Source organism: Pantoea sp. GD03673, from assembly GCF_029844725.1.
Lineage (GTDB): Bacteria > Pseudomonadota > Gammaproteobacteria > Enterobacterales > Enterobacteriaceae > Pantoea.
Genome location: NZ_JAOCKJ010000002.1, coordinates 115,343 through 346,028 on the forward strand (window position 1 = coordinate 115,343; position 230,686 = coordinate 346,028).

The following is a 230,686-nucleotide window of genomic DNA, read 5'->3' on the forward strand; positions in this document are numbered from 1 at the left end:
AAGCAGCTGATTGAAGAGCAGCTGATCGACTACATCCGCACCACCATCACGCACGCGGGCGGCATAACCGGTATGCGCCGCATTGCCGATTTTGCGTCTCTCTATCAGGTGCGCACCGGCTCGCACGGGCCTTCAGATCTCTCCCCTGTCTGCATGGCGGCGGCCCTGCACTTCGACCTCTGGGTGCCGAACTTCGGGGTGCAGGAGTACATGGGCTTCTCGGAGCAGATGATGGCGTTGTTTGAGGCTAACTGGACCTTTGACCAGGGCTACATGCATCCAGGCGACAAGCCGGGCCTCGGCATTGAATTTAACGAGAAACTGGCGGCGAAATATCCCTACGAACCCGCTTATCTGCCGGTCGCCCGTCTTGAAGATGGCACCCTGTGGAACTGGTAAGGAGAAGCTGATGAAAAGCGTTGTTATTGAACAGCCGGGTAAACTGGTCGTTGCTGAACGTCCCCTCCCCCAGCCTGCAGCCGGTGAAGTGCGGGTGAAAGTGGCCTATGCCAGCATCTGCGGATCGGATGTGCATATCTGGCACGGTCAGAATCCATTTGCGAAATATCCTCGTGTCATTGGTCATGAATTCTTTGGCGTGATCGATGCCGTGGGCGACGGTGTCGACCCGGCCCGGCTGGGTGAACGCGTCGCGGTCGATCCGGTCGTGAGCTGTGGCAGCTGCTATCCCTGCTCCGTTGGCCGTCCCAATGTCTGTACCACACTGCAGGTGACGGGCGTACACCGCGATGGCGGCTTTAGCGAGTTTGCGCTGGCCCCGGCCAAAAATGCCTGGCCGCTGCCGGATGCCATTCCCGACAGGCTCGCCAGTCTGGTAGAGCCATTTACGATTGCGGCCAACATCTCGGCGTTTCTTAAGCCGCAGCCAGACGATGTGGCGCTGATTTACGGTGCCGGTCCGATGGGACTCACCGCCATTCAGGTACTGAAGGGCGTCTACAACGTGAAAAAGGTCATGGTCGTGGACCGCCTGCCGGAACGCCTGGCGCTGGCTGAGCAGAGCGGTGCCGATCGGTGGTTTGATAACAGCGAAATCCCCCTGGCGGCTCAGCTTGAGGGCGTGCAGCCGACGCTGATCATCGACGCGGCCTGCCACCCCGCCATTCTGGCGGAAGCGGTAGCACTCGCCTCACCGGCAGCGCGCATCGGACTGCTGGGCTTTTCGGGCGAACCGTGCAGCCTTACCCAGCAGAGCCTGACCAGCAAAGAGCTCTCCCTGTTTACCTCACGTCTTAACAGTAACCGCTTCCCGCAGGTGATTGACTGGATGGAAAAAGGCTTAATCCAGCCAGAAAAGCTGGTCACGCATTATTTCCCGCTTCAGGAGATTGAACGCGCGATGACCCTGTTCGAAAAGGATCCGCGCACCTGCTGCAAAGTCATTCTTCAGATGGGTTAATTATCCGCTGAACACCAGGTGTCCTCTGCCGGTGCGTACCCGCCGGCATAACGATAAAGATAAAACAGATCACGGAGTTTTTATGTTCAAGAATCTGCGCTGGACCCTCGTTTTGCTGTTGTTCCTAGTTTACATGATCAACTACCTCGATCGCGTTGCCCTGTCGCTCACCGTGCCGCTGGTTGAGAAAGATCTGGCGATCAATGCTGAACAGTTCGGCATGATCTTCGGCAGCTTCTTCTTCGGCTATGCCCTGTTTAACTTTGTCGGCGGCCTCGCCACTGACCGCTATGGCCCCAAAATCGTGCTGGCCGTGGCGGTGGGTGCCTGGTCCATTTTCTGCGGCATGACCGCGCTCGCCACCGGTTTCTGGTCGATGCTGATCCTGCGTGTGCTGTTCGGCATGGCGGAAGGCCCGATCTGCTCTTCGGCTAACAAAGCGATTAACGGCTGGTTCCCCCGGAAACAGGCCGCCACGGCGATGGGCTTGCTGAGCGCCGGATCGCCGTTGGGTGGCGCAGTCGCCGGTCCGATCATTGGTTATCTGGCCCTGGCCTACGGCTGGCGTCCGGCGTTTGTGATCGTCTGCTGTATCGGGCTGGTGTGGATGGCGTTCTGGCTGTTCTTTGCCGCTGATAATCCGGCGAAAAGCAAACTTGTCACCGAAAAAGAGCGTCAGCTGATTGATCGCCTGAAAGCCACCAGCCCGAATGAAGAAGTTGATCTCTCTGAAACGCCGCATCCCTTTGGTTACTACCTGCGCCAGCCGATTATCCTGGTCACGGCGTTTGCCTTCTTCTGCTACAACTACATCCTGTTCTTTTTCCTGAGCTGGTTCCCGGCCTATCTGGTGCAGGCGCACGGTCTGGATATCAAATCAATGAGCATCACGACCATGATCCCGTGGATCGTTGGGTTCATTGGCCTGGCGCTGGGGGGCTGGATCTCCGACAGAATCTTTAATATTACCGGCAAGCTGTTGTTGTCCCGCAAAATTGTGCTGGTGGTCTCACTGCTGGCAGCCGCAATTTGTGTGGCGCTGGCGGGTACGATAAAAGAGGTGGTTCCCGCCGTTATGATGATGTCGGTCTCAATTTTCTTTCTCTACATTACCGGCGCGATCTACTGGGCCATTATTCAGGATGTGGTGCACAAAAGTCGTATCGGCAGCATCAGCGGCTTTATCCATCTGGTAGGAAGCCTTTCCGGCATCATCGGGCCGATCGTCACCGGTTTTATTGTTCAGCACACCGGTAAGTTCGACAGCGCCTTTGTGCTGGCGGGGTGTGTCGCCGCGCTGGGGGCTTTCCTGGTGCTGTTTGTGATACGCAGTCCGAAACCTGAGGATAAACCGGTTTCGGTCTGAGTGTTGTTCCGCTATCAGAATGATGATTCCGGGGTGCTTTGCGCCCCGTTTGCCATAAGGACGGACTATGTTACAGATTGATCGCCTGCCCGCAGAGGTCCGGCGTCCCGCTTACGACCGCAGCCAGTTAAAAACCCGCATGGTACACATCGGTTTTGGTGCCTTTCATCGCGCCCACCAGGCCCTCTGCAGCGATAAGCTGGCGGAACAGGGCAGCGACTGGGGATACTGCGAAGTGAACCTCAATAGCGGCGCGCTGATTCAGGCGCTGCGTGAGCAGCATCTGCTCTACACCCTGACAGAGAAGGCCGATGACGCCCTGCACACCCGGGTGATTGGCGTCATTACCCAGGCGCTTCACGGCAAAAGTGATGGCATTGAGGCGGTAATCAACGCGATGAGTCAGCCTGAGGTCGCGATTGTGTCCATGACCGTTACCGAGAAAGGCTATTGCCACCAGCCCGCCACTGGCAATTTACATTCCGATCATCCCGATATCGTGCATGACCTGCACAATCCCGATGCGCCGCGCTCGCTGCCGGGTCTGATTCTGGCCGCCATTCGCCGCCGCCGGGCACAGGGGTTACCGGCCTTCAGCGTGATGTCCTGTGACAACATGCCGGAAAATGGTCACGTCACGCGTAACGTGGTTGTACAACTGGCCCGGCAGCAGGATCCGGCTCTGGCAGAGTACATTCAGCAGCACATTACCTTCCCCTCCACGATGGTCGATCGCATCGTTCCGGCTATGACCGATGCGGCGTTTTCGGCGCTGAGCGCACGTCTGGGTTCCAGCGACCCGGTTGCGGTTGAAGCGGAACCGTTTTTCCAGTGGGTGATTGAAGATAACTTCGTCAATGGCCGTCCGGCGTGGGAAAACGCGGGGGCAGAGCTGGTCAGTGATGTCCTGCCCTATGAAGAGATGAAGCTGCGCATGCTGAATGGCAGCCACTCTTTCCTGGCGTACCTTGGCTTCCTGGCGGGTTATGAGTACATCAGCGACTGCATGGCCGATCCCCATTTCCGGGCCGCCGCCCGTTCACTGATGATGGATGAGCAGGCACCGACGCTGCGCACCCAGGGGGTGGATCTCAATGCCTATGCCGACTCGCTGATTGCTCGTTATGAAAACCGTGCCATTAAACATCGCACCGGACAGATTGCCACTGACGGCACACAGAAACTGCCGCAGCGCATGCTCGACAGCCTGCGCTGGCATCTGCAACGCGGCAGTGACTGCGATTTGCTGCTGCTGGGCGTAGCGGGCTGGATGCGCTATGTCGGTGGCGTTGATGAACAGGGTCAGCCTATTGAGATCCGCGATCCGATGAAAGCCCAGCTGGCAGACTGCGTTGCCGCCAGCGAAGAGGGCGAGGCGCGCGTGCGGGCCTTACTCTCTCTCCGCGAGGTGTTTGGCGAAGATCTGCTGCAAAACGCCGATGTGGTCGCCCGGCTGACCGCCTGGTATCAGCAACTCATCACGCTGGGAGCCCGTGAAACGGTGCATCAGTATATGCACCGCAGCTAATGGCGCTGTCACAAAGCGCTGGCGCAGACGCAGCGCCCTGATTAGACTGACACTTTCCCATCGCGCTGGCCTCTGCCAGCCGTAATATGGATATTGCTGCATGTCGATCGCCTATACCATTACTACCAGCGAACCGGTAAATCAGCAGATTTACCGTTATCTGCGCAAAGATATCGTCACCTGCGCAATTCAGCCCGGTTCGCTGCTCTCTGAAAAAGAGGTCTCCGCACGCTTTAACGTTTCGCGCCAGCCGGTGCGTGAAGCGTTTATTAAGCTGGCTGAGGCCGGACTGGTACAGGTATTGCCGCAGCGCGGCACCTTCGTGCGCAAAATCTCCGCTAAGCGGGTTGCAGATGGCCGTTTTATCCGTGAAGCGGTGGAAGTGTCGGTGGTGCGGCGGGCAGCGCTGGAGATTGAAGAGCCCGCTCTGATGGCGCTGGAACATAATCTGCAATTGCAGCGTATGGCCGCCGATCGGCATGACAGCCAGGCTTTCCTTGGTCTGGATGATGAGTTTCATCGCCTGATCGCTGAAAGCATTGACTGCAAGCTCGCCTGGGAGACGGTGGAAAACATCAAAGCCGCCATGGACCGGGTGCGCTTTCTGACGCTGAGTGAAGTCTCTCCACCGGAGAAGCTGATTGAGCAGCATGAAGAGATCTTCGCCGCGCTGAAACGTCATGACGCCGATGCCGCCGAAGCGGCGATGCGTCGTCATCTGCAGGAGATGATCTTCTCTATCACCCCGATTGCCGAGCGTAACAGCGCCTGGTTTGAAGCCCCCTGAGTCTGGCACTGCCCGCATCGCCTGATTCACACATCGATGCGGGCCTTCGCCGTTACCACCACTGGTGAAAATGATGCACCGGTCCGATACCCTTGCCGACCGCCAGCGAGTCGGCCTGTAACAACGCCTGCTGTAACCAGTTTTTCGCTTCCCCAATCGTCTCTGCCCAGTCAGCGTGGCGTGGACGCAACGCAGCTAAAGCGGCCGACAGCGTGCAGCCGGTGCCGTGCGTATGCCGGGTATTGACGCGTGGCGTGCTGAATCGCTGCTCCGCTGAGTGCGTGATCAGCCAGTCAGGACTCTCCGATCCCGCCAGATGTCCTCCCTTCATCAGCACGGCCTGACAGCCCAGTGCCAGCAAAGCCCGCCCCTGCTCGCGCATCTCTGCCTCATCTGCGGCAATTTCACAATCCAGTAACGCCGCCGCTTCCGGCAGATTTGGCGTGATCAGCGAGACCTGCGGCAGTAATCGCTCGCGAACGCTGGCCACGGCGTCTGGCGACAGCAGCGCATCCCCGCTTTTGGCGACCATGACCGTATCCAGTACCACAAAGGGGATCGCTGCGCGTTTCAGCCGCTCCGCAACCTGCTCCACGATAGCCGTTTCTGACAGCATGCCGATTTTCGCGCTGTCGATGCGCACGTCATCCAGTACCGAATCGAGCTGGGCGGCGACGAAGTCCGGCGCAATACGATACACAGACTGCACGCCCTGCGTGTTTTGTGCCACCAGCGCGGTGATGACGCTGGTGCCATAGGCACCCAGCGCTGAGAACGTTTTCAGATCGGCCTGAATGCCTGCGCCGCCGCTGGGATCGGTACCGGCAATGGTCAGGGCATTAATGCGCTTCATGTTCCACCTCCAGCGTCCAGAGCGCATCAATAAACGCAGTGGCAAAGCTGCCCGGTCCGGCTGCCTGCGCCGCCGCCTTTTCGCCCGACAGGGCCATGACCTGACAGGCTGCCGCAACGTTCATCAGCCGGTCGCCCGGCAGCGCGGTGAAACCCGCCACCACGGCTGACAGTGCGCAGCCGGTTCCGACCACGCGCGTCATCAGGGGAGAGCCGCCGCGAATAGCGAGGATTCGCTGACCATCGGTGGCGTAGTCCACCTCGCCGGTAACGATGACCAGCGTGCGCCAGGTCTCAGCGAGCTGCTGAGCCGCATCCAGTGCCGCGTCCGCCTGATGCAGCGTATCCACACCCCGCCCGCCGCTGGCCTGCTGAGCCAGCGCCAGAATCTCTGACGCATTGCCGCGAATCACCGCCGGTTGCTGGCTGAGCAGTTGCTGGCAGAAGTCACTGCGCAACGTCAGCGCGCCAACGGCAACCGGATCGAGCGTCCAGGGGGTGCCCGCCTCTCTGGCGGCGGTAACGGCACTCTGCATCGCAAGCTGGCGCTCACGGGTTAACGTACCCACGTTAATGAGCAGCGCATCAGCAAAACGGCTGAACTGAGCCGCTTCGTCAGCATCAATCACCATCGCGGGTGAGGCGTTAAGTGCCAGTAACACGTTGGCGGTGAAGTTCTGTACCACGTCATTGGTCATGCAGTGCACCAGCGGTGACTGACGGCGGAAAGTGTGCAGAACGGGCGCGAAGTGCGCGGCAGAAAGGTGTTGAGATTGATGTTTCATCGTAGCTCCCAACCGGCGAACAAGAAGGCGAATGCGGTCAGGCATCTGACTTCCCTACGCTGGCATTATCCAGATCAGGTAATACGGGTATTTCTCAGCCTTCACAAAGAAGGGCACCCCGAGTCATTTAAAACAAAATCAAAAGCTTGCGATTAACGTCTCGCTAATCCATGTTCTGGATCATGCCAGCGGGAAGCCAAAGACACAACCCTAAAAAATCTTCCGTGTCCCAGTTTGTTTCTCACGTTGTGTCCCATAAATAAATGGCAGGCAAAAAACCGCCCATAAGGCGGCTTAAGACAATTATTTCAGTCATGATGATTTAAATTAAATCAATTTTCTGCATACGTTTTCTTCATGCAGTCGAAGTGCTTTTGCTAACTCCAATTGGAATGCAAAGGACAGACGGGAGCGGCTAATCTTGATACCGTCAATAATGATGTATGTAGAGTATGTAGTGACCATGCGCCCAATGTATTGGAAGAGTTTAGGCTGGTTTGACTTATCATTATTCATTGTGTGCCATCCGTCTGGATTGAGGTAATCCCGGCAACTGATAACTGACCTAAAATAGATAAAAATCATAAAGTTAAAAGATCACCGAATCCAGTGAGTGTACGTTGGCGAGCCTTCCTCAGCCTAACCTATACATGAACAAAAAAGGGGCGGGTAGCTTCTATTTGGTTAGGTAAATATCTGGGTGTTTAAATATTGCTGCCAGGCCCCTCGACCTGAGGCCACGAGAGCACGTGTATTATCGTCAAATATGTAAGGGCACTTCCTGCCGGTGGCCTGTATTCTGATTAAATTTCGCCCAACTGTCCGCACCTATAGTGCGCCCCTAAAACTGCCCTTTTTCTCAATCACTTATCAGTAAAAAACAATCATTAAATTAATATTAAAAGGCAAGCCAAACGGCTCGCCTTTTTCTTTATAGAAGCCCGACCATTTGTTGGATTGAAGTTAGTAATTCTTGTTGCGTATAACGATAAGATTGCATTGTAACATTCTCTGGATGGTGTATATGATTACGGATGAATGTTTGTAATGTAGTATCCTCTGGAGGTTTCGTCGCACCTTTAAATTCCCTAACCCATACTTTATCAAGCTCAATCCCCTTTGAATTAAGCCATTGCTCCATTATTTTTTCACTTGGACAGGAATTTTTCTCCTGCAAGTAGCCATATAATTCATTATGCAATTCAACGGTTGCTAAATTGTATGCTTTGAAATTAATTTCCCCCCACGATGGAGACCAAGGGAACCATGGAGAAGTATCAGCCCTTTCCACAATATTTTTGTTATTCTCTTTTTTGAAAACAAATAGACCGATATTTTTAAGATAAGGAGAGGATAAAAGGAAGGGAGAATGCGTTGTAACAAAAACCTGTCTACTTTTGGAGATAATCATTAAAGCTTCTAAAAGCTTTTGCTGCCCTGAGGGATGAAGACATATTTCAGGTTCATCAATGAAAAGATAGAATGGTTTACTAATTCCCGCACCATGCGAATTACACGTTATCTCAGCATACACTTGGAGTAATGATAGGGCCAATGCTCTTTGCATACCATGCCCCTTTTCTCCCATGGGGACATTGACGCCATCATCAATCATGATGGAAATAGTTTTAAAGAAATTCTCTACCTGCAACTCTTCAAAAATGAAAGAAATATCTGCCATGCCAAATTGAGAAGAAAAAACCTCTTTAACTTGATTTTCAACTAAGGATATTTTCTGTCTTAATTCAGATTGTGGATGATTAAACACGCGATGATACTGCTCAGAAAATGCCCTATACTCATCCGTTGCAATATGACCCAAGGCTATTTCTTTTAGAAGCGAACCACATATAGTTGTAGAGCCAAATTTTGCTTCATTGCTTGGGTTTGTATCAGCCCAAATGAAGTTATTATCATAAAACTTCTTAAATGGGGCATCTATACCACTTGGGTTAACAAATTCATTTCCGTTCCAAAATAATATTTTCTTCTCCCCAACCTCGCTACACCTCTTTACTCTAAAATAATTCGCCACCTCATCCTCATACACATGCGAGGTGAATGCAGCCACTTTATTGGCTTGTACATGAGCAGCAATTACCTCAGCTAAATTGCCAGAAAATAGCAACTCAGCTGAAAGGTTCTCAGGTATATTTCCCGGATCTGATTTACATATAAGGTCCTCTACGTTCTTTTTGGTTCCGTCCTTTATAAAATCTATAATTTCGAATACAGTGGATTTTCCGGCGTTGTTTTCACCCACAAAGATATTAAGCCCACTACCTTCCGTTTCTCCATCAGGGATATTGAATTCCAGTTCATTATCTTTCCCGTAATACCCTTTAAAATTTTCTATCTTCAGTTTTTTAATAAACATTATCAATCCCTTTATGCTAGCTGTGTATAGAAAAACAAACTTACGTAGAACACCTTATTTTTAAATAAGTTATATCACTGAAGATTGAGGAAAACTATGACATTACCCAAAAAATTAGCTATTCCAACACAACCCATCAATGACATAACAAACAGTTTTCATAGGAGAGATGTGTAAGTATCTTTTAGTAATTCCTGACCCGCTTTGCTCATGCCCTACAGCCTGCTGCAAGTGCGCTAAGTTGCCAATCCAATCAGCTAAACAGGTTGATATCATTGTGTGCCGAAAGCTATTCATCAGTCGCCGCTGCCCATAGTCATAAGATAAGGAATACCAAGCTGATCTCAAACATCTGCTGAAACTTTGCCGATCTTCGGCGTGTTCTTACCCGACACAGGAGAGAAGTTTTTCTCTTAACGTTGGCGGTTCGCAAAATCAAGGAATCTCCATTCGATCAGTTTGGGTGGTATTACAACCTGCGTAGTCGCGTTCTCAGTTTCCCATGCCCTCCTCCCTCGATCAGAAGATAGTGCCGCTGACTATCCTCGTCATATTTGATATGTGATTTTTTCAGCTTGGCGATCTAGCCTCTTCTGGCTCCCGTATAAGCCAACAAAAGGGTGCTCCACTTGTGCCCCCGTCAGGCTGCTTGAGAGCCCACCCCATAAACTTTCTCATTTCTGCTGCGCTATATGCACCAAACCTTGCTTTAGATGGTGAGGCAACTACTCCATCAGTCGGAGACTTCTCCAGAATATCTTTATTGTCAGTCAGGAAGGTTTTGAACAGCGATTTGTGAATCTTCAAATACTTGTGGATAGACTCAGCGCCAACTAAATCTTTGGGCGGGACATCATCACACTCGATGAGTTGCTGAACCGTCATTGACCGATAAGGCTGCACTACACGCTTAGGCAAGTTTTAACAACCACGATTACCTGTTTAATGTCTTGCTTGGTAATCGTGGTTACATCAGTTGATGAACCCAAGACAATCAACATCATTTCCATAAAGCGCTCATTGGCTTGAGAGATAGCCTTCGTCCAGTTTTGGACTTATCCTCTTTATACATATTCCACGTGCCAGCCAGTGTTAACAAGTGTTCTGGTTGTGCTTCAGTGTGTTCTTCCTCATTTCCCGAAGGAGTGACAACCTCGCGGTATTGCCATACCCAGAAAGACGCTTACCGAAGTGATTCGGTTGGATAGTTCCACGTTGGACCAGAGAAATTACAGGAGAAGCAAAAGACATGAGCAACTGCGACTGTGTGTGGCTGTCAGTATCTAACGACTTACGGAAAAACTTATTATTAGGCAGGAGAAAACGAACGTAATAAACCCTGTTACATTTAATGGTGAGGCGTATGGTCTGGTGTCCCATTTCGTGAGCCTCGATATGATCGGCTAAACAAAACGGTTCAAAAATCGCAGATAACTCTTTGATTTTATATTGGATAATCGCCAAGACTACGCTGGCATTATCCAGATCAGGTAATACGGGTATTTCTCAGCCTTCACAAAGAAGGGCACCCCGAGTCGTGTTACGGCTTGCAGCATAGGCAAGCCTTACCGGTAAAGCAAGCCTGGAAAATAATCGGAGCCAGGACAATTCACATGATCCCGATCAACGCTTAACGGTACAAAAAAAGGCTTAATGCTGCGGGTTACGGGATACCTCTTTATAGGTAATCCTGTTTATTACTCTGATGGGTAATATTTCCCCCGGTCATTCGCAACACGCCATAATAATTAACCTGCTGCTGCAGCATCGTAAAACACATTTTATTTCAGTGAGTTAATAAACTTCTGGAGCGGAACTTCATACTATTCAGGATGTATGATGCGATTATCAGCGCTTATTCCTCACCGCCATCGATGGCAGGATATTATTATTGAACGTCGGGGTGCTGTTGCGCCAAATGGCCGATCTTATTTTTCCACCTATATTTCCGCACATTGTCCGGGCTGCGGTGAAATGATTCATCGCGTCTATTATCGCGATATCAGTGACCAGCAGGCACGCCGCTGGCTGGGCTGACGGTCCTGCAACGCGCAGCCCGGATACGGTCAGAGTTAACAGTTAGTTAGCAATTTGTTAGTCTGGTAACCATTCACTGTCTGACCAGACTCTTTCTATGCCACTGCTGTTTGAAAGCCTAAGCCATCAAATTTATCTTTCCGCTCCGCTGTTTATTCTGATTCTGCTGGGATATTGCCTGACGCGTCTGGGAAAATGGCCCGCCAGCGTTAGCGAAGGGATGAACCGCTTTGTGTTTAACGTCGCGCTGCCCTGCATGCTGTTTCGGGTAATGAGCACGTTCTCGCAAAGTCCGCCGGTGGATGCACGCCTTTTACTGGCCTTCTTTGGCAGTTGCCTGCTGGTGTTTATCGCAGGCCGGTTGCTGGCAACAAGGCTGTTTAATCTGGATGGCGTGGCGGCTTCGGTCTTTGCGCTGGGCGGCATCTTTTCTAATAACGTGATGCTGGGGATCCCGGTGGCCACGGTGCTGCTTGGGCCAGACGCTCTGCCCCCGGTGGCGCTGGTGCTGGTGTTTAACAGCCTGATCCTGTGGACCTTACTCACCGTGTCGGTCGAATGGGCAAAACAGGGAAGCTTCTCGCTGCAGGGGATCTGGCGCACCCTGATTGGGGTTGCTAAGAACCCATTGATCATCGGCATTCTCAGCGGGACTGCCTGGAGTTTTCTGCAACGCCCTTTGCCGGTGCTTGCCGCAGAACCGTTAAAGATGCTGGCGTCACTGGCCGCGCCCCTGTCGCTGGTGACGCTGGGCATGAGCCTGGCGCACTATCGGGTGCGGGACGGACTTAAAGAGAGCTACACAATTTGCCTGCTGAAGCTGGTGCTGCAACCGATGACGGTATGGGCTATCGCCTGGCTGACCGGCTTGCCGCCGCTGGAGAGTAAAGTGGTTGTGCTGCTGGGGTCGATGGCGGTGGGAGTCAACGTCTATCTGATGTCGCAGAAATTCAATGTTATTACCGGCCCGGCGGCGGCCAGCATGCTCTTTTCAACGGTGTTTGCGGCGGTGACGACGCCGATATGGATGATGCTGATGACGCTGGCCGGTTATTAAAAAAAAAGCCCCTCAGCACGAATGCTGAAGGGCTCTTGTCTGACCGGAGAACGTTATTCAGCCGATTTGGTACGAATCAGATAGTCAAACGCGCTCAGTGAGGCTTTTGCACCCTCGCCGCTGGCGATGATGATCTGCTTGTACGGCACGGTGGTGCAGTCACCCGCAGCGAACACACCTTTCAGGCTGGTTTCGCATTTACCATCGATGATGATCTCACCCATTTTGTTGCGCTCAACCGCGCCTTCCAGCCATGGGGTATTCGGCAGCAGACCAATCTGAACGAAGATGCCGGAGAGCGGCAGCTCATGGGTCGTCTGCGTCGTACGGTCGATATAGTGCAGGCCGGTCACTTTGGTGCCGTCGCCTTTCACTTCAGTGGTCTGCGCGTTCAGAATCACATCAACATTTTTCAGGCTGCGCAGTTTATCCTGCAGCACCTGGTCAGCACGCATCTCACCGGCAAACTCCAGCAGCGTAACGTGTTCAACGATACCCGCCAGATCGATAGCCGCTTCCACGCCGGAGTTACCGCCGCCAATGACTGCCGTGCGCTTGCCTTTAAACAGCGGGCCATCACAGTGCGGGCAGTAGGTCACACCTTTGGTGCGATACTCTTCTTCACCCGGCACGCCCATGTTGCGCCAGCGTGCGCCGGTCGCCAGGATGATGCTGCGTGATTTCAGCACAGCGCCAGAGGCGGTTTCGATAGCGTGCAGTCCGCCCTCTTTCGCTGCCGGGATCAGTTTGATTGCGCTCTGGCTCTCGATAACGTCCACGTTGTAATCATCCACGTGGGCACGCAGTGAACCTGCCAGTTTCGCCCCTTCGGTTTTGGGTACGGAGATATAGTTTTCAATATCTACGGTGTCCAGCACCTGGCCGCCAAAACGCTCGCCCAGCAGACCGGTACGGATACCTTTACGCGCTGAGTAGACAGCGGCGGCTGCGCCCGCAGGACCGCTACCGATAATCAGGACTTCATAGGCGTCACGCTTGTTCAGCTCGTCCGCCGCACGTTTATCCGCGTTGGTGTCGACTTTGCTGACGATTTCCGCCAGGCTCATGCGGCCCTGACCAAACGCTTTACCGTTAAGGTAAACCGCTGGCACGCCCATCACGTTGCGTTCCTGAATCTCGTTCTGGAACAGGCCACCGTCGATTGCGGTGTGGCTGATGCGCGGGTTAATCACCGCCATCAGGTTCAGCGCCTGGACCACGTCAGGGCAGTTGTGGCAGGAAAGCGAATAATACGTTTCGAAATGGAAGTCACTGTCCAGCGCGGCAATCTGATCCAGCAGGCTCTGTGCTTCTTTCGACGGATGCCCACCGGTCTGTAACAGCGCCAGCACCAGTGAGGTAAATTCGTGACCCAGAGGTGAACCGGCAAAACGCGGGCCGCTGTTCGAACCTGGGTTGGTGATCAGAAATGAGGGCTTACGCACCTGACGATCGTTCTCTTCGCGGAAGCTGACTTTGTCAGACAAGCCGGCGATATCAACCAACAGTTCACGGATCTCGGTTGATTTTGCACCCTCATCAAGGGTGGCAATCAACTCAACAGGTTTGGTTAATTTCTCAAGGTAAGCCTTGAGCTGAGTTTTCAAATTTGTGTCGAGCATGGTGATATCCTGGTCAAAAAATCGGGTGCCGCAGCACCCGATTGGAGAATGGTCGAAAGGCCGAAGCGGAATTAGATTTTGCCAACCAGGTCCAGAGACGGAGCCAGAGTTGCCTCACCTTCTTTCCATTTAGCCGGGCACACTTCACCTGGGTGAGAAGCCACGTACTGAGCCGCTTTCACTTTACGCAGCAGGTCAGAGGCGTCACGGCCAATGCCTTCAGCAGTGATTTCGATTGCCTGGATGATGCCTTCCGGGTCAACGATGAACGTACCACGATCGGCCAGGCCTTCAGCTTCACGCATGATTTCAAAGTTGCGGGTCAGCGCACCAGTCGGGTCACCGATCATGGTGTACTGGATCTTCGCGATGGTGTCTGAAGAACCGTGCCAGGCTTTGTGGGTAAAGTGGGTGTCGGTAGAAACGGAGTAGATATCTACGCCCAGTTTCTGGAACTCTTCGTAGTGGTCAGCCACGTCGCCCAGTTCGGTCGGGCAGACGAAGGTGAAGTCAGCTGGATAGAAGAAGAACACACTCCATTTACCTTCAACGTCTTTCTCGGTTACGTCGATGAATTCGCCGTTTTTGAATGCTGCGTTTTTGAACGGCTTGATTTTGGTATTGATAATAGACATCTGTGGCCTCCGTTAAAATATGTGATGCAGGTTACATAATTTTCGGGCCAACATCTAATACGCGGACGTTATCAATCCGATAAACGAAAGCTATCAAACGCTCAGAGCCTGATGCTCTCTGGCCCGGCAGGCAGTGTACAGCGATTTTCATGACATTAAACCCGCTTTGTCTTTCACTCGCTCTTCCCGAATCGCTGCTAGTTTTGTAAGACCGGATAAAAAGGGAGCAGACCTGTGGAGATTCGTCCGTTTACTGAAGCTGACCGTCCTTTCCTGCGTACGCTGTTTCTGGCGGCGCGACGACACAACTGGCGCTGGCTTGATGGCAGCGAGTGGCAGCTGGAAGATTTTGATGGCGTGATCCTGGGGGAAACCGTGCTGGTCGCCGAATCTGAGGGGCAGCGCGTCGGATTTGCGGGCCTGCTGGAGAACGATAACTTCCTGCACAGCCTGTATGTGGATCCCGACTGGCAGGGTCGCGGCGTGGGCAGCGCCTTACTGAAGGCGGCCGAGGCGCGCTTTACCTCAACCGGCGCGCTGAAGTGCCTGCAGAAAAACAACGCGGCGCAGGCCTTTTACCTGAAACATGGCTGGAAGATCATTTCACAGGGCGAAGGCGAGCACGGCGGCTACGTGCTGATGCACTACCCGCTGGCCTCACACTATGCCAGCGGGTCGGGTCGCGCTTAAAGTGCGCGGAAGGCGATGTCACCCGGAATGACGTCGCCCTGCCAGTAAAGCTGCGCCGCAACGCGTCCGGCCAGCTGGCGATAGAGGGCGGTGAACTCGCTATCGGGCCGGCGAATCACCGTGGGTTCGCCTTCATCAAGATCTTCGCGCAAATCAATATGCAGCGGAAGCTGGGCCAGCAGCTGTGTCTGATAATCCTCCACCAGTTTCTGTGCGCCACCGGTGCCAAAAATGGGCTCATGGAAACCACACTGACTGCAGATGTGCAGGCTCATGTTTTCCACCACGCCCAGCACCGGCACGTTCACCTTTTCAAACATCACCAGCCCCTTGCGGGCATCAATCAGGGCGATATCCTGCGGCGTGGTCACCACCAGCGCGCCGGTGACCGGCACATTCTGCGCCAGCGTCAGCTGTATGTCGCCGGTGCCGGGCGGCATATCCAGCACCAGATAATCGAGCTCCGGCCACAGCGTCTCGTTGAGCAGCTGCATCAGCGCTTTGCTGGCCATCGGCCCGCGCCACACCATGGCATTGTCATCCGTCACCAGATACCCGATGGAGTTGGTGGCCAGGCCGTGCGCCATGATCGGTGCCATGTGGGTTCCATCCGGCGAAGTCGGGCGTTGGTCCTGGGTGCCGAGCATGTTCGGCACAGACGGGCCATAGATGTCGGCATCGAGAATACCGACCCGTGCTCCCTCTGCTGCCAGCGCAAGCGCCATGTTCACGGCGGTACTGGATTTACCGACGCCCCCTTTGCCGGAGCTGACCGCAATAATGTTTTTTACACCGTTGACGCCCGGCTGATTTTTGACCCGTTTTAGCGTGGCAATGTCGTGGCTGAGCCGCCAGTCGATCGCGCGTGCGCCGGTCTGGCGCAACAGTTCGGCGCTGACCTGCTCTTTCAGGTCATCGAACCCGCTCGCCCAGGCAAACGGCATCAGCAGTTCCACATGCAGCGTGCCATCCAGCTGTGCAACGTGATGCAACGCCTTCAGGGCGGTGAGATTCTGGTTAAGAGTCGGATGCTCAAAGCTTCTCAATACGCCCGCTACGATGGCGCGCAGGCCTTCTGGCGTATGCGGTTCCCGGGATTGTGCTGTCATCCCCTACTCCTTATTTTTACTGAGCTTACGCTGTGTTTCAGCGATGTATTGTCAATGATATCAGATGCCCGTGGATTCGCGGCGACTGGCAGGGGTGAATCCCTTATGTTTACGCAGGAGAAGCCATCAGTTACCATCTAAGCCCGTTTTTTCAATCAACAGAAAGCTACGCAAACTATGACTCAAGTCGCTAAAAAAATTCTGGTAACGTGCGCACTGCCTTACGCGAACGGATCAATCCATCTCGGCCACATGCTCGAGCATATCCAGGCAGACATTTGGGTGCGTTATCAGCGAATGCGTGGCAATCAGGTTTACTTCATCTGCGCCGATGATGCGCACGGCACGCCTATCATGCTGAAAGCTCAGCAGCTGGGGATTGCGCCCGAGCAGATGATTGCAGAGATGAAAAGCGAGCATGAAGCTGACTTTGCCGGTTTCAATATCAGCTATGACAACTATCACTCGACCCACTGCGACGAAAACCGTGAGCTTTCAGCGCTGATTTATGGCCGTCTGAAAGAGAATGGTTTTATCAAAAACCGCACCATCTCCCAGCTTTACGATCCGGAAAAAGGGATGTTCCTGCCGGACCGTTTTGTGAAAGGCACCTGCCCGAAATGTAAGTCACCCGATCAGTACGGCGACAACTGTGAAGTCTGCAGCGCGACCTACAGCCCGACCGAGCTGATCGACCCGAAATCCGTGGTATCCGGTGCGACGCCGGTTCTGCGCGACTCCGAGCACTTCTTCTTTGATCTGCCGTCCTTCAGCGCCATGCTGCAGGCCTGGACCCGCTCCGGTGCGCTGCAGGATCAGGTAGCGAACAAGATGCAGGAGTGGTTTGAGTCGGGCCTGCAGCAGTGGGATATCTCCCGCGATGCCCCCTACTTCGGCTTTGAGATCCCGGACGCGCCGGGCAAATATTTCTACGTCTGGCTGGATGCGCCTATCGGCTACATGGGGTCGTTTAAGAACCTGTGCGACAAGCGCGGCGACATCGACTTTGACGAATTCTGGCGGAAAGACTCCACGACCGAGCTCTATCACTTCATCGGTAAGGATATCGTCTATTTCCACAGCCTGTTCTGGCCAGCGATGCTGGAAGGCAGCAACTTCCGCAAGCCAAACAACCTGTTTGTACACGGCTACGTCACCGTCAACGGTGCCAAGATGTCGAAGTCACGCGGCACCTTCATTAAAGCCAGCACCTGGCTGCAACATCTGGATGCCGACAGCCTGCGTTACTACTACGCGGCGAAGCTTTCTTCACGCATCGACGATATCGACCTGAATCTGGAAGATTTCGTTCAGCGCGTGAATGCGGACATCGTCAACAAAGTGGTTAACCTGGCGTCACGTAACGCAGGCTTTATCAGCAAGCGCTTTGACGGCAAACTGGCGGCTGAGCTGGCCGATCCGGCGCTCTATCAGACCTTTGCAGACGCGTCAGAGAAGATTGGTGAAGCCTGGGCGGGTCGTGAGTACAACCGTGCTATCCGTGAGATCATGGCGCTGGCCGACCTGGCAAACCGTTATGTCGATGAACAGGCCCCGTGGGTCGTGGCGAAGCAGGAAGGCCGGGATGCCGATCTGCAGGCAATCTGCTCTATGGGCATTAACCTGTTCCGCATTCTGATGACCTGGCTGAAGCCGGTGCTGCCGTCACTCAGCGCCCGTGCAGAAGGCTTCCTGAACTGCGAACTGAACTGGGATGCTATCGCCCAGCCGCTGCTGGACCATCAGGTTGCGCCGTTCAAAGCGCTTTACAGTCGCATTGAGATGGCGAAGGTTGAGGGATTGATTGAGGCCTCGAAAGAGGATGCCGCTGCTGCAAGTACACCGGCTGCAACGGGTCCGCTGGCGGATTCACCAATAGGTGACACCATCACCATCGACGATTTTGCCAAAGTCGATATGCGCGTCGCGCTGATTGAGCAGGCGGAACTGGTTGAGGGCTCGGACAAGCTGCTGCGCCTGCAACTCGACCTGGGCGGCGAGAAGCGTCAGATCTTCTCGGGTATTCGCGCCGCCTATCCCGATCCCGTCGTGCTGGTCGGTAAAATGACCATCATCGTGGCTAACCTCGCACCGCGCAAAATGCGCTTTGGTCTCTCTGAAGGCATGGTGCTGTCAGCAGGTCCGGGCGGCAAAGATCTCTTTGTACTGTCCGTCGACAGCGGTGCGGTGCCGGGTATGCCGGTTAAGTAACCCACGGCTGACTGAATCCGTCTGGTTCTGACACCCTTCGCGCCTCTCCCGGTGCGAAGGGTTTTTTTTAGCCTCGCTGATAAGGCCGTCTCTTCACCGCCTGAACGGGCAAACGCCGCCTCTGTATACCGGCGCTTCTCTTCCCCCTGTATTGCCGTTGTCCGGCGCATAAATGTGATCGCTAGCACGCTAAGCGGTTAATGCGTATGATGAAGCTCAGTGAAAACAGGAGCCTGCCATGCTCACCCTGCTATCTGTCTGCGGACGCTATCTTCGCGCCTTTATCATCATTTATCTCTGCTTATACGCCGGCATCGGCATCGCCTCGCTGCTGCCCATTAAACTGCCTGGCAGCATCCTGGGCATGTTAATTCTGTTCGCCCTGCTGGCGTCACAGATCCTGCCGGTCAGCTGGGTGAAACCGGGCTGCCATCTGCTGATTCGCTATATGGCGCTGCTGTTCGTACCGATTAGCGTCGGGGTAATGAGCTACACCGACCTCCTGACCGCACAGTTTGGCCCTATCGTCGTTTCCTGCGTGGTCAGTACCTTCCTGGTGCTCTCCGTTGTTGGCGTAAGCGCCCACCAGCTTCATAGCCGCCGTCCAGCCGGAGAATCAGCCGATGAGTGAAATGTGGTGGTCACTGCCACTGACGCTGGCGGCCTTTTTTCTGGCCCGCAAGCTGGCAATACGGCTGAAGATTTCGCTGCTGAATCCGCTGCTGGTGGCGATGGGGATGATTATCCCGATCCTCCTGCTGTTGCAGCTGCCCTACGCACGCTATTTCGCGGGCAGCCAGATTCTGAATCAGCTGCTGCAACCCGCTGTTGTGGCCCTGGCACTGCCGCTGTATGAGCAGATGCATCAGATTCGCGCCCGCTGGAAATCGATTATCGGGGTCTGCTTTATCGGCAGCCTGACCGCCATGACCTCTGGCACCGCCATTGCGCTGTGGATGGGTGCCACGCCCGAAATTGCCGCCACCATCCTGCCTAAATCCGTGACCACGCCCATCGCGATGGCCGTTTCCGGTTCGCTGCACGGCATTCCCGCCATCAGCGCTATCTGCGTGCTGATTGCCGGTGTTCTGGGCGCGGTGTTCGGACACACCGTGCTGAATCTGCTGGGCGTGAAATCGAAAGCAGCGCGCGGACTGGCCATTGGCACTGCGTCGCACGCACTCGGCACGGCGCGCGCCGCCGAACTCGACTATCAGGAAGGGGCATTCAGCTCACTGGCGCTGGTCATCTGCGGCATCATCACCTCACTGCTGGCACCGTTTATTTTTCCGCTGCTGCTGCACTGGTTTGGCTGAAAGTTTGCGAGAGATCTCGCAAAGTTGAAACATGCAACACAGGTTACATTGTCAGAGCGATGTGGATCACATATAAACCGGTGACTGGCACATCGCCCTGCTGAATTTAATGAGGCTCACATGCAATCCCGTTTCCTCTCTGCTTTTGAGGCATTGCCGTCAACGCTGCAAACTGCACTCGCTCCCCTGCTGGACGATCCCGATTTTCACGCGGTGCTGAGCGCCGAACAGGTTGCCTCACTGCAGCAACAGACACAGATGGATGCCGATGCGCTGGCGCTGGCGCTCCTGCCCCTGGCGGCGTCCTGTGCGGTCGCCACCGTGTCGCATTTTAACGTCGGGGCTATCGCCCGTGGCGTCAGCGGCAACTGGTACTTCGGGGCTAACATGGAATTCGTCGGTGCGCCCATGCAGCAGACGGTTCACGCTGAGCAGAGCGCCATTACCCATGCCTGGCTGCGCGGTGAGCGTCAGATTGAGACCATCACCGTTAACTACACGCCGTGCGGTCACTGCCGTCAGTTTATGAACGAGCTGAACAGCGGCACAACCATTCGCATCAGCCTGCCACAACGCGCCATCAGCACCCTCGCCGATTATCTGCCGGATGCCTTTGGCCCCCGCGATCTCAACATCACGACCTTCCTGATGGACGAGGTGGATCACGGCTATGTGGCCGACGGCGATGACCTGGTGCAGGTTGCCGTTGCTGCCGCCAATGCCAGCCACGCGCCGTACAGTCAGTCACATGCGGGCGTTGCGCTGCTGACCACTGATGGCAGGATGGTCGCCGGTCGTTATGCGGAAAATGCCGCCTTTAACCCGAGCTTCCCGCCCCTTCAGGCGGCGCTGGTTCTGCTGAACATGCAGGGCGGCGATGTTCGTCAGATAAAAAAAGCGGTATTAGCGGAAGTGGAAAATGCCACGTTAAGCCAGTTCGCCGCCACGCAGGCAACGCTGAACACATTTGGCTGTGGTGAGCTGCTGCAGGTAACGCTGTACAAAGCATAACCCACTGTCAGAGCGGCCACAGTTTTGTGAGCTTTTGTAAACAAACGCTGTACTTCTGCGGGAAATTTCATAGGATCTGGCGCCAGAATTCACGTCATTACAAATTACTCTGAATAATTCAGGTTGCAGGATAGCAGCACGAGCGTGAATGTTTCCGCAGCGGTTACCCTGCCGCTGCCGGGCCTGCAGTCTGAGCTATAACGGGTAAGAAAACTGGCGCTACCTTTCCGGCGTGACGCCAGACAACACTGCAACCGGAGCATCACTGCATGGAACTCGACTACGAAAGTAAACGCCCGCTGTACATCCCTTATGCTGGCCCGATTTTGCTGGAATTTCCCCTGCTGAACAAAGGCAGCGCCTTTACCCTCGAAGAACGTAATGAATTCAACCTCAACGGTCTGCTGCCAGAAGCGGTGGAATCGATTGAAGAGCAGGCGCAGCGTGCCTGGCGTCAGTTCCAGGACTTCAAAAACAATAACGATAAGCACGTCTACCTGCGCAACATCCAGGACACCAACGAAACGCTGTTTTACCGCCTGCTGGATAACCATCTCGAAGAGATGATGCCCATCATCTACACCCCGACCGTTGGCGCCGCCTGCGAACACTTCTCTGAAATCTACCGTCGTGCGCGTGGCGTGTTCATCTCCTATCCTAACCGCGACCGCATCGAAGATATGCTGCAAAACGCCACCAAGCAGAATGTGAAGGTGATTGTGGTGACCGATGGCGAGCGCATCCTCGGCCTGGGCGATCAGGGTATCGGTGGTATGGGCATCCCGATTGGTAAGCTTTCACTTTACACCGCCTGCGGCGGCATCAGCCCGGCTTACACCCTGCCGGTGGTGCTGGATGTCGGCACCAATAACCAGCAGCTGCTCAACGATCCGCTTTATATGGGCTGGCGTCATCCGCGCATCACGGGTGAAGAGTACGATGAATTCGTTAACGAATTTATTCAGGCAGTTAAGCGCCGCTGGCCGAAAGTGCTGTTGCAGTTTGAAGATTTCGCCCAGAAGAATGCTATGCCACTGCTGAACCGCTATCGTGATGAAGTCTGCTGCTTCAACGACGATATTCAGGGCACCGCCGCCGTCACGGTAGGGACGCTGATTGCTGCCAGCCGCGCCGCCGGTAGCCGCCTGTGCGAGCAGAAAGTGGTGTTCCTGGGTGCCGGTTCCGCAGGTTGTGGTATCGCTGAACAGATTATCGCGCAGATGAAATCCGAAGGTCTGAGCGACGAGGAAGCACGTGGCCGCGTGATGATGGTGGATCGCTTTGGTCTGCTGACTGACAAGCTGCCTAACCTGCTCGATTTCCAGAGCAAGCTGGTACAGAAGAGTGAAAGCCTGCAACACTGGGATGTGACCAATGATTCAATCTCCCTCCTGGATGTGGTGCGTAATGCTCAGCCCGATATTCTGATTGGTGTTTCCGGTCAGCCGGGTCTGTTTACCGAAGAGATCATCCGCGAGATGCACAAGCACTGTAAACGTCCTATCGTGATGCCGCTGTCGAACCCGACGTCACGTGTGGAAGCAACGCCAGCCGATATCATCGCCTGGACAGACGGTGCTGCGCTGGTCGCAACCGGCAGCCCGTTCTCGCCGGTGAGCTGGAACGGTAAGACCTACCCGATTGCACAGTGCAACAACTCCTACATCTTCCCTGGCATTGGTCTGGGTGTGATTGCGTCGGGTGCCAGCCGTGTCACCGATACCATGCTGATGACCGCCAGCCGCGCACTCGCCGACTGCTCTCCGCTGGTGAATGAAGGCGAAGGCCCGGTGCTGCCAGAGATTAAAGATATTCAGGGCGTGTCGAAGATTATTGCGATGGAAGTGGGTAAAGCCGCTCAGCTGGCAGGCGTCGCCGTGGTGACCTCGGAAGATGTGTTGTCACAGGCTATCGCCAATAACTTCTGGCTGCCGCAGTATCGTCACTATCGTCGTACCTCGATTTAATCTTGCCGCTGCCGGATCGCATCCGATCCGGCAGCGTTCAAAAAGCGCACAGCCAGCCGGCAGTAACTTGCTTCGCTGCGGCAGCTCAAGTAGCCTTGTCCCATCTCAACATTCTGACATCGAGTCTCCGGGCGCATGCTGAAACGCGTTTTCATTGGTCTGCTTTTCATCATCTTACTGATGGTGGCGACGGCGCTCGGCCTTGATCGCTGGATCAGCTGGAAAACTGCGCCTTTTATCTACGAAAATGTCGCTTCGTTGCCGCATCGTCAGGTGGGTGTGGTACTGGGGACCGCTAAATATTATCGTACCGGCGTGATTAATCAGTATTACCTCTATCGTATGCAGGGTGCGCTGAATGCCTACAACAGCGGCAAGGTAAATTATCTGCTGCTGAGCGGTGATAACGCGCTGCAAAGCTACAACGAGCCGATGACGATGCGCCGCGATCTCATTAAAGCCGGTGTCGATCCGGCCGATATCGTGCTTGATTATGCCGGGTTCCGCACGCTGGATTCCATCGTTCGCACCCGCAAAGTGTTTGATACCAACGATTTCATTATTATCACGCAGCGCTTTCACTGCGAGCGTGCGCTGTTTATTGCCCTGCAACTGGGTATTCAGGCGCAGTGTTATGCCGTGCCTTCCCCGAAAAACATGCTGAGCGTGCGCTTCCGTGAAGTGGGTGCCCGTCTGGGTGCGCTGGCGGATCTCTTCCTGCTTAAACGCGAACCCCGTTTCTTAGGCCCACTGGTGCCGATTCCTGCCGTACGTGATGTGCCTGAGGATGCGCAGAGTTACCCGGCGGTGACGCCGGAGCAACTGCTGGAGCTGGAACAAAAGCTGCGTAAATAGCTGACGTTCAGCGGTTTAATGAAACTCTGTTATATGCGCTGAGCTGCAGTCTGGCAGCAAGGTACAAGACTCAGGGAACCTACGCCTTTTGCGTCTTTCCGATCTGACCGTGTTCCCTTCGTATACTCCGTCTTAAAGCGACGACCCCAGCATTACCGCCATAAAAAAAGCGACCCGAAGGTCGCTTTTTAGCGTTGAATCAGACTTACTTCTTACGTGAATATTTCAGTGAATCCAGCGCCACGGCGAAGATGATGATGCCGCCCTTAATGATGTACTGCCAGTAAGGGTTGACGCCGATATAGGTCAGACCGTAGTTGATAACGGTGAAGATCAACACACCGGTCACAACACCCGCCACACTACCCACACCGCCCGCGAAGGAAACGCCGCCGACCACACAGGCTGCAATCGCATCCAGCTCATACATAAAGCCGAGGTTGTTGGTGGCCGAACCGATACGCCCCGCTTCCAGCATCCCGCCAAAGGCGTAGAAAACACCCGACAGCGCATAGATCATGATCAGATTCAAAGGCACATTCACGCCGGATACTTTCGCAGCTTCCGGGTTACCGCCGATAGCGAAAATATTTTTACCGAAGCGGGTTTTGTTCCACAAAATCCAGACGAAAATAATGGCGATCACGGCGTAGAAGGTGATGAATGAAAGTTTGAAATCACCAAAGCGTAAGAAGCCCTGAGCAAATTTCGAGAACCCGGCATCAAAACCCGCAATCGGAGAAGCACCCACAAAGTCGTAATAGAGTGAGTTAATACCGTAAACGATAATCATGGTGCCCAGCGTGGTGATAAATGGCGTTACCTTGAGATACGCAATAATCACACCGTTGACCAGACCAATTACGCCGCCGATGATGCACACGGTCAGGATAACCAGTGGAATCGGCACGGTATCCAGCGTCGGGAACACTTTGTTGGCGTTATCCATCGCCTGCAACAGCGTCGCGGCGACAACGGCCGCCAGACCGACCTGACGTCCGGCTGACAGGTCAGTACCCTGGGTCACAATCAGACCTGCCACACCCAGTGCAATAATAATGCGCACCGAAGATTGCGTCAGAATATTACTCAGGTTCATCAAACTTAAAAATGTGGGGTCCTGGAAAATAATAATAGCCAGCAATACCAGCAGAACGACATAAATGCCGCCCTCTTTTAACCAGGTTAGCGCATTCTTTTTTGTAGTCGCTTTCATGTTAACAGCCCTTGCTTCATTAAAGGTGTAATGACGCTAAACGCAATATTTCGTTCTGCGTGGTCGTTTTGGTATCAACTATGCCTGCTACCAGACCGTTGCTCATTACCAGAATACGATCGGTAATGCCTAACAGCTCCGGCATTTCGGATGAGATAATAATGATGCCCTTTTCTCTTTTCGCCAGCTCAGCAATCAGCTGGTAAATTTCAAATTTTGCGCCAACATCGATACCGCGTGTTGGTTCATCAAGCATCAGGATTTCAGGCTGGGTCAATAACCAGCGTCCAATAATCACTTTTTGCTGGTTACCACCCGAAAGCGAACCAATTTGGGTATGGTGACCCGGCGTTTTTACCCGCATTGAATCGATAACCCATTGGGTATCACTCTTCATGCGTTTATTGTCCAGTAGTCCCATACTGTTTTTATATTTTTTGATATTGGAAATAAGCGAGTTAAAACCAATGTCCAGAAAAGCATAAATACCGGTTGAGCGACGCTCTTCCGTTACCAGCGCAAAACCGTGGTTAATGGCTTCATTGGCGCTGTCATTATTAATCGGTTTGCCATGCAATTTAATGGTGCCGCCCGATTTTTCGCGAATGCCAAACAGCGTTTCGACGATATCGGTACGTTTGGCACCCACCAGCCCGGCAATGCCGAGTATCTCCCCTTTACGCAGATCAAATGAGATGTCGCGAATAGATGGCTGACGGAGTGAGGTCAGATTACGCACCTCAAGGATTGTCTCGCCTGGCACATTCGTGCGGTCAGGGAAACGCTGGTTCAGTGAACGGCCGACCATCATGGCGATGATCTTATCCATATCCAGCCCTTCCAGCGGCTGAGAGGCAATCCACTGTCCATCACGCAGAATCGTGATCTCATCACACAGCTGGAAAATCTCTTCCATCTTGTGCGAAATATAAACGATGCCGCAACCGCGATCTTTCAGCTTACGAATAATGGTGAACAGGTGATTGACCTCTTTCTCGGTTAACGAGGAGGTTGGCTCATCCATAATCACAATTTTCGCGTCGTAGGAGAAGGCTTTGGCAATTTCAATCATCTGCATCTGCGACACAGACAGATTGGCCACTTTGTCGCGCGGATCGATATCGATATCCAGCTCGTCAAAAATGGCTTTAGTGTCCTGATACATTTTATCCTGATCGACAAAGAAGCCTTTGCGCGGATAACGCCCCAGCCACATGTTATCCATCACGGTACGCTGCAGGACCAGGTTTAATTCCTGATGCACCATCGACACGCCATTTTCCAGCGCCTCTTTGGAGCTTTTATAGTCGATCTCTTTACCCTGAAACAGGATACTGCCGGTATCTTTTTTATAAATACCAAACAGGCATTTTAATAAGGTGGATTTACCGGCACCGTTCTCGCCCATTAATGCATGAACAGAGTGAGGCCGCACTTTTAAATTCACATTATCTAACGCTTTTACGCCGGGAAATGATTTTGAAACATTCGTCATTTCCAGCAGATATTCTCGCTGCGCGGTCGTGTTATCACTGGCCATATTTTACCTGGCTAAAAAACGGTGGTGACATAAAAAAGGCGCGACAGCGGTCGCGCCCGTAATCGATCTTATTTCGAGAACTGAGAAAGATTTTCTTTATCAACCGGAACGTAAGGAACGCGGACGATCTTATCGACCATCTTGAAGTTAGTTCCGTCGGTTGCCGCTTTGCCGTTAGCCAGGTTGTTGGCAATATCCAGCGTAGCTTTCGCCTGGTTTTCCGCATCGTTCAGCACGGTACCGGCCAGCGCACCCGATTTCACCAGCGCCAGCGCTTCTGGCAGGGCATCAACACCAAAGACCGGAATGGACGTCATGTTGTGCGCTTTCAGCGCTTCAACCGCACCCATCGCCATCGCATCGTTGTTAGCAATCACGACTTCAATTTTCTTAGCGTTCGGGCCAGACAGCCACGCATCCACTTTGTCTTTGGCTTGTGCGGTATCCCACATCGCCGTATCCATCGCTAACTGCTGGGTTTTCAGGCCATCTTTGTTCAGGGTGTCGATAACATATTTGGTGCGTGCTTCAGCATCAGGATGGCCCGGCTCGCCCTTCAGCAGGACGAACTGAATGGTGCCATCTTTGTTCAGATCCCAGGCTGGGGTTGCTTTCCAGTGCTTCTCAATCAGCTGACCCTGAATGATGCCCGACTCTTTAGAGTCGGTGCCAACGTAGTAAGCTTTGTCATAACCGGCCAGTACTTTGGCGTTAGGTTCTTTGTTGAAGAAGACCACCGGCACGTCGTTGGCACGCGCTTTGTCTACCACGACCGCAGCGGCAGCCGGGTCAACCAGGTTGATCGCCAGCGCTTTCACGCCTTTTGCCATCAGCACGTCAATCTGATCGTTCTGTTTGGACTGGTCGTTCTGAGAGTCATTCATCAGCAGCTGTATGCCACCGATAGTTTTCGCTTCTTTCTCGATGTCTTTACGCACCATTGACATGAAGTTGTCATCATATTTGTAAATGGTCACGCCGATACGGGTGTCAGCTGCGTGAGCGGTTGCACCAAACATCATGCTGGCAACCAGTGCTGTAAGCGTGAAAACCTTCTTATTCATGGTATCTCCGGTTTTATTATGCAGGGTCTTTTTAGCGCTACCGCGCAAGGTGCGGCAGAGCAATCGGTAAAACAGATCGGCGCGTCGGCAAACGTAATCGGGATGTTAAGCCATTGAACGCCGTCTAAAACCTGACTTCCCTGTGCCAGAACGCTTCCATGAAATGGGTATGAACCCTTTAACCGGCTACTGAGACCACAACTGATGCCGTTACACTGGCGTTACATAATGTTTCAGTCCGGTAAGACGCTGCCATCATAGTGAGGGCAATGTTAATTAACTGTGAATACAATCACAGATTGAAAACGGTTACATGCCTGAATCGCCTGAATTAGTGACGGACTCCACATTTTGCCGCTGCGCCACCGAATGACGCCGTACCAGGGTCGGCATAAAGATGTGGGTTGCGGTGTCATCCAGCAGTCCCGCTGCGCCCTGAAGCGCCAGCTCAGTGGCGATTTTCGCCATAGATACAATGGGATAGCGAACGGTAGTTAATTGCGGATCGGTGTAACGCGAAATAGGAATGTCATCAAAGCCAATGACAGAAAAATGCTGTGGAACCTGAATGCCGTTGTCTTTCAGCGCGGTGAGTGCGCCAGCCGCCATGCCGTCGTTGTAGGCAAACACCGCCGTGAGGTTGAGATTGCGCCCCAGCAACTCCACCATCGCGGCTTCGCCGCCCTGCATGTCAGGCTCTGCGCTGGCTATCCAGCTCTCCTGTGGCCGGATGCCCTGCTCTGCCATTGCCTGCATCCACCCTTCACGGCGCTGTGCCACATCCTCGATAGGATGACTGGAGCAGAGATAGCCAATCCGGCTATGCCCCTGCTGCAACAGGGTTCTTGAGGCCATTAACGCGCCCGTGACGTTATCCAGACTAACGCTGCGGTGTTCGAAACCAGGGATGATGCGGTTAATGACCACCATGCCGGGTACGTGCTGCATAAAATCTGCCAGCTCCGCATCCGGCAGCGTTTTCGCGTGCACCACCAGGGCGCTGCAGCGCTGACGGATCAGCACCTCAATAGCATGACGCTCTTTCTCTTCCTGATGCCAGGAGTTGCTGATTAACACATGCTTGTGCACGCGCTGCGCCACGGTATCCACTGCTTTAACCAGCGCCCCGAAAAACGGGTCGGAGACATCCATCACCACCACCCCGATCGTGTCGCTGACCTGCGTCGCCAGCGCCTGGGCGTTGGCATTAGGCCGATAGCCCAGCGCCTCGACTGCCTGCAACACGGCATCGCGGGTGTCTGAGGTCACGGCGTTGCTCTGATTGAGGACGCGCGACACGGTCGCCACTGACACGCCAGCCTGACGGGCAACATCACGAATAGTTATCATGCAGCAGTTCCAGAAAGGAAAAATAGGGCATCACGCCGGGTTGAACACCGGCGCTATTTTGTCAGGGGCAGGCTGCGTGCAGCGTGAATTGCGTCACATCAATGAAAACGGTTACATACAATTCTGTAACCTTTGTGATGGCGGTCATTATCTGGCGTTGTCGGTAAGTCGTGATTTACCGGCTGAGAGCAGCGTAAGCCGCCGCCACAGCCACTCCAGCGGACCCTGTGCGAAGAAATGTAACCAGATGAGTGAAAACAGAATATTGATGAGCCATACCGCAGGCACCATCAGCACCAGCTCCAGCCGGGTGAAATGCAGGTAAAAGCCAAACCGATAAAACAGCGTGGTGCAGATCAGCGATTGCAACAGGTAGTTGGTCAGCGCCATGCGGCCCACGCACTGAATGGCGTAGCTGATGCGCCAGCGCGAGATCTGCGGCCACCAGGCCAGACAGAGTGCGGCATAGCCCAGGCTAATCAGCGGGCTGGCAAGATCGCGTGGTGTCTGAAGATAAAAACCCGTCCAGCGGAATTCCCAGTGTAACAGCCATTGTGCAGCCACACCGGCCACCGCAATGGTGAAGCCCATCGTCAGCAGCAGCGCCGCCGCCTGACGATAGTGACGAAGAGGAAACTCGCCTTTCAGCCAGCCGCTGCGCAACAGCGCACCACCGATCATCATCAGGCCCGCCAGTTGCCAGCCATATTGCGCCGCCAGCGCCATCAGTCCTGACGAAAGATGATCCAGACGGTTCTGTATCGCCTCCCAGCCGCCGGTGAGTTTCCAGTACTGTTCATATTGCAGATCGGCTGCACCCGGCAGCCAGGATCGCGTTGGTTCAGGATCGGAAATCGACCCAAACACCAGCAGGACGCCGCAGCCCACCAGATAGAGCAGAATGCCGGTATTCATCAGACTGCGGGTTGACGGAACATCACGCAGCACCCGCCAGACCACCAGCCCGATGATGCCGTAATCCAGCAGGATGTCGCCCTCCCAGAGAAAGACACCATGCAGGAAACCGATCAGCACCAGCAGTGAAAGCCGGGCAGTCAGCCAGCGACTGCCACGCGGCAGCTGCATTTGCAGACCTGCGCCAAACAGCAGCGCGAACAGGGTAAGGAATTTGAGCTGGGCAAAGACGTCAGAGAGTGCCCACGTCCAGACATCGGCGAGGCTGACGCTGCCCTGCCAGGCCGGATTCAGGTAGGCGGCAGAAGGCAGCCCGAAACCCACAATATTGAGCAGCAGGATGCCGAGAATGGCACATCCACGAATGAAATCCAGCGCGTGATAGCGTTGCATGCGGCACCCTGCATTGACGAAGCGGGCAACATTATGCGCCCGCCGTTAACTCAACTATGGCGCACCGCGCGCAAAAATTCCTGGCGGGTATTCTGACTGGACTTGAACAGGCCACCCAGAGAGGTCGTGGTGGTGGCGCTGGTGGCATCTTTTACGCCACGCGCTTTGACACAGTAATGCACCGCATCAATCGAAACAGCCACATTGTTGGTGCCCAGCAGCGTCTGCAGTGCAACCAGAACCTGCTGCGTCAGACGCTCCTGCACCTGCGGGCGCTGGGCAAAGAACTGCACGATGCGGTTAATTTTTGACAGGCCAATCACCTTTTCTTTCGGAATATAGGCGACGGTGGCTTTGCCATCGATAATCACAAAGTGGTGTTCGCAGGTGCTGGTCAGGGTGATATCACGCACGGTCACCATCTCATCGACCTTCATTTTATTCTCAATGACGGTGATTTTCGGGAAGTTGGCGTAATCGAGACCGGAAAAAACCTCATCCACATACATTTTGGCGATGCGATGTGGCGTTTCCATCAGGCTGTCATCTTCAAGATCCAGATTGAGCAGCTGCATAATCTCGGTCATGTGCCCGGCAATCAGGCTTTTACGCGTTTCGTCATCCATGTCGCGCGTCGGTGCACGTAACGGCGTTTCCAGGCCACGCGCCAGCAGCGCTTCGTGAACCAGGGCAGCTTCCTGACTTAGGGTGCTCATGTACTCTTCTCCGGCTGGTGTTGCGCCCGCGAGCTTTTGCCAGCGGGCCCTGTAATCAGGCGCGTATTGTGAAACTTTCTTTGCGGGGAATCCAGCAATCAATAAGATTGGTGATGAAAGCTTTTCATCCGGTTCGCCGCCAGACCAGCAGGCCCGCCCACACCAGGCTCAACCCGGCGACCCAGAGGGCAGGCTCCAGTTGATGTAACAGCGCCGTCGAAAGAAAAGAGAGCAGCGGACCGATCAGCTGCCCGACCGCATAGCCGGTGGTCAGCAACCCGGCCATGTAACGCAGATGGCTGGGAGCCAGTTCGCGGGCGCAGAGCAGCGACAGTTGCACCACACTGAGGAAGCCGCCGCCCACCAGCAGCGCACCGGCCAGCAGGCCGCTAAAGCCCGGCAGTATGGCTGCGGCAAACACGCCCAGCGCCTGTGCCCATAACACTACCGCCAGCCGGACGTGGCTGTGTCCCCAGCGCCGCGTCAGGATACCCAGCAGGATGCCGATCATCGCTGCGCCGCCGAAAATCGGCCAGACAAACTGGGCGAACGCGCTATCAGGAAAACGCGTGGCTGCCATCTGCGACAAAAAGGTGGCGGGCAGAATGTAGCCAAAACCTGCCAGACTGTAACTGAGGACCAGGCGTTTAAGGTTGCGGTCCAGCACCAGCGGCTCAGGGGCCTGATCCGGGCGATGCAGTTCACCCCGACGCGGCAGGTTGCGGGTGATGAGCGCAATCAGCAGCAGTGCCAGTGCGCCATAAGCGGCCCAGGCCAGACCGGCAGAAACCTGCAGCTGGTGCAGGGCTACCCCCAGCAATCCGCTGACAAAAATGCCGCACCCCGGTCCGGCAAACACGGCGGCTGACAACCCTGCCCGGCCATGACGATGCAGCTGCTCATTGCTCCAGGCCGCCACCAGCACCATCGCCCAGCCGCTGGCCCAGCCAATCAGAAAGCGGATTGCGCCGTGCAGCCACGGTCCGGTTGCAAAAGCCGAAAGCAGCGTCAGGATCACGGCGCCCCAGACACCCGCCTGCAGCCGCAGCTCAACCCGCCGGTGCGCACGCATGGCATCAAACGAGCCACACAAATAACCGAGATAGTTGAGCGCGGCGACCAGGCTGGCACTGGTGAGCGTCAGCTGATGAGCCTGAATCATCAGCGGCACCTGCGGCGTAAAGGCAAACCGGCCAATGCCCATTGCCACAAATAAAGTTAAAAACGCGCTGAGCGCGACGCGTAACGCCATTGCTGAACTCCTGTCGTTCTGCCCTGAGATCTCTTCTGACTTGCTAACAGCATGCAGGATGATTAAACTCACGGAAAGTGAATAATATTAACCAACTTGTTTACGGGAAGAGAAGATATGGATTTGGTTCAGCTGCGTATGTTCTGTTCCGTCGCCGAAACGGGTTCTCTGGCGCGTGCAGCAGAACAGCTGCATCGCGTACCCTCTAATCTCACCACGCGGCTGCGCCAGCTGGAAGAAGAATTGGGTGTGGATCTCTTTATTCGTGAGAAGCAGCGCATTCGCCTGTCGCCGATGGGCCATAATTTTCTCAATTATGCGCAGCGCATTCTGGCCTTAAGCGAAGAAGCGATGAGCATGACACGCACCGGCGAACCGGCGGGTAACTTTGCGCTCGGCTCCATGGAGAGCACCGCAGCGACCCGCCTGCCAGGCCTGCTGGCCGCCTATCACCAGCGCTTTCCTGACGTGGCGCTGTCGCTGATTACCGGCACGTCGGGCGAGATCATCGATCGGGTTCGCGAAGGTACGCTGGCCGCCGCGCTGGTGGATGGCCCGGTTTCCCATGATGATCTGAACGGCTGCATCGCGTTTCGCGAAGAAATGGTGCTGATTACCGGGCTTGATCACGCGCCCATCAACACCGCGCGTGATGTGCAGGATGACACCCTGTTTGCCTTTCGCAACAGCTGCTCTTACCGGGTGAAGCTGGAGAGCTGGTATCGCGACAGCCAGACCGCGCCCGATAATGTGATGGAGATTCAGTCCTATCACGCCATGCTGGCCTGCGTGGCGGGCGGTGCGGGTGTCGCGATGATCCCGGCCTCGGTGCTGAAGCAGATGGCGGATCGGTCACGGGTGAAGGCGCATACCCTGCCCGCGGCTTATCGCGACACCGCCACCTGGCTGATGTGGCGCCGCGACGCCTTCACGCCGAATGTGGAAGCGCTGAAATACCTGATTATTGAACAATTTGACGATCGTCCGCTCAACGATGAGCTGATCCACCCATTACAGGCGGCGGAATAAGCGTTCCGCGCTATGTTTAAAAGTCTGGCTGGCCAGGCTTTACGACCACCCGGCGCCACTGAGCGTCACAATCTGACTGGAAGAGGGATTGCATGAACATGATCAAAACCCGTGCCGCTGTTGCCTGGGCTGCTGGCGAACCGCTGAAAATCGAAGAAGTGGATTTGATGCCACCGCAGAAAGGCGAAGTGCTGGTGCGTATCGTCGCAACCGGCGTCTGCCATACCGACGCCTACACCCTCTCCGGCACCGACCCGGAAGGTGTTTTCCCGGCCATTCTCGGCCATGAAGGCGGCGGCATCGTGGAAGCCGTGGGCGAAGGCGTAACCAGCGTGGAAGTGGGTGACCACGTTATTCCGCTTTACACGCCAGAGTGTGGCAAATGTAAGTTCTGCCTGTCGGGCAAAACTAACCTCTGCCAGGCGATCCGCGCCACCCAGGGCAAAGGCCTGATGCCGGATGGCACCACCCGCTTCTTTAAAGATGGCAAACCGATCTTCCATTACATGGGCACGTCAACCTTCTCAGAGTACACGGTGATCCCGGAAATCTCGCTGGCGAAAATCAGTAAAGAAGCACCGCTGGAAGAAGTGTGTCTGCTGGGCTGTGGCGTCACCACGGGCATGGGCGCGGTGATGAATACCGCCAAAGTGAAAGAGGGCGACACCGTTGCGATTTTCGGTCTCGGCGGCATTGGTCTTTCTGCGGTGATTGGCGCGAAAATGGCGAAAGCTGGCCGTATCATCGCCATCGACCTCAACACCAGCAAATTCGATCTGGCCCGCAAACTGGGTGCCACCGATCTGATCAACCCGAAAGATTACGATAAGCCGATTCAGGATGTGATTGTTGAACTGACCGACGGCGGCGTGGATTTCTCGTTTGAATGTATCGGTAACGTCAACGTGATGCGTTCCGCGCTGGAGTGCTGCCACAAAGGCTGGGGCGAGTCTGTGATTATCGGCGTTGCCGGTGCCGGTGAAGAGATCTCTACCCGTCCGTTCCAGCTGGTAACGGGTCGCGTCTGGCGTGGTTCCGCCTTTGGTGGCGTGAAAGGCCGTTCGCAGCTGCCAGGCATTGTACAGGATTACCTCGACGGTAAATTTGCCCTGAACGATTTCATCACCCACACCATGCCGCTGGAAGAGATCAACGACGCCTTTGATTTGATGCACGAAGGAAAATCGATTCGCTCGGTCGTGCACTTTAACAAGTAACCAGGAGGCGTTATGGCATCCACTCTGGAGCTACTGGAAGAACACCGTATTTTTGGCGGCTGGCAGCAGCGCTGGCGTCATCAGTCCCTGGTGCTGAATTGCCCCATGACCTTCAGCATCTATCTGCCTGATCCGCACGGTGATGCGCCGCCGCCGGTGGTCTGGTTTCTGGCCGGGCTGACCTGCAACGATGAGAACTTCACCACCAAAGCGGGCGCACAGCGCGTGGCGGCAGAGCTGGGTCTGGTGCTGATTATGCCGGATACCAGCCCGCGCGGTGAAGGGGTTGCCAACGATGAAGGCTACGATCTCGGTCAGGGCGCGGGGTTTTATCTCAATGCCACCCAACAGCCGTGGGCCCGTCATTTCCGCATGTTCGATTATCTGAGCAGCGAGTTGCCCGCCCTGATTGCGGATAACTTCAAGGTCAGCGAACGTCAGTCGATTATGGGTCACTCCATGGGCGGACACGGAGCGCTGATGCTGGCGCTGCGTCTGGGTAACCGGTTTGCCTCGGCGTCTGCGTTTGCGCCGATTGTGAACCCGATGCAGGTGCCCTGGGGCCGGAAGGCGTTTCAGGCCTATCTGGGCGATGACCAGGCGGCGTGGCGGGAATATGACAGCTGTCAGCTGATGGCGGAGGTGTCTCATCGCCTGCCAGTCCTGATCGATCAGGGCGACAGCGATCAGTTCCTGGCCGATCAACTTCAGCCGGAGCGGCTGGACGCGATCGCCAGAGAAGTCGGTTTCCCGCTGACGCTGCGTATTCAGCCGGGTTACGACCATAGCTACTTCTTTATTGCCAGCTTTGTGGAAGATCATCTGCGCTTCCATGCACAGCATCTGCTGGCGTAACTCATCAGGGCCGCACCCGCGGCCCTGAACGTTTCTGCCTGCTGTGCAGGCGGGACCGTTGTCGCAGAGCCAGCCCCCTTCCTGTCACTGGACGCCTTCCCGCCTTGCTATCAGACCAGTGCCGGTCCGGTCAGCCCGTCGATCATCACCTGCGGAATGCCGCGTGAGCAGTGTTCGATACGGCCATTAACGCCATAGACCTTCGCCAGGGTAGCAGGCGTAATAACCTTATCCGGTTGCCCCTCCGCCACCAGCGTGCCCTGCTTCAGCATCAGCGCGTGCTGCGCATGACGCAGTGCAATATTAATGTCATGCACCACCACCACCGTCACGATGTTGCGCTGGGCGGTTTCGCGCCGCACCAGATCCATCACGTGGAATTGATAATTAAGATCCAGCGCACTCAGCGGCTCATCCAGTAACAGCAATGCCGGACGGCGGATCAGTGACTGTGCCAGCCCGACCAGCTGTTTCTGTCCGCCGGAGAGCTGATCGAGGTAGCGCATCGCCAGATGGGCAATGCCGAGCTGCTCCAGCAGATGCATGATTTCCGCTTCGCTGCTGGCGCTGTGCAACCCGCCGGAGGCGCGCTGCGCGACGATAATCGACTCCAGCACATGCAGGTGCACGCCCGCAGGCAGCGACTGCGGCAGATAAACCACGTTCTTCGCCCGGCGGGCAAACGGCTGGGTCATGAGATCCTCGCCGTTGAGCCACATTTCGCCCTGCCCTTTGTTCAGTCCGGCCAGCGCCCGCAGCAGCGTTGATTTGCCGCAGCCGTTGGGGCCCAGCAGCACGGTGATCTCCCCACGCGGCAGCGGCGCTACGTTGAGATTCTCAATCACTTTATGTTTGGGGTAACCGGCACTGAAGCCGCGTAACGTCAGACCCTGTTCCATCACACTGTCCCCCGATGACGCAGAATAATACTCAGGAAGAACGGCACGCCAATCAGTGAGGTAACAATGCCAACCGGAATGATGACGCCGGGGATCAGATTTTTCGAGGCCACCGACGCCAGCGACAGAACCAGCGCGCCCACCAGCGCACTGGCTGGCAGATAGAAGCGGTGATCTTCACCAAACATCATGCGGGCAATATGGGGCGCGACCAGACCGATGAAACCGATTGGGCCGACAAACGCCACGGCCAGCGCTGAAAGAATACTGATGCGCAGCAGCGTGGTGAGGCGCAGACGACGCACATCAATACCAAAACTCACCGCACGGTCTTCGCCCAGACGCAGCGCCGTCAGCTTCCAGCTGCTCATCATTGAAAACGGCACCAGGATGGCCAGGGCCACACTCAGTACGCCCAGCTTCTCCCAGGAGGCGCGGGCCAGACTGCCCATCGTCCAGAACACCAGGCCCTGCAGGGTGTCTTCGCTGGCGATGAACTGCATCATCGAGACCAGCGCATTAAAGGTAAAGACCAGTGCAATACCGAACAGCACCACGCCTGCTGATGAGACCTGCGTCCAGCGCGTCACGGCATCCAGCATCAGCGCGGCGAACAGCGCAAAGACAAAGGCGTTGGCAGAGATTAACCATTGGTCAGGAATGCCAGGAATCCCCACGCCGAGGATGATCGCCAGCGCGGCACCAAACGCCGCCGCCGAGGAGACGCCAAGCGTAAACGGGCTGGCCAGCGGGTTGTTCAGGATGGTCTGCATTTCTGCCCCTGCCAGGCCCAGCGACAGCCCGACCACCAGCGCCATCAGCGCATAGGGCAGACGAATATCCCAGACAATAACGCGGGTGCCGGCATCCACGCTGTCAGGGCTGAGCAGCGTATTCCACAGCGTTTCAAGAGAGAGTCCGGCCGGACCCAGCGTGAAGTCGAGGATCAGCGAAGCAACAATTGCCATCAGTAATACGCCAATCCAGATCAGACGGCGGCGCAGCACCTGGTGGTAGTTTTGCATGGTGTGGTGAAGCGTCTCTTCCCCCGCCAGCAGCGAAGTTTCGGTAGTCATGTTTGAACCCTGTGTGGCTATCACGTCAGAAAACGCAGCCACAATAGTGCAGGTGATAATAATTATCAATTTGTGAAGGTAAGCGAGACGTGAAAAAAGGGTAAAAAACGGTGTTGCAGGCGGGAGAATGGCTCAGGGAGCCTGCGCCTTTCGCAAAGACGCAAAACCCGCCATCTTTGGCGGGCTCAGCGCGGGCGATTACGCACCTCGTCCATGAGGTGCGCCCGTTGCCGGGCCAACGCGTGGCGTTTTTGTCCCTGGCCCGCTATGCTTTGCTACAGGCACAGGCTCCCATCGCTTCACGATTCCTGCGGCCTGCCAGAACTGCGGCAGGCACCGTGCCCAGGAGTCAGCGCAAAGAGCTAATCTTTGTGCGCCGGAAATTCCATCTCGCTGTACTTCACGAAACGGCTGCCGCGTGTCAGCCTGTAGCCGAACCAGATGATCAGGAACAGCGGAAGACCAATATAGGTTGCCGCCACGCCGTACCAGTCGATGGTGTCGTTGAGGAAGGCCTGATAGTTCTGACCCAGCGTGATGATCAGGCAGAGCACAAAGGCAAAAATCGGACCCAGCGGGAAGAAGCCGGAACGGTATGGCAGATCGTTCAGGTCACGTCCCTGAGCAACATAGCCGCGACGGAAACGGTAGTGACTGATGGCAATGCCCAGCCAGGCAATAAAACCGGTCATCCCTGAGGTGTTCAGCAGCCACAGATACACCTCCTGATTACCAAATTTTGAGGTCAGGAAGCACAGCCCTGCGACCACGGTGGTTGCCCACAAGGCATTACGCGGAACGCCGCCCTGCGAGAGCTTAGCGAAAATGCGTGGTGCTTTACCTTCGCAGGCCAGGTTGTACAACATGCGCGTTGAGGCGTACATACCGGAGTTACCGGCTGACAGCACGGCCGTCAGGATCACCGCATTCATCACCGCTGCCGCAGAGAGCAGACCGGCATTTTGGAACACCAGGGTGAACGGGCTGACGCTGATATCGTCGATGTTGTTATGCAGTAGCTGCGGATCGGTGTACGGCAGAATCAGGCTGATAATAAGAATCGCAAACACATAAAAAAGCAGAATACGCCAGAAAATCTGCCGCACCGCACGCGGGATATTTTTTGCCGGATCTTCAGATTCGCCCGCCGCGATACCGATCAGCTCGGTGCCCTGGAAGGAGAATCCCACAATCATCGCCACGCCAATCATTGCCGCAAAACCGCCGGCAAAAGGCGCATCGCCAACCTGCCAGTTATGCCAGCCCGCATGCTCGGCACCGCGCATAATGCCGGTGATCATCAGCACACCCACGATGATAAAGATAATCACGGTGGCCACTTTAATCAGCGAGAACCAGTATTCCGCCTCACCAAAGCCTTTTACGGAGATGTAATTGAGCAGGAATATCAGGCCCAGGAACAGTGCGCTCCAGATCCAGCCTGGCGTGTCGGGGAACCAGTAGGTCATCACCAGTTGTGACGCCACCAGGTCAACGGCGATGGTCACCGCCCAGTTGTACCAGTAGTTCCAGCCGAGTGCGAAACCAAAGCCCTCTTCGACATATTTTGCGCCGTAGGTGGCGAAGGAGCCCGACACGGGCATGAAGGCGGCCAGTTCGCCGAGGCTGGTCATCAGGAAATAAACCATCAGGCCGATCAGCATGTAGGAGAGCAATGCCCCGCCGGGGCCAGCCTGGGCAATGGTTGCGCCGGAGGCGACAAACAGGCCAGTACCAATGGAGCCGCCAATGGCGATCATCGTCAGATGACGGGCTTTTAGCGCACGTCGTAATGCAGGTTGTTGTGTTGTTTTTGAGTCATTATGCATGTGTTAACGCTACACCGGGTAAAAATGAGGCGCGATTGTAGCAGCCAGACCGCCTCTGTATAGCGATGCCATGCTGTTATTAGTTAAGTTCATGATCGCGCCCGGATTATTAGCAATCACTCGCGGCAATACGATAAAAAGCGTGTCAGTGCCCTTGAAACATGCTTCTGCCGGTGATGAATGCGATAGAGCGTGCGGGTGAGGCGCGGCAAGGGAATCGTCAGTTCTGCCAGCGTGCCCGCCTCCAGCAAATCTTCAATTACCCGACGTGACAGGCAACTGATGCCCATGCCGTGCCGCACCGCATGCTTGATGGCTTCGGAATTGCCCAGTTCCATGCCCAGCTGAAAACTTGGCAGGTGTGACAGCAGCAGATAATCGACGATGTCACGGGTGCCGGAGCCGCGCTCACGCAGGATCCACGGCGCTTCCGCCAGCGTTTTCAGCGTCACCGGCTGTTGCAGGATGGCGGCATCAGGTGCGGCAAACACCACCAGCTCATCTTCCAGCCAGGGCTCGCTGACCAGCTCAGTCATGTGACATGGCCCTTCAATCAGCCCCACATCCACGCGAAAATCGGAGACCGCCTGAATCACATCCTGACTGTTGCCGACGCTCAGCTCCAGCGGCAGACCGGGGAAATCACGCCGGTAAGCCGCCATCATGCCCGGCAGCAGATAGTTACCAATGGTGCTGCTGGCGAAGATGCGGATGGCACCGTTATCCTCTTTAAACAGCTGTTCAATTTCGCCCGCCTGCTCCAGCAGTCCGACCGCACGCGGATAGAGCAGCCGCCCGTGCTCATTCAGCACCAGCCGCTTGCCGACGCGATCAAACAGCTGCACGCCGAGCTGATTTTCCAGATCGGCCAGCGCCGCGCTGACCGCCGACTGCGACAGCGCCAGCAGTTGCGACGCCTGGGTGGTGGAACCGCTCTTGAGCACTTCGGTGAACACTTCGATTTGCCGCAGCGTAATGTGCATCGTCGCCTCTTAGCTCAGTGAATGCCTGACAAGGTAAATGATCAGTGCCAGCCAGATCAGCCCGATCGCGACCAGCCAGCCTGCAATCTTTTTGCCGCGCGAACGCTGTAACTGCGCCCGCTCGCTGCTGCTGATGCGTACCTCTCGCGGCAGCAGACGCAGCAGGATCATAACGCCCGTGGGAATGATCACCGCGTCATCCAGCAGCCCCACAAAGGGGATCACATCCGGGATGAGATCGATCGGGCTGACACCGTAGGCGACCAGCCCCAGCATCCCCAGCTTGTTCCACCAGGGCGTGCGCGGATCGCGAAAGGCGAACCACAGTACCAGGAAATCTCGTTTGATCAGCGTCGCCCAGCGGCGCAGACGCGAAACTATCATGAGTGCTGCCTTATCGTTTATTCTGGTTGATTATAAATATATTATCAATTTCACTTTTAAGCCAGTCGCCCGCATGATCATGACTCCACCACGAGGAGTGACGACCATGACTGAACTGAGCATCGCTAAAACGCATCATCCCGCTGCGCTCTGGTTCCCTGGCCTGTTGCTGACCGCCGCGATTGCCGGGGCAGCAAGGTGGCTGGCGCAGCAGCCAGCCATCGCCACGCTGGGGCTGGGGTCCCTGACTCTGGCGATTATGCTGGGTATTGTGGTCGGCAATAGCGTCTATACGCCGCTCGCGTCACGCTGTGACAGCGGGGTCGTCCTGGCGAAACAGAAGCTGTTGCGGCTGGGGATCATTCTGTTTGGCTTTCGCATTACCTTACAACAGATCGCCGATGTGGGTTTCAGTGGCATCCTGATTGATGCACTGACGCTCAGCAGCACCTTTTTTGTGACCTGCCTGCTGGGTATCCGGCTGCTGAAGCTGGATCGCGATACCGTCTGGCTGATCGGTGCGGGCAGCAGTATCTGCGGGGCTGCGGCCGTGCTGGCGACCGAGCCGGTGGTAAAAGCCGCGTCGTCAAAAGTCGCGGTGGCTATCGCGACCGTGGTGCTGTTCGGCACGCTGGCGATCTTTATCTACCCGCTGCTCTGGCCGCTGGCGCATCACCTGTTTCCGGGTCTGAGTGCGGCACAGTTTGGGGTTTTCACCGGCTCTACCATTCATGAAGTGGCGCAGGTCGTGGCTGCCGGACACAGCATCAGCCCGGAGGCTGAGAATAGCGCAGTGATTGCCAAAATGCTGCGGGTGATGATGCTGGCCCCGTTTCTGCTCTGCCTGAGTGCGGTGTTACGCGGCAAACGCAACGGCAGCAAAGCGCGTCAGCCGGTGACGTTTCCCTGGTTCGCCCTGCTGTTTATTGCCGTTGCACTGTTTAACTCCCTGCAGCTGCTGCCTGCAACGGTGGTGGCCACGCTTAACGAGCTGGCGGGTCTGCTGCTGGCGATGGCGATGGCCGCGCTGGGTTTAACCACCCGTTTTGGCGCGCTGCGTGAGGCAGGCGTTAAACCGCTGCTGCTGGGGGCGCTGGTGTTTGTCTGGCTGATTGCAGGCGGCGGCACCCTCAATCTGCTGGTGCAACATTTCATGGGCTAGCGGCATCGGGTATCATGCCGTTTCATCCGTGCATAGCCCCAGGAGAAAGGCATGAAATATATTGGCGCACACGTGAGTGCGGCAGGTGGCGTGGATCAGGCCGTGATCCGCGCCCATGAAATAGAAGCCACCGCCTTCGCGCTCTTTACTAAAAATCAGCGTCAGTGGAAGGCCGCCCCGCTCTCCACTGAGGTGATTGATGCTTTTCGCGCCGCCTGCGAGACGTACAAATTCAGTCCGCAGCAAATTCTGCCGCACGACAGTTTTCTGATTAACCTCGGTCATCCGGTCGAGGAAGCGCTGGAAAAATCCCGGGCAGCTTTTATTGATGAATTGCGACGTGCTGACCAGCTCGGCCTGACTTTGCTGAATTTCCATCCTGGCAGCCATCTGCATCAGATTGACGAGGAAGCCTGCCTGAAGCGGATTGCAGAGTCGATCAACATTGCCCTCGACCAGAGCCAGAACGTGACCGCCGTGATTGAGAATACCGCGGGCCAGGGCAGTAACCTGGGATTCCGCTTCGAGCATCTCGCCACCATCATTGAGCATGTTGAGGATAAGTCGCGCGTCGGCGTCTGCATTGATACCTGTCATGCGTTTGCCGGGGGGTATGACCTGCGAACTGAAGCCGACTGTGAAGCGACCTTTGCCGAGTTTGAGCGCATTGTTGGCTTTACTTATCTGCGCGGCATGCACCTGAACGATGCTAAAAGTGCCTTCGACAGTCGCGTTGACCGCCATCACAGCCTGGGTGAAGGGAATATCGGCAAAACCGCGTTTAGCTGGCTGATGAAAGATCCAAGATTTGATGGCATTCCGCTGATTCTGGAAACCATTAATCCCGATATCTGGAAAGATGAGATTGCCTGGCTGAAAGCCGAACAGCAGGGATAGTAAAAGGGAGCCAGATGGCTCCCTTTTCGTTTAGATCGAACGCGGGTTCAGGGAGCATCCGCCTTCCGTAAAGACGCAAAAAAACGCCATCCCTGGCCCGCGATGCTTTACTCCAGGCGTATGCTCCCCTCGCTTCAGGCTTACTCGCCGTCTGAAAAAGTAAACAGGGAGCCATCTGGCTCCCTGTTTTTTCACTTCAGCAAACGCTGCTATCGCTAATCAGGCTTTCGCAAGCTGCTCTTCAGGACGTTTCAGAACCGCATAGCTCAGACCTGCAATCGCGGTGCCGATGATAATCGCCATCAGATAACCAATAACCGGTGTGATTGCGCCAGGGATCAGCAGTACAAACAGTCCACCGTGCGGCGCCATCAGTTTTGCACCAATCGCCATTGAGATCGCACCGGTCACCGCGCCGCCGACGATACAGCACGGCAGAACACGCATCGGGTCACGGGCAGCAAACGGAATCGCCCCTTCCGAGATGAAGCAGAGCCCCAGAACCAGCGCCGCTTTGCCGCCTTCCTGCTGACCTTTGTTGAATTTACGACGGGCAACCAGCGTGGCCAGACCCATCGCCAGCGGTGGCACCATACCGGCAGCCATGATGGCGGCCATCGGAGCATACGTCTGTGAACTCAGTAAACCGACGCCAAACGCGTAAGCGACTTTGTTCACCGGTCCGCCCATATCGGTACACATCATGCCGCCCAGAATCGCACCCAGCAGGACCGCATTCGCCGTCCCCATGTTAGCCAGCCAGTGCGTCAGACCATTCATGATGCCAGCAACCGGTTTACCTACCACGTAGATCATCAGCAGGCCGGTGATCAGGCTGGCAAACAGCGGAATAATCAGAATCGGTTTCAGCGCTTCCATACTCTGCGGCAGTTTAACTTTGCCGCTGATCAGCTTCGCCGCATAACCGGCAATAAAGCCTGCGATGATACCGCCTAAGAAGCCCGCGTTAATGCTGGTGGCGATCATACCGCCAATCAGACCTGGGGTCAGACCCGGACGGTCAGCGATGGAGAAGGCGATAAAGCCCGCCAGCACCGGAACCATCAGGGCAAAGGCGCTACCCCCACCGATTTGCATCAGCGCAGCGGCCAGTGTGCCCTGCTCTTTAAAGGCGGTGATACCAAAGGCGAACGACAGCGCGATGCTCAGACCACCCGCGACCACCATCGGCAGCATGTAAGAAACACCGGTCAGCAGGTGACGATAAGCCCCGGCTCCCCCTTTCTTCTCTTCTTCGCTGGCATTGCTCTGACCAGCCGCAGCCGCTTTATAGGGCTTCGCTTCTGCCACCGCTTTATCCAGTTCCTGCGCGGTTTTCTTCAGCGCCAGACCGGTTGAGGTGCGGTACATCGGCTTACCGGCAAATTTCGCCAGATCGACTTCAATATCTGCTGCAACGATCACCAGATCAGCGGCAGCGACTTCTTCCGGGGTAATCGCATTACCGGCACCCACTGAACCGCGGGTTTCAACTTTCACCCACCAGCCGCGACGGGTCGCTTCGGCCTGAATAGCTTCGGCAGCCATAAAGGTGTGCGCCACACCGGTCGGACAGGCGGTAACGGCAACCACGCGTTTCTGTGCGCCAGCCTGAGCCGGCGCAGAAGGTGCGCCTGCAGGTGTTGCCACCGCAGCCGGAGCCTGCCAGGTTTTGGCTTCCGCTTTTGCGCGATTCAGAAAAGTTTCCGGCTCGCGTATCGCCAGCTGGACATCGCCCAGCCAGACCGCTTTGCCGTTCAGTGCCGCATCGTCGGGCACGTGTTTGCCCAGCACGATCGCCAGTTCAGCGTCAGCAGGGTTTTCAGTCAGGGTCAGGCCCGCAGCAGCAGCGGCCGCAGCCAGACGTTGTTGCGCCATATAAGCGGAAGCCAGTCCCAGTACGGGGTCTTTTATCAGCAGCGTTTTCATTATCGCTCTCCTGCTGTCAGTTAACGGGTTGTAAGTCGACGCGCGCCATCATTGCGGCCAACTGGGTACGATCGGAAACGCCAACATTGCTCTGGCTGACGGCCATCGCCGCCACGGCAGTGGCAAGACGCAGCGTGTGTTCGCTGGATTCACGCATCAGCAGGCCATAGATCAGGCCGCCAACCATCGAGTCGCCTGCTCCCACGGTGCTGACGACTTCACACACCGGCGGTTTAGCAATCCATTCGCCAGACGCGTTGACCCACAGTGCGCCTTCAGCGCCCAGCGAAATCACCACGTGGGCAATGCCCTGCTCGCGCAGTTCGTGTGCGGCACCAATCACATCCTGCAGCGTTGGCAGTTTGCGACCGGCCCAGATTTCCAGCTCGCGACGGTTAGGTTTAACCAGCCACGGTGCGGCTTTCAGTCCTGCCACCAGCGCCTCGCGGCTGCTGTCAAAGATGATGCAGGGGCAATGGGTACGCAGTTCGGTCATCCAGCGGGTAAAGGCATCGTGATCGACACCTTCCGGCAGGCTGCCACTGACGCAGACCATATCGAACTGGCCAAGCCAGGTCAGCGAGTCGGTGGTAAAACGATCCCAGTCCTGACCCGTTACCTGAAAACCGGAGAAATTCAGATCGGTAACGTCCCCGGTCTGTTCAGTGAGTTTCACGTTGATGCGGGTACGCCCCGGCACCACCTGGAAACGGTTAGCAATGCCCAGCTCGCTGAAGAGCTGCTGAAAGCCGTCCTGATTCTCTTTACCCAGGAAGCCACCAACGGTGACATCGATGCCGAGATCTTTCAGGACTTTTGCGACGTTGATGCCCTTGCCCGCGGCATGCAGCCCGGTGGTTTTCACCAGATTCACTTCGCCGCGCTCAATGTCAGGGGTATATCCCACCAGGTCATACGCCGGATTCAGCGTAATGGTGGCGACACGTCTGCTCATGATGCCCCCTCACCCAGACCGCTGGTGATCGCTTCTTCAATCGCGTTCAGCGCCTGCTGCGCATCATCACCACTGGCGGTGAAGCGCAGGCGATGGCCTTTCTTCACGCCCAGCGCAACCACTTTCATCAGGCTGCGGCCGTTGGCAGGTTTGCCGCTACCGTCGAGGTTAGTGACGGTGATGTCACTGTTGAATTGCTTAATCACGCTGACCAGCGCAGTGCCAGGACGGGCGTGCAGGCCATGCTCATTACGGATGGTGTATTCAGCGGTCAGCACCTCAGCCTGTTCATCGACTTCGCTGGTCAGCAGTGCGTAGACGCCTGCCGCATCCGCTTTCAGCAGACGATCGGCTTTGCCCTGCTGCAGCAACGCGCTGAGGTAACCCAGCACTTCCAGCGGACGCTCATCGGTCGCCGACACGCTGATTAACAGTGCAGCCTGTTCGCCCTTATGGTCGAAAGCATGTTCAGCACGGCTGATGGCAATGCCGCTGCGCAGGTTGCCGAGGCTGCTGTCGCTGAGCCAGATGCCCTGACCGAGATTCAGCGGCGTCGTTGAAACCACGTCTGCGACGTAGCTGGCATCGGCCACGCCCGCGGACTGCAGCCGACCGGCGTTCATCGCCTGCAGGGTGATCAGATCGCTTGCGGCTACGTTCAGCGTAATTAATGAGGTGTCGAAGCTGAATTCAGCGGCTTGTTTCTCGCCCATCAGCAACGCACGAAGATCTTCAGCAGAGGCGGTTTTAAGCTGCTCGGCGATGGTGTCATCGCTCAGAACGTGCGTCAGCTGACGCAGCAGCGCCAGATGTTCATCTGACTTCGCGGCAATCCCGATGGCGACATAGGCTGTCTGATCGTCACCCCAGGCAATGCCCTGCGGGAACTGAAACACCTGAACACCGGTTTTCAGTACCAGATCGCGGGTATCGGTGGTGCCATGAGGGATTGCGATGCCGTTGCCAAGGAAGGTGGAGGTCTGCTGTTCGCGCGCCAGCATGCCGTTGACGTACCCTTCAGTCACATTGCCCGCAGCGGTTAACGCAGCAGCAACCTGACGAATGGCCTCTTCTTTATTCTGGGCGCTGGCTCCGGTATGGATGGCCTGCAATTCGAGCTGGAACATAATTCTCCTCGCTTGCTGAGATTGAATCGTTTCAGCCAGTGGGAAAGTTTTCATGCCATGCTGTTGAAAACAGGTGGCGCAGTCACCGCTGAAACGTTTCAGGGATTGTGGTACAGCTGCTATCGCCAGGCAAGAAAATGCGCAAACGGCGTAGCAGATTTTTGATGTTACGCACATTTCGGGGAGGTTAAGGGAACAAACGGATGAACAGGCTGACGCGGTTGCTGTAACGCGAGGAACGGTGGACCTGAAACGTCAGCCGCGTCAGCGCCTCAGGGTGCGGTATCCGCTTCGAGTTGCAGCAGATAGGTCATCGCCTGGTCGCGTGAGTGGCCGCACATGCTGTGTGTGGGTTGCAGGCCTGCACAGACGGCAGGACGCAAAGGTGAGCCAAACAGTTTGCAGCGCAGTGTGTCATCAAGCTGGACGCAGGGCGTGTTAGCGGGCTTGCCGTCAGGCATGCCAGGAATTGGCGATGAGATAGAAGGTGCCGTGCAACAGGCACCGCACTGGCTACGGCATTGCATGCTGTGCTCCGGCAGAGAAAGTCGCGGCGACAATAGCAGTCCACCGCGCTAATTACCATGAAAGCCGCGGCCTGACACAAAATTTCGCACCCGCGATATTGCCAGTTTTCACCGGCGCGAGTAACGTTGCGCGCACTTCACTTTCAAGATAGCGAGAACAGCAATGCCAAAAGCCAACGAAATCAAAAAAGGGATGGCCGTCACGCACAACGGTAAGCTGCTGCTGGTTAAGGATATTGATGTCCAGAGCCCCAGCGCACGGGGTGCCGCCACCCTGTATAAAATGCGCTTCACCGACGTCCGCACCGGTTTAAAAGTTGAAGAGCGCTTCAAAGGCGACGAAATTATTGATGCGATTTCGCTCAGCCGCCGCAGCGTGACCTTCTCTTATATAGACGGTGACGAATACATCTTCATGGATGACGAGGATTACACCCCTTACTCCTTTAAACAGGCGCAGATCGAAGATGAGCTGCTGTTTATCCCTGAAGGCGGCATCCCCGGCATTCACGTGCTGACAATGGAAGGTCAGGTGCTGGCACTGGAGCTGCCACAAACCGTCGATATGGAAATCGTGGATACCTCTCCTGGCATTAAAGGGGCGTCCGCCAGCGCCCGCACCAAACCGGCTGGCATGAGCACAGGCCTCTCCATCCAGGTCCCGGAATACCTGAGCAACGGTGATCGCATCCGTATTCATATCGCTGAACGCCGCTACATGGGCCGCGCAGACTAATCACAAATCTGATGCCTGTCGTGATAATGTTATATTATTACATTATCACGCTATTCTCTGACAGGAGTCGGTCCCATGACACGCGTTAATCTGATTACCGGTTTTCTGGGCAGCGGCAAAACCACGCTGCTCTGCCACCTTCTGGCAGCCAGGCCCGCCGGAGAGAAGTGGGCGGTGCTGGTTAACGAATTTGGCGAAATCGGGATCGACGGGGCTCTGCTGGCCGATCGCGGTGCCACGCTGAAAGAGATCCCCGGCGGCTGTCTCTGCTGCGTTAATGGCCTGCCGATGCAGGTCGGGCTGAATAGGCTGCTGAAGAGCAAGCCCGATCGGCTGCTGATTGAGCCCACCGGCCTGGGCCATCCGCGCCAGGTGTTGCAAATGCTGAGCGCACCCGTTTATCAGGCGTGGCTGCAACTGAATGCCACCCTGACGCTGCTGGATGCGCGTCAGCTGGCCGATCCCCGCATCGTGAGCAATGAAAACTTCCGTGATCAGCTCGCTGCCGCCGATATTATTGTCGCCAATAAGCGTGACTGCTGGGATCAGGCGGATCGTCAGCGCCTGGCCGACTGGCAGCAACAGATGCAGCCTCCGCGTCCCCTGACCGAAACAGAGTTTGGTCAGATCCCCCTTTCCCTGCTGGATATGCCGTATCAGCCCCGTGAAATTTCTGAACCACATCACCATCATCCCTCAGCCCCCACCAGCGGTCTGGCGGCGTTACGACTGGATGGCGGGGCATGCTGGCGTCGGGCGCTGAACCACGGCCAGGGTTACAGTGCCTGTGGCTGGCTGTTTGATGCTGATACGCTGTTCGACAGTGGCGCGCTGCTGGAATGGGTCCGGCAGGCCGCGGTTGATCGGATTAAAGGTGTAGTGCGCACGCCAGAAGGCACGATGCGTATTAACTGCCAGGCAAAAGAGCTGCAGAGTGACACGCTCATCACGCCGCCACCCGATAGCCGCATTGAGATCATTCATTCTCAGCAGGCTGACTGGAATCGGCTACAATCGGCATTGTTGAAGTGCCGTTTACGCTAAGACAGGTATTGTCGGCGGTTATTTTTTTAAACGAGTTTTGATTATGCGCGCAACCCGCCTTATTACTATCCTGCTGCTTAATGCACTGGGCGTAGTGCTCTTTCTTTCGTGGTACCTGCCGCCTGAACATGGGTTCTGGTTCGGCATCGATAAATCGGTGTTCTTCGGCTTCAATAATCAGATGGTGATCCATCCGCTGTTCGCGCTGATCGTCGCCATCACCAATTTCCGGGGTTTCGATGCGGTGTCACTGCTGGCGATGGGGCTGCTGTATCTGTCGATCTGGCGGCGCGAAACGCCACCGGCGCGACGCCGGATGCTGGCTATCGGCATCACCATGCTGCTGACCGCCGTGGTGCTTAATCAGCTGGGCCATCTGTTGCCGGTGAAACATTCCAGTCCGACGCTGTTCTTTGAGAATGTGCATCGCGTCAGTGAACTGACCGGGATCCCGGCTAAAGACGCCTCGAAAGACAGCTTCCCTGGCGATCACGGAATGATGCTGATTATCTTCGCCTGCTTTATGTGGCGTTATTTCGGTTTCAGCCGCTTTTTAATTGCCACCGCGATTGTGGTGATATTTTCACTGCCGCGCATCATGGCCGGTGCGCACTGGTTTACCGATATTGCCGTCGGATCATTGTCAGTGATATTAGTGGGTTTGAGCTGGTGGCTATTAACCCCCGCCAGTGACGTACTGGTTGACTGGTTTTATCGCAAATTGCCGGGTAAATATAAGCCCGTGAGGTAAATGTTAAGCGCGGACGATTTAATCGCCCCGGTCTTAACCGTCCGCGCTTATAAAAAACACCCCATCACTATTAGGCTGCTAATTAAATTTACGAAAAGAAAACGTTATGACCTTGCTGGCTGGTTAAATAGCAATCAACACCCTCAGCGAATAAAGACAATGCCAGAAACAGCGGCTATGCCCCGAATTGACGCCCCTTTCACTGCCTGTTCCCATCATCATTTCGCCACAATTGTTGCTAAAGTAGTCAGTGTGTTACGGATTGATTTCACATCAAAAAAACCTATGTGAAATTGATTAAAAGCACTCGCCACGGCGTCTGTAATCAGTTAACCTCAGTCGCAGTGAGGCTACAGCGGCAGAAAATTCGGATTTTTTACCGTTAAAATGTGTCCATTAACACATTTTAGTCATTAAGGGTTTGTCTTAGTCTGTTTCGCTTATTAATCTCCCTGTTTTGTCATCTGGCTGGCGACAATTTTGTCGTAAGGAAATCGAAGGAAAACCCGAATAATGGTCAAGTCTCAACCAATACTGAGATATATCTTGCGGATCGTGCCCGCACTGGCGCTGGCAACACTCCTCTCAGCTTGTAGCAGTACCCATAGCAGTCAAAACGCGAATAACGAGAATCATGAAGTTAACAACCAGAATGGTTTTTTACTTCAGGCGTCTCAGGATGAGTTTGAAGAAATGGTGCGTAATGTCGACGTTAAGTCGCGCATCATGGAACAATACGCCGTCTGGAAAGGTGTGCGCTATCGCCTCGGTGGCGATACCAAACGCGGGATCGATTGTTCCGCCTTTGTACAACGCACCTTCCGCGATCAGTTTGGCTTAGAATTACCGCGCTCGACGTCTGAGCAGCAGGACACCGGCAAAGAGATTACCCGCAGTAAACTGCGTCCTGGCGATCTGGTGATGTTCCGTGCAGGTTCAACGGGCCGTCATGTTGGTATTTATCTGGGTAACGACAACTTCGTTCATGCGTCTACCAGCAGTGGCGTGATGATCTCCAGTCTCAATGATGACTACTGGAAAAAGCGTTACCGTGAAGGACGCCGTGTATTAAGTCGTAACCCGACCTGATTATCACCTTCGATCTTCTCTCAGCCAGAGAACATGAAACGCTGCTTATGCAGCGTTTTTTTTCGTGCCTTATCCCTGACGGCAGCCTTCCTGTAAGATAAATGCATTGTATTTCAGATTAATAACGAGACATTTCGGACGCACTCGTTATATTCTCGGTCGCTTAAACCGAAGCAGTCGTGTGCAATAACATAATAATAATTTGATCAGGGGACGTTCCTCATGCCACTGTCGGGGGCGCTACGGCGCCATGCCACCTATCCTCGCCGAATCGCATGGAGTAGCGCGATGGCCGGTGGCTTATTCTTTCTTCTGTTTGCCGCACTGTCACTGCACCAGACCTGGCAGAAGCGTGAACGACAGCATCAGCAACTGCTGGAGAACAGCCGCACCGCCTTACAACAAACGCTTTCCACTCTGGTTAACAGTACACTCAGTCCCCTGCTTCCGTTTACCCACACTGCCTGCCATACCATTAATCGTGAACTGACTTCCCGCGCTGCGTTTGCCGGTAACATTCGCGCCATTCTGCTGGTTAATGACGGCAGCGCTTTTTGCTCTTCGGCCACCGGCAGTTTTAGTCTGCCCATCAGTGTGATTGCACCTGCGAGTGATATCTCACGCGATATCGATTTGCAGCTGATGTCTGGCACGCCGCTTCAGCCAAATAAACCGGCGCTGGGGCTGTGGATTAAAAATCCTGGCAACCAGCAGTCAGGTGTCTTCACGACGCTCAATATCAGCCTGGCCCCCTACCAGCTGCAGCTCTCCGGGCATCCGGAAATTACCGGTATGGCGCTGATGGCACAGCAGAGTGCCTTAACGAGCTGGCAGCCAGGCGTGATGAAGAATACAAACCTGCCGCTGCCGCTGTATCAGCGGGCGCTGACAGGCTATCCGCTGCAGTTTATGTTGTTCGGCTCTGTGCTGGTGTTCAGCGATTATCAGAATATCCTGCTGATCAGCCTGCTGCTGTCACTGCTGGTTTCGGGCGGCTGCTGGCTGCTGTTGTCCGTTTATCAGCGCCCGGGTAAAGAACTGATTCGGGCCATGAAGCGCGGCGAGTTTCATGTTGAATATCAGCCGCTGGTCACCTCCCACGATGGGCAGCCTTACGGGATGGAAGCATTACTGCGCTGGACTCACCCGACTGAAGGCCCGATCCCGCCGGATGTTTTTATTCAGTATGCTGAGTCGCAAAACCTGATTATTCCCCTGACCCGGCATCTGTTTCAGCTGGTTTCCCGTGATGCACACCAGCTCTGCCATACCATTCCCCGTCACGCCTGCCTGAGTCTCAACATATCGCCTCTGCATCTGGCTGACAGCGGTTTCCGGCAGGATGTGCTGCAATGGCTTGATACCATGCCTGCGTCTCACTTTAATTACGTGTTTGAGATCACCGAGCGGGCCATGGTGCGCGACGAAAATGTCGGAGAACTGTTTGACTGGCTGCATCAGCAGCACATCAATATCGCCATTGACGACTTTGGCACCGGCCACAGCGCACTCATCTATCTGGAACGTTACGCGTTTGATTACCTGAAAATCGATCGGGGATTTGTACAGAGCATCGGCACAGAAACCCTGACCTCCCCGGTGCTGGATACCGTGCTGCAGCTGGCCAAAAAGCTGAATCTGAAAAGTGTGGCAGAAGGGGTGGAAACCGGCGAACAGGCAGCCTGGCTGATACATCGCGGCGTGACCCACTTGCAGGGTTACATTTTCAGCCGTCCGCTGCGGCCGGAAACGCTGATAGACTATTTCCGGCGTCATAACGCCTGACTTTCTGGCGCAGATCGTGCCGGACATTTACCAGGAGAGCGTATGCTGTTTCGCTTAGGACTTCTGCTGCTTTGCAGCCTGCTCAGCGCCCCGCTGCTGGCTGCCACGGTCCTGCAAACCTTCGCATTCACTCAGACCGGTGAAGCGAAATATCCGCCTGGCTTCAGCCATTACGATTACGCCGATCCTCACGCGCCGAAAGGCGGCAGCATTACCCTGGCGGTAACGGGCACTTACGATAACTTCAACCGCTACGCCTCACGCGGCAATCCCGGCATCAGCACCGGCACGCTTTATGACGGCCTTTACACCAGCTCAGACGATGAACCGGGCAGTTATTATCCGCTGATAGCTGAATCAGCCCGTTACGCCAGCGATTTTAGCTGGATTGACGTTCGCCTGAATCCCCGCGCCCGCTTTCATGATGGCACGCCAGTCACCGCCCATGACGTGGCCTTTACCTTTCAGACGTTCATGACCGAGGGCGTCCCCCAGTTCCGCGTCGCCTACCGTGGCGTGACCGTCAGGGCGCTGAACGATCTCACCGTCCGCATCGAGGCGCAGAAACCGGATAAAGATCTGCTGCTTGGTTTACTGACGTTGCCGGTTATCCCGGAGGCGTTCTGGAAAGATAAAAAGTTTAACGAGCCGCTAAGCGCACCGCCGTTGTCGAGCGGACCTTACCGCATCACCCGCTGGAAGCTGGGCCAGTTTATTGAGTTCAGCCGGGTGAAAGATTACTGGGCTGCCGATCTGCCGGTGAATCGCGGACGTTTTAATTTTGATCGCATGCGCTATGACTACTATCTGGATGACAATGTGGCATTCGAAGCCTTTAAGGCGGGGGCTTACGACTGGCGTGAAGAGACGTCGGCGAAGAAGTGGGCCACACAGTATCGCGGCCGCAACTTCGACGATGGCAGCATCGTGAAAGAAACCACGCCCAACGATGCCGCTATCGATACCCGCTGGCTGGCATTCAACAATGAAAAACCGCTGTTCCACGATCGCCGCGTGCGTCAGGCTTTTTCACTGATGTTCGATTTCGGGTGGATGAATAAAGCGCTTTATTACGGTGCCTGGCAACGTGCCAGCAGCTATTTCCAGAACACAGAGTATGCTGCACACGGCGTGCCGGATGCAGAACAGCTGGCCCTGCTTGACCCCTGGCGCGCCCAGCTGCCGCCTGAGCTGTTCAGTCAGCCTTACCTGCCCCATAAAACCGATGGCAGCGGCTATGACCGGGCCAGCCTGCTAAAAGCATTTGACCTGCTGAAGCAGGCGGGCTGGCAGATCAAAAACCGCCGACTGGTCAGCGATAAAACCGGTCAGCCATTCACGGTCGAACTGCTGCTGCGCGCTGGCACCAGTACCGAATGGGCGTTACCGTTTCAGCACAATCTTGCGCGGCTCGGCATTACGCTGAACCTGCGGCAGATCGACAGCTCGCAGTACCTGCGGCGCTGGCGTGAAGGCGACTATGACATGATTCCCACCGTTTATGGGGCGATGCCGATCCCGACGTCCAGTCTGCAGTCCTTATGGCAGTCGGAATACATCAACTCATCGTGGAATACCGCTCGGGTAAAAGATCCCGTGGTGGATGACGTCGTGAAACAGATTGTGGCGCATCAGGGTGATCCCACGGCGCTGCGGCCGCTGGCACAGGCGCTGGATCGGGTGCTGCTGTGGAATGCGTATATGATCCCGATGTGGTACAACGCTGAACAGCGGCTGGCGTACTGGGATAAGTTTTCTCACCCGGCCCGCAAGCCTGCCTACAGTAGCGGGCTGGAAAACTGGTGGTACGACACAACCAAAGCCGGACGCCTCCCGGCCAGCAAACGCTAAGGAGATCATCGTTGGCCGCTTACTTTATGCGCAGATTGCTGCTGATTATCCCGACGCTGTGGGCGATCATCACGCTTAACTTTTTTATCGTGCAAATTGCACCCGGCGGCCCGGTCGATCAGGCGCTGGCAAATATTGAGTTTGGTCAGACAACCGGTTTGCCCGGCAGCGGTGCGGAGAGTGCCGGTTCACGCGCCCGCGTCAGCCATCTTAATCCTGCCGATAATCAGTACCGTGGCGCTCGCGGGCTGGACCCCGAAGTGATTGCGGAGATTAAACAGCGTTACGGCTTCGATAAACCGCTCTGGCAGCGCTACGGCGAGATGCTGTGGAACTACCTGCGTTTCGATTTTGGCGACAGCCTGTTCCGCAGCGCCTCGGTGATCGGGCTGATTAAGGAGAGCCTCCCGGTCTCGATCAGCCTGGGATTATGGAGCACGCTGATCATCTATCTGGTGTCGATTCCACTGGGGATCCGCAAAGCGGTACGTGATGGCAGCGCCTTTGATGTCTGGAGCAGCGCCTTTATCATCATTGGCTACTCCATCCCGGCTTTTCTGTTCGGCATCATGCTGATTGTGCTGTTCGCTGGTGGCAGTTATCTCGACTGGTTCCCGCTGCGCGGACTCACCTCTGCGCAGCACGACACGCTGCCCTGGTATGGCAAAGTGCTGGACTACTTCTGGCATATCGCCCTGCCCGTGCTGGCAACGGTGATTGGCGGCTTCGCCACGCTGACCATGCTGACGAAAAACGCTTTTCTGGATGAGATTCGTCAATGCTATGTGGTGACCGCACGCGCTAAAGGGGTGCCGGAGCGTCGCATTCTTTATCACCATGTATTTCGCAATGCGATGCTGCTGGTGATTGCCAGCTTCCCCGCCACCTTTATCAGCATGTTTTTTACCAGTTCGGTGCTTATCGAGGTCATGTTCTCGCTTAACGGACTTGGCCTGCTTGGCTATGACGCGACGCTGCAGCGTGACTATCCGGTGATGTTCGGCACACTCTATATTTTTACGCTGATAGGTTTGCTGATGAATCTCCTCAGCGATCTGACCTATACGCTGGTCGATCCCCGCATTGATTTCGGAGGCCGCTGATGCCTCTCTCTTTGCTGAATCAGCAGCGCTGGCAGCGGTTTCGCCATAACCGACGCGGCTACTGGTCGCTGTGGATCTTTCTGACCCTTTTTCTGCTGTCACTGTGCGCCGAACTGATCGCCAATGACAAGCCGCTGCTGGTGCATTACCAGCAGCGCTGGACGGTGCCGCTGCTGTTTGACTACAGCGAAACCGACTATGGCGGCGTACTGGCGACCGCCGCAGATTATCAGGATCCCTGGCTTCGGCAGCGGATTGAGGAGAATGGCTGGGCGCTCTGGGCTCCGATTCGGTTCAACGACAGCACCATTAATTTTGCCACCAGGGTGCCCTTCCCCTCTCCCCCCTCTGCACAGAACTGGCTCGGCACGGATGCCAACGGCGGCGACGTTATGGCACGGCTGCTCTATGGCACGCGCATCTCCCTGCTGTTCGGCGTGCTGCTGACACTTTTCTCCAGCGTTATCGGGATTGTGGTCGGCGCTGTGCAGGGCTATTTCGGCGGCAGGATTGACCTGACAGGACAGCGGATGATTGAAGTCTGGTCCGGTATGCCCGCGCTGTTTCTGCTGATTCTTCTCTCCAGCGTCATTCAGCCCGGTTTCTGGTGGCTGCTGCTGGTCACTGTCGCATTCGGCTGGATGAGCCTGGTGAGTGTGGTCCGGGCCGAGTTTCTGCGTATCCGAAACTTTGACTACATTCGCGCAGCGCAGGCGCTTGGCGTCAGCGATGGCCGGATTATGCTTCGGCATATGCTGCCTAACGCTATGGTGGCGACCCTGACCTTTCTGCCTTTTATTTTGTGCGGTTCGATCACCACCCTCACCTCACTCGATTTTCTTGGCTTCGGTCTGCCGCTGGGATCGCCCTCGCTGGGCGAATTACTGCTGCAGGGCAAAAATAACCTGCAGGCCCCCTGGCTGGGCCTGGCGGGCTTTTTCACCCTGGCGATCCTGCTTTCGCTGCTGATTTTTATCGGCGAAGCGGTGCGCGACGCCTTTGATCCGGGCAAAGGAGCCTGAATGACAACGCCACTGCTTGCCATCAATCATCTCTCCGTCGCCTTTCGCCGGGGCGACCAGCTTCGCCAGGTGGTAAATGACGTTTCACTGCGTATCGACGCGGGGGAAACGCGGGCGCTGGTGGGGGAGTCGGGTTCCGGCAAAAGCGTCACCGCTCTGTCGGTCATGCGACTGCTGCATGAAGCTGCGGTGGTTTATCCCAGCGGAGAGATTCTGTTTAACGGCGAAGACCTGCTGCACGCCCGCGAGCAGCGACTGCGGGGAATTCGCGGCAACCAGATCGCGATGATTTTTCAGGAGCCGATGGTGTCGCTTAATCCGCTGCATACTGTGGAGAAGCAGCTGTATGAAGTGCTGTCGTTGCATCGCGGGATGCGGCGTCCGGCGGCTCGCGGGGAAATCATCAGCGTGCTTGACCGGGTCGGTATCCGCCAGCCCGTCTCACGGCTTGGCGACTTCCCCCACCAGCTTTCCGGCGGGGAGCGCCAGCGGGTGATGATCGCCATGGCACTGCTGACCGAGCCGCAGCTGCTGATTGCCGATGAGCCGACGACCGCGCTGGATGTGACGGTGCAGGCGCAGATACTGACGCTGCTTCGTGAACTGCAGCGGGAGCTGAATATGGGCATGCTGTTTATCACCCATAACCTGAATATCGTGCGTCAGCTGGCAGATAATGTCAGCGTCATGCGCCGTGGTCACATCGTGGAGCAGAATGCCTGCCAGACGCTGCTGAACCAGCCGCAGCATCCTTACAGCCAGCAGTTGCTGGCCGCCGGGCCGGACGGAAAAGCACTGCCGCTGCCCCCGGACGCCCCGGTCATTCTGCGGGTCGGGAAGCTTCAGGTCAGTTTTCCGCTGCGGCGCGGGCTGTTCCGGCGGCAGACTGGTGAAAAACAGGTGCTTTCCGGGCTGAGTTTCAGCCTGCGGCGCGGAGAAAGCCTGGGGCTGGTGGGTGAGTCCGGCTCGGGTAAAAGCACCACCGGACTGGCGCTGCTGCGGCTGATTGCCTCGCGTGGCGAAGTCTGGTTTGATGGCCAGCCGCTGCACACACTTTCACGTCGTCAGTTGTTACCGCTACGCCAGCGCATTCAGGTGGTGTTTCAGGACCCGAATTCTTCACTGAATCCGCGTATGACGGTCCAGCAGATCATTGCTGAAGGTCTGGCGGTGCATCAGCCCGAACTTAGCCGCGCACAACAGGTGCAGCGGGTGATCGCGGTGATGGAGGAAGTGGGGCTGGAAGCGGAAAGCCGGCATCGTTATCCGGCCGAATTTTCTGGCGGTCAGCGACAGCGTATCGCCATCGCACGGGCACTGATTCTGGCACCGGAGCTGCTGATACTGGATGAACCAACCTCCTCGCTGGATCGCACAGTACAGAAGCAGATTCTGACGCTGTTACGCCGCTTACAGCAGCAGCGGCAGCTCAGTTATCTGTTTATCAGTCACGATCTGGATGTGGTTCGCGCCCTGTGTCACCAGCTTATTGTGCTGCGTCAGGGAGAAGTGGTGGAACAGGGAGAGTGTGAAAGGTTATTTGCTTCACCCGCGTCTGCTTATACCCGCGAGCTGCTGCAGTCGGCGCAACTCAGCCTGCGATAAAGGTCTCGGCAATCGCCACGCCCTGATTTTTCAGGCAGCAGTTAGTGGCGCTTTCGTCGCGACGCTGAATAAAGAGACAGGGCTGCCCTTCGCACTCGGCAACTTTGCAATCGACCTGAATATCTGCCAGCACCTCTTTCAGCTGCTGCAGGATCTCCCACGCAGGAATGCCGTCATGGCTGATCAGCCGCAGCGCTACAAACTCCTGCTCATCCAGCGCCGCGTCATCGGATTCGATGGCACTGTGGTGATCGCTGGCCCAGCGAAAACGCTGTGGCAGACGATGCACAATTGAAAGTTGCAGCATAGGTTACTCTCCCCGATGAGTTTATGTCGCAACACCGATCTGCCCGGCTGAAAGCGGGGTGATCCCCGCAGAGCCTGGACAGGCATTCCCCCTGTCCGTGCGGATTGCAGAAGCGCATTTTTTGCGACTTACATCGCACTTCAGCCTATATGTACCGCGTTCACACGCCGTTAACAATCATTTTAGACGCATTATGGTTACTTTTTTAACTAAAAGTTTTCACAAGAAAGAAACAAAACCGGTGAGATGTGCATCACTGCGGGTCATCGCGGCGAAACCACTGCGCCCGATTAACGGGACGCAGTGCGGGGACGTGAAGCGTAGAAGAAGAGCAGCAGAGAAATTGTTGCGCAGAGCGCGATAGTGCCGACCATAGGCTAGGCGCTGTTAAAGCTCATCAGGGACAGCAACGCCCCCACACAGGCACCGACGCCAAAACGCAGCGTGCCCGCCAGAGAGGAGGCCGTTCCGGCCATGTGCGGAAACTCATCCATGATCACCGCCATGGCATTCGATGAGACCATCGACACACAGCCAATAAACATCGCGATTCCTGTCACCAGCGGTAAAAAGCCAAGGCTGAAAGCACTGACCAGCAGCAGCCAGATCCCCATGCAGAACTGTATCAGCAGGCCCAGCCGGAACATCGCCACCGGACCAAAGCGGCGCACGGCGCGGCTGTTAATCAACGTCAGCACAAACAGAAACACCACGTTCAGGCCAAAGTAATAGCCAAAATTTTGCGGTGAAACGTGATTCAGTTCGATGTAAACAAAGGGGCCGGCATTGAGAAAGCTAAAGAGGCCCGCAAAGGAGAAGCCGCTCGCCAGCATGTAGCTGAACGCCCGTTTGTGGCGAAACAGCGTCACGAAGTTGCCCAGCGTAGTGCGCAGATGAAACCGCTGTCGCAGCTCCGGCTTCAGGGTTTCGCGGATCTGCGTGCTCACCAGCACGGTTGTCACCAAAGCCGCGCCCGCTAGTGCCCAGAAGATAGCGTGCCAGCTCCAGAGCACCAGCAGCCAGCCACCGATGATCGGGGCCAGCAGTGGCGCAATGGTGGTAATCAGCATTACAAAAGACATCATGCGCGAAAAGTCCTCTTTCGAGTAACTGTCACGCATTAAGGCATTGATCACGACGCTGGCTGCGGCAGCCGAAAGCCCATGCAGGAAGCGCATTGTAATCAGCTGATCGATGGTCTGCGACATCGCGCAGGCGGCAGCGGCGCAGGCAAAGATCAGCGTGCCGAGCGTAATCACCGGCTTACGCCCGTAACTGTCTGCCAGTGGCCCATAAATCAGCTGACCAATCGCGAAGCCAAGAATATAGAGGTTGAGCGACATCTGCACGCTACCGGCTGAAACGCCAAATTCCCGTGCAATCTGCGGCATAGCGGGCAGATACATGTCGATCGACAATGGCATCAGCATGGCTAACAGACCGAGGATAACCACCAGTCCTGTTGGTGAATTTTTTTCCTTACGCACACCTTCTCCTGTCCTTGTAATCGTGACGCGGGCCGCCTGGCCCGCCCGGTTATTTTGCCTGCAACTCTTTTGGCAGGCCAATGCTGGCGATCTCTTCTTCCGTCAGCGCACGGTATTCGCCCGGTTCCAGATCGGCATCCAGTACGATGTCGCCAATGCGTTCGCGATGCAGCTCAATGACGCGGTTGCCCACTGCCGCAAACATCCGTTTCACCTGGTGATAACGGCCTTCGCTCAGGGTCAGCAGCACTTCTGTGGGGGTGATCACCTCCAGCTGTGCCGGTTTGGTCAGGCTCTTCTCATTGTGCAGCTGCACGCCCGCTGTAAACTGCGCGGCCGTCTCATCGCTGACGGGCGACTCCAGGGTGACGCGGTAGGTTTTTTCGCAGTGATGACGTGGCGAGGTGATGCGGTGTGACCACTGACCATCATCTGTCATCAGCACCAGCCCGGTGGTGTCGATATCCAGACGCCCCGCCGCGTGCAGTTTGAATGACATCGGCTCTTCAAGGAAATAGAGGATGGTGGGATGATCGGGATCGTCGGTTGAGCAGACGTAACCCTGCGGTTTATTCAGCATGAAGTAGCGTGGGCCGGTGAGCATCTGCAGCACGTTGCCGTCATAAGCGACCTCGTGGTCGGGCAGCAGTTTAAACGCGGTATCGCGCACGATCTCCCCGTTAACGGTGACACGCTGGCCGCGGATTTCGCGATGAGCGATGGCGCGGCTGATTTCCAGTTGCTGAGAGATGAATTTGTCGAGTCGCATGAATTCGTTTTGCCTGTTACTGCGGAGGGAATCTGAAACGGCCTGGTTAACCGTTGAAAATGTGCGGGAAGTATAACGTGATCCGCGCCAGCCTGACAGCGCGTTTACCGCTCTTTCATGGCATAATTACCCCCGGTTTTGCAAAAGTGAGCAACATGTCTTTTACCTTACGCCCCTATCAACAGGATGCGGTTAACGCCACCGTTGCGTATTTCCGTCGTCATCAAGCGCCTGCGGTGATTGTGCTGCCAACCGGAGCCGGAAAGAGTCTGGTGATTGCCGAACTGGCACGGCTGGCGCGTGGCCGCGTGCTGGTGCTGGCGCACGTCAAAGAGCTGGTGGCGCAGAACCACAGTAAATATCAGGCTTATGGACTGGAGGCCGATATTTTTGCCGCCGGACTGCAGCGCAAAGAGAGTCAGCGCAAAGTGGTGTTTGGCAGCGTGCAGTCGGTGGCGCGTAACCTCGACCAGTTCGACAGCGCCTTTTCTCTGGTGATTGTCGATGAGTGCCACCGTATCGGTGATGATAAAGAGAGTCAGTATCAGCAGATTTTTCATCATCTGCGTCAGCACAATCCGCAACTCCGTTTACTGGGCCTGACCGCCACGCCGTTCCGGTTGGGTAAAGGCTGGATTTATCAGTTCCACTATCACGGCATGGTACGTGGCGACGAAAAATCGCTGTTTCGCGACTGTATCTATGAGCTGCCGCTGCGCTACATGATTAAGCACCAGTTCCTGGTGCCACCCGAGCGGCTGGATATGCCCGTGGTGCAGTACGATTTCAGCCGCCTGACAGCTCAGTCGAACGGCCTGTTCAGCGAAGCCGATCTGAACCGCGAACTGAAACAGCAGCAGCGCGTAACGCCCCATATCATTCGTCAGATTGTGGAGTTCGCTGACGACAGGCGGGGGGTGATGATTTTCGCGTCAACGGTAGAACATGCGCGTGAAATTCTGCACCTGCTGCCGGAAAACAGCGCGCTGGTCTCAGCGGAAACGCCTGCCAGCGAGCGCGATGCACTGATTCTGGCCTTTAAAGCGCAGCAGCTTAAATTCCTGGTGAACGTCGCGGTACTGACCACCGGTTTTGATGCTCCGCACGTGGATCTGATTGCGATCCTGCGCCCGACCGAGTCAGTCAGCCTTTATCAGCAAACCGTCGGACGCGGCCTGCGGCTCGCCCCCGGTAAAACCGACTGCCTGATTCTTGATTATGCCGGTAATCCGCACGATCTTTTTACCCCTGAAGTGGGTGCGCCCAAAGGGGCCAGTGATAATCAGCCGGTACAGGTTTTCTGCCCTGCCTGCGGTTTCGCCAATACTTTCTGGGGCAAAGCAACCGCAGATGGCATGGTGATTGAGCATTTTGGCCGACGCTGTCAGGGCGTGCTGGAAGATGATGAAGGCGAGCGCGAACAGTGTGACTTCCGCTTCCGCTTTAAAAGCTGCCCTGACTGCGGGGCAGAGAATGATATTGCTGCCCGGCGCTGTCACCAGTGCGACAAGATTCTGGTCGACCCGGACGACATGCTCAAAGCGGCGCTGAAGCTTAAAGATGCGCTGGTGCTGCGCTGTGGCGGCATGACGCTTGAACAGGGCCGCGACGCCAAAGGCGAATGGCTGAAGGCAACCTATCACGACGAAGATGGCACCAGCGTCAGCGAACGGTTTCGTCTGCAGACACCGGCCCAGCGTAAGGCGTTTGAACAGCTGTTTATGCGCCCGCATCAGCGCGCGCCCGGTGTGCCGCTGGGCTGGCAGACCGCCGCTGACGTGCTGGCGCTGCAGCCGCTGCTGCGCCATCCCGACTTTGTGGTAGCACGTGCCAAAGGCCAGTTCTGGCAGATCCGCGAGAAAATGTTCGATTACCAGGGGCGCTATCGCCGTGCCAATGAGCTGCGTTAATGCTGACGCGCCTCCGGCGTGCGGCTATATCGTTTGCTACCACCCGGCATAACGGCTATACTGCCGCCCGCTTTTGCATGTGCATTAGCGGGATTGAATAACCAGCCTGTTACTGGGTCGCCTGTAGCAGGATTAAATAAAGAGAATTGTCATGTTCACTATCAATGCAGTAGAACGCAAAGAGCAGGGTAAGGGTGCGAGCCGCCGCCTGCGTACAGCAAACCGTTTCCCGGCCATCATCTACGGTGGTTCTGAAGCGGCTGTTGCCATCGACCTGGATCACGACTCCGTAATGAACCTGCAAGCTAAGCCAGGTTTCTACGAAGAAGTTCTGACCCTGTCAGTTGACGGTAAAGAAACTAAAGTGAAAGTTCAGGCTGTTCAGCGTCACCCGTTCAAGCCAAAACTGTTCCACATCGACTTCGTTCGCGCTTAATCGCGAATTACGTTGATAACAGAAGGGCCGGTTGCGAAACCGGCCCTTTTATTTTGTCGCTGCCAAAGATTGTCGCAGCGCTGAGTGAAAAAAAGCGCCCCGAAGGTGAATGCCGACCATTTAAGCATCGGCATCAGGGCTAAGCGCGGCGTTTTTATTTGCTGCTGGTACGGCGCTGAAGCTGGTCACGCAGATTGGGAGGAGTGCCCTTAATCGTCAGGGTGTCCGTTGCCGGATCCCAGAATATGCGTTCGCCCAGTAACATTGCATCAAAGTTCAGGGTCAGTCCCCCGCCGCTACCGGCAAACTTTGTGAGCTGACGCAGCGTACTGCGATCCGCCGGGAAGCTCTCTTCCAGTTCATAGCCCTGCTCCTGGGTAAAAGCCTGAAAGGTTTTTTCGCCCAGCGGTGGCAGTTCGCTCGACAGATCTTCCAGCGCAATCTCTTCGCCCGCCTGCAACTGCTCGTTGCAGTAGCTGTAGACCTGCTGGCGATAGTTCTGCCGTTCCTGCTTATCCAGTTCCGATTCGTTGCAGTAGTCATCAACGGCCTGCAACAGACCGCGGTTCTGCGCCTTGGTGTCTAATCCCACTTCGGCACCCAGGAAGTCCATAAAGAAGTCAGCCACTTTACGGCCAACGCGCCCGCGCAGGAAGGTCAGGTAACGGGTCGATTCCGGGTTGGTTTCCCACTCGGTTAAATCGATACGCGCCACGATGTCGGCATGATTAATATCAAGATAATGTGTGCTGCTGATATCCAGCTGCTCATTCACGCGCATGCTGGACTGGCTGTTCAGCACCGCAATCAGCAGGTACTCCACCGCCAGATAACGGTAGTGAATAAACAGCACCACGCCGCCTTCCGCAAACGGATATTTCGCCAGTTCATCGCGCAGGCGACCTGTCGCGGCACGGCTAAAGGCGAGAAAATCATCGTTGCCCTTACGACAATTACGCAGCGCTTCTGCCAGTTCACTCTCTGCATTGAACAGGCCATAGGCTTTGCTTTTTGCGCTGTAAACCCGGTGTAACTCCTCCACCATCGCGTTGACCGTGTTGGTGGCAGGCAGCAGCGAATCGCGCAGCGCCAGTTCAAGCTGGTTTTCATCGCGTTTAATTAACTGATGCAGGGCAATCTGGTCGATATCCAGACTCATGGTAGACTCTCCTTTTAGCACAGGCGCGTATTCAAACACCGCCAGCATCGGCTTTCAACTCCATGCTTAAAGCGAACGCAGTACTTTCGATAAAATTGCGGTAAAAAGTGCGCTGTTCCGGTAATATATCGCCTTTTAAAATGAGCTTAGACGACGATATGGCACAATCATCACGCTACAGTGACGAACGCGTGGAACAACTCCTCGCGGACATGGCCCAAATCCTGCACAAGGACAAAGCCCCCACCGATCTCTCCCTGATGGTTCTGGGAAATATGGTGACCAACTTAATTAACAGCGATGTCGCCCCGGCGCAACGTCGTTCACTGGCACGATCTTTCGCCGATGCCCTTCAGGCGTCTGTGCGTGACGACAACGCCCATTAATTGGCTGATTTGATCTCATAATATGGTAACCAACCGGCAGCGCTACCGCGAAAAAGTCTCCCAGATGATCAGTTGGGGGCACTGGTTTGCTCTGTTTAACATCTTATTCGCGCTGATTTTAGGCAGTCGCTACCTGTTGGTCGCCGACTGGCCTTCTTCACTGGCGGGGCGTATCTACGCCTATACCAGCTGGGTGGGCCACTTCAGTTTTGTGGTTTTTGCCGCCTATCTGCTGATTATCTTCCCGCTGACCTTTGTGGTGATGTCGCAACGGCTGATGCGGGTGTTATCGGCGGTGGTCGCCACGGCCGGGCTGACGCTGGTGATGGTCGACAGTGCGGTCTTCAGCCGCTTCCACCTGCACCTGAATCCGGTGGTGTGGGAACTGGTCATTAACCCTGACCAGAGCGAGATGGCACGTGACTGGCAGCTGATGTTTATCAGCGTGCCGCTGATTTTCCTGGTCGAAATGCTGTTTGCGACCTGGAGCTGGCAGAAGCTGCGTAGCCTGAATCGCCGTTCATTCGGTAAGCCGGTCGCCGCGCTGTTTATCAGCGCCTTCTTTGCCAGCCACCTGATGTATATCTGGGCCGATGCGAACTTCTATCGCCCGATTACCATGCAGCGCGCCAATCTGCCGCTCTCCTACCCGATGACGGCCCGCCGTTTCCTTGAGCGCCACGGTTTACTGGATGCGCAGGAATATCAGCGTCGGCTGGTTCAGCAGGGCGATCCGGAAGCGCTGGCGGTGGAGTACCCGCTGAGCGACATTACTTTCCGTGACGCCGGGACACGCAATAACCTGCTGGTGCTGACCGTCGATGGCCTGAATAACGCCACGCTGGCCAAAGCGATGCCGGAACTCGATCAGTTCGCCAGTGAGAACGTGCGCTTCACGCAGCACTACAGCGCGGGTGATACCCCGGAAAAAGGCTTGTTCGGCCTGTTCTATGGTATCTCCTCCAGCTATATGAACGGTATTCTGGCCTCGCGAACGCCGTCTGCCCTGCTGGGGGCGCTCAGTACGCAGGGTTATCAGTTTGGCCTGTTCTCCTCAGAGGGCTTTAATCCGCCGCTCTACCGGCAGGCGTTGCTGACCGATTACTCACTGCCTGCAACTAACAGTCAGCCCAACGCCAGCACGGTGGCGCAATGGCAGAACTGGCTGGAGAAACAGAAGGATTCACAGGCCCCCTGGTTCTCATGGATCGCCCTGAACGGCCCTGATGTCACCGGCGACAGTGACAAAACGCGTCAGCGCAGCTATCTGCGTCAGGCTCCGGCGGTTGATGAACAGATTCACGCGGTGCTCAGCAGCCTGCAGGCGCGTGATTTGCTCAAAAATACCGTTGTGGTGATTACCGCGCAGCGTGGTCTGGCACTGGAGGGCAATCCTGACAGCGCCGGAAACCGCCAGACGCTGCAGGTGCCGTTAGTGATTCACTGGCCTGATACCCCGGCGCAGACGGTTGATCGTCTTTCTGATCATCAGGATGTGATGGCGACGCTGATGCAGCGCCTGCTGCATGTACGGACGAATCCGCAGAATTACTCTCAGGGTGAAGACCTGTTTGCGGCGCGTCGTCGCCATGACTGGGTCGCCAGCAGCGAAGAGAACAAACTGGTTATTACCACGCCGCAGGTGACGCTGGTACTCAACAACAACGGCAGCTATCGCGCTTATGATGCGCAGGGCAACGCCCTGAAAGATCACAAGCCGGAACTGACGCTGCTGTTGCAGGTGTTAACGGAGGAGAAGCGATTTATCGCTAACTGATTAATTATCAGGCAAATAGTTTGCGGGTATCTTGCATTCATGACGATAACCAGTAGACTAATCCTCCAGTGTTCGGCACGTAGCGCAGCCTGGTAGCGCACGGTCATGGGGTGTCCGGGGTCGGAGGTTCAAATCCTCTCGTGCCGACCAAATTCCCTGAAAAGCAGCCCAAAAGGCTGCTTTTTTCGTTTCTGTCGTCAGCTTTAACTTCCCTCGCGTGTCCAGCATTCCGATCTATACTTAAAAACGTGTGGGTAACAAGAGGAGAGTTCATGACATTCATCGAAAAAGACGATCCAACCGAAGCACCCGAGTCCGGCGACAAACAACCTTCCCCGCCAGACCAGAAGTAACCCACAGGGCCGCGTCTGACGCGGCCTTTCTTTATCAGCGTTTCACATTCAGATTAATCCCGAACAGGGTTAACATCACCCTTGCAATCAGCAGGTTAGCGCTTGCAACAAAGTCTGATCAGACTCACAAAAGCAGCCATCCGCTGCGCTTATTCATCAAACTGAAACAAAAATGTCACAGAAAATGCCTACTCTGGATTCCCCAGAAATTGATGGATAATTTTTATGGCGATCAAAGCGAAAAGCCTGAAAGATGCAGAAGCGTTACTTCATTCAGGCATTAGCAAAGTGGAACTGGCGTATGACATTGGCAGCGACGATTTCTTTCGTCTGGCGAGCCACTGGTGCGACCGGGGTGCACGCATCAGCAGGGGTCACCACCATTTCGTTGTTTCTCTTAAAAGTTTTGCCATTCCTCCCAACGACTGATTGCGGCAGGCTGCTTGCCCTGAACCATCGTGCCTGATTAAATGCCTTTTTAGGTTTTGATGATGGTTTCGCATGCGCTATCCCGACCTGCCGCTGCCGCCTGTTGCAGGCGGCTTTATCCTCTCCCGTCACCTTAACCACAGCGATCCTTTGCTGGCGGTGAGTCACTTTGACCCACAAAAGTATCATGACGCGCTCGCTGCTGAATGGGGGATCCCCCTGCCCGCCCGACTGCAGCAGGCTGTGAGCAAACGACGTGCCGAATTCCTTGCAAGCCGTCTGCTTGCCCGATCGGTGATGGCTGAGCTGGGCATTATGGATTTCATTCTGACCAATGCCCCTGACCGATCGCCCTGCTGGCCAGCCGGTGTTCAGGCATCACTGTCACACAGTGCCGGTGTCGTCGTGGTGGCGGCTACCCGTCAGCCCTGCGCTATCGGGGTCGACGTCGAGCAGTTCATGCCAGAGACCACGGCGCAGGAAACAGCAGAGCTGTTGATGAACGCGCAGGAACAGGTTCTGTTGCAAAGACTGCCCATCTCCTTTGGTGCGGCCGCTACCCTGCTCTTCTCACTGAAAGAAAGCGTCTATAAAGCGTTATGGCCACAGCTCCATCAGCCGATGGACTTTCTGGATGCGGCACTGGTATCAGTAGATTTCGTGCAGCAGTGCGCCACGCTGCGCCTGACTCAGCACTTCAGTACAGCTTTTCCGGCGGGCATGTTATTACAGGCAAGTTTTGTGTGGCAGGAAAGTCAGGTCATTACCCTGGTTTCGCATCGGCTTTAGAAACCGGCTAAATAAATTTAGCCGGGAAAGATACAGACGAAAATAGGTTTTTCAGGATGGCAGAAAACGACGTTTCTGCTGATGGCTGAAGAGGCCTGATTAATGCGAAGCACCGCAGTGCGCTTTATTGCTACGTTTTGCCCGCTGCCATCAAAGCCCGGTGTCGGTCCGCTTTACCGAGTCGAGCGTGGCAAGTTCGCGTTCGTTACCGGTCAGCTCCGTTAACTGCCCTTCGCGCATCTCCAGCAGCCGATCGGCATGAATAAAGTAGTGATCGTCATGACTGATCGCAAACACCGTTTTACCTGCCTGCTGCAACCACGGCAGCAGCTCGCGGTAGAAGATGCGGCGAAAATGGGGATCCTGATCTGCCGCCCATTCATCCAGTAACAGCACATCGCGTTCTTCTGCCACCGCCAGCAGCAGCGCCAGTCGTTTACTCTGCCCTTTAGACAGCCGCAGATTCAGCACTTTATTGCCTTCAATCTTCAGCTTATCCTGCATTTTCAGCCTCTCCAGCCACAGCTGCACCAGCGCCGGATTGGCCACCACGCCGTCCCGCCCCATTAACCGGTCAAACAGATGTAAGTCGGTAAAGACCGCCGAGAACTGACTGCGCCACACATCGAGCTCGTCTGCCGTGATCGGCTTACCATCCAGCAGCAGCGTGCCGGACTGAGGCTGATAAAGCCCGGTCAGCAGCATCGCCAGCGTTGACTTCCCGCTGCCGTTGCCACCGATCAGAAACACCAGCTCACCCCGGCGCAGCGTCAGGTTAATCGGCCCGACCCGGAAGCCGTTATCACCATAATGAAAAGAGACGTCGCGCAGTTCCAGTGTCTGCCAGTCAGAGACGGCAGAGGGCGCGTGAAACCCGGCCTGATAAGGCGCAAGGTCAAAGGCGTTCAGCTTACGAAAGGCGACCTGGGCGCTGAGTAACGTGGGTAACGCGCCTACCGCTGAGAGCAGCGGCGTGCGTAAGAACAACAGCGTCAGAGAAAAGGTGGCGGCGACGGCGGTATTGGCCCAGCCCAGGCTGTTGGCCATAAAGAAGACCATGCCGATAGCGCCTAACGTCATGATATTCGACCAGTTCACCGCACTAAGATGATAGGTATCGGCGCGCACAATATGGTGACGCCAGGCGCGGGCATCTTCCTGATACACGGTGTCGTAAACCTGCTGCGCACGTGAGCGGTTCAGCTGCAGCTCTTTGCGTCCTTCAATGACCGTCTGGTAATCACGATAGAGGTTATCTTCAATTTCCCGCAGCTTTGCCATGTGCTGATAGACGCGAGAAACCAGCATCCAGCCGCCTGCCAGCGTGACACCCAGCCAGAGACTGGTCACCAGCAACATTTTCGGCGACAGCCAGGCGAGATAGATCGCTGATCCAAGTGTAATAATGACACCCTGAAACAGCTCCGGCAGGCGCACAAAGGCCAGCGTAATCGCCCGTACGTCGCTGGTCAGTCCCGCCAGCAGTTGCGCACTGCCGAGCTGCTCAATGCGTTCAACGCGGGAATCGAGAATACGCTTGATAAATTCGCCGCGCAGTCGCCAGACAAACTGATGGCCGAGCATCGTCAGCGCCAGCTGGGAGGCCAGCGTCACCGCCATCAGCACCACCAGTTGCAACAGAAACTGCGGCAGTACCGCAAATGAGGTGTTAATGGCGACAATCATTTCGCGGTTGATAAAGGCGATCATGCCGATACCCAGCACGGCGCTTAACAACGTCAGCGCAATTACCCCAATAAAAGGCCAGCGGAACTGGCGAAAAACAACGCTTAGCAACGTCATGCAGGCATTCCAGCAGTCAAAAAACAGCCTGCAGTGTAATGGGATGCAAAATGATAGCAATAGTTATTCTCACCACGCTATCACCGGTGTGGCAGGTTAAAAGGCGCGGCGAAACGTCAGGTTGTAACGCCAGGCACCGACCAGCGGATGAACGCCTGGTTTCAGCGGCAGGATGCCATGATAACGCAGGCGCGACGGCCCGCCCCACACCACAATATCGCCATGCTCCAGCAGCACGCGCTGGGTGCTGTCAGTGCGTTCGAAGCCGCCAAACTGAAACACGGCAGGTAAACCCAGCGACACCGAAACAATAGGCTGACGCAGATCTTTCTCATCTTTATCCTGATGCAGCGTCAGTTTCGCACCCGGTTCATAGCGATTAAGCAGGCAGGCATCCGGGTTAAAGTCCGGGAAGCCCGCTTCAGAGGCGGCCTGCTGCGCCAGACTGCGAAACAGCGGCGGCATGGCCGGCCATTTGCGTCCGTTCAGGTTGTCCTGCTGCTGATAATTGTAACCACGCGAATCCACCGACCAGCCGAAATCGCCGCAGTTGGTCATCGCCACCGACATACGATGGCCGCCGGGCGTGATGCGATGGGCAAAGGGGTTCTGCTGCGCAATCGCCATGATCTGCTGATACAGCGCGTCTGCATCCTCGCGTGCGCGACGCCGCAGGATCACGGCCCCTTCCGCCAGCGGCTCCTGCCAGGGTTGCTCTTCACTAAAAAGATCTAACATCAGGGTTCTCCGGATTTATCGGGGATCAGGAAGGCAGCAAACTGCGGCGACATCCAGCTGACGAATTTATCGCCCTGCTTGCTGATCAGATAGACCGCCAGATGCTCTTTTAACGCCAGCGCTTTCGCTTTTTCGGTGCCAAGTACCATCAGTCCGGTATCCCAGCCATCGGCTTCCAGCGCCGTGGTGGCGATTACCGTGGCAGAAACCAGTTTATGCTCAATCGGCCGTCCCGTAACAGGATCGATGACATGAGAAATGCGCTTGCCATCCAGTTCATAATAGTTGCGATAGCTGCCGGAGGTGCTAATGCCGTGTCCCTGCAGACTCACGCGCGCCTGCACTGCATTTTCACGATCGGTGGGTTTCTGGATTGCCACCCGCCACGGCTGCTGCTGCGCATTCAGTCCGCGACTCAGCACCGCGCCACCTACCGACACCAGATAGTTGTTGATGCCGAGCTGCTCCATCAGTCGCGCCAGATGATCGGTCGCGAAGCCCTCACCCACCGTCGAGAGATCGACATAAAGGTCCGGCAGATCTTTCTGCAGCCACTGCCCGGCTGCGCCCTGCACGACCCGCAGATGTTGCAACCCGGTCTGCGCCCGGGCGGCGGCGATCTGTGCTGCATCCGGCGTATGGCCAGGCTGTTTTGTCGGGCCAAAGCCCCATAAGTTAACCAGTGGACCGACGGTAATATCCATCGCCCCGCCGGTTTTACGGCCAATCCGCAGTGAGGTGGTGACAATATCCGCCATGTTTTCACTCACCGGCTGCAGCGACAGATCACGGCTCTGGTTAAAACGGGACAACACGGAATCGGCTTTCCAGGTGGAGAGTTCAGCATCATCCGCGTCCAGCTGCTGCTGAATGCTGTGTTGCAGCTCCGCTTTACGGGAGTTCGCCACACCGGTCAGGCTCACCCGCCAGACGGTTCCCATCGTTTTTCCTTCCAGCACCATTGCCGGTGTGGCCGCAGGCTTATCGCAAGCCACTAACGTCAGTGCCAGCATCGCCGTAAACAGCAGATTAGTCTGATAACGCATCTTTCCTCACTTGTAACACTTTATTCCGACCTGCTACAAAGCATAAACTTCGGGTAAAGACGCTTAAAGAAAGTTGAATATCTCTCTAAAGCCCCTCACACTTTACCCGTCATCTACCCTGTGCCCGCCTTTAATCAGGCGATCGACATTCATTCAATTAAGGAGCAGCAGATGATTTATCTGATTCTCGCCATTGCCCTGGGGCTGTTTATCTTCAGTACCTATAAAGTCCTGCATCAGCGCCGTCATCGTCATATGCTCCCCTCCCGGCCGCGCCATTAACAGGCTTCCCTGCACCGGACTGGGGCAACATGCTCCCATCGGGCGCAGCAAGTGTACCAAAGCAGGCGTAACGCCTGTGGCTGTGAGAGCGGTTAAGCTGGCATGAATTCTGCACTGTTGAAACAGTGTTTATCTCTGAAGAGGTGCAGAATGAAAAATTCACAGAAGTGGCCGTCAGCATGGCATCACTGGCTGAGCTTTTCAGCCTTTACGCTGGCAGGTGTCGCGTTTGAAGGTGCGCGATTTGGCAGTGTTGTGTCGTCGGTGACCACGGCACCGGAAGCCACAACGTGGCAAAAATCTGAAGCGCCCGGCCCGGAAAATGAGGCAGGAGCGCAGCGGTAACTGCGCTCCCTGACGACTCAGAACTGGTAAACCAGACCCAGTGCCACCACGTCGTCGGTATTGATACCGGCTGCGTCGGTGAAGTCGTTGTCGTCCAGCAGGTTGATCTGGTAATCAACGTAGGTGGACATGTTTTTGTTGAAGTAGTAGGTCGCACCTACATCAACATATTTTTTCAGATTCTGTTTGCCCCAGTTCTGAACATCCGTGCCGCGTGAGGTGACGTAGGCCAGGGATGGACGCAGGCCAAAGTCGAACTGATACTGTGCAACCAGTTCCCAGTTGTCCGCTTTATCTGCATAACCGTACGCTGAAGAGGCGTCACTGCTGTCTCCGAAGCGGGTCGCATTGTAAGCACGCGAGTACATTGCCGCCAGATAGACGTTGTTCGCGTCATATTTCAGACCGCCGGTGTACACTTCCGCTTTATCGCCACGGCCAAGGATAGTTGACGTTGCGCTGTTCTGATCGTTGGTACGGTCAGACTGGAAAGCAGCGGCACCGATGCCGAAGCCTGAACCCAGATCATAGGTCGTGCTCAGACCCCATCCGTCGCCATTCTGACCCAGTACGTCACGTCCATTCGGGGATTCGCTGTTGTTGCCATTCTTGCCCTGATACTGCACGGCGAAGTTCCAGCCATCCACCAGACCGAAGAAGTTATTGTTACGGTAGGTCGCCATGCCATTACCGCGCTGATACATAAAGTTATCTGCGCCATAGGTATCGCCACCGAACTCTGGCAGTACGTCGGTCCATGCGCCGATATCGTAGGCGACGCCGTAGTTACGGCCATAGTCGAACGAGCCTGCATCACCGAATTTCACACCGGCAAAGCCGACACGGGTGTAGCTGTTGGCTGTGCCTTCAGACTCGGCGTTGTTCAGCGCGGCCTGATATTCCCACTGGCCGTAACCGGTCAGCTGATTGCTGATTTCCGTTTCGCCTTTGAAGCCGAAGCGAACGTAGGATTGGTCGCCATCAGAACCGTCGTTGTCAGAGAAGTAGTGCAGACCGTCAACTTTACCGAAGAGGTCTAATTTGTTGCCGTCTTTGTTATAAATTTCAGCTGCGTTTGCTGATCCTGCTGCAACCAGTAATGCAGGGACCACCAGGGAGAGAACGCGACGTTTCATTTTATTACCCTCTGTTATATGCCTTTATTATTTGCCACTGCTAACTGAATGATTAAAAATTCAGCCGGCAGGCCATTGTTGTTTTATACCGGGCAATAATCCACCAGGAAAATGCTACTAAATTTCCAAAAGTGTTTCACAATTCGAAATAGTTATTTCTTAATGTAAATATCGGGGAACTAATAACCAGCACAGATCGATAAAAAATAGCGCACAAATCGTTAATATGATTTTGAATTGTTTTTTATCAAGAGGTTACATCAGAGCAATCCGAAGCACTGAATGATAAAACTTTTAGGGCATCTGGTAATAGAATAGATCCCGCTATCATCATTTATTCCATTATTACCTTCATTCTCCCCGAATGAGATGTACAACTTATTATTTCCCGCCGGACAAATTGTCCGGCTTTTTTTTGCCTGCAATTTGCCGTTCCGCTATATCTGCGTAAACTTTCTTAATCGGGTTAAATTAACGCCATGCTGCGTCCGCACACGGTGTTAAATTGCGCACGCATTGCACCCTGAATGAGGGAATATCCGCCATGTTAATTTATCACCGTAATTAAGCAAGCGGACAGTTTAGCTGGTGCGGTTTTTTAACGCTCACGCAGCGATTCTTTGACTTTATTCAGCGGTTTAATCAGATAGTCCATCACCGATTTCTGACCGGTTTTAATCTCAACATTCGCCACCATTCCCGGCACAATCGGGAATTTTCGTCCGGCACGGTTGGTCAGCTCCGCTTTCTGGGTTCGAACGTAAACACGGTAGTAATATTGATCGCGTTTTACCTCATCCTGCAGGGTATCGGGCGACACCGTTTCAACCTCGCCGGGCAGATCGCCGTCGATAGAAGAGTCATAGGCGGTGACCTTCACGGTGGCGGCCAGGCCGGGACGGATATACGCGATATCACGTGGATTGATGCGCGTCTCAATCAGCAGCTGATCCTCCAGCGGCACAATTTCCATCAGTTTACCGCCTGGCTCCAGCACGCCGCCGACCGTGGTGACCTGGATATCTTTGACGATGCCGCGCACCGGTGAGTAGAGCGTGGCACGCGTCAGCTGATCCTCTTTACCTGCCGCCACCTGCAGTTGTGCATCCAGTTCGGCATTGTTTTTCACCTGCTCTTCGTGGGCGCGCACCAGATAATCATTTCGCGCCTCGTCGATTTTGCCGCGCAGATCGCTGACCTGACGACGCAGACGAATCACCTCGACCTGCCCGGCCGCGCCTTTGGCCACCAGCGGTTCCGTCAGCCGCAGCTCATCCTGCACCAGTTTCAGTGACTGCTGCAGATTACTGATGGTTTCGGTGAGATTACGGCGTCGCGACTCATAGAGCTGTCGTTCACGCGTCACCAGCTGCGGCTCCTTCAGGGTTTCGGCGCTGAAGGTCAGCGGCGTGCCGGAGAGTTCCGCTTCCAGCCGTTCCGACGAGGCGCGCAGCGTGCGTACCTTAGCCTGCGCCTCGCCGAAGTTTGACTGGAAGCGCGTCGGATCGAGGGTCGCCAGCACCTGCCCTTTCTCAACAATGTCGCCTTCATGCACGTTAAGCTGTTTAACGATGCCGCCATCGAGGCTGTCGATCACCTGTGCGCGACTGGAGGGGGTTACTTTGCCGGTGCCAACGGTGACCTCATCCAGAATGGCGAAGTGTGCCCAGATGAGAAAAATCGCCAGTGCGGCGGTGCAGAGCCAGATAATCGCCGATGTCCGGCGCTCATGACGGGCAAGATCTTTATCAACAATGACCAGACTCATGCAGCATCTCCTTTCCCGGACGTCGCTGGCGCAGTTGCACGGCGCAGGATCTCGTCACGCGGACCATCGGCCACAATCCGGCCGTTATCCATTACCACAATACGGTCAACCATCTTCAGCAGCGCCGGACGGTGCGTTACCAGCACCAGCGTCCGGCCGCTGATCCAGCCCTGTAACTGACGGATCACATGCTCCTCCAGCTGTTCATCCATGGCTGCAGTGGGCTCATCCAGCAGCACCACCTGCGGCTGTCGCAGAATCATCCGGCTCAGCATCACCATCTGGCGCTGACCGCCTGACAGCCCGCGTCCGCCTTCATTGATTATGCGATCCAGGCTGGCGGCATCCTGCTGTACCAGCGACAGCGCACCGCTGATACGCAGCGCCTGCAGCATCTCCTGTTCGCTGGCGTGGGGATTGCCCAGCATCAGGTTCTGCCGCAGTGTGCCAAAGAAAAGGCGGGAGTCATGGGACAGCCAGCCGAGCTGACGACGCAAATCGACAGGGTCGATACGCGCAATATCAACGCCATCAACAATCACTTTGCCCTGCGTGGCCTGCGCCTGACCGGCGAGGATCTTCAGCAGCGTCGATTTCCCTGCCCCGACTTTGCCCAGAATGGCAATCTTCTCGCCGGGCTTGATCTGCAGTTGCTGCACGTTGAGCACGTTCTTTTCATTCTCTTCGTCATAGCTGTAATGCACATTGCGCAGATCGTACTGGCCGGTAAGCGTCGGACAGTGCGCCAGCGTGGCGGCGTCAGGCTGATCAAGCGGCTTTTTCAGCAGCTCATCCAGCCCTTTCATTGCCATTTTGGCGTGCTGCCAGCGTGAGAAAACCATCGTCAGCTGCATTAATGGCGCGATGGTGCGGGACGAAAGCAGGCTACAGGCGACCAGCGTACCGGTGGTGATTTGCGAATCGAGCACCAGATAGACACCAAACACCAGCATCCCCGCATAGGTCAACTGCTGCACCGTTGACGCCCAGCCGGTCAGGCGTGCGCCCCATAACCGCTGCTGGTTGCTGATTGAAGCGCTGACTTCGTGGGTCTGTTCCCACTGGCGCTGAAAATAGGGTTCCGCCTGCAGCGCCTTGATATCCTCAATCCCTTCAATGGTCTCCACCAGCACCGCATTGCGCAGTGCCCCCTCACGCAGCCCCTCTTTGGCCAGCCGCGCCATCGGGATTTGCACCAGCAGGCCGGGAATGACGATCAGCGGGATCGCCGCCAGCGGGATCAGCACCAGCCAGCCGCCAACAAACGACATGATGAACAGGAACAGGATCACAAAGGGCAGATCGGCGGCGGCACCGACCGTGGTCGAGGTCAGCAACTCACGCACCTGGTCGATCTCACGCAGCTGCGAGATAAAGGAGCCGGTCGACTTTGGCCGCGCTTCATTACGGATGTTCATCGCCCTGGCAAACAGCATGGCGGACACTTTCAGGTCGATGCGTTTGCCCATTAAATCTGACACCTGGGTTCGCATCAGCCGGATCAGATATTCGATGGCCGCCGCGATCAGCACCCCGATAAACAGCACCCAAAGCGTGGACTGCGACTGAGCCGGAATCACCCGATCGTAGACCTGCATTGAAAAAAGAATCCCGGCCAGCGCCAGCACGTTGCTGACCACCGAGGCCAGCGAAATCTCGGTGATGCGGCGTCCCATGCCGCGAAAATTTTTCCAGAACCAGTGTGGCTCATAGGGCTGAACAAACTCGTCAATGCGGGCATCCCGGCCTCGCGCCGCCACGCCAATCACACCGACATCGCCCTGCGCGCGGGCCAGCAGTTCCGATAAGGCGCTTTCCCGCACCACATCGCCACCTTCACTGAGCCAGTAGCGGGCGCTGCCGTCGGCGTCGATACCCTCCAGCACCGCCACACTGGCATTTTCCAGCACCAGCACCACCGGGGTGATCTCCTGACGCCAGCGCAGTTTGTTCTGCGGCACCATCGTCAGATGCAGTCCCAGCAGCCCGGAAAGTCGTTCCAGCTGCTGTGACACCGGCAGATGTTCAAACCAGCGCATCTGCTGACGCAGGGTTTTGCCATCGGCAGGTTTACCGAATCGCGCGGCCACGCGAAGCATGGCGGCAATCCAGTTATCGGTATTCAGGGTGGATGTACTCATTATTAATGCCTTATCGCTATTGCAGCGAAGGAAGGAGATCGCCGCTGCTTTGCTGGCGATCGATACCCATGATATCGAGGAGATTGTCTACCGCGGCGGCATAACGCACGGTGGCGTCCCAGCCATCGTAAAGCGCGGTGATACGTGAGCTGTCCGCCTGAAACACATCCTGTTCCACGCTGAGCAGATCGTTCAGGCTGCGCTTACTCAGGCGATACTCATCGGCGTAAACATCACGGGTATGGTCGGCACTGGCGAGCTGCACTTCCCCGGCAGCCTGTCGCTGCTGTGCGCCGATCATGTCAGCATAGGCGGTAGAGGCGTTCTGATTGATGGCGAGCTTGGCCTGCTGCACTGCGGCCTGCGCCGCTTCCCGATCGCCCTCGGCAGACTGCGTTTTTGCATTCACCAGCCCGCCCTGGTAAAGCGGCGCTTCCACCTGCAACTGCACTTCATCATCCCAGTAAGACTGACGATCGTTTTCATAGCGGGTCCGGCCCGCCTGCACTTTGATGGTCGGCCAGTGACCGGACTCGGCCTGGCGCACCCGTTCACGGGCCGCTTCCTGTTTCGACTGTGCGCTGCGCACCGCAGCGCTGCTTTCATAGGCGATTTTGTCGAGGGTGATCTGCTGTTTCAGCAGCGCCTGAGGCAGTTCTGGCAGCGTGGCGGGCACCACGCCGGTCAGCACAGTCAGCTGTGCAGTGGCGGAACGCAGCTGGGCGCGATACTGCTCCAGCGTGGCCTGCATCGCGGCGATGCGGGTTTCGGCCTGCAACACATCTGACTGCGAATTGAGGCCGGCATCGGCGCGCAGTTTCGCAATATCCCGCACCCGCTGCAGCGAGGCGATATTGGTGTGCGCCGTATCCGCCAGCGCCTGGTAACGTTTAACTTCGAGGTAAGCCTGCAGCGTATCTTCCGCCACGGTGGTCATGGAGTCGAACAGGCTGAAACGATAGGCATCTGACAGGGCATGCTGCTCATCAATAGCGCTGCCGGTGCGGCCAAAGTCATAGAGCAGCTGACTGAGCGTGATACCGCCGGAGCCATTGTTGTTCAGGCTGCCAGCGGAGTCGGTCTGATGAGAGCGTCCCGCCGCACCCTGCAGAGAGATCTGCGGATACCAGGCGCTGCGGGCGGCATCCAGATCCCCCTCACCAACGTGGATCTGTGCCGCCGCTTCCGAGATTTTCGGATTGCGGGCGAAGGCCCGGAGAATGGCGTCGCGCAGCGTTAAGCTGGCAATCTGTTCTTCGGTCGGCGCAGCGCGCCAGTTAAATTCGGCTTTAGGTAACGGTGCGGCAAAGACCGCAGGCACTGCTACGCCACTCAGGGCGCACAACAAAAAAGTTAATCGCGCTTTGTTCATTATCCATACCAGCAGGAGGTCTTATCATCATGGTGTTTTTCCTGGTGAACAAAGGGAGCAAAAAACTGCTTACACAGCGCCTGACAACGCTATTGCGTTATTTTATTTATGTTTAACACGCGAGACACTGAACGGCCCTTAACATTATTAGATCAAATCCCGTGCTTATTCCTGCTAAAAACAGATGAAATCTTTGATCTTTCTCCTGATCGAACGAAAAACAACCACCACATGATTCCATGCCAATCCAGACAGGCTTAACAGACCCGTCCGGAAGGCAGTGAAATTATTAATGTGTCAGCGTCAGACCAGCGGCTGTGCCGCAGGATGCAGCAGCAGATGATCGGCAAGGGTATAAGGCACATCGGAGAAGAGAGGGCTCTCCTGCGGGACGGCCGCCGCCGTGGCCGCCTGCGCCACGTGCGCGGTCTCTGCCTGCTGCGTGAGGCTGACGGTGTCGAGCAGCTGATCCACCGTCTGATCCTCCAGCCTGCTGGCGTTTTCCGTATGCGATGCCACCTGCACCGTCTGGCTGGCCGTGGCCAGATTACCGGCGCTGTCTTTGCCACTGACCGTCATCAGGTATTCCCCCTCATCCAGCGTTGCCAGCTGCCCGGCCAGAATGGTCAGCGCCCAGCCGCCATCCGCTTTTACGCTGGCGCTGTAGTGCTGATCGCCCAGGGTTAATTCCACCAGGCTGCCCGGTTGCAGATGGCTGGAGCTGCCCTGAATCAGATGCCAGCTGTTCACGTCCGCCGCATCAATTTTGTTGTCATCAAAGGCGGTGTCCAGCGTCAGTGTCGGCCGCTGATGCACGGCCACGGTAAAGAGTGAGTCCCTGGTCTGACTGTCGCTGTTGCCATACTGATCCCAGCGATGGAAGGTGGCGGCGACCGGACCATCCTGCAGTGCCATCAGTTCGCCGGAGGTGAGCGTCACCATGCCCTGAGCATCGGGCTGGTAGGTTTTACCGTTGATCTCCAGGGTGTTGCATCCTTCAACGTAGAAGCTCAGATCGTGCTGCGCTTCCTGATAGTTAAGCGTCATGTCACCGCCAATATCCATTTCGGTGTAGATCGGAATGAACCCGGTGTGAATATTCAGCTCATGCGTGGCGTCGGTGTAGTTATCAGCCCCGTCGATGGACCAGGCGCGGATCTCACCCAGGCTGATAAAGGCGTGTACGTCCGCCGCCGGGATCACCACCTGCCAGTGGCCCTCCTCGCTTATTGTGGCGGCATAATCTTTCTGGCTGGCCCCGGTGATCACCAGTCGGTGACCCGGCATCACGGTCGAGAGCGTGCCGCTCAGCAACAGATCCTGCCGGGTTTCAGCCAGATTAATCACATCGTCTGCCGTGACCTTATCAAAGCTGATGACTGGCAGGCTGCTCTGGTGGGTGATCAGCGTCAGCTCGTGATAGTCGGTTGCGGTTTTTCCGTTAGGATCGGTCGCGGTCACTTTGAGGCTGTAGACGCCATCCTGCAGCGCCTGCATATCGCTTTCCTGGAAAGTGGCATACCACCTGCCGTCGCTTTCCACATGGGCCGTGGTGGTTTGCGTGCCCAGGGTCAGTTTCAGCACCGCCCCCACCGGCAGGTGCGTTGCGCCGCCGCTGATTTCAACGCCGTAAATGCTTTCAGCAATACTCACGGCATTGTCCCCACTGACGGTGTCCACGGTCAGGGTCGGTTTGATGGTGCGATCAACGTAGAGACCGAAATTAACGCTGGTAGCGGTGCTGTGGCCCGCTTTATCGGTGATGGTCAGCGTCAGCGTGTGATTGCCATCCGGCACGCCTTTGAGTGCATCCGCTGGCATGGACGCGTTCCAGTAGCCCCACTTGTTCACGGTGCTGTGCCAGCTCTGATCGTTGAACGTCAGCGTAACCAGCGAGCCGCCTTCTCCTTCCGCCCGGCCGCGCAGATGGACCGGCTTTTGCGCTTCCCAGCCCGCGATGACGCCATCACTGGCAATCGGTTCATAGGGGCGCAGTGCAGCGGGTGGTCTGCTCTCAACCGCGCTGACAGCCAGGGCACTGTAGTCGAGCGGGCTGCTCTGCAGCGACCCGGCAGAGAAAGGGGTGACGGGCAGAGTGAGACTTTGCGTTGCCACAGGCGCAATGGCGGGCAGAGCGCTGTCGGCAACGGCAAAGTCACTGACCGCCGTCTGGAAAATGGATTCAAGCCGGATATTACGAAGCGTATCGCGTGTTGACATAGGTCACCTCAGTTCTGAACAGAAACGCAGACCAAAACGCCCGGATAAACCGGGCGGGAAGTCTGACGATAGGGTAGTGGGTCAGCTTAAGCTGCCCGTTTCCGCTGGTCGGAACTGATTACCCGGAGGTAACAGGGATAACGAAAGAAGACGCTGATAAAAGCGACAAAGGGTGCCAGAAAACTGATTCACGGCGTAACGCCGTTTGCTGCGCCTACCCTAATCTTTCACCCTGCTAATGAATAGTGGCGATAATCTGGAAAGTGAAATTATTACGTGACGAAACAAAAAAAAGCGGGTGCTTTCGCACCCGCTTCTCAGACTGGCCTGCCAGACAGGTCGTGTTTACACCACATGCACCTGCAGGTTCTGCTGCACCAGCACATCACCCAGGGTGTTATCACTGGTCAGCGCCGAGTTGTGGTAGATCTCAAAGACTCTGCCCTCCACCGTGCGCTCGCCGGTTACCTCCCAGATCCCGCCGTTGCTGTTCGCCAGCGTCACCTGACTGCCATCCGCGCCTTTGATCAGCAAATCATCACTCTGTTTATCCGTAATAGTGAGTGCCTCATTGAGATCAAGTTTGACAGAGTTGGTGCCGGTTTTACCCAAATCGAGCACTTCGACATGTTCGACTTTCAGGCCCAGCGCGGTGAGATCCAGATTGAGATACTCACCATTAAGCACCAGCGTATCGGTGCCTGCGCCACCATCAATATGGGTAAAGTTAAGGTCGCTGACCGTCACGGTGTCCGCACCGCTGCTGCCGGTCACCGAGGCACCCTCTGCCGTACTGCCATCAGCCAGGGTAATCACGACGCCACCAATGGTGTAACCCACCTCTTCCGCAGGCGCTGCGGCCACCACGGTGTCACCTGTCACCGCGTTTTCACTGCTGCTGACTGGCGTCACGCTATCCGCTTCGGTCGTCAGCGTTGAGGCCACCGCGACAGGCGCACTGCTGTCGTCGCTGCTGGTGGTGCTGCTGCTGTTATGCTGCGTCTCCACGCTGGCGCTGGCGATGGAGGCGCTGTCATCTGCTACCGAGAACAGGGCCACTGACTCGGTAGCGGCCAGGGTAACCGGCAGCAGTGAACCCAGCAACAGGGTGTTGGTGGTGGTGTAGCTGTTACCGGCCACATCGGTGATGGCGACTTTTGCCAGCGTATTCAGCGACAGCAGCAGGCCGCCGACCGACAGCAGGGAGGGTGAGAAGTTAACGGCGTAACGACCCAGCGCATCGGTCGTGGTATTCAGCGTTGGTCCGTTGTTGCCGTTAGCCAGCAGCAGCGTCACGCTGACCTTCGATCCCTGAGCCGCATTCAGCGAGCCGCCCTGCACCACCAGGCCCGTGAGCAGAGAACCCACGATGCTGAGCACCGGATCAACCCCGACCACCGGCTGATTATGTGACAGCGCGGTAAAGCTGCTGGTGCTGGTCGCGGTGTTCCCCCCGATGTCTGCCACCGTAACGGTCAGCGGATGGCTGCCATCTGCGATGCCTTTCAGCGTCGCTGACGGCACGCTGATGCTCCATGCACCATTCGCGCCGATAGTGGTCGTCAGGATATTGCCCGCCACGTTAACCGTGACCGTGCCACCCGCTGCGTTGGTGCTGGTTCCTCTGATGGTTTCAGCCGCATTGGCTTCGGCGATATTGAGGTAGCCATCGCCGCCAAAGAAGCTGTTCACGCTGACCGTTGGCGTGGTGTGCGTCACCACACCCACCGACGCCGAGATGCTGCCGCTGCTGCCCGCGCCGTTGATGACGCTGGCGGTGACGGTCTGCAGACCATCCGCAATGGCGGCGAGGTTAGCCGCCGGAACAGAAAGGCTCCAGTTGCCGTTGCTGCTCACCGTGGTGCTGTATGTCTGGCCACCGAGCGTGACGCGCACCACCGATCCTTCGGCGTTGCTGGCGGTGCCGCTGATGGTCTGAGCGGATTTAACATCAGCCGCACTCAGCGCATTGTCACCAAACAGTGAGGTAATGGCGACCACTGGGGTCGACTGACTGATCACATTCAGTGTGCCACTGCTGTTCGCCACGTTACCGTAGGCATCGGTGCCCGTTACCGTCACGGTTTTAGTGCCATCGGTGATAGCCGCGAGATCCGCTTTCGGCACGCTGATGCTCCAGTTGCCACCACTCACCACTTTGGTGGTGTAGGTCAGCCCATTCAGCGTGGCGCTGACGGTCGAACCGGCTGACAGGCTGGAGGTCCCGCTCAGGGTCTGGTTTGAGGCCAGATCCGCCGCACTCAGCACGCCATCGCCGAACACGGTATTCACTGTCAGGGTTGGCTGAACCAGCCCCAGTGACACGCCCGCGCTGGTGCTGCTGACGTTGCCGACCGGGTCGGTGACCGACGCGCTGACGGTGAAGTTACCGTTCAGCAGCGTCGAGAGCACGGCTGGCGAAACGGTGGTGGAGAATGTGCCGTCGGCATTGACCAGCGCGGTAGCCGTTGTGTTGCCAATCGCCAGCCTGACGCTACTGCCCGCCGCCAGTCCGGAGACCGTGCCGCTGATGGTCTGGGTCACCAGCGATTCCGCCAGGTTCAGGACGCCGTCACCGAACAGCGGATTGAGCGTGACCTTCGGCAGATTATGAATACCGACCTGCGCCCCGGCGGTGGTGCTGCTGGTGTTACCGGCGCTGTCGGTAACGCTGACGCCGACCGTCAGATTGCCATCGGCAATGCTCTGCAGCAGCGCTGGCGTCAGCGAGACGCTGAAGTTGCCACTGGCATCGGTCGCCGTGACAAACTGCTGTGCCCCCACGGATACCACTACGCGCGATCCCGCTTCCGCACCGCCCACGACGCCGCCAATCACCTGCGTCACAAGCGCATCTGCCACGTTCAGCAGACCGTCGCCGAACAGCGGATTCACCGTGATGGTCGGCAGCAGCGTATCGACGCGGACACCGGCGCTGGTGCTGGCAGTATTACCCGCCGCATCCGTGACTGATGCCCCCACCGTCAGGTTGCCCTGCGCCAGGGTGCCCAGAATATCCGGCGTCACCGTGGCGCTAAACGCCCCGCCAGCCCCGACAGTGGCGGTCAGCTGGCTGTTGCCGACCGAGAGCGTTACCACACTGCCCTGCGCAACGTTGTTCACAACCCCGCTAATCACCTGCCCGGTAGCGATATCGGCCAGATTCAGCACACCGTCGCCAAACAGTGAGGTCAGCGAGATGGATGGCGACTGGGTAAAGATGCCGATCGAAGCGCTATTCGAGGCGACATTACCCGCCGCATCCCTGACGCTGACGCCCAGCGTCAGATTGCCATCCAGCAGTGAAGTGAGATCGCTGCCTGGCAGGGTAAGGCTCCACGCGCCGCCTGCCTGCACGGTGGTGCTGTAACTCTTACTGCCAAAGGTCACCGTCACCTGTGTTCCTTCAGCCGCATTGGTGATCACGCCACCGATCAGCTGTCCGGCTGTGGCTTCCGCGATATTCAGCAGGTTATCACCGCCAAACAGGCCGGTGAGCGGGCCGACTACCGGTACCGCGTCAACAATCGCCGTGACGGTTTCGCCCACTGTGCGGCTGTTGCCCGCGGCATCCGTCAGCGTGACGTCAACTGCCAGCTGACCGTCAGTGAGCAGATCCAGCACCGCTGGCGGCACCACGATGGCCCATTTGCCATCCTGGCCCACTGACGCAGAAAGCGTGGTGCCTCCCAGCACGACCGATACGGTGGCACCCACGCCTGCCGAGGTTGCGGTTCCCGAAATGGTCTGCGCCACCGTGGTATCCAGCGCGCTGAGCGTGCCATCGCCGAACACCGAATCGACCACCAGCGTCAGCGCTGCGTTGACCACCTTGTTCACCGTCAGCGTAGCGTCGGTCTGGTTGCCTGCCTGATCATTGACCCGCACGCCAAACACCAGGGCACCTTCAGTGAGGTCCGACAGCACATCCGGCGTGAGATTGATGCTCCAGCGTCCGTCAGCCCCCACCGTCGCGGTAGCAATCGGCGAGGCATCGCCCAGGTAGAGACCCACCGTCTGGCCTTCTGCGCCCTGCGCACTGCCGGTCAGCACCTGATTGACCGCCAGGTCAGCGGCGTTGATCACGTTGTCGCCGAGGAAAGCGTCAACCAGGACCAGTGGCGCGGTGGTATCCACCGTCACCGTCTGTGTCGCCGTCGTCACGTTACCGGCCCCATCGGCCAGCTGCGCGGTGATTTCCGACGTGCTGCCATCAGGAAGTGCCTGCATTGCGCTGGCCGGAACGGTGGTCGACCAGGTGCCGTTGCTTTGCACGACAGCGGTGTAGGACTGGTTATTAAACGTCACCGCGACGGTGCGACCGGCCTCGCTGATATCAGCGGTGCCGCTGATGACCTGGCTGGTGGCACTTTCACTGCCATTGACCTGGTTGTCTCCCGCAAAGGCATTGATTGTCAGTGTCGGTGGCGTCAGGTCGATCAGCACGTTACCGCTGACGGTCACCGGGGTCGTGCCGTCGGTGGCATTCACGGTGATGGCGACGCTGCCGTCCGCATTGCCAAACGCGCTGACCGGCAACGCAGCCGTTGACCAGCTGCCCGACGCATCCAGCGTGGTGGCGTAGGTCTGACCATTGATCTCAACCGTCACGGCCCCGTTCGCGCCGAGGTTAGCCGAGGTACCACTGACGATCACCCCACCCGCCACATCCTGCGTGCTGATGATGTTGTCGCCCGACACCGTGCCCAGCGTAACCCGCGGGCCTGGCGGTGGGGTAAGGTCGACCGTCAGGTCAACCGGCACCGCTGTGCTATTACCAGCCAGATCCGTTACGGTCAGTGTCAGGGTTGTCGATGGGCCAAACGTGGCCATCTGCTCTGGCGTCAGCGTCACGCTCCAGTTGCCGTTACCGTCAACCACAGCAGTGCCCAGCGTTGTGCTATTCAGCTCAACCCTGACCTGAGCGCCTGTCTCAGCGCCACTAACGGTGCCGCTGAGGCTCTGCGGCTGGATGCTCTCGGCGTAGTTCAGTGCGTTATCACCGGTAAAGGCTGCAACGTTAAGCGCTGGCGGTGTGGTGTCGAGCACCAGCGAGCTGTTAATCGTGGTGCTATTGCCCGCCGCATCGGTTGCCGTAACGGTAACCGGATAGGTAGCATCCGGCAGCAGTGAAAGCACTTCCGGTGCCAGTGTCACCGTCCAGCTCCCCGTCTCATTCACTTCTGCGGTATAGACGTTGCCACCAAGTGTCATCTGCACCGTCTGATTCGCGCCCGTCTCCCCCGTGGTGCCTCTGAGGGTAATGCCGTCGCCCGCATTCTCGCTGTTCACATAGCTGCCGAAGTATTCCGGATCGAGCGACGGCACCGGTGCGGTGAGATCGGCGGTGAACTGCAGCTGCGACGACGCGCTGTTGCCCGCCGCATCCACCACGTTAACCGTCAGTGACTGCGCGCCATCCTCCAGAGAACTCAGGGCATTGGCAGGAATATCGACGGTCCAGTTACCGTTGCCGGAGACCGTGCCAGAGTAAAGACTGCCATTCACATCCACGGTGATGCTGACTGCCTGGTTCGCCCCCACGCTGCCGGTGTTGCCGGTCAGGGTGACCCCTGCCGCGGCTTCACTGATGCTCAGCAGGTTATCTGCGCCAAACGCGCCCGCGTCAAACACAGGCACAGGCACGGCCACCTCCGTCACCACGTCCAGCGATGTCGTGTCGCTGTTCCCCGCGATGTCGGTGGCGGTCACGGTAATCGTGTGCGTGCCAGACGCGAATTCGCGCAACTGTTCCGGCAACAGGGTCAGAGACCAGCTGCCATCGTTCTGCACCGTCGCATTCAGCGGCGAATTATTTTCAAAGCCGTCGATCACGACCGAAACCGTCTGTCCGGCACCGGTAATGCCGGTGGTGCCACTCAGGATCTGTTCACTGCCCGCCTCCGCGGCGTTCAGCGCACCATCGCCAAACGGCAGATTCAGGGTGACATCCGGCAGTGTGTTCACCGCGACCAGCAGCGTGCCGCTGGTGCTGGCGGTGTTACCGTTCACGTCGGTGACAGTCACGCTGACCGGCAGGTTGCCATCCGGCAGTGACTGCAATACGGCAGGCGGCAGAACCAGCGACCAGTTCGAACCGTTATCCGTGAGCGTTGCCGAATAGGCGGTGTCATTAATGATCACCGTCACTGCCGCTGCGTTATCACTGTTCACCGCACCGGACAGCGTGCCACCCTCGGCCGCTTCCGCAGCGTTAAGCAGACCATCCGTAAACGGTGTAGCCAGCGTCGGTGCCGCAATTGGCGTAATCGCCGAGATAAAGGTCTGGGTGATTTCACTGGTATTTCCGGCACGATCCGTCGTCGTGAGAGTCAGGGTGTGTTCCCCGGACCCCAGACTCGCGATCACCTCTGGCGTCAGGCTGGCAGTCCAGTTGCCGTTAGCATCGACCGTAACCAGCAGCGGAATAGCATCTTCGCCCACCGTTACGCTCAGGGTCTGGCCCGCCACGGCGGTGGAGGTGCCTGTGACCAGCTGAACGGAACCTGCTTCGCTGATGTTGATCACGTTATCGCCGAACTGCGTTTCAGCAAAGACGGCTGAAACCGGCGGGGTCTGCAGGATTTCAACGCCTGCGGTAACCTGCGCCGGATTACCGGCCGCATCTGTCGCGCTGACCACCACCTGCGTCAATCCATCGTCGAGGTCAGTCAGTGCGCCGGGTGCCAGGTTCAGCGTCCAGCTGCCGGTGGCATCGGTAGTGGTGCTGAACGTCAGCGTGCCGACAGTAATGCTCAGTACGGTGCCTTCCGGCAGATTAGCGCTGTCACCACTCAGCGTTAATGCACTTTCAGTGTCGGCCAGACTGACCAGCGAATCACCAAACGGCGTGTTCAGGGTCAGCGCTGGCAGGGTGTTAAACGCCACATCCAGTGAGGTGGTGGCGTCAGTCGTGATATTGCCCGCCGCGTCAGTGACCGAAACGGTGATCGCGTTCGGGCCGTCTGTCAGCTGCTGCACGTCGGCTGTCGGAATGGTGACGCTCCAGTTCCCGTCGGCATCGGCTGTGGTGGTGTAGCTGACGTTATTCAGCGTCACCGTCACCGGTAAAGCGCCCGTGGTCGTGCCGCTGACGTTGAGATCGCGCAATGATTCCGCGACGTTAAGCGTGTCTCCCGCGTCAACCGTGATATTGGTCAGGACAGGCGGTGTGGTACTGAACGTGACCGGCTGGCTGGCGATGGCCGGATTGCCCGCCACATCGGTCGCGGTTACGGTAAAGGTTTGCGTGCTGCCCGGTGCCACGTCGTTAAAGACCGTGGACGGCACATTCACCGTCCAGTTGCCGTCAGCGTCGAGTGTGGTCGTGGTGGTGTAATCTGTGCCGCTTAATGTCACCGTCACCACCGTGCCCGCAGCCAGCTGGGTGCTGCCGCCGCTGACCGTAACATCTGCGGCGGCCTCGGTAGCATTAATCACATCATCACCTGCTACCACATTCAGGGTCAGCGTCGGCTGAACCTGCGCGCTGGCCTGCACGACCAGGCTGGCGCTGGCGCTGGCCGGATTGCCAGACGCATCCGCTGAGACCACGACCAGCAGCTGATCGCCATCCGGCAGAGCAGCCAGATCGGCAGAGGGAACGGTGACTGTCCAGCTGCCATCCGCCGCCACCGTCCCGCTGTACTGAATCGCGTTCAGCGTTACCGTGACCAGCTGCCCCTCTGCCAGATTGGTGCTGGTGCCACTGATGCTCAGATCCTGCAGCGACTCCGCCTGGTTCAGGAAGTTATCGTCACTGATTGTCCCGATGGTCAGGGTGGGCAGGTTCAGGCTGTCAGCATCACGCGTCAGTGTGGTCTGAACCGTCACCGCCGGGTTGCCCGCTGCATCGGTCATTGACACAGCGACCGGGTAGCTGCCGTCTGCCAGCCCCTGCACGACGCTGGCAGGCAGCGTGACCTGCCAGGTGCCATCGGAGAGCACCAGGGTGGTGTAATCAACATTCTGGAAGCTGACGGTGACCGTCTGTCCGGCATCCGCCACCGTCGCCGTGCCGCTGATGGCGACCGCTTCCAGCACTTCCACGGAATTGATGATGTTGTCGCCGCCAATGGGGTTGACGCTCAGTACCGGTGGTGTGAGATCCACCGTGACCGCACTGGTCAGCGAACCGCTGTTACCGGCGGCATCGCTGGCATTGACCACCAGGGTATTGACCCCCTCGTCCAGCGTCTGTACCTCCGCTGGCGTGAGGGTCAGCGTCCAGTTACCCTGGGCATCTACCGTGGCGGTATAGTCATTTCCGCCAAGCGTCACGCTCACGGTCTGACCGTCGCCCGCTACACCGGTGCTGCCGCTCAGCGTCTGACCGACCGCTCTTTCAGCCTGGTTCAGATAGCCATCACCAAATGGCGTGTTAATGCTGACCGACAATTCCCCGGTCGCCACGGTGATTTCACGCGTTTCCGTCACCGGATTGCCCGCCGCATCACTGACCGTCACGGTCAGGGTATAAGCACCGGCCGGAATACCTGCCAGGGCACCCGCAGGCAGCGTCAGGCTCCAGTCGCCATCCTGGGTAACGGTGGTGGTCCAGAGCTGGTTGTTGAGGGTGAGGGTGACCTGCTGACCGGCTTCGGCATCCGTGCTGCCGCTGATGACAATCGGCGCGGTGCTTTCGGCGATATTGACGCTGTTATCGCCCGCAACCGTGTTCAGGGTCAGGGTCGGTGGAGTCAGATCCACCGTTACGCTGCCCTGGCTGCTGCCGGTGTTGCCCGCCGCATCCTGCACGTTTACTGTGTAGTTAAGCGTCTCTTCCGGCAGATCGGCCAGCGCGGCGACAGGCACGCTGACCTGCCAGTTGCCATTGCTGTCGACCGTGCCGGTGTAGGTTGCGCCATTGAGTACCACGCTCACCGTCTGGCCATCACCCGTGACACCGGTCGTACCGCTCAGCGTTTGTGCTGTGGTGATCTCGCTACTGTTAAGCAGACCGTCACCAAAGGCAGAGACAATCTCCGGCGCTGGCAGCGTTGCCAGCACGCTAAGCGTTGCCTCGCTGCTCAGGGTCGCCCCGCCACTGTCCGTTGCGGTGACGGTCAGGGTGTAAGGTCCATCGGCGAGAGCCGTCAGTGACTCAGCCGGAACAATCACACTCCAGCGACCACTGGCCGAAACCTGCGCGGTGTAGCTGATGTTGTTAAACAGCAGCGTGACCGTACTGCCTTCAGGCACATTCGACGAGGTGCCGGTGACAATCAGCGGCTGACCCAGCTCCTGCGCATTCAGGTAGTTGTCCTGACTGAGGGCATCCATCGCCAGGCCAGAAGCGTTGCTGTTAATGTCAAAGGTGAGGTTCGCGGTGGTGGTGTTGCCCGCCACGTCGCTGACTGCCACGGTAAAACTGGCGCTGCCATCCGCAATCGCGGCCAGAGCACCGGCTGGCACGACCAGACTCCATGCACCGCTCGCCTGCACGGCGGCGCTGTAGACGGTGCCGTCAATGGTCACGGTGACCAGCTGGCCCGCTTCGACATTGGTGGTGGTGCCGGTCAGACGCTGGTCGGTAAGGCGTTCCGCGCCATCGACCACATTGTTACCGGCAAAGTCCTCCAGCGTCAGGGTCGGCAGCGTGCCCGCCTCCACTTTCAGCGTCAGATCGCGGCTGGTGGTGGTGGCATTGCCTGCCGCGTCACTGGCGGTCACGGTCAGTGGATAGCTGCCGTTGCCCAGCCCGGTATAAACCGTGGCGGGCAGATCCAGTGACCAGTTGCCGTTAACGTCTGCGGTCGTGCTCAGGCTGGTGCCGTTGAAGCTGGCAACAATCAGCGCATTGGCTTCACTGCTGCCGGTCAGCGTCAGCGGCTGCTGACTTTCCGCCGCGTTGATAATGCCATCGGATGGCGTAATGACGTTCAGCACTGGTGGCAGGGTATCCACTACCAGATTGCCGTCAGCCTGGCTGCTGTTGCCCGCCACATCACTGACCACCACGGTGTAAGGTGTGTTGCCCTGTGGCAGCGCAGAAAGTGCCGCTGGCGGCAGCGCGACCTGCCAGTTACCCGCGGCATCGACCGTGCCGCTGTAGGCGGTGCCGCCCAGCGTGACGCTGACGGTCTGGCCATCACCCGTAACACCGGTGTTACCGGCGATCACGCCACCGCTGACCGCCTCCTCGCCGTTGAGAATGCCATCATCAAAGGCCACGCCAGGGGTGGCCACCGGCAGTGCGCTGGCCACCACCGTCAGAGTAGCGTTGCCCGTGGCAAGCGCTTGTCCGGCCGCGTCGCTGGCAGTGGCGGTAACCGTCTGCGGGCCATCGGCAGCGCCGTTAAAGGTGCCCACCGGCAGGATCAGGCTCCAGCTTCCATCCGCAGCCACACTGGTGCTGACTGAGGTGCCGTTGGCAAGCACGGTAATAATGCTGCCGTCAGGCAGGCCGCTGGTGCTGCCACTGACCACCACGGCCCCGCCCAGTTCCTGGGCATTAAGGATGTTGTCGTTGCTGATCGGTGCCAGCGCCACTGAAGGCAGCGTGTTGTCCACGCTGAAGTTAAGCGGACTGCTGGCCGTATTGCCGACGGCGTTGATCACGCTGACGTTCAGCGTCTGATTGCCCTCACCCAGCGCCGCCAGTGCGCCCGCAGGCAGAATAATGCTCCAGTTGCCGCTGGCCTGAACCACGCCACTGTACTCGGTGCCGTTCAGGGAGAGGATCACCTGCTGACCCGCTTCGACGTTACTGCTGCTGCCGCGCAGGGTAATCGGCTGCAGCTGCTCGGCGGCCGTGACGATGCCGTCACCGGCAAAGGTGCTGCTCTCAACCGTCAGCACAGGCTGCACGTCCGGCGAGGTTGCCACATTCAGATCCACCACCTGGCTGCTCTGATTCCCGTCAGGACTGGTTTCAGTGACGGTCAGCAGGTTCGTGCCCGGAGGCAGTGCCGCCAGATCATCCGGGGCGATTTGCAGCGTCCACTGCCCATTCACGCCGACGGTGGTGCTGTAGGTCTGGTCATTGAGCTGGACCGTAACAGTGTCGCCGTTCTGACCGCTGCCGCTGACCACCAGCGGTTCCAGCAGTTCATTTGTGTTTAGCGCGTTGTCACCGCTGACCGGCGCAACCACCAATGGAGGCGGCGTGGTGGCAACCGTCAGCGCACTGTTCTGGCTGCTGCTGTTGCCAGCTGCGTCGGTGACGGTAACCTCCACCGGATAGCTGGTGCCATTGGTCAGACCGGCAAGCGCGGCAGGCGGTACGGCCAGCGCCCAGTTTCCGTCCGCATCAACCGTTCCAGTGTAGGTGACGCCATTCAGCGTCACACTGACGCTATCACCTTCACTGCCTGTCCCGCTGACACTGAAGCCAGCAGCCTGTTCAGCGATGTTGAGCACGCCGTCACCCGCGGGCGCATTTATGCTGAAATCGGGTGCAGTGGTATCCACAGTGACCGGCAATGGCGTGGTGGCAACGTTGCCACTGACGCTGGTAACGGTCACGCTGAGATCGTAACGGCCATCCGTCAGCAGTTGCAGATCGGCAGGGGGTACGGTAGCGCTCCAGCTGCCATCTGCGGCAACCAGCGCCTCATAGGTTTCACCATTCAGCGTAAGGCTGACGAGGCTGCCTGGGGCAACCGTGCCGCTGACGGTCAGATCGGTCTCTGTTTCAGCCGCATTGATAATGCCATCGGTGGCGATCGGATTAACGGTCAGCACCGGTATCCCGGTATCAACCGTCAGCGGTTCGCTGATGCTGGTGCTGTTACCCGCCACATCACTCACGGTCACGGTAATGGAATTACTGCCCTGCGCCAGGGCCTGCAGCGCCTCTGGCGGCAGCGTGACGCTCCATTGCCCATTCGCGTCGACAGCCGCCGGATAGCTGATGCCGCCCAGGGTTACGCTGACAGCCTGACCTGGCAGGACTGAGCCGGTCAGCGTCTGTGCCGCGCTGGCTTCTTCAGTGTTGAGGATGCCGTCGGTGAAAGGCGTGTTGATCTGGGGTTCCGGCAGCGGTGACGTTGCCACCAGCAGCGTCTGGCTGGTCTGCACCTCACCCGAGGTGACGGTAACGGTGGTGTTGCCCTGCGCCAGATTCGCGAGGTCAGCGGCGGGCACGGTCAGGGTCCAGCTGCCGTTTATATCGGTTGTGGTGCTGTAAAGCGTGCCGCCGGGCACCAGCGTCACGGTGATCGGACTGCCAGCCGGGAGGTTTGCGGAACCGCCGCTAAGGATCAGATCGCTCTGCGCCTCCAGCACGTTCAGCGCATTGTCGTCACTGATCGGCGCAATCGACAGCAACGGCACGTTGGTCGTGATGACGGTGAACTGCCCCTCCGCAGGCAGCGCCGGGTTACCGGCCACGTCGGTAATCGCCACGGTAAACGTTTTAACGCCTGCGCCGTTCAGTGATTCAGCGGGCAGCGTTACGCTCCAGCTTCCGTCTGCCAGCACACGACCATCGTAAGACTGGCCGTTAAGGGTCAGCACGACCGGCTGACCGGCCGGTACGCCCGTCACGCTACCGGTAATCAGAATGTCATTGCGCTGTTCCGCATCGTCCACCTGGTTGTCGCCGGTCACGGGATCAATGGTCAGCACCGGTGAGGTTGCCGCCAGCACGGTGACGCTGGATGCAACGGTACTGCTGTTGCCATAGGCGTCGCTGATGACCACGTTAACCGGATAAAGTGCGTCACCCAGCTGGCTGATGATGGCGGCAGGTATTGTCACGCTCCACGCGCCATCGGTTTCAACCGTGACCGTGTAAGTTTCGCCATTGAAACTCACTTCAACCGTATCGCCCTGCGTCCCCCCGCGTCCGTCGATGGTGAGATCCTGCGTGTGTTCAGCGATATTGATATAACCATCACTGCCCGGCGTGAAGACCTCCAGCAGCGGCGGCGTGGTCGCGAAAATCAGTGAACTGCTGGCTGATGTGGTATTGCCATCTGCGTCCGTTGCCACGACTGAAATCGGTTGGGTCCCGCTGGGGACACCCGCGACATCGGCGGCCGGGACAGCCACACTCCAGCTGCCATCCTGCGCCACCACGGCGCTGTAGGTCAGGTTATTCAGCGTGACGCGAATGATGTCGCCTTCGTCGCCGGTTCCGCTAACGAGCAGCGGCTGCTGCGCGTCGCTGACGTTGATTACGCCGTCAGCATCCAGTGGATTCAGGGTCAGCGCAGGCAGCTCGGTAGCCACCCGCAGATCGGTGTTCTGCGTGCTGCTGTTACCGGCCGGATCGGTCACGGTAACCGAGACCGGATAGGTCTGGCTGGTCAGCGTGGCAAGATCGGCAACCGGAACAGATGCGCTCCAGTTGCCGTTTTCGTCGACGATGGCGGTATACGTTTTACCGTTCAGCCCGACCGCCACGCTGTCGCCCGCCGTACCGGTTCCGCTCACCAGCAGCGGGACCGTGAGTTCATTGCTGGTCAGGACACCATCACCGCCCGGTGCGGTGACAGTGACCGCCGGAGGCTGGGTGCTGACTGCCAGCGTCTGCGTCTGGGTGGCGGTATTGCCGCTGGCGTCGGTCAGGGTAACGACCAGCGCATAGCTGCTGCCATCTGACAGTGCCTGCAGCGCCGCAGATGGCAGATCCACCGTCCAGTTGCCCTGCCCGTCTACTGTCGCGCTGTAAATGACGTTGTTTAGCGAGACCGTAACGAGCTCGCCCGGCAGCGCACCAGAACCGCTGACCGGCACGCCTGCCGCCACTTCCGTGCTGTTGAGAATGCCATCACCGCCTGCCACTTCCGCCACAATCAGGTCAGGAGGCAGCGTGTCGACGCTGACGCTGAGCGTCTCGTCCACGCGGTTGCCCGCCTCATCAATCGCGGTAATGGTCAGGCTGTTCGTGCCCTGCGGCAGTAAAGCAAGATCGGCAGCAGGCAGCGTCAGGCTCCAGCTACCGTCATCATTGACCGTGGTGCTGTAGGTTTTGCCGTTGAGTTGCACGTTGACCTGCTGGCCGGCCACCGCTTTACCGGTGCTGCCGCCGATCAGCAGATCGCTGCCCGCGTCTGTCTGATTGAGAATGCCGTCGGTGATCGCACTCTCGTTCAGCGTGATTTGCGGCAGCGTGGTTGCAACCACATTCAGCTGAGCAGAGTCGGTCAGCAGCGCACCACTGGCGTCACTGGCCGTCACTGAAATCAGTTTCACCCCGTCACTGATCCCGGCGAGATCGCCTGCCGGAACGGTCACGCTCCAGAAGCCATTGCTGCCGACCACCCCGCTGTAATTGCTGCCGTTAAAGTTAAGCTGCACTGTCTGGCCGGGGTTTACGCCCACTGCAGAGCCGCTGATGACCAGATCGCTGCTCAGCTCCTGCAGGTTGAGGAAACCATCCAGGCTGACAGGTTCACTGATGGTGATGACGCCCGGTTCACCTGCTGCCGGTGCGATGTTGATGTCGCGGCTGTCGGTGGCTAAGTCACCTGCTGCGGAGGTGACGCTGGCTGTGATGGTGGTGCTGCCTGCCGCCAGTGCAGTGAGCGCCGCAGAGGGGACCTGCGTGCTCCAGCTGCCGTCCTCGCTGACCAGCGCAGTGTAATTCTGACCGCCCAGGGTAATGCTGACGGTCTGGCCCGCCGCGACGTTGCTGGTCGTGCCGGACAGCGTCTGACCGACGGCCTTCTCGCTGTTATCAACCAGATCGTCACCGGCAAACAGCGCAATCGTAATTGTCGGCGTGCCCGGTTCCGCTGGCGCTTCCACCGCAATCGTCCGATCTTCGCTGACGGTTACGCCCGCCTGACTGGTGACCGTCGCCACGATGGTGGCACTGCCCGCGTTCAGCGCGGCCAGCGCGCTGGCTGGGACGCTCAGGCTCCAGCTGCCATCCGCGCCAACCGTGGCGCTGTAGGTCTGGTCGCCCAGCGTGACCGTCACAACCTGACCGGCCTCAACATTGGTGGTGGTGCCGCTCAGCAGCTGATCGCTGGTTTTCTCATCGTTACTCAGGACGTCATCACCGGCGAACTGATCGAGCGTGATCGCAGGCTGGCCCGGCTCCGTCACCGGTGACTCCACGGTGATGGGCAGCGTGGCGCTGACAGGGGTGCCTGCCGCATTGCTGACCGTCACAACCAGCGAGGCAGGCCCCGCCGCCAGGGCATCGAGGGCGTCGGCAGGGATCGCAATATTCCAGCTTCCATCGGGGCCGACCGTGCCGCTGTAGTTCTGGCCGCCCAGCGTCACCGTGACAATCTGGCCTGCTTCGACATTCGTGGTGCTGCCGGAGACCGCCTGTGCTTCCAGCTTCTCATCGTTGTTCAGTACGTTGTCGTCAGCAAAGACATTGAGGGTTAACGTCGGGGCTTCTGGCGCGGTGCCCGCTGACTCCACCAGGAAGTCACGCGTTTCGCTGACTGGCGTGCCAGGGAAAACCGTGACCGTGGCGTTGAGGGTCGCACTTCCGGCTGTCAGCGCGGCCAGCGAGCTGGCCGGAATCGTGACGCTCCAGCGGCCATCCGCACCCACCGTGGCGGTAAAGGTCTCTCCGTTCAGCGTGACGGTAACCTGCTGCCCTTCAGCGACATTGGTGGTCGTGCCGCTCAGCAACTGGTCGCTGGCTTTCTCGCTGTTGCTGAGGATGTCATCCCCGGCAAAGACGTCGATAGTGACGGTGGCCTGACCCGGCTGCGTCGCCGGGGCTTCCACGGTGATCTGTTGCGCGGCCGTTGCGGCATCGCCCGCCGCATTGCTGACCGAAACCGTCAGGGTGGTGGTGCCTGCTGCCAGCGCGTTCAGCGCCGCAGGTGGAACGGTGACGCTCCAGCTGCCGTCACTCTGCACGCTGGCGCTGTAGGTCTGGCCGCCCAGCGTGACCGTCACGATCTGCCCGGCTTCAACATTCGTGGTGGTACCGCTGACAAGCTGACCGACCGCTTTTTCATCGTTACTGAGATCGTTATCGCCCGCGAAATCATTCAGGGTCAGGCCCGGCACGCCGGGTTGCGTCACCGGCGCGTCCACCGAGACAGTGCGGATTTCACTGATGTTTTCACCCGCAACGTTGCTGACGGTGACGCTGATGGCATTGGATCCCGCGGGCAGATTGCCCAGCGCGGCTGCCGGAATAATCACACTCCAGTTTCCACTGCCATCCACGGTGCCGAGGTAAGTCTGCCCTCCCAGGGTAACAGTGACCGTCTGGCCCGCTTCGATATTGGTGGTCGTGCCGGAGAGCGTCTGCGCCGTGCCTTTTTCGTCATTGCTGAGGATGTCATCCCCGGCAAACTGACCAATGGTCAGTGTCGGTTCGCCCGGCTGCGTTACCGGCGCGTCCACGCTGATGGGCAGGCTGGCGGTCACGGTATTACCAGCGGCATTGCTGACTGAAACCGTCAGCGTCGTTTCACCTGTCGCCAGGGCGCTCAGGGCCGCTGATGGCAGCGTGACGCTCCAGTTGCCCTGTGCATCCACACTGCCGCTGTAGGTCTGACCACCCAGCGTCACCGTCACCAGCTGGCCGGGTTCAATGTTACTGGTGCTGCCGGTCACCGTCTGGTCGGTGGTTTTCTCTGCGTTGCTCAGCTGGTTATCACCGGTGAAGTCATTCACTGTCACGGCAGGCGGGCCTGCCACCACCGGCGTATCAACGCTGATGGCGCGGTTTTCGCTGGCCTCAACGCCCGCCTGATTGGTGACCACCGCAGAGATGGCAACCGTCCCGGCGTTCAGCGCATTCAGCTGTGCAGGCGACAGCGTTATCTGCCAGTTGCCCTGCGCGTCCACCACTGCGCTGTAGGTCTGATCACCGAGCGTGATAGTGACAATCTGCCCCGCTTCAACGTTGGTGGCAGAGCCGCTCAGCAGCTGCTCACTGTTTTTCTCGGCATTGCTGAGGATGTCATCACCGGCAAACTGATCGATGGTGATAACCGGCGTACCCGGCTGAGCCTGTGGCGGCTCGACGGTAAGGGTCAGGCTGCCGCTGGCGGCGGTGCCTGCCTGGTTAGAGACGGTTGCCGTCACGGTGGTGGTGCCGGAGGCCAGGGCCGTTAGCGCATCGGCAGGCACGGTGATGCTCCAGCTTCCGTCGCCCGCAACGCTGCCGCTGTAGCTCTGGCCGCCCAGTGTTACGGTGACGATCTGCCCGGCTTCAACATTGCTGGTGCTGCCGGAGAGCGTTTGTGGCGTGGTTTTTTCGCCGTTATCCAGCAGGTTATCGCCCGCAAATGGATTCAGACTGATTGCAGGCGTCGCGGGCGTACCCGGATCGCCCGCAGCGACGGTAATCGGCAGGCTGCCGGTGGCCGCTGTGCCTGCGGCGTTAGTCACGCTGACGCCGATGGTGGTGGTGCCTGCGGCGAGTGCTGCCAGCGCGGCCGCAGGGATCGCAACGCTCCAGCTGCCGTCCGCACCTACGGTGGCATTGTAGGTCTGGCCGCCCAGCGTAACCGTCACAGTCTGACCGGCTTCCACATTGCTGGTGGTGCCGCTCAGAACCTGATCGGTGGTTTTTTCCGCGTTATCCAGCAGGTTATCGCCCGCAAACGGATTCAGACTGATCGCAGGCGTCGCGGGCGTACCCGGATCGCCCGCAGCGACGGTAATCGGCAGGCTGCCGGTGGCCGCTGTGCCTGCAGCGTTGGTCACGCTGACGCCAATAGTGGTGGTGCCTGCGGCAAGTGCTGCCAGCGCGGCCGCAGGGATCGCAACGCTCCAGCTGCCGTCCGCACCTACGGTGGCATTGTAGGTCTGGCCGCCCAGCGTAACCGTTACAGTCTGACCGGCTTCAACATTGCTGGTGGTGCCGCTCAGCACCTGATCGGTGGTTTTTTCCGCGTTATCCAGCAGGTTATCGCCCGCAAACGCATTGAGGGTAATGGCAGGTGTCCCTGGCGTAACCGGTGTTCCGGGATCGGTGCCGCCATCGTTACCGCCGCCGTTACCGCCGCCGTTACCTCCACCTCCACCGCCGCCACCGCCGATGCCAACCGCCAGCCCGGCTAAGCCGAGCACACCCAGACCGCCCGCCGTAATCACGCCCATTGAGGTGTTGGTGTTATCTGCCAGCAGCAGTGGCTCTACGCTGTCGAGTGATTCATAGGTGGGCGTCACCGAACTGGAGGCGAGTTCAGCGCCCTCTGCGGTTTGCGGGAAAAGCGCATGTTCCGGTGGATTGACGCCATCATCGAACACCAGCTCGCTGTGCTGGCCATCGGCGTCGTCGAGGAAGAATTTCTGATAGCGTACCGTGCTGCCGTCTCGCATTTTCAGCACCAGATCGTTACCCTGGCGCTCGAACTGTGTCACCACATCGCGCGTGCCGCTGATGCGCACCACGCTGGGTTCGGTGAGGTTAATGGTTTGTGACGAACCGCCAGCGGTCTGTGAGAGGAGTGTGCCGTTTTCGCGCGAGATAATGTCTACACGGCCTTGCGTGAGTTCTGCCATTTGTAACCTCTATTCCACCAGATTAGCTAATATACTGAATCCATAAACATAAATTTATTTTATGCTTACAGTCTTCACACATAGTTTCACCTTCTGAAGTACAGAAGGCGTCTCAACCTGGTGCATGTAGAAATGGCAAAGCGTAATTTCGTCACTGACGCCTGGCTAAACGGAGCGTGACGGTATTATTGTTAGATTTAGCTGTACAGACTTACGCGAAACGTAACGGTTCTGACAGAATAATTTTTAGCGTAACCGTGCTAAAAATCAACGTCAATGTACAGATTTCATTATGATTTAATCTCAATTACATTAGCCGCATATGAAATGAGGTTTTCGAAAAGTGCGCTTTGCCCTTGTTTTTTCATGTCAATTTATTGCTGACTGTTTCCATAAATGATGCAAAGTGGTCAAAAAACCCTCTCTGGAAAACATGAGGGCTGAAAAATAAATTTGTTAATTATGCGATTCAGCCATCAATTATGGGTGGCCCTGTTCCACGTTGTTCAGCAGCAAGTCGTTGAAAAACGACAGTGAAATTTGAGTTAAGTCACGCTGCGCGCACGGTGGTCATACCAGGAAAGTTCTGGAAAAAATTCGCGGCGAAGCAAAAGTCGGTAAACTCCCGGTTTTGTCATTGATGTGATGGTGCTTCGCCACTTCTGATAAGAGGCACAACGGCCACCGACTCATGGTCAGTGCTACACTTTTCCGCTTTACCATTGATGAATCTGACCTATGACTGCACTGGACGCTGCACAACAAAATAAGCATCAGAGCCGCCTGAACTGGGGCACTCGCACCGTTTTTCTGATCAATGGCTTAGGGATGTCAGCCTGGGCACCGCTGGTACCGTTTGCCCGCGATCGTCTGCAGCTCAGCGGTGCCTCACTTGGCGCGTTACTGCTCTGCCTGGGGATTGGTTCGCTGGCCGCGATGCCGGTAACCGGCACGCTGGTGGCGCGTTTTGGCTGCCGCCGGGTGATGGGCTTCTCCACGCTGTTAGTGCTGCTTATGATGCCGCTGCTGGCCACGGCTGACTCTCATCTGGTGATGGCAGCAGCGCTGATGCTGTTTGGCGCCGGTCTGGGCATGCTGGATGTGGCGATGAATTATCAGGCGGTGCAGGTTGAGCAGGCTGCCGATAAGCCGATGATGTCCGGCTTTCATGGCTTCTTCAGTCTGGGCGGGATTCTGGGCGCGGGTACAGTCAGCCTGTTGCTGAGCCGCTCTTTTACCCCGCTGGCCGCTACCCTGGTGGTAATGGCGGTGATGCTTTTACTGCTGCTGTGGCGACTGCCCGTCTTGATGAGCCAGCGTCTGCACCAGCCCGATCAGCCCTGGCTGGTGATCCCACGCGGTTGGGTTGCCTTTCTTGGCCTGCTCTGCTTTATCCTGTTCCTGGCGGAAGGTGCAGTACTGGACTGGGGGGCGCTGCTGTTGCTGCAGAATCCGGCGATGTCCCCCGCCTATGCCGGACTGGGCTATGCGGTCTTTTCCGTGGCGATGACGCTGGGTCGTTTTAGCGGCGATAAGATCATCCAGCGTTTCGGCCGCTATCCGGTGATGCTGACGGGTGCGCTGACTGCCGCAGCGGGCATGAGCCTGGCCGTCTGGCTGCCCTGGCCGGAAATCGCCCTGCTGGCATTCCTGCTGGTTGGCTTTGGTTTATCCAACACGGTGCCGATGTTGTTCAATGCTGCCGGGAATCAACGGGATATGCCTGCGAACCTGGCGATTTCTGCCATGACAACGCTGGGATATGCGGGTATTCTCTCAGGTCCGGCTTTAATCGGATTCATTTCACAATGGATCGGCCTCAGCGGCGCATTTTTATTGATCGCGCTGTTGCTGTTAGCGGTAGCCGCCAGTGCGCGAAAAGTTGCGCGATAATTCAGGTACCTGACACGCTATGTTGTATAAGTTTCCACTGACCTCCGGCAATGTCACCCGCTTTTTTGTGGTTTTCAATCTGGTGCTGCTGCTGGCGCTGGGCTTTATGGTGCATAACTCGGTCAATGCCTGGCTGACCGGCAAACGCTATGCGATGGACGATCTGGCGCGTGACGTGCAGAAGCGTATCGACGCCTATCGTTTTGCCACCTGGCAGATTTATGAAAATCTCTCCACCAGTGCAGCAGGCGCAACTCCTGGCAGTAATCTGCAGGAAACGCGACTGCGTCCTGACGTCTATTACCTGGAAAAAACCCGGCGTAAAACCGAAGCGCTGATTTTCGGCTCACATGACAGCAGCACGCTCGACATGACCATGCGGATGTCGAACTATCTCGACACGCTGTGGGGTGCAGAAAATCCCACCTGGTCGATGTACTTTTTGAATGGTCAGGACAATAGCCTGATCATGATCTCGACCCTGCCGCTGAAAGATATGGCGACGCGGTACAAAGAGAGCGCCATCAGCTCCATGGTGGATAGCCGCCGGGCAGAGATGTTGCAGCAGGCCAATGCGCTGGATGAGCGCGAGAGTTTCTCGCCGTTGCGCCATCTTGCCTTCCAGAACGATCACTATTTCACGCTGCGTACCACCTTCAATCAGCCGGGCCACCTGGCGACGGTGGTTGCCTTTGATCTGCCGGTTAACGACATTGTTCCGCAGAACATGCCGCTGGAAAACTTCCAGCTGCGTCAGGACAGCTCGCTGCCTGCCACGACAGCCGATCAGCAGGAAGTGGAAAATACCCGCATCACGCTGGTTAATCCCAATATTGAGATTACAGCGACCCTGCCCAGCACCTCACTGCAGCTGGTCTATCAGGTCCCGATTACCCGTCTGATTATCGACAGCCTGCATAATCTGCTCTGGCCGCTGCTGATCAACCTGCTGCTGTTCCTGCTGTCGCTGGCGGGTATCGTGCTGCTGCGCCAGCAGTCGCTGCGTCCCAGCGAGAACCAGAGCGCTGAACTCGACTCGCTGCGGGTCCTGAATGAAGAGATTGTCGCCAGCCTGCCGGTCGGCCTGCTGGTGTATGACTTTGCCAGCAACCGCACCCTGCTGAGCAATAAGATTGCTGAACATCTTCTGCCTCATCTCAACCTGCAGAAGATTATTAATATGTCCGACCAGCATCAGGGCGTGCTGCAGGCCACTATCAATAACGAGGTGTATGAAATCCGCCACGCACGCAGCGTGCTGTCGCCGCATACCCAGCTGTTTATGATGCGTGACCAGGATCGCGAGCTGCTGGTGAATAAAAAACTGCAGAAAGCGCAGCAGGTGCTGGATCGTAACCATCAGATGCGTCAGCAGCTGCTGCACAATCTGGGTCATGCGCTGAATCAGCCTCTGGAGAAGATGGTGACGCAGCTGGTGCAGCTCAGCCAGCGTGATGCCGATGAGACCGTGCTGGATCTGCTCGATGAGAGTCAGGGGCTGGCGCGGCTGGTGGATGATATCGTGCTGCTGAACCGGCTTGAGGCGCATGACTGGTCACCTGATGCGACCGTTTTTAACCTGCAGGAACTGCTGGACGAAATCGCCCTGGAAAGCCTGCCGCTGATGCGCCGCAAAGGGCTGTCGCTGGTGGTGAATAATCATCTGGCCAATGACGAGACGCGATTTGGCGATCGTCGCGCCCTGCGCAAAGTGCTGACCACGCTGATGCACTACGCCCTGACCACCACCCGCTGGGGAAAAATCACCCTGGAAGTTAAGGCGGCGGACAAACAGGCCGATAGAGTGATCATCGAACTGGTGGATACCGGTGCGGGCCTGACGGTGGATGAACTGGCCAACGTCGATTTCCCGTTCCTGGGCGATACCAGCCAGGATCGCTATGGGCAGGCTTCCGGCATGGCCTTCTTCCTGTGTAAGCAGCTCTGCAAGCAGATGGGTGGCAGTCTCGATATCGTGGCAAAAGCGGATATCGGCACGCGCTATAACATGCAGTTGCCGCTGGTGCCGGAGCAGACGCATGAAGAAGAAGAGGAAAAGATTCTGGATGGCGTGACCGCGCTGGTGGAGATCACCGTGGAGGACGTGCATAAAATCGTCTGCCGTCATCTGGAGAACTGGGGTGCGCGGTGTCTGACGCCTGATGAACGCATTTCCGGTCAGGATCACGATGTGCTGGTGACCGACGACCCCTCAAAGCTCAGCGGCTGGGCACTGCTGCTGGCGGAAGATGAGCTGGGTCATCATGCCCTGAACGACCAGCAGTATCGGGTGAATTTCAATCTCAGTAATGCAATGCTGGATGCATTGCTGGCCCTGATTGAGAAGCAACTGTCGCATGATGTGATGGATAATGACATGGAAGACGACACGGCCACGCCATTGATGAGCGGCGGCTATTTCCAGCTGTTTACGGAGACAGTACCGGTTGATGTAAAGAGACTGTATACTGAGTCGGCGGAAAAGGACTACGCCTCGCTTGCTCAGACAGCGCATCGCCTAAAGGGCGTGTTTGCCATGCTCAATCTGACTCCCGGCAAACAGCTTTGTGAAGAGTTAGAACACCACATTAAAGCGTGTGACGATTCAAACATTACAAATACCACCAGTGATATTGACGCTTACGTCAATCAACTGCTGCAGCAAGGTAACCAATAAGATGAATAACTTAAACGTAATTATTGCCGATGACCATCCAATTGTCCTTTTCGGTATCCGAAAGTCTCTGGAACAAATTGAATGGGTCAACGTCGTAGGTGAGTTCGAAGACTCAACAGCACTGATCAATAATCTGTCCAAGCTTGACGCCAACGTCCTGATCACCGACCTCTCTATGCCAGGTGAGAAGTACGGCGATGGCATTACGCTGATTAAATATATTAAACGCCACTATCCGGATCTTTCGATCATCGTTCTGACCATGAACAATAACCCGGCGATTCTGAGTTCAGTACTTGATCTCGATATCGAAGGGATTGTCCTGAAACAGGGCGCGCCTACTGACCTGCCTAAGGCACTGGCTGCACTGCAGAAAGGCAAGAAATATACGCCGGAAAGCGTTGCGAAGCTGCTGGAGAAGATCAGTGCAGGTGGTTATGGCGACAAGCGCCTGTCACCGAAAGAAAGTGAAGTGCTGCGTCTGTTCGCAGAAGGTTTCCTGGTAACGGAAATCGCGAAGAAACTGAACCGCAGCATCAAAACCATCAGTAGCCAGAAGAAATCAGCAATGATGAAACTGGGCGTGGATAACGATATCGCGCTGCTGAACTACCTGTCATCTGTCAGCCAGACTCAGGTTGAAAGAGACTAAGTGATGTCTGAGGCGGTGCAGCCTGCACCGCCTTACCTCTGCCCTTTCCTGCCCTACCCCATCCGCGTTTTACGAACCCGCTCAGCATAGATTGCCAGCGTGACTTTCAGCACGTCTAACGTCACCGGTTTCGACAGACAGTTGTCCATGCCTGCATCCATACACCGCTGTTTCTCTTCCGCCAGCGCATTCGCCGTCACGCCAACCACCGGGAAGAGGTGGCCCAGCTGACGTAACCGCTGCGTCAGGCGATAACCATCCATGTTTGGCATGTTCACGTCAGTCAGCACGATGTCGATCTCATTCCGACTCAGCACGTTAAGCGCATCCACACCATCCTGTGCGGTTTTCACCTGGTAGCCCAGCGTGCCAAGCTGTTCCGACAACAGCATACGGTTAATCGGGTGGTCATCGACAATCAGCACCATGATGTCGTCGTTGTGGACTTTCTCTTCTACCGGCGCGGCGAGCAGCAGCGCATCGGCCGCGTCATTGCCCAGCGAAATACGATAAATACGCGCCAGCAGTGCCGACACCTCATGCAGCGTGGCTGTTGAGTGGATCCAGCGTCCCGGCTGACGTTCACGCGGCATATCCACATGCGATCCGTCAAAGGTGACCAGCGCCCGCAGCGGGAGGTCGATGTCCAGGTCGTAATCGGTCATCACCACATCGTCGTGACCCGGCTTACCGTTATACTCCGCAACCTCAATGCCCTGCTGCTGAATCTGACGGGTGATAAACTGCGCCAGATAGTCGTTGCGCATCGCCAGCCAGATTTTCTTATCCTGTAGATCCTCAAGCAGCATCAGTGACGGCTTTTGCCCTTTGTAAATCGGAATGCGCACAATGAACTGGCTGCCCATGCCCGGCTCTGAGTCGACTTCGATATCACCGTCCATCATGTTGATCAGTTTTTCACAGATTGCCAGCCCCAGTCCGGTGCCCTGGAAATTACGCTGCACGCCATTTCCCACCTGGAAGAAGGGATCAAACAGGCGCGGCAGCTCTTTCGCCGGGATGCCGACGCCGGTATCACGGACGCGGAAGGCCAGATAGCCCTCTGCAACCCAGGCGTGCAGGATAATACAGCCGGTGTGCGTAAACTTAATCGCGTTATTCAGCAGGTTTGAGATGACCTGTTGCAGACGCAGCGGATCGCCATCCAGCACCTGCGGCACGTCATGCTCGATAAAGCAGTAGAGCGTCAGCCGCTTTTTCACCACCAGCGACAGGTAGTTACCGACGATGTGGGTCACAATTTCGCGCGGTGCAAACGGACGCGGCTCAATTTTCAGCTGCTCGGATTCAATTTTTGAGAAGTCGAGAATATCGCTGATGATCTTCAGCAGCAGGCTGGAGGAGTTGTTCATCGCCGTGACCAGGGAGTCAATCCCGCTGGGCAGCTCTTTGGTCTGTAGCAGATCGAGGTTACCGATGATGCCATAAAGCGGCGTGCGCAGTTCGTGACTGACGGTGGCAAGGAACATCGATTTTGACTGGCTGGCCTGCTCTGCCGCGTGGGCCATCTCCTGCAGAGATTGCTCCATTCGTACACGCGCCGACACATCGACCAGCACGCAAATCGCCACGTTCTCATTTCGGTAGCGCGAATGCACAAAGCTGATTTGCAGGTTGGTATTACTGCCGGTCAGCACATCGACAAAATTGACCTGCTGCCCGCCAATAATCTCATTCAGGCGCAGGCGATCTTCCTGCGTCAGCAACGTCAGATAATTATGCGCCAGCTCGTTACTCAGAATATTGGTGCCGTCGCTGGTGCGTAAAATACAGATCCCGACCGGCGCAGAGGCAACAATCTTACGGTTGAACTGCTCATGCTCTTCCAGCCGGTGCGCATTCTCCTCCGCTGGCAGGAACATACGGCGCTCAAAGACCCAGGCGAGGGTAAAGAGGATCACCGCGCTGAAAATATTGAGCAGCAGCGCATTAATGATCATCAGCTTAAGCTGATCCACCATGACGTCGGTGGGTATCGACCAGACCACGTTAAGATCGGATGGCGGCAGCGGTTTCTTAAGCACCAGCTGACGATAGCCATTCAGATAACCAAACCAGGTTTTATCATCAGGCAGATTATCGAGCGAGAAGCCCAGCCCGCCACGCCGCGAATTAAGCAGTGGACGGTAATTTTCATCGGTGATGGAAGCGATAATCGGCAGGCTGCCCGGCTGAATAAACTCATCCAGCCGGATATTCTGCTCAACGCCCAGCAGCGCCTGTAACTTATTGGCGACATAAACCGGCACCACCATATAGAAAGTGCCGACGCCCGGCTGAGCACTGCTGTTGATCCAGTACATTGGATTGCGGCGATCTTCTTCACTGCTATTGCGATAGCGCAGCACATTCTCACGCAGCGATTTCAGGCTGCGTTCCCGATCTGCATTGCTGCTGCCAATCGTAAAATCGGCCAGACACTGACTCTCGCCACCAATAAAAAATACCCGATTAAGCTCATAGGATGAGGCGAAGTTGCTCTTCCAGTAATTGATGTAATAGCTGAGTGAATCAAGCGAGTTGCGCCAGGTATTGCTCATTGAGGTACAGTCGCCATCCGAAAAGAGTGGCGTAAACTGCGGCTGGGTTGTTTTGCCTGGCATCATGCCGGTGAGCACATCCAGACCACTGCTGGCGTTGGTTAAGCGATTTTCAGTGATATATTTCAGCTCGCGCATCATGTCCGCCGAATGGCGCACATACCACTGTATCGTGCCATAGTTGCTGGCAAACTCCTGCCGGACCTGCGTCTCTTTATTGTGCAGCACGCTGATGATGTAAAACGCCGTCAGAACAGCGCCCAGCGTCCAGATTAGCAGCGCCAGCGCGCGAAAAAGATAGCGCGAGATGCGAAGCGTAGTGCGGAAAGAGACAGGATATTTCAAAGGTAACTCGCAGTTGGCAAGGTTAGTCGCATCATCGATTTTTAATGCCCATACACTAGCTTTATCAGGCGAAAAAAGCCAGCCGGCCGCAGGCTTAGCGGCAGGTTTGGGAATCTTTTAGGACAGCTCAGGCCGCCACGCCAGAGGGCTAATAGTGATGCTGTATTCCGACAAGAAAGATACCCCCCTCAACGTCAGCACTCCCTGGCTGTCCGCACCGGCCAAAAGCAACCCCACAGCCCCACAGGAAAGACCCGCTATGCCCGAAGAGCAACGCGTCCACGCCACGGATGGCGTGATAGATCCGCAGGGATGCGGGAATCCTTTACGATCGGGCATTGCCGGTCTTTCAGCGGCTCCCCTCTCACAGCCACCCGCCCTTTTCCTATCCCAAAACGCGCCACCCGGCCATAACAGGAAAGACCCGCTGTGCCCGAAGAGCAACGCATCCGCGCCACGGATGGCGTGGCCAACCCGCAGGGATGCGGGAATCCTTTGCGATCGGGCATTGCGGGTCTTTCAGCGGCTCCCATCCCGCAGCCACCCGCCCTTTTCCCAATGCACCTCTTAATAACGCCACTGTCGGCCCCTGAAAAGCGACACCACAGTCACAGCAGGAAAGACCCGCTGTGCCCGAAGAGCAAAGCGTCCACGCCACGGATGGCGTGGTCGATCCGCAGGGATGCGGGAATCCTTTGCGATCGGGCATGGCGGGTCTTTCAGCGGCTCCCATCCCGCAGCCACCCGCCCTTTTCCCAATGCACCTCTTAATAACGCCACTGTCGGCCCCTGAAAAGCGACATCCCCGCCACACAGGAAAGACCGGCTATGCCCGAAGAGCAAAGCGTCCACGCCAGGGATGGCGTGGCCGATCCGCAGGGATGCGGGAATCCTTTGCGATCGGGCATTGCGGGTCTTTCAGCGGCTCTCATCCCGCAGCCACCCGCCCTTTTCCCAACCCACCTCTTAATAACGCCACTGTCGGCCCCTGAAAAGCGACACCCCAGCCACAACAGGAAAGACCCGCTGTGCCCGTAGAGCAAAGCGTCCACGCCATGGATGGCGTGGACGACCCGCAGGGATGCGGGAATCCTTTGCGATCGGGCATTGCGGGTCTTTCAGCGGCTCCCATCCCGCAGCCACCCGCCCCACTTTCAGGCACTTCTGCCCAACCCTTATGTACAGGCATAAAAAAACGGCAGGCCGGGTTTCCCCTGACCTGCCGTTTCTGCAACGACGCTCAGCACCTGTCAGACAAATTACTCTTCGTCTTCTGCCGCGTCGTCCTCTGCATCCGCATCCGGTGCAATCTCTTCATCGTCGATCTCTGCTTCCGGCGCAATATCATCTTCGCCTTCCGCCACGCTGCCGTCGATTGAATCCAGCTCTTCTTCTTCAACCGGCTCAGCAACACGCTGCAGACCCACTACGTTCTCATCCTCTGCGGTACGAATCAGAATCACACCCTGGGTATTACGACCCACAACGCTCACTTCTGAAACGCGGGTACGCACCAGCGTACCGGCATCGGTGATCATCATAATCTGATCGCCATCGACGACCTGAACCGCGCCAATCACCGGACCATTACGCTCGGTCACTTTGATTGAAATAACCCCCTGGGTCGCACGCGACTTCGTCGGGTATTCGCTGTTGGCAGTACGCTTACCGTAACCATTCTGCGTTACGGTCATGATGGCACCTTCTTCACGCGGCACAATCAGCGACACGACACGATCGCCTTCGGCCAGCCTGATACCGCGCACGCCGGAGGCGGTACGTCCCATCGCACGGACTGCGGTCTCTGCAAAACGCACCACTTTACCGGCCGCTGAGAACAGCATCGCTTCATCGTTGCCGTTGGTCAGCGCCACACCGATAAGCTCATCGTCATCACGCAGATTCACGGCAATAATGCCAGCGCTGCGCGGACGGCTGAACTCTTTCAGCGCAGTCTTCTTCACGGTGCCCAGTGCGGTCGCCATAAAGATATTGAAGCCTTCGGTATACTCACGTACCGGCAGAATCGCCGTAATACGCTCGTTAGCTTCCAGCGGCAGCAGGTTGACGATTGGACGTCCACGTGCGCCACGACTCGCTTCCGGCAGCTGATAAACCTTCATCCAGTAGAGACGGCCACGGCTTGAGAAGCAAAGAATCGTGTCATGGGTATTGGCCACCAGCAGACGATCAATGAAGTCCTCTTCTTTGATACGTGCGGCTGACTTGCCCTTACCGCCACGACGCTGCGCTTCATAGTCGCTCAGCGGCTGATACTTCACATAGCCCTGATGCGACAACGTCACCACAACATCTTCCTGATTAATCAGGTCTTCGATATTAATATCTGCGGTATTCGCTGTGATCTCTGTACGACGATCGTCGCCAAACTGATCGCGCATCAGCTCCAGCTCTTCGCGAATCACTTCCATCAGACGCTCAGCGCTCGACAGAATATGCAGCAACTCAGCGATCTGCTCCAGCAGCGCTTTATACTCATCCAGCAGCTTCTCGTGCTCAAGGCCGGTCAGTTTCTGCAGACGCAGATCCAGAATCGCCTGAGCCTGCTGCTCGGTCAGATAGTACTGACCATCACGGATGCCGTACTGCGGATCCAGCCATTCCGGACGCGCGGCGTCATCACCTGCACGTTCCAGCATCGCTGACACGTTACCGAGATCCCACGCACGGGCAAGCAGGCCCGCTTTCGCTTCTGCCGGGTTGGGTGCCCGACGAATCAGCTCGATAATCGGATCGATATTCGCCAGGGCAATCGCCAGACCTTCCAGGATGTGCGCACGGTCGCGGGCTTTGCGCAGTTCATAGATGGTACGACGCGTCACCACTTCACGACGATGGCGAACGAAGGCATCCAGAATCTCCTTCAGCGCCATAATCTTCGGCTGGCCCTGATGCAGCGCAACCATGTTTATGCCAAACGAGGTCTGCAGCTGGGTCAGTGAATAGAGATTATTCAGCACCACTTCGCCGACCGCATCGCGCTTGATCTCAATCACGATGCGCATGCCGTCTTTATCAGACTCATCGCGCAGTGCGCTGATGCCTTCGACACGCTTCTCTTTCACCAGCTCCGCAATCTTCTCAATCAGGCGTGCTTTGTTCACCTGATACGGCAGCTCGTGAATGATGATGGTCTCGCGGCCCGTTTTAGCATCGGCTTCTACTTCGCCACGCGCACGAATGTAAATTTTACCGCGTCCGGTGCGGTACGCTTCTTCGATGCCGCGGCGACCATTGATAATGGCGGCGGTCGGGAAATCAGGCCCCGGAATATGCTCCATCAGCGCTTCTATGCTGATGTTCTCATCTTCAATGTAAGCCAGGCAGCCGTTAATCACTTCACGCAGGTTGTGCGGCGGAATGTTGGTTGCCATACCCACGGCGATACCGGATGAACCGTTCACCAGCAGGTTCGGGATTTTGGTCGGCAGAACTTCAGGGATCTGCTCTGTGCCGTCGTAGTTCGGCACGAAATCGACGGTCTCTTTTTCCAGGTCAGCTAACAGATCGTGGGCGATTTTCGACATGCGAATTTCGGTATAACGCATCGCCGCGGCGGAGTCGCCGTCGATGGAACCGAAGTTGCCTTGTCCGTCCACCAGCATGTAACGCAGGGAGAAAGGCTGGGCCATACGTACAATGGTGTCGTAAACGGCGGAATCACCATGCGGGTGATATTTACCGATAACGTCACCAACGACGCGGGCAGATTTTTTATAGGGTTTGTTCCAGTCGTTACCCAGTACGCTCATCGCATAGAGTACGCGGCGATGAACCGGCTTCAGGCCATCACGCACATCGGGTAAAGCTCGGCCAACGATGACCGACATGGCGTAACCGAGGTAAGAATTTTTTAATTCTTCTTCGATGTTGACCGGTGTAATTTCTCTCGCAAGGTCGCTCATGGAGCCGCTATCCCTCTACTTAATCCCGGATTTTAAAGGTGCGAAAGTATATCACACTGCAATGCTCTGGTGAACGTTAACCACCGATTTCACCCGCTTTTCATTGCCCCTGAAAGGTGTGCCATCCGCGGTTAAGCGTTTATACTGTGGGCACATTTTGTCAGGAGTTACGATTCAATGAATGCACAACCGCAGAATCATCAGCAGAACGTCGATGCGCAGGAAATTGCCAAGTTTGAGGCCGTTGCCTCGCGCTGGTGGGATCTGGAGGGTGAATTTAAACCGTTGCACCGCATCAACCCACTGCGCCTGGGCTATATCGCGCAGCACAGCAACGGTCTGTTTGGTAAAACCGTGCTCGACGTCGGATGCGGCGGCGGCATTCTGGCCGAAAGCATGGCGCGTGAAGGCGCAGTGGTGACTGGCCTGGACATGGGCGCGGAACCGCTGGCCGTGGCACGTTTACATGCGCTGGAAAGCGGCGTGACGCTGGACTATGTGCAGCAGACCGTAGAAGAGCATGCAGAGCAGCACGCTGGAAAATATGATGTGGTGACCTGCATGGAGATGCTGGAGCACGTGCCGGACCCGCGCTCGGTGGTGCACGCCTGCGCGAAACTGGTTAAACCCGGCGGCGACGTCTTTTTCTCTACGCTGAACCGCAATCCCAAAGCCTGGCTGCTGGCGGTATTCGGCGCGGAATATGTGCTGCGCATGGTGCCGCGCGGTACGCATGACGTGAAGAAATTTATCCGTCCGTCTGAACTGCTGTGCTGGGTCGATGAAACGGACCTCCGTGAACGTCACATCATCGGCCTGCACTACAACCCAGTGACCAACCGCTTCAAACTGGCACCCGGCACGGATGTGAATTACATGGTGCACACTCACCGCGCTGTGTAACGCTTCAGCCCGCCTGAATCACGGCGGGCTTATTATTTGCTTTTCCTTTCCAACTGTTCACAAAATCAGCCGCCACAGAAGCATCGTCTTGTCTGCCAGTGGGTTACGTCAGAATCACGCTGGTCTGCCTCAGTTTTCAGTACGCGCGCCCAGGCCATGCCCCGGACGGGTAGTCTCTTTTCGCTATTTTTCCTCCCCACACGGGCCGAATGTGGAGGATTGAATAAGAAATACGCGTCCGATCAAAGTTAGAAAAAAAAGTGTGATCCGGTTGACATGTTGCCAGGCCTTACAAGGCATGGCCTAAGAATTTTCGCCAGAAATACAACCCCTCTATCCATCATTTTTTGCTCTTGTTAAGCCGCCGTAAAATACTAAAATAAGCCCCCATGTAGTTATGGTATTTCCCATCACCCCCAAGATGTAGTGTTTATCCACACATTATTCACAATGAATATGCTGTGCATAAACCGGGATTTCTTTTAATTTTTGGATACTCACGCAAAGGTAAAAACGCGACATGAACCAGAGTCTGCTCGTTACTAAACGCGATGGCCGCCAGGAGCGCATTGATCTCGACAAAATTCACCGTGTGCTGGACTGGGCAGCTGAAGGGCTGAACAACGTCTCCGTTTCACAGGTGGAGCTGCGCTCTCACATTCAGTTCTATGATGGCATCAGAACCTCTGACATTCATGAGACCATCATCAAGGCCGCAGCAGACCTCATCTCTCGCGATGCCCCTGATTATCAGTACCTGGCTGCCCGCCTGGCGATCTTCCACCTGCGTAAAAAAGCGTATGGTCAGTTTGAACCGCCGAAGCTCTACGACCAGGTTGTTAAGATGGTCGACATGGGCAAATACGATCGTCACCTGCTGGAAGATTACAGCCAGGAAGAGTTTGCGCAGATGGACACGTTCCTCGACCACTGGCGTGATATGAACTTCTCCTACGCCGCAGTGAAACAGCTCGAAGGCAAATATCTGGTGCAGAACCGCGTCTCGGGTGAAATCTACGAGAGCGCGCAGTTCCTCTACATTCTGGTCGCCGCCTGCCTCTTCTCCGGCTATCCGCGCGACACGCGTATGGATTACATCAAGCGTTTCTATGATGCGATCTCAACGTTTAAAATTTCTCTGCCGACGCCAATCATGTCTGGCGTCCGTACCCCGACGCGTCAGTTCAGCTCCTGTGTGCTGATCGAGTGCGGCGACAGCCTGGACTCCATCAACGCCACCTCCAGTGCGATTGTGAAATACGTTTCTCAGCGTGCCGGCATCGGCATCAACGCCGGTCGTATCCGTGCGCTGGGCAGCCCGATTCGTGGCGGTGAAGCGTTCCACACCGGCTGTATCCCGTTCTACAAGCATTTCCAGACCGCAGTGAAGTCCTGTTCTCAGGGCGGCGTGCGTGGCGGCGCAGCAACGCTGTTCTACCCGATGTGGCATCTGGAAATTGAAAGCCTGCTGGTACTGAAGAACAACCGTGGTGTTGAAGGTAACCGCGTGCGTCACATGGACTATGGCGTGCAGCTCAACAAGATGATGTATCAGCGCCTGCTTAAAGGCGAAGACATCACGCTGTTCAGCCCGTCTGACGTGCCTGGCCTCTATGACGCCTTCTTCGCCGATCAGGATGAGTTTGAGCGCCTTTACACCAAATATGAGCAGGATCAGAGCATCCGCAAACAGCGTGTTAAAGCGGTCGATCTCTTCTCGCTGATGATGCAGGAACGCGCCTCTACCGGCCGTATCTACATTCAGAACGTGGATCACTGCAACACCCACAGCCCGTTTGATCCGCGCATCGCGCCGGTTCGCCAGTCTAACCTCTGCCTGGAAATCGCCCTGCCGACCAAACCGCTGGAAGATGTGAACGACGAAAACGGTGAGATCGCCCTGTGTACGCTCTCTGCGTTTAACCTCGGTGCTATCGAAAGCCTCGACGATCTGGAAGAGCTGGCTACCCTGGCGGTGCGTGCCCTTGACGCCCTGCTCGACTATCAGGACTACCCGATTCCGGCTGCCCAGCGTGGTGCCATGGGTCGTCGTACCCTGGGCATTGGTGTGATCAACTACGCTTACTATCTGGCGAAGCACGGTGTGCGTTATTCCGATGGCAGCGCTAATGGCCTGACCCACAAAACGTTCGAAGCCATTCAGTACTACCTGCTGAAAGCGTCAAACGAACTGGCGAAAGAGCAAGGTGCCTGCCCGTGGTTCAACGAAACCACCTATGCGCAGGGCATTCTGCCTATCGACACCTACAAGAAAGATCTGGACGCGATCAGCAACGAACCGCTGCATCTCGACTGGGAAAGCCTGCGCGAAGCGATCAAAACGCACGGCCTGCGCAACTCGACCCTGTCAGCGCTGATGCCGTCTGAGACCTCGTCGCAGATCTCTAATGCCACCAACGGTATTGAGCCACCACGCGGCCACATCAGCATCAAAGCATCAAAAGATGGCATCCTGCGTCAGGTGGTGCCGGAGTATGAGCGTCTGAAAGATCAGTACGAACTGCTGTGGGAAATGCCGAACAACGATGGCTACCTGCAACTGGTGGGACTGATGCAGAAATTCATCGACCAGGCGATTTCGTCTAACACTAACTACGATCCGTCACGCTTTGCCAACGGTAAAGTACCGATGAAACAGCTGCTGAAAGATCTGCTGACGGCGTACAAGTTCGGCGTAAAAACGCTCTACTATCAGAACACCCGTGACGGGGCTGAAGATGCACAGGATGATCTGGCACCTTCTATCCAGGATGATGGCTGCGAGAGCGGCGCCTGTAAGATCTAATGGTCAGGCGGGAGAAACTCCCGCCTCATTCATTTCACGAGGCCTGGCTTCGTCTACTTTTGGACACTTTTTATGGCTTACTCCACTTTCTCACAGAACAAAAATGATCAGCTGAAAGAGCCGATGTTCTTCGGTCAGTCAGTCAACGTGGCACGCTTCGACCAGCAGAAATATGACATCTTCGAAAAGCTGATTGAAAAGCAGCTCTCCTTCTTCTGGCGTCCGGAAGAGGTGGATGTTTCACGCGATCGCATCGACTATCAGGCGCTGCCGGACCACGAAAAACACATCTTCATCAGCAACCTGAAGTACCAGACGCTGCTGGATTCAATCCAGGGTCGCAGCCCGAACGTCGCCCTGCTGCCGCTGATTTCAATTCCTGAGCTGGAAACCTGGATTGAAACCTGGGCGTTCTCCGAGACGATCCACTCCCGTTCTTACACCCACATTATCCGTAACATCGTTAACGATCCGGCGGTGGTGTTTGACGATATCGTCACCAATGAGCAGATTCTGGCCCGCGCCCAGGATATCTCGCGTTATTACGACGATCTGATTGAGATGACCAACTACTGGCACCAGCTAGGCGAAGGCACCCATCAGGTCAACGGCAAGCAGGTTGTGGTCAACCTGCGCGCCCTGAAAAAGCAGCTTTACATCTGCCTGATGAGCGTCAATGCGCTGGAAGCCATCCGTTTCTATGTCAGCTTCGCCTGTTCCTTCGCTTTCGCTGAGCGTGAGCTGATGGAAGGCAATGCCAAAATCATCAAGTTAATCGCCCGTGATGAAGCGCTGCACCTGACCGGCACTCAGCATATGCTGAACCTGCTGCGCAGCGGTGAAGACGATCCGGAGATGAAAGAGATTGCGGCAGAGTGCCGTGATGAGTGCTTCGATCTGTTTAAGAAGGCGGCGCTGCAGGAGAAAGAGTGGGCGGAATATCTGTTCAGCGGCGGTTCAATGATCGGCCTGAACAAAGACATTCTCTGCCAGTACATTGAGTACATCACCAACATCCGTATGCAGGCGGTTGGCCTTGATCTGCCCTTCCAGACGCGCTCTAACCCGATTCCGTGGATTAACTCCTGGCTGGTGTCTGACAACGTCCAGGTTGCACCGCAGGAAGTGGAAGTGAGCTCTTATCTGGTGGGTCAGATTGACTCTGAAGTGGGCGCAAACGACTTCGACGACTTCCAGCTTTAATCATGAGCCGCGACGTTGTTATTCTGCGCACTTCCGGCACCCGGCTGGAATGCACAGACGAGCATACAAATCTGCTGACGCTGCTGGAAGCCAATAATCTCTGCGTGGAGTTTCAGTGTCGCGAAGGCTACTGCGGCTCCTGCCGGATGCGGCTGCTGAAAGGCGAAGTGCATTACCCACAGCGGCCGCTGGCCTTTGTGCAGCAGGATGAGATTCTGCCCTGCTGCTGCAAAGCTAAAGGCGAGATTGAGCTTGAGTTGTAACTGAGACGGCGTTCGTCAGATTGCTGACCGGGTCAGATGCGGATGAACCTGACAGCCATCATCCCGCCAGAAGCGCTGAGAACGCGGTCAGAACAGGAAAGCGTCCCGCGTCAGAGACAAAAACGCCAGGAGTGTTTTTGAACAACGCAAAGCGTTGGCCCGGAACGGGCGCACCTCAGGAACGAGGTGCGTAATCGTGCGGGCCGGGCAGTCAGGGATGACGGGTTTTGCGTCTTTCCGGGCTGACCGTGTTCCCTTCGCAGGCTGAATATTGCAGCGAGCTGTGTTTACCTTTGTCCACTCATAAAACGGGCGCCTCGGGTGCCCGTTTTGTTTTCGCTGAATTACTGCCTGACGGTTTCAATTACATCAATCCAGCCGTGACCGGTGCTCACGTCACTGCCGTGTAACCAGCGGCGCAGCATGTTCATCGCCATCATCGCCACCACCTTCTGCCGCGTTTCAAGATTATGGCGACCCGTGCTGAACTTCACGCGCTGACCAAAGTTGCCATCCGGCGTATGCAGTGCCACCGAAATCGCCTCCTGCTCCAGGCTGCCGACAGAGAGCGCCAGTGCCGACTGCTGCTGCGAGGCAAGATCACGGGTGCGCGTCACCTGCTGCTCCAGTGTCTCCTGCCGGAGAGGCAAAATGTCAGCGCCTCGCAATGGCACACTGGCCGCAGCCAGTTGCCAGTAGAGCAGACCGGCGGTGTATTGCTCACTGATCGCCAGCTGTTCACCGCGCTGCACCAGCTCACGTGCCAGCAGCGCAGGTAAGCCTTCAGTGCCCTCAAAAATGGTGCATTCTGCCAATAGCAGACGCACCTGCTGCCACACCTGCTCCATCGCCACCCGCTGACTGGCCGGACCGGTGAGCTTGATCTCGATAATCGGCATCGACGAGCGATACCCCATCACTACTCCTTCCGGCAACGCCAGCGGCTCCAGTTCGGCAGCAATATCGCTTTCACCGCGACCAAAAGTGGTCAGCCGCAGACAAATCGGTGGCTCAGGCGGCGAGAATTTTGCTTTCAGGCGCGGAATGATCTCTTGTTCCACCATCACTTTGAATTCAGACGGCACGCCAGGCGTGAAGAACATCCAGCAGCGATTGAGTTGCAGGGCAAAGCCGCAGGCGGTACCCACCGGATTATCGATCAACTCCGCATTAGCCGGGATTTCAGCCTGCTTGCGATTGCTGGCCGCCATGACCCGGCCACGGCTGGCGAACCAGGCTTCCATCTGTTCCAGCCACCCCTTATGCATCTCCAGTTCAACACCCGAGGCCCGTACCGCGGCCAGTGCGCTGAGATCGTCACTGGTTGGCCCCAGGCCGCCATTGACAATCAGCACATCGGCCTCATGACTGCGCGCCTGCAGCGTGGCGATCAGCGCCCCGAGTGAATCCCCTACCGTGGTGCGGCTGGTCATGGGTAAACCCTGCTGGAACAGAACGTCCGCCAGCCAGGCTGCGTTGGTATCGACGATTTGGCCATGCAGCACCTCATCCCCGGTTGACAGCATCTCTACTCTAATCACGTCGGATTCTCCTTTTCACGTTTGCTTTACTGTATGAAGTCAGCCCGGTAAACACAATCGGCATTGCCAGCGATTGAGAGGCGTGCGGCGGGGGCAGCACGTAGCGCTTAAATGTCTGAGGATGATGCAGGGTGGAATAAATGATCTTACTCAGGGTCGTGAGAAGCCAACAAAAACGGCGGGATTTCCCCGCCGTTTTTTACTGCTGCTGTCTGCTAAAACAGTGTCAGCGAATCGCGATTAGCGACGCGCCAGCAGCAGACCGAGTACCAGACCGGCTGTTGCACCGATACCCACACCCTGCCACGGTTTTTCATGCACGTAATCGTCAGCGCGGTAAGCAGCCTGTTTAGCGCGATAGTAGTAGCTATCTGACGCCTGGCTGACACGGGATTTCACATCGTTCAGCGCCTGTTCGGCTTTGCTTTTGAGCTCAATGTATTTCTGATCGGCCGGATCGCCTGATGCCTTAAGCACTTCTTCCAGCGTTTCGGTCAGTAACGCAATATCGTCATCGAGGCCTGTTTCGAATTGATTTGTCTGATTTACCATCGTTTCCTCCGTGTGAATTGCAAAGCAGTTCATTAACTATAGCCACAATCTGGCGATCTGCTGTTTTCCTGTTCCAGGAATCACCTGATTTTTCATCTGCTAAAGTTGCGCCGTTCAGGCAGTACGCCGTTTTGCTGCGCAAAGAAGTGTAAGACGCCGTGGCAACCGTGGAATTTCGCTTCGCTTCTTTGATTAATCTGATAAATTTTGTCGGGACTGAATTTTCCCGTAACCCTACTGTCGTACCCCTCTGTTGCCTGTGATTATCGGGCCATGAAAGTGCATTTTGCACGACAGTCACGACACCCTCGAACAGCTAAGGAATAATCTCTGGCATGAATCGAAGAATGTTTATGAAAGCGTCAATGGCCTTCTCCGCCGTGAGCGGCATGACCGGCCTGTCAACGCTGTTTGCGCAATCCGCATGGGCAGAAGATGGCATTGCTGACGGAACCGCCGTACGCTTCGATTTTGACGTACTGAAGAAAAACGCGGCCGCGCTGGCGAAAAAACCCTGGGGCGGTGCACCCGGTGCGCTGCCGGAGACGCTGGCCACACTCACTCCGCAGGCGTACAACGAAATTCAGTATGACGCTAACCACTCGCTGTGGAACAACCTGCCCGACCGTCAGCTGGATGTGCAGTTCTTCCATGTCGGTATGGGCTTTAAGCGTCGCATCCGCATGTTCTCTGTTGACGGCGCAAGCCGCGAGGCACGCGAAATCCACTTCCGTCCTGAGCTGTTCAACTACAACAACGCCCGCGTAGATACAAAGCAGCTTGAGGGCAAAACTGACCTTGGCTTCGCCGGTTTCCGCGCCTTCAAAAAGCCGGAGCTGGCCCGCCGGGACATCGTCTCTTTCCTTGGCGCAAGTTACTTCCGTGCAGTGGACGAAACGTTCCAGTACGGTCTCTCGGCGCGTGGCGTGGCGATTAACACCTTCAGCAATGGTCAGGAAGAGTTCCCGGACTTCACCGCCTTCTGGTTTGAAACGCCAAAAGCGGAAGATACCACCTTTACCTGTTACGCCCTGCTGGATGGTGCCAGCCTTACCGGTGCCTATAAGTTCATCATTCATTGCGAAGAGAAACGGGTGGTGATGGAAGTCGAAAACCACCTGTTTGCCCGCAAAGATATCCGTCAGATCGGCATCTCGCCTATGACCAGCATGTTCAGCTGCGGCACCAACGAACGCCGCATGTGCAACACCTATCATCCACAGATCCACGACTCCGATCGTCTGGCGATGTGGACCGGTAAAGGTGAATGGATTGCCCGCCCGCTGAATAATCCACAGCGTCTGCAGTTCAACGCCTATGAAGATGAGAATCCGCGTGGCTTTGGCCTGCTGCAGCTCAATCACGACTTTAAAGATTATCAGGATGTGATTGGCTGGTATGACAAACGTCCAAGCCTGTGGGTTGAGCCGGTGGGTCAGTGGGGTAAAGGCGCGATCAACCTGATGGAGATCCCGACCACCGGTGAAACGCTGGATAACATTGTCTGCTTCTGGCAACCGGCAGAACCGGTTAAAGCGGGCAGCGAGCTGAACTTCTCCTACAAACTCTACTGGAGTGGTCTGCCGCCTGTACACAGCGATCTGGCACGGGTGGATGCTACCCGTACCGGTATTGGTGGCTTCCCGGAAGGCTGGGCACCTGGCGAGCACTTCCCGGAAACCTGGTGCCGTCGCTTCGCCATCGATTTTATTGGTGGTGATCTGCAGGCTGCTGCGCCGAAAGGCATCGAGCCGGTTATTACCGTGTCATCCGGTAGCGTGAAGCAGGTTGAGATTCTGTATGTCGATCCGCTGAAGGGTTACCGCATCCTGTTTGACTGGTATCCGAACAGTGATTCCACCCAGCCGGTGGAGATGCGTCTGTTCCTGCGTACCAAAGAGGAGACACTGAGCGAAACCTGGCTCTATCAGTATTTCCCGCCTGCGCCGGATCAGCGTAAATATGTCGATGACCGTCAGATGACGGTGGGGTAATGGAGACAGGCGAGGCTCAGGCCTCGCCTGTTATTTGACCCCATCTCCCCGATGCGCGGTGACACGGAGCCCGCTTCGTGCGCATGGTCAGTTCGAAAAGACGCTAAGCCAATCCAGGCTGATAGCTGTTATTTCAGGGCGCATTCTTCCGCATATCGACGTGCGGAATGCCATCTTCCAGGTAGCTCTCCCCCACCGCTACAAAACCATGCTGCCCATAAAAGTTCTCCAGATGCGCCTGCGCGGAGAGAAACAGATCGTGACCCGGCCAGCGTAGCTGACAACGGCTGATCGCCTTCTCCATCAGACGGCTGCCCAGTCGCGCACCACGTACCCGATCGGACACAATCACCCGTCCGATTTTTACCGGGCTGGTTTCATCCTCCGGCGAGAGAAGCCGTGCGTAAGCCACCAGCTGGCTGTCCGCTATCCCCAGCAGATGCCGGTTTTCCCCCTGCAAATCCTTGCCATCCACATCCTGATAAGCACACTGCTGTTCCACTACGAATACGGCATTGCGCAATGCCAGTACGGCGTAAAGTTCCTGCGGGGTGAGTTCACGATGGTGCTTATCCTGCCAGTCAATGTTCATAATCTCTCCTTGCTCATCACAACACGCTACATCAGAACGGTGTCACCAGCCAGATTCTCCCGTCTGACAGGCAAAAAAAATCAGGCCCGGAGGCCTGATTCATCAGTTGCAGATACCGGCTTACATCAGCGGCTGAGCCATCTGTACCAGTCTGATCAGCGGCTGCGGATAAACACCTAACAGCAGCACCAGAATGGCAGAGATCAGGACGACCACACCACCCGCCGTAAACGCCCAGTTTGCCGGGGTGTCTCGGGTGTGCAGTTCCGGCGGGCTGAGGTAGAGACTCACCGTCACGCGCAGATAGTAGTAGAGGCCAATCGCACTGCCCGCCACCACGGCACCCGTCAGCCACCACAGGTGCGCACTGACGCCTGATGCAATAACGTAGAACTTACCGATAAAGCCCAGCGTCATCGGGATACCCGCCAGCGACAGCATCATCACCGTCATAACGGCTGACAGGATAGGACGATGCCAGAACAGACCACGATAAGAATAGAGCGAATCGGCATCCGGGCCACGATACGGGCTGGACATCAGGCTTACCACACCAAAGGCACCCAGGCTGCTGAACAGATAACCGGCCAGGTAGACACCCGACGTTTCCAGCGACAGCTGATGATCTTTCACCGCAATTAGCGCCACCAGCAGATAACCGAGGTGGGCGATAGAGGAGTAACCCAGCAGACGCTTGATGTTGCTCTGCGAAATCGCCATCAGGTTACCGAACAGAATCGACACAAAGGCGATCATGGCCAGTACTGTGCGCACCGCTTCGCTGTCGGTCACTGGTGCGTACATGAACAGACGCATAATGACGCCGAAGATGGCAATCTTGCTGGCGGTGGCCAGGAAGGTTGAAACCGGCGCAGGCGCACCCTGATAAACATCGGGGGTCCACAGGTGGAACGGCACCAGTGAAAGCTTGAAGCCCAGACCGATGATCATCATGCCCAGACCCACCAGCAGCAGGGGTTCATGGATCATGCTGTCTGTCAGACTCTGACCCAGCGCAACGAAGCTCAGGTTACCGGAGTCAGCGTAGATCAGCGCAATACCAAACAGCAGGAACGATGAGGCCGCCGCCGAAAGAATGGTGTATTTCAGCGCCGCTTCCAGCGAACGTTTCTGGCGGAAAGCGTAGCCAATCAGACCAAACAGCGGCAGCGACAGCAGCTCAATGCCGATGAACAGCGAGGCCAGATGGTTGGCGCTGGCCAGTACGATGCCACCGAGTGCAGCAATGAGTACCAGCAGGTAGAACTCATCTTTGTTGTCCGGGTAGCCCGCCAGCCACGGGTAGGCAAAGGTGCAGGTCGCCAGACTCGCCAGCATGACCAGCGCGGTGTAGAACATCGAATAGCCATCAACGCGCAGCAGCGGCGTGACGTCCATCGCCCCGACCTGACCGACAAAGTAAAGCGAGAGCAGCGCCAGGTTCAGGCCAACTACCGTTAGCGTGGCGTTAACGAAGTGGTTGCGTCGCCAGGCAATGGACAGCATCACAACCACCACCGTCAATCCGACGATTAACAGCGGTAGCAACGCAATCAATTGGTGAGGAGTTATTGTCATGGCGAATTACGGCCTTGTAGTTGAAATTGAAGCGGTAAACCACTGCTGAATATTGCTCATGGCAGCGTGCGAAGTATCCAGAATCGGCTGTGGATAGACGCCCAGCAGCACCAGCAGCACCACCAGAACACCGATGGTCATAAATTCACGCGGTGACATGCCTGGCAGCGGATCTTTCGATTTCGCTTCGCCGTAGTAAGCGCGCTGCATCATCACCAGCGAGTAAACGGAGGCGAACACCAGACCAAAGGTTGCGATGATGATAATCATCGGCACCACCTGGAAGCTGCCGGTCAGAATCATAAATTCGCCGACGAAGTTACCGGTGCCTGGCATACCAAGGTTGGCAACTGCAAAGAACAGCGACAGACCCGGAATCCATTTGATGCGCGACCACAGGCCCCCCATCTGACGCATATCGCGGGTATGTAAACGCTCATACAGCTGACCACACAGAATGAAGAGTGCCGCAGCCGACAGACCGTGCGCAATCATCTGGATGACCGCACCCTGCAGCGCCAGCTGGCTGCCGGTGTAGATGGCAATCAGTACAAAGCCCATGTGCGAAATAGAGGTGTACGCAATCAGACGCTTGATATCGGTCTGTGAGAAGGCCATCCAGGCACCGTAGAAGATACCAATGATGCCTAACCACATGGCGATTGGCGCAAACTCCGCCGACGCGTTCGGGAACAGCGGCAGGCTGAAACGCAGTAAACCGTATGCCGCGGTTTTCAGCAGGATACCCGCCAGGTCAACCGAACCGGCCGTAGGCGCCTGACTGTGCGCATCCGGCAGCCAGCCGTGCAACGGCACCACCGGCATCTTGACCGCAAAGGCGATAAAGAAGCCCAGCATCAGCAGATATTCAACACCGCTCGACATTGGCGTCTGCAGCAGCTGTTCATAGTTGAATGTCCAGACGCCGGTCGCGTTGTAGTGAACAAACACCAGGCCCAGAATCGCAATCAGCATCACCAGACCCGACGCCTGGGTGTAGATGAAGAATTTGGTCGCGGCGGAAATACGGGTTTTGCCGTCTGATGCTTTATGACCCCAGAGCGCGATGAGGAAGTACATCGGCACCAGCATCATTTCCCAGAAGAAGAAGAACAGGAACAGGTCGATGGAGAGGAATACGCCAATCACGCCGCCCAGGATCCACATCAGGTTCAGGTGGAAGAAGCCCTGATACTTTGAAATCTCATTCCAGGAACAGAGAACGGCCATCAGACCCAGCAGGCCGGTCAGCACCACCATCAGCAGCGACAGGCCATCAATGGCTAAATGGAAGCTGATGCCGAAGCGTGGGATCCACGGAACGGAGAAACTTGACTGCCACTGCGGAATGCCCGCTGCCTGCGTCAGTGAATAGCCTCCCTGCAACCAGAGTTGCAGCGAAAGCGCCAACGTCAGCCCCATGGTGATCAGCGCGATCCAGCGTGGCACCTTCGCGCCAAGGCGCTCAGTAAGCCAGCAGATCAGACCGCCGACGAAGGGTATGATAATTAGCCAAGGTAATAACACGGCACACTTCCCTTATATTTCCTTTTCTGAGCTATCTTACTTGCCATTTTCAACCCCGGCAGTGCCCGCAATCCTCACATACCTCGGTATGCTCCGGTTGCTGTGCGCTGGCGGTGATGAAACTGGCTGCGACGATAACGCTCATTACTCAGGTTATTTTGACATTCTTCATTGGGGTGAGCGAACTCACCCCGCTCATCAATCTTAAATCACCAGCAGCAGAGCCAGCACCAGCACGGCACCCACGCTCATTGACGCAACGTACCAGCGCAGGTAGCCGTTCTCACTGACCACCAGGCCTTTGTTGGCAATGCGTGACAGCAGCGCAGGCAGGTTCATCAGTCCATTCAGTGGGTCACGCTTCAGCAGCCACGCAATACCCAGGTAAGGTTTGACGAACACTTTATCGTAGAGCCAGTCGAAGCCCCAGGCCGCAAACCACCAGGTGCCAAAGAAGCGGCCTGGCGCACTGTTTGCGATACGGGTTACCAGCTCACGTTTGCCCAGCCACAGCGCGGCAGCAATCAGAATGCCGACAATCGCCACCACGCCCGAAGTGATTTCCAGTCCCACTTTGCCCGCTTCACCGAACTCATTGGCTGGCAGCACACCCGCCAGCGGCGGCGTAATCAGCGCACCAATAAAGGTGGAGAGCACCAGCAGCACAATCAGCGGCAGATGATGGGTAATGCCCTTACCGGCGTGTGCATGAATCTTCTCTTCACCGTGGAACACGATGAAGATCATGCGGAAGGTATAGATAGAGGTCAGGAACGCCCCCACCAGACCCGCTACCATCAGATTGATGTGACCGTTAGCCAGTGCGCCAAACAGAATTTCATCTTTACTGTAGAAGCCCGCCGTAATCAGCGGCAGTGCCGCCAGCGCCGCGCCGCCCACCAGGAAGCAGGTGTAGACCAGCGGAATGCTCTTACGCAGGCCGCCCATTTTGAAGATGTTCTGCTCGTGATGGCAGGCCAGAATCACTGAACCCGAGGAGAGGAACAGTAACGCTTTAAAGAAGGCGTGCGTCATGAGATGGAAAATCGCCGCATCCCACGCCTGAACGCCCAGTGCCAGGAACATGTATCCGATCTGGCTCATGGTGGAGTAAGCGAGAACACGTTTGATGTCGGTCTGCACCAGCGCGGCAAAGCCCGCCAGCACCAGCGTAATTGCCCCGACAATCCCGACCAGATGCAGCACTTCCGGCGTCAGCAGGAACAGGCCATGACTCCGGGCAATCAGGTAAACACCCGCCGTCACCATGGTCGCGGCGTGGATCAGTGCGGATACCGGCGTCGGACCGGCCATCGCATCTGCCAGCCAGGTCTGTAACGGCAGCTGTGCTGATTTACCGACCGCGCCACCCAGCAGCATCAGCGTTGCCCACTGCAGCATATGGTTGTCTGCGGCAAAGTGTGCCGGTGCCAGCGCCATCATTTCGCGGAAGTTCAGCGTGCCCAGCTCGTTGTAGAGAATGAACAGGCCGAACGCCAGGAAGACGTCGCCAACGCGGGTGATGATAAACGCTTTCATCGCCGCTTTGCCGTTTTCCGGGTTGCTGTAGTAGAAGCCGATCAGCAGATAAGAGCAAAGCCCTACCCCTTCCCAGCCCAGATACATCAGCATCAGGTTATCGGCCAGCACCAGAACCACCATGCTGGCGATAAACAGGTTGGTATAGGCGAAGAAGCGGGAGTAGCCCTCTTCACCGCGCATGTACCAGGAGGCGAACATGTGAATGAAGAAGCCAACACCGGTAACCACCGACAGCATGGTCAGCGACAGGCCGTCCAGCGTCAGGTTCACCTTCATGTCGAAGTTGCCGACATGCATCCACGTCCAGAGTGACTGGGTATAGGCTTGCTGACCATTGGCGAAGAAGTCGAAACCGAGCATCAATGTAGTCAGTGCCGCCAGACCTACCGATCCCATACCTACCGTGGCCGACAGGTTCTCTGACCAGCGACCGCGGGAAAACGCCAACAGCAGAAAGCCGATCAGCGGAAACAAGACAGTTAAATAGAGAAGATTCATCCGCGCATCTCGCTCACAGTATCAATGTTCAGCGTCTGACGACGACGATAGAGCTGAAGCAGCAGTGCCAGACCAATACTGGCTTCCGCTGCTGCCAGGCTGATGGCCAGAATGTACATCACCTGTCCATCGGCCTGACCCCAATAGCTCCCGGCAACCACCAGGGCTAACGCGGCGGCGTTGATCATGATTTCAAGGCCGATCAGCATAAACAGCAGATTGCGGCGTATGACCAGCGACGTCAGTCCAAGGACAAACAGCACGGCAGCAAGAATCAATCCATGTTGTAACGGGATCATGCGTTCTCCTTTTTCACCTGAGCGGCGTCAGCATTACGGTTACTCAGGACTTCGCCCTGACGCTCTTCACGACCGATATGGAACGCCACGACCAGACCGGCCAGCAGCAACATCGACGCCAGTTCAACCGCCAGCACGTAAGGACCAAACAGGCTGATGCCGACCGCTTTGGCGTCAATGATAGTGCCATCGATCCCCTGGTCATTGGCTGTCAGGATGGCGTAGATCATAACCACCAGCAGCAGCAATGAGACGATGCCCGGACCAATCCACAATGACGGGCTGAGCCACTCACGCTCCTGCTTCTCGGTCTGTTTGCCCAGGTTCAGCATCATGACCACGAAGACGAACAGCACCATGATGGCCCCGGCGTAGACGATGATCTCCAGCGCACCGGCAAAATAGGCACCCATCGAGAAGAAGACACCGGCGATCGATAACAGCGAAACGATCAGGTACAGCAACGCATGTACCGGATTAGTGTGGGTAATGACGCGCAACGTCGTCAGCACCGCCACCAGTCCGCAAAGATAAAACGCAAATTCCATGCCTTGCTCCTTAAGGTAATAAGCCTTTGACGTCGATAGGCTTCGCTTCGTTTTCCGCTTCGCCCTTATCTTTACCGTCAATCGCCATACCTGCCATGCGGTAGAAGTTGTACTCCGGATATTTACCCGGTCCCGAAATCAGCAGATCGTCCTTCTCATACACCAGATCCTGGCGCTTAAACTCACCCAGTTCGAAATCGGGGGTCAGCTGAATCGCCGTGGTCGGACAGGCTTCCTCACACATGCCGCAGAAGATGCAGCGTGAGAAGTTGATGCGGAAGAACTCCGGGTACCAGCGGCCATCTTTGGTTTCTGCTTTCTGCAGCGAAATACAGCCCACCGGGCAGGCAACCGCACACAGGTTACAGGCAACGCAACGCTCCTGACCGTCCGGATCGCGGGTTAACACGATGCGGCCACGATAGCGAGGTGGCAGATAAACCGGCTCTTCCGGGTACATCTGCGTTTCACGTTTGGCGAAGGCATGAAGCCCGATCAGCCAGATACTGCGAACTGTCGTGCCAAAGCCAACGACAATATCTTTCAAAGTCATTTGTTAACCCCTTACGGCGCTGTGTAGAGAATCACTGCGGCAGTCGCCAGCAGGTTCAACAGCGTCAACGGCAGACACACTTTCCAGCCGAATGACAGCACCTGGTCATAGCGTGGACGCGGAAGCGCAGCACGGATCAGGATGAACATCATCATAAAGAACGCCGTTTTCAGGGCGAACCAGATGAACGGCGGCAGGAAAGGTCCATGCCAGCCACCAAAGAACAGCGTTACGATCAGCGCTGAAACGGTGGTAATCGCCACATATTCGCCGACAAAGAACAGGCCGAATTTCATACCGGCATATTCAATGTGATAACCGTCCGCCAGTTCCTGCTCCGCTTCTGGCTGGTCGAAAGGATGACGGTGACACACCGCTACGCCAGCAATACAGAAGGTCACGAAACCGAAGAACTGCGGAATAATGTTCCACAGATGCGTCTGGCTGTTGACGATATCGTTCATGTTGAACGAGCCTGCCTGCGCGACCACACCCATCAGCGACAGACCCAGAAACACTTCGTAGCTCAGGGTCTGCGCCGAGGCGCGCATCGCACCCAGCAACGAGTATTTGTTGTTACTCGACCAGCCAGCAAACAGCACTGCGTAAACCGCCAGGCCTGCCATCATCAGGAAGAACAGCAGACCGATGTTCAGGTCTGTCACCATCCAGGTTGGCGAAACCGGCACGATAGCAAAGGCCAGCAGCAGAGAAACAAACGCGATAACCGGCGCAAGGGTAAAGATAAAGCGGTCGGTAAACGGCGGAACCCAGTCCTCTTTAAAGAACATTTTGATCATATCCGCCACCAGCTGCAGCGAGCCGCCCCAGCCTACGCGGTTGGGTCCGTAACGGTTCTGGAACAGGCCGAGCAGACGACGCTCGGCGAAGCTCATGAACGCGCCGCAGGCCACAACCACCAGCAGAATGACGATGGCTTTAACAATGGCCAGCAGAATGTCGATAACGTCCGGTGTTAACCAGCTCATTGCGCCGCCTCCTGCAGAGTGTCAATTTTACCGTTCGCCAGGAATGGCGGAACGCCCGGCATACCCAGCGGCAGACCAATCTGTCCCGCCTGCAGTGACGCCGAGAAACGAACCGGCAGAAGCACTGTCTCACCGGCACAGCTGAACTCTACCGCCGCGCCATTGTTGACGCCCAGCTTCGCTGCATCCTCCGGGTTAATCACCAGGGCTGGCTGCGCCATACGCTGCTGGAAGACCGGTGAACGCTGTGACATCTCTTCGCTGCCGAACAGGCGGTGCAGAGGAGCCACGCGCCACTGCGCCTCGCTGACAAAAGCGGCAGGTACAGCAGAGAACCACGGTAACTGACCGGCGCTGGCTTCAAACAGGCGTACGCCCGGATCGCCATGACGCAGTTTGCCGCCCACTTCTGCCTGGAACTTGTTCCACGCCTGCGGGGAGTTCCAGCCTGGTGCCCAGGCAAACGGAATCTGTGAACGCGGTGCCGATGGCTGGTTGTTCCCTTCCATCGAGAAGGCGAACATCGTGTCCTGATCCTGCGGCTGACGCGGTTCATGAACGCTGATGTTGGCACGCGCGGCGGTACGACCACTGGCGCGGATTGGAGAACGTGACAGCTTCTGACCCCGGATACGGAAGCTGGCATCAGGTGCCGCCTCTTTGATACCCGCCAGCTGCGGCAGACGGGTGACTACCGCATCGATCACGTGATCAAGCTGCGTCCAGTCCACGTGACGGCTTTCCAGCGTGCTGTGCAGCGAGTGCAGCCAGCGCCAGCTTTCCAGCATCACAATGCTGTTGTCGTAATAGGCCGGATCGTAAACCTGGAAGAAGCGCTGAGCGCGGCCTTCGTGGTTTATGGAAGTACCATCGCTTTCGGCGAAGCTGGCGGTTGATAACACCAGACCGGCTTTCTCCAGCGTCGCGGTACGCTGATGATCCACCACGATCACGTTAGTGCTCTGGGCCAGTGCCGCATCCACCAGCGCTTTTGGCGCATGGCGATAAAGGTCATTTTCCAGAACCACCAGCGCATCGGCTTCACCGTTGCTCAGCTGTTCCAGCGCCTGCTCCAGCGGATTGCCGCCGATCATGCCCAGCCCGATGCTGTTCGCGTGACCGGCCAGCAGAGTAATGCCGACATCTGCGCCGCGTGCCTTCAGGGCTTTCGCCACGTTGGCTGCAGCTTCAATCATTGCGCTGCTGCCTGAGTGGGTACCGGAAATGATTAAAGGTTTTTTCGCACCGGCCAGGGCCTGCACGACAACATCCATTTTCCCGCTGAGCTTGCTGTCAAAATCGGTTACCGCAGGGGCAGATTCATCCAGCGCACTGGCGATAGCGAAGCCAAGCCGCGCCTGATCGTCAACCGGCGCACGATAGCTCCAGGCTGCGATATCATCCAGACGGGTTTCATCAACGTGGGTAACAAACAGCGGATGTTTGGCATTCTGACCAATGTTCAGAATCGCAGCGATCTGCCAGTCTGCCACTTTCTGCGCCGCCGCCATATCACGCGCTTTGCCTTTTACCGCCTGGCGAACAGAAAGCGCTACGCGTGCACCCACCTGCGTCAGGTCTTCACCCAGCACCAGCACCGCATCGTAGCTTTCGATTTCACGCAGCGACGGCGTGTAGATACCGCCCTCACGCAGGACTTTCAGCATCAGTTCAAGACGAGCCTGCTCATCCGCTGGCATGCCGGTTGAGAAGTTCTCTGCACCCACCAGTTCACGCAGGGCGAAGTTACTTTCAATGCTGGCGCGCGGCGAGCCGATACCCACTACTTTTTTCGCCTGACGCAGCAAATCTGCACCGGCGTTAACCGCCTGCTCTGCGTTCAGTGTTACCCAGTCGTTGCCGCGCAGCAGCATTGGCTGGCGTGGACGATCTTTACGGTTTACGTAGCCATAGCCAAAGCGGCCACGGTCACACAGGAAGTAGTGGTTTACGGTGCCGTTATACCGGTTTTCGATACGGCGTAACTCACCATAACGCTCACCCGGGCTGGTGTTACAGCCGACACTGCACTGCTGGCAGATACTCGGCGCAAACTGCATATCCCATTTACGGTTGTAGCGTTCAGAGTGCGTTTTATCGGTGAACACGCCGGTCGGGCAGATTTCAACCAGGTTACCGGAAAACTCGCTTTCCAGCGTGCCATCTTCCGGGCGACCGAAGTAGACGTTGTCGTGCGCGCCGTAGACACCCAGATCTTTGCCGTCGGCATAATCTTTGTAATAACGCACGCAGCGGTAACAGGCGATACAGCGGTTCATCTCGTGGGAGATGAACGGGCCGAGATCCTGATTACGGTGGGTACGCTTGGTGAAGCGATAGCGGCGGAAGCTGTGGCCGGTCATCACTGTCATATCCTGCAGATGACAGTTACCGCCCTCTTCGCAGACCGGGCAGTCGTGTGGGTGGTTGGTCATCAGCCACTCCACCACGCTTTCGCGGAACTCTTTCGCTTCGCCATCATCGATGGAGATGAATGTGCCGTCAGAGGCCGGCGTCATGCAGGACATGACGAGACGGCCGCGGGTATCTTCGGCATTCTGGAATTGCTTTACCGCACACTGGCGGCAGGCCCCAACGCTTCCCAGCGCCGGATGCCAGCAAAAGTAAGGAATATCAAGGCCCAGAGAGAGACATGCCTGCAGCAGGTTGTCCGCTCCGTTCACATCATACTCTTTACCGTCTACATGAATTGTAGCCATAGTGACATGCTTCCGTAAGGCTCGTCAGAAACGAGCGTTAATCATATTCTTGCCCCGACGCACGACATTGTCGGGGCGGCGGCACCAGGCCTGTTCCGTGTGCTGCGGCGAATTACCAGCGCGCTTTCAGCAGGTTTGGCTGGATCCCGCCAATCGCGCGGGTATTGCCAAACACCTGCGGTGCCATGCCGGCTTCAAACTCTTCACGGAAATATTTAATGGCACTCTGAAGCGGCTCAACCGCACCCGGCGCATGCGCACAGAAGGTTTTACCCGGGCCAAGCTGACGGCAGAGTTGCAGTAAGGTTTCGATATCCCCTGGCTGACCCTGTTTTTGCTCCAGCGCACGCAGAATTTTTACGCTCCACGGCAGGCCGTCACGACACGGTGTACACCAGCCGCACGACTCACGCGCAAAGAACTCTTCCAGGTTACGCACCAGCGAGACCATGTTGATCTCGTGATCGACGGCCATCGCCAGCGCGGTGCCCAGACGGCTGCCCGCTTTACCGATGCTGGCAAATTCCATCGGCAGATCCAGGTGCTGGTCGGTCAGGAAGTCGGTCCCTGCGCCACCAGGCTGCCAGGCCTTGAACTTCAGTCCGTCGCGCATGCCGCCCGCATAGTCTTCAAGGATTTCACGTGCGGTGATACCAAATGGCAGTTCCCAGACGCCGGGATTTTTAACCCGCCCGGAGAAGCCCATCATTTTGGTACCGGCATCTTCGCTTTTAGAGATGTTTTTGTACCACTCCACGCCGTTGGCCAGAATCGCCGGGACGTTGGAGAGGGTTTCCACGTTGTTGACGCAGGTCGGCTTACCCCACGCACCCGCACTCGCCGGGAATGGAGGTTTGGAACGCGGGTTAGCACGACGGCCTTCCAGTGAGTTAATCAATGCGGTTTCTTCGCCGCAGATATAACGCCCTGCGCCGGTGTGGACAATCAGCTCAAAGTCGAAGCCGGTACCCAGAATATTTTTACCGAGATAGCCCGCTTCCGTCGCTTCTGCAATCGCACGGCGCAGATGCACCGCGGCTTCAATGTATTCGCCACGCAAGAAGATGTAGCCACGGTAAGCCTTGAGGGCAAAGGCGCTGATGAGCATCCCTTCCACCAGCTGGTGAGGCATCTGCTCCATCAGCAGGCGGTCTTTATACGTGCCTGGCTCCATCTCATCAGCGTTACACAGCAGGTAACGGATGTTCATCGACTCATCTTTCGGCATCAGACTCCACTTCAGACCGGTAGAGAAGCCTGCACCGCCGCGCCCTTTCAGGCCTGAGTCTTTGACTGCCGCAACGATTTCATCCTGTGACATGCTTTTCAGCGCTTTTTCCGCACCGGCATAGCCGTTTTTGCTGCGGTATTCGTCAAGCCAGACAGGCTGCCTGTCGTCACGCATCCGCCAGGTCAGCGGATGGGTTTCAGCAGTGCGAATGATCTGTTTAATTGTCATTGATACTGCTCCAGCAAACCAGGGATGCCTTCCGGCGTCAGATGCACATGCGTGTCTTCATCCACCATCATCGTGGGTCCCTTATCGCAGTTGCCCAGACAGCAGGTTGGCAGCAGCGTAAAGCGGCCATCGGCCGTGGTCTGGCCCGGTTTGATATTCAGCTGCTGCTCCAGTGCGGACTGGATGCCCTGATAACCGGTGATATGACAGACCACGCTGTCACAGTAACGAATCACATGGCGACCCACCGGCTGACGGAAGATCTGGCTGTAAAACGTCGCGACACCTTCAACGTCACTCGCCGGGATACCCAGTACCTCGGCGATCGCGTTGATTGCGCCGTCCGGCACCCAGCCACGCTGTTTCTGCACGATCTTCAGCGCTTCAATGGAGGCTGCACGCGCGTCTTCATAGTGATGTTTTTCGTGCTCAATAGCGTGGTGCTCTTCCGCGCTCAGCACGAAGACCTCGTTAGGGTCGATCGTTTTAATGGCAATGTGTTGATCGTGCATAATTAGCGGTCCACGTCTGACATAACAAAATCGATACTACCCAGATATACGATCAGGTCGGATACCAGGCTGCCACGGATTACGGAAGGAATCTGCTGCAGATGCGGGAAGCTTGGCGTACGCACGCGGGTGCGGTAGCTCATGGTGCTGCCATCGCTGGTCAGGTAGTAGCTGTTGATCCCTTTCGTCGCTTCAATCATCTGGAACGATTCATTGGCTGGCATCACCGGTCCCCACGAAACCTGCAGGAAGTGAGTAATCAGCGTTTCGATGTGCTGCAGCGTGCGCTCTTTCGGTGGCGGTGTGGTCAGCGGGTGGTCCGCTTTGAACGGCCCTTCCGGCATATTGTTGAGACACTGCTCAAGAATGCGCAGCGACTGCCACATCTCTTCCATCTTCAGCTGGACACGGCTGTAGGCATCGCTGACGCCATCGCCAACCGGGATTTCAAAATCGAAGTTTTCGTAGCCTGAGTATGGACGCCATTTACGCACGTCAAAGTCGAGGCCGGTGGCACGCAGGCCAGCACCCGTGGTTCCCCACGCCAGCGCCTCTTCCATGTTGTACGCCGCCACGCCTTTGGAACGACCAATCAGCACCGTGTTACGCAGTGCGGCTTTGTCATACTCCTTCAGACGCTTCGGCATCCAGTCCAGGAAGTCACGCAGCAGACGTTCCCAGCCTCGCGGCAGGTCATGCGCGACGCCACCGATGCGGAACCATGCCGGGTGCATACGGAAACCGGTAATGGCTTCAACCACATCATAAATTTTCTGGCGATCGGTAAAGGCAAAGAACACCGGCGTCATAGCACCGACATCCTGAATAAAGGTGGAGATATAGAGCAGATGGCTGTTGATGCGGAACAGCTCAGAGAGCATCACGCGGATCACGTTCACGCGATCGGGCACAACGATACCGGCCAGTTTTTCCACCGCCAGCACGTAAGGCATCTCGTTCACGCAACCGCCGAGGTACTCAATACGGTCGGTGTAAGGAATGTAGCTGTGCCATGACTGACGCTCGCCCATCTTTTCGGCACCACGATGGTGATAACCGATGTCAGGCACGCAGTCGACAATCTCTTCACCATCCAGCTGCAGAATAATGCGGAACGCACCGTGCGCCGACGGGTGGTTAGGCCCGAGGTTCAGGAACATGAAGTCTTCGTTGATGGTGCTGCGCTTCATGCCCCAGTCTTCAGGCTTAAAGGTCAGCGCCTCCATCTCTAAATCTTCTTTCTGCTTAGTCAGCGTGAAAGGATCGAATTCGGTGGCGCGCGCCGGATAGTCCTTACGCAGCGGATGGCCTTCCCAGGTCGGCGGCATCATGATGCGCGTCAGGTGCGGGTGACCATCGAAAGTAATACCAAACATCTCCCAGGTTTCACGCTCATACCAGTTGGCATTCGGGAAAAGACGGGTGAGGGTCGGCAGGTGCATGTCGTTTTCAGACAGTGCCACCTTGAGCATGATGTCGCGGTTGCGTTCAATCGACAGCAGGTGGTAGAAAACAGAAAAATCCGCTGCAGGCAGGCCTGCGCGGTGGGTGCGTAAACGCTCATCCACGCCATGCAGGTCATACAGCATGACGTAAGGCTTAGGTAATTTACGCAGAAACTCGGTGATTTCCAGTATCTGTTCACGCTTTACCCATACCACCGGAATCCCGGTACGGGTTGGCTGAACAGTGAAGGCATCCGGCCCAAAACGGTTACGCAACTCGCCGATCACCGGGTCATCAAGGTGATCACGGGTTTGCCATAGAGGCTGAGCGAGATCTTGCGTGGTCAAATCTGTCATACGTTACTCACCATTCCGGCCTGGTCTCAGGCACTCAAATGAAGGCGTCAGGATGGGGCCATGCATTAAATTGTGATGTTCTGCTGCAGGCGCTGTTGTCCATCCATACGGTTTTAAACTTCGTCCGGGCTGCGCAGATTTGTCACTGCGATGCGCTCGCCGCGTTTTCTTTCACGCTCAGATTGCATGTTAGCGCGGTAAACGCCCTGATCGCCGACAACCCAGGAGAGTGGACGGCGCTCTTTGCCGATTGACTCCTGCAGCAGCAGCAGAGCCTGCATGTACGCTTCAGGACGCGGCGGGCAGCCTGGAATGTAAACATCAACCGGCAGGAATTTATCAACGCCCTGCACGACCGAGTAGATGTCATACATGCCACCAGAGTTGGCGCAGGCACCCATGGAGATGACCCATTTTGGCTCCAGCATCTGATCGTACAAACGCTGAATAACCGGGGCCATCTTGGTAAATGGCGTACCGGCAATAACCATGAAATCGGCCTGACGTGGCGAGGCGCGCATAACTTCAGCGCCGAAACGTGCCACGTCGTGGACCGCAGTGAACGACGTTGTCATCTCTACGTAACAACAGGACAGGCCGAAGTTATACGGCCAGAGGGAGTTTTTACGTCCCCAGTTCACCATGTCATGCAGGGCATTTTCGAGTTTGCCCATGTAAACGCTGCGATGAACGTGCTGCTCCAGCGGATCGCTGACGATTTCCTGCTTTTGCAGAGGGTAACGGTCGTTCTCACCACCGTTCGGGTCTATGCGGGTGAGCGTATAGTCCATCTTATTGCCTCTCTTTTACTGCTTATGAGGATTGGTGTGGCTGACCGTAGTGGTTTTCACCACCACGCGACGGCGAGCTGGCGCCCAGTCCAGTGCGCCGATGCGTACCAGATAGACCAGACCCGCCAGGAGCACCAAAATGAAAATTGCGGCTTCCACAAAGCCGATCCAACCGCTTTCACGGATTGAAGTCGCCCATGCGTATAAAAAGAGGGCTTCGACGTCGAAGATGACGAAAAACATCGCAACCAGATAAAATTTCGCCGACAGGCGGATATGGGTATCACCAACGGATTCGATGCCCGATTCGAATGGCGTGTCTTTGTAGCGGGCGCGTGCTCTGCCGCCAAGCAGCCATCCTCCGGTCAGCATGAAAGCACACAGGCCAAAGGCAATAACGATAAATACGATAAACGCCCAGTGCTGAGCGATGATTTCGGTGGTAGTTGACATACTCATTGCTTACTCATCAAAAGTGGCGCTGGCATCCTGCACGCGTTTCCCGCAGCAAACTGACCACATCGATTCAAGGGAAGGGTAAAAACCTTTTAAATGTTGCTGTTATCAGGTAATAAGCAGCCATTTTATGGGGTTTTTTACTCCTTTCTATAACCTTTTGTCAACTTTGACAAAAGTATCCAAACATTATTTCACACCTGCATCATATTATTAACAAATGATGCCCCGCTTTCCAGCTAAATCGCTTCAGTCTGTAGGGTTAATTTTAGTGTAGCGGGTATTCACATGCATGGATCGTGCATTTAACAAACATATTTTGACAGGTCTCATCCTGTTTTCCTTCCCCTTCACAGGGGTATTTTCTTGATCCAGAACACACTTCTGTCCTTTATGCGTTAATTTTCTCCACTCGGGACGGCAATTCGGAACGTATGGTTCGTTTTTTCGGTCTTTACGTTTCAGTTCATTCAGGAGTGAAATTATTCAGGAGGGCAACGTCAGTGAGACATGTCGGCGAGAAGAGTCGGGGGGAGGCGCAGATATAAAAAAGCCTCTCATTCTGTTCAGGGAAGAGAGGCCTATTTATAAGCGTTTGTTAAGGCAACCACGCCGGTGTTGAGTACAACACGTTAGCGAAATTACTCTTCGTCATCCAGCAGCAGGGCACCGTCAGGATTATTGCTGAGGTTATACGGGTCATTGGTAGACTGCATGGCATTGAAGATAGCCAGTGCCAGTTCATTATCGCTGTCAGGGTTACGGCACAGCAGATACTGCGTATCCGGCAGGACCGGCAGCCCTTCTGCCGCACCCATAACGCGCAGTTCCGGGCTCATCATCTCTACCGGACGAGCTGTCACGCCCAGACCCGCTTTCACCGCAGCGCGCACGGCAGCCAGTGTGGAAGCAACGTAGGAGATACGCCACGGGATGCCCGCTTCGTTGAGGTGATCAATCGCCATATCACGGTAAGGACTTGGCTCATCCAGCAGAACCAAGGGAATGGCTTCGCCGCGCTGGAAAATATAATCCGCTGCGCAGTACCACAAGGTAGGTGAAGTACGCAGTACCTGATAGGTAAAGTTGCCCGGGCTGGAGGTCGTCACAACCAGGTCCACTTCACCCTGATTGAGCATTTCCATCATAAATGGATTGCGTTTAACCCGGACATCGATTGCCAGTTTAGGATAAACCGAGGTGACGCGGTTTAACAGGAACGGCAGAATAGTGTCAGAGGTGTCATCAGAAGCACCAATAGTCAGCACGCCCTGAATGTTGCTGTACATCAGAGAAGTACAAGCTTCGTCGTTGAAACGAAGAATTTTTCTTGCATAGCCTAAAAGCTGGATCCCGTGCTCAGTTAACAGCTTATTACGTCCATGTCTGGCAAACAGCTCTTTACCTACCAATTGTTCCAGACGCTGCATCTGCTGACTGACTGCTGACTGGGTTCTGCAGACCGCTGCAGCGGCCGCTGCAAAGGTATTCAAATCCGCAACGGCAACGAAAGTTCTCAGCAGATCGAGGTCGAGATTCAGTATCGGACGATTTGCATTAGTCATGTTTTTTCTTCACTTATAAGATTTTTACGAACTACTACCCTGGTGTTATTACAAGCTTATCAAAGTGATAAGCAGTAATGGTGCTCAATGTCAGTCCTGTGTGAAGACTGACACAAAAAAAATGTTTATGTGGAACCCGCACTGCTGACTCAGCTAAAAGGTCACGGTGCTCTCAAGACAGATACAACTTCTGAACCGATGGCGCTGGGGTGCGCAAATGCAGGAAGCTGCGTAATTGTCTGATTCCTGCCAGAAAGAATCGGTCAGGATAAAAATCACACTTTACGGGCCAGCAAGACGAAGCGGCCATGTGCATTAAATAATAAATTATACTTAATCATTTTTGACTTCAAAATGGAAATGATTTTGTGAAAAGCGCTGTAAATTTTGTGCTAAAGGCATTTCCAGCCCCTTATGCCACATTATTGATCACTTTTTAAGCCTTCAGCGTTCTGAAATTTAGTGAGAAAGTGTTAAGTACGGCTCCCGATAGTGATAAAACGCGGCCAGAAAGAGCGCCTCATTTGCTACTTTTCCGGCGATCACAAGGCCTTAAACGGACCACTCTTAAGCAACGTTAAGGCGTAGACGTTGCGTGAACGATTAACTTGTCCAAAAAATGAACATTTATAAAATATCGTTTAACTATTTCCTTAAGTGTATATTTCAGGCGCAAAGAAAAGCGCCCTTCCCCTTATTGCCAGAGGGCATTTCATAAAGTCAGAGCCATATGTGGTCTCAGTAGGGGTCTGGGTAGATTAAAATCTTCCTTTACGTGTAATTTCTGGCCTTATCAACTACCTGAAGCTTCAGTAAATATTTTTTACGCTACCCACCGTGCAAAAAGTTATCTAACCCGCCAAAACGGGGCGGCACCCTTCATTTGTGCCCGGGAGGAGAGTACATTGTGCTGGTTCGATTTCTGTGGCAGCCAAAAAGGATTCTGCCCGTTAAGGCGGTAACAATGACTTTTCAAATAGATAAATCCGGTAAGCTCGATAACGTCTGCTATGACATTCGTGGCCCGGTACTGAAAGAGGCAAAGCGCCTCGAAGAAGAAGGCAATAAAGTTCTTAAGCTGAACATCGGCAATCCGGCGCCGTTTGGTTTCGAAGCACCGGATGAAATTCTGGTTGATGTTATTCGTAATCTTCCCAGTGCTCAGGGCTATTGCGACTCCAAGGGTCTCTATTCGGCCCGTAAAGCGATCATGCAGCATTATCAGGCGCGTGATATGCGTGATGTCACCGTAGAAGACATCTACATTGGCAACGGTGTTTCAGAACTTATCGTGCAGGCGATGCAGGCGTTACTGAACAGCGGCGATGAAATGCTGGTACCGGCACCAGACTATCCGTTATGGACGGCTGCGGTTTCCCTTTCCAGCGGAAAAGCGGTGCACTATCTGTGTGATGAGTCGGCAGGCTGGTTCCCTGACCTGGATGATATCCGCAGCAAGATAACTCCGCGTACCCGCGGTATCGTGATTATCAATCCGAACAACCCGACCGGTGCCGTCTACAGTAAAGAACTGCTGTTAGAAGTGGTTGAAATTGCGCGTCAGCATAATCTGATCATCTTTGCCGACGAGATCTACGACAAGATCCTGTACGACGAGGCACAGCATCACTGTATCGCAGCCCTGGCCCCCGATCTGCTGACCGTAACCTTTAATGGCCTTTCCAAAACCTATCGTGTCGCCGGTTTCCGTCAGGGCTGGATGGTACTGAACGGGCCGAAGAAACATGCTAAAGGGTACATTGAAGGGCTGGAGATGCTGGCGTCTATGCGCCTGTGTGCCAACGTGCCAGCTCAGCATGCCATTCAGACGGCACTGGGCGGCTACCAGAGCATCAGCGAATTTATCATGCCTGGCGGTCGTCTTTACGAGCAGCGCCAGCGCGCCTGGGAGTTGATCAACGATATCCCTGGCGTCAGTTGCGTGAAGCCACAGGGTGCGCTCTACATGTTCCCGAAAATTGATGCCAAAAAATTCAATATCTTTGACGATCAGAAGATGGTGCTCGATTTTCTGCTTCAGGAAAAGGTGCTGCTGGTTCAGGGCAGCGCGTTCAACTGGCCGTGGCCCGATCACCTGCGCATTGTTACGCTGCCGCGTGTGGATGATCTGGAGATGGCGATCAATAAATTTGGTCGCTTCCTGCAAGGCTATCGTCAGTAATCGCGCCCGCGTATACTGACGCTATTTGGGGGGAGCCTGTCTCTCCCCTGCCTGCTAACAGGAACGCTCATGACACAAAGCCACTTCTTTGCTCACCTCTCCCGTCTTAAGCTGATCAACCGCTGGCCGCTAATGCGCAATGTGCGTACCGAGAATGTTTCTGAACACAGTCTGCAGGTCGCCATGGTGGCGCACGCGCTGGCCGTCATCAAAAATATCAGGTTCAGCGGCGCGCTTAACGCCGACCGCATCGCCATGCTGGCGCTTTATCACGACGCCAGCGAAGTGCTCACCGGTGATTTACCCACTCCGGTTAAGTATTACAACGCACAGATTGCCCACGAATATAAGAAAATCGAGAAGATTGCCCAGCAGAAACTGATTGAGATGCTGCCTGAAGAGTTTCAGGCGATCTATCGCCCATTGATCGATGAGCATCTGCACAGTGAAGAGGAGCAGGCGGTAGTGAAGCAGGCTGATGCGCTTTGTGCGTACGTAAAGTGTCTTGAGGAATTGTCCGCCGGTAACAACGAATTTTTACTGGCCAAAGCGCGGCTGGAAAAAACCTTAGCGCTGCGGCGTTCGCCGGAGATGGATTACTTCGTTGAGGTGTTTATTCCGAGCTTCAGCCTGTCGCTGGATGAAATTTCGCAGGATACGCCCCTGTAAGCCCGACGGTTCTGCCGCCGGGCCTTCCCTTAAGCCTGCTGACTGAAGGTGAAACTGCCGTCAGACTCGCGGGTTATCACCAGCGTTGCCAGTGATTCGAGCTGAAGCGCCACGTCATCCAGACGCGGTGTTTCCGCAGGGGCATTAATGGCAATCACCGCACAACCGGCGTTCAGGCCCGATAAAATACCCGCGGGGGCATCTTCTGCCACGACGCATGAGGTCGCCGCTAACCCGAGCTTCTCTGCGCCCAGCAGGTAAGGATCGGGCTCAGGTTTGCCTTTGGCGACCTGCTCAGCGGTAATGAACACCGCGGGCTTGGGTAATCCTGTCGCTTTATGACGCGCATGAGCGACCGGCACCGACCCGGATGTGACGATTGCCCAGGGAATCTGCAGTTCGTTTAGCCGGTTCAGCAGCGCGTGAGCACCTGGCAGCGCCTGCACGCCGTCGGTGTCTGCCGCTTCAGCCTGCTCCAGTGCGACAAACTCTGCCTGGATAGCCTCTTCCGACTGGCCTGCCATGAAATGACGCAGAGAGGTGATTGCCTGTTTGCCATGAATGAAATCCAGGATCTCATCAGCGGCGATCCCATGACGGGCACCCCACTGGCTCCAGGCTCGTTCAACCGCTGGCAGTGAGTCCACAAGCGTGCCGTCTAAATCAAATAGAAAACCTCTGTAGGTCACGCGCTCCTCCTCCTCAGGCATTAATCACTTGCGCAATTTCGTTTGCACTCAAATGGTACTGGCGCGGACAAGTCTGCCACAAAGCTAACATCCGTTGATACTTTTCCCACATCGGGGTCTGCGCATTAAAACCGTGAGTACCGGAATCGAAGTGGGTATAACGCCCTTCCGTATTGACCATAAAACGGACGTAACCCAGCAGGCGTGCTTCCGTTGCCGCATCAAAGCCCAGAAAAGCGAGACGGCGCTCTTCAACCTGACTTTTCTCTTTCAGGTTCGACCAGGAGACGTGCAGAGCGTGATGCATTTCCATAATGTCGATCACTGTGCGGCAGATCGTTTCACTGAGTTCGCCAAACTCTTTGTCCAGCTCGCGCATCTGGAGCGCATAACCGCGTTCGATAATGGTCTGGTAACGGCGAAAACGCTCCGCATTTTCCGGCTCAAGCATGGCCATCATTTTATACTGGTTGGTAAGAATCAGACGCTGCGCGTGGGTCATTTCCATTATTCACTCCCGGTCAGAGACCGCTCAGTTAATCAACAATGGCGAAATGATTGCACAGCGTTAGCGACACGGAAATCGCCGTATCGCCTTTCTTTGATTTAGCCGCAGGTTAGCGGTAATTATTTTACCGCCAGCCTGGAACGGGTCAGAGATCGTCGAGGAAGGTGCGGTCGAGTTGTTTAAATGCCCGCTTCAACAGGTCGGCCAGCGCCTGATAGGTCGGCTTGCCTTCTACCGGTGCTATCGCCTGCCCCGCTTCTTCGAGGCGGGCACGTACTTCATGAAACCAGTTAAGCAGCGTCGGCGGCAGTGGCGTCACTGAACGCTTACCCAGCCACCATAATCCCTGCATCGGCAGACTGCAGGCAAACAGCGCCGTCGCCACGGCCGGACCTAACTGACCGCCCATTGCGATCTGCCAGGTCAGCGTAAAAATCGCCAGAGGTGGCATAAAGCGAATGGCGAAACGCGTTGCTGATGAAACGCGATTTTCCGGGAACACCGGCGCCAGGCGCTTATCAGCGGGCCAAGTCTTCATATAGTGCTGGCCGCGCTGAAACATCCGAAACCAACTGGTACTGCCAGATTCATTCGCCATGGCTCACCTCAACTCATTCTGTAAAAATTAAAAAATAGTTATAACCACACAACTTTACGTAACATCCTTCAATTATTTTTGTCTTTGAAGGTGACTCCAGCTATTCTGACGCCGTTTTTACACCTTTCCGGGAGCAAAATGCGCCGCTGGGAAGAGGTCTGAGCCCTGTTTCGACAAGGCAATCATCAAATTTTCGCGTAAGATTACCGAAATTTTTTGCGGAAAAGCAGATTTCTGTCTACCGCATGATGTTTGTCATTAATCTACCAGCTTTCATGGGCTACGCTGTTAGTCTGATTGCGTTTTATTTAGCCACTCTCAAAAAATAGGTACTTCCATGTCGAGTAAGTTAGTTCTGGTTCTGAACTGTGGCAGCTCTTCCCTGAAGTTTGCCATCCTCAACCCTGCCAGCGGTGAAGAGTTCCTGTCGGGCCTGGCGGAATGTTTCCACCTTCCTGAAGCCCGCATCAAATGGAAACTGGAAGGCGAAAAACAGGAAGCGCCTCTGGGTGCTGGCGCAGCGCATAGCGAAGCGCTGAACTTTATCGTTAAAACCATTCTGGCACAAAAACCTGAGCTTTCGGCACAAATTGCTGCAATTGGCCATCGTATCGTTCATGGTGGCGAGAAGCTGACTCAGTCAGTCATCATTACTGAAGACGTGGTACAGGGCATCAAGGACGCCTCTTCTTTTGCACCGCTGCATAATCCGGCTCATCTGATCGGTATTGATGAAGCGATGAAAAACTTCCCTCACCTGTCGGATAAGAATGTCGCGGTATTTGACACGGCTTTCCATCAGACAATGCCGGAAGAGTCTTATCTCTATGCGCTGCCCTACAAACTTTATAAAGAGCATGGCGTTCGTCGCTATGGCGCGCATGGCACCAGCCACTTCTACGTGACGCACGAAGCCGCTAAAATGCTTAACAAGCCGCTTGAGTCACTGAACATTATTACCTGCCACCTCGGCAACGGTGGTTCTGTTTCTGCCATTCGCAACGGCGAATGCGTTGACACCTCTATGGGTCTGACGCCGCTGGAAGGTCTGGTGATGGGAACCCGCAGTGGCGATATCGACCCGGCCATCGTCTTCTTCCTGCACGATACGCTGGGTATGAGCGTTGACGCCATCAACAAACTGCTGACCAAAGAGTCTGGCCTGTTAGGTCTGACCGAAGTCACCAGCGACTGCCGCTACGTAGAAGATAACTACGCCACCAAAGAAGATGCGAAGCGCGCCATGGATGTCTTCTGTCATCGCCTTGCGAAATATATCGGTAGCTACACTGCTCTGATGGATGGCCGTCTTGATGCCGTGGTGTTTACTGGCGGCATCGGTGAAAACGCTGCGATGGTACGTGAACTGTCACTGAAAAAACTGGCACTGCTGGGCTTTGACGTCGATCATGATCGCAATCTGGCGGCCCGTTTTGGTAAGTCAGGCTACATCAATAAAGAAGGCACCCGCCCGGCGCTGGTGATTCCGACCAACGAAGAGCTGGTCATCGCCCAGGACGCCGCGCGTCTGACTGCGTAAAACACTTCTCTCCGTCAGCTCAGGCTGACGGAGTTGTTTTTGACACCCTGCCACGACTGAGAGGTTCAAACGTGTCACGTACAATTATGCTCATTCCGACCGGCACCAGCGTCGGCCTGACCAGCGTCAGCCTTGGCGTTATCCGCGCGATGGAACGTAAAGGCGTTCGCCTTAGCGTCTTTAAGCCGATTGCTCAGCCGCGTGCCGGCGGCGACACCCCGGATCAAACCACCACCATTATCCGCAAAAACTCCTCGATTCCTGCTGCAGAACCGCTGCAGATGTCACGTGTTGAGTCACTGCTGGGCTCGAACCAGCAGGATGTGCTGATGGAAGAGATCATCTCCCGTTACCACGCCAACACCAAGGATGCGGAAGTGGTGCTGGTTGAAGGGCTGGTCCCGACCCGCAAGCATCAGTTCGCCAACGCGCTGAATTATGAGATCGCCAAAACCCTGAACGCGGAAATCGTCTTCGTCATGGCGCTGGGCAACGACTCCCCGGCACAGCTGAAAGAGCGCATTGAACTGACTCAGAGCAGTTTCGGCGGTCAGAAGAACAAAAATATCACCGGCGTGATCATCAACAAACTCAACGCGCCGGTTGACGATCAGGGACGTACCCGCCCTGATCTGTCAGAAATCTTTGATGACTCCTCAAAGGCCAGCATTGCCAATATCGATCCTAAGCAGCTGTTCTCTGACAGCCCGCTGCCGGTGCTGGGTTGCGTACCGTGGAGCTTTGATCTGATTGCCACCCGCGCAATCGATATGTGCCGCCACCTGGATGCGCGCATCATTAACGAAGGCGAGATTCAGACCCGCCGGGTGAAATCAGTCACTTTCTGCGCCCGCAGTATTCCTCACATGCTGGAGCATTTCCGTCCTGGCTCACTGCTGGTGACATCAGCTGACCGCCCGGATGTGCTGGTTGCCGCCTGTCTGGCCGCGATGAACGGCATTGAGATCGGCGCTATCCTGCTAACCGGTAACTATGAGATTGACGATCGCATCGCCCGTCTCTGCGACCGCGCCTTCCAGACCGGCCTGCCGGTGTTTATGGTGAAAACCAATACCTGGCAGACCTCACTGAGCCTGCAGAGCTTTAATCTTGAAGTGCCCGCTGACGATACGCAGCGCATCGAGAAAGTGCAGGAATATGTTGCCAGCTACATTAATGCCGAGTGGATTGACTCACTGACCGCCACATCTGAGCGCAGCCGTCGTCTGTCACCCCCCGCGTTCCGCTATCAGCTTACCGAGCTGGCACGTAAAGCGGGCAAACGCGTTGTACTGCCCGAGGGCGATGAGCCGCGTACGGTTAAAGCGGCTGCTATCTGCGCTGAACGCGGTATCGCCACCTGCGTCCTGTTAGGCAACCCGGATGAAATTCAGCGTGTCGCAGCGGCTCAGGGCGTTGAGCTGGGCAAAGGGGTTGAGATAGTTGACCCGGAACAGGTTCGCGAAAACTACGTGCCGCGTCTGGTTGAGTTGCGTAAGAGCAAAGGCATGACCGAAGTGGTCGCCCAGGAACAGCTGGAAGATAACGTGGTGCTTGGCACCATGATGCTGGAGAGCGGCGAAGTGGATGGCCTGGTGTCAGGTGCAGTCCACACCACCGCCAACACCATTCGTCCGCCATTACAGCTGATCAAAACCGCGCCTAACAGCTCACTGGTTTCCTCGGTGTTCTTTATGCTGCTGCCGGAGCAGGTGCTGGTCTACGGTGACTGCGCCATTAACCCGGATCCAACCGCAGAGCAGCTGGCGGAGATCGCTATTCAGTCGGCTGATTCTGCCAGTGCATTCGGTATCGACCCGCGTGTGGCAATGATCTCCTACTCCACCGGTACGTCAGGTGCAGGCAGCGACGTCGAGAAAGTGCGTGAAGCAACGCGCATTGCGCAGGAAAAACGTCCTGATCTGGTGATCGACGGTCCGCTTCAGTATGACGCCGCGATCATGGAAGATGTGGCGAAATCAAAAGCGCCAGATTCACAGGTTGCCGGTCGCGCCACCGTGTTTATCTTCCCGGATCTCAACACCGGTAACACCACCTACAAAGCGGTACAGCGTTCAGCCGATCTGATTTCCATCGGACCGATGCTGCAGGGTATGCGTAAGCCGGTCAACGACCTGTCGCGTGGTGCGCTGGTTGATGACATTGTCTACACCATCGCCCTGACGGCTATTCAGTCCCAGCAGGCTGAAGGTTAAGCAAGAGGCAGGAACGGAAAAGGCATGCCACAGGGCATGCCTTTTTTTCGCCGGTACGACAGCTGCACGCGTTAACGCAGGCCGTTACGCATTAACGCGCCCGTGCTCAGGCCCGGTTGTCGCCGTTGCGGCTCATCCATAGTGAGAGCGCTTTCAGCGAATCGTCGGTGAACTCATCACAACGCGCGGTGATCTCATCGGGCGTCATCCAGATAATCTCATCAACTTCCGATTCCTGCATGGCGAATGGCCCGTGTGACACACAACTGAACAGACCGCCCCAGACACGGCAATGCTCATCTTCGAAGTAGAATTTGCCGTGTTCAGCAAACGGCACTGCGGCAATCCCTAACTCCTCTTCTGCTTCACGGCGTGCAGATTCCAGCATATCTTCGCCGCTCTGCACCACGCCGCCCGCGGTTGCGTCCAGTTTGCCCGGCATAAAATCTTTTATTTCGGTGCGACGCTGTACCAGAATCTTGCCCATACCGTCATGAACCACAATATAGGTGGCGCGGTGACGCAGACACTGAGCACGCATCTGCGCACGTGTCGCCTGAGCAACGACTTCATTCTCTTCGTTTACAATATCAACCCACTCGATGCCGTCACCCGCAGTTTGATCCACCATCAGTAACCCTTTCCTGTTTGGCGTACAGTTGTGTACGCAGTTTGCCACGTCGTTGTTTTTATGTGGCGTAAGGTAATCACTTCCGCCAGCCTGAGCAAGCCCTGGCGGTTACCGATTTTTACCACTTTCTGCTAACCACTGTTGTACCGAGGCTCGCTGCCACTGAAACTCAGCATAATGCTGCAGACGGGCAGGCAAAGGATCGCCATGTAACACCAGACGGTTAAGCATGACCGCCAGATCGGTATCCGCAATGGACCATTCACTAAACAGATTCTGTTGCCCCTCGGGCAGCAGGCGATCGACAGCGATAACCAGTTTGTCCACCGCCTGCTGCGCTGACGCAGTCAGTGGCGCAAAGCGTTCACCGGCAAACAGCACTTCTGTCGGGCGTTCCTGACGGATCCACAGGAAATCACTGCGCAGCCACGCCTGAATCTCACGGGCACGGGCGCGCTTTTCCCGGTCGCGTGGATAGAGACGCTCAAATTCGGGTGCCGGAAAACGCTCTTCGAGATATTCGGTAATGGCCGAGGATTCGCTCAACAGAAAGTTATCAATCTGCAGGGTCGGCACCCGGCAGGTCAGCGACAGTTCACGGTATGCCGCGGCATATTGCTGATTCTGCGACAGATCGACACGTTTCAGCTGAAAAGGTATCCCTTTCTCGGTAAGAGCAACGTAAGCCGACATGGCGTAAGGACTGAAAAATGATGAATCTGACCACAGGGTGATGGACGGATAATTCATCGGTTACCTCAATTGGCTGTCAGGGTTGCATCATGTTTACCGATTTTTTTTTGCGAAGGCAACGCTGAGCTGCTCCGATCTCTGACGCCGGAACACGAAAGCGCGACGCGACTCACTCTGGAATGGCGCGACTCTTCTATGCTGAATGGTGCAAATAACAAAAACACCAGGAGAGCCGCAACATGCACATTCTAATTACCGGTGGCACGGGACTGATTGGCCGTCATCTGATTCCACGCCTGCAACAGCTGGGGCATCAGATCAGTGTCGTGACTCGGGACGTGGTCAGCGCACGTGAAAAACTGGGCGAGAACGTCGCGTTCTGGTCAGGCCTGGCGCAACAGTCGAATCTGGATATTATCGATGCGGTAATTAATCTGGCAGGTGAACCCATCGCCGACAAACGCTGGACGGAGCCGCATAAACAGCAGCTCTGCGAAAGTCGCTGGCAGATCACGGAACAGATCGCTTCCCTGATCAACGCCAGCACAACGCCACCCTCCGTATTGATTTCAGGTTCGGCCACCGGCTTTTATGGCAATACCGGCGACCTGGTGCTGACCGAAGAGGATCAGGGGCAGGATGAGTTTACCCATCAGCTCTGCGCACGCTGGGAGCAGTTGGCGCTCACCGCTGAAAGTGAACGCACCCGAGTCTGCCTGCTGCGCACTGGCGTGGTGCTGGCCCCCGAAGGTGGCGCACTCAGTAAAATGAAGCTGCCCTTCAAGCTCGGCATCGGCGGGCCGATCGGCAGCGGCAAGCAATATATGCCGTGGATCCACATTGATGACATGCTTAACGCCATTCTCTGGCTACTGGATCATCAGGATCTGCGCGGTCCGTTTAATATGGTCGCCCCTTATGCCGTGCGCAATGAGCAGTTTGCCGCCACGCTGGGCCAGGTTATGCACCGCCCGGCCTTTATGCGCACGCCTGCCAGCGCCATTAAACTGATGATGGGCGAATCGTCGGTACTGGTGCTGGGAGGACAGCATGTGCTGCCAAAACGACTGGAAGCCTCAGGTTTTAGCTTCCGCTGGTACGATTTGCAGCAGGCGTTGCAGGATGTGGTGAAGCATTAGTGTGAAGCCCGCGCCTTACCGGCGCGGGCGCAGGACTACTTCAGCGACCCCTTGAGGAACTGCTGCAGACGCGGGCTTTTCGGGCTGCCGAATACGTCCGCAGGCGGCCCCTGCTCTTCAATTTTCCCCTGATGCAGGAAAATCACGTGGCTGGAGACATGACGGGCAAACTCCATCTCGTGGGTCACAACCACCATGGTTTTGCCCTCCTCCGCCAGCTTTTGCATGATACGCAGCACTTCCCCGACCAGCTCCGGATCCAGCGCGGAGGTCGGTTCATCAAACAGCAAAACCTCTGGCTCCATCGCCAGCGCACGCGCAATCGACACACGCTGCTGCTGACCACCGGAGAGGTGCACCGGATACTTCGCCTGTGCACGCGCATCAATCCCCACTTTATCGAGGTAGCGGATGGCCCGCTCACGGGCTTCGGCTTTGCTCAGCCCCAGTACCTGAATTGGCGCTTCCATGACGTTTTCCAGCACCGTCATATGACTCCAGAGATTGAAGTGCTGGAACACCATGGTCAGACTGGTGCGCAACGCGCGCAACTGCTCTTTGTCAGCGACCTTGAGCTGACCATCTTTATCACGGACCAGCGTAATGTGTTGGTTGTTGACCACGATAGTGCCTTCACTCGGTTTTTCGAGGAAGTTAATGCAGCGTAAAAAGGTACTTTTCCCTGAACCGGACGATCCAATAATACTGATCACATCGCCCGCTTTAGCAGTTAACGAGACCCCTTTCAGCACTTCATGTTCACCGTAACGTTTATGCAATTCGGTGACGCTTAATTTATTGTCAGCCATAGTTCTACTCAATGCGATGAAGAGGGTTTCACGTGGGCCAGCCAGCGACGTTCCGCCAGGCGGAACAGGCTGATCAACACGTAAGAGATAATCAGGTACAACACCGCCGCCAGACCAAAGGCGGTAAACGGCTGATAGGTTGCCGAGTTAATATCCCGCGCCACTTTCAGCAGATCCGGCACCGTCGCGGTGAAGGCCAGCGCCGTAGAGTGCAGCATCAGAATCACTTCGTTGCTGTAGGCCGGTAAAGCCGTACGCAGCGCGGAGGGCAGAATGATGCAGCGATAAAGTTTAAAGGTGGAGAAACCGTAAGCCCGTGCTGCCTCGATCTCACCATGCGGTACTGAGCGAATCGCGCCCGCAAAGATTTCCGTGGTGTAAGCACAGGTATTCAGGGTGAAGGCGAGCAGCGTACAGTTCAGGCCGCTGCGGAAAAAGGCGTTGAGCAGCTCAGTGCCTTTGACAATTTCAAGCGTGTACATGCCGGAATAGAAGACCAGCAGCTGCACATAGAGCGGCGTGCCGCGAAATACGTAGGTGAAAAGCCAGACCGGAAAACTGATAAACCGGTTAGGCGAAACCCGCGCTATCGCCAGCAGAATCGCCAGACAGCCACCAAGAGTGACCGAGAGGATTAACAGCCACAGGGTAATAGCAACGCCGGTAAAACGGTATCCGTCCGTCCAGAGCAGCGATTTCCAGTACTCCTGAATAATCTCAATCATAGCTCGCCCTCTTCACACCGACCGTATAGCGACGGTTCAGCCACCACAGCACGCCGTTCGACAGCGTGGTGAACACCAGATAGATCACACCGGCTACAATAGCGAAGTAGAACGGCTGCCAGGTACTTTTCCCAGCCAGCTGCGTCGCCTTCACCACATCTTCCAGCCCCAGCAGCGAGACCAGCGCGGTGGCTTTCAGGATCACCTGCCAGTTATTACCGATGCCCGGCAGCGCATAGCGCATCATGGCCGGAAACAGAATACGGCGGAACACCTGCGCGCCAGTAAAGCCAAACGCAGTGGCCGCTTCAATCTGCCCTTTAGGTACCGCCATAAAGGCACCGCGGAACGTTTCGGTGAAGTAAGCACCATAAATGAAGCCGAGCGTGATGATACCAGCGACCATCGGGTCGATATCGAACTGCGCCATGCCCAGCGCATCGGTGACCTGGTTGAGAACAATCTGCAGACCGTAGAAGATCAGCAGCATCAGTACGAGATCGGGTACGCCACGAATCAGCGTGGTGTAGCCTTCAAAAATCATCGCCAGTGACCGGCTGCGCGACAGTTTCGCGCCTGCGCCAATCAGGCCCAGCAGCACTGCCAGCACGACGGAGGTGAGCGCCAGCTCCAGCGTGACCAGCGTGCCCCGAAGAATTACATCAGAATAGCCATACAGCATCGAGAGGGTCCTGTCGTGGGGTGAAAACGAAACGCTGCCCGCAAGCGAGACGGGCAGTTTAGCTCTGCCTCTCCAGTGTGAATGCCATTCGCCAGACAGCCTGTCCGCTTTCCGCGCCAGGCAGAACCGACTCAGGCCCGGCAAAACGGCAGCCGGGTCACAGAGGGCAAAGCGACAGGATGGTTAGTCGCCGTACACATTGAAATCGAAGTATTTCTTCGCAATCTTGTCGTAGGTGCCATCTTTACGCATGTCAGCAAAGGCTTTGTCGATGGCAGCTTTCAGTTCGCTGTCATCTTTACGCAGCCCCATACCGGTTCCGACGCCAAAGATTTTGTCATCTTTCACGGCCGGACCGGCGAAGGCGTAGTTTTTACCAACCGGCTGTTTCAGGAAACCTTCGCTGGCCTGCACTTCATCCTGGAAGGCCGCATCAATACGACCGGCGTTCAGATCCTGATAAACCAGGTCCTGGTTAGCATAAGGGGTAACGTTCACCCCTTTTGGCCGCCAGTTCTGATTCGCGTAGGTTTCCTGGGTGGTGCCCTGCAGCAGACCGATGTTTTTGCCTTTCAGCGACTCAATGGTCGGCTCAATTTTCGATCCCTTCGGGGCCACTAAACGCGCATTCGCCGCGTACAGTTTTTCCGAGAAGGCGATCTCTTCCTGACGTTTTGCTGTGATGGAAAGTGAGGAGATGATGGCATCAATTTTCTTCGCTTTCAGCGAAGGGATCAGCGCATCAAAGTCGCTTTCAACATAAGTACACTGGGTATGAATACGTTTACAGATTTCGTTAGCGAGGTCGATATCGAAGCCCACTAACTTGCCTTGCGCGTCTTTCGACTCAAACGGTGGGTAAGTTGGATCAGTACCGATGCGGATTGAACCCGGAACAGCTGCAAAGACGCTGGCAGCACTGGTTAAGCCCAGCATCAGGGAAAGAGCCAGAACACGCTTTTTCATAGATTACCCTCAAGTGAAGTGCTTTTTGTTATGTGGTTCGTGATGTGTTTGCGCAAAGTAATTTGCATGTTTCATGCCAGTTCTGCAAGTTATTCACGCAGTTAGCGTGACGTCAGACAGGCGAAAACGCTATGTTTGTGAGGGGAATATAGCAGTGAAGTAAAAGAGAAAAAGCGACGATGTTAACTTTTGGTGCGTCAAATATGCGAAGAGTGATCCGAGGCGCGCTTATGCACTAAATAAGTGCGCCAGCGGAACTTTATGCACCCTGCCAGCGCATAAAAAGATCTTCCGGTAATTCAATATCAAACTGGTCGATTACCCGGTTAACGGTCTGATCGATAAGCTGATCGATGGTTTCAGGCCGATGATAAAACGCCGGCACGGGCGGCATGATAATCGCACCCAGCTCGGCGGCCGTGGTCATCATACGCAGGTGGCCGACATGCAGCGGGGTTTCGCGCACGCACAACACCAGCTTACGCTGCTCTTTTAACACCACGTCAGCCGCACGGGTCAGCAATGAGTCACTGTAGCTGTGTACGATGCCCGACAGGGTTTTCATTGAGCAGGGTAAAATTGCCATGCCCAGCGTTTTAAACGAGCCCGACGAGATATTTGCTGCAATATCGCGCACGTCATGCACCACATCGGCCAGCGCCTGCACGTCACGCAGCGAATAGTCGCTCTCCAGCCCCAGCGTCTGACGCGCCGCCTGGCTCATGACCAGATGCGTTTCTACCCCTTCCACCTGCTGCAACACCTGCAGCATGCGCACGCCATAGATCACCCCGCTTGCGCCGGAGATGCCAATGATGAGTCGTTTCATATTCCAACCTTATGTCAGCCAATGCGCCATCATACGCGGCCAGCGGGTTTCTGAAAACAAACAGGGCGGGATTGCTCCCGCCCTGTTTTATGCTGTCCTGCGCCGATGGCTATCAGCCTTCGTTATGCAGCTCAAGGTTTTCGACTTCGTTCTGTCGCTGAAGCGCTTTGGCATCATCATTGCGCAGCGACTCCAGATATTCGAGATACTGCTGGTCGACATCTTTCGTCACGTAAACGCCGTTGAACACCGAGCACTCAAACTGGGCAATGTCCGGGTTCTCTTCACGTACCGCTTCAATCAAATCGTCCAGATTCTGGAAAATCAGTGCGTCAGCTTTAATCAACTGACGAATCTCTTCCACTTCGCGGCCGTGCGCAATCAGTTCGGTGGCGCTTGGCATATCAATGCCGTACACGTTCGGGAAACGAATTTCCGGGGCCGCTGAGGCCAGATAAACGCGTTTCGCCCCGGCTTCACGCGCCATCTCAATAATCTGCTCTGAGGTGGTACCGCGCACGATAGAGTCATCCACCAGCAGCACGTTTTTATCACGGAATTCAGCGCGGTTAGCGTTGAGCTTGCGGCGCACCGCGCTGCGACGTAACTGCTGGCCTGGCATGATAAAGGTACGGCCAACGTAACGGTTTTTCACGAAGCCCTGACGATAAGGCTTGTCGAGAATACGGGCGATTTCCAGCGCGATATCGGTTGAGGTTTCCGGGATCGGGATGACAACGTCGATATCCAGATCTTCCCACTCGCGGGCAATTTTCTCACCGAGCTTGGTGCCCATACGGACACGGGCGCTGTAGACCGAAATCTTGTCCAGGAAGGAGTCGGGACGCGCAAAATAAACGTACTCGAACAGGCATGGATTGCTTTTCGGGTTTTCAGCACACTGGCGGGTCGAAAGCTGGCCCTCTTCGGTGACATAAACCGCTTCACCCGGTGCAACGTCACGGATGAACTCAAAGCCCAGCGTATCCAGTGCGACGCTCTCGGAGGCGACCATATATTCGGTGCGGCCATCGGCGATAACGCGCTTGCCCAGCACCAGCGGACGGATACCGTTAGGGTCACGGAAGGCGACCATGCCATGGCCGATAATCATCGCGACGACGGCGTAAGCACCGCGCACCTGCTGATGTACGGCAGCCACCGCAGCAAAAATGTTGTCAGCTTCCAGGGGATCGTTTTGAAAACGATCTAACTCCTGCGCAAAGATGTTCAGCAGGATCTCAGAATCTGATGTGGTATTAACGTGACGACGACCCTTTTCAAACAGGTGCTTACGCAGCTCATGGGCGTTGGTCAGGTTACCGTTGTGCGCCAGGGTGATGCCATACGGGGAGTTTACATAGAATGGCTGCGCTTCAGAGGCACTGGAACTGCCCGCGGTTGGATAACGCGCATGACCAATCCCCATATTGCCCTGCAGTCGCTGCATGTGACGTGCTTCGAAAACGTCGCTGACCAGGCCGTTTGCCTTTCGTAGGCGAAAACATTTCAGCGCATCGATAGTACAAATGCCTGCGGCATCCTGCCCGCGGTGCTGGAGCACCGTTAACGCGTCATAGATCGACTGGTTGACCGGCATGAAACCGGTGATACCGACAATACCGCACATGTTGTCATTTCCTCATTTAGCCGCACACCCGGTCACATCACCGGGGTAAAAAACTCGACGTGCTCTTCAGGTAATCAAAGAACCACCTGATGATATAACTGAACTCGGGAATGAGTTGAGACTGTTGCCAGTCCGGACTTTTGGAAAAGCCAGTGAATGTATCAAGGAAGAACAGCAAAGCGGCTACGATCAGCACACCACGCAACGCCCCGAAACAGACGCCCAACACCCGGTCGGTTCCCGACAGGCCGGTTTTTTCCACCAGCGTGCCGATAACGTAGTTCACAATGGCACCCACAATCAGGGTTGCCACAAACAGCACACCGATGGCGATACCGTTACGAACCAGTTCGTCGTCAAAACCTGTAAACCAGACTGCAAGGTAGGCGTAGTAATGACTGGCGACAAAAAACGCGCATCCCCAGGTAACAAGAGATAAGGCTTCCCGGACAAACCCACGGACCAGGCTGACCAGAGCCGAAAAACCAACTACCGCAATAATGACGTAATCAATCCAGATCATGAACTCTTCCAGCGCCAGTGCAATTGCACCCCTGCATCCAGTTCGGGGCGCATTCTAACAGAAAAAGAAAACGTTTGCGTAGCGGTTTTCTTTTTCTGCATCCATAAAAAAGGCGATGAAAAAAACCGTCATCGCCCGGGTCATTCTCAGCCGGACAGACCGTTGAAAATCGTCACTATTTTATGCGGCAGCACACGTTAAACGCACTGCCAGCCGGGCGAAAGGCGCTGCCTGTTACTGCTATCGGCAGCGCCTGCCACGGGCTTAGCGGGCGCTGTACGGTTTCACCACACCGCCCAGTCCTGAGATGTTTTTCAGCTCACCCACTGCGCCTTGCATCTTCGCCTTTGAGGCGTCCGGCCCGACGTAAATGCGGGTGATCTGACCCTGTACCGGCGTTGATGGCACGGTAAAGGCGCGATAACCCGACAGCCGCAGCTGCGCGACAATCTCATTGACTTTGCTCGCGTTCTTCAGCGCACCCAGCTGCACCACATAAGCCTGTCCTGCCGGTGCCGTTGACTCCGCCGCTTTAGGCGCTTCTTCCTGCTTCGGCTGCTCAACCACTTTTGGCTGCTCAACGGGCTTAGATTTTGGCTGCTCGACGGTTTTTGGCTTCGGCTGTTCGACCGGTTTCTGTTTAGGCTGCTCAGTCACTTTAGGCTTCTGCTGCTCAACGGCTTTCGGCTTCGTCACCGTCTGTGCGGGCACAGACTGATGAACCGGCGGCGGCGAGACAACGACCGGATCGCTCTCTTCTTCCGGCTGCGTCCGTCCCTGCTCTGCCGTGGCATTGGCTTTGCCATTACCATTACTGCTATTAACGGCACTGCCCGCGCCTTCCGGCGGCTGAGCGGGCAGCGACTGGGTTACCGGCGGCACCATTTCGCTATCCTGCTGATCGTCCGGTTTTGGCACCAGCGGAATGGCAGCGAACTCCTCTTTATAATGCTTTTTCTGACCATCCAGCAGCCCTGGCAGTACAATCACGCCAACGGCGACCAGAATAACGGTGCCGACTAAACGGTTCTGAAACTTACTCGCCACGTCCTTTCTCCGTTTCAATCGATTCCATGACCTGTGCCACCGTGTGGAATGAACCACAGACCAGCACAATGTCCTGCGGCGTAGCCCGCTCGCGTGCCTGCTGCCAGGCGAGTTCAACTGAGTCAAAGGCCTCGCCCTGCGGCAGCGCGTTCAGCAGCTGCTCTGCACTGGCACCGCGCGGACCGTCAAGCGGTGCGCAGTACCAGGCGTCCACTGCCGGTGCTAATGCCGCCAGCGTACCGGCGATATCTTTATCATGCAGCATACCCACCACCGCGTGCACTTTGCCGCGTGTCGGCAGTGCCGCCAGACGCGACGCCAGATAGCCTGCCGCGTGCGGGTTATGGGCAACATCCAGAATCACGCGTGGTGATTCACTGATGGTCTGAAAACGCCCTGGCAGCATTGCCAGCGGCAGGCTGGCGCGGATCTGCGCCTCACTGACCTCAAGCCCTGAAACCCGCAGCGCCACCAGTGCCGTCGCCGCGTTAGGCAGCGGCACCTGTGGCAGCGGCAGATCGTTCAGCTCACCCTGCGCATCACGCAGCGACCAGCTTTCAGCCTGGGTATGCCAGGACCAGTCGCGGTTGCGCTGTAACAGCTGAGCGCCTTTATCCTGTGCGACCGCTGCGATGCTCTGCGGCATATCGGGTTCACCCACGACCGCAGGTTTCCCCGGCCGGAAGACACCCGCTTTCTCGCGCCCGATGCTTTCGCGATCCGGGCCCAGCCAGTCGGTGTGATCCAGTGCAATGCTTGTGACCACGGCGACATCGGCGTCCACGATGTTGGTGGCATCCAGACGTCCGCCGAGGCCGACTTCCAGGATCACAACATCCAACTGCGCCTGGCGGAACAGATTCAGCGCAGAGAGCGTGCCAAATTCGAAGTAGGTCAGGGAAATATCTGCCCGTCCGGCTTCAATCTCCGCAAAGCTGGCGCAGTGCTGCGCTTCACTCAGCTCCTCTCCCTGCACCCGGACGCGCTCGGTGTAACGCACCAGATGCGGCGAGCTGTAGACGCCCACGCGGTAGCCCGCAGCGATCAGCAGCGTTTCCAGGGTACGACAGGTGGTGCCTTTGCCATTTGTACCGGCCACGGTGAAGACAAAAGGGGCGGGTTTCAGCAGATCGAGACGAAGTGCTACCTGACGAATACGGTCCAGACCCAGTTCGATAGCCTGAGTATGCAGGTGCTCAAGATAATAAAGCCACGTGGCCAAAGGCGACGTGGCTTGAGGAAGGTGAAGATTGTCCATATGTCCCGTTTTTCTTATTTATACCTGTCAGACTGGTGCTGCGGTATACGGTGCATTGGTAAGAGGCGCTGTGGACGCGCCTCTCTATCTCCTGTCAGGCCTCGTTGCTTTCCGATTCAGTCGTCGCAGGAGCGGACTGTTCACCGTCATGCAGCGGTGCCGGCAGGTTCATCATTTTGGCCAGCAGGCTTGCCAGTTTATAGCGCATTTCCGGGCGGCGGATAATCATATCAATCGCGCCCTTCTCAATCAGGAACTCACTGCGCTGGAAGCCCGGCGGCAGTTTTTCACGCACGGTCTGCTCGATCACGCGTGGACCCGCAAAGCCGATCAGCGCTTTAGGTTCCGCGATGTTGAGGTCACCCAGCATCGCGAAACTGGCAGAAACACCCCCCATTGTCGGGTCGGTCAGCACGGAAATGTAGGGCAGACCGCGCTCCTGCATTTTTGCCAGTGCCGCACTGGTTTTTGCCATCTGCATCAGTGACTGAAGCGCTTCCTGCATACGCGCACCCCCACTGGCAGAGAAGCAGATCAGCGGACAGTTGTCTTCCAGCGCCTGCTCAACGGCACGTACAAAACGCGCACCGACGACAGAGCCCATTGAACCGCCCATAAAGGCAAATTCAAAGGCCGCTGTGACAACCGGCATGCCATGCAACTGACCTTTCATCACGATCAGCGCATCTTTCTCGCCGGTGTCTTTCTGTGCTGCTACCAGACGATCTTTGTACTTCTTCGAATCGCGGAACTTCAGCAGATCTTTCGGTTCAAGTTCACTGCCAAGCTCAACTGTCGTGCCCTGATCGAGGAAACTGCCGAGACGCTCACGCGCGTGCATACGCATGTGGTGGTCACACTTCGGGCAAACCTCAAGATTACGCTCCAGCTCGGCGCGGTAGAGAACCTGGCCACAGCTGTCGCACTTGGTCCAGACCCCTTCCGGGATGCTGGCTTTGCGCGTTGGCGTTGTGGTGCTTTTATTAAGAATGCGTTCAATCCAGCTCATTGATGACCTTTCTGTTTAAAACTGACCTGGTCCAGTCGTCTTGATACTGCTGAAAACCGCTTCAGCAGACGGTAAATGTCGCTCATTAAACCACAACCTGTTCAGACTGTGGATAAAAATCTGGTCTTACCCCTGAGCGAAGCCTTACGGCAGCTTCTGCTGCTTCGCCTGACGGCGATGACGCCAGACTTCGATCACACCCGGCAGAATCGAGACCAGGATAATGCCAACGATCAGCAGCTTCAGGTTTTCCTGCACCACGGGCAGATCGCCAAACAGGTAACCGGCATAGGAGAACAGCAGCACCCACAACAGCGCACCTGTGACGTTGAACAGCGCGAAGTGGCGGTAGGACATGTGCCCCATACCGGCAACAAACGGCGCGAACGTGCGGACGATCGGCACAAAACGCGCCAGGATAATTGTTTTTCCACCGTGACGGGCATAAAACGCGTGGGTTTTATCCAGATGGCTGCGACGGAAAATTTTCGAGTTCGGGTTGCTGAATAACCGCTCGCCAAACAGGCGACCAATGGTGTAGTTCACCGCATCACCCAGCACTGCGGCAACCACTAACAACGCCACCATCACGTGTACATTAAGGTCATTACCCGGCAGCGCGGCCAGTGCGCCCGCCACAAACAGCAGTGAGTCACCTGGCAGGAAAGGCGTCACGACCAGTCCGGTTTCGCAGAACAGAATCAGGAACAAAATAGCGTAAATCCAGATGCCGTACTCTGCAACCAGCTCGGCGAGATGCACATCAATGTGCAGAATAAAATCGACCAGAAAATGGAGAAACTCCATAGCGCGCCCTTTTAAGTCCTGAAAGTGAGTTAATCCGCGAGAAACAATGGTCCCATCGACGGCTGTGGTAACGCAAAGTGGGATGGGTAATCCACCGCCACCAGATACAACCCTTCTGCCCGCGCTGTGGCTGCGGCTAATGTCCGATCTTTCGCGGCCAGCAGCGTTGCCATCCATGACTCAGGCTTGTTGCCGCAGCCTATCTCCATCAGGCTGCCTACGATATTGCGCACCATATGATGCACAAAGGCATTGGCTTTGATGTCCACAATCACGTAGGGGCCCTGACGCGTCACGTTAAGGTGAATCACGTTGCGCCACGGTGTACGCGACTGGCACTGCACGGCGCGGAACGAGGTGAAATCATTCTCGCCTAACAAACATTGCCCGGCGCGCTGCATCTTCTCAGCATCCAGAGGATGGTAGAAGTGCGTCACGCCCTGAGCCAGCACCGCCGGACGCAGACGCTGATTGTAAATCAGGTAGCGATAGCGTCGGGCCGTAGCACTGAAGCGGGCATGGAACGCATCCGGCACCGCTTTTACCCAGCGAACCGCAATATCCGGGGGCAGATTAGCATTCACGCCCAGCGTCCAGGCCCCATCGGGCCGCTGTGAGGTGGTCTCAAAATGGACTACCTGCCCCGTGCCGTGTACGCCCGCATCAGTGCGGCCAGCACAAAAAATGCTGACCGGATGATCGGCGACTTTCGACAGCGCGCGCTCTACCTTCTCCTGCACGCTGCGGACTTCATTCTGACGCTGCCAGCCGTAGTAGCGGCTGCCGTCATACTCGATGCCGAGCGCCAGTTTGTGTGTCTGACCATCGGACATGCTTACAGATACTCCTGAACCAGTTTCTCTGCGGTTTTCACCGCCATCAGCGCGCCGCCAAAACGAATGTTGTCCGCGACTGACCAGAACTGCAGCAGCTCCGGGATACCGTAGTCGTTGCGCACAGCACCGATGCTCAGATCACCATTGCCGGAGGCATCCGTCACCGGCGTTGGCACGTCATCCTCTTCGCTCAGACGAATATCTGACGCCAGCGCCAGTTCGGCACGGGCTTCCTCAGCGGAGAGCGGGCGCAGGTTCTCAATGTGAACAATCTGCGCGTTACCGTAGAACACCGGGGCCTGAACACTGCTGACCGCAATCGGTAAGCCTTCGTCCTGCAAGACTTTACGCACCTGATCAATCAGACGACGTTCACTCTCCACGCTGCCTTCTGCATCGGCCTGCTGCGGCATCAGGTTAAACGCCAGCTGACGGCCAAAGTGGTGCTCATCAGCCGGAATCCCATTCAGGAGGCGGGCACTCTCACCGGCCAGCGCATCCACAGCCACTTTGCCGTAGCTGGAGACCGAAATCAGGTTAGTAACCTGCAAACGGCTCAAGCCAGCCGCATCCACCAGCGGTTTAATTGCGGTCAGCAGCTGGCTGACCAGGTTGTCCGCCACGCTGATGATGTTGCGATTACGATAATCTGCCAGCACATGCGGATTCACATCCGGCACCACCAGCGGCACATCGGGCTCCAGCGCAAACAGCTCACTGCTGTCGATCACCAGACAACCGGCATTCGCCGCTTCATCGGCGAAGCGTGCCGAGGCGTCACGTCCTGCCACGAAAAAGGCCAGCTGCGCCTGTGACCAGTCGAACGTCTCTGCATTGTCGACCCGCACCGAGCGGCCGTCGAAACGTTTAACCTCGCCCGCACTGTTTTCGCTGGCCAGCAAATATAATTCACCAACCGGGAACTGGCGTTCCGCCAGCAGTTCCAGTACAGCGTTCCCTACTGCGCCTGTCGCGCCAAGTAGCGCAATATTCCAGCCGTCAGACATGTTGGTTTACTCCAGACAATGACATAAAAACAGAAGGCGGTGATATTCACCGCCCGGGGATTCAGATTTATCCCCCCTGAACCAGCCGCCATGCAGATACGCCAGCGTTATGCGCATTTTCGGTTCACTGAGCAATTCAGTGAGGAAAGCTGCGCCAAATCGCCAGGCCTGCCACGGCCGTTATTTCGGGGAATAGTTTGCGTTAAAGCCCAGCTGGTTCAGCATCTCAGCCGTTGTAGCGTCATCACAATTCACCTGCAGCGATGACCACTCGCGGCGCTCCTGATACTGCTTACGCAGGCGATCAAACTCGCCGGGTTTCGCCGCCACTTTACGCAGAGGGGCATCATAGCGACGCACATCATACACCAGATGCGCCAGGCGTTTCAGCGTTGGCTGATCCAGCGGGCCATTCAGGGTGATTTCACTGAATTCCGGCACCGGCAGTAAGGTGCTGAGCGGCACCTGCTGCGGCTGACCAATAAAGTCACACCAGGCTTCGAATACCTGGGTGGTGCCGCGTGCTTTGCCTTCCAGCGTATAGCCCGCGATGTGTGGCGTGGCGATGTCGACCTTATCCAGCAGCGCCAGCGAAAGATCCGGCTCCGGCTCCCAGACATCCAGCACCACACTGAGATCGTGGCGCATTTTCAGCACCTCCAGCAGCGCGCTGTTGTCCACTACCGGGCCACGACAGGCGTTGATGAGAATGGTGTTGGGCTTCAGCGCCATCAGCAGCGCCGCGTCCGCCAGATGCCAGCTCTTATAGGGTCCGTCTTTAAACAGCGGCGTGTGGAATGTCAGAATATCTGCCTGCGCAACCAGCGCTTCCAGCGACAGGAAATCTTCCGCATCACCGCGATCGGCACGCGGCGGATCGCACAGCAGAGTTTTAATGCCCCAGGCCTCCAGGCGCTTCTGCAGCCGCCCGCCGACGTTACCAACGCCAACAATGCCGATCGTGCGGTCGCGCAGCGCAAAACCGTCGCGTTCTGCCAGCAGCAACAGTGCAGAGAAAACATATTCCACCACCGCAATGGCGTTACAGCCCGGCGCGGCAGAGAACGCAATGCCCGCCTGCTGCAGCCAGTTCTCGTCGATATGATCGGTCCCCGCCGTGGCGGTGCCGACAAACTTCACCGGCTTTCCAGCCAGCAGTGATTCATTTACCTGGGTGACTGAGCGCACCATCAGGCCATCGGCATCGGCCAGTTCCGCCACCGGCAGCGGACGACCAGGCACTGCGACCACATCGCCGGTGCGGCTGAATAACTCACGGGCATAGGGCATATTTTCATCGACCAGAATTTTCACCACGGCTTTCCTGTCTGTTGCGTAAGAGGCAATTATTCTGGCACAAAGCGCCGCGTTAGCCTAACCGTGCGCGGTAGCGATCGGGCGTGGTTCCCGCCTGTTGCTGGAACATCACAGTCAGCGCCGAAGCGGAACTGTATCCCAGCTCATGGGCAATGCTCTGCACGCTTTCCCCCTGCTCCAGCAGCACAATGGCGCGCAGGAACCGCAGCCGCTGCCGCCATTCGCCAAAGGTCATATGCAACTGCTGCTGGCAGCGCCGTGCCAGCGTGCGTTCGGTAGTAAAGACCCGTGCCGCCCAGCCTGCCAGCGTGGTGTTATCACCCGGATGCGCTTCCAGCGCATGCAGGACCGGAGCCAGAAACTTGTCGTCCGACGTGGGAAGATAGCTCTCCTGCACCTGCGCCAGCCGCAGACGATCGCGCAGCACCTCGCACAGCCGCCACTGAGCATCCGTTTCGGGTTGCTCCATTTGCTGTACAGCAAATTCATCCATGATAGCGTGAGCAATGGAATCGACCAGCATCAGGCAGGCCCGCAGCGGAAAGTCAGCGCATAGCGGACCTGCAATATTAAACGTCCGGAACTGCGCCTGGCGATGGTTATAGCTGCTGTGAAGCTGACCGGGCGGGATCCACACCGGAATATCGGCCGGGGTCAGTAACCGCTCACCTTCAACCTGCATCTCAAGCACGTGGCTTTTCACCATAATCAGCTGGCCCCAGTCATGAGCATGGGGCAGATATTCAGTGCGGGCATTGGCCTGTTCGTAACGCATGAAGTAGCGTAACTGCGGCGCATCCACCGGCGGCTGGTAGGTCACTTTCAGGGTCATTCTGTCCGCTTCATCGCTAATTTTGTCTGATATTAACTATCTGTATAAATCCGGACAAGCGTACACTGCGCCTCATTATGGGTGTGTGATGTCACAGGAAGAGTCAGCATGTTTTTTCTCTATCCGCTTTTGGCGGTGATGATCTGGTCGATCAATTCCATTGTCAGCAAACTGTCGGCCAGTGCGATCGATCCGGCGGCGATCTCATTCTATCGCTGGCTGCTGGCGCTGCTGGTGCTGACGCCCTTTGTGCTGCCCGGCGCGTGGCGGGCGCGCAGGATCATCAAACCGCATCTCTGGCGGCTGGCGATCCTCGGGCTGCTCGGCATGGTGCTCTATCAGAGCCTCGCCTATTACGCGGCGCACAGCGTCAGCGCCCTGTTTATGGGTATTATTGGCGCGCTGATTCCACTGCTCACCGTGCTGCTGAGCGTGGTGATCCTGCGGATTGCGCCAACGCTCGGTATCCTGCTCGGCAGTATCATCTCATTTTGCGGGCTGGTGTGGCTGGTCAGTGAGGGCAACGTGATGCAGCTGCTGAATCAGGGCATGGGTAAAGGTGAGCTGATGATGCTGGCCGCCTCTGCCTCTTATGCGCTGTATGGCGTCCTGACGAAACGCTGGGCGCTGCCACTGCCGATCTGGCAAAGCCTTTATGTGCAGATTTTGTTCGGCGTACTGCTGTTACTGCCCGGTTTTTTACTGGCACCCGAGGTGTCGCTTAACCGGCACAATCTGCCACTGGTGGCGTTTGCCGGCCTGTTCGCCTCCCTCATCGCCCCCTTTTTGTGGATCCACGGTGTGCAGCGCCTCGGGGCCAGCACGACCAGCATCTTTATGAATCTGACGCCGCTGTTTACAGCGTTAATCGCCGTGCTGTTTCTGCATGAGCAGCTGCACAGTTACCACTGGATTGGCGGTGGCCTGACGCTGTTCGGTGTCATACTGGCGCAGCGGCTGCGTACGCCTTTAACCCGGCATAAAACGGTGACTCAGCCACCGTCCTGAATCGTTCCCTTCGCCGATTGCCGGGTATCGCGGCGGTGAAGGAGAATGCCGCTGAAGGTGGTGATAAAGTCAGGTCGCCAGGGTTCACAACTGAAGCATAAATCTCGCGCTGAAACACGCGTCCCCCGTGGGATTTCCCGGGGGCTTTTGCTATCATGGCCTATTCATTTTCCGGCGCACCCCACGCTGTTCTGTTTTCCCAAGGAATCCGCCATGCAACCTCTCAGCGGCCCCGGTGCGCCGGTCGATCGTTCATCTGTTAATCCGCAAACCGGTGTGACGCGTCACGGTTCTGTGGCGGGTGAACAACCGCTCTCTCCTGCCCAGCGCACGACGTTAGAGCGCCTGATCGTGCGTATCTTATCGCTCAGCAATCTTAAAACGCCTGAACTCTGGGCGGGCGTCCGCCATGAAGTAGGCGTTAAGAGTGAAGCGGAGTTGCAGTCGCGTCACTTCCCGGCAGCGGAACAGTATCTTAATAACCGCCTCACGCAGGCACAGAATGGGCATGCCACCCGCCAGCTGATGACCCAACTCACCGATCTGCTGCCGAAAGGCAATAACCGTCAGGCCGTCAGCGATTTTATCCGTCAGCAATTTGGTCAGACTGTCCTGAGCGCACTGAGCCAGGATCAGCTGCGCCAGGTGCTGACGATGTTGCAGAGCGGGCAGATGACGATTCCTCAGCCACAGCAGACCCGCGTCAGCGATCGCACCCTGTTACCGGCAGAGCATCAGACGCTGAATCAGCAGGTGGTACGCCTTGCCGCTGCTACGGGTGAATCCACCGGTAAACTGTGGATGGCGGCGCTGAAGCTGGTGAATCTGACCAGCGGCGATCCAATCCCCTCACGCCACTTCCCGCTGCTGACGCAGTATCTGCAGGTGCGTCAGACGCTGAGTCAGCACAGCGCACCGACGCTGCAACTGCTGGAAGCCTCGCTGAAGCAGCCGCTCGATCAGCATGAGCGGCAGCAGCTGGAGGATTACAGCCAGCAGCGTTTTCAGGCTACACCGCAGATGGTGCTCACCGCGACGCAGACGCAGGACCTTCTGAACTTCCTGTTCAGCCGTCGCGCCGACCGGGCGGAAAAAATTCACGAACAGCCGCTGGCGGCCAGTGAGATCAAACCTCAGCCTATCTGGTCACCGTTTGTCGCGTCGCTGCCGCCCGCGATGCAGCCCCTGGCTCAGCGTCCCCTGCTGGGTTTCATTGTCGCACTGGTGGTCATCACGCTTTTACTCTGGCTGGTTCTTTAATTTAGCAGCCGCAGGATGCCACAGCGGCGGCGACGGGCCATTCGCCCGCGGCATCACCCCAGGTCAGCGGATGACCGTCACGTTTCCAGAAATCCAGCCCGCCAATTAATTCCTTCACCTGAAATCCCAGCGACGCCAGCTTCCAGGCTGCTTTCGTCGATCCGTTACAGCCAATCCCGTCACAATACGTGACATAAACATTGCTGCGATCGAGCCAGGCCGTTGTGGTGGCATCCATCCCGCGATGCGGAAAATTTATTGCGCCGCAGATATGCCCGGCGCGATAAGCCTCCGGCGACCGGGCATCGATCACCACAATTTCTGATGCCTGACGGGCCAGGTCGTCCGCCAGATCCCAGGCGTCGGTGTAGTAAGCGAGTTTTGCCTGCAGGTAGTCGAGGCTTTGTTGCGGCGAGGCGGCCGGAATTTGTAAAACCGATGACATAGCGATTCTCCTGTTGTGGTGAAGTCGCAGTTTACGGCAAAGTGGACTGCTTACTGATACCCATTATCCATCAGGTATAAGACCCATATGCCTTCACCGCTGTTACAACTTTTCCGGCATCAGGCCAGCGGCGGCGTGCGTGAGCGGCTGTGCGCGACGCTGCGACAGGCGATCAACCGGCACCATCTGCACGCCGGTCAGCAGTTACCGTCCAGCCGACAGCTGGCGCTGGATCTGCGTCTGTCACGTGTGACGGTGGAAGCAGCCTACGGACAGCTTGAAAGTGAAGGCTATCTGCGACGCGAAACCGGTCGCGGCACCTTTGTCGCCATCACTATCCCCGCCAGCTCATCATCCTCACCGGCCCGGATTCAGCCCGCCCGGTTCTCTGCGCGGGGTCAGCAGGTGCTGGCCACCGGTGGTTGTCAGGATCCCCCTTTTCCGCACGCCTTCGCCGCCGGTTCGCCGGAGTTGCGCGCTTTTCCCCACCACACCTGGCGACGCCTGAGCAGCAGCGTGCAGCGTTCACTGGGCAGCGCGGCAATGGGATATGGCGACCCCTGCGGCTACCTGCCATTACGCAGCGCACTTGCTGATTATCTGGCGCTCTCACGGGGCGTAGCGTGCCAGCCGGAGCAGGTTATCATTCTGACCAGTTCACAGCAGGCGCTGCAGTTACTGGCGATGATGTTCGTCGATCCCGGTGATGAGGTGTGGATGGAGGAGCCAGGCTACGCCGGTGCGCGTAATGCCTTTCTGGCCGCAGGCGCACAAATTCGCGGAATTGAGGTAGATGCGGAAGGTGCTATGCCCGCTAATGGCAGTGCGACGCTGATGTATCTGACGCCCTCGCATCACTACCCCACCGGGGTCACGCTCAGCCTGCCGCGACGCCTGGCGTGGCTCGACTGGGCGCAGCGCAACCAGTGCTGGTTAATTGAAGATGACTACGATAGTGAGTTTCATTATGACGAACGTCCGATTCCCGCGCTGCAGGGTCTGGACCGTCATCAGCGGGTCATTACACTTGGCACCTTCTCGAAGTCGCTTTTTCCCTCGCTGCGACTGGCGTGGATGGTTGTCCCCCCTGCACTGATTTCGCCCCTGCGCCAGGCGCGCAGCGTGCTGGATGGGCACAGTGCCCTGCTGCCGCAGGCTGTCACTGCGCCTTTCTGCAACAGGGACATTTCGCCAGCCATCTGCGCCTGATGCGCCAGCTTTATCACAGCCGCCGTGATCGGTTACTGGAGCAGATTGAGCAGCGGCTGTCGCCGTGGATCACGCCAATAGCCAGCGGCGGCGGGCTGCAGATTACAGTAAAACTGAAGGGACAACAGAATGAAGCGCGACTCACCGCGATGGCGGCACACCGGGGTTTGCTGCTGCCGCGTCTGAGTCCGCTCTATGCCGGACCGGCCTCTCAGCAGGGCTGGATGCTGGGCTTTGCTGCACTGACGCCAGACGAGATTGTGGCAGGATGCGACAGATTACTGGAGGTGCTGAAGGAGGGCTGAAACAGATAACCCGGACAGGCTGTAAAAACAAAAAGGGCCGGCAAGCCGGCCCTTCTGCGTGCTGACGTAACAATTACGCCTGATATTTACGCATGGTCAGTGTGGCGTTGGTGCCGCCGAAACCAAAGCTGTTAGACATCACGGTGGTCAGCTCTTTTTCCATCGGTTCAGTGACGATGTTCATGCCGGTTGCTGCCGCATCCAGCGAGGTGATGTTGATGCTTGGCGCAATAAAGCCATGCTCCAGCATCAGCAGCGAGTAGATTGCTTCCTGCACGCCCGCCGCACCCAGTGAGTGACCGGTCATGGCTTTGGTTGCTGAAATGTATGGCGTGTTTTCGCCAAACACTTCACGAATCGCACCCAGCTCTTTCACATCGCCTACCGGAGTTGAGGTTCCGTGGCTGTTCAGATAGTCGATAGGTGTATCAACACCGTTCATCGCCATCTTCATGCAGCGCACTGCACCTTCTCCTGATGGAGCAACCATGTCTGCACCGTCTGAGGTGGCACCATAACCGACGATTTCGGCATAGATGTGCGCACCACGCGCCAGCGCATGCTCCAGCTCTTCAACCACCACCATGCCACCGCCACCGGCGATAACAAAACCGTCGCGCTCATTGTCATAAGTCCGTGACGCTTTTTCCGGGGTATCATTGTAACGGGTAGAGAGCGCACCCATGGCGTCGAACTCACAGGCCATTTCCCAGCACAGCTCTTCGCCGCCACCGGCAAAAACGATATCCTGTTTGCCGAGCTGGATCTGCTCAACGGCGTTACCGATACAGTGTGCAGAGGTAGCACAGGCGGAGCTAATCGAGTAGTTTACGCCATGAATCTTGAATGGCGTGGCGAGGCAGGCAGACACGCCAGAAGCCATCGCTTTGGTGACCACATAAGGGCCAACAGCTTTCAGGCCGCGTGGGCTGCGCATGGCATCAGCACCAAACACCTGAAAACGCGGAGAACCGCCGCCTGAGCCTGCAATCAGACCCACACGCGGGTTGCTCTGATACATTTCAGTGCTGAGGCCGGAATCTTTAATCGCTTCTTCCATGGAAAGATAAGCATAGATGGACGCATCACTCATAAAACGCACAACTTTGCGATCGATGAGGCCGGTGGTATCTAATTTAACGTTACCCCAGACGTGACTACGCATGCCGGAATCTTTCATCTCTTCAGAAAAGGTGATGCCAGAGCGTCCTTCACGCAGAGATGACAGCACCTCTTGCTGGTTATTACCAATACTGGAAACGATCCCTAAGCCAGTAATCACAGCACGTTTCATTCAATCTTCCTCATCCACTTCTTCTTAATTGGCATGCACTCTAGCGTACACTTGTACGCCGAACAAGTCCGATCAGCTATTTCCTTTTGTAAATTTGCGTCATGTCACGCGGGTCGTTAAAATCGCGCCACTGCCTGAAAAATGAGCCTTTACCGTGAAATTAACCCCGGTTGAACATGCACAGCTAAACTGGAATGAACAGGGTACACCTGTTTCCCGAGCGTTTGGTGACGTCTATTTCTCGAATGACAACGGTCTGGAAGAGACACGCTATGTCTTCCTTGGCGGCAATGGTTTCCCGCAACGTTTTGCTGAGCATCCGCGCGATCTGCTCATCGTGGCGGAAAGCGGTTTTGGCACTGGCCTTAATTTTCTGACGCTGTGGCAGGCGTTTGATGCGTTTCAGCGCGAACAGCCCGATGCGCCATTAAAACGTCTGCATTTCATCAGCTTCGAAAAATTTCCGTTAACCCGTGAAGACCTGGCTGCCGCGCAGCAGCACTGGCCTGAACTGGCTCCCTGGGCCGGGGCGCTGCAGGCGCAGTGGCCTGCTGCCCTGCCAAGCTGTCAGCGCCTGCTGTTTGACGGCGGACGGGTCACGCTCGACCTGTGGCTGGGCGATATTAACCAACTGATGGGACAGCTGGATGAAAGCCTGCATCGTCAGGTGGATGCCTGGTTCCTGGATGGTTTCGCGCCATCAAAAAACCCTGACATGTGGACGCCGGAGCTGTTCGCCATGATGGCCAGACTGGCGCGCCCGCAGGGAACGTTCGCGACCTTCACCGCTGCCGGTTTTGTGCGTCGCGGCCTGCAGCAGGCGGGCTTTACCGTCATCCGTCGCAAAGGCTTCGGGCCAAAGCGTGAAATGCTGTGCGGCAATCTGCATGATGCACCTCCGTTACCCACCGGACAGCCCTGGTATCATCGCCGGCCGGCGGAGCAGCGTGATGTGGCCATCGTTGGCGGCGGTGTCGCCAGTGCCACGCTGGCGCTGGCGCTGCTGCGTCGCGGCTGGCGGGTAACGCTTTACTGTGCCGATGACGCGCCTGCGCTGGGTGCGTCCGGCAATCGTCAGGGCGCACTCTATCCGCTGCTCAACCAGCATGATCCGGCGCTTGCCACTTTTTTCCCGGCGGCCTTCAGCTTTGCCCGGCGGCTCTACGATCACATAACCGTCACCTATGAACACAGCTGGAGTGGTGTGCTGCAACTGGGCTGGGATGAGAAAAGCCGTAAGAAGATTGATCAGATGCTGGCGATGGGCCTGCCTGAATCCATCGCCTGTGGCGTGGAGGTGGCAGAGGCAGAGAAACTGGCGAATGTTGACCATGGCTGTGGCGGCATTTTCTACCCGCAGGGTGGCTGGCTTTCACCGGCCGGGCTGACCAGCGCGATGCTGGCCTGGGGCGAAACCCAGGGATTACGCATTCACTGGCTGCATCGGGTAACCCGCCTTTCTCGGGAGGATAATCACTGGACACTGACGTTCAGCGATCGCCCGGCAGTCCGTCATCCAGCAGTGGTGCTGGCAAACGGTCATGCCATTGCCGACTTTACGCAGAGCGCCCCGTTACCCGCTTATCCGGTGGCCGGTCAGGTAAGCCATGTTCCCTCGACGCCGGGCCTTAACGCGCTGCAAACCGTACTCTGTTACGACGGCTATCTGACGCCTGTCAGCCCCCAGTTTGGTACGCACTGCATCGGTGCCAGCTATCACCGTGGCGAAACCGCAACGGCTTACCGGGAAGAGGACCAGCAGGAGAACCGCAGCCGCCTGCTGAATTGCCTGCCTGATCGACGCTGGGCAGAGGCGGTGGATGTCAGTGACGGAGAGGCAAGAATGGGTGTGCGTTGCGCCACGCGGGATCACCTGCCGATGGTGGGCGGCGTGCCGGATTATGATGCCACGCTGGCGCAGTACGCTGATTTACCGGCTCAGCTCGCGGCAAGTCACGATATCGCTGATGCTCCCGATCGGGCGGGCCTCTATCTGTTTGGCGCGCTGGGATCGCGCGGCCTGTGCAGCGCGCCACTGGCGGCCGAGGTGCTGGCAGCCCAGCTGGCGGGCGAGCCGCAGCCGCTGGACGCGACGACGCTGGCAGCACTTAATCCGAATCGTTACTGGGTGAGAAAATTACTGAAGGGAAAAGCAGTTTAGCGGATGCTGAGGGCGGCACGCCGCCCTGCAACGTTATGCGGAAAGCTGACGTGCCTGCACAAACAGGTTGTCCCACATGCCCACCACCAATGCCTGGTCACGCGGCGAAAGTTCACCGGCAGCGATAGCATTTTGCAGGCTGCGTGAGACCTGGATCTGCAGCGCTTCTGGCGTATGTTCACCCAGTTGTTCCACTTCGGCGACGGCCAGTGTCAGATGCCCGCGCAGATAACCGCTGGCGAACAGCTCATCGTCACTGGCATGCTCGACCATGTCGTCAATCAGGGCCAGAATACGCGCTTCAAATTCTGCGATCATCTCAATTCCTCTATTAATAATGCCTTCGTGCATCACAGATCGTCCGGCCAGGGAAACTGCGATGCGGTTAATGAAGGCCTGCCATAAAATTCCGCAAGAGCGGCAATAAAACGCGCGGGACGGTCGGGAATGCCCGACGTCAGATAGTTCATGACCTGAGCATGTACTTTACGCTGAAACGCAATGCGATCCGGCTCACAATCTCCATCGAGATTGTCACAACTCACGTTGAAGGGAAAGCCTGCCGCCATACAAAACATCCACTCCAGCGCCTGCGGCTTCACTTCCACCGCTTCAAACTGACTCTGGGTCAGTGCATCGCGGCCATCCGGGCAGTACCAGTAGCCGAAATCGACCATTTTACGGCGCGCCTCACCGGCAATGCACCAGTGTGAGATCTCATGCAGAGCGCTGGCGTAAAAGCCGTGGGCAAACACCACGCGGTTCCACGGTGACTCTGCATCAGCAGGAAGATAGATCGGTTCATCATCGCCTTTAATTAGACGGGTCTGAAATTCATCGCTGAAGCAGCGATCAAACAGCGTGATCAGCTGTTCATAATGATGGGTCGGGTTCATGACAGTATCGCGTTTCAGGTTACGAATGCAGCGTGGCCAGCCAGGCCAGAACGGCGCTGCCATGGCTGTCCCACAGTAATTTAATGCTCATGACGGCAGAGACAATGACCACCATCGGGCGAATCAGTTTCTGTCCGCGGCTCAGTACCAGCCGTGCGCCCAGGCGCGCGCCGCAGAACGCACCCAGCATCATGATCAGGCCGGTTCCCCACACCACTTTGCCGCCAAACATAAAGAACAGCAGGCTGCCCACGTTTGAGGTGAAGTTGAGAACCTTGGCATGAGCGGTTGCTTTTGCGAGGTTGTAGCCGCAGAGGGTGACGAAAGCCAGCGCATAGAACGATCCTGCGCCCGGTCCGAAAAATCCGTCATAGAATCCCACCGCCCCGCCGCCCACCAGCGCATAGGCCAGGCCGTGCAGGCGACGCGCCTGATCGACTTCACCCAGGCGCGGCATCAGCAGGAACCACAAGCCAATCGCGATCAAAAACAGCGGCAGCATCTGGCGCAGGAAATCCGCCTGCAGGCGCTGAATCAGTATCGCGCCCAGAATGGACCCCATCAGCGTCATGGCGATGTTCAGCCACTGTTCATTAAGCCTGACCGCACCACGCCGGACAAAATAGAGACTGGCGGAAAACGATCCGCCGACCGATTGCAGTTTATTGGTCGCCAGCGCCTGCGCCGGTGACAGACCGGCAGCCAGCAACGAAGGTACCGTAAGTAATCCTCCGCCACCCGCGATTGAATCAATAAAACCGGCGAGCATGGCGATTAAAAACAGCAACCCGACCAGCAGCGGGCTGACCACGAACCAATCCATGGAATCCCTTACAGTAAATGTTTATCCAGCAAAGCCTGACAGGCAGGCGGTAACGGCGGCGGCTCACGTTTCACTGGCGCGCCTGAACCAGGCTGTTTCGGCAGGAACCAGCTCTGAAGCTCGGCACCACAACCATCGCCAGCAGGCGGTGCGGGCTGATCTTCACAACCGATACTGCCCGCCGGACAGCGCAGTCGCACATGCATGTGAGCGCGATGGGCAAACCACGGGCGCACTTTCCGCAGCCAGTCGCGATCGTTACCCGCATCAGCACAAAGCTGCTTTTTAATCGCCGGATTGACGAAGATACGCATTACATCGTCATCTTTTGCAGCCAGTTTAATCAGGCTGTCGATCTCCGGCTGCCAGTGACGGGCAATAACGTTTTTATCGCCCGGCCCGACCAGATCCAGCGGCTGCGGTTTCAGCAGCTGCTGCGCACTCCAGCGGGTTTTGGGCAGCTGCAACCAGATATCCACATCCAGCCCGGTCTGGTGACTGGCGTGCCCGCTGCTGAAACGCCCGCCTGCCGCCATGCCCATATCGCCAATCAGCACGTTGCCCAGTTGCAGGTTATGTACCCGGGTGCTGAGCCGCTGAATAAACTGAATCAGATCGGGATGGCCAAAGTAGCGCCGCTGATCCTGACGCATCACCTGATAGTGCAGTGAGTTCAGCGGCAGTGCCTGCGCGCCGACGATACAACCGTTGGCAAAGCCACCAATAGACTGCGGGGCGCCGCTAATCGGTTGCTGGATACGTTGCCACGGCGTCGCCGCCAGGCTGGAGGCGCTGATCAGCAGCGCACTCAGGGTAAGCAGAAGCGCTTTCATGCCATCACCAGCGTGGTACAGTGCTGCTGACGTCACCGTTCTGCGCCCGCTGACGCAGCAGATGATCCATCAGGACGATCGCCATCATCGCCTCGGCGATCGGCACGGCGCGGATCCCGACGCAGGGATCGTGACGGCCTTTGGTGATCATTTCGACTTCTTCGCCGTCGCGGGTAATGGTTTTACCCGGCACGGTAATACTGGAGGTCGGTTTCATTGCCAGATTGGCGCTGATGGTCTGGCCGCTGCTGATGCCGCCCAGAATGCCGCCAGCGTGATTGCTCTGGAAGCCGTCGTGGCGGATTTCGTCACGGTGCTGACTGCCGCGCTGGTTAACCACCGCAAAGCCATCGCCAATTTCAACCCCTTTCACCGCGTTGATGCTCATCAGCGCGTGTGCCAGGTCGGCATCCAGTCGGTCAAAGACCGGCTCGCCCAGGCCTGGCGGTACGTTATCTGCCATAACGGTGACTTTGGCACCGATGGAGTCGCCCTCTTTTTTCAGGCCGCGCATCAGTTCATCCAGCGCCTCCAGCTTGTCCGCATCCGGGCAGAAGAACGGGTTCTGTTCCACAATGCTCCAGTCTTTCAGCTCACAGCTGACGTCACCAATCTGTGCCAGATAGCCACGCACCACTACGCCGTGTTTCATCTGCAGGTATTTCTTGGCAATTGCACCCGCCGCCACGCGCATTGCGGTTTCACGCGCCGATGAGCGGCCGCCGCCACGATAGTCGCGCTGACCATATTTTTGCTCGTAAGTGTAATCAGCATGGCCCGGACGGAAGAGATCTTTGATGGCACCGTAATCCTGCGACCGCTGATCGGTGTTCTCAATCAGCAGGCCAATCGAGGTGCCGGTGGTCACACCCTCAAAGACACCGGACAAAATTTTCACCTGGTCCGGCTCGCGGCGCTGCGTGGTATAGCGCGAAGTGCCTGGGCGACGGCGATCGAGGTCATGCTGAATATCCGCTTCCGTCAGCGGGATACCCGGGGGCACACCGTCAACGATACAGCCCAGCGCAAGACCGTGGGACTCGCCAAAGGTAGTTACTCGAAAAAATTGCCCGATGCTGTTTCCGGCCATGCTATTTCCTTGTCAGAGTTCGGCGGGCGAGACTTCGCCCCACTTTTAATCTTTGTAAAAAGAGAAATGGTGCTGTGCGTCGACAATCTGCTGGCGCGTCAGCGTGAAGACGCCGTCGCCGCCGTTGTCGAATTCCAGCCAGGTAAAGGGCACATCGGGATACTGCTCAATCATGTGCACCATGCTGTTGCCCACTTCGCAGACCAGTACGCCCTGCTCGCTGAGATAGTCGGGCGCACAGGCCAGAATGCGGCGTACCAGCTTCAGGCCGTCGCTGCCTGCCGCCAGGCCAAGCTCCGGTTCGTGGCGATACTCATTCGGCAGATCGTCCATATCTTCCGCATCAACATACGGCGGATTGGTGACGATCAGATCATATTTCAGCGGGGGCAGTTCGCGGAACAGATCAGCACGGATTGGCGTAACCTGGTGGATCAGGCCATGTTCTTCAATGTTCTGCTCGGCCACCGCCAGCGCGCCGGTGGAAATATCCACAGCGTCCACTTCCGCTTCCGGGAAAGCATAGGCGCAGGCTATCGCAATGCAGCCGCTGCCAGTGCACATATCCAGAATATGCTGCGGCGGGGTACTGACCAGACCGGCAAAGCGGTTCTCAATCAGTTCGCCAATCGGTGAACGCGGCACCAGCACGCGCTCATCGACAAAGAATTCGTGGCCGCAGAACCAGGCTTTATTGGTCAGGTAAGCGACCGGAATACGCTCGTTTACGCGACGGATGACGCGCTCGACAATCAGAAGACGTTCGCTGGTGGTGAGACGCGCACTGCGCATATCTTCAGGAATATCCAGCGGCAGCCAGAGTGACGGCAGGACCAGTTGAACGGCTTCGTCCCAGGGATTGTCTGTGCCATGTCCGTACCAGATTCCGGCAGCGGAAAAGCGGCTTACCGCCCAGCGCAGCATGTCCTGAATGGTGTGCAGTTCGTTCACTGCCTCATCGACGAAAATTTTGTCCACGTAGCCCTCCGCAGGCCTTTTGCTAAATCGGCCAGTAGTGTGCCATGAAGCCGGGGAGAATTCAGCGCAGCAAGGTGAAAAAGCTGACATTTAATGACATTAATCGGTAAGGTATCACCTATGCTGTGTAGCAGACTTTTCTTAGATAACTGACCCGTCATGAGTAAAAAAACACCACTAAGCCCGGATGATCAGGCGCTGTTTCGCCAGTTAATGACTGGCACGCGTCAGTTAAAACAGGATACTTTTGTCCATAAATTACCGGTTAAAACCCGCGAACTGCCGGTAAAACGTCTGCTTTCAGAGCAGGCGGACAACAGCCATTACTTTTCGGATGAGTTTCAGCCACTGCTCTCGACCGAAGGGGCCACCCGGTACGTGCGCGCCGATGTCAGCCATTTCGAGCTGAAAAAACTGCGGCGTGGCGACTATACGCCCGAGATTTTCCTGGATTTGCACGGCTTAACGCAGCAGCAGGCCAAGCAGGAACTGGGCGCACTGATCGCCGCCTGCCGCCGTGAACATCTGTTCTGTGCCAGCGTGATGACCGGTCATGGAAAGCATATTCTGAAGCAGCAGACGCCGCTGTGGCTAGCCCAGCATCCGTGGGTGATGGCTTTTCATCAGGCACCGAAGCTGTTCGGCGGTGACGCCGCACTGCTGGTTCTGATTGAGATTGAGGAGTGGCAACCGCCTGTGTTGCCTTAAGAGAGGGGCCGGTATGATCGGCCCACAGACATCAGATGGCTTTCGCCAGCTTTTTAGGACTGACCTGCCACAGGAGTTTACCGGCATGCTGCGTGGGTTCGAATTCCACGCAGGCAATAGCGGACGTGGCAAACATGGGCGGCGCTTCCTGCGGGCACAGTTCAGAGACTAAGTATCCCACCAGCGGCAAGTGAGAGATCACCAGTGCCGATTTCACGCCCTGATTTGCAAGGGCCTGCAGATAGCACCCTACACTCTCCGGATCGCCGCCCGGCGTTAACTCCGGCAGAACATCCTGGTTTTCCGGCAGGGGAAAGGCTTCACGCACGGTAGCGAGGGTTTGCTGCGCGCGTAAATAGGGACTCACCAGGACACGCTCAATGTCCGGCGTCTGGCTGTTAAGCCAATGGGCCATCTGACGTGATTCATTGCAGCCACATAAGGTTAAAGGCCTGACTGAATCACTGGCTGCTTCCAGAGCCGCATCGCCGTGACGCATGATAAAAACTTGCATAAAGCACCGCTGTTGTTTGTCGACATCGCCCGACGCCTGGCGCCTGACTCTTCACTCTGCGAATGAACGCTGTGTTTTACCCTAATGGCTTCAGTATAGTCAACCGGTTGTTTATTAAATAAGCGCTTCTCAGAATCATGCTGCGCCGCACACTCTCGCGGCGCTTTTCTAACCCGCTGAATCGGATTGGTTATTCCATTTACAGCAGAAATGTAAAATTTCGTCTATTTATTGACCGCCTCAATCAGCGCTTCGCAGGGCGTAAATCGCTCACCATGCTGCTGCGAGAGTCGGGTTAATCTGTTGACCACCTCTGCCGCGCCCAGTTTGTCCATGTAGTGGAACGGGCCGCCCAGGAAAGGGGGGAAGCCGATGCCAAACACCGCACCGATATCCCCATCACGGGCGCAGCGAATCACCTGTTCTTCAAGGCAGCGGGCCGCCTCGTTCAGCATCATCATCATGCAGCGTTCCGCAATCTGCGCTTCACTCTGTCTGGCCTGCGGCGTGACCTTCAGCAACGTATACACCGAGGTGTCCGGTTTTTTACGCTGCCAGTGCGGCAGGTCATAGCGATAAAACCCTTTGCTGTTTTTACGTCCCTTACGACCATCCCTGAGTACCGCGTCAAACGCAGCAGGCGCGGCAAAACGTTCACCATAGGCCTGATGCAGGATGGGGCTGATTTTGCTGCCGACGTCGATGCCCACCTCATCCAGCAACTGAATCGGGCCGACCGGGAAACCCGCCTTCACCAGCGCCCGATCGATATGGTCAATCGGCTCCCCCTCCAGCAGGCAACGCATCGCTTCATTTATATAGGGCGTCAGGATGCGGTTTACATAGAAGCCAGGCTTGTCCGCCACCACAATCGGGGTTTTGCCCTGACTGCGCGCCAGCGCCACAATGGTGACCAGCGTCGAGGTGGCGGTATTCAGATGCGGGATCACCTCTGCCAGCGGCATTTTCTCTACCGGACTGAAGTAGTGCAGACCGATGACATTCTCTGGCCGCTGCGCACCGGCGGCAATCGCCTCAATCGGCAGCGAGGAGGTATTAGAGGCAAACAGCGTGTGGGGCTGACAGTTCGCTTCCACTTCGCTGACCATCTGCTGCTTCAAAGCTAAATCTTCGAATACGGCTTCAATCACCACATCGCGCTGCGCGAAGCCCTGATAATCAATGCCGCCCGTGATACGTGCCATCTGCTGCTGACGCTGTGCCGGGGTCAGCTGACGCCGCCTGACTTTTTTGCTCAGCAGTTCCCAGCTGGTTTTCAACGCATGGTTAACCCCTTCCAGGCTGATGTCTTTGATGCGTACCGGCAATCCGGCGTTGATCGCGGTAACGCTGGCAATGCCCCCGCCCATCAGACCGCCTCCGAGGATAGCGACGCGCTTAACGGCTGCGGGTTCAGCATCACCGCCCCGCTCTTTTTTCATGGCGGTCGTCGCGAAAAACAGCCCGCGCAATGCAACGGATTCCGGCGTCATTGCCAGCTCGCCGAACGCACGCGCTTCAGCATCATGTCCCGCCCGGCTGCCCTGCTCCAGCCCGATGCGCACCACCTCAATAATGCGGTTTGCCGCCGGATAGTTTCCCTGCGTTTTGGCTAAAGTCTGTCGGGTTGCCAGCGCAAACAGCGCCTGACGGCCAACCGGCCCATGCAACAGACGGTCGCGCAGGGGCAGCGCGCGTCCGCTGACCTTCCCTTTTTTCACCCGTGCAACCGCGGTTTCCAGCAGAATGGCCTGAGGCACCGCATCATCGACCACCCTCAGCTTACGGGCCTGTTTAGCCCGCAGCGATTTGCCGGTCAGAATCAGTGGCAGCGCCTGCTGCACGCCAATTAAGCGTGGCAGCCGCTGAGTGCCGCCGGAGCCCGGCAGTAAACCAAGCTGTACTTCCGGTAATCCCAGGCGGGTTTTATCATCCAGCGAGCAGATACGTGCATCGCAGGCCAGCGCCAGCTCCAGCCCGCCGCCCAGGCAGGCACCATGTATAGCGGCCACGACGGGGAATGGCAGTGCATCAAGCGCAGCCATCACTTCCTGACCCTGTTTTGCCAGCGCTTCGGCTTCCTGTGCGCTGCGACAGCGATCAATCATGCTGATATCCGCCCCCGCGATAAAGTTATCCGCTTTGCCGGAAATCAGCACCAGGCCCGCCAGCTGAGGATCGCGCCGCGCCTCTGCAATGATGGCGGTGATCTGCCCGGCAAATTCCGCCTTCAGGGTGTTCATTTTCTCGCCGGGGACATCAATCGTGATGATGCCGACGTGGTCCAGTCGCATTGTCAGATGAAACGCATTCTGCTCCATTATTCGGCCTCCAGAACCATTGCCGCACCCAGACCGCCTGCCGCGCAGGCCGTGACCAGTCCTAATCCGCCACCGCGACGGCGGAGTTCATTCAGCGTCTGGGTGATCATGCGCGCACCCGTAGCGGCAAAAGGATGGCCATAGGCGATTGAACCGCCCAGCACATTAAAGCGCTCTTCATTTACTTCGCCCAGCGCATGGGGGCGATTGAGCACCTCACGGGCAAAGCGCTCATCGCGGAACAGTTGCAGGTTGCTGAGTGTCTGGGCGGCAAAAGCTTCATGCATATCAATGAGCGTCAGATCGGCCAGCGTGATCCCGGCGCGATCCAGTGCCAGCGGCGAGGAGTATGCCGGACCCAGCAGCATATCCTGCTGTACGCCAATAGCGGTAAAAGCATAGCTGCGCAGATAGCCCAGCGGCCTGACGCCCAGTTCACGGGCACGCCCCTCGCGCATCAGAATCACGGCGGCCGCACCGTCGGTAAGTGGTGTGCTATTGGCCGCAGTAACGCTGCCATGCTGACGATCGAATGCCGGACGCAGTCGGGCATAATCTTCTGCTCTGGCGTTCATGCGGACGTTATTGTCCTGGTCGATGGCGGTTTTCCACGGCGGCACAAAGGCAGCCATCACTTCCTGATTGAGTATCCCGGCCTGCCAGGCTCTGGCAGCATGCTGGTGAGAGCGCAGTGCCAGCGCATCCTGTGCCTCACGGGTGATGCCATGACTCTTCGCCATCTGCTCTGCAGTGTCACCCATACGCAGGCCCGTAGAATACTCCGCCACTGCGGGGGGAACCGGCAACAGATCGCGTGGACGCAGACGCCGCAGGATGTGCAGTTTTTGCCCAAAACTGCGGGCTTTGTTGAGATCCACCAGCGCCCGTGCCAGCGTTTTGCTGACACCGACAGGCAGCACTGACGAGGAGTCCGCGCCACCGGCAATGCCAGCCGAGATGGTGCCAGCCAGCAGACTTTCTGCCACATTCGCGACCGCCTGAAAACTGGTGGCGCAGGCACGACTGACGCTATAGGCATCGGTATGCACACCAAGCCCGCTGCTTAACACAATTTCACGCGCAATGTTCGGCGCTTCCGGCATCTGCACCACCTGACCAAAGACCAGTTGCTCGATGACCTCAGCCGGCAGTTCACTGCGCGCCATTAATTCGCTGACCACCATGCGTCCCAGCTCAATGGCGGGAATGCCATGAAAGCCGGTCGCCTGGCGCAAAAAAGGAGTGCGTAACCCGTGGGTTATTGCGATGCGTTCACCATCACGCGTCAGCAGCGGCTGCGCTTTGCTCATTGTTCTCACCTGTGACTGGGACTGTGGCATCATTGCCTGAAGAGGTCTGACCTGATCAGTGTTAACCACAAGCGGGTGAGCCGCCAATACCGGAAAGAAAAAAGTGCGAAGGGAAACACGAAAATGAAAAACGCCGCATTAACGCGGCGTTATGAGACTTAACGCAAACCGAGCTGGAAAATCATCGTTTCAGCCTGGCAGCTGAAAGTGAAATCGATCTCTAACTGCACGCCCTGATCGACTTCCCTGAAGCGCGACTCAATGACACAGGGTTCTGATTCAACGTCACGCGCACGTCTGGTAAGGTGCACCAACTTGGCTTCAGCATCGTCACGGTGAGCAAACCACTCCGACCAGCTGGCGGTGCAGTCGGTGTTATCCATTACCGTGCCTACATCAACACAACAACAGGCTGCGGTTTCAGTCGCACTGCATTTTTTAATGGCATCAGTCATTTCATTCTCCTGACCCGCAATGGGGGGTGGATCGCGTGATTTTACGGGCGAAATTTTACCTGCTCGCGTAAAAATGCGCCACGCACATAGCGCTAAGTGACGAATATCACAATAAAAATTGATCCAGAACAAACTGGAATCGGTATGCTGTGCAGAATCAGGGCCGTTTTGTTAAGCAGATCGAATTTTAAGCGATCAATCCTGAAATATTTTAAAAACAATATTGCAACATGCACACAGGTCGGACCTATACTCTCCGCACTGGTCTGATATGTGCGTTTTACATCAGTCCCTACAATCCGCCGTCCTTTGTTACGCGACGTTATAGCGTTAAATAATAATTCACATGAGGTTGTGGTCATGAACCATAAAAACCTGTTTGCAAAGTCAGCCGTGGCGGCTGCAGTGGCGCTTGTCTCTTCACACGTTTACGCAGCTGGGTTTCAGTTAAATGAATTTTCTACGATTGGTTTAGGTCGCGCATATTCAGGCGAAGGGGCAATGGGCGATACCGCGGCGTCTGCGAGCCGCAACCCGGCGACGATGGCATTAATGGATCGCCCGGAATTTTCTATCGGCGCGGTCTATATTGCGCCGGATGTGAATATTCGCGGTCGCAGTCCCACCGGACGCAGCCTGGATGCCGATAATATTGCGCCGAATCAGTGGGTGCCCAATATTCATTATGTCCAGCCCATCAACGATCAGTGGTGGATCGGCGCGTCTGCAACCTCTAACTATGGCTTAGCAACAGAGTTCAATAATGGCTACACCGCAGGGGGTTACGGCGGTAAAACCGATCTGGTCACCGGCAATTTTAATCTCAGCACTGCCTACCGCTTAAATGAACATTTCAGTCTGGGCGTTGGTTTTGATGCGGTTTATGCGAAAGCCAAGATTGAACGCTATGCCGGTGAATCCGGTGCACGACTGGGCGTTCCGGCTGATACGCAGGTTGCGCATCTGAAAGGCGATGAGTGGGGCTATGGCTGGAATGCCGGTATCCTGTATGAAGTGGATGAAAATAACCGCTTTGGCTTTACCTACCGTTCCGAAGTGAAAGTCGACTTTGACGGCGATTATAAAAGCAGCCTCTCATCCCGGCTGAATGCCGTGAATAATCCGGAAGTGTCAGGCGTGCCGTTTGGCACCAACGGCACCACCGTTCCGGGCGCGTTAACCCTGAATCTGCCAGAGATGTGGGAAGTGTCGGGCTGGCATAAAGTCGCTCCGCAGTGGGCAGTACATTACAGCATGGCTTATACCAGCTGGAGCCAGTTCCAGGAGCTGAAAGCTACTGGCTCAAACGGGCAGACATTGTTCTATAAAGATGAAAGTTTCCACGATGCATATCGCATTGCACTGGGCACCACCTATTCCTACGACAAGAACTGGACTTTCCGCACCGGTATTGCGTTTGATGATAGCCCGGTGCCCGCTGACAAGCGCTCTATCTCTATACCGGATCAGGATCGTTTATGGCTGAGTGCGGGTACATCTTACGCGTTTAACGATGATGCCTCGGTGGATTTGGGCATCTCTTATATGCACGGACAGAAAGTGACAGTTAAAGAAGGCCCTTATACCTTTACCTCTGAAGGTAAGGCCTGGCTCTACGGCGCGAACTTCAACTACAAGTTCTGAGTGGCGGGCGAGATCAAAAAAGGCGACTCTGATGAGTCGCCTTCACACTGTTAACCAACCCCAGCTAATTTCCCGCACGTGCGGGGAACACGCCGAAACCCCAGCCACCGACGCCTGACTCAACGGTTTATCCGCGCCACGCGGAAGACCAATGATTGCGTGATATTGCGGTGAGCAAGTCACGGTTTATCCCCGCTCGCGCGGGGAACACTAATCACCTACTCCGGTTCCTGCTGTCCGACCCGGTTTATCCCCGCTCGCGCGGGGAACACGTTTGTGGCCTCTATTACCTCAATCCGAGCACCGGTTTATCCCCGCTCGCGCGGGGAACACTTGATTGACGAGTTCAGAAAAATAGCTCCATACGGTTTATCCCCGCTCGCGCGGGGAACACGCTAAAATTATCCCACTGATAAAAAAGCGTTTTTTCATACCAGCAAATTCCACCGAATTTTACACCCGGTTTGAGCCAGATGAACAGTACTTCTCTGGCTTAAAATCTGTCGAAAAAAGGCGCGCATATCAGCAGGCAGGACGGAGATAACAGCCCCAAAGTGAAGGGAGCCAGGTCATTACGGATACCGTCAGAAGTCAGGGAAGAGGAGAAAAACGCGCCGTAACATTAAAGCCGCTGTTAGGGTAGTAAAGAAATAACTGAACCTGTTCTTTGTGCAGGCCCGGTCTTAATGGAGACCGGGCCTGCCATTGTCAATAAACTTAAAACGGCTGCTGCACTACGCCCTTTTACGAACTGAACATTACGGCGAGTCGATATCTTTCAGATCATCCTGAATCGCTGCCGCGTTAGGGTTATCTTCCGGCTTGAGCTTGCCGCCACGTGCAAGGAAGTCGTGCCGCTGGAAGTAGGCGTTACGGATAAAGGCGTAGGGATCGCTCTGCTGTTTCAGGATGCCATCAGAATCCAGCAACTGCGCACGGGTCTCGATCCCTTCCAGCGTCCACTTACCAATCGACATTGGCCAGGTCAGCCAGCCGAGGATTGGGTAGAGCGTATCAACGTAGTCGCCGCCATCCTGACGAACCGTAAAGCTGCCGTAGGCAGGCAGTTCAACATAAGGCCCGTAGCCGACGCCGTAGTGACCCAGCGTGGTCCCGAAACGGTGCGGCTCTTCACGCGCCAGTTCCGGGTTTGCTTTACCAGCGACGTCAATGAAACCGCCCAGTCCCAGCACACTGTTCAGGAAGAAACGGGTAAAGTGAATACCCGCATCCCGTCCGTCACCGACCAGTATGGCGTTGACCATGCTGGCGGGCTCTTCCAGGTTGCCGAGGAAATTGCTCAGTCCGGTACGCGCCGGTACCGGCACATAATCACGCCAGGCGACAGCGACCGGACGTAATACATACGGATCCAGCACGTTGTAGTTAAAGTTAAACATCGTGCGGTTAAAGCTTTCGAAGGGATCGCTGCGCTGAGCAGGATCGCTATTCGCCGGCTTTGAACTGGCACAACCTACCAGAAGGACGCTGGCCATAGCCAGGCTGGTCAGGCGATAATTCATTCCAATCTCCCTGTGCGGATGAAAAAGGTCTGCCCATCGTTCAGGTCACAGCCCTGTCGTATTGGCTTACCCGATGAGCATAGCTGACTTTGTGCCAGAGGCAGCAGGCAATGGCACGCATCATTTTAACGTTGTCAGTTTTACGGTCAGGGCAGCTGCTTATTGATCTCAACCGCAACCGACTGATGCCCATCCCAGGGCGTCACGGCGCTCAGACCCAGCCAGTCGCCCGGCTGTGGATTGGCGCTGCCGTCGCGGGAAATTCGCACCCGGACCTCGACCTGATGCTGCGCCGAAAGCAGGCGATCCGGCATCATGGCGTTACTGTCATCCAGCGTCAGTGTCAGCGGAAAATGACTGAGCGGCATCCGCTTAACCGCCACCGGCACGGGTGAAGCCCCGTCAGAAACCGAAATATACAACACTCCGTCCTGCGGTAACATTTTTTCTGCCTGCGGGGTCAGCGTCACGGTCAGCGCCAGCTGACGACTCTGCTGCCCGGCATCACTTCTGGCCTTTTCAATGCTGCGGGCAATCATCGCGTGCCGGGAATCACCAGCGGGCAGCAGGCCCTGCAGCGTCTGCCATGCGTTAATAGCCTCATCGTATTGCTGCTGACCGTAAGCATTGAAGGCCAGCAGACTCAGCGTTCGCAGGTTTTGTGGATCCGTTTTAAGCAATGATTTCAGCAGCAGTGACGCCTGACGGTTATCCTGCGGATCGGCAGATCGCGTCAGAACCTCAGCATAATCCTGCCTGAGCGCCAGATCATTGGGGGCAAGCTGGAGTGCATGCTCAAACGCCTGACTGGCGATCTCCGCATTGTTGAGCACCATGCCGAGCCGCCCCAGCATAGTCCAGTCGGCCAGATTATCCGGTTCCGTCTGCAACGCGGTACGCAATCCGAGCTGTAAGCGCGCCAGCTCCTCCATGCTCAGCGGTTTTGCGGCGGGGTCCATCAGCCGGGCGCGGAGTTCAGGATACGCCTGCTGTACCTGCATCCAGCCCGTGAATTGTGCCAGGCCGCCGGTTTTCAGATAAGTGCCCAGCGAAACCGCAACCAGCACGATCACGCCCGGCAGCAAAATCCAGCGGCTGCTGCTGTGTGACGTAATGGTCTGTGCCGCCGGAATATCGGCCAGCAGCGTCTGCTGGAGTTCCCGCTCCATCAGCGGTCGCTCAGCGACAACGCCCTGCGCTTCATCCTGCGCCAGCTCATCTATCCGCTGATGGTAGAAACGCTGATTAAGGCGATCGCGATCGCCCGTGCTGGCCTGCCGTTGTCGCCAGCCCGCAGCCAGGAACAGCGTGCAGGCCGCCAGCAGTAACAGAAAAAGGGTGATCCAAAATGCACTCATTACGGCTTCCTGTCTGACTTCAGTAGCGCATTAAGACGCTGTTGCTCTTCTTCATCCAGTTCACTGCGGGTTGTACGCTGACGGCTGCGGAGGATGATCACCGCGCCGCCCAGCAGTACAAACAGCGCCGGACCCGCCCACAAAATCAGGGTCGACGGCGTGACCGGCGGCGAATAGCTGACGAAGTTGCCATAACGCGCCACCATGTAGTCGATGATCTGCTGGCGACTCTGGCCCTGCTTCATCAGCTGATAGACTTTCAGTCGCATATCGGCGGCAATCATGGCGTTTGAGTCAGCAATGCTGTTGTTCTGGCATTTCGGACAACGCAGCGACGCGGTGAGGTCACGGTATTGTTCTTCCTGGGCCACCGAGTCAAAATGCAGCGTGTCGATGGTGGCCCACAGGTTGATGCTGAACAGCAGACCGCAAAGCAGTAACAGCGTTCTCATGAACCCGCCTCCGCACTGTATTTAATCCACAACGGTTTCACTTCCTGCTCCCAGACGCGCGCATTCAGATCGCCTGCATGGCGATAACGGATGATCCCTTTGCCGTCGATCAGGAAGGTCTCCGGCGCACCATAGACGCCCAGATCCAGCCCCAGCATGCCGTTGCCATCATAGAGGCTCAGCGCGTAAGGATTACCAAGCGTATTCAGCCAGTTAACTGCCTTATGACGATCGTCTTTGTAGTTCAGGCCGACCACGCGAATGCCCTGCTCCGCCAGCGTATTCAGATACTGATGTTCAGCACGGCAGGTCGGACACCAGGTCGCCCATACGTTGAGCAATATCGGCTTGCCATCCGTCAGCACACGCTGGTCATAGGTTTTGCCTGGCTGATCAAGCGCTTCAAGCCGGAACAGCGGCACCGGTTTGCCAATCAGGGCTGATTCCAGACGCGTCGGATCGTCGCCATCCGCATTGCGTGTTAGTTGCCACAGCAGCGCCGCTGCCAGCAGCAGAAACAGCATCAGGGGAATAAACAGGATTTTCTTGTTCATGTCCGCGCCTCCTGGCCCGTTTTTTTGCGCGAACGGTAACGGGGATCAAACAGGCAGAACAGTCCGCCCAGCGCCATCAGCGCACCACCGAACCAAATCCAGCGGACAAAGGGTTTGTAGTAGATGCGCACTGCCCAGCCGCCATCTTCCAGCTCTTCGCCAAGCGCCGCGTAAAGATCGCGGCTGAAACCGCCATCAATCGCCGCTTCGGTCATCATGGTGCGGGCTGCGGTGTAAAAGCGTTTTTCCGCCTGCAATGTCGCTTCATGTTTGCCGTTGCGGGTGACATCGATGATCCCCATGCCGCCGCTGTAGTTAGGCCCCTGCAGATTCTGCACGCCACGGAAAACAAAGTGATAGTGATGTATATCGACGCTATCGCCCGCCTTCATCCGCACATCGCGCTCGACGCTGTACTGCGTGCTGAACGCAATGCCAATCACGGTAACACCCACTCCCAGATGGCCCAGCACCATGCCCCAGTGACTGCGCGACAGGTGGCGCAAACCGGCAAAGAAGGGATGACGATGGGTAGCGCGTTCATGCAGTTCCAGCAGCGTCAGCACGATAATCCAGAGGGACATCAGCAGACCCACGACGGTCATCGCCTCAATGCGATCCTGCAGCCACCAGGGCACGATCACGGAACAGGCCAGGGTGACTATCAGCGCCAGCGCCAGCCGTTTAGCCAGCTTTTGCGGTTCATCGCGACGCCAGCGCACCAGGGGTCCGATCCCCATCAGCAGCGCAAACGGTGCCATCAGCCAGCTGAACATTGTGTTAAAGAAGGGTTCACCGACTGAAATGCTGCCCAGCCCCATCTGCTTGTGTACCAGCGGCAACAGCGTACCCAGCAGCACCACCAGCATGGCGGCAATCAGTAGCACGTTATTACCCAGCAGGAACGATTCCCGTGACCAGGTTTCATTCTGCACCCGGCCACGCACCTGGCCGCCCTTGATAGCGTAGAGCAGCAGCGAACTGCCGATGACAATCACCAGAAACGCCAGGATAAACATACCGCGGGCCGGATCGGAGGCAAAAGAATGCACCGATACCAGTACCCCGGATCGCACCAGGAACGTGCCCAGCAGGCTCAGTGAAAACGCGGTAATCGCCAGCAGCACGGTCCAGGCCTTAAAGGTGCCGCGCTTCTCAGTGACCGCCAGCGAATGCATCAGGGCAGTGCCCGCCAGCCACGGCATAAACGAGGCATTTTCAACCGGATCCCAGAACCACCAGCCGCCCCAGCCCAGTTCGTAATAGGCCCACGCAGAGCCGAGGACAATACCGACCGTCAGAAAGACCCAGGCCGCAGTGGTCCAGGGACGCGACCAGCGCGCCCAGGCGGTATCCAGTCGTCCGGCCATCAGCGAGGCAATTGCAAAGGCAAATGCCACCGAGAAGCCGACGTAGCCCATATAGAGCAGCGGCGGGTGGAAGATCAGGCCGATATCCTGCAGCATCGGATTCAGGTCATGCCCGTCTATCGGGAAGTCCGGCAGCGTGCGGCCAAACGGATTGGAGGTCAGCAGGATAAACAGCAGGAAGCCGAGATTAATCATCCCCATCACTGCCAGCACGCGCGCCAGCGCATCCTGCGGCATACCATGGCTGAATATCGCCACCGCCAGTGTCCAGGTGCTGAGCAGCAACACCCACAGCAGCAACGAGCCTTCGTGTGCGCCCCAGGTGGCAGCAATGCGATAATAGACCGGCAGCAGGCTGTTGGAATTCGTGGCAACATACGCAACGGTAAAATCGTTGCGGATAAAGGCCAGGACCAGCAGCGCAAAAGCCGCCGCGATGCAGAGAAACAGGCCGCTTGCCAGCGGACGTGCCATCCCCATCAGGCGGGCATCCTGACGCACTGCGCCCCACAGCGGATAGCTGCTCAGCAGCAGAGCAAGCCCCAGCGCCAGGCAGAGCAGAAAAGTACCTATCTCGGGCATCATGATGATTTATTTCCCGCCTGATAAAGCGACTGCGGGCCGGTGTGATTAGTCTTCATCGCATCTTCAATCTCCGGCGGCGTATATTTCTCATCGTGTTTCGCCAGCACTTCTTTGGCGATAATCTGGTTGCCCGCGGTCAGTACGCCCTGCGCGACAACGCCCTGCCCTTCGCGGAAAAGATCCGGCAGGATGCCTTCAAAACTGACGCTGACCACACCCCGGGCATCATAGAGTTTGAACGACACGGCCAGCGTATTGGGATCGCGCCGGACGCTGCCGGGCATCACCATGCCACCGACGCGCAGTCGCTGACCCGCTTCGGGCTTCTCGTGCGCCTCGCCTTTGCCGTAGAGGATTTCTCCTGGGGTATAGAACAGATCGATGTTTGAGCGCAGCGCATACATCACCAGCGCGGTAGCCAGGCCGAGGCCGAGCAGAATCGCCACTGCCGCATAAAGGCGGTTGCGTCGACGGGTATTCACAGCGTCTCTCCTGTCGCTTCAGCCGCAGCTTTCTTAGATTTCGCCGCCCGGATACGACGCTCCCGCGCATCGCGCTGGCGGATCTCAGCCAGCAGGCGGCGGCGCTGCAGCAGGGTATGCAGCGTCAGTCCGATAAGCGGAAGCAGCGTACAGGCAACCGCCAGCCAGACGTAAAAGGCGTAGCCGCCCATCGCAAAGAAGGTGTGCCAGGAAGTAAATGCCGGGGTCATGCCTGCTCTCCCCGCGTCGCCACATCAATCGCCCAGGGACGATGACGTTCAGTTAACAGAATCAGATTGCGCAGCCGCATCAGAGTCAGCGTGATAAACACCAACAGATAACCGAGGATTGCCCAGCGCAGCGGTGTTCGCATTACCGGCGCAATCGCCTGCTGAAGAAGGCCTGACGAGCCCTGATGCAGGGTATTCCACCACTGCACGGAAAAGTGAATGATCGGCAGGTTAACCACACCAACCAGAATCAGAATACCGGCGGCCCGGCCCGCAGTGCGGCGGTCATCAAATGCGTGCCAGAGTGCAATCACGCCCATATAGAGGAACAGCAGCACCAGTTCCGACGTCAGGCGCGCATCCCAGATCCACCAGGTACCCCACATCGGCTTACCCCATGCGGAACCGGTGACCAGCGCAATAAAGGTGAAAACCGCCCCCACCGGTGCCATGGCGGCAGAGACCAGATCGGCCATTTTCATCTGCCACACCAGGCCGATAAAAGCGGCAACAGCCATTGAGGCATAGATGCCCATCGACCACATTGCGGCAGGGACATGGATGTACATGATGCGGAAACTGTCCCCCTGCTGATAATCAGCAGGGGCAAATCCGAATCCCCAGACCCAGCCCAGCAGCAAAGAAGCCAGTCCTGCAACGGCGAACCCGGGCACCAGTCGCCCTGAAAATTGATAAAGCCGTTCGGGCCTGGCCAGCTGATGTAACGCTTTCCACATAGCAAATGCTCACATTAACGATAAAAGAGTGTTGCCGCGTCTTTTACGCGCGGTTGGTGTAAAGCTGGTTATTGCAAAGTAATGCGTAGCGCCGCGGCCGTGGCAAACGGCGCGAGCGTGGCGCTCCCCAGCAGCATCGCGCCGAGAATCGCCAGATAGCCATCAATCGGCAATCCCTGACTGGCCGCCTCCATCGCCGCACTGGCGAAGATCAACACCGGTATAGCCAGCGGCAGCACCAGCAGGCTCAGCAGCACGCCCCCGCGTCGTAACCCCACCGTCAGACCGACCCCAATCGCACCAAGGAAACTCAGGGTTGGCGTGCCAAGCAGCAGCGTCAGCGCCATCGCCCGCCAGCCATTAAAATCCAGCGACAGCAGCAGCGCGGCCAGCGGTGACAGGATGATCAGCGGTACGCCGGTCACCAGCCAATGCGCCACCACTTTGCCGATGACCGTCACCGGCAGCGGCGTTGGCAGCAGCACCAGCTGCTCCAGCGAGCCATCGCTGAAATCATCACGAAACAGCCGCTCCAGCGCCAGCAGCGAGGCCAGCAGTGCGGCAACCCACGCAATGCCTGGTGCAATGCGCGCCAGCTGTTGCGGATCGGGTCCGATGCCCAGCGGAAACAGGGTAATCACAATCAGGAAGAACCAGAGCGGATTGACCACATCTGCTCCGCTGCGAAAGGCAATGCGCAGTTCACGCAGGATGAGGCGAAACAGCATCAGTCTGCCTCCTCGTCGCCAAGGCGAATTTTGCGCACACGCGCAGCATCCGCAGGCAAATCCTGGTGGGTGGTCAGGATCACTGCACCGCCGTTATCGGCATGCCGGGCGAATTGCGCCATTAATTTTTCAATTCCTGCTTTGTCGATAGCGGTCAGCGGCTCGTCGAGAATCCATATCCGGGCTTTGCTGAGCCACAGACGCGCCAGCGCCACCCGACGCTGCTGACCCGCCGACAACCGGCTGACCGGCACCTCTTCATCGCCCGTGAGATCGACGCTTTCCAGCGCAGTAAAGATCTGCGCATCACTGCAATCGGGATGGTAAAAGCGCAGATTTTCCAGCGGCGTGAGCACGCCTTTGACACCGGGATGGTGGCCCAGATAGAGCATCGCCTGATGCCAGGTTTCACGCTGTCGCAGAATCGGCTGCTGCTGCCAGCGGATGTCACCCTCTTCCGGGCGGCTCAGGCCAGCCAGCAGGCGCAGTAACGAGGTCTTACCGGCACCATTCGGGCCTTCAATCTGCACAATGTCACCAGCAGAGACGCGAAACGAGAGCCGCCGGAACAGCGCACGTTCGTCATATGCACAAGTGAGCGTAATGATTTCCAACATCTAGGGGGGAATCGCACCAGCTAAAAGTGGCCGGGATATTACCACAATGTTGCTGTGGGCCGAAGTGTGACCCAGCGCTCAGTTTCACTCCCAGTAGCTTATTCGTGCGGTATCGCAGAAAGTCTGAATAAAAATGCAGTTCCGAAAAACGTTGTTACGCTTATTCGCACTGGTCGTTACATTTACGATAAATAAAAAACGGCTACGCTTATTACGCAATAGCACTATCACCAGGAGAAAATATGAAGCCTTCATCAGGTAATGAACAGGGTCCTAACGACGTAGAGAGCGAAGAGAAGGACAAGGGCACTGACATCGAAGTCGATGAGGAGGCTTTACCCTCCCGTGCAGCGGCGATCCATGAAGAGATTCGCCAGGATGGTGAAAAGGAGCTGGAGCGCGACGGTATGGCGCTGCTCTGGTCAGCCATCGCTGCCGGTTTATCGATGGGTGCCTCGCTGATGGCAAAGGGGATCTTCAAGGTGCATCTTGATGGCGTACCGGGGGCGTTCCTGCTGGAAAACCTCGGTTATACCTTTGGTTTTGTCATCGTTATCATGGCGCGCCAGCAGCTGTTTACTGAAAATACCGTCACTGCCGTATTACCGGTAATGCACAAACCGACCTGGAGTAATGCGGGTCTGCTGTTACGGTTATGGGGCATTGTTTTACTGGGTAATTTAATTGGTACGGCGCTGGGTGCGCTGGCGTTTAATGAGATGCCGATATTTGACGAGGCAACCCGACAGGCGTTTACCGAGATCAGTATGAAGGTAATGGAAAACTCGCCTGGCGAGATGTTTGCTAATGCGGTGATTTCCGGCTGGATTATCGCCACGATGGTCTGGATGTTCCCCTCTGCGGGCGGTGCCAAACTGCTGGTGATTGTCATGATGACCTGGCTGGTTGCGCTGGGCGATCTGGCGCATATCGTGGTGGGCTCGGTGGAAGTGCTCTATCTGGTGTTTAATGGCAGTATCAGCTGGCATGAATTTTTATGGCCGTTTGCCCTGCCGACGCTGCTCGGCAATATCACCGGCGGTACCCTGATTTTTGCCCTGATCAGCCATGCGCAGATCCGCAATGACATGAGTGAAGCCGCCGTAGCTAAAGCGAAAGCCGAAAAGCGCAGGCAGGAAAAACGACGTCAGCGCGAGGAGCAGGAAAAGGCAGAATAAACGACAAGGCAGACAGTGCTGATTTACAGGCGCTGTATGCCTTTATCGTCCCCTTCAAAGCTGAAATTTATCCCTATGCTGCCGCCGAAAGCGCTGATTGGATAACGGTTAAATAGCAGGTTCAGTGATGGCTTTGTCTTTTATCGCTGTCGGGCAGGTTGTTTGACACTTATTACCGTCTCATGAAATTAGTGGAATTGAAGCCTTCAGCGTGACTGTTTTCGGAATCTGCATGCGACCACAGCGCACTGAAAAGCGAAATTGCTGACGGAATGAGCAAACGCACGGCGATGTAGTGAATCTCCAGGCCGGTTTGCGCTATACTGCGCGCCGCAGTCCTCTTAGTTAAATGGATATAACGAGCCCCTCCTAAGGGCTAGTTGCAGGTTCGATTCCTGCAGGGGACACCACATCTCACAGAACCCGCTTCCACCGACACGAACAAAACCCCTTCAGAATCTCACACGACAGCAAATCATACACAACCGACGCGAACCGACATGAATTGACTACTCCGACTTTTTGCGGGCATATTGTGGGCACACCGAAAATGATGCCCGGAATTATGCCCACATGCTGACCGTCAAGCAGATTGATGCCGCTCGCCCTAAAGAAAAGTCATACCGCCTGGCAGATTCTGGCGGTCTGTTCCTTTTCGTTCCCCTCTACCTGCAAAAAGGTCTGGCGGCTGCGTTACCGCTTTGACGGGAAAGAAAAGACGATTGTCATCGGGCCCTATCCTGAAATATCGCTTACAGAAGCCAGGGCGCGACAGTCTGAAGCGAAGATGAAGTTGCTTGCAGGTGTTGACCCTGCCGAGCAGAAGCAGTCGCTGAAGAAGAAAGAGAAAGAGGCTGATGCTGATACCTTCGGAGATATCTTCAGAGAGTGGTATGTCCACAAGTCTAAAGTCTGGTCCCCGGGCTATGCGGATGAGCTGCACCGGATGTTCACCGACGACATTCTGCCGATCATTGGTCATCTGAAAATGGAAGAGGTTGAGCCAATGGTTCTGCTGAAGGTCATCAGGCTATTCGAAGAACGCGGCGCGATGGAGAGAGCGGATAAGGCCAGGAGGAGGTGTGGCGAGGTTTTCCGGTATGCGATCGTAACCGGGCGAGCTAAGTACAACCCCGCGCCAGACCTTGTCGATGCCCTGCGAGGCTACAGAAAGGAAAACTACCCTTTCCTTCCAATTAACCTTATCCGGGAGTTCCATAGGGCGCTTGAAGGGTATGGTGGAAGCGTGATTGCAAAGATTGCGGCGCAGGTTCTTCACTACACCGCTCTGCGTACAAAAGAGTTACGCTCTATGACATGGGCGAACGTCGACTTTGAGAACAGACTTATCACAATTGACGCTGAAGTGATGAAGGGTCGGCGCATACATATAGTACCTATGTCTGACCAGGTGGTCGATCTGCTAACTTTCCTGAAGAAGGTCACCGGCCAGTACCTGCTCTGCTTCCCGGGCCGCACTGACCAGAAGAAGCCCATCAGCGAGAATACCGTGCTCGGCGTGATAAGAAGGATTGGATATGAGGGGGAAACCAGTGGTCACGGATTCCGTCACCAGTTCAGCACCGTCATGAACGAGCTTCACTGGAACAGTGATGCTATTGAGGCCCAATTGGCGTACGTTAACTCGCAAGGTACGCGAGGAATTTATAACCATGCCCAGTATCTCAACAATCGCATTGAGATGATGCAGCACTGGGCTGACTGGCTGGATGGTAAAGGGGCATAGCCCCTTTCGCCTCAGATAGTCGGCCGGTAGGGCTCGTACAAAGTCAGAACCTCGGGCTGTCACCTTCCCCAGCACCACGATTCCCTCCAGCCCATTCCCTTCTAACGTCTCCCCATCCTGAGTAATGATCCCTGTACTGAACAATTTCCCCAGCTGAGGGTAGTCGTCGAACTGGAATGCAATCGTATCGCCCGGCTTTGCCTGAAGCGATCGGTCTATTAGGACGAATCCGCCTGGCGTTTCTATCCGGAGCATATGACCCGGGTGAGGTGCAAACAGCCTGTTGAGGTCGAGGCGGCTCTCGACGTAATCCTGTGCCGGTGACTGAAATCCCATGGCGTCACCTCACATATCCCATATTACGCAGGGCGTAGGTGCGGTTGTCACCGTTCTCTGTCGCCAGTTCCATGAACATGTTTTGTTCGCGCCGTATCCACTGGTTGCACTGCTGCAGCGTCCAGTGATGGTTAACGGCTTCCAGCTTCGCCTGGAATGCACTGGTCGTCACTATCTGCCGCCCCAGCCGGTCCAGCGTTATCGCCTGCACGAATGCAGGCCGTATTTCGTAGTCTCTCGCCATCAGTAATCCCCCTCTGAAAATGCTGTATGTATAAACATCAATGTCGATCAGTGGATTTGATCAAGGCGAAACGGCTCATAGTTTTGTAAAGCCATTGTTGGCGCTGAAATTTCAATCTGGCGGCTTCGGTTGCGCGTGACTAACCTCAAATTACCCACCCCGTAGCCTGCTCAGAGAGGCGCGGTTGAGTCATTGCCCGGTCGCCGGGCTTTTTTCGTTCAATGGCACTCATCATTAGTGCATAATAATGAGATAACTTATCGCTAATCAGGTTCTGTTTATGGCTACCCAGGGAAGAAACAACGCTATCGATTTAGTAAAGATTTTGATGGCCATCCTTGTAATCTCAATTCATACAATAACTCCTAGTGGGATTTTTGATTACCTTCTGACACAGAGCGTAGCAAGGGTTGCCGTACCATTTTTCTTTATTGCCGCCGGATACTTTTTCCCATCAAACCCAAAACAAGCAGATATTAAGAAGGCTCTTTTCAGGCTCGCGACATTGTATATCGCATGGTGCGTGTTTTATTTACCTTTTGAAATATCAGATATATCCACAAAACCACTGTCTGCTAGTGGGTACTTCTGGGAGTCTTTATATATCTTTGCGAAAGGATGGCGACACCTTTGGTTTATGCCTGCATTAATGCTTGGGATGGTTGTTTACTATTTATTGCACTCGAATAAAAAAGTTAACATTATAGCATTTTCACTTTATGCTATTGGGTTTATGGTGCAATTAAACATCGAACATGGCGAATATTCCATTTTATTTTATAGGAACTTTTTAACATTTGGTTTCCCACTGATTGCCATGGGGGCGGCATTAAAGAAACAAAGACCTTCATTCAAGACCGGTTACCCAGTCTTGGCAACTCTTTTGCTTCTTACCGTTATGCTTTTGCTAGAGGGATTTGTCAGGCTAAAATCGGGTATTTATGACAATGATTTATTGCTACTCGCTCCATTAGTAGCAGTTTATGCTTTTATGCTAACCTTAAAGGTCGACATTAACCTCCCGCTCAACATAGCATGCACGGCATCAAGCATTTATTTTATACACTATTTTTTCTACCTGACTTTGAAATATCACATATCAAATCAGATTTTACTTTTTCTAGCTGTATCCGTTCTTTCTTTGTTCTTTAGCCTGACGCTTAACAAGTTAAATATTTACAGAAGATTTTTCACCTGAAACCGTATAACAAAGAGTTGTGAATCAAGCTTCAGGCGGGAGTGGAACGTCTTTACTCCCGTCACCTAATGCAAGGTAAGACCTTAGCGATTTTCTATAACTAGTCCAAGTCGCAAGGAGTTTATTTAGCTCATCCTCTGAGATGGTTGCAAAGTCTTCATCTTCAATTTAATCCCTGATAGAATTTATTGTCGAAGACGCCCTATCGTATTCAGATTGTGCGGAAATGATATTTAATTCTAATTGCTGTTGAGGCGTTAAGTGCACTTCCGGGGCTTTGAATGTCCAATTACCCTTGCTGTCTTTAGTCGCTGAGAAGCCTGGCGCTGCAACCTGCCCATCTGACAGTTCATAAGTTGTATATTCAGAAAATATATCACCCTCGCCACCCCAGACCACAACATTCTCTACCAATCCATCTTTGATCAAAGCGTAATTGCTCATTATACGTATTCCTCTACGATAATTATCCCACTGGTCCCGTTTCCACCTGCAGTGGTTACGGAAGCCGATGGGACAACAGCAGAACCGCCACCGCCCGCACCATATCCAAAAGCAGATTTAGCCACGTTAGACCCACGAATTCCTCCGCCGCCAACTCCAAGCTTACTGTCTGCGCCCCTTCCCGACTTAAGCGCACTTTGTCCTACGGTAGCGCTTAATGAAAGAGGCCCCTACTCCTGCAGACGCTGGAGAGCCAAAAGCAAGGCCGCTTCCTGATGGGGACACCAGTCCTATTCTGCACCACCTCCTCTCAATGACCTCTTCGCGGATACGCTGAAAATCATCGCCATATCCCGGGTTTTCCCCGGCCAGACTGGTGTCACTTACCGGCGCAAATCATAGCTGCCAGTTTTCGAACGCGTCTGCTGTTGCAGTTGCGTGTCGTCAGCCTGACAGGCCGTGACCAGATTCTGCAGAGTATCCGTTATTCGACTCCATCCATGTCACTGTTTCCGGCACTGGCCATCAGCGCCTGAGCCGTGGCTGCGCTGTCGACACTGAATATCTGATCCGGCAGCGTGAATCCGCGCAGATCCAGCAGCGCCAGCGGACCTTTCCCAAGTTGTGAGCGCAGCACCCACTGTAAAGTGCGATCGTCCGGGGTGTTAAAGTTCATCATCCACTGGCTGCGATCAAGCTGCTGCCGCTTACTCATGTCCAGCCAGCGAATGAAGCCCCAGGTGCCGCTGTAATCCCCGAACAGGCGCGCACCGGCGTTGACTGTGGTCCAGGTCAGCATCGTCCCCGGCTTGTAGGAGTCCCCTGGCCAGCGGAAGCTCTGCCAGTCGGCAATCTGGTTGAAGTAATGCAGCTTTTGTCCATCAATGGTCAGCTGGGTTTCCACCACCTGCGGCACAGGGCGCGCCTGCAGCTCAAAACTGATGCCCTGACTGCCATCGGTGAACAGAATGTCTGACAGCTGACTCAGCTGGTTAACGGCCCGCAGGAAAGCCGGATTGAAGCGCAGTCCCTGGCTGTTGACCTTATCCGGTACCCACTGACTGCCCTCTTTACGCAATACACCGCCAAGCTCTGTCATCAGGAAGCGCTCAATTCGTCCGCTGTCCTTACGCACAAACTCCGCCAGCATGGGCAGAGAGGCATCACTCTTACTTGCCGCAAACGGAAAGCGCCCGTCAAAAGCGGTGTGCCAGTTCGCGACCACCGAGCGGCTCCATTTGTCATTCAGACTCGCTGCCGACGGCTGAAGCACGGTCTCCCAGGCCTGGGTCAGCGGTTGTACAAACATTGTGTTGCCAAATCCGCTCCACTCTTCGCCAAGGCTTGCCGAAATCAGGCTGCCGTACTGCTGGGTGTCGGTCAGATCAACGCTTTTACCCTGGAATACGGTCTGTGCCAAAATCTGCATCATCGCCTGCGGATCAGAGGCACTGGCAACCTGTTGCAGGCGCAGACGCACGCGGGTGATGCGGGTCAGATACGTCTGCAGACTGAGGGAGTTGTCTGCCGACATGACGTTGCTGCCATTATTTTTACCCAGCAGCTGAAGCAGCGGACCAAAGGTTTCATCCAGCGGCCCCTTCGGCCCAGACGCATTCTGGTCAATCGCGGGCTTGTCTTTCCCACCCACCAGATCCTTAGCCGATCTGATGATAGAATCCGAAAGACTTTCGCTCTGCTGGCCAGTCAGACCCTGCCAGGCGATGGTGTTCATCAGGGCAATCAGCGGCGACTGGCGGACATCGCTCATTAGCGTCAGCTGGTCGGTCACATCAGCAATATTGTTTGCCGGATTAAGTCGCAGGCTGTTAAAGAAGCTCAGCCAGCTGCCGGCAAAGTCGGTGAAGTAACGTTGCGTCAGGCGCGCTTTCAGGGCTTCCGGCGACAGGTCTGAGGAAACCGCTTTCCGGCTGTCACTCAGCACCCAGTCAATTTCATCCCGGCGGGAATTTGCAGCCTTTTCGATAGCCTGCTGAATGCCCCCTTCCCACGCCTGGCGGGTAAACATGCCCGGCACCACCTCTTCAGTGGTGAACAGTCGCCGCGCATCGGTACCGCTGGTCATGTCTTCCAGCGACATATCTGCGAAGTTACGACGCACAGATTTGAGCATGTTCTCATAGAGCGTGCTTTCAGCGTTACGACGCCCGATCTGCTGTAACAGCAGCTGGCGACTCTGGCTGACCAGTTGCGCATCCGGTGTGATTTTCCACTGTGGCTGCTTAGGCAGTTCAGTGATGTAGAAGGCCCACAAATCCGGCGACAGGCTTTGCCACAGAGCGGTGGAAATACCCATCCGCGTTGGCTGCACGGTTTTCAGGGTCTGCGCGTAGAATGCACCGTCGACTTTATCCGGACGGGCCATCATCAGCCAGGCCTTCAGTTGGTCATAGCCCGGCTTCGCCAGTTGCGCCCTCTGGTCGCTGTTGGGGGCAGAGTTTGCCAGCGCGGTGAGTTTCTGCGCCAGCGCCTGATTCGCCGGGTCGCGGATCAGGCGGTTGTTCGCCACGCCGTACCAGGGGAGCATCGCATCGAGCAGTTGCTGGTTATGGTTAAGACCGAAGCGCTGGTACCAGGGGGCACCACCCTCAATATGGTGCTGCAGCCGACCAGCGTCATTACGCAGGGTATGCAGAGTCGTGAGCTGGTAATCCGATACGGAAGGATCTTTCACCAGGACATAAGCCTGTTCAGAGACGGAAACTATCTGCTGCCGGTTGACCGTAAACGATAACAGCGTCCCTGCCCCCCAGGCACCGATGATGGCCATCAGCGTCCAGGCAAGCGTCTGCTCCCAAGCCATACCGACACGGCGGCCCCGCACGCGAAAGCTGTCGTCAACGATACCCTGCCACGTTACTGGCAGAGTCAGTGCATGGCGCTGTAACTCAGGGATATATTTTTCAGCACCGGCTGTTTCTCCTGCGATAGTGGCGGGTTTATTCTCAGGCAGGCTGAACATCAGGCCACGCAGCGGAATGCGCTGCTGGGAGGCTGCCAGCCAGGGTACCAGTTGCTGAGCCCAGCGGGTAATACCGCCGTCCTGGAGGGACTGGCCCAGGCGCAGCAGGAAATCGTGGCAGTTGTTCTCAGCGGCCTGACTCACCCCCTGCGTTCGCAGGGTCGGCAGCATCCGCTCCAGCTGCCGGGTAATATCGTCAGGCTTAGCACGCAGCGGAAAACTGGCTCCGACCGCCTGCTCAGGGCGTTTAGTCTGCGGCCAGGCGCTGTCACACAGTTGCCACAACCAGACCGGCGCAGAGTAGCGCAACAGTTCGCTGATTTTTTCCAGTCCGCGGAGGTCGTTGTCACTGATTTGTGGAGTCAGGTTAAGCGACTGCGGCAATACGCGAACAATACCATCCAGTGGACGTCCGCGGCGCAGTTTACGCAGCGCGGTGTATTTTTCTACATCGGGCTCTGCAGTCAGGTCGCCGCCGTAGATAAGTACGGTACGATTTCCTTCAAGCCATTGCTGCTGTTGCAGGCCAGGAACCAGTTGTTCGATTGCCGCATCGTCACCGGTAATCAACAACAGGCGGACCTTGTAGCGCCAGAAGAGGCTATAGCGCGATCGGAGGTGTGTCTTCAGCAATCGGTAAGCCGCCTCGTGCCCCGTAACCTTTGCAGAGCTACGCTTGCGGGATGACAACGGGATAAGCTTATCCTTAATCAATAACCGGAAGGACATAAACCCCAGTACCAGCATGCTGAGCGCAATTCCCCAGACGATAAAGCCAGAGACAATAAGCGGACGCAATGTTTCCCATTCCGTTGACCGTTCGGTCGACCACAGCCACCATGCCACTCCGCCCAGTAGTACCAGTAAAGTGGTCACAGCAATACAGACAGTTACCGTGGCTGCCACAGAAATGGCAGCAGGCTTATTGACGTTGTCCATCAGGTTTTACTATTCCAGTTGCGAGGGTGTTCATCGGGTCGCGAGCAATCCAGCCGCACGGTTGTTGGTGGTGCGCGGCATAGATTGCCGCCAGGGATAAAACAATCAGAGTTTCCATATCGCCAATTTCCCCCCAGTTGGCGTCCTGCAGATGCTGGCTGACATCCCATCCATTATTCGCCAGCACCTCGAGGCCGGGTCGGGAAAACAGCGTACAGGCCTCCGGTGGCTCATTCAGCTCGCTCTGTTCCAGTGCACGGGCGAAAACGGTGAGCAATATGTCGCCTTGTTCTGGTGAAAAAGTTTCACCACGCGTCAGTTGTACCGTGCCGTTAAGTCCAGCCAGCCACAATGCTGCAGATTCTCCGGCGGGACGTTCTGTGCCTGACTGCGGCGCGATGACCTGACACCCGGCGATCAGTATCGTGTCATCAGGTTTAGCTCCGGCTAGCTCACCCGCTATTTCAGCCAGGCTGGCTTCCCCTTGCCAGGGCTCAGGTCGGGCTGGCAGTGCAATGTCCGGAAAAGCGATCACCATCTGTGCGCGAAATGCCTGCCAGACGATGTCGGCACCCTGCCAGTAGCAACGCAGCGGTGGAGTGAGGTTTTCTTCACCACGCTGCTTTTGCCACTCAATTACCAGCAGTTCCGCCAGCCGCTTTTCACGAGCTATGGGATCCATAACCGAAATTTGTGGCAGTCTCAGCGCACTGCCGCCGCCCTCTTTTTTTTCCTCCGGCGGACGTTGTTCACGGTTAAGCACACGCAGCCAGTCAACTGAACGCGTACCTGCAGGCCCCAGCAGCAGGCCTTCTTTTAACCAGAACGCCTGCCGGTGCGCCGCCCACCACCGCTTCTGTTCATATGCCACCAGCTGATTGTAGAAAGCGGCGTTATGCAAGCTGACACGGTAGTACAGAAGCCGCACAAGCCAGCCAGTGACCGACAGCAGCAGTATCACCAGGATAACGGTGGCCACCAGAGAGCTGTTACTCTTGGCAGAGGGCAACAGACCGCCAGCACCGCCGCCGATCAACACCAGCAGAGCAGTGGCCGACAGCCACCTTGCGGTACCAGGTGGACGTGCCGTTTTGTACGCCGGATAATCAGGAACGGACCTCACTGGTCAACACCGCAGTCAGGAAACGAGCTGACCAGCGTACAGCCGCAGGCACAGTGGTGACCATGCAGCGCGACGGGCTGTCCATCAACCGTTGTCAATGTGCTACCTTCCGCGATGGTCGTCATGCCGTGTTTGTTACAGCAAACCGGATCTCCCTTACAGGCAAATCCCTGACCAAAACACTGGTAGTGCCCTCCCAATACCTTGCCACCATATTCCCGCAGACTATCTCCTTTGCGGATGACTTTACTCATCGACCCTCCTTACTCAACTTTATCCAGTCACCGTCAGGACATCCTCAAGCCAGCTGACCGGGATCGCAGCCTGCGCCCGCGCCAGCTGTTGTTCAGCCACCAGCGCTTTTCGCTGTGCAACCATCACTCCCGGCTCCCGGGTAAATGCCCGCAGCTGTTCCCCGCCCGGCAGTTCCGGCACGGGTTCATGGGTGATCCTGTCCAGCACCTCAAGCTGCAGCGATCGCACAGCGCCTGTCGCGGCCAGCCCCGCCAGCTTTCCGGTCAGGCTCTTTTGTCTGAAGCTCAGCACAACACCCGTGGTCAGGGTGGCAAACCCGATAAGATCCCCGGCGATCACCAACGGCGATAGGGACTTATTACATTTGTCGCTGAAATAAATCATCCGGTAGCGGAAGTAGCCGCCCCACATCTCGCGCGTACCCAGCGCAGCGTGCATAAACCAGGCTCGCGAGTCGTGCACCTGGTCGTCGAATAGTGCCCTGACCAGCCCGGCTGGCTGTTCCGCATTACTGGCCTCACCGGCAGCAGGAAACAGGACTGCCACCCGGGCGTCTCCGCCAGCCTTTATTCGCCGGTATTCCTGAGGTTCATCATCGGTATTGAGAACGAAAATCATCGGCTGCAGCACGGTATCCAGCACCGCCTGTGCCAGGTTCTCCGGAATACGGTAACCGTCGTGGTAATCCTTACCGAATTCCTTCGCCGCTTCAAACAGCTGGGTCTGCGCCATATCCGGGTCGAAATCCTTGATGCCCGGATGGAGCACAAGCTCATCCATGTTGTCGGCAGACTGTTTTGCTATCTGGTCCTGACGCGTTTTGAGGACCTTTTGCTGCTTCTGATCCCGTGCTTCTTCTGCCGCCTTACGCGCGGCAGGCAGCGCTTCGGTATTCGTGGCTCGCTGGTAGAAAGGCGTTTTCAGCATCGAGCCTCTGGCATAACGCTCGATACGCCAGCCGGTGATCCACGCAATCTGGTTTTCCACGACGGTTTCCAGACTGCCGCTGGCACGCGGTGGTTCGTATTGGAAGGCCTCTTCGGGCGTGATTTTTTCTGGGGTAGTGAGATTCAGGGTAAGTTCGCGCCAGGCGTTGAAGCGATTGACAAGTGTTCCATGTATTCCGAATTGTTCAATAAGATCAGGAGGCATAGCACGCCATGCATCTTTTTTAAGGTCTTCAGGGAGTGAGTCAATAGGTGCCTTCAGTGGCGCTCCAATCTGGAAACCAGCAGCGTAAAGCTCATTTAAAGCTATCTGCGATAGCAATAGGCGGTCATCAATACCATTCGCCTTTCCCTGATCCCCTGGCGGATAACCGCCCCCTAGATCCGAGTGCATCCCCGGGTAAACCACCTCAATGGCATAAGGCGGGTACTTGCCGTTACCCCGGCGCACCGAGTCCAGCGGGAAGCAAAGACGCTGCTCATGGCTTGAGACCAGATGCACGCATTTTTTTATCAGACCGCCATAGGTTTTATCGTCCGGAAGCTCCATGGTACCGTCAGCCCAGGACATATGCCCCTCAGCAATCGGCACCACGTGTGCGATCCCAACGGAGGCCACGGTATCAAGCAGCCCGAGAAACTCCACGCTGACGGGCAACTGCATCTCGCCAATCTGCAGGCACTGTGGGGGTTTTTCGCCCTCAGCCTTTGGTGGAGGAAGCAGCTCGCTCAGCCAGCGTACAAACGTACGCGCAGCGGCAGCGCCGCGGGAAAATCCATAAACGTACAGTTTGATGCCTAACACCTTAGGCTTACCCGGCTCCGGCTGCGTGAGCAGTGGTTTCAGTTGCGGAGCTAACTCATTCAGTAAACGGCTGAACTCTTCATAGCGGTTGTGGCTGCCGCCAAACCACAGCCGGTTCCAGCTGGTGCCCATTTTGCTGATGGACTGTCGGCTCTCTGCGGTGGTTAACCATTTTTGAGTAGCGGAAAATTTCAGTACATCAATAATCCGCAGCAGCGCCCAGTTAATACGCTCCTCCCCCTTAGTTGCACCCGCCAGTCCCATGGTTGAATAGTCCGGGTCGTTCACTTCAGGGAACGGGGTGCCCACACCGGGCATATAGAACTTAAAATATTTCCCTTCACCATCTTTAGCACCATCTAAGAGTATTGACTGCCCGTCAGAGGGAACCCCGCCCGTCGTACCGGTTCCAATAGTGGCACGAAACAACCGCGCGATATTGGTCGGGTGTTTCGGAGGGGGAGACAGGAGCAGGTCATTGTTCAGGTTATTCCCCGTACCGTCGAAAAACAGACTAATATGCAGCGTCTTGCAGCACGGCGGTTCCACGCGTCGTCCGGCCGCCAGACACAGTTCCTGGCGGTAGAGCCGCTCGGCGCTGTTCTGCTGATGGCAACTCTGCCCGACCTGCAGCGCCTGCGTTGGCAGGCGTCCCTGGGCCGGAAATGGCGGCGGCACCCAGGCTAAATCGGTTTCCTTTACTTCGGACATACTTTGGGCTCCTTCATCCTGATGGGCTCTTTTATCGGGTAGTTGGCATTTCTCGGTGACCAGCAGCTGGTGGTCACCTTCACGTCATCACAGGGCAGAAAGTGCACCGTGATGCCGCAGACATCCTGGCCGTTATAGTCGGGAACCGGGACGGTTTTGCTGTGCTGCCGTTTTTGGGCATCTATGCCTTTTTTCCAGGCAAGATACTTATCCTCATCAGCAAATCCGGGGAAACCAGCTGATGAACCCTGCCCAGTTTCCCAGTCAATACGCACCGTCATACCCGGCGTCCAGCGGGCGGGCACGCTGTAGCAGCAGCCGCCACCGCCGCCCTGAAATGGACCAATAATGTCGATACCCGACTGGTCATCCACGCTGAAGTGGTTAATCGCCCATTTAGTGTGGTTGATGGCTTTAATGGTTCCACCGCCCCCCCCTTCGGCCTGAGCAGCAGGCTGCGAGCAGCTGGTTAACAGCAGCAGGCCCGCCAGCAGCGGGCTTAATAATGAATGTTTCATCTGAATTTCCTTACAGAGGTGGGATTAAAGAGAAAACGGCGGCGGCACCCAGGCTAAATCGGTTTCCTTTATCTCGGACATACTTTGGGCTCCTTCATCCTGATGGGCTCTTTTATCGGGTAGGACGGACTGCCGTAGGTGTAGCAACTGGTCGTCACCTTCACGTCATCACAGAGCAAAAAGTGCACGGTAATACCGCAGACATCCTGGCCGTTATAGTCGGGAACCGGGACGGTTTCGCTGTGCTGACGTTGTTGAGCTTTAATATTCCTTGCCCACTCTAAAAACTTCTTCTCATCTGCATATCCCGGGAAACCAGCTGATGAACCCTGCCCGGTTTCCCAGTCAACTCGCACCGTCATATCCGGCGTCCATCGGACGGGCACGCTGAAGCCCCCCCACCGCCTCCCTGGAACGGCCAATAATGTCGCTACCCGACTGGTTATCCACGTTGAAGTGGTTAATTGCCCATTTAGTGTGGTTGATGGCGTCAATGGTTCCGCCACCACCGCCTGCGGCCTGAGCAGCAGGCTGCGAGCACCCGGTTAACAGCAGCAGGCCTGCCAGCACCGGACTTAATAATGAATGTTTGACTTTTCTTGTATGAAAAGAGCATTAAAAAGGGAGGATGTAACGGCGGATAAAACGATTTCTTTTTACCATCAGTCCCTTACTTATGTGGGAATCCACCTTTTCATGACCCAGGCCTCGCGTGCTTCATCCAGAATAATGCCCTGGTTGGTTGCCTCCAGCATGCCCTGGTAACAATCAGAAAAAAGTGCCTGTTGTGATGCATACCTGTCCGCTGGCGGTGCACAGTGCGACAGAAGGGTCATGACATCACATACGCACATCAGATGCTCAAGCTGGCGATCGCTGAGGTCGATTTTGTTAGGTTTTTCGTCGCGAGTCTGGGGCGTACCGCTACCTTTTATACCTCTGGGATTACCATCCATATCCTGCCATGCCCAGAACAACACAGGCCGCAATAAAGGCTTTTGCTGTTCCTCACTGAGAACGTCCGTAAAAAGCACAGGGAAAATCCGTGTATCGTAGAACCGTAAAATCCCGCTCCGTCCTTCCTGCAGAATATCCATACACTGTGTGAGCCAGCCAGCCAGGGCAGAAAAAGGCCAGTGTGAGCACAACAGCAGCAACGAAGCCTGAACGGCAACCTGCTGACTCGTGTCCTTCAGCCACTGCAACTGCTGAAGATCATCAAGTCTAATGCGTGCAACCAGCGGAGCATCATCGACGATAAACGCTTCCGGAAGCCCTTGATAAAGTGATTGCCACTCCACCGACAGTGCATTCAGAGCCGGAATAACGCTGAAATCCAGCCCTGCCTGATCAACGATAATATCAAGATAACCCGTTCCGGAAGCCCGGCAGGTAACAGCGACTTCTTCAATCCATTGCGCAGTCATTTATGCCTCCCTGGGTACAAAACCCTGCGCCAGTTCCTGAGCTTTTTTTAGGCACTCTTTGCATACTGATGCCGGCAGTTCTGACAGAGGAAAATCCTCGCTGGCAGGCCCCTGCAAATCGTGCAGACCTTTAAGACTGATTAATCCCGGCCCGTGAATATGCACCTCTCCCTGTGGCGTAAGACGAATATAAGCCCCGCCACAGCCCAGAGTAATGCCATTTTTAGCCGTCAACTGCAGGTGTCCCTGTGTTGACTGGACGGTGATATCTTTCAGGGAAGTCAGCGACAGCGCATCACTGTGTGACTCAATTTCCAGTGAACCTTTGGCGGATACCAGCCGCATTCCTTCCTGTTGGGCCAGCAGTGAGACCGCCTGGCTCGCGTTCACCGAATAGCACTGTGCTGCGGTGATATTGACTTCCCCCAGGCTCTGCAGGAACAACCCTTTCCCGCTGTACATCAGGGCTGTTTCCGGCGTAACGGCGGCAATACCTTTCGCTGAAGACAGCAGCAGCGCAGGCTCTTTACACTCACTGGCACCTGAAACCAATGCTCTTAATGGCTCAGAATCAGGCGTAATATTGTGGTGAGTCTGTGTGATAGATCCCCATCCAGTTACCTGATTCAACGCCCCTTTTAGCAGACTGATGGCTGACTGCATCTCCAGCACCTGCCCCTGCGCCCCCGCCTGGCCATCAGTACTGATAAATATCCCTTTCTGTGCCCGTATTGCGCCCCAGCTGTCCGTCCTGAGTTCAAAACCCTCACCGCGCTTCTGTTTCTCACCATCGACTAAATGACCGAGATTCAGCTGGCTCTTGCCGCCGTACTCGGTGCTGACCTTGATATGCTCTTTACCGCGCTCATCATCCAGGCGGATTTTGTTGTTCGCCGGGGTGCGTAACACGTTACGTTTGTAGTTTCGGATAGTGACGTGGTCGCCGTGCGCCGAGTCGTGAAGCACACCCGCGATATAGGGTCGGTCCGGGTTACCGTCCTCAAAACCAATCGCCACCTCGGTACCCGCCAGCAGCGGCAGGTGCAGGCCGAAGGTATCACCCGCATACGGGCGGGACTGACGCACCCACAGGCTCTCGAGTCCGGTCTCCCGGTTATCTCGGTCGAACAGCATGCTGACGCGATAGCGGCCGTCTTTATCGATGTGGGCGTAGGTGTCGTTTTCAGTGGTGCTGGTCACCCGCGCCGGCAGCGTTCCGGCCATCACCGGGCGTGAACCAGGCTCATGACGGAAACAAAAATCCGTGCTGTCCGGGATACCGTCAAAATGCACTTCAAAATCCCGGTCGCGCCGCGCATGGCTGTGCATCGCCGTAATGACCACGCCCTGCGCAAACACACCGGGCACTTCGTACCCGCCGGTGACGCTGAGTACCTGACCCGGAGAAAGGGTCGGGCAGCTGGTGATGGCCCGGGCCTGCGTCTGGCCATTCAGGTAGCGCTCATGACGAATGCGGGCATAAAACGCCCCGGACTCCGGGGCAGGATTGCGGTCACTGGTAATGCCCGCTGTCAGATAGTTATCCGCATAGTGGTAGGCATCACCGTAAGTGGTGGCATCTCCGCGGGTCGCATCGACCCGGGCATTCATGTCATCCGTGGCCTGGCGGTAGTTGTAATCACGGGTGCTGACCTGCTTCTGCACCACGTTATGATGGCTCTGCATGCCCCAGACCGCGTCCACACCGTCCGAATGCTGTCCAGATGGCGGAACCGATGGCAGCGTCAGGCCTTTTTCATAGCTTTGCTGCCCATCACAGAACTCCACAACGTCGATGTTCAGGCGTGTATCAGTGGTGAAGCGGAACCAGATACCCACCTCACCCAGCAGACGGGTAATAAAGTGCAGGTCGTCCTCGCCGTATTGCATGACCTGTTCACGGCGCGGGTACTCTTTCAAAAGCGAGAACAGAAAGTCCTGGCCGCGCATGTTGTGGCGCTCGCGCAGGATTTTCTCCACGATTTGCGGGACCGACATGTCCTGATAAATGGCGTTCTGGTGCGAGCGGCTGAGCAGCGCCAGCCGCGGCTGCAGCGTCAGGCCATAGCGGGTCTCGTCCTTCGAGGTGCCGAGCCGTTCGAAGCCGCTGACCACCCCCTGAATCACCCGCACCGGCTGCTGCATTTTGATGCCATACTGCTGGCCAGCCGGGGCCAGCAGCGTCAGGGAGGCGGCTTTCATCAGCATCATTTCTTTGCTGATGGCATGGTCAGGGCTGGTGAATTCAATACGGTAACTGAACGGCGTACTCAGGGCTTCATCGCCTTCAAACGCCAGTACATCAAGCCCTGATTCACATCCCTTTACCGACAGCTGGTGATGGTTATGGCTGAAACTGATTATGGGATCACTGCTCATGCGTGCACTCCTTGTGTACGATCAAACTTCAGCCCTTACCGCAGCTAAAGCGTAACGGCTGTGGTTTCTGTCAGGCGGTCATGTGAACCAGCAACTGCTGGCTCAGTACCGGAAGAATCTGTCGATTCAGCAGGCTATTGACGCTACCCGGCAGCAGCCAGCCGGCGCGTCACACGCTACCGCCCATCGCTGTTTCCGTGAAGGGGACCAAAGCGCATGCGGTCGGGCTGGCAGTTTTTGGGCTTCTTTGCTTAACGCCCGCACGGGCCTGCGTTCAGCAAAAGCGAAAATGTGAACAGAAAGGACGGTCCGCTTGCGATATACGCGGTGGCGTGTTCGTTCCGGGAATCGACATAAACGACGTTGCCGTCTTTACAGGTTCAGGTATTTTTTCCAGCGCATTGTGGAAGGCAACGTTGTCGGGCTGCCTGACTTCAGGGGCACGAAGCAGGCTTCGCATGGACAGCATTGCTTCAGACTGAGGGATATAACGGGGGACCTGCTCCGGTTCGGCATCTTTCATGTCACGAAAACGGAGATTACCCCCCTCTTCGGCAACATCAACCGGCAAAGTGCTTGCCACCGACAGGCTGTCAGCAGGCTCAGAATCATCGATTACGCTATTGAAATTGATGTTGATGGTTTCACGCCCCCGCAGCGGACGAGGTTCCCAGCCGTTTCTGTTATCTCCGGCTATCTCCATGTTTGGGGGAAGCGCTACTCTATTGTCTGCATCACTGGGGCGGACGATGAAATGAACAGCGACACGGGCTTTGTCGATTTCGGACTGAAAGGAAGAGTTAGACATGACTGTCCCTGTTCTGTGGAGTACCAGAAACCGTCACAGCCAGTGTCAAATCTCAAAAACAGCTTACCCTGCCATAAAACATTCCTGCCTTTAAACATTCAGCAAAAGCAGAACCTGCGGTCAGAAGCGAGTGCATTCCATTGACTGGCACTATGACGCGATATAAAGCGTAAATCCGTAAAGTTTTTTTCCAGATAAACACTCAGGGCGCGAGTTTAAAAATAGTGGAGCAACTAAAGGAAATGATAATTTGTAACAAAAAGTAAAAATAACCAGCACTGAAAAAACCACGCAATAGCATGTTATGTAAGATATTTCTTAAGATGACAGTCAAAAACTCACGCTATCAATAGCTGAAAAGTGTTTCAGCAGTCTGCCAGATGCAGAATTAAAAACAGTGGAGATTACGGTGCAGAAACGTGCCGTTAAGGACTGTTCAAACGGATAGCGTTAAAAATTGAAAATGAGCACTCACTCAATCAGGCGGGGTTTAAAGATAAGTTATGTTAATTATTTTTGGTGTGAACATTCACTGCACGAGGGGCCCTTTTTCCGCTAAAAAGTTCTTCGGCCCTCCCGCCGACACCCGGAAGGCGTCATGCCATAGACCTGACGGAAACGATGGCTGAAGTGCGCTGAAGAGTGAAAACCACACTGAAGGGCAATATCCGTCAGCGTCAGTTCGGGCCGCTCAAGCAACGACCGCGCACGATCCATACGACGGCGCATCACAAACTGGTGCGGCGCTTCGCCGGTGGTGTGACGGAACATGCGGGCAAAGTGAAACTCGCTGAGTGCCGCTTCCTGCGCCAGCACAGCCAGCGTTAAAGGCTGGTCGATATGGGTTTCTATGAAGTCGAGCACCCGACGTAACACCACCGGAGCCAGTCCCCCCCGCACCTGTGGCAGTTGCCATTTTACCTCACTGTAGTGCTGCAAAAGATGGGTCAGAAGCAGTGTTGATGCACTGCTCAGCGTCAGCTGGCTGGCGGGCTGTTGCCAGTCGCTGCTCAGCAGAAAGTGCCGATAGAGCTGGGTAATACGGTCATCAGTGGAAAAAACTTTCTCATGCAGATTTAACTGCGCCGGGCTGCGATCCCAGACCTGTTCGGCCAGCTGCCGCAACTGGTTCTCGCTGCAATAGAGATGAACAAAAGCGAGATCGGCACGCAGATCCCAGGTTGATTCCGTACCTGCGGGCATCAGACAGAAACGATCTGGTGCGCCTCCGTTACGCCAGCCCTGCGCTGTTTTATGCCAGGTATCGTAACCGCCCGCCACGTAAAGGCTCAGCGTGTGATGATCACTGAGATTTGTTACGCGATCGCCACTATTAAACCAGGCAGCCAGCTGAATGCCGCTATTGAGTTGTACCCGATCACGCAGTTGCGCTTTGTGGCGTTGCAGCATTTCAAAGGTCTGGTAGGTACGCATCGGGGTATCAGGGTCAGATAAACAGAGCATCAGTTTACGGATTGTGGAGGACAGAGAACAGGTCACATCGGGACAGAGGGTAAAAATGCGCAAGATTTTGCAAACCCGGCGCAATTCGCTGCAAGCCCCGTGTACGTTATCGGCGCAGACTCAGCGTTTTAGGGTGGAGGACGTGGCAATGAACCTGTTTTTATATCTCTCTGTGGTGCTGATCTGGGGCACAACCTGGATTGCGATTTACGCGCAACAGTCTGCTGGCATCAGTGCCGTCACCGTCGCCGTGTTCTGGCGATTTCTGCTGGCTTCGCTGGTCATGTTATTGCTGCTTAAGCTGATAAAACGGCTGCACAGGCTGACGCTGCGTGATCATCTCTTCTGTGTGCTGCAGGGCTGCTGCGTCTTTGGCTTTAACTTTGTCTGTTTCTATTACGCTTCGGGTTATATCAGCAGCGGACTGGAGTCGGTCATTTTCTCTATGGCGGTGATGTACAACGCCATCAACAGCTGGATATTTTTTCGTCAGCGCCCCTCCCCACGTCTGGTCCCGGCGATCGTGCTGGGCATGGCGGGCATCGTTGCGCTGTTCTGGCACGATCTTCGCAGCACGCAGGCCTCTGCCGGATTACTGTACGGCATTGGCTTGAGTGCGCTGGGCACGCTGGGGTTTTCATTCGGCAATATGATCAGTCAGCGGCATCAGCGTCTGCAGCGCGACGTGCTGACCACTAACAGCTATGGCATGTTATACGGCGCACTGATGATGGCGCTGGTTTCGCTGCTACAGGGTGTTTCACTGCAGCCGACCTGGAATGCCCAGTGGGTTGGCGCATTAACCTATCTGGCTATAGTGGGATCGGTGATGGGTTTCGGTGCCTACTTTACGCTGGTGGGACGAATAGGAGCCAGCCGGGCTGCCTACACAACCGTTCTGTTTCCGCTGGTCGCGCTGGCACTCTCAACCCGTTTTGAGGGTTATGAATGGCACGCCAGCGCCATCCCTGGCCTTGTCATGATTCTGCTGGGCAATATCGTCATGTTTGCCCGCTGGCCGGCAAGCCGTCGCCGGGTCGTCGTCTGACGCGGAGGCGGGCTCAGGCCCGCATTCGCACAGGCGTTACGCCCACTGCTGCTGAAGAAGTTTCTGTGGTTGATTGATCGCTTTACGCGCAATCCAGTAGAGCAGAACACGCTCATCGTCACCGTCACGATCGGCCATCGACAGTAATTTTAGTGCCAGCGTCGATTTGGTCACAGGCTGTTGTTCCGTACTGAGTTCAATCACCGCCTGACCGATGATGCAGCAAACTTCGTCCTCACTGGTGGTGGATTCATATGTCCGGTCTTTCATATTTCCTCCTGATAAGTGAACTATCAGCCTGGCAAAAAATCCGGAGAGCTGCCCACATAAACGGCTCGCTGAAACATTCTATTACGGCTAGTTACCCTAACTTATCAAGCTGTCGCTTTGGTTACTTTTAACGCAACGCTGCCTTGTCGTAACTTTTCTGCATTGTGTCATTCATACCGCCTGAGTGGCATTTCATTCCCTGATCCGTTCCGTTCATACCGTTACTGCTCACGCGCGCGAATCACGGCTTTATTCTGACTGCAGTTTCCAGATTCCCGGACGGGAGAGATACATGATGAACCAGACACAACAGGCTTCTTACCAGCGGTCCCGCTGGCTTACATTGTTCGGAACGGTAATCACTCAGTTTGCGCTGGGGTCAGTTTACACATGGAGTTTGTTCAACGGTCAGCTGTCACACAAGCTGGATGCCCCGATTAGTCAGGTCGCCTTTTCCTTTGGCCTGCTGAGTTTAGGTCTGGCTATCGCCTCTTCACTGGCCGGGAAATTACAGGAGCGTTTTGGCGTACGCCGCGTGACGATTGGCGCGGGTGTACTGATGGCGCTGGGCTTCTGGCTCACCGCGCATGCCAATAAACTGATGATGCTTTATTTCAGTGCCGGGCTGTTGGTCGGTCTGGCCGATGGCGCCGGTTACCTGATGACACTTTCAAACTGCGTGAAATGGTTCCCGGAGCGTAAGGGGATGATCTCTGCCTGCGCGATTGGCGCTTACGGCCTTGGCAGTCTGGGATTCAAATTCATCTGCGGAGCACTGCTGGCGACGGTGGGTCTGGAGCAGACCTTTATGATCTGGGGCGTGCTGGCCATGTCGATGATTATTCTCGGCGCACTGCTGATGCGTGAAGCGCCACTGCAGCAGATCAGCGCCACCAGCAAAGGTCAGCCGCATGCGCGGGATTACACACTCGCACAGTCAGTGCGCCTGCCGCAGTACTGGATGCTGGCGCTGATGTTCCTGACCGCCTGTATGAGTGGCCTTTATGTGATAGGCGTTGCCAAAGATATCGGCGAAGGGCTGGTACACCTTTCCACGCAGACGGCTGCCAGTGCGGTAACGGTGATCGCGATAGCCAACCTGAGTGGTCGTCTGGTCCTGGGTGTGCTCTCTGACAAAATGCTGCGCATCAGGGTTATTTCGCTGGCACAGATTGTGTCGCTGATCGGAATGAGCGTGCTGCTGTTCACCCGGATGAATGAGATCACCTTCTTCCTGTCACTCGCCTGTGTGGCGTTCAGTTTCGGCGGGACGATCACCGTGTTCCCGTCACTGGTCAGTGACTTCTTTGGCCTCAACAACCTGACAAAGAACTATGGCCTGCTCTATCTCGGCTTTGGTATCGGCAGCGTGCTGGGCTCGCTGGTCGCCTCGCTGTTTGGTGGTTTCACCGTGACCTTCAGCCTGATTATGACACTGCTGGTCATCTCCCTGTTCCTGTCACTCACCATCCGCCTGCCCCAGACGTCCGTCACCGCAGAACCGGTGTTGCAACGTCATTAACGTTACGGGCAACGCACGCTGACGGGCCGCAACAGAGCGGCCCGTTGTCGTTTAGCCGCGGAATCGCGGTTCTGCCATGCCTGCCACTGCGACATCCACTGCAAAAACATCGCCGGACTGCGGATAGCGCGCCAGCTCTTCTTCAGTGCGATCTTCGCGAGAACTGGTGATAAACAGCGTGTTAAGATCGGCACCGCCAAAGGCCACCATGGTCGGCCACTTCACCGGCAGCAGGATCTCATCAACGATTTCGCTGCTCTGCGGATCGATACGCACCACGCGTCCGCCATCAAACTGTGCTGACCAGTAGAAGCCTTCGCTGTCCACTGCGGCACCATCGGGTAACCCACCTTTCGCATCAAAACGGCGGAACAGGGTGCGCTCACCCGGCTCGCCCTGCTCATTTAACGGATAGCGATAGAGCGCCTCATTCGGCGTGTCGCTGTGATACATCCATTGCCGGTCAGGAGAGAAAGCCAGTCCGTTGGAAATTTTAATGTCGCGCGCTTTCACTTCCAGCGTCAGGTCAGGCGTCACGCGGCAGAGCAGCCCGCCATTTTTGTCCTGCGGTTCCCACAGACTGCCACACCAGAAATTACCCCAGGGATCGACACGGCCATCATTGAAGCGACTTTGCGCAGCTACGCCGGGATTCTCTGCAATCTTTTTCTCTGGCTTGCCCTGCGCATCCAGCAGCCAGACACCCCCACGCAATGCGGCGATCAGCCCACCCTGCTCACGCAGACCGATGCATCCCACCTCTTCTGCCTGCGGGAAGGTCTGCAGTTCACCGCTGACCGGGTCAAAACGGTGAATGGCGGGTGCCAGGATATCGACACAGTAGAGGACCTGTTCTTCGACGGACCAGAGCGGGCATTCGCCCAGTTCAGCCTGTAAAGCCAGGATATTTTTAACAGCGTGCGTCATGTTTCTCTCCCATTGAACTGACATGCTAATAATGTAGTGGTAAAAACTTTCAAATGAGAATTATTTTCGCTTGATTTTGAGATTATTCTCTCCGATAGTATTTATTATTCAGCTCATTCCGATTTATTTAATTCCCTCCACTACAGAAAACCGCATTCTGAAATATCCCGTCATATCTTATTAAATAACTCTACAAAGCCTGCATCTTCACTCCACTTTTCCGGCGTAGTGTCGTAGTCATTGGAAAAGAGGAGAAGCTTCCGATGAAGAGATTAATTAAAGTCGCTTCGGTGGTTGTGCTGATGTCGTTATTAAGCGGTTGTATCATCAGCCCCAGACATGACAATGGCTGGCACCGTGGAGGGGGAGGCGGATATCATGGCGGCTACTACGGAGGTCATCACGGAGGGTATCATGGCGGTCACCATCGCCACTAATGGGCAAAGATGTCACACAGCATAAAATAAAAGCGTTACATTTTAAGGGCGGGATAATTATCCCGCCCGTTTTATTTAGCTTTTCAGAGCATAATTACACTGGAACCATGCTTTCTTCAGTCCCGGAATATGACTCTCTTGCGCAGGCAGCGCTTCCACTTTATCAAATCCTTTATTGCTGCAGTAATTGGCCAGGTCGATATCCATCGCATCACGATTGACCTTTACCGGGTCAAAACGGTACTGCACGGTATTTGAGCTGGGATCTTCATCTACACGTTCAAATGCCCCGGGTTTGCTGGCAGTACATCCACTCAGCAGAATCAGCGCCAGTGCGCCAATAAGTTGTTTTTTCATAGTCGTTGTCCTCACGTTGCCGCGCAGTTTATGACGCAGCATGTCACGCATCCATAGGATTAATGCGCGAAAAATCAAAAATCGAGAAGCTTTTACCGATTAATTTAATACGATTAAGCGGCTATCACTATCGTGCCAGAAGTGACAGGATGTATTCAGACCAAACGAAGACTGCACCACACCAGGAAATGCCATAAATAATAAACTGTTTCTCTCACTTCCCTGCCCGCGCTTTGCGGGCTTTTTTTCGCCCGCTAAGCACGGCCTTACTGGCCGGTCAGTGCAACCATTCTACGTAACAGATTAGCGGCGCGCTTGTCAGGTAATGCCAGAATGTCACTGTAGAGATCAATGGACATGGCACACAATGAAGAGCGATCAACCGCCGTGTCGGCAGGCATGTTCAGCTGCTGCAGCTTGTCGCCCCACTTCAGATAAAGGCGGCCTGCAATCTCTTCCAGATCATCCTGCGCCTGCGTCTTATCCAGTGGCTGTTCGGGTGGAGGGCTGTTGAGCAGCAGTTGCTCCAGCACATCGGCCTCTTTGCGATTCAGCGACGCTGGCAGTGTGGTCTGCAAATTGATGCCCCCGCTGACCTGCGGATAGAGATAACGGAAGCAGAGGCCCGGATCGATCTGGTTCAGCGCCCGCATCTCTTCGACCGAGACGCCAATATAGTTAACAACTGCCGCATCCGTGCCGCGCATCAGTCGCTGATTAACCACCTCAATCAGCCAGCCACGCAGTTCACCCGTCGCCTTGTCCGGTGGCTCCCCCGCACGGATTCGCCGGGTCAGCTCCTGGGTCAGCAACAGCCATAAGGCCGGTTCCTGGGTCTTCAGCACCCGATAGCCTGGCATCTTTGCCAGTTGATTCTCCGCCTGCTCACGCTGCGTGGCCTGCAGCTGATGCGGCGCGACCCAGCTGAACCAGAGCAGATTAGCCAGTATCAGCGGCAGCAGAAAGAGGAGGAGTCCCTGCCACAATCGCAGACGGGTGGTTTTGATCAGTACAATGACGATCAGCGCCAGCAGCGCAAAAGCGGCCAGCGTAATAAAAAGCAGAGAATTCATGCTGCGGGATTAATCCTTACGCACATCGATCAGCACAGGACAGTGAGCACGCTCAATAACTGATGCGCTGACCGAGCCCTTTAAGAGCCGATTAAAAGAGGAGAGATGACGACGTCCCATGATAATCATACTGGCCTTGAGCTGTAGCGACTGAGCAACGATGGTATCCGCCGCGTCACCCGCCAGAATCATGCCGCGTGCAGTAAGGCCTGCGCGCAGTAAGGGGGCCAGCGCATGACGCACCACCATTTCCGCCGTATTCTGCTCATCCTGTGCCGCCACGAAATCGGCCGGATCTTCACCCGCATCAATTTCCATTGGCTGATTACAGGAAGAGTAAGCAGGATCGACACAGCACAACACCACTACCTCGGCGCGATGCGCCAGCGCTTCTTCAATGGTTAAGGCAACCACTTTCTCCGCAACCGGAGAGTGATCAATGGCCATCAGCAGGGTTTTCATCAGATGCTTATCCTTCAATCGCGGCAACTTTGCCGATTTCACGCACCAGTGCCTCTTTACACTTCAGCATCTCGTCACGAAAGCGGGCTTCGTGTCGCAGAAAACGTGCAGAGGGCACCAGTAAAGAGACAGAAAAGCGACCAAACAGCGTATCCAGCGCAAACGCCATGGTGGAGATTCCTTCCAGGGTTTCACCGCGATCCACGGCGATACCGGTTTCGCGCACTTCCCGGATACGTTGCAGCAACTGCGGCAGCGTTTTCACCGTCATATCGGTTAACTCCTGCCAGGCGTCGCCAACAATCGTCCGCACATCTTTTTCACACTCCAGCGCCAGCAGCGCCCGGCCGCCGGAGGTGCTGTAAAGCGGCAGATTGAGTCCCATATGCGGCACCACACGCAGCTCACGCGATGCCACCACGTGGTGAATAATCGCCAGCTGGCTACCGCTGGCACGCGCCAGCGAGACCGTTTCATTGGTGTCGGAAGAGAGTTTTTCCAGCAGCGGGCTGACCAGATCGACCACGTCGGTATGCACGCTGGAGATCAGTTTTAACAGCGCTGGCCCCAGGCGCAGTCCGCCCGCCCCGCTGCTTCGCACCAGCTCTGCACTGTCGAGTGCGGCAACAATGCGCTGCACCGTTGAACGGGGCAGTTCCACCGCCTGAGCGATCTCGCCAAGGCTCATGCCGCCCGGCTGTTCGCCCAGCGCATTAAGAATTTTTGCCGCACGGGCGATGACCTGAATGCCGCCCGTTTTTTCATCCTCACGGCTGGAGGGTTGATGTGCCATAGCGTCGTCCTGTTTGAGCTGCCTTACTGTAGCGCGAAAGCCGCACTTTTTACAGCCTGTACCACATTGCAATACAGCATACCGGGATGTAATATTACAACCTGTATCACATCGCAGTACACTGCATCATAATAACGAGATCGCCTGTCATGAACGCCAAGCCAGCCGCCGCGCCGGCCCCTCATCCTTTTACAATGCGACTGGCGCTCGGCTTAGTCGGCGTGCTGATTGCTGCGCTGACCTCCGGGCTGAACGATCGCGTCAGTGATATCGCCCTGGCGGACATCCGGGCCGCACTGGGCATCAGCTACGATCAGGGTAGCTGGATTATCTCCGGTTATCAGGCCGCAGAAGTCGCCGCCATGATGATCGCCCCCTGGTTCGCGGTCACCCTGTCGCTGCGGCGTTTTACCCTCGGCGTATCGACAGGATTTATGCTGACCGGCATTCTGCTGCCGCTGGTACCGGATCCAACGCTATTTATCAGCCTGCGCGTGCTGCAGGGGCTGTTCGGCGGTGCCTTACCGCCCATGCTGATGACCGTCGCCCTGCGCTTTCTGCCGCCGCCTTTTAAACTGTTTGGTCTGGCGGGCTATGCCCTGACGGCGACGTTTGGCCCTAACATGGCGGCCTCGCTGGCGTCGTTATGGACCGATCACGTCAGCTGGATGATGGTGTTCTGGCAGGTCGTGCCGTTGATGCTGATTGCCATGGTGCTGATAAGCTGGGGATTGCCTCAGGACCCGCTGCGTCCTGAACGCTTTCAGCAGATAGATCTGTTTGGCATGATGACCGGCTGCAGCGCGATTGCGCTGCTGGTTCTGGTGCTGACCCAGGGTGAGCGCCTTGACTGGCTAAACTCCCCCTTGATTGCCGGTATGTTGCTGGCTGCACTGCCGCTGCTGCTGGTTTTCCTGATCAATGAGTGGTTTCATCCGCTGCCGCTGTTTAAATTGCAGATGCTGCGGCGGCCTAATCTGGCGCACGGCCTGCTGGGACTGGCCTGCGTGCTCATCCTGGGGTTATCAGGCTCCGCGCTGCCTTCCGCCTATTTTGCTCAGGTCAGCGGTTTTCGCACCCTGGAGTTTGCCCCGCTGGCGCTGACGGTAGGCCTGCCGCAGCTGCTGATCGCGCCACTGATTGCGGCCCTGCTGAATATACGCTGGATCGACTGCCGCTGGATGCTGACGGCGGGCGTCGGCCTGCTGGTGACCGCTTGTCTGCTGGGCACGCAAATCACCAGTGACTGGGCGCGACAGAATTTCTGGCTGCTGCAGATCCTGCAGGCGTTCGGACAACCGATGATCATTTTGCCGATACTGATGAGCGCCACCAGCGTGGTAGCCCCGCCTGAAGGGCCGTTTGCCTCGGCGATGTTTAATACGGTGCGCGGTTTTTCCAGCATCGCTGCCTCCACGCTGGTTGACGTTTTTCTCTCCCATCGCGCGCAGTTCCACTCCAGTGTTCTGATTAATCAGGCCGCCAGTCGCAGCTGGCTGATGACCGCGCCGACGGCCGATCAGGCCAGCCGCAGCTTGCCGCTGTTGCCGGATGGCAGCATCAGTGCCAGCGAGAATCTCAGCGGATTCGCTACCCTGGTCCGGCATCAGGCCACGATCCTCGGCCTGAGCGACAGCTGGCTGATGCTCACCGGCTTTGCCGCCTGCCTGTTATTGCTTACTGCCATCCTGCCAAAACGGGTCTGGCCGCCTCAAACTTTGATCCAAAACCCCTCCCGGAATAACTGAATATGCGTGCTTTCGAAATGAGAAGAACTCTGGTGCTGACTCTGCTGCTGCTGGCGTTACTGGCCATTGCTTTTGTGGTCTGGTCACTGATGACCGGCAACGATCACCGCACCAATGATGCCTACGTCAATGCGGATTACACCCTGGTGGCGCCGAAAGTTTCCGGCTACATCAGCCATGTGCAGGTGCAGGATAATCAGCAGGTCAAAGCCGGTCAGCTGCTGGCGACGCTGGACGATCGTGACTATCGTGTGGCGCTGGAAAGTGCCGAAGCTGATCTGCAGGTGAGTCAGGCAAAACTGCTGAGCAGCCAGGCACAGCTGGAGCAGCAGCAATCCGTGATCGATCAGCAGAAAGCCAGCGTCGCGGCCAGCCAGGCGTCTGCGCAATATGCCGGACAGAGCGCCGATCGCTATAACCGGCTCTATAAAAGTGGCACCGTGGCAGCTGACGACCAGCAGAAAGCCAGTTCAAACCAGCGCTCAGCACAGGCCGCTGTGCAGCAGAACCAGGCTGCGCTGGCATCGGCAATCAAACAGGTGGGCGTATTACAGGCTGCGGTGCGCTCAGCGGAAGCGGATGTTGCTGCGGCGAAGGCCAGCGTCGATCAGGCCAGGCTGAATCTCTCCTACACGCGTATTACGGCTCCTGTTGACGGGATGGTCGGCCAGCGCTCGGTGCGCACCGGTGCCTACGTGTCAGCCGGAACCCGCCTGCTGGCGGTGGTCCCCCTGCAGCAGACTTACATTACGGCTAATTATCTGGAAACGCAGCTTAGCGATGTGCGTCCGGGTCAGCGGGTACGCATCCATGTGGATGCCCTGCCAGGCAAGACGTTTACCGGCCATGTGGACAGCATCGCACCGGCCACCGGCGCAACGTTTTCCGCGATCGCACCCGATAACGCCACCGGCAACTACACTAAAGTTGTTCAACGTCTGCCGGTTAAAATTGTGCTGGATAACGACCAACAGCATCTGGCTCAGTTACGTGTCGGCATGTCGGCGATCCCGGAAATTGAGGTGCCGTAAAATTGTGAGCAATATCTCAGAACGGACCTATTTCATTTAGGCGGGATTACGCGTAGATTAGCGCCTGATCCTGTTCTGAGTTATTCAGATCGACCCGGAAATGAGCAGACCATTATTGAAATGGCGATCTCTTTTCCACAGCTGTTCGCGTTGCACTGGTTTGGGATCGCCATCATCGTAACCGCTCAGAGGAGTTGCTTTGTGAAATATGCCTTGATGGGAATATCTTTTTTCGCGTTACTTTGGTTCGGCACCTTTGTTCTGCTGCTGAAGTAATGGCGTGACAGTGCCGCCACGGGGCGACCGTTGAGTCGCCCCTGCTGGCTGTCAGTGCTCTTCTTCTGTTTTCATGCTGCCCGGCAATATGCCATCGGCACGAAACATCGCTTTAATTCCCCGTACCGCCTGACGAATGCGATCGCTGTTTTCAATCAGCGCAAAACGCACGTGCGTGTCACCATAGTCGCCAAATCCGATACCGGGCGAGACACAGACTTTTGCCTCCTGCAGCATACGTTTAGCAAACTCCAGCGAACCCAGATGCGCGTAGTGGTCCGGAATTTTTGCCCAGACGTACATCGAGGCTTTCGGGTTATCGACCATCCAGCCCGCTTCATGCAGTCCCCTCACCAGCACATCACGCCGGCGCTTGTACTGCTCTGCAATGTCACGCACGCACTGTTGATCGCCTTCCAGCGCCGCAATCGCAGCCACCTGAAGGGGCGTAAAGGTGCCGTAGTCATGGTAACTTTTGATCCGTGCCAGCGCCGCGACCAGCTCTTTGTTGCCCACCATAAAACCGATGCGCCAGCCCGCCATGTTGTAGCTTTTTGACAGGGTAAAGAATTCGACGGCAACATCACGCGCGCCCGGGACCTGCATGATCGATGGCGCTTTCCAGCCGTCATAGACGATGTCGGCATAGGCCAGATCGTGGATCACCAGTACGTTGTACTGTTTTGCCAGCGCAATCACCCGTTCGAAGAAGTCGAGCTCTACACACTGTGCGGTCGGGTTAGACGGGAAGCCAAGGATCATCATTTTTGGCTTGGGATAACTCTCGCGGATGGCACGTTCCAGCTCATTGAAGAAGTCAACGCCCGCCACCAGCGGCACTGAACGCACCTGCGCCCCGGCGATTACCGCACCGTAGATATGAATCGGATAACTTGGGTTCGGTACCAGCACGGTATCACCGTGGTCCAGCGTCGCCAGCATCAGATGCGCCAGACCCTCTTTAGAGCCGATGGTCACAATCGCCTCGGATTCCGGGTCGATCTCAACCTGGTAGCGTTCGGCGTACCAGCGGGAGATCGCCCGACGCAGACGCGGAATGCCCCGTGAGGTGGAATAACCGTGGGTATCGTCTCGCTGCGCCACCTGGCATAACTTTTCGACAATGTGCGGCGGGGTTGGGCCATCCGGGTTGCCCATTGAAAAGTCGATGATATCTTCGCCGCGCCGACGCGCAGCCATCTTCAGTTCAGCGGTGATGTTAAAAACGTAAGGGGGCAAGCGTTCGATACGCGAGAAACGACGGGGTATGCTGTTATCAGCCATGATGTCCTCTGGATTACGTAAGCGCCCGGACCGTCCGAGCGACGCGGGTCACTGCGGTGACCCGTTACGAACATAACGCGGTGAGGTTCATGTTGTCGAGGGGGCAGAAAATATTTTTATCCTTGCGGATTCAGGCGACCCAGCAGCCAATCGTTCACCCAGCAGCCGTTCAGCAGATAATTATCCCGTAGTGTCCCCTCCAGCTGAAAGCCGTTTTTCTCCAGAATCCGGCGTGACGCCCAGTTGCCTTCAATCACCATCGCCTTGAGCTTGTGGAAATCGGCTTCCAGCAAAAACTGACACAGCGCCGCCAGCGCTTCACTGCCATATCCCTGTCCGCAGTAGCGATGCAGCAGCATATAACCCACCTCCGCCTGACGATGTGGCACCCACTCCGGGCTGCAGCCAAACAGGCCGATCGGCTCACCGTTATCACGTCGCCGTGCCACCAGGCAGAGCATATGAAAACTGCCTGGCTGCCAGGGGGCCAGACGCTCGGTGAAGCGCTGGCGGATGTCTGCTTCATCGGGGATTTCACTCACCCAGGTCATGGTGTCGCGATCTTCATGCACGGCACGAAACAGTTTCCAGTCTTCTGGCTGTAATTTATTCAGGGTTAATCTGGCGGTGACAAGTTGCATCTGCTGCTCCCGATGGGCGCGGTTTTCCAGCGGTCGCTGGCACGCGTCATCGCGCAACATAGCAAAACGGCACATCAGCGACCAGCACCGGAGGGATGAAAAAACTGTTCCCCTTTATTGCACTCAACCTTTCCTCTTTTTAGGCAAAGGCCGTAAAAATTGATCTGAAACACGAACACCCGGCGTGATTGATCGGGAAGCTAGCGGTTCGCGATCACATTTTTTATCATAGGGTCACGTTCCCTTGTCGACGAGCCGCCTGTGTCCTCCCACTTCACGATGTTACTGGCAGTATTTGATCGCGCCGCCCTGATGTTGATATGCCTGTTCTTCCTGACGCGCACCCGCCCGTTTCGTCAGCTGCTGCAAAAAGATGAACACACCCGTGGGGAGAAAATAGCGGTAACCGCCATCTTTTCGCTGTTTGCGCTCTTCAGTACCTGGTCGGGAGTCAATGTTGACGGTTCGCTGCTGAATGTGCGGGTCATCGCCGTGATGGCGGGCGGCATTCTGTTCGGGCCCTGGGTCGGGATCGCCACCGGGGTGATCGCGGGCCTGCACCGCTTTCTGATCGATATTCACGGTGTAACCTCTGTGCCCTGTCTGATTACCAGCATCATTGCCGGTATCGTCGCGGGCGGTATTAACCGCCGGGTGCTGAAAGAGCATCGCTGGCGCGCCGGTATCGTCGGCGGCATGCTGTGTGAGGCCCTGACGATGTTGCTGATCGTTTTGTGGGCGCGCCCTGCCTCACTCGGGCTGGCGATTGTGTCGGAGATTGCCCTGCCGATGATCCTGGGGGCTTCCAGCATCGGTATTATTGTGTTGCTGGTGCAAAGCGTTGAGGGTGAGAAAGAGGCGATTGCCGCCCGCCAGGCCAAGCTGGCGCTGGAGATCGCCAATAAAACGCTGCCGCTGTTTCGTCAGGTGAACAGCGACTCGCTGCGCAACATCTGTGACATTATCCGGCGGGAGATCAAAGCCGATGCGGTGGCGATGACCGACAAAAAACAGATTCTGGCCTACGTCGGTTATGGCGAACACAACTATGAGCATGGGGATGATGGCATCAGCCCCACCACCGCACAGTCAATTGCCAGCGGTAAAATCATCATTAAGAACAACGATGAAGCGCACCGCACCAAAGACATCCATTCGATGATCGTCATCCCGCTGTGGGAAAAAGGCAAAGTCACCGGCACGCTGAAAATCTACTATCGTCGCGCGCACCGTATTACCGGCTCGCTGAAGGAAATGGCAATCGGCCTGTCACAAATCATCTCAACCCAGCTTGAAGTGTCCCGCGCCGAGCAGCTGCGTGAAATGGCCAATAAAGCGGAACTGCGGGCGCTGCAAAGTAAAATAAATCCTCATTTCCTGTTCAACGCGCTGAATGCCATCTCCTCTTCTATCCGGCTTAATCCCGATACCGCACGCCAGCTGGTGATTAACCTGTCACGCTACCTGCGCTACAACCTGGAACTGAACGACGATGAGCTGATCGATATTCGTAAAGAGCTGTGGCAGGTGAAAGATTACATCGCCATTGAGCAGGCGCGGTTTGGCGATAAGCTGACCATGATTTATGACGTCGATGACGATCTCCATTTTCTGCTGCCGAGTCTGCTCATCCAGCCGCTGGTGGAGAACGCCATTGTGCACGGTATCCAGCCCTGTAAAGGCAAAGGCGTGGTGACGCTGAGCGTCCGGGATCTGGGCGATCAGGTGCGGATCGCAGTACGGGACACCGGACAGGGCATCAGTGACGACGTTGTGGCGCGGGTGGCGCGCAACGAGATGCCCGGTAATAAAATCGGCCTGCTCAATGTGCATCATCGGGTAACACTCCTGTCGGGTCAGGGACTGAACATTGTGCGGCATCAGCCGGGCACCGAGATTTCCTTTACGCTGAGTAAGCATGGCCAGCGCCTGGCGGAGAATCTGTTATGAAAGCCATTATTGTGGAAGATGAATTCCTGGCGCAGCAGGAGCTGAGCTGGATGATTCAGCATCACAGCAAAATTGAGATTGAAGCCTGCTTTGATGACGGTCTCGACGTGCTGAAATACCTGCAACAGCATCGGGTTGATGTGATTTTCCTCGACATCAATATCCCCTCACTGGATGGCATGCTGCTGGCACAGAATATCCATCAGTTTGCTCATAAACCGCTGATTGTCTTTATTACCGCGTGGAAAGAACATGCGGTAGAGGCGTTTGAGCTGGAAGCGTTTGACTACATTCTCAAGCCCTATCAGGAGTCGCGGATTGTCACCATGCTGAACAAGCTGGAAGCCACGGCCCAGGCGCAGCAGGCGGTCAGCCATCTTAGCGCCACGCCCGCACCGCAGACGGTTAACCTGATTAAAGATGAGCGCATTATCGTTACGGATGTGAATGATATTTACTACGTTGAGGCGCATGAGAAACTGACGTTTGTTTATACCCGTCGCGAGGCTTACGTGATGTCGATGAACATTACCGAGTTCTGTTCACGTCTGCCGGAGCAGCAGTTCTTCCGCTGCCATCGCTCGTACTGCGTCAGCCTCAGCAAGATCCGCGAAATTGAGCCGTGGTTCAACAACACCTATCTGCTGAAACTGCGCGATCTTGAGTTTCAGGTGCCGGTGAGCCGCAGCAAAGTGAAACAGTTTCGACAGCTGATGCGCCTGTAGCACAGGGCGGAAACGGACTGTTCAGGTATGGATCTGGAGAGGGAAAAAGCAGGCGGTGATTTCCCGAGCCCGGCCCGCATCAGCAGGCCGGTCGGGAAAATCGATCGCGCACAGCATGGCAGTGCGCGAGGTGAAACTTAATCAGAGGATGCGACCCAGCGTCTGACGCAGATGCGCGCCTGCGCCCAGCAGGCCAGGCTGATCGTGCGTGATCATATAAACCGGGATGCTGGCAACATAGTCGCGGAAGCGGCCTTTGTCTTCAAAAGCGGCACGGAAACCGGACGCCTTAAAGAACTCCAGGAAGCGTGGCACGATGCCGCCCGCAATGTAAACGCCACCAAAAGTGCCAAGGTTCAATGCCAGATTGCCACCGAAACGGCCCATGATGACGCAGAACATGGACAGCGCGCGACGGCAGTCGATGCAGCTGTCATCCAGCGCACGCTGACTGACATCTTTAGGCTTCAGGTTTTCCGGCACGCGATTGTCCACTTTAACAATCGCACGATAGAGGTTAACCAGACCGGCACCCGACAGGACACGCTCCGCTGAGACATGGCCCAGCTCTTCGCGCAGCACTTCCAGAATCTGATCTTCCTCTTCGCTGTTGGCAGCGAAGTCAACATGACCGCCCTCGCCCGGCAGGCTGACCCAGCGCTTGTCCACGTGGACCAGATGGCTGACGCCTAATCCGGTACCGGCACCATAAATCGCAATAGGCTTATCTTTTACCGGCGCTGTGCCGCCAAACTGAATCACGTTGTCGGCGGTCAGCATCGGGATCGCCATTGAGACCGCGGTAAAGTCGTTAATGATTTCCAGGTGTTCAAAACCGATGTTCTCTTTGAGCTTGCGCGTGGAAAACGCCCAGTCATGGTTGGTCATTTCAACCCAGTCATCGGTAATCGGGCAGGCGATAGCAATACAGCCATCTTTAACATCCTGCTGTTGTTCATCAAGATAGTGGCGGATGACGGCTTCGAGGCTGTCGTATTCTGATGTTGAGAATGTTTTGGCCTGGGTGATGCTGCCGCTTTCCACCTCACACAGGGCGAGGCGTGCGTTAGTACCGCCGACATCGCCGACCAAGGCATAGGTTGTCATTCTTCTGTTGCTCCGCTTGGGGTCTTAAGAGTTGGAGGACACTATAAATTTCTGCCCATAAAACAACAACGCTCACCGGTGCGATTGGTGAGCGTCTTCTCAGGTGTGCTACAGCCTAACCGCGATAGTCCACCCTGCACAGCGGCAACTATCTGAATCTTAGCCGCCGTTGCGTTGATTCAGGCAGGCGGTGACTTTTCGTAGCAGTGGCGGCAAATCCTCTTTCTGCATGACCACCTCAACCAGCGACAGCCATTGAGGCGCTGAAAGTCGCGCCATTACCTCGTCCAGCTGCACGGTCTCACTGATGCGCCAGCTCTGCGCCTGACTCTTCAGGCTCAGAGCATGCGGTAAGGCCGTCCAGTTCCACTGGGCAATATCATTATAACGTTGTGTTGCGCCATGAATCGCCCGTTCAACGGTATAACCTTCATTATTCAGCAAAAAGATAATCAGTCGCTGCTCATCGCGCAACATTGAACCCAGTTCCTGGATCGTCAGCTGCGCCGAACCGTCTCCGATAATCAGGATAACCCGGCGATCGGGGTCAGCCGTCTGCGCGCCAAACGCTGCGGGAAGAGTATAGCCGATTGATCCCCATAATGGCTGAACCACCAGCTGCGCCTGCGCGGGCAGACGCAACGCGGCGGCACCAAATGCGGCTGTCCCCTGCTCCGCCAGAATCAGGTCGCCAGGTTGCAGAAATGCCTGCATCGCCTGCCAGAAAGCATGCTGGCTGATTACGGCCGCCGGTTCTGCCGGTTGCACTGCTGGCGGCGTGATGGCGGTTTGCCACTGCTGGCCATAACGTTCAAACAGCGGTTGCAGTTCGCTGAGCGCATCTGCCATCGACAATGGCGAGAAATCTTCGCCGCCCACGCTGGCACTGAAAGGTTGCAGATCGATCAGCCGTTCAGGAGCAAACTGCTGCGTGAACCCTGCGGTAATGGTGTCGGTGAAACGTACCCCGACGCAGATCGCCACATCCACCTGCTCAATCTGTCCGCATACCTGATCGGCGCTGGCTTCACCGGCATAGGTTCCTGTAAACCCCGGCTGCTGCTCATCCAGTACGCCTTTGCCCATCAGCAGGCTGGCACAGGGAATCGCGCACTGTTTACGCAGCGCGGCCAGGGCAGACTGCTGCTGCCAGCGCAGGGCCAGAAAATCAGCCAGCAGTGACACGCGCTCTGCCGGTGCCAGTAACCGCGCCGCCGCGTCGCGGAAAGCGCGGCGTGCATCGGGCGAAGAGGATTGATGGCTGTTCAGGGGCCGCGCAGGGGGCTGTACTTCCAGGGCAGCCACATCCACGGCCAGCGACAGGTAACCGGGACGACGGGCCTGCAGCGCCTGCTCAATTACCCGGTCAATCTCAGCAGTGGCATTGTCAGCCGTGAGCTGTGCCGTTGCCGCGCTGACTTCGGCGGCCATACGAATAAAATGCTGGAAATCGCCATCGCCCAGCGAATGGTGAACGCAGTCACCCTGACGTTGTGCTGACGTTGCAGGCGCACCGACAATGTGGATCACCGGCAGATATTCAGCATAACTGCCCGCAATGCCGTTAATCGCGCTGAGTTCGCCAACACCGAAGGTGGTTAACAGCGCCCCCACGCCGCTGCAGCGTGCATAGCCGTCTGCCGCATAGGCTGCATTAAGCTCATTGGCACAGCCAACCCAGCTGATTTCCGGGTGAGCGATGACCCGGTCAAGAAACTGCAGGTTATAGTCGCCCGGTACGCCAAACAGATGCTTTACACCAATCTCCTGCAGACGGGTCAGCAGGTAATCTCCAACGGTAAATGTGGACATTGCGCATTCCTTTCAGGGAAGAGTCGGGTTAAGTATCTGACAGCGGTTGAAATTAGCGAGAAAGGTCGCGCTTTTCACCAGCCGTAAAGGCTGGAAAGTCGGCGTTACGCTGGCAGATTATTCTGTAAAAATGCGAACTGCTGCGCGCTGTCACTGAGTGTAACCGTATACACTGATAGACTTTTGGCACATATCCCCGTTTTTACTCAGGAGCGCTGAATGTCCTCTTTCCCTCATCCCGATCGCTATCAACAGATGGAATACCGTCGCAGCGGCCGCAGCGGCATTAAACTGCCCGCTATCTCGCTGGGCCTGTGGCATAACTTTGGTGACAGCACCCGGGTCGATAATAGCCGTGCATTGCTGCGCCACGCATTTGATCTCGGCATTACCCACTTCGATTTAGCGAACAATTACGGTCCGCCACCGGGCTCAGCGGAAGAGAATTTCGGTCGTATTCTGCGGGAAGATTTTCGTGCCCATCGTGACGAGCTGATTATCTCCACCAAAGCAGGCTATACCATGTGGCAGGGGCCGTATGGCGACTGGGGTTCGCGTAAGTATCTGGTCGCCAGCCTGGATCAGAGCCTGAAGCGGATGGGGCTGGAGTATGTGGATATTTTCTATCATCACCGCCCCGATCCGGAAACGCCGCTCGAAGAGACAATGCGCGCGCTGGATCATGTGGTGCGCCAGGGCAAAGCGCTTTACGCTGCGCTGTCTAACTATCCGGCCGATCTTGCTGCCGAAGCGATCGCTATCCTGCGCGATCTCGGTACCCCGTGTCTGATTCACCAGCCGCGCTATTCAATGTTTGAACGTACACCAGAACAGGGGCTGATTCAGACCCTGGGCGATGCGGGCGTCGGCTGTATCGCCTTTTCTCCGCTGGCGGGCGGCGTGCTCACCGATCGCTATCTGCAGGGCATCCCCGACGATTCGCGTGCCGCCAGCGGCAGCAAATTCCTGACTGAAAACCAGCTGACGGATGAAAAGATGGAGAAGGTTCGCAGGCTGAACGTTATTGCTCAGCAGCGCGAGCAGAAACTGGCGCAGATGGCGCTGGCGTGGGTGCTGCGCGATGATCGCGTCACCTCGGTGCTGATTGGTGCCAGTAAAACAGCCCAGATTGATGACGCGGTAGCGATGCTCGCGCGTCGTCAGTTCAGCGATACCGAATTAGCGGCGATTAACGCTGCCCTGCTGTAACGGTTTAGTGCCCGGCACTGATCGCCGGGCGTTTTCTTCGCCAGAATAGTCTCAATCCCCGTTCTCTCCCCAATTTCCTCACAATCTTCCGACACAATGATGCGGTAACAACAGCAATACGCAGGCATAATCACTGCGCCGCAACAGCATCAGACTGTTGATGAGGAGAAGAAAATGAAAAGAGCCCTTATTTTTGCTGCCCTGCTGGCCCTGATGTCGCCAATGGCAAGCCACACAGCCCTGGCCTCCAGTGCCTCTATTACTCTGGCCCCCGGCGTCACGCTGAATCTGGGCGATCGCGATAATCGCGGTTATTACTGGGATGGCGGTCGCTGGCGTGAACCGCGCTGGTGGAATGACCGTTACTCCTACAACGAACGCCGCTGGTGGCGACATGAAGAGTGGCGGCGTCATAAGCAGTGGGAGCGTGAACGTCGCTGGCATGAACGCGACCGCGAACGCCGCTGGGAGCACCAGCATCGCCGCGACCGCGATCGCGGCTGGGCTCATCATGACCGTCCCGGGCCTGGCCCGCACGGCTTTGGCCCGGGTGGTCCCGGCCATCATGGACACGATCGCCACTAATCAAAACGCCCGGCAGAACCGGGCGTTTTTTGTTTTCCTGGACCGCTACAGCCCCAGCGCTTCGCCCACCAGCAGGTAAAGATTCAGCGCAATTACCAGCAGCACAATCAGGCGTCCGGTGTTCTGCATCAGACGCGAGTTCACCATATCCTCGCCCATCAGCTCGCGGTTGCCGGTAAAGGAGAGCAGCGGGATCAGCGCCAGTGCGATACCGAAGCTCAACAGCACCTGGCTCATCACCAGAACCCGCGTTGGATCCCAGCCTGCCCAGATCACAATAAAGGAAGGCAGCATAGTGACCGTACGACGCACCCAGAGCGGAATATGAAAATGAATAAAGCCCTGCATCACCACCTGCCCCGCGAGCGTACCGACCACCGTCGAGGATAAACCAGCGGCCACCAGGCTCAGACCAAATACGATTGCCGCCGCCTGACCTAACAGGGGTTGCAGCGTCAGATAGGCCTGATCCAGTTCAGCGATTTTGCTGTGGCCGCTGAAGTGGAAGGCCGCTGCCGCCGTCGCCATCATCGCCAGGTTAACGAATCCGGCAATGGTCATGGCAATCGCCACATCCAGCTTGGTTGAGGAGTAGCGCTGGCTTTTGCTGTCCTCGCTTTTGCCCTGCGTCAGCGCGGAGTGCAGATAAATCACGTGCGGCATAATGGTCGCCCCCAGCACACCCGCCGCCAGGAAGACGGCATCCGACGTCGGTAACGCGGGCATCGCCATGCCGATAACCAGCTCTTTGACGTTGGGCTGAGAAAAGAAGAGTTCGACGATATAGGCTGCCGCCACAAACAGCAGCAGTCCGCCAATGACCCGCTCCAGCGGCTTTTGACCACGGCTCTGTAACATTAATATCAGGAACGTGGCGATGCCGGTCAGCACCGCGCCCTGCATCAGAGAGATGCCGAGCAACAATTTAAAGCCCAGCGCCGCGCCGATAAACTCGGCGAGATCGGTGGCCATCGCAATAATTTCTGCCTGCACCCAGTAAAACCAGACGGCGGGCCGGGGAAAGCGGTCGCGGATGTGTTCAGCGAGATTTTTACCCGTGGCAATGCCCAGCTTGGCTGACATCAGCTGAATGAGCATGGCCATGATGTTGGCCCACACCACCACCCACAGCAATTTATAACCGTACGCAGCGCCCGCCTGAATATTGGTCGCAAAGTTGC

182 protein-coding genes, 2 tRNA genes, 6 pseudogenes, 1 CRISPR repeat array and 2 riboswitches (2 of these 193 cut by a window edge) are annotated in these 230,686 nt (G+C 56.3%); of the genes and pseudogenes, 69 read left to right on the forward strand and 121 right to left on the reverse strand.

Translation table 11 applies throughout. From position 1 onward, the window contains the following. The 5 genes from manD to N5J69_RS03955 all read left to right on the forward strand — a co-directional run. Window positions 1-399: the final stretch of a D-mannonate dehydratase ManD gene (gene manD / locus N5J69_RS03935; RefSeq protein WP_279768205.1), read on the forward strand. The gene continues 816 nt to the left of window position 1, outside the view; 399 of the gene's 1,215 nt are visible here — the last part of the coding sequence; its start codon lies off the left edge, out of view; its stop codon occupies window positions 397-399. Window positions 400-409: 10 nt separating this feature from the next. Continuing rightward, the gene (locus tag N5J69_RS03940) at window positions 410-1,420 is read left to right on the forward strand and encodes a Zn-dependent oxidoreductase (RefSeq protein WP_279768206.1); all 1,011 of its coding nucleotides are present in this window, start codon (window positions 410-412) and stop codon (window positions 1,418-1,420) included. Window positions 1,421-1,502: 82 nt separating this feature from the next. Continuing rightward, a complete protein-coding gene (locus tag N5J69_RS03945; protein ID WP_279768207.1) occupies window positions 1,503-2,786 on the forward strand; it encodes an MFS transporter in 1,284 nt (427 codons plus the stop codon). Window positions 2,787-2,853: 67 nt separating this feature from the next. Then, window positions 2,854-4,314: a mannitol dehydrogenase family protein gene (locus N5J69_RS03950; protein ID WP_279768208.1), complete on the forward strand. Its 1,461-nt coding sequence runs from the start codon at window positions 2,854-2,856 to the stop codon at window positions 4,312-4,314. A gap of 100 nt (window positions 4,315-4,414) precedes the next feature. Beyond that, the gene (locus N5J69_RS03955) at window positions 4,415-5,101 is read left to right on the forward strand and encodes a GntR family transcriptional regulator (protein ID WP_279768209.1); all 687 of its coding nucleotides are present in this window, start codon (window positions 4,415-4,417) and stop codon (window positions 5,099-5,101) included. A gap of 52 nt (window positions 5,102-5,153) precedes the next feature. Here N5J69_RS03955 and thiD read toward each other — a convergent pair whose 3' ends face one another. From thiD to N5J69_RS03975, 4 genes and pseudogenes are all read right to left on the reverse strand, one after another. Continuing rightward, window positions 5,154-5,954, reverse strand: a complete 801-nt coding sequence (gene thiD, locus N5J69_RS03960; protein ID WP_279768210.1) for a bifunctional hydroxymethylpyrimidine kinase/phosphomethylpyrimidine kinase — start codon at window positions 5,952-5,954, stop codon at window positions 5,154-5,156. Further along, the gene (thiM, locus tag N5J69_RS03965; protein ID WP_279768211.1) at window positions 5,941-6,738 is read right to left on the reverse strand and encodes a hydroxyethylthiazole kinase; all 798 of its coding nucleotides are present in this window, start codon (window positions 6,736-6,738) and stop codon (window positions 5,941-5,943) included. Before thiM ends, thiD begins: the two co-directional genes overlap by 14 nt. Window positions 6,739-6,772: 34 nt before the next feature. Continuing rightward, window positions 6,773-6,869, reverse strand: a riboswitch (TPP riboswitch). A gap of 800 nt (window positions 6,870-7,669) precedes the next feature. Next, entirely contained in the window at window positions 7,670-9,115 is a 1,446-nt protein-coding gene (locus N5J69_RS03970) for an AAA family ATPase (RefSeq protein ID WP_279768213.1), read from the reverse strand. Window positions 9,116-9,229: 114 nt separating this feature from the next. Next, a pseudogene (locus N5J69_RS03975) lies at window positions 9,230-10,495 on the reverse strand (integrase). Between the two features lie 66 nt (window positions 10,496-10,561). After that, a riboswitch (TPP riboswitch) is annotated at window positions 10,562-10,658 on the reverse strand. A 296-nt stretch (window positions 10,659-10,954) separates the two neighbouring features. On the opposite strand from N5J69_RS03975, the gene N5J69_RS03980 reads away from it, so the two are divergent. Together N5J69_RS03980 and N5J69_RS03985 are read left to right on the forward strand one after the other, a co-directional pair. Beyond that, on the forward strand, window positions 10,955-11,152 hold the full coding sequence (locus N5J69_RS03980) for a hypothetical protein (RefSeq protein ID WP_279768701.1): 198 nt from the start codon (window positions 10,955-10,957) through the stop codon (window positions 11,150-11,152). A 97-nt stretch (window positions 11,153-11,249) separates the two neighbouring features. Then, window positions 11,250-12,209 carry an AEC family transporter gene (locus tag N5J69_RS03985; protein ID WP_279768214.1) on the forward strand — a complete coding sequence of 320 codons (960 nt, stop codon included), beginning with the start codon at window positions 11,250-11,252 and terminating at the stop codon, window positions 12,207-12,209. A gap of 53 nt (window positions 12,210-12,262) precedes the next feature. On the opposite strand, the gene ahpF is transcribed toward N5J69_RS03985, so the two are convergent. Continuing rightward, window positions 12,263-13,831, reverse strand: a complete 1,569-nt coding sequence (gene ahpF / locus N5J69_RS03990; RefSeq protein ID WP_279768215.1) for an alkyl hydroperoxide reductase subunit F — start codon at window positions 13,829-13,831, stop codon at window positions 12,263-12,265. Window positions 13,832-13,902: 71 nt separating this feature from the next. Beyond that, window positions 13,903-14,466 (reverse strand): alkyl hydroperoxide reductase subunit C, encoded by a 564-nt coding sequence (ahpC, locus tag N5J69_RS03995; protein ID WP_279768216.1) that lies wholly within the window; start codon window positions 14,464-14,466, stop codon window positions 13,903-13,905. Window positions 14,467-14,700: 234 nt separating this feature from the next. On the opposite strand from ahpC, the gene N5J69_RS04000 reads away from it, so the two are divergent. Further along, window positions 14,701-15,156 (forward strand): GNAT family N-acetyltransferase, encoded by a 456-nt coding sequence (locus N5J69_RS04000; protein ID WP_279768217.1) that lies wholly within the window; start codon window positions 14,701-14,703, stop codon window positions 15,154-15,156. Here N5J69_RS04000 and apbC read toward each other — a convergent pair. Next, on the reverse strand, window positions 15,153-16,265 hold the full coding sequence (apbC, locus tag N5J69_RS04005) for an iron-sulfur cluster carrier protein ApbC (RefSeq protein ID WP_279768218.1): 1,113 nt from the start codon (window positions 16,263-16,265) through the stop codon (window positions 15,153-15,155). The genes N5J69_RS04000 and apbC overlap by 4 nt on opposite strands. A 177-nt stretch (window positions 16,266-16,442) precedes the next feature. Here apbC and metG point away from each other — a divergent pair, with 177 nt between their 5' ends. From metG to sanA, 6 genes are all read left to right on the forward strand, one after another. Further along, the gene (gene metG, locus N5J69_RS04010; RefSeq protein ID WP_279768219.1) at window positions 16,443-18,476 is read left to right on the forward strand and encodes a methionine--tRNA ligase; all 2,034 of its coding nucleotides are present in this window, start codon (window positions 16,443-16,445) and stop codon (window positions 18,474-18,476) included. Between the two features lie 238 nt (window positions 18,477-18,714). After that, window positions 18,715-19,107: a CidA/LrgA family protein gene (locus tag N5J69_RS04015; protein WP_279768220.1), complete on the forward strand. Its 393-nt coding sequence runs from the start codon at window positions 18,715-18,717 to the stop codon at window positions 19,105-19,107. After that, window positions 19,100-19,792 carry a CidB/LrgB family autolysis modulator gene (locus N5J69_RS04020; RefSeq protein ID WP_279768221.1) on the forward strand — a complete coding sequence of 231 codons (693 nt, stop codon included), beginning with the start codon at window positions 19,100-19,102 and terminating at the stop codon, window positions 19,790-19,792. Before N5J69_RS04015 ends, N5J69_RS04020 begins: the two co-directional genes overlap by 8 nt. A gap of 120 nt (window positions 19,793-19,912) precedes the next feature. Then, window positions 19,913-20,803 carry a cytidine deaminase gene (gene cdd / locus N5J69_RS04025; RefSeq protein ID WP_279768222.1) on the forward strand — a complete coding sequence of 297 codons (891 nt, stop codon included), beginning with the start codon at window positions 19,913-19,915 and terminating at the stop codon, window positions 20,801-20,803. A gap of 269 nt (window positions 20,804-21,072) precedes the next feature. Next, window positions 21,073-22,770, forward strand: a complete 1,698-nt coding sequence (locus tag N5J69_RS04030) for an NAD-dependent malic enzyme (RefSeq protein WP_279768223.1) — start codon at window positions 21,073-21,075, stop codon at window positions 22,768-22,770. A 135-nt stretch (window positions 22,771-22,905) separates the two neighbouring features. After that, window positions 22,906-23,625, forward strand: a complete 720-nt coding sequence (gene sanA / locus N5J69_RS04035) for an outer membrane permeability protein SanA (protein WP_279768224.1) — start codon at window positions 22,906-22,908, stop codon at window positions 23,623-23,625. Between the two features lie 205 nt (window positions 23,626-23,830). On the opposite strand, the gene mglC is transcribed toward sanA, so the two are convergent. The 7 genes from mglC to N5J69_RS04070 all read right to left on the reverse strand — a co-directional run bounded on the left by mglC (window position 23,831) and on the right by N5J69_RS04070 (window position 32,071). Then, complete coding sequence (gene mglC / locus N5J69_RS04040) at window positions 23,831-24,841, reverse strand: galactose/methyl galactoside ABC transporter permease MglC (RefSeq protein ID WP_161732226.1); 1,011 nt, start codon at window positions 24,839-24,841, stop codon at window positions 23,831-23,833. 19 nt (window positions 24,842-24,860) lie between these two features. Beyond that, window positions 24,861-26,381: a galactose/methyl galactoside ABC transporter ATP-binding protein MglA gene (gene mglA, locus N5J69_RS04045; protein WP_279768225.1), complete on the reverse strand. Its 1,521-nt coding sequence runs from the start codon at window positions 26,379-26,381 to the stop codon at window positions 24,861-24,863. Between the two features lie 68 nt (window positions 26,382-26,449). Continuing rightward, entirely contained in the window at window positions 26,450-27,445 is a 996-nt protein-coding gene (mglB, locus tag N5J69_RS04050) for a galactose/glucose ABC transporter substrate-binding protein MglB (RefSeq protein ID WP_279768226.1), read from the reverse strand. A 309-nt stretch (window positions 27,446-27,754) separates the two neighbouring features. After that, entirely contained in the window at window positions 27,755-28,795 is a 1,041-nt protein-coding gene (galS, locus tag N5J69_RS04055; RefSeq protein ID WP_279768227.1) for an HTH-type transcriptional regulator GalS, read from the reverse strand. Window positions 28,796-28,942: 147 nt separating this feature from the next. Further along, window positions 28,943-30,103 carry a DUF418 domain-containing protein YeiB gene (gene yeiB, locus N5J69_RS04060; protein ID WP_279768228.1) on the reverse strand — a complete coding sequence of 387 codons (1,161 nt, stop codon included), beginning with the start codon at window positions 30,101-30,103 and terminating at the stop codon, window positions 28,943-28,945. 50 nt (window positions 30,104-30,153) lie between these two features. Continuing rightward, the gene (gene folE, locus N5J69_RS04065) at window positions 30,154-30,819 is read right to left on the reverse strand and encodes a GTP cyclohydrolase I FolE (protein WP_279768229.1); all 666 of its coding nucleotides are present in this window, start codon (window positions 30,817-30,819) and stop codon (window positions 30,154-30,156) included. 124 nt (window positions 30,820-30,943) lie between these two features. Next, window positions 30,944-32,071 (reverse strand): YbfB/YjiJ family MFS transporter, encoded by a 1,128-nt coding sequence (locus N5J69_RS04070; protein ID WP_279768230.1) that lies wholly within the window; start codon window positions 32,069-32,071, stop codon window positions 30,944-30,946. A gap of 117 nt (window positions 32,072-32,188) precedes the next feature. Here N5J69_RS04070 and N5J69_RS04075 point away from each other — a divergent pair, with 117 nt between their 5' ends. The 3 genes from N5J69_RS04075 (at window position 32,189) to fghA (ending at window position 35,172) form a co-directional block, all read left to right on the forward strand. Then, window positions 32,189-33,100, forward strand: coding sequence for a LysR family transcriptional regulator (locus tag N5J69_RS04075; protein WP_279768231.1), 912 nt, complete (start codon window positions 32,189-32,191; stop codon window positions 33,098-33,100). Window positions 33,101-33,192: 92 nt separating this feature from the next. Then, window positions 33,193-34,317, forward strand: a complete 1,125-nt coding sequence (locus tag N5J69_RS04080; RefSeq protein ID WP_161732214.1) for an S-(hydroxymethyl)glutathione dehydrogenase/class III alcohol dehydrogenase — start codon at window positions 33,193-33,195, stop codon at window positions 34,315-34,317. A gap of 12 nt (window positions 34,318-34,329) precedes the next feature. Continuing rightward, window positions 34,330-35,172, forward strand: a complete 843-nt coding sequence (fghA, locus tag N5J69_RS04085) for an S-formylglutathione hydrolase (protein ID WP_279768232.1) — start codon at window positions 34,330-34,332, stop codon at window positions 35,170-35,172. 110 nt (window positions 35,173-35,282) lie between these two features. On the opposite strand, the gene N5J69_RS04090 is transcribed toward fghA, so the two are convergent. The 5 genes from N5J69_RS04090 to N5J69_RS04110 form a co-directional block, all read right to left on the reverse strand. Further along, window positions 35,283-36,071, reverse strand: a complete 789-nt coding sequence (locus tag N5J69_RS04090; protein ID WP_279768702.1) for an ABC transporter ATP-binding protein — start codon at window positions 36,069-36,071, stop codon at window positions 35,283-35,285. Then, window positions 36,071-37,147, reverse strand: coding sequence for an iron ABC transporter permease (locus N5J69_RS04095; protein ID WP_279768233.1), 1,077 nt, complete (start codon window positions 37,145-37,147; stop codon window positions 36,071-36,073). Before N5J69_RS04095 ends, N5J69_RS04090 begins: the two co-directional genes overlap by 1 nt. A 362-nt stretch (window positions 37,148-37,509) precedes the next feature. Further along, window positions 37,510-38,976, reverse strand: coding sequence for an amino acid permease (locus tag N5J69_RS04100; protein WP_279768234.1), 1,467 nt, complete (start codon window positions 38,974-38,976; stop codon window positions 37,510-37,512). Window positions 38,977-39,092: 116 nt separating this feature from the next. After that, entirely contained in the window at window positions 39,093-39,959 is an 867-nt protein-coding gene (gene yieE, locus N5J69_RS04105; protein WP_279768235.1) for a DNA-binding transcriptional regulator YeiE, read from the reverse strand. A gap of 9 nt (window positions 39,960-39,968) precedes the next feature. Continuing rightward, window positions 39,969-40,343 carry a YkvA family protein gene (locus N5J69_RS04110; RefSeq protein WP_279768236.1) on the reverse strand — a complete coding sequence of 125 codons (375 nt, stop codon included), beginning with the start codon at window positions 40,341-40,343 and terminating at the stop codon, window positions 39,969-39,971. 106 nt (window positions 40,344-40,449) lie between these two features. On the opposite strand from N5J69_RS04110, the gene N5J69_RS04115 reads away from it, so the two are divergent. After that, on the forward strand, window positions 40,450-41,505 hold the full coding sequence (locus N5J69_RS04115; protein WP_279768237.1) for a YeiH family putative sulfate export transporter: 1,056 nt from the start codon (window positions 40,450-40,452) through the stop codon (window positions 41,503-41,505). Between the two features lie 51 nt (window positions 41,506-41,556). Beyond that, window positions 41,557-42,402, forward strand: a complete 846-nt coding sequence (nfo, locus tag N5J69_RS04120; protein WP_279768240.1) for a deoxyribonuclease IV — start codon at window positions 41,557-41,559, stop codon at window positions 42,400-42,402. 219 nt (window positions 42,403-42,621) lie between these two features. Here nfo and fruA read toward each other — a convergent pair whose 3' ends face one another. The 4 genes from fruA to N5J69_RS04140 form a co-directional block, all read right to left on the reverse strand. Beyond that, complete coding sequence (gene fruA / locus N5J69_RS04125; RefSeq protein WP_279768242.1) at window positions 42,622-44,331, reverse strand: PTS fructose transporter subunit IIBC; 1,710 nt, start codon at window positions 44,329-44,331, stop codon at window positions 42,622-42,624. 16 nt (window positions 44,332-44,347) lie between these two features. Beyond that, complete coding sequence (fruK, locus tag N5J69_RS04130) at window positions 44,348-45,286, reverse strand: 1-phosphofructokinase (RefSeq protein WP_279768244.1); 939 nt, start codon at window positions 45,284-45,286, stop codon at window positions 44,348-44,350. Continuing rightward, window positions 45,283-46,413 (reverse strand): fused PTS fructose transporter subunit IIA/HPr protein, encoded by a 1,131-nt coding sequence (gene fruB / locus N5J69_RS04135; RefSeq protein WP_279768247.1) that lies wholly within the window; start codon window positions 46,411-46,413, stop codon window positions 45,283-45,285. The genes fruK and fruB overlap by 4 nt, the downstream gene beginning before the upstream one ends. A 272-nt stretch (window positions 46,414-46,685) precedes the next feature. Then, complete coding sequence (locus N5J69_RS04140; protein WP_279768250.1) at window positions 46,686-46,940, reverse strand: YkgJ family cysteine cluster protein; 255 nt, start codon at window positions 46,938-46,940, stop codon at window positions 46,686-46,688. 163 nt (window positions 46,941-47,103) lie between these two features. Here N5J69_RS04140 and yeiP point away from each other — a divergent pair, with 163 nt between their 5' ends. The 9 genes from yeiP to yejF all read left to right on the forward strand — a co-directional run bounded on the left by yeiP (window position 47,104) and on the right by yejF (window position 57,926). Beyond that, a complete protein-coding gene (gene yeiP / locus N5J69_RS04145; protein ID WP_279768252.1) occupies window positions 47,104-47,676 on the forward strand; it encodes an elongation factor P-like protein YeiP in 573 nt (190 codons plus the stop codon). 75 nt (window positions 47,677-47,751) lie between these two features. Beyond that, on the forward strand, window positions 47,752-48,720 hold the full coding sequence (locus N5J69_RS04150; protein ID WP_279768254.1) for a GTP-binding protein: 969 nt from the start codon (window positions 47,752-47,754) through the stop codon (window positions 48,718-48,720). A 43-nt stretch (window positions 48,721-48,763) separates the two neighbouring features. Beyond that, a complete protein-coding gene (locus N5J69_RS04155) occupies window positions 48,764-49,471 on the forward strand; it encodes a phosphatase PAP2 family protein (RefSeq protein ID WP_279768257.1) in 708 nt (235 codons plus the stop codon). Between the two features lie 513 nt (window positions 49,472-49,984). Next, a complete protein-coding gene (gene mepS, locus N5J69_RS04160; RefSeq protein ID WP_279768260.1) occupies window positions 49,985-50,560 on the forward strand; it encodes a bifunctional murein DD-endopeptidase/murein LD-carboxypeptidase in 576 nt (191 codons plus the stop codon). 222 nt (window positions 50,561-50,782) lie between these two features. Further along, a complete protein-coding gene (locus N5J69_RS04165; protein ID WP_279768262.1) occupies window positions 50,783-52,345 on the forward strand; it encodes a cyclic di-GMP phosphodiesterase in 1,563 nt (520 codons plus the stop codon). A 42-nt stretch (window positions 52,346-52,387) separates the two neighbouring features. Continuing rightward, a complete protein-coding gene (locus tag N5J69_RS04170) occupies window positions 52,388-54,196 on the forward strand; it encodes an extracellular solute-binding protein (protein WP_279768263.1) in 1,809 nt (602 codons plus the stop codon). Window positions 54,197-54,207: 11 nt separating this feature from the next. After that, entirely contained in the window at window positions 54,208-55,299 is a 1,092-nt protein-coding gene (locus N5J69_RS04175) for a microcin C ABC transporter permease YejB (RefSeq protein ID WP_279768264.1), read from the forward strand. After that, entirely contained in the window at window positions 55,299-56,321 is a 1,023-nt protein-coding gene (locus N5J69_RS04180) for a microcin C ABC transporter permease (RefSeq protein WP_279768266.1), read from the forward strand. Before N5J69_RS04175 ends, N5J69_RS04180 begins: the two co-directional genes overlap by 1 nt. Next, window positions 56,322-57,926, forward strand: coding sequence for a microcin C ABC transporter ATP-binding protein YejF (gene yejF / locus N5J69_RS04185; RefSeq protein WP_279768269.1), 1,605 nt, complete (start codon window positions 56,322-56,324; stop codon window positions 57,924-57,926). It abuts the gene before it with no gap. On the opposite strand, the gene N5J69_RS04190 is transcribed toward yejF, so the two are convergent. The 3 genes and pseudogenes from N5J69_RS04190 to rsuA form a co-directional block, all read right to left on the reverse strand. After that, entirely contained in the window at window positions 57,913-58,233 is a 321-nt protein-coding gene (locus N5J69_RS04190) for a hypothetical protein (RefSeq protein WP_279768271.1), read from the reverse strand. The two genes, yejF and N5J69_RS04190, sit on opposite strands and share 14 nt — an antisense overlap. A 290-nt stretch (window positions 58,234-58,523) precedes the next feature. Then, window positions 58,524-59,720 (reverse strand): annotated as a pseudogene (locus N5J69_RS04195) (Bcr/CflA family multidrug efflux MFS transporter). 49 nt (window positions 59,721-59,769) lie between these two features. Then, window positions 59,770-60,489 carry a 16S rRNA pseudouridine(516) synthase RsuA gene (gene rsuA, locus N5J69_RS04200; protein WP_279768272.1) on the reverse strand — a complete coding sequence of 240 codons (720 nt, stop codon included), beginning with the start codon at window positions 60,487-60,489 and terminating at the stop codon, window positions 59,770-59,772. Between the two features lie 155 nt (window positions 60,490-60,644). On the opposite strand from rsuA, the gene N5J69_RS04205 reads away from it, so the two are divergent. Further along, window positions 60,645-62,399, forward strand: coding sequence for a DEAD/DEAH box helicase family protein (locus N5J69_RS04205; protein ID WP_279768273.1), 1,755 nt, complete (start codon window positions 60,645-60,647; stop codon window positions 62,397-62,399). A 151-nt stretch (window positions 62,400-62,550) separates the two neighbouring features. Further along, window positions 62,551-62,835, forward strand: coding sequence for a 50S ribosomal protein L25 (gene rplY / locus N5J69_RS04210; protein ID WP_279768275.1), 285 nt, complete (start codon window positions 62,551-62,553; stop codon window positions 62,833-62,835). A gap of 154 nt (window positions 62,836-62,989) precedes the next feature. Here rplY and yejK read toward each other — a convergent pair whose 3' ends face one another. Continuing rightward, window positions 62,990-63,994: a nucleoid-associated protein YejK gene (gene yejK, locus N5J69_RS04215; protein WP_013358541.1), complete on the reverse strand. Its 1,005-nt coding sequence runs from the start codon at window positions 63,992-63,994 to the stop codon at window positions 62,990-62,992. 158 nt (window positions 63,995-64,152) lie between these two features. On the opposite strand from yejK, the gene N5J69_RS04220 reads away from it, so the two are divergent. From N5J69_RS04220 to N5J69_RS04240, 5 genes are all read left to right on the forward strand, one after another. Continuing rightward, window positions 64,153-64,380 carry a YejL family protein gene (locus N5J69_RS04220; RefSeq protein ID WP_279768278.1) on the forward strand — a complete coding sequence of 76 codons (228 nt, stop codon included), beginning with the start codon at window positions 64,153-64,155 and terminating at the stop codon, window positions 64,378-64,380. Window positions 64,381-64,402: 22 nt separating this feature from the next. Then, window positions 64,403-66,157, forward strand: coding sequence for an LPS biosynthesis-modulating metalloenzyme YejM (yejM, locus tag N5J69_RS04225; protein ID WP_279768281.1), 1,755 nt, complete (start codon window positions 64,403-64,405; stop codon window positions 66,155-66,157). Between the two features lie 73 nt (window positions 66,158-66,230). After that, a tRNA-Pro gene (locus N5J69_RS04230) sits at window positions 66,231-66,307 on the forward strand. A 428-nt stretch (window positions 66,308-66,735) separates the two neighbouring features. Beyond that, window positions 66,736-66,939: a hypothetical protein gene (locus N5J69_RS04235; protein ID WP_003854174.1), complete on the forward strand. Its 204-nt coding sequence runs from the start codon at window positions 66,736-66,738 to the stop codon at window positions 66,937-66,939. Window positions 66,940-67,011: 72 nt separating this feature from the next. Continuing rightward, window positions 67,012-67,728 carry a 4'-phosphopantetheinyl transferase superfamily protein gene (locus tag N5J69_RS04240; RefSeq protein ID WP_279768284.1) on the forward strand — a complete coding sequence of 239 codons (717 nt, stop codon included), beginning with the start codon at window positions 67,012-67,014 and terminating at the stop codon, window positions 67,726-67,728. A 150-nt stretch (window positions 67,729-67,878) separates the two neighbouring features. Here N5J69_RS04240 and N5J69_RS04245 read toward each other — a convergent pair whose 3' ends face one another. From N5J69_RS04245 to apbE, 3 genes are all read right to left on the reverse strand, one after another. Continuing rightward, the gene (locus N5J69_RS04245; RefSeq protein ID WP_279768285.1) at window positions 67,879-69,531 is read right to left on the reverse strand and encodes a multidrug ABC transporter permease/ATP-binding protein; all 1,653 of its coding nucleotides are present in this window, start codon (window positions 69,529-69,531) and stop codon (window positions 67,879-67,881) included. Between the two features lie 96 nt (window positions 69,532-69,627). Continuing rightward, on the reverse strand, window positions 69,628-70,269 hold the full coding sequence (gene alkB, locus N5J69_RS04250) for a DNA oxidative demethylase AlkB (RefSeq protein WP_279768287.1): 642 nt from the start codon (window positions 70,267-70,269) through the stop codon (window positions 69,628-69,630). Further along, window positions 70,269-71,315: an FAD:protein FMN transferase ApbE gene (apbE, locus tag N5J69_RS04255; RefSeq protein ID WP_279768289.1), complete on the reverse strand. Its 1,047-nt coding sequence runs from the start codon at window positions 71,313-71,315 to the stop codon at window positions 70,269-70,271. Before apbE ends, alkB begins: the two co-directional genes overlap by 1 nt. Window positions 71,316-71,486: 171 nt before the next feature. Here apbE and N5J69_RS04260 point away from each other — a divergent pair, with 171 nt between their 5' ends. Continuing rightward, a complete protein-coding gene (locus N5J69_RS04260) occupies window positions 71,487-71,597 on the forward strand; it encodes a response regulator (RefSeq protein WP_279768290.1) in 111 nt (36 codons plus the stop codon). Between the two features lie 150 nt (window positions 71,598-71,747). Further along, on the forward strand, window positions 71,748-71,942 hold the full coding sequence (locus N5J69_RS04265) for a hypothetical protein (protein WP_279768293.1): 195 nt from the start codon (window positions 71,748-71,750) through the stop codon (window positions 71,940-71,942). A 17-nt stretch (window positions 71,943-71,959) separates the two neighbouring features. Here N5J69_RS04265 and ompC read toward each other — a convergent pair whose 3' ends face one another. The 6 genes from ompC to N5J69_RS04295 all read right to left on the reverse strand — a co-directional run bounded on the left by ompC (window position 71,960) and on the right by N5J69_RS04295 (window position 98,963). Next, window positions 71,960-73,078, reverse strand: a complete 1,119-nt coding sequence (gene ompC / locus N5J69_RS04270) for a porin OmpC (protein ID WP_279768294.1) — start codon at window positions 73,076-73,078, stop codon at window positions 71,960-71,962. Between the two features lie 598 nt (window positions 73,079-73,676). Further along, window positions 73,677-74,846 (reverse strand): HlyD family efflux transporter periplasmic adaptor subunit, encoded by a 1,170-nt coding sequence (locus N5J69_RS04275; RefSeq protein WP_279768295.1) that lies wholly within the window; start codon window positions 74,844-74,846, stop codon window positions 73,677-73,679. Beyond that, the gene (locus tag N5J69_RS04280; RefSeq protein WP_279768296.1) at window positions 74,843-76,987 is read right to left on the reverse strand and encodes a type I secretion system permease/ATPase; all 2,145 of its coding nucleotides are present in this window, start codon (window positions 76,985-76,987) and stop codon (window positions 74,843-74,845) included. Before N5J69_RS04280 ends, N5J69_RS04275 begins: the two co-directional genes overlap by 4 nt. Window positions 76,988-77,003: 16 nt before the next feature. After that, a complete protein-coding gene (locus N5J69_RS04285) occupies window positions 77,004-78,359 on the reverse strand; it encodes a TolC family outer membrane protein (protein WP_279768297.1) in 1,356 nt (451 codons plus the stop codon). 303 nt (window positions 78,360-78,662) lie between these two features. Then, the gene (locus N5J69_RS04290; protein ID WP_279768298.1) at window positions 78,663-80,579 is read right to left on the reverse strand and encodes a hypothetical protein; all 1,917 of its coding nucleotides are present in this window, start codon (window positions 80,577-80,579) and stop codon (window positions 78,663-78,665) included. A 345-nt stretch (window positions 80,580-80,924) separates the two neighbouring features. Beyond that, window positions 80,925-98,963 (reverse strand): Ig-like domain-containing protein, encoded by an 18,039-nt coding sequence (locus N5J69_RS04295; RefSeq protein ID WP_279768301.1) that lies wholly within the window; start codon window positions 98,961-98,963, stop codon window positions 80,925-80,927. Between the two features lie 738 nt (window positions 98,964-99,701). Here N5J69_RS04295 and N5J69_RS04300 point away from each other — a divergent pair. From N5J69_RS04300 to rcsB, 3 genes are read left to right on the forward strand one after another with little or no spacing between them, the layout of a single operon-like run. Further along, window positions 99,702-100,856 carry an MFS transporter gene (locus tag N5J69_RS04300; RefSeq protein ID WP_279768302.1) on the forward strand — a complete coding sequence of 385 codons (1,155 nt, stop codon included), beginning with the start codon at window positions 99,702-99,704 and terminating at the stop codon, window positions 100,854-100,856. Window positions 100,857-100,875: 19 nt separating this feature from the next. Next, the gene (rcsD, locus tag N5J69_RS04305) at window positions 100,876-103,533 is read left to right on the forward strand and encodes a phosphotransferase RcsD (RefSeq protein ID WP_279768303.1); all 2,658 of its coding nucleotides are present in this window, start codon (window positions 100,876-100,878) and stop codon (window positions 103,531-103,533) included. A 1-nt stretch (window position 103,534) separates the two neighbouring features. Beyond that, window positions 103,535-104,185, forward strand: a complete 651-nt coding sequence (gene rcsB, locus N5J69_RS04310) for a response regulator transcription factor RcsB (RefSeq protein WP_009089068.1) — start codon at window positions 103,535-103,537, stop codon at window positions 104,183-104,185. A gap of 53 nt (window positions 104,186-104,238) precedes the next feature. Here the strand turns inward: rcsB and rcsC are convergent, their stop codons facing one another. Together rcsC and gyrA are read right to left on the reverse strand one after the other, a co-directional pair. Next, window positions 104,239-107,091, reverse strand: a complete 2,853-nt coding sequence (rcsC, locus tag N5J69_RS04315; protein WP_279768304.1) for a two-component system sensor histidine kinase RcsC — start codon at window positions 107,089-107,091, stop codon at window positions 104,239-104,241. A gap of 1,259 nt (window positions 107,092-108,350) precedes the next feature. Further along, entirely contained in the window at window positions 108,351-111,017 is a 2,667-nt protein-coding gene (gyrA, locus tag N5J69_RS04320; protein WP_279768305.1) for a DNA topoisomerase (ATP-hydrolyzing) subunit A, read from the reverse strand. 177 nt (window positions 111,018-111,194) lie between these two features. On the opposite strand from gyrA, the gene ubiG reads away from it, so the two are divergent. The 4 genes from ubiG to yfaE all read left to right on the forward strand — a co-directional run bounded on the left by ubiG (window position 111,195) and on the right by yfaE (window position 116,192). Further along, complete coding sequence (gene ubiG / locus N5J69_RS04325; protein WP_279768306.1) at window positions 111,195-111,920, forward strand: bifunctional 2-polyprenyl-6-hydroxyphenol methylase/3-demethylubiquinol 3-O-methyltransferase UbiG; 726 nt, start codon at window positions 111,195-111,197, stop codon at window positions 111,918-111,920. Window positions 111,921-112,440: 520 nt separating this feature from the next. Beyond that, a complete protein-coding gene (nrdA, locus tag N5J69_RS04330) occupies window positions 112,441-114,726 on the forward strand; it encodes a class 1a ribonucleoside-diphosphate reductase subunit alpha (RefSeq protein ID WP_279768308.1) in 2,286 nt (761 codons plus the stop codon). 72 nt (window positions 114,727-114,798) lie between these two features. After that, window positions 114,799-115,929, forward strand: a complete 1,131-nt coding sequence (gene nrdB / locus N5J69_RS04335; RefSeq protein WP_279768311.1) for a class Ia ribonucleoside-diphosphate reductase subunit beta — start codon at window positions 114,799-114,801, stop codon at window positions 115,927-115,929. A gap of 2 nt (window positions 115,930-115,931) precedes the next feature. Next, window positions 115,932-116,192 carry a class I ribonucleotide reductase maintenance protein YfaE gene (gene yfaE / locus N5J69_RS04340; protein WP_013358564.1) on the forward strand — a complete coding sequence of 87 codons (261 nt, stop codon included), beginning with the start codon at window positions 115,932-115,934 and terminating at the stop codon, window positions 116,190-116,192. A 344-nt stretch (window positions 116,193-116,536) separates the two neighbouring features. On the opposite strand, the gene N5J69_RS04345 is transcribed toward yfaE, so the two are convergent. Continuing rightward, window positions 116,537-117,733: a nicotinamide mononucleotide deamidase-related protein YfaY gene (locus N5J69_RS04345; protein WP_279768313.1), complete on the reverse strand. Its 1,197-nt coding sequence runs from the start codon at window positions 117,731-117,733 to the stop codon at window positions 116,537-116,539. A gap of 240 nt (window positions 117,734-117,973) precedes the next feature. Continuing rightward, window positions 117,974-118,285, reverse strand: coding sequence for a stress response protein ElaB (gene elaB, locus N5J69_RS04350; RefSeq protein ID WP_010258091.1), 312 nt, complete (start codon window positions 118,283-118,285; stop codon window positions 117,974-117,976). 335 nt (window positions 118,286-118,620) lie between these two features. Here elaB and N5J69_RS04355 point away from each other — a divergent pair, with 335 nt between their 5' ends. Continuing rightward, window positions 118,621-120,279: a glucan biosynthesis protein gene (locus N5J69_RS04355; RefSeq protein ID WP_279768315.1), complete on the forward strand. Its 1,659-nt coding sequence runs from the start codon at window positions 118,621-118,623 to the stop codon at window positions 120,277-120,279. 133 nt (window positions 120,280-120,412) lie between these two features. Here the strand turns inward: N5J69_RS04355 and N5J69_RS04360 are convergent, their stop codons facing one another. The 15 genes from N5J69_RS04360 to lrhA all read right to left on the reverse strand — a co-directional run bounded on the left by N5J69_RS04360 (window position 120,413) and on the right by lrhA (window position 137,710). Then, entirely contained in the window at window positions 120,413-120,871 is a 459-nt protein-coding gene (locus tag N5J69_RS04360; protein WP_279768316.1) for a GNAT family N-acetyltransferase, read from the reverse strand. 120 nt (window positions 120,872-120,991) lie between these two features. Further along, window positions 120,992-122,449, reverse strand: coding sequence for an NADH-quinone oxidoreductase subunit NuoN (gene nuoN, locus N5J69_RS04365; protein WP_003854230.1), 1,458 nt, complete (start codon window positions 122,447-122,449; stop codon window positions 120,992-120,994). 6 nt (window positions 122,450-122,455) lie between these two features. Continuing rightward, window positions 122,456-123,976 (reverse strand): NADH-quinone oxidoreductase subunit M, encoded by a 1,521-nt coding sequence (gene nuoM / locus N5J69_RS04370; protein WP_161733362.1) that lies wholly within the window; start codon window positions 123,974-123,976, stop codon window positions 122,456-122,458. A gap of 204 nt (window positions 123,977-124,180) precedes the next feature. Continuing rightward, a complete protein-coding gene (gene nuoL / locus N5J69_RS04375; protein WP_279768320.1) occupies window positions 124,181-126,016 on the reverse strand; it encodes an NADH-quinone oxidoreductase subunit L in 1,836 nt (611 codons plus the stop codon). Continuing rightward, window positions 126,013-126,315 carry an NADH-quinone oxidoreductase subunit NuoK gene (gene nuoK, locus N5J69_RS04380; RefSeq protein WP_003854236.1) on the reverse strand — a complete coding sequence of 101 codons (303 nt, stop codon included), beginning with the start codon at window positions 126,313-126,315 and terminating at the stop codon, window positions 126,013-126,015. Before nuoK ends, nuoL begins: the two co-directional genes overlap by 4 nt. Further along, window positions 126,312-126,863: an NADH-quinone oxidoreductase subunit J gene (nuoJ, locus tag N5J69_RS04385; RefSeq protein WP_003854237.1), complete on the reverse strand. Its 552-nt coding sequence runs from the start codon at window positions 126,861-126,863 to the stop codon at window positions 126,312-126,314. Before nuoJ ends, nuoK begins: the two co-directional genes overlap by 4 nt. Window positions 126,864-126,873: 10 nt before the next feature. Next, entirely contained in the window at window positions 126,874-127,416 is a 543-nt protein-coding gene (nuoI, locus tag N5J69_RS04390) for an NADH-quinone oxidoreductase subunit NuoI (RefSeq protein WP_003854239.1), read from the reverse strand. Window positions 127,417-127,427: 11 nt separating this feature from the next. Further along, window positions 127,428-128,405: an NADH-quinone oxidoreductase subunit NuoH gene (gene nuoH / locus N5J69_RS04395; protein WP_003854240.1), complete on the reverse strand. Its 978-nt coding sequence runs from the start codon at window positions 128,403-128,405 to the stop codon at window positions 127,428-127,430. Continuing rightward, window positions 128,402-131,125 carry an NADH-quinone oxidoreductase subunit NuoG gene (gene nuoG / locus N5J69_RS04400; RefSeq protein ID WP_279768324.1) on the reverse strand — a complete coding sequence of 908 codons (2,724 nt, stop codon included), beginning with the start codon at window positions 131,123-131,125 and terminating at the stop codon, window positions 128,402-128,404. Before nuoG ends, nuoH begins: the two co-directional genes overlap by 4 nt. A gap of 112 nt (window positions 131,126-131,237) precedes the next feature. Continuing rightward, window positions 131,238-132,578, reverse strand: coding sequence for an NADH-quinone oxidoreductase subunit NuoF (gene nuoF, locus N5J69_RS04405; protein WP_279768705.1), 1,341 nt, complete (start codon window positions 132,576-132,578; stop codon window positions 131,238-131,240). Window positions 132,579-132,580: 2 nt separating this feature from the next. Beyond that, the gene (nuoE, locus tag N5J69_RS04410; RefSeq protein WP_010258066.1) at window positions 132,581-133,096 is read right to left on the reverse strand and encodes an NADH-quinone oxidoreductase subunit NuoE; all 516 of its coding nucleotides are present in this window, start codon (window positions 133,094-133,096) and stop codon (window positions 132,581-132,583) included. 2 nt (window positions 133,097-133,098) lie between these two features. Beyond that, a complete protein-coding gene (nuoC, locus tag N5J69_RS04415) occupies window positions 133,099-134,898 on the reverse strand; it encodes an NADH-quinone oxidoreductase subunit C/D (RefSeq protein ID WP_279768326.1) in 1,800 nt (599 codons plus the stop codon). A 113-nt stretch (window positions 134,899-135,011) separates the two neighbouring features. After that, window positions 135,012-135,689: an NADH-quinone oxidoreductase subunit B gene (locus tag N5J69_RS04420; RefSeq protein ID WP_009089012.1), complete on the reverse strand. Its 678-nt coding sequence runs from the start codon at window positions 135,687-135,689 to the stop codon at window positions 135,012-135,014. A gap of 15 nt (window positions 135,690-135,704) precedes the next feature. Continuing rightward, window positions 135,705-136,148: an NADH-quinone oxidoreductase subunit A gene (locus N5J69_RS04425; RefSeq protein WP_010258058.1), complete on the reverse strand. Its 444-nt coding sequence runs from the start codon at window positions 136,146-136,148 to the stop codon at window positions 135,705-135,707. Between the two features lie 638 nt (window positions 136,149-136,786). Further along, window positions 136,787-137,710, reverse strand: a complete 924-nt coding sequence (gene lrhA / locus N5J69_RS04430; RefSeq protein WP_003854247.1) for a transcriptional regulator LrhA — start codon at window positions 137,708-137,710, stop codon at window positions 136,787-136,789. 964 nt (window positions 137,711-138,674) lie between these two features. On the opposite strand from lrhA, the gene N5J69_RS04435 reads away from it, so the two are divergent. Beyond that, window positions 138,675-139,892, forward strand: a complete 1,218-nt coding sequence (locus N5J69_RS04435) for a pyridoxal phosphate-dependent aminotransferase (RefSeq protein ID WP_033733369.1) — start codon at window positions 138,675-138,677, stop codon at window positions 139,890-139,892. Window positions 139,893-139,961: 69 nt separating this feature from the next. Beyond that, window positions 139,962-140,561, forward strand: a complete 600-nt coding sequence (gene yfbR, locus N5J69_RS04440) for a 5'-deoxynucleotidase (protein WP_279768330.1) — start codon at window positions 139,962-139,964, stop codon at window positions 140,559-140,561. A 29-nt stretch (window positions 140,562-140,590) separates the two neighbouring features. Here the strand turns inward: yfbR and N5J69_RS04445 are convergent, their stop codons facing one another. From N5J69_RS04445 to yfbV, 3 genes are all read right to left on the reverse strand, one after another. Beyond that, complete coding sequence (locus N5J69_RS04445; protein WP_279768333.1) at window positions 140,591-141,250, reverse strand: sugar phosphatase; 660 nt, start codon at window positions 141,248-141,250, stop codon at window positions 140,591-140,593. Between the two features lie 13 nt (window positions 141,251-141,263). Beyond that, window positions 141,264-141,758, reverse strand: coding sequence for a YfbU family protein (locus tag N5J69_RS04450; RefSeq protein ID WP_279768335.1), 495 nt, complete (start codon window positions 141,756-141,758; stop codon window positions 141,264-141,266). Between the two features lie 145 nt (window positions 141,759-141,903). Further along, complete coding sequence (gene yfbV / locus N5J69_RS04455; RefSeq protein WP_013358580.1) at window positions 141,904-142,356, reverse strand: terminus macrodomain insulation protein YfbV; 453 nt, start codon at window positions 142,354-142,356, stop codon at window positions 141,904-141,906. Window positions 142,357-142,693: 337 nt separating this feature from the next. On the opposite strand from yfbV, the gene ackA reads away from it, so the two are divergent. Beyond that, window positions 142,694-143,896: an acetate kinase gene (gene ackA / locus N5J69_RS04460; protein ID WP_279768337.1), complete on the forward strand. Its 1,203-nt coding sequence runs from the start codon at window positions 142,694-142,696 to the stop codon at window positions 143,894-143,896. Window positions 143,897-143,982: 86 nt separating this feature from the next. Further along, window positions 143,983-146,112 carry a phosphate acetyltransferase gene (gene pta / locus N5J69_RS04465; protein WP_279768707.1) on the forward strand — a complete coding sequence of 710 codons (2,130 nt, stop codon included), beginning with the start codon at window positions 143,983-143,985 and terminating at the stop codon, window positions 146,110-146,112. A 106-nt stretch (window positions 146,113-146,218) separates the two neighbouring features. Here the strand turns inward: pta and yfcD are convergent, their stop codons facing one another. Both yfcD and yfcF read right to left on the reverse strand, forming a co-directional pair. Continuing rightward, window positions 146,219-146,743, reverse strand: a complete 525-nt coding sequence (gene yfcD / locus N5J69_RS04470; RefSeq protein ID WP_279768338.1) for an NUDIX hydrolase YfcD — start codon at window positions 146,741-146,743, stop codon at window positions 146,219-146,221. Between the two features lie 108 nt (window positions 146,744-146,851). After that, window positions 146,852-147,493, reverse strand: a complete 642-nt coding sequence (gene yfcF, locus N5J69_RS04475) for a glutathione transferase (RefSeq protein WP_279768339.1) — start codon at window positions 147,491-147,493, stop codon at window positions 146,852-146,854. Window positions 147,494-147,675: 182 nt separating this feature from the next. Here yfcF and N5J69_RS04480 point away from each other — a divergent pair, with 182 nt between their 5' ends. After that, on the forward strand, window positions 147,676-148,575 hold the full coding sequence (locus N5J69_RS04480; RefSeq protein WP_279768340.1) for a TIGR01777 family oxidoreductase: 900 nt from the start codon (window positions 147,676-147,678) through the stop codon (window positions 148,573-148,575). A 35-nt stretch (window positions 148,576-148,610) separates the two neighbouring features. On the opposite strand, the gene hisP is transcribed toward N5J69_RS04480, so the two are convergent. From hisP to N5J69_RS04555, 15 genes are all read right to left on the reverse strand, one after another. Then, the gene (gene hisP, locus N5J69_RS04485) at window positions 148,611-149,384 is read right to left on the reverse strand and encodes a histidine ABC transporter ATP-binding protein HisP (RefSeq protein WP_279768342.1); all 774 of its coding nucleotides are present in this window, start codon (window positions 149,382-149,384) and stop codon (window positions 148,611-148,613) included. An 8-nt stretch (window positions 149,385-149,392) separates the two neighbouring features. After that, the gene (locus N5J69_RS04490; protein WP_279768343.1) at window positions 149,393-150,109 is read right to left on the reverse strand and encodes an ABC transporter permease; all 717 of its coding nucleotides are present in this window, start codon (window positions 150,107-150,109) and stop codon (window positions 149,393-149,395) included. Then, entirely contained in the window at window positions 150,102-150,791 is a 690-nt protein-coding gene (locus N5J69_RS04495; protein ID WP_279768345.1) for a histidine ABC transporter permease HisQ, read from the reverse strand. The genes N5J69_RS04490 and N5J69_RS04495 overlap by 8 nt, the downstream gene beginning before the upstream one ends. 183 nt (window positions 150,792-150,974) lie before the next feature. Continuing rightward, entirely contained in the window at window positions 150,975-151,757 is a 783-nt protein-coding gene (gene argT, locus N5J69_RS04500) for a lysine/arginine/ornithine ABC transporter substrate-binding protein ArgT (RefSeq protein ID WP_150010572.1), read from the reverse strand. Window positions 151,758-152,016: 259 nt separating this feature from the next. Continuing rightward, complete coding sequence (locus N5J69_RS04505; protein ID WP_279768348.1) at window positions 152,017-152,586, reverse strand: UbiX family flavin prenyltransferase; 570 nt, start codon at window positions 152,584-152,586, stop codon at window positions 152,017-152,019. A gap of 112 nt (window positions 152,587-152,698) precedes the next feature. Continuing rightward, on the reverse strand, window positions 152,699-154,216 hold the full coding sequence (gene purF / locus N5J69_RS04510; protein WP_279768351.1) for an amidophosphoribosyltransferase: 1,518 nt from the start codon (window positions 154,214-154,216) through the stop codon (window positions 152,699-152,701). 37 nt (window positions 154,217-154,253) lie between these two features. After that, on the reverse strand, window positions 154,254-154,739 hold the full coding sequence (gene cvpA, locus N5J69_RS04515; protein WP_003854265.1) for a colicin V production protein: 486 nt from the start codon (window positions 154,737-154,739) through the stop codon (window positions 154,254-154,256). 264 nt (window positions 154,740-155,003) lie between these two features. Next, on the reverse strand, window positions 155,004-155,786 hold the full coding sequence (gene dedD, locus N5J69_RS04520; RefSeq protein ID WP_279768353.1) for a cell division protein DedD: 783 nt from the start codon (window positions 155,784-155,786) through the stop codon (window positions 155,004-155,006). Then, window positions 155,776-157,044 (reverse strand): bifunctional tetrahydrofolate synthase/dihydrofolate synthase, encoded by a 1,269-nt coding sequence (gene folC, locus N5J69_RS04525; protein ID WP_279768356.1) that lies wholly within the window; start codon window positions 157,042-157,044, stop codon window positions 155,776-155,778. Before folC ends, dedD begins: the two co-directional genes overlap by 11 nt. A gap of 94 nt (window positions 157,045-157,138) precedes the next feature. Then, complete coding sequence (gene accD / locus N5J69_RS04530; protein WP_279768357.1) at window positions 157,139-158,053, reverse strand: acetyl-CoA carboxylase, carboxyltransferase subunit beta; 915 nt, start codon at window positions 158,051-158,053, stop codon at window positions 157,139-157,141. Window positions 158,054-158,197: 144 nt separating this feature from the next. Next, window positions 158,198-158,860, reverse strand: coding sequence for a DedA family protein (locus N5J69_RS04535; protein WP_279768358.1), 663 nt, complete (start codon window positions 158,858-158,860; stop codon window positions 158,198-158,200). Window positions 158,861-158,889: 29 nt separating this feature from the next. Next, the gene (gene truA / locus N5J69_RS04540; RefSeq protein WP_279768360.1) at window positions 158,890-159,693 is read right to left on the reverse strand and encodes a tRNA pseudouridine(38-40) synthase TruA; all 804 of its coding nucleotides are present in this window, start codon (window positions 159,691-159,693) and stop codon (window positions 158,890-158,892) included. Between the two features lie 2 nt (window positions 159,694-159,695). Then, a complete protein-coding gene (locus tag N5J69_RS04545; protein WP_279768361.1) occupies window positions 159,696-160,703 on the reverse strand; it encodes an aspartate-semialdehyde dehydrogenase in 1,008 nt (335 codons plus the stop codon). 180 nt (window positions 160,704-160,883) lie between these two features. Then, complete coding sequence (gene pdxB / locus N5J69_RS04550; protein WP_279768364.1) at window positions 160,884-162,017, reverse strand: 4-phosphoerythronate dehydrogenase PdxB; 1,134 nt, start codon at window positions 162,015-162,017, stop codon at window positions 160,884-160,886. Between the two features lie 55 nt (window positions 162,018-162,072). Continuing rightward, window positions 162,073-162,852, reverse strand: a complete 780-nt coding sequence (locus N5J69_RS04555) for an AraC family transcriptional regulator (RefSeq protein ID WP_279768366.1) — start codon at window positions 162,850-162,852, stop codon at window positions 162,073-162,075. Between the two features lie 108 nt (window positions 162,853-162,960). Here N5J69_RS04555 and N5J69_RS04560 point away from each other — a divergent pair, with 108 nt between their 5' ends. Further along, a complete protein-coding gene (locus tag N5J69_RS04560; protein ID WP_279768367.1) occupies window positions 162,961-163,860 on the forward strand; it encodes a DMT family transporter in 900 nt (299 codons plus the stop codon). Window positions 163,861-164,073: 213 nt separating this feature from the next. After that, a complete protein-coding gene (gene flk / locus N5J69_RS04565; RefSeq protein ID WP_279768368.1) occupies window positions 164,074-165,120 on the forward strand; it encodes a flagella biosynthesis regulator Flk in 1,047 nt (348 codons plus the stop codon). A gap of 1 nt (window position 165,121) precedes the next feature. On the opposite strand, the gene N5J69_RS04570 is transcribed toward flk, so the two are convergent. Beyond that, window positions 165,122-165,565: a rhodanese-like domain-containing protein gene (locus N5J69_RS04570; RefSeq protein WP_279768369.1), complete on the reverse strand. Its 444-nt coding sequence runs from the start codon at window positions 165,563-165,565 to the stop codon at window positions 165,122-165,124. A gap of 87 nt (window positions 165,566-165,652) precedes the next feature. Between N5J69_RS04570 and N5J69_RS04575 the strand changes: the two are divergent. Beyond that, a pseudogene (locus N5J69_RS04575) lies at window positions 165,653-167,079 on the forward strand (PLP-dependent aminotransferase family protein). Between the two features lie 73 nt (window positions 167,080-167,152). On the opposite strand, the gene fabB reads toward N5J69_RS04575, so the two are convergent. Then, window positions 167,153-168,373 (reverse strand): beta-ketoacyl-ACP synthase I, encoded by a 1,221-nt coding sequence (fabB, locus tag N5J69_RS04580; RefSeq protein ID WP_279768370.1) that lies wholly within the window; start codon window positions 168,371-168,373, stop codon window positions 167,153-167,155. A 154-nt stretch (window positions 168,374-168,527) separates the two neighbouring features. On the opposite strand from fabB, the gene mnmC reads away from it, so the two are divergent. Next, entirely contained in the window at window positions 168,528-170,534 is a 2,007-nt protein-coding gene (gene mnmC, locus N5J69_RS04585) for a bifunctional tRNA (5-methylaminomethyl-2-thiouridine)(34)-methyltransferase MnmD/FAD-dependent 5-carboxymethylaminomethyl-2-thiouridine(34) oxidoreductase MnmC (protein ID WP_279768371.1), read from the forward strand. A 33-nt stretch (window positions 170,535-170,567) separates the two neighbouring features. On the opposite strand, the gene N5J69_RS04590 is transcribed toward mnmC, so the two are convergent. Genes N5J69_RS04590 through prmB form a run of 6 tightly spaced genes read right to left on the reverse strand, consistent with a single transcriptional unit; the run spans window position 170,568 to window position 175,154 of the window. After that, window positions 170,568-170,852: a YfcL family protein gene (locus tag N5J69_RS04590; RefSeq protein ID WP_003854283.1), complete on the reverse strand. Its 285-nt coding sequence runs from the start codon at window positions 170,850-170,852 to the stop codon at window positions 170,568-170,570. A gap of 32 nt (window positions 170,853-170,884) precedes the next feature. Next, the gene (locus N5J69_RS04595; protein WP_279768709.1) at window positions 170,885-171,430 is read right to left on the reverse strand and encodes an elongation factor P hydroxylase; all 546 of its coding nucleotides are present in this window, start codon (window positions 171,428-171,430) and stop codon (window positions 170,885-170,887) included. A gap of 19 nt (window positions 171,431-171,449) precedes the next feature. After that, window positions 171,450-172,253 (reverse strand): sulfite exporter TauE/SafE family protein, encoded by an 804-nt coding sequence (locus N5J69_RS04600; protein WP_279768373.1) that lies wholly within the window; start codon window positions 172,251-172,253, stop codon window positions 171,450-171,452. A gap of 8 nt (window positions 172,254-172,261) precedes the next feature. After that, window positions 172,262-173,086, reverse strand: coding sequence for a penicillin-insensitive murein endopeptidase (gene mepA / locus N5J69_RS04605; protein WP_279768374.1), 825 nt, complete (start codon window positions 173,084-173,086; stop codon window positions 172,262-172,264). A 4-nt stretch (window positions 173,087-173,090) separates the two neighbouring features. Further along, on the reverse strand, window positions 173,091-174,176 hold the full coding sequence (gene aroC, locus N5J69_RS04610; protein WP_279768376.1) for a chorismate synthase: 1,086 nt from the start codon (window positions 174,174-174,176) through the stop codon (window positions 173,091-173,093). Window positions 174,177-174,221: 45 nt separating this feature from the next. Beyond that, a complete protein-coding gene (gene prmB / locus N5J69_RS04615) occupies window positions 174,222-175,154 on the reverse strand; it encodes a 50S ribosomal protein L3 N(5)-glutamine methyltransferase (RefSeq protein WP_279768378.1) in 933 nt (310 codons plus the stop codon). Between the two features lie 159 nt (window positions 175,155-175,313). Between prmB and smrB the strand changes: the two genes are divergently transcribed. Beyond that, complete coding sequence (gene smrB, locus N5J69_RS04620; protein ID WP_279768380.1) at window positions 175,314-175,862, forward strand: endonuclease SmrB; 549 nt, start codon at window positions 175,314-175,316, stop codon at window positions 175,860-175,862. Window positions 175,863-175,893: 31 nt separating this feature from the next. Here smrB and sixA read toward each other — a convergent pair whose 3' ends face one another. The 4 genes from sixA to N5J69_RS04640 form a co-directional block, all read right to left on the reverse strand. Then, complete coding sequence (sixA, locus tag N5J69_RS04625) at window positions 175,894-176,376, reverse strand: phosphohistidine phosphatase SixA (RefSeq protein WP_279768382.1); 483 nt, start codon at window positions 176,374-176,376, stop codon at window positions 175,894-175,896. A 224-nt stretch (window positions 176,377-176,600) separates the two neighbouring features. After that, on the reverse strand, window positions 176,601-178,697 hold the full coding sequence (fadJ, locus tag N5J69_RS04630; RefSeq protein WP_279768383.1) for a fatty acid oxidation complex subunit alpha FadJ: 2,097 nt from the start codon (window positions 178,695-178,697) through the stop codon (window positions 176,601-176,603). Then, a complete protein-coding gene (gene fadI / locus N5J69_RS04635; protein ID WP_279768384.1) occupies window positions 178,697-180,007 on the reverse strand; it encodes an acetyl-CoA C-acyltransferase FadI in 1,311 nt (436 codons plus the stop codon). The genes fadJ and fadI overlap by 1 nt, the downstream gene beginning before the upstream one ends. Before the next feature lie 158 nt (window positions 180,008-180,165). Further along, complete coding sequence (locus tag N5J69_RS04640) at window positions 180,166-180,462, reverse strand: YfcZ/YiiS family protein (RefSeq protein WP_279768385.1); 297 nt, start codon at window positions 180,460-180,462, stop codon at window positions 180,166-180,168. 360 nt (window positions 180,463-180,822) lie between these two features. On the opposite strand from N5J69_RS04640, the gene fadL reads away from it, so the two are divergent. Then, window positions 180,823-182,106, forward strand: a complete 1,284-nt coding sequence (gene fadL, locus N5J69_RS04645; RefSeq protein ID WP_279768386.1) for a long-chain fatty acid transporter FadL — start codon at window positions 180,823-180,825, stop codon at window positions 182,104-182,106. A gap of 123 nt (window positions 182,107-182,229) precedes the next feature. After that, window positions 182,230-182,500: a CRISPR direct-repeat array (repeat unit 29 nt; unit sequence CGGTTTATCCCCGCTCGCGCGGGGAACAC). Window positions 182,501-182,864: 364 nt separating this feature from the next. Here the strand turns inward: fadL and mlaA are convergent. The 10 genes from mlaA to ccmA form a co-directional block, all read right to left on the reverse strand. Then, window positions 182,865-183,629, reverse strand: coding sequence for a phospholipid-binding lipoprotein MlaA (gene mlaA / locus N5J69_RS04650; RefSeq protein ID WP_279768387.1), 765 nt, complete (start codon window positions 183,627-183,629; stop codon window positions 182,865-182,867). A 146-nt stretch (window positions 183,630-183,775) separates the two neighbouring features. After that, on the reverse strand, window positions 183,776-184,987 hold the full coding sequence (ccmI, locus tag N5J69_RS04655) for a c-type cytochrome biogenesis protein CcmI (RefSeq protein WP_279768388.1): 1,212 nt from the start codon (window positions 184,985-184,987) through the stop codon (window positions 183,776-183,778). Next, a complete protein-coding gene (locus tag N5J69_RS04660) occupies window positions 184,987-185,439 on the reverse strand; it encodes a cytochrome c-type biogenesis protein (protein ID WP_279768389.1) in 453 nt (150 codons plus the stop codon). The genes ccmI and N5J69_RS04660 overlap by 1 nt, the downstream gene beginning before the upstream one ends. After that, on the reverse strand, window positions 185,436-185,993 hold the full coding sequence (locus N5J69_RS04665; protein WP_279768391.1) for a DsbE family thiol:disulfide interchange protein: 558 nt from the start codon (window positions 185,991-185,993) through the stop codon (window positions 185,436-185,438). The genes N5J69_RS04660 and N5J69_RS04665 overlap by 4 nt, the downstream gene beginning before the upstream one ends. Then, a complete protein-coding gene (locus N5J69_RS04670; protein WP_279768393.1) occupies window positions 185,990-187,948 on the reverse strand; it encodes a heme lyase CcmF/NrfE family subunit in 1,959 nt (652 codons plus the stop codon). Before N5J69_RS04670 ends, N5J69_RS04665 begins: the two co-directional genes overlap by 4 nt. Beyond that, window positions 187,945-188,430, reverse strand: a complete 486-nt coding sequence (gene ccmE, locus N5J69_RS04675; RefSeq protein WP_279768395.1) for a cytochrome c maturation protein CcmE — start codon at window positions 188,428-188,430, stop codon at window positions 187,945-187,947. The genes N5J69_RS04670 and ccmE overlap by 4 nt, the downstream gene beginning before the upstream one ends. Next, the gene (gene ccmD, locus N5J69_RS04680; protein WP_279768397.1) at window positions 188,427-188,660 is read right to left on the reverse strand and encodes a heme exporter protein CcmD; all 234 of its coding nucleotides are present in this window, start codon (window positions 188,658-188,660) and stop codon (window positions 188,427-188,429) included. The genes ccmE and ccmD overlap by 4 nt, the downstream gene beginning before the upstream one ends. Further along, window positions 188,657-189,397 (reverse strand): heme ABC transporter permease, encoded by a 741-nt coding sequence (locus N5J69_RS04685; RefSeq protein WP_279768399.1) that lies wholly within the window; start codon window positions 189,395-189,397, stop codon window positions 188,657-188,659. The genes ccmD and N5J69_RS04685 overlap by 4 nt, the downstream gene beginning before the upstream one ends. A 68-nt stretch (window positions 189,398-189,465) precedes the next feature. After that, entirely contained in the window at window positions 189,466-190,125 is a 660-nt protein-coding gene (gene ccmB, locus N5J69_RS04690) for a heme exporter protein CcmB (RefSeq protein WP_279768401.1), read from the reverse strand. Continuing rightward, window positions 190,125-190,742, reverse strand: coding sequence for a cytochrome c biogenesis heme-transporting ATPase CcmA (ccmA, locus tag N5J69_RS04695; RefSeq protein ID WP_279768402.1), 618 nt, complete (start codon window positions 190,740-190,742; stop codon window positions 190,125-190,127). Before ccmA ends, ccmB begins: the two co-directional genes overlap by 1 nt. Before the next feature lie 242 nt (window positions 190,743-190,984). Here ccmA and N5J69_RS04700 point away from each other — a divergent pair, with 242 nt between their 5' ends. From N5J69_RS04700 to N5J69_RS04710, 3 genes and pseudogenes are all read left to right on the forward strand, one after another. After that, the gene (locus tag N5J69_RS04700) at window positions 190,985-191,920 is read left to right on the forward strand and encodes a formate/nitrite transporter family protein (protein ID WP_279768403.1); all 936 of its coding nucleotides are present in this window, start codon (window positions 190,985-190,987) and stop codon (window positions 191,918-191,920) included. A gap of 335 nt (window positions 191,921-192,255) precedes the next feature. Further along, window positions 192,256-192,330, forward strand: a tRNA-Arg gene (locus N5J69_RS04705). Window positions 192,331-192,493: 163 nt separating this feature from the next. Beyond that, a pseudogene (locus N5J69_RS04710) lies at window positions 192,494-193,667 on the forward strand (tyrosine-type recombinase/integrase). A gap of 340 nt (window positions 193,668-194,007) precedes the next feature. Here N5J69_RS04710 and N5J69_RS04715 read toward each other — a convergent pair. After that, window positions 194,008-194,247, reverse strand: coding sequence for a hypothetical protein (locus N5J69_RS04715; protein ID WP_279768404.1), 240 nt, complete (start codon window positions 194,245-194,247; stop codon window positions 194,008-194,010). Between the two features lie 280 nt (window positions 194,248-194,527). Between N5J69_RS04715 and N5J69_RS04720 the strand changes: the two genes are divergently transcribed. Beyond that, window positions 194,528-195,445 carry an acyltransferase family protein gene (locus N5J69_RS04720; protein WP_279768405.1) on the forward strand — a complete coding sequence of 306 codons (918 nt, stop codon included), beginning with the start codon at window positions 194,528-194,530 and terminating at the stop codon, window positions 195,443-195,445. Between the two features lie 168 nt (window positions 195,446-195,613). Here the strand turns inward: N5J69_RS04720 and N5J69_RS04725 are convergent, their stop codons facing one another. The 12 genes and pseudogenes from N5J69_RS04725 to N5J69_RS04780 form a co-directional block, all read right to left on the reverse strand. Beyond that, complete coding sequence (locus N5J69_RS04725; RefSeq protein ID WP_279768406.1) at window positions 195,614-195,889, reverse strand: hypothetical protein; 276 nt, start codon at window positions 195,887-195,889, stop codon at window positions 195,614-195,616. A gap of 315 nt (window positions 195,890-196,204) precedes the next feature. Further along, window positions 196,205-196,377: pseudogene (locus N5J69_RS04730) on the reverse strand (type VI secretion system protein TssA); the annotation flags it as partial. Further along, entirely contained in the window at window positions 196,374-199,811 is a 3,438-nt protein-coding gene (locus tag N5J69_RS04735; RefSeq protein WP_279768407.1) for an ImcF-related family protein, read from the reverse strand. The pseudogene N5J69_RS04730 and the gene N5J69_RS04735, both read right to left, overlap by 4 nt. Further along, the gene (locus N5J69_RS04740) at window positions 199,795-200,934 is read right to left on the reverse strand and encodes a hypothetical protein (protein ID WP_279768408.1); all 1,140 of its coding nucleotides are present in this window, start codon (window positions 200,932-200,934) and stop codon (window positions 199,795-199,797) included. The genes N5J69_RS04735 and N5J69_RS04740 overlap by 17 nt, the downstream gene beginning before the upstream one ends. Continuing rightward, the gene (locus tag N5J69_RS04745; RefSeq protein ID WP_279768410.1) at window positions 200,931-201,188 is read right to left on the reverse strand and encodes a PAAR domain-containing protein; all 258 of its coding nucleotides are present in this window, start codon (window positions 201,186-201,188) and stop codon (window positions 200,931-200,933) included. The genes N5J69_RS04740 and N5J69_RS04745 overlap by 4 nt, the downstream gene beginning before the upstream one ends. Before the next feature lie 19 nt (window positions 201,189-201,207). Beyond that, the gene (locus N5J69_RS04750) at window positions 201,208-203,652 is read right to left on the reverse strand and encodes a DUF2235 domain-containing protein (RefSeq protein ID WP_279768413.1); all 2,445 of its coding nucleotides are present in this window, start codon (window positions 203,650-203,652) and stop codon (window positions 201,208-201,210) included. Then, window positions 203,640-204,170, reverse strand: coding sequence for a T6SS immunity phospholipase A1-binding lipoprotein Tli1-KP (gene tli1, locus N5J69_RS04755; RefSeq protein WP_279768415.1), 531 nt, complete (start codon window positions 204,168-204,170; stop codon window positions 203,640-203,642). Before tli1 ends, N5J69_RS04750 begins: the two co-directional genes overlap by 13 nt. A 68-nt stretch (window positions 204,171-204,238) precedes the next feature. After that, window positions 204,239-204,740, reverse strand: a pseudogene (locus N5J69_RS04760) (DUF3304 domain-containing protein). Between the two features lie 104 nt (window positions 204,741-204,844). Beyond that, complete coding sequence (locus tag N5J69_RS04765) at window positions 204,845-205,597, reverse strand: DUF4123 domain-containing protein (protein ID WP_279768416.1); 753 nt, start codon at window positions 205,595-205,597, stop codon at window positions 204,845-204,847. Beyond that, on the reverse strand, window positions 205,598-207,976 hold the full coding sequence (vgrG, locus tag N5J69_RS04770; RefSeq protein ID WP_279768417.1) for a type VI secretion system Vgr family protein: 2,379 nt from the start codon (window positions 207,974-207,976) through the stop codon (window positions 205,598-205,600). 274 nt (window positions 207,977-208,250) lie between these two features. Beyond that, window positions 208,251-208,784: a type VI secretion system contractile sheath small subunit gene (locus N5J69_RS04775; protein WP_279768418.1), complete on the reverse strand. Its 534-nt coding sequence runs from the start codon at window positions 208,782-208,784 to the stop codon at window positions 208,251-208,253. Between the two features lie 555 nt (window positions 208,785-209,339). Then, window positions 209,340-210,218 carry an AraC family transcriptional regulator gene (locus N5J69_RS04780; RefSeq protein ID WP_279768421.1) on the reverse strand — a complete coding sequence of 293 codons (879 nt, stop codon included), beginning with the start codon at window positions 210,216-210,218 and terminating at the stop codon, window positions 209,340-209,342. A gap of 178 nt (window positions 210,219-210,396) precedes the next feature. Here N5J69_RS04780 and N5J69_RS04785 point away from each other — a divergent pair, with 178 nt between their 5' ends. Beyond that, window positions 210,397-211,296, forward strand: coding sequence for a DMT family transporter (locus tag N5J69_RS04785; protein WP_279768422.1), 900 nt, complete (start codon window positions 210,397-210,399; stop codon window positions 211,294-211,296). A gap of 36 nt (window positions 211,297-211,332) precedes the next feature. On the opposite strand, the gene N5J69_RS04790 is transcribed toward N5J69_RS04785, so the two are convergent. Further along, on the reverse strand, window positions 211,333-211,566 hold the full coding sequence (locus tag N5J69_RS04790) for a hypothetical protein (protein ID WP_279768423.1): 234 nt from the start codon (window positions 211,564-211,566) through the stop codon (window positions 211,333-211,335). Between the two features lie 295 nt (window positions 211,567-211,861). Here N5J69_RS04790 and N5J69_RS04795 point away from each other — a divergent pair, with 295 nt between their 5' ends. Further along, entirely contained in the window at window positions 211,862-213,088 is a 1,227-nt protein-coding gene (locus tag N5J69_RS04795) for an MFS transporter (RefSeq protein ID WP_279768712.1), read from the forward strand. A gap of 51 nt (window positions 213,089-213,139) precedes the next feature. Here N5J69_RS04795 and N5J69_RS04800 read toward each other — a convergent pair whose 3' ends face one another. From N5J69_RS04800 to N5J69_RS04820, 5 genes are all read right to left on the reverse strand, one after another. Continuing rightward, window positions 213,140-214,015 carry an SMP-30/gluconolactonase/LRE family protein gene (locus N5J69_RS04800; RefSeq protein ID WP_279768424.1) on the reverse strand — a complete coding sequence of 292 codons (876 nt, stop codon included), beginning with the start codon at window positions 214,013-214,015 and terminating at the stop codon, window positions 213,140-213,142. Window positions 214,016-214,527: 512 nt separating this feature from the next. Further along, the gene (locus tag N5J69_RS04805) at window positions 214,528-214,809 is read right to left on the reverse strand and encodes a hypothetical protein (RefSeq protein WP_279768425.1); all 282 of its coding nucleotides are present in this window, start codon (window positions 214,807-214,809) and stop codon (window positions 214,528-214,530) included. Between the two features lie 266 nt (window positions 214,810-215,075). Further along, complete coding sequence (locus N5J69_RS04810) at window positions 215,076-215,882, reverse strand: hypothetical protein (RefSeq protein WP_279768427.1); 807 nt, start codon at window positions 215,880-215,882, stop codon at window positions 215,076-215,078. 9 nt (window positions 215,883-215,891) lie between these two features. After that, a complete protein-coding gene (locus N5J69_RS04815) occupies window positions 215,892-216,344 on the reverse strand; it encodes a universal stress protein (protein ID WP_279768429.1) in 453 nt (150 codons plus the stop codon). A gap of 7 nt (window positions 216,345-216,351) precedes the next feature. Beyond that, window positions 216,352-217,137, reverse strand: coding sequence for an IclR family transcriptional regulator (locus N5J69_RS04820; RefSeq protein WP_279768430.1), 786 nt, complete (start codon window positions 217,135-217,137; stop codon window positions 216,352-216,354). 149 nt (window positions 217,138-217,286) lie between these two features. Here N5J69_RS04820 and N5J69_RS04825 point away from each other — a divergent pair, with 149 nt between their 5' ends. The 3 genes from N5J69_RS04825 (at window position 217,287) to ypdK (ending at window position 220,192) form a co-directional block, all read left to right on the forward strand. After that, a complete protein-coding gene (locus tag N5J69_RS04825; protein WP_279768432.1) occupies window positions 217,287-218,885 on the forward strand; it encodes an MFS transporter in 1,599 nt (532 codons plus the stop codon). A 2-nt stretch (window positions 218,886-218,887) separates the two neighbouring features. Then, on the forward strand, window positions 218,888-219,916 hold the full coding sequence (locus tag N5J69_RS04830; protein WP_279768434.1) for an HlyD family secretion protein: 1,029 nt from the start codon (window positions 218,888-218,890) through the stop codon (window positions 219,914-219,916). A 201-nt stretch (window positions 219,917-220,117) separates the two neighbouring features. After that, window positions 220,118-220,192: a membrane protein YpdK gene (ypdK, locus tag N5J69_RS04835; RefSeq protein WP_099257831.1), complete on the forward strand. Its 75-nt coding sequence runs from the start codon at window positions 220,118-220,120 to the stop codon at window positions 220,190-220,192. Window positions 220,193-220,243: 51 nt separating this feature from the next. Here the strand turns inward: ypdK and alaC are convergent, their stop codons facing one another. Both alaC and N5J69_RS04845 read right to left on the reverse strand, forming a co-directional pair. After that, entirely contained in the window at window positions 220,244-221,476 is a 1,233-nt protein-coding gene (gene alaC, locus N5J69_RS04840; RefSeq protein WP_279768436.1) for an alanine transaminase, read from the reverse strand. A 116-nt stretch (window positions 221,477-221,592) separates the two neighbouring features. Continuing rightward, window positions 221,593-222,117 (reverse strand): GNAT family N-acetyltransferase, encoded by a 525-nt coding sequence (locus tag N5J69_RS04845; RefSeq protein WP_279768437.1) that lies wholly within the window; start codon window positions 222,115-222,117, stop codon window positions 221,593-221,595. Window positions 222,118-222,396: 279 nt separating this feature from the next. Between N5J69_RS04845 and N5J69_RS04850 the strand changes: the two genes are divergently transcribed. Beyond that, a complete protein-coding gene (locus N5J69_RS04850; RefSeq protein ID WP_279768714.1) occupies window positions 222,397-224,067 on the forward strand; it encodes a sensor histidine kinase in 1,671 nt (556 codons plus the stop codon). Continuing rightward, the gene (locus N5J69_RS04855; protein ID WP_279768439.1) at window positions 224,064-224,792 is read left to right on the forward strand and encodes a LytTR family DNA-binding domain-containing protein; all 729 of its coding nucleotides are present in this window, start codon (window positions 224,064-224,066) and stop codon (window positions 224,790-224,792) included. The genes N5J69_RS04850 and N5J69_RS04855 overlap by 4 nt, the downstream gene beginning before the upstream one ends. Window positions 224,793-224,933: 141 nt before the next feature. Here N5J69_RS04855 and glk read toward each other — a convergent pair whose 3' ends face one another. Further along, a complete protein-coding gene (glk, locus tag N5J69_RS04860; RefSeq protein ID WP_279768440.1) occupies window positions 224,934-225,899 on the reverse strand; it encodes a glucokinase in 966 nt (321 codons plus the stop codon). 159 nt (window positions 225,900-226,058) lie between these two features. Next, the gene (gene ipdC, locus N5J69_RS04865) at window positions 226,059-227,711 is read right to left on the reverse strand and encodes an indolepyruvate decarboxylase (RefSeq protein ID WP_279768442.1); all 1,653 of its coding nucleotides are present in this window, start codon (window positions 227,709-227,711) and stop codon (window positions 226,059-226,061) included. Window positions 227,712-227,930: 219 nt separating this feature from the next. On the opposite strand from ipdC, the gene mgrA reads away from it, so the two are divergent. Together mgrA and N5J69_RS04875 are read left to right on the forward strand one after the other, a co-directional pair. Beyond that, window positions 227,931-228,920 (forward strand): L-glyceraldehyde 3-phosphate reductase, encoded by a 990-nt coding sequence (mgrA, locus tag N5J69_RS04870; protein ID WP_279768443.1) that lies wholly within the window; start codon window positions 227,931-227,933, stop codon window positions 228,918-228,920. Between the two features lie 174 nt (window positions 228,921-229,094). Further along, window positions 229,095-229,505, forward strand: coding sequence for a DUF2502 domain-containing protein (locus N5J69_RS04875; protein ID WP_279768444.1), 411 nt, complete (start codon window positions 229,095-229,097; stop codon window positions 229,503-229,505). A 45-nt stretch (window positions 229,506-229,550) separates the two neighbouring features. On the opposite strand, the gene N5J69_RS04880 is transcribed toward N5J69_RS04875, so the two are convergent. Continuing rightward, window positions 229,551-230,686, reverse strand: partial view of an Nramp family divalent metal transporter gene (locus N5J69_RS04880; protein ID WP_279768445.1) — the 3' portion only. Its footprint extends 106 nt past the window's final position; only the last 1,136 of its 1,242 coding nucleotides appear in the window; its start codon lies off the right edge, out of view; it ends in the stop codon at window positions 229,551-229,553.

Excerpts from the sequence above, each read along its gene's own strand:
- N5J69_RS03940 (WP_279768206.1), top strand. The coding sequence starts at position 410 with ATGAAAAGCGTTGTTATTGAACAGCCGGGTAAACTGGTCGTTGCTGAA.
- N5J69_RS03945 (WP_279768207.1), top strand. The coding sequence starts at position 1,503 with ATGTTCAAGAATCTGCGCTGGACCCTCGTTTTGCTGTTGTTCCTAGTT.
- N5J69_RS03950 (WP_279768208.1), top strand. The coding sequence starts at position 2,854 with ATGTTACAGATTGATCGCCTGCCCGCAGAGGTCCGGCGTCCCGCTTAC.
- N5J69_RS03955 (WP_279768209.1), top strand. The coding sequence starts at position 4,415 with ATGTCGATCGCCTATACCATTACTACCAGCGAACCGGTAAATCAGCAG.
- thiD (WP_279768210.1), bottom strand. The coding sequence starts at position 5,954 with ATGAAGCGCATTAATGCCCTGACCATTGCCGGTACCGATCCCAGCGGC.
- thiM (WP_279768211.1), bottom strand. The coding sequence starts at position 6,738 with ATGAAACATCAATCTCAACACCTTTCTGCCGCGCACTTCGCGCCCGTT.
- N5J69_RS03970 (WP_279768213.1), bottom strand. The coding sequence starts at position 9,115 with ATGTTTATTAAAAAACTGAAGATAGAAAATTTTAAAGGGTATTACGGG.
- N5J69_RS03980 (WP_279768701.1), top strand. The coding sequence starts at position 10,955 with ATGCGATTATCAGCGCTTATTCCTCACCGCCATCGATGGCAGGATATT.
- N5J69_RS03985 (WP_279768214.1), top strand. The coding sequence starts at position 11,250 with ATGCCACTGCTGTTTGAAAGCCTAAGCCATCAAATTTATCTTTCCGCT.
- ahpF (WP_279768215.1), bottom strand. The coding sequence starts at position 13,831 with ATGCTCGACACAAATTTGAAAACTCAGCTCAAGGCTTACCTTGAGAAA.
- ahpC (WP_279768216.1), bottom strand. The coding sequence starts at position 14,466 with ATGTCTATTATCAATACCAAAATCAAGCCGTTCAAAAACGCAGCATTC.
- apbC (WP_279768218.1), bottom strand. The coding sequence starts at position 16,265 with ATGACAGCACAATCCCGGGAACCGCATACGCCAGAAGGCCTGCGCGCC.
- metG (WP_279768219.1), top strand. The coding sequence starts at position 16,443 with ATGACTCAAGTCGCTAAAAAAATTCTGGTAACGTGCGCACTGCCTTAC.
- N5J69_RS04015 (WP_279768220.1), top strand. The coding sequence starts at position 18,715 with ATGCTCACCCTGCTATCTGTCTGCGGACGCTATCTTCGCGCCTTTATC.
- N5J69_RS04020 (WP_279768221.1), top strand. The coding sequence starts at position 19,100 with ATGAGTGAAATGTGGTGGTCACTGCCACTGACGCTGGCGGCCTTTTTT.
- cdd (WP_279768222.1), top strand. The coding sequence starts at position 19,913 with ATGCAATCCCGTTTCCTCTCTGCTTTTGAGGCATTGCCGTCAACGCTG.
- N5J69_RS04030 (WP_279768223.1), top strand. The coding sequence starts at position 21,073 with ATGGAACTCGACTACGAAAGTAAACGCCCGCTGTACATCCCTTATGCT.
- sanA (WP_279768224.1), top strand. The coding sequence starts at position 22,906 with ATGCTGAAACGCGTTTTCATTGGTCTGCTTTTCATCATCTTACTGATG.
- mglC (WP_161732226.1), bottom strand. The coding sequence starts at position 24,841 with ATGAAAGCGACTACAAAAAAGAATGCGCTAACCTGGTTAAAAGAGGGC.
- mglA (WP_279768225.1), bottom strand. The coding sequence starts at position 26,381 with ATGGCCAGTGATAACACGACCGCGCAGCGAGAATATCTGCTGGAAATG.
- mglB (WP_279768226.1), bottom strand. The coding sequence starts at position 27,445 with ATGAATAAGAAGGTTTTCACGCTTACAGCACTGGTTGCCAGCATGATG.
- galS (WP_279768227.1), bottom strand. The coding sequence starts at position 28,795 with ATGATAACTATTCGTGATGTTGCCCGTCAGGCTGGCGTGTCAGTGGCG.
- yeiB (WP_279768228.1), bottom strand. The coding sequence starts at position 30,103 with ATGCAACGCTATCACGCGCTGGATTTCATTCGTGGATGTGCCATTCTC.
- folE (WP_279768229.1), bottom strand. The coding sequence starts at position 30,819 with ATGAGCACCCTAAGTCAGGAAGCTGCCCTGGTTCACGAAGCGCTGCTG.
- N5J69_RS04070 (WP_279768230.1), bottom strand. The coding sequence starts at position 32,071 with ATGGCGTTACGCGTCGCGCTCAGCGCGTTTTTAACTTTATTTGTGGCA.
- N5J69_RS04075 (WP_279768231.1), top strand. The coding sequence starts at position 32,189 with ATGGATTTGGTTCAGCTGCGTATGTTCTGTTCCGTCGCCGAAACGGGT.
- N5J69_RS04080 (WP_161732214.1), top strand. The coding sequence starts at position 33,193 with ATGAACATGATCAAAACCCGTGCCGCTGTTGCCTGGGCTGCTGGCGAA.
- fghA (WP_279768232.1), top strand. The coding sequence starts at position 34,330 with ATGGCATCCACTCTGGAGCTACTGGAAGAACACCGTATTTTTGGCGGC.
- N5J69_RS04090 (WP_279768702.1), bottom strand. The coding sequence starts at position 36,071 with ATGGAACAGGGTCTGACGTTACGCGGCTTCAGTGCCGGTTACCCCAAA.
- N5J69_RS04095 (WP_279768233.1), bottom strand. The coding sequence starts at position 37,147 with ATGACTACCGAAACTTCGCTGCTGGCGGGGGAAGAGACGCTTCACCAC.
- N5J69_RS04100 (WP_279768234.1), bottom strand. The coding sequence starts at position 38,976 with ATGCATAATGACTCAAAAACAACACAACAACCTGCATTACGACGTGCG.
- yieE (WP_279768235.1), bottom strand. The coding sequence starts at position 39,959 with ATGCACATTACGCTGCGGCAAATCGAAGTGTTCACCGAAGTGCTCAAG.
- N5J69_RS04110 (WP_279768236.1), bottom strand. The coding sequence starts at position 40,343 with ATGATAGTTTCGCGTCTGCGCCGCTGGGCGACGCTGATCAAACGAGAT.
- N5J69_RS04115 (WP_279768237.1), top strand. The coding sequence starts at position 40,450 with ATGACTGAACTGAGCATCGCTAAAACGCATCATCCCGCTGCGCTCTGG.
- nfo (WP_279768240.1), top strand. The coding sequence starts at position 41,557 with ATGAAATATATTGGCGCACACGTGAGTGCGGCAGGTGGCGTGGATCAG.
- fruA (WP_279768242.1), bottom strand. The coding sequence starts at position 44,331 with ATGAAAACGCTGCTGATAAAAGACCCCGTACTGGGACTGGCTTCCGCT.
- fruK (WP_279768244.1), bottom strand. The coding sequence starts at position 45,286 with ATGAGCAGACGTGTCGCCACCATTACGCTGAATCCGGCGTATGACCTG.
- fruB (WP_279768247.1), bottom strand. The coding sequence starts at position 46,413 with ATGTTCCAGCTCGAATTGCAGGCCATCCATACCGGAGCCAGCGCCCAG.
- N5J69_RS04140 (WP_279768250.1), bottom strand. The coding sequence starts at position 46,940 with ATGCAATGCCGTAGCCAGTGCGGTGCCTGTTGCACGGCACCTTCTATC.
- yeiP (WP_279768252.1), top strand. The coding sequence starts at position 47,104 with ATGCCAAAAGCCAACGAAATCAAAAAAGGGATGGCCGTCACGCACAAC.
- N5J69_RS04150 (WP_279768254.1), top strand. The coding sequence starts at position 47,752 with ATGACACGCGTTAATCTGATTACCGGTTTTCTGGGCAGCGGCAAAACC.
- N5J69_RS04155 (WP_279768257.1), top strand. The coding sequence starts at position 48,764 with ATGCGCGCAACCCGCCTTATTACTATCCTGCTGCTTAATGCACTGGGC.
- mepS (WP_279768260.1), top strand. The coding sequence starts at position 49,985 with ATGGTCAAGTCTCAACCAATACTGAGATATATCTTGCGGATCGTGCCC.
- N5J69_RS04165 (WP_279768262.1), top strand. The coding sequence starts at position 50,783 with ATGCCACTGTCGGGGGCGCTACGGCGCCATGCCACCTATCCTCGCCGA.
- N5J69_RS04170 (WP_279768263.1), top strand. The coding sequence starts at position 52,388 with ATGCTGTTTCGCTTAGGACTTCTGCTGCTTTGCAGCCTGCTCAGCGCC.
- N5J69_RS04180 (WP_279768266.1), top strand. The coding sequence starts at position 55,299 with ATGCCTCTCTCTTTGCTGAATCAGCAGCGCTGGCAGCGGTTTCGCCAT.
- yejF (WP_279768269.1), top strand. The coding sequence starts at position 56,322 with ATGACAACGCCACTGCTTGCCATCAATCATCTCTCCGTCGCCTTTCGC.
- N5J69_RS04190 (WP_279768271.1), bottom strand. The coding sequence starts at position 58,233 with ATGCTGCAACTTTCAATTGTGCATCGTCTGCCACAGCGTTTTCGCTGG.
- rsuA (WP_279768272.1), bottom strand. The coding sequence starts at position 60,489 with ATGCGACTCGACAAATTCATCTCTCAGCAACTGGAAATCAGCCGCGCC.
- N5J69_RS04205 (WP_279768273.1), top strand. The coding sequence starts at position 60,645 with ATGTCTTTTACCTTACGCCCCTATCAACAGGATGCGGTTAACGCCACC.
- rplY (WP_279768275.1), top strand. The coding sequence starts at position 62,551 with ATGTTCACTATCAATGCAGTAGAACGCAAAGAGCAGGGTAAGGGTGCG.
- yejK (WP_013358541.1), bottom strand. The coding sequence starts at position 63,994 with ATGAGTCTGGATATCGACCAGATTGCCCTGCATCAGTTAATTAAACGC.
- N5J69_RS04220 (WP_279768278.1), top strand. The coding sequence starts at position 64,153 with ATGGCACAATCATCACGCTACAGTGACGAACGCGTGGAACAACTCCTC.
- yejM (WP_279768281.1), top strand. The coding sequence starts at position 64,403 with ATGGTAACCAACCGGCAGCGCTACCGCGAAAAAGTCTCCCAGATGATC.
- N5J69_RS04235 (WP_003854174.1), top strand. The coding sequence starts at position 66,736 with ATGGCGATCAAAGCGAAAAGCCTGAAAGATGCAGAAGCGTTACTTCAT.
- N5J69_RS04240 (WP_279768284.1), top strand. The coding sequence starts at position 67,012 with ATGCGCTATCCCGACCTGCCGCTGCCGCCTGTTGCAGGCGGCTTTATC.
- N5J69_RS04245 (WP_279768285.1), bottom strand. The coding sequence starts at position 69,531 with ATGACGTTGCTAAGCGTTGTTTTTCGCCAGTTCCGCTGGCCTTTTATT.
- alkB (WP_279768287.1), bottom strand. The coding sequence starts at position 70,269 with ATGTTAGATCTTTTTAGTGAAGAGCAACCCTGGCAGGAGCCGCTGGCG.
- apbE (WP_279768289.1), bottom strand. The coding sequence starts at position 71,315 with ATGCGTTATCAGACTAATCTGCTGTTTACGGCGATGCTGGCACTGACG.
- N5J69_RS04260 (WP_279768290.1), top strand. The coding sequence starts at position 71,487 with ATGATTTATCTGATTCTCGCCATTGCCCTGGGGCTGTTTATCTTCAGT.
- N5J69_RS04265 (WP_279768293.1), top strand. The coding sequence starts at position 71,748 with ATGAAAAATTCACAGAAGTGGCCGTCAGCATGGCATCACTGGCTGAGC.
- ompC (WP_279768294.1), bottom strand. The coding sequence starts at position 73,078 with ATGAAACGTCGCGTTCTCTCCCTGGTGGTCCCTGCATTACTGGTTGCA.
- N5J69_RS04275 (WP_279768295.1), bottom strand. The coding sequence starts at position 74,846 with ATGAGTCTGGTCATTGTTGATAAAGATCTTGCCCGTCATGAGCGCCGG.
- N5J69_RS04280 (WP_279768296.1), bottom strand. The coding sequence starts at position 76,987 with ATGAGTACATCCACCCTGAATACCGATAACTGGATTGCCGCCATGCTT.
- N5J69_RS04285 (WP_279768297.1), bottom strand. The coding sequence starts at position 78,359 with ATGAACAAAGCGCGATTAACTTTTTTGTTGTGCGCCCTGAGTGGCGTA.
- N5J69_RS04290 (WP_279768298.1), bottom strand. The coding sequence starts at position 80,579 with ATGTCAACACGCGATACGCTTCGTAATATCCGGCTTGAATCCATTTTC.
- N5J69_RS04295 (WP_279768301.1), bottom strand. The coding sequence starts at position 98,963 with ATGGCAGAACTCACGCAAGGCCGTGTAGACATTATCTCGCGCGAAAAC.
- N5J69_RS04300 (WP_279768302.1), top strand. The coding sequence starts at position 99,702 with ATGACTGCACTGGACGCTGCACAACAAAATAAGCATCAGAGCCGCCTG.
- rcsD (WP_279768303.1), top strand. The coding sequence starts at position 100,876 with ATGTTGTATAAGTTTCCACTGACCTCCGGCAATGTCACCCGCTTTTTT.
- rcsB (WP_009089068.1), top strand. The coding sequence starts at position 103,535 with ATGAATAACTTAAACGTAATTATTGCCGATGACCATCCAATTGTCCTT.
- gyrA (WP_279768305.1), bottom strand. The coding sequence starts at position 111,017 with ATGAGCGACCTTGCGAGAGAAATTACACCGGTCAACATCGAAGAAGAA.
- ubiG (WP_279768306.1), top strand. The coding sequence starts at position 111,195 with ATGAATGCACAACCGCAGAATCATCAGCAGAACGTCGATGCGCAGGAA.
- nrdA (WP_279768308.1), top strand. The coding sequence starts at position 112,441 with ATGAACCAGAGTCTGCTCGTTACTAAACGCGATGGCCGCCAGGAGCGC.
- nrdB (WP_279768311.1), top strand. The coding sequence starts at position 114,799 with ATGGCTTACTCCACTTTCTCACAGAACAAAAATGATCAGCTGAAAGAG.
- yfaE (WP_013358564.1), top strand. The coding sequence starts at position 115,932 with ATGAGCCGCGACGTTGTTATTCTGCGCACTTCCGGCACCCGGCTGGAA.
- elaB (WP_010258091.1), bottom strand. The coding sequence starts at position 118,285 with ATGGTAAATCAGACAAATCAATTCGAAACAGGCCTCGATGACGATATT.
- N5J69_RS04355 (WP_279768315.1), top strand. The coding sequence starts at position 118,621 with ATGAATCGAAGAATGTTTATGAAAGCGTCAATGGCCTTCTCCGCCGTG.
- N5J69_RS04360 (WP_279768316.1), bottom strand. The coding sequence starts at position 120,871 with ATGAACATTGACTGGCAGGATAAGCACCATCGTGAACTCACCCCGCAG.
- nuoN (WP_003854230.1), bottom strand. The coding sequence starts at position 122,449 with ATGACAATAACTCCTCACCAATTGATTGCGTTGCTACCGCTGTTAATC.
- nuoL (WP_279768320.1), bottom strand. The coding sequence starts at position 126,016 with ATGAATCTTCTCTATTTAACTGTCTTGTTTCCGCTGATCGGCTTTCTG.
- nuoK (WP_003854236.1), bottom strand. The coding sequence starts at position 126,315 with ATGATCCCGTTACAACATGGATTGATTCTTGCTGCCGTGCTGTTTGTC.
- nuoJ (WP_003854237.1), bottom strand. The coding sequence starts at position 126,863 with ATGGAATTTGCGTTTTATCTTTGCGGACTGGTGGCGGTGCTGACGACG.
- nuoI (WP_003854239.1), bottom strand. The coding sequence starts at position 127,416 with ATGACTTTGAAAGATATTGTCGTTGGCTTTGGCACGACAGTTCGCAGT.
- nuoH (WP_003854240.1), bottom strand. The coding sequence starts at position 128,405 with ATGAGCTGGTTAACACCGGACGTTATCGACATTCTGCTGGCCATTGTT.
- nuoG (WP_279768324.1), bottom strand. The coding sequence starts at position 131,125 with ATGGCTACAATTCATGTAGACGGTAAAGAGTATGATGTGAACGGAGCG.
- nuoE (WP_010258066.1), bottom strand. The coding sequence starts at position 133,096 with ATGCACGATCAACACATTGCCATTAAAACGATCGACCCTAACGAGGTC.
- nuoC (WP_279768326.1), bottom strand. The coding sequence starts at position 134,898 with ATGACAGATTTGACCACGCAAGATCTCGCTCAGCCTCTATGGCAAACC.
- N5J69_RS04420 (WP_009089012.1), bottom strand. The coding sequence starts at position 135,689 with ATGGACTATACGCTCACCCGCATAGACCCGAACGGTGGTGAGAACGAC.
- N5J69_RS04425 (WP_010258058.1), bottom strand. The coding sequence starts at position 136,148 with ATGAGTATGTCAACTACCACCGAAATCATCGCTCAGCACTGGGCGTTT.
- lrhA (WP_003854247.1), bottom strand. The coding sequence starts at position 137,710 with ATGACTAATGCAAATCGTCCGATACTGAATCTCGACCTCGATCTGCTG.
- N5J69_RS04435 (WP_033733369.1), top strand. The coding sequence starts at position 138,675 with ATGACTTTTCAAATAGATAAATCCGGTAAGCTCGATAACGTCTGCTAT.
- yfbR (WP_279768330.1), top strand. The coding sequence starts at position 139,962 with ATGACACAAAGCCACTTCTTTGCTCACCTCTCCCGTCTTAAGCTGATC.
- N5J69_RS04450 (WP_279768335.1), bottom strand. The coding sequence starts at position 141,758 with ATGGAAATGACCCACGCGCAGCGTCTGATTCTTACCAACCAGTATAAA.
- yfbV (WP_013358580.1), bottom strand. The coding sequence starts at position 142,356 with ATGGCGAATGAATCTGGCAGTACCAGTTGGTTTCGGATGTTTCAGCGC.
- ackA (WP_279768337.1), top strand. The coding sequence starts at position 142,694 with ATGTCGAGTAAGTTAGTTCTGGTTCTGAACTGTGGCAGCTCTTCCCTG.
- pta (WP_279768707.1), top strand. The coding sequence starts at position 143,983 with ATGCTCATTCCGACCGGCACCAGCGTCGGCCTGACCAGCGTCAGCCTT.
- yfcD (WP_279768338.1), bottom strand. The coding sequence starts at position 146,743 with ATGGTGGATCAAACTGCGGGTGACGGCATCGAGTGGGTTGATATTGTA.
- yfcF (WP_279768339.1), bottom strand. The coding sequence starts at position 147,493 with ATGAATTATCCGTCCATCACCCTGTGGTCAGATTCATCATTTTTCAGT.
- N5J69_RS04480 (WP_279768340.1), top strand. The coding sequence starts at position 147,676 with ATGCACATTCTAATTACCGGTGGCACGGGACTGATTGGCCGTCATCTG.
- hisP (WP_279768342.1), bottom strand. The coding sequence starts at position 149,384 with ATGGCTGACAATAAATTAAGCGTCACCGAATTGCATAAACGTTACGGT.
- N5J69_RS04490 (WP_279768343.1), bottom strand. The coding sequence starts at position 150,109 with ATGATTGAGATTATTCAGGAGTACTGGAAATCGCTGCTCTGGACGGAC.
- N5J69_RS04495 (WP_279768345.1), bottom strand. The coding sequence starts at position 150,791 with ATGCTGTATGGCTATTCTGATGTAATTCTTCGGGGCACGCTGGTCACG.
- argT (WP_150010572.1), bottom strand. The coding sequence starts at position 151,757 with ATGAAAAAGCGTGTTCTGGCTCTTTCCCTGATGCTGGGCTTAACCAGT.
- N5J69_RS04505 (WP_279768348.1), bottom strand. The coding sequence starts at position 152,586 with ATGAAACGACTCATCATTGGCATCTCCGGCGCAAGCGGGGTGATCTAT.
- purF (WP_279768351.1), bottom strand. The coding sequence starts at position 154,216 with ATGTGCGGTATTGTCGGTATCACCGGTTTCATGCCGGTCAACCAGTCG.
- cvpA (WP_003854265.1), bottom strand. The coding sequence starts at position 154,739 with ATGATCTGGATTGATTACGTCATTATTGCGGTAGTTGGTTTTTCGGCT.
- folC (WP_279768356.1), bottom strand. The coding sequence starts at position 157,044 with ATGGACAATCTTCACCTTCCTCAAGCCACGTCGCCTTTGGCCACGTGG.
- accD (WP_279768357.1), bottom strand. The coding sequence starts at position 158,053 with ATGAGCTGGATTGAACGCATTCTTAATAAAAGCACCACAACGCCAACG.
- N5J69_RS04535 (WP_279768358.1), bottom strand. The coding sequence starts at position 158,860 with ATGGAGTTTCTCCATTTTCTGGTCGATTTTATTCTGCACATTGATGTG.
- truA (WP_279768360.1), bottom strand. The coding sequence starts at position 159,693 with ATGTCCGATGGTCAGACACACAAACTGGCGCTCGGCATCGAGTATGAC.
- N5J69_RS04545 (WP_279768361.1), bottom strand. The coding sequence starts at position 160,703 with ATGTCTGACGGCTGGAATATTGCGCTACTTGGCGCGACAGGCGCAGTA.
- N5J69_RS04555 (WP_279768366.1), bottom strand. The coding sequence starts at position 162,852 with ATGACCCTGAAAGTGACCTACCAGCCGCCGGTGGATGCGCCGCAGTTA.
- N5J69_RS04560 (WP_279768367.1), top strand. The coding sequence starts at position 162,961 with ATGTTTTTTCTCTATCCGCTTTTGGCGGTGATGATCTGGTCGATCAAT.
- flk (WP_279768368.1), top strand. The coding sequence starts at position 164,074 with ATGCAACCTCTCAGCGGCCCCGGTGCGCCGGTCGATCGTTCATCTGTT.
- N5J69_RS04570 (WP_279768369.1), bottom strand. The coding sequence starts at position 165,565 with ATGTCATCGGTTTTACAAATTCCGGCCGCCTCGCCGCAACAAAGCCTC.
- fabB (WP_279768370.1), bottom strand. The coding sequence starts at position 168,373 with ATGAAACGTGCTGTGATTACTGGCTTAGGGATCGTTTCCAGTATTGGT.
- N5J69_RS04590 (WP_003854283.1), bottom strand. The coding sequence starts at position 170,852 with ATGATCGCAGAATTTGAAGCGCGTATTCTGGCCCTGATTGACGACATG.
- N5J69_RS04595 (WP_279768709.1), bottom strand. The coding sequence starts at position 171,430 with ATGAACCCGACCCATCATTATGAACAGCTGATCACGCTGTTTGATCGC.
- N5J69_RS04600 (WP_279768373.1), bottom strand. The coding sequence starts at position 172,253 with ATGGATTGGTTCGTGGTCAGCCCGCTGCTGGTCGGGTTGCTGTTTTTA.
- mepA (WP_279768374.1), bottom strand. The coding sequence starts at position 173,086 with ATGAAAGCGCTTCTGCTTACCCTGAGTGCGCTGCTGATCAGCGCCTCC.
- aroC (WP_279768376.1), bottom strand. The coding sequence starts at position 174,176 with ATGGCCGGAAACAGCATCGGGCAATTTTTTCGAGTAACTACCTTTGGC.
- smrB (WP_279768380.1), top strand. The coding sequence starts at position 175,314 with ATGAGTAAAAAAACACCACTAAGCCCGGATGATCAGGCGCTGTTTCGC.
- sixA (WP_279768382.1), bottom strand. The coding sequence starts at position 176,376 with ATGCAAGTTTTTATCATGCGTCACGGCGATGCGGCTCTGGAAGCAGCC.
- fadJ (WP_279768383.1), bottom strand. The coding sequence starts at position 178,697 with ATGGAGCAGAATGCGTTTCATCTGACAATGCGACTGGACCACGTCGGC.
- fadI (WP_279768384.1), bottom strand. The coding sequence starts at position 180,007 with ATGAGCAAAGCGCAGCCGCTGCTGACGCGTGATGGTGAACGCATCGCA.
- N5J69_RS04640 (WP_279768385.1), bottom strand. The coding sequence starts at position 180,462 with ATGACTGATGCCATTAAAAAATGCAGTGCGACTGAAACCGCAGCCTGT.
- fadL (WP_279768386.1), top strand. The coding sequence starts at position 180,823 with ATGAACCATAAAAACCTGTTTGCAAAGTCAGCCGTGGCGGCTGCAGTG.
- mlaA (WP_279768387.1), bottom strand. The coding sequence starts at position 183,629 with ATGAATTATCGCCTGACCAGCCTGGCTATGGCCAGCGTCCTTCTGGTA.
- ccmI (WP_279768388.1), bottom strand. The coding sequence starts at position 184,987 with ATGAGTGCATTTTGGATCACCCTTTTTCTGTTACTGCTGGCGGCCTGC.
- N5J69_RS04660 (WP_279768389.1), bottom strand. The coding sequence starts at position 185,439 with ATGAGAACGCTGTTACTGCTTTGCGGTCTGCTGTTCAGCATCAACCTG.
- N5J69_RS04665 (WP_279768391.1), bottom strand. The coding sequence starts at position 185,993 with ATGAACAAGAAAATCCTGTTTATTCCCCTGATGCTGTTTCTGCTGCTG.
- N5J69_RS04670 (WP_279768393.1), bottom strand. The coding sequence starts at position 187,948 with ATGATGCCCGAGATAGGTACTTTTCTGCTCTGCCTGGCGCTGGGGCTT.
- ccmD (WP_279768397.1), bottom strand. The coding sequence starts at position 188,660 with ATGACCCCGGCATTTACTTCCTGGCACACCTTCTTTGCGATGGGCGGC.
- N5J69_RS04685 (WP_279768399.1), bottom strand. The coding sequence starts at position 189,397 with ATGTGGAAAGCGTTACATCAGCTGGCCAGGCCCGAACGGCTTTATCAA.
- ccmB (WP_279768401.1), bottom strand. The coding sequence starts at position 190,125 with ATGCTGTTTCGCCTCATCCTGCGTGAACTGCGCATTGCCTTTCGCAGC.
- ccmA (WP_279768402.1), bottom strand. The coding sequence starts at position 190,742 with ATGTTGGAAATCATTACGCTCACTTGTGCATATGACGAACGTGCGCTG.
- N5J69_RS04700 (WP_279768403.1), top strand. The coding sequence starts at position 190,985 with ATGAAGCCTTCATCAGGTAATGAACAGGGTCCTAACGACGTAGAGAGC.
- N5J69_RS04715 (WP_279768404.1), bottom strand. The coding sequence starts at position 194,247 with ATGGCGAGAGACTACGAAATACGGCCTGCATTCGTGCAGGCGATAACG.
- N5J69_RS04720 (WP_279768405.1), top strand. The coding sequence starts at position 194,528 with ATGGCTACCCAGGGAAGAAACAACGCTATCGATTTAGTAAAGATTTTG.
- N5J69_RS04725 (WP_279768406.1), bottom strand. The coding sequence starts at position 195,889 with ATGAGCAATTACGCTTTGATCAAAGATGGATTGGTAGAGAATGTTGTG.
- N5J69_RS04735 (WP_279768407.1), bottom strand. The coding sequence starts at position 199,811 with ATGGACAACGTCAATAAGCCTGCTGCCATTTCTGTGGCAGCCACGGTA.
- N5J69_RS04745 (WP_279768410.1), bottom strand. The coding sequence starts at position 201,188 with ATGAGTAAAGTCATCCGCAAAGGAGATAGTCTGCGGGAATATGGTGGC.
- N5J69_RS04750 (WP_279768413.1), bottom strand. The coding sequence starts at position 203,652 with ATGTCCGAAGTAAAGGAAACCGATTTAGCCTGGGTGCCGCCGCCATTT.
- tli1 (WP_279768415.1), bottom strand. The coding sequence starts at position 204,170 with ATGAAACATTCATTATTAAGCCCGCTGCTGGCGGGCCTGCTGCTGTTA.
- N5J69_RS04765 (WP_279768416.1), bottom strand. The coding sequence starts at position 205,597 with ATGACTGCGCAATGGATTGAAGAAGTCGCTGTTACCTGCCGGGCTTCC.
- vgrG (WP_279768417.1), bottom strand. The coding sequence starts at position 207,976 with ATGAGCAGTGATCCCATAATCAGTTTCAGCCATAACCATCACCAGCTG.
- N5J69_RS04775 (WP_279768418.1), bottom strand. The coding sequence starts at position 208,784 with ATGTCTAACTCTTCCTTTCAGTCCGAAATCGACAAAGCCCGTGTCGCT.
- N5J69_RS04780 (WP_279768421.1), bottom strand. The coding sequence starts at position 210,218 with ATGCGTACCTACCAGACCTTTGAAATGCTGCAACGCCACAAAGCGCAA.
- N5J69_RS04785 (WP_279768422.1), top strand. The coding sequence starts at position 210,397 with ATGAACCTGTTTTTATATCTCTCTGTGGTGCTGATCTGGGGCACAACC.
- N5J69_RS04790 (WP_279768423.1), bottom strand. The coding sequence starts at position 211,566 with ATGAAAGACCGGACATATGAATCCACCACCAGTGAGGACGAAGTTTGC.
- N5J69_RS04795 (WP_279768712.1), top strand. The coding sequence starts at position 211,862 with ATGAACCAGACACAACAGGCTTCTTACCAGCGGTCCCGCTGGCTTACA.
- N5J69_RS04800 (WP_279768424.1), bottom strand. The coding sequence starts at position 214,015 with ATGACGCACGCTGTTAAAAATATCCTGGCTTTACAGGCTGAACTGGGC.
- N5J69_RS04805 (WP_279768425.1), bottom strand. The coding sequence starts at position 214,809 with ATGAAAAAACAACTTATTGGCGCACTGGCGCTGATTCTGCTGAGTGGA.
- N5J69_RS04810 (WP_279768427.1), bottom strand. The coding sequence starts at position 215,882 with ATGAATTCTCTGCTTTTTATTACGCTGGCCGCTTTTGCGCTGCTGGCG.
- N5J69_RS04815 (WP_279768429.1), bottom strand. The coding sequence starts at position 216,344 with ATGAAAACCCTGCTGATGGCCATTGATCACTCTCCGGTTGCGGAGAAA.
- N5J69_RS04820 (WP_279768430.1), bottom strand. The coding sequence starts at position 217,137 with ATGGCACATCAACCCTCCAGCCGTGAGGATGAAAAAACGGGCGGCATT.
- N5J69_RS04825 (WP_279768432.1), top strand. The coding sequence starts at position 217,287 with ATGAACGCCAAGCCAGCCGCCGCGCCGGCCCCTCATCCTTTTACAATG.
- N5J69_RS04830 (WP_279768434.1), top strand. The coding sequence starts at position 218,888 with ATGCGTGCTTTCGAAATGAGAAGAACTCTGGTGCTGACTCTGCTGCTG.
- alaC (WP_279768436.1), bottom strand. The coding sequence starts at position 221,476 with ATGGCTGATAACAGCATACCCCGTCGTTTCTCGCGTATCGAACGCTTG.
- N5J69_RS04845 (WP_279768437.1), bottom strand. The coding sequence starts at position 222,117 with ATGCAACTTGTCACCGCCAGATTAACCCTGAATAAATTACAGCCAGAA.
- N5J69_RS04850 (WP_279768714.1), top strand. The coding sequence starts at position 222,397 with ATGTTACTGGCAGTATTTGATCGCGCCGCCCTGATGTTGATATGCCTG.
- N5J69_RS04855 (WP_279768439.1), top strand. The coding sequence starts at position 224,064 with ATGAAAGCCATTATTGTGGAAGATGAATTCCTGGCGCAGCAGGAGCTG.
- glk (WP_279768440.1), bottom strand. The coding sequence starts at position 225,899 with ATGACAACCTATGCCTTGGTCGGCGATGTCGGCGGTACTAACGCACGC.
- ipdC (WP_279768442.1), bottom strand. The coding sequence starts at position 227,711 with ATGTCCACATTTACCGTTGGAGATTACCTGCTGACCCGTCTGCAGGAG.
- mgrA (WP_279768443.1), top strand. The coding sequence starts at position 227,931 with ATGTCCTCTTTCCCTCATCCCGATCGCTATCAACAGATGGAATACCGT.
- N5J69_RS04875 (WP_279768444.1), top strand. The coding sequence starts at position 229,095 with ATGAAAAGAGCCCTTATTTTTGCTGCCCTGCTGGCCCTGATGTCGCCA.